This window comes from Nocardia transvalensis (genome assembly GCF_015477765.1).
Lineage (GTDB): Bacteria > Actinomycetota > Actinomycetes > Mycobacteriales > Mycobacteriaceae > Nocardia > Nocardia transvalensis_A.
The window spans coordinates 173,015-399,878 of the sequence record NZ_JADLQQ010000007.1 but is presented as its reverse complement, the minus strand read 5'-3'; the positions used below and the strand labels follow the sequence as shown (position 1 = coordinate 399,878).

Here is a 226,864-nt window from a genome sequence, read left to right as displayed (position 1 = left end):
GCCTCGGCATCCATCCCGCGACGCTGCGGGAATGGGAGAAGGTCGGCATCGTCGCACCACGCCGCGATCGCACGACCGGGTATCGCGTCTACGGCGACACCGAGATTCGCGACGCCTACCTCGCCCACTACCTGCGCAAGGGCGGCGTCTCCCTGCAGCAGGTGGCCACCTTCGTCCGCGAACTGCATCGGGCCGGAAGTACCGAGCGGATGCACACCTTGCTCGCCGAGTGGGGCACCCGCCTGGCCGTTCGCAGCCGCACCGCCCTGCGCGGCCAGGCTCGGCTCGACGACTACCTCACGTGGCTGGAGCGCGCCGAGCCCGGCCGGTCCTGATCGTCGGCCTGCAGTGCTCGATCGATGCGCTGGCGCAGCACACCCAATTGCCCGGCAAGCTCGGGAGATTCGCGTACCTCGAAATCGACGCCCAACGAGATGAGCCGTCCGGCCAACCATGTCGGATCGTCGTCCCGATCGTCACGCAAGCGGCAACGCCGCTCGTCCAGCGGTTCCACCGATCCCGGACGATCCCCCAACCGCCCCGAAACACGCTGTGCGGGCGCGGCGATCGTGACGTCCACGCGATAGACCGGTGTGCCCCAATCGGTTCGTGCGCCACTCACGTACGCGGCCGCATCCGCGGCGGGCAGCGGGCGGGGGGTGAAACGAGCGCCGGTGGGTAACGGGTCGTCGATGCGGTCGACCCGGAAACTGCGCCAATCCGATCGGTCCAGGTCGTAGGCCACCAGATACCAGCGCCGCCCGCGCACGGCCAATCCGGCGGGTTCGACGTGCCGCTTGGTGGCGGTGCCGCCGCGATAGCTCAGCCGCACCCGCTCCTGATTGGTCACCGCGGCGGCCAGGGTCGTGAGCACCTCGGGGTCGGCGAGCGGCCCGTCCCCGTGCGAGGCCGCCGTCGCCGCGCCCACCACCCGCACCCGCCGCCGCAACCGAGTGGGCAGCACCTGCTCGAGCTTGGTCATGGCCCGGACCGCGGCCTCCTCGATCCCCGCCACCGCCTGTCCCGCGGCGGCGCGCAGCCCGACCGCGACGGCCACGGCCTCCTCGTCGTCCAACAGCAACGGCGGCAACGCGGCGCCCGCCGCCAGTCGATACCCCCCGGTCGCGCCCATGGTCGCCTCGACCGGATATCCCAGGCCCCGCAGCCTGTCGATATCCCGCCGCACGGTCCGATCGGTCACCCCGAGCCGCTCGGCCAGCTCGCGGCCGGGCCATTCGCGCGGGGTCTGCAACAACGACAGCAGCCGCAGCAGTCGTGCCGGTGTATCGGTCATGTCCCCATCCTCGCGCACATGCAGGACAGGTTCGGTCCTAGATTCGGAGGAATGCGTTTACGCAGGCGGGGCGCTGCTGCCGGGCGCAGGCGTCTTCCGGTCGGGAAGATGGAGCAGGATCAGGCCGACGGCGGCGATCAGGAAGTTCTGCAAGGCGGCCGACGAGGCATTGACCTCCTTGTTGGCCCACATGCGGAACCATTCCCCGGCGATCGTCAGGAAGCCGCCGAGGAACAAGACGATCACCATGATCCAGCCGAGGCTGGACAGTTTCACCGCAAGGTCCTCGGCGGGCCGGCCCGCGAGGGTGCGCACCCATGCCACGGCGGCCGACAGCAGCACCAGGGCGATCAGGAATTCCCAGATCACGATGAGGATGTAGACGACGAGGACAACCGTGTCGTTGGTGATGGCGTGCCAGTCGATGGAGGCATGGCGGATCGTCCTCTCCATGGACAGCACCGCGGCGACGCCGCGCCGGTTGGTGTCGGTATCGGTGCAGTTGGTCACGGCAACGATCAAGTAGTAGAGCCCGGTGATGGCCGCCAGCACCGTGACCGCCATGCGACGGCTGCCGACCACTTCGAGGAATCTGTTGCCGCTGAGGCTCATTCGGTCACGCCCTCCGACTGCGGGTTACTGCTGTCGGGAAACGATTGTGCCCCAGATGCATTCTCACCGCTCGGTCTGTGCCGCGTCGGCCGGTGCGATCACGACCTGGGCCGGGCGTTCCGCGGGGGGCCGTGGCTGCGCGTAGCCCAGCCACCCCGTCCCGACGAAGACCGCCAGCAACAGCGCCGTCGGCAACTCCAGCAGCAACCACCCCGGTGGGCAGTACGCGCGAAATCCGGTAACCGCGGGTTTGCGCGGACATTCGCCGATCGGCACCGACCAGCCGACCGCCCCCGGGATCCGCCGTTCCACTCGAGCCTCCGTCGCTTGTGGCCGCCCGGCCGTTTGCCGAGCTATCGCCAGCTCATCAGGATGCCGAACGGCGGGCCCGGCCGCAGGGATTTCCGAGCGGACAATCCGCGTGTCCGCAAAAGTTAGCTGGATCGACGGCGCCGGCTACCGATCGCTGGCATCCGGCAGGCGCGGCGGGCAGGTGCCGCCGGGCACGGTGACCAATTCGAAATGCCACCATTCGTTCTCGTAGGTGCGGCACAGGCCCCAGCGGGTGCCGTTGGCTTCCAACCAGCGCGCACCCTGTTCGGGCCCCACATCGATCGCCCGGCCTTGGACGTGGGTGGATTCGTTCGGCGGCAGCACCCAGCGGCGGGCGGTGTCCGGACTGCCGTGGGTGGCGATGCCCTGCTCCCACAGCTGTTCCTGCTCCTCGGGGGTGCGATATCCGGACACGATCCACAGCGGGACACCCTGCCCGTGCGCCTCTCGTTCGGCGAAGGTGTACGCGGCGGCGAGCAGCGGATCCAGTCCCGTGGTTCCGGCAGCGGATTCGGCGGCGTGCACGGCAGGGCCCGACAGCGCGGGCCCCCACATGGCAACACCCAGTACCAACGCCGAACCGGCTATTTCTCGCAGCATCCGCCGATCGTAACCATTGCGGCAAACCGGACCGACCGATGCCACCCCGCCGTGTCACCGTCGTACCCGCAGCCCCAGCGCGGCCACGGTGGTCACCAACAGCAGCGCCGCGACGACCACCAGTCCTGTCGTCATGCCGTGCCCGAATCCCGCCGGACCCGCGATCAGCGAGCCGAACACCGCCACCGCCACCGCGCCGCCGACCTGCCGCACCGCATTGAGGATGCCTCCGGCCATGCCCGCGCGCTCGGCCGCCACGCTGTCGAGCAGCACACTCATGAGCGTCGGCACCGCCAGCCCACCACCCAGCCCGATCGGCATCGCCAGCAGCGCCATCGCGAAGGCCGGAGTGGAATCCCGCACGAACAGCAGCAGCAACGACCCCACGATCACCGTCAGCTGCCCGCCGATCACCGGCACTCGCGGCCCGAATCGGCCCGCCAGGCGGGGCGAGATCAGATTCGCGACGGGGATCAGCGCCATCATCGGCACGAACACGAGTCCCGCGTGCAGTGCCGAATACCCGCGGACCTGCTGCAGATACAGGCTCAGCACGAAGACGGTGCCGTAAAAGGCGGCATTGAACGCGAATGCCACCGCCATCGTGATCGACACGGCCCGCACCCGGAACAAACCGAGCGGTACCATCGGCTGCTCGAGCCGCAATTCGACGCCGACGAAGCCGAGGGCGGCCAGCACGGCCACGGCCGCGGCGATGAGCACCGGCGCGCTGCCGTATCCCCGGTGCCCGCCCTCGATCAGGGCGAAGGTCAGGCCGGCCAGGGCCACGATCGCCGTCACCTGTCCGGCCGGATCCAGCGGCGCAGCCCGGCGCGGCGACCGTCCGATCCGCGTCACCAACCACAGCGCCACCACACCGACGGGCAGGTTGATCAGGAAGATCGCACGCCAGTTCCAGGCCGTCAGCAATCCGCCCAGCACCGGACCGGCGGCAATGGCGACCGATCCCGCGACCGCCCAGATCGACACCGCCCACGCCCGCCGCGCCGGATCCGCATAGCCCTGCCGGATCAGCGACAGCGACGACGGCAGCACCAGCGCCGCGGCCATCCCCTGCAGGAATCGGGCGCCGATGAGCCAGGCGAGGGTCGGGGCCGCCCCGCAGGCGACCGACGCCAGCGTGAATCCGGCCAGGCCGATCGAAAACGCCCGGTCGGCACCGATCCGGTCGGCCAGCGAACCGGCCGACAGCAGCAGCGAGGCGAACATCAGGGTGTAGCCGTCGACCACCCACTGCAGGCCGGACATGTCCGCGGCCAGCTGTCGTCCCAGCACCGGCAGGGCGACGTTCACCACCGAAGCGTCCAGGATGATCAAGAAACTTCCGAACAGTGCGGGAATCAACACCATCGACGTCCGGGAGCGCCGGTGCACCGGGATCGCCGGTGCGGAATTCAAGGTCATCGACATGCTGCCGAGTGTGACCGGATCGGCGGAAAACAGGCAGGCCGCACGCATCCAGGGTGCGCCACAACCCCTTTCGTCTCGCCGGGCGTCCCTACAATGCGAGGCGTGGATCAGGGTGAACTGGGCAGATATCTGCGGACCCGGCGCGAGCGCGTCCGACCGGCCGAGGTGGGCCTGCCGACGGCGGGGGTGCGCCGCACTCCCGGGTTGCGCCGCGAGGAGCTGGCGACCCTGGCCGGAGTGAGCGTCGACTACTACATTCGGCTCGAACGCGGGAAAGAGACCAATCCCAGTCCCGCCGTCCTGCAGCGGCTGGCCGCGGCGCTGCGCCTGACCGAGGCCGAGACCGCCCATCTCGAGGCGCTGGCGGCCCGCACGGCCGGGCATCGGTCGCCGCGGCGGCGTCCGGCCAGCCGCACCGTGCGGCCCAGCGCCCGGCTGTTGCTCGAGACGGTGCGCCCGAATCCGGCGTTCGTGGTGAATCACATCAACGATCTGCTCGAGGCCAATCCCGGTGGGCTCGCGCTGTTTCCGGGCCTGCTGGACTTTCCGCCCGCCCAGCGCAACCTCATTCGCTACCACTTCCTGCATCCGGCGGCGCGCACACTCTGGGTGGACTGGGAGAACCTGGTGGCCGGGAGCGTCGCCCATCTGCGCGCGATGGCCGGATCCGATCCCGACGATCCGGCATTGAGCGCACTGGTGGGCGAATTGATCGTCAAGAGCCCGGAATTCGCGCGACTGTGGAATCGGTACGACGTCCGTCCCCGCAGCGCGGGCAGCAAGGCGTACAACCATCCGACCATCGGGCGGGTGTGCCTGGAATACGAGAGTCTGCCCCTGGCCGACAGCGACGGCCAGCGGGTGGTGATCTATCTCGCCGAACCCGGCACGCCCGACCACGATGCCATGGTGCTGCTCGATATGTCCGCGCAGACAGCATTTTCCCAGCCACACTGAGCCTCCTGCCGCTAGCTGCGTCTGCGCCGTTTTCGCGAGTCCTCCGGACAGGAAAGCAACGCACCGGTTACCGTTAGGCGGTGTCCCGACGGTGAGGAGGGTGTGATGGCTCTTCCGATCTCCGCAAATCTGCTCGTGCCCTTGGCGGCCGCCGTCGGTGCCGCGACGCTGGTGGCATTGTCGATCTTCGCACCGCCGCGAACCCTGACACTGCCTGGCGAAGCCCGCGACTGAATGACACAGTGGACACCGGAGATGGATTCGCCAGAGCATCCGAACACACGCATGAACGATCGTGACCGTACCGTGCCGGGAGTCTCGCGGCGATCGGTGCTGCTCGGCGCGGGCGGACTCGCCGCGGCGCAGGCGTTGGCCTTGCCGGCCGCCGCCGCCGACGCGATCGATCCGAGCGCATGGAATGCCTTGCGACAGCAGCTGCGAGGCACCCTCGTCCTCCCCGGTGACGGCGAATTCGGTTCGGCGAAGGCCTTGTTCGATCCGCAGTTCGATCGCGCGGCGCCGGTGGCGGTCGTAAGCGCGGCCACCGCCGAGGATGTCCAGGCCGCCGCGGCCTTCGCCCACGAACACCGGCTCGCGGTGTCCGCTCGCTCCGGCGGCCATTCTTATGTGGGTGCCTCCGCAACCGACGCCGCGCTGGTCATCGATGTCCGGCGCCTGGACGCCATCGCCGTCGACGGCGACCGGGTCACCATCGGGTCCGGTGCCACCACCTACGCCGTGCAGACCGCCTTGGCCGCATCGGGCCTCACCCTCCCCCTGGGTACCTGCCCCACCGTGGGCATCGCGGGCCTGACTCTCGGCGGCGGCCTCGGCGTCGACAACCGCCGCTACGGCCTGACCTGTGACCGGCTGCTCTCGGCAACACTCGTGCTGCCCAACGGAAGTACCGCCGAGACATCGGCAGCACAGCTCCCCGGCCTGTTCTGGGCGCTGCGGGGAGCGGGCGGCGCCTGCGGCATCGTCACCTCCCTCACCTATCGCACCCACCCGGCGGAGTCGAAAGACATTGTGCGCGTGAGTTTTCCCGCCGATTCCGCCGCGCGGGTCCTCACCGGATGGGCCCAGTGGCTGCCGAGCGCCGACCGCGCCGTCTGGTCGAATCTCGAGGTATGGGCCACCGGTACCGGGATCGGCTGCGCGGCAATGATCGTCTGCCCGGCCGGCCGAGGCGAGGCGGCCACCACCGAATTGGCCACGGCCGCAATGACGGCGCCGACCTCCGTCACCAGCCGAACCCTTCCCCATCTGGATGCGGTCGGCCATCTCGGCGGCGGCACCACCACCCCGCGCTCGACAAAAGTGGCGGGCTCCGATGTGGTCGACAGGCTCTCCGCCACCGTCTCCGAAGCCATCGTCGAGACGATCACCGCCCGATCACGCAGCGGCGCACAAGGTTACGTGTTGATCGACCCTCTCGACGGGGCAGTCCGCGACACCGCGGCCGATGCCACCGCATTCCCCTGGCGCCACCACGCGGCCGTCCTCCAGTGGATCGTGGAGGCACCCGCCTCCCCGCCGGATGCCCGCCGCTGGATCGCCGACGCGCACCGCGCCCTCGGCCCGGCCGCCGCGGGCGCCTACACCAACTACGTCGAGCCCGACGCCGACCCCCAGCGCTACTACGGCGACAACCTCACCCGGCTGCGGGCCGTCCGGCAAGCCGTCGACCCCGACCGCCGACTGCGGCCGGGAATCCCGTTCTGACTCAGACCCGTTCCGTCCCGCCGCAAACCCGTTCCGTCCCGCCTCAGACCCGTTCCGTTCTGACTCAGACCCGTTCCTTGGAACGGGTACGCACGCGCAGCGCGATCGGCTTCTGGGTCTCGGCGAAGAAGTCGTTGCCCTTGTCGTCGACGACGATGAACGCCGGGAAGTCCTCGACCTCGATCTTCCACACCGCCTCCATACCGAGCTCCGGATACTCCAGCACCTCGACGGATTTGATGCAGTCCAGCGCCAGCCGCGCCGCGGGACCGCCGATGGAGCCCAGGTAGAACCCGCCGTGCTCCTTGCACGCCCGAGTCACCTGCGCCGAGCGGTTGCCCTTGGCCAACATGACGAACGAACCGCCGGCGGCCTGGAACTGGTCGACATAGGAGTCCATGCGCCCCGCCGTGGTCGGGCCGAACGAGCCGGACGCATAACCCTCCGGGGTCTTGGCGGGACCGGCGTAGTACACCGCCATATCCCGCATGTACCACGGCATCTCCTCGCCCGCGTCCAGCCGCTCCTTGATCTTGGCGTGGGCGATATCGCGGGCAACCACCAGCGGGCCGGTCAGCGACAGCCGGGTCTTCACCGGATATTTCGACAGTTCGGCGCGGATCTCCGACATCGGCCGGTTCAGATCGATCTTCACCACGTCGCCGCCGAGGATCTCGTCGGTCTGCTCCGGAAGATACTGTGCCGGTTCGCGTTCCAGCTGCTCCAGGAACACGCCCTCGGGGGTGATCTTGGCCAGCGCCTGCCGGTCGGCCGAACAGGACACCGCGATCGCCACCGGGCAGCTGGCGCCGTGGCGCGGCAGCCGGATCACGCGCACGTCGTGGCAGAAGTACTTGCCGCCGAATTGCGCACCGATCCCGAAGGATTGGGTGAGCTTGAACACCTGCTCCTCCAGCTCCAGATCCCGGAAGCCGTGTGCGGCCATGGATCCCGAGGTGGGCATGGTGTCCAGGTAGTGGGCCGAGGCGTATTTCGCCGTCTTGAGCGCGAATTCGGCGCTGGTACCACCGATCACGACGGCCAGGTGATAGGGCGGGCAGGCCGCGGTGCCCAGCGAGCGGATCTTCTCGTCCAGGAATTCGAGCATTCGATCCGGATTCAGGATCGCCTTGGTCTCCTGGTACAGGAACGACTTGTTCGCCGAACCGCCGCCCTTGGCCATGAACAGGAACTTGTAGGCCGGATGCGCCGGGTCGCCGGGGCTGGAATACAACTCGACCTGCGCGGGCAGGTTGGTGCCGGTGTTGCGCTCCTCCCACATCGACAGCGGAGCCAACTGCGAGTAGCGCAGATTCAGCTTCGTGTACGCGTCGAAGACGCCCCGGCTGATCCATTCGGCGTCGTCCGCACCGGTCAGCACGCCCTCGGATTTCTTACCCATGACGATCGCGGTGCCGGTGTCCTGACACATCGGCAGCACGCCACCCGCCGAGATGTTCACGTTCTTCAGCAGATCCAGCGCCACGAACCGGTCGTTGCCCGACGACTCCGGATCGTCGATGATCTTGCGCAGCTGGGCCAGATGCGCCGGGCGCAGATAGTGGCTGATGTCGTGCATCGCCTCCGCGGTGAGCATCCGCAGCACCTCGGGGTCCACCTGCAGGAACGTCCGCCCACCCGCCTCGAATGTGTGGACGCCCTCGGTGGTCAGCAGCCGGTACGGGGTGTCATCGGCGCCGATCGGCAGCAGATCCGAGTAGAGAAAATCGGGCGCGGTCACGAAACGCATGCTCCTTGGGCGGGTCCGAGCACGGACGCGGCGGTTATCCAGCGATTCGCACTCTAACCAGCACCCGAGACACCCCCGATCTCAGGCAAGCCTAATCTTGTCCGCCGGGCCCTTAGGTTGCACCTTCAACAGCGTCGGTGTACCTGTCGTTTTGAAGTGGTGGCCGACAACGGGGAGGCAATAGCATGACCAATCAGGGACCTGGAGAGGAATCGTGACCGAACCCCGTTGGCTCGACGACCTCGAAAAGCGCGCTTGGCTCGGCTTCGTGTTCACCCGCGACCTGATCGCCGCTGCGGTAGGCCGCGATTCGCTGCGCGCCTCCAACCTCACCTACGTCGAGTACACGGTGCTCGCCCGCCTCGCCGACGCCCCCGAACAGCGCCGCAGCTTCGCCGACCTCGCCGCCGTACTCGAGTGGTCGCAAAGTCGCCTGTCGCACCAGATAACCCGGATGGAGAAGCGGGGATTGGTTGCGCGCGAATCGATTCCGGACGATGCCCGCCGCACCGCGGCCGTGCTCACCACCAAGGGCGCCGAGGTGCTGGCCACCGCCGCACCCGCCCACGTCGACAGTGTCCGTCGTCACATGATCGATGTGCTCGACCGCGACCAGTTGACCGCCCTCGCCGACATCTATGACACACTGCTGGCCCACCATCGAAGACCGACCGATCATCGCGGGGCCCATATCGACCACGAGTCTCCCGGGCATCGCAACGGACGGACGGGGTGATTGCGGCAATCCCCCAGGTCATCGATGTTTGGTTTGTGCCCCATCGGGTATGGGGTAAGACTAGGCTCGGCAACGGCAAGCGTTGAGCAGCCGCGGGCGAGCCACCCCTGACGAGCAACCGACCTACCCTTACGAAAGGGGCAGGAACTTCCATGTCCGACGTGTCCACCGGCTTGTCGCCGGATTCACTGCCGGTCGACAACCTGCTTCCGCAGCTGGTCGAGCACCTGCGGCAGAACCGCACGGAGCTGCGCGAGGAATGGGCCCGTCGCATCGGTGATGCCGCACTGCTCACCGCGATGACCCCCGAGGAGATCTTCTCCGAGGCCACCTCGATCTACGACAACTACGTCGAGGCGCTGCAGACCGGTAGCGTCGAGGCGCTGCAGGCCTACGCCCGCGATCTGTCCGAGCGCATCATTCCCCGGGGCGTCGAGACCGACGAGGTCATCGGCATCGTGCTGCTGCTGCGAGATGTTCTGGCACGCAGCCTGTTCGAGAAGTACCAGACCAATTTCGACCTGCTGAAGCGGGTTCTCGACGCCTACGAACCGGCCGCCAACCGCATCGCCAACACGGTGGCCATCAGCTTCGTGCAGGAGCGCGAGCGCGTCATCCGCCAGCAGCAGGAAGCCATCCGCGAGCTGTCGACTCCCGTGCTCCAGGTGCGTGAGCAGCTGCTGATCCTGCCCATCATCGGCGTGCTGGACAGCCAGCGCGCCCGCCAGCTCACCGAACAGCTGCTGCGCGCGATCCGGGCCAATCGCGCCAAGGTGGTCGTCATCGACATCACCGGTGTGCCCATGATCGACTCCACTGTCGCCAACCACCTGGTGCAGACGGTCGACGCCTCCAATCTGATGGGTGCCAATGTCATCATCACCGGCCTGTCGTCGGAGATCGCGCTGGCCCTGGTGACCATCGGGCTGGATCTGACGAAGATGAACGCCGTGGGTGACCTGCAGGGTGGTATCGAAGAAGCGGAGCGGCTGCTCGGTTACGAGATCTCGCGGTTGACCGATCGCGACGGACGGTAAGCCGGGGGGACCCCATGCCGGTACCCATCCTCAAGCAGGGCACCTACCTCATCGCGTCCGTGCAATCGGCCCTGACGGACGCCGATACCGAGCGGCTGCAGGACGACCTGATGAAGTACGTCAGCAAATACCGCGCCCAGGGCATCATCGTCGACGTCACCGCGATCGATGTCATGGACTCCTTCGCCGCTCGTTCCCTGCGTACCATCGCCCACATGACCAAGCTGCGGGGGGCCGAGACGGTCATAGTCGGCCTGCAGCCCGAGGTGGCGTTCGCGATGGTCCAGCTGGGTCTGACGTTCGAGGACATGCACACCGCACTGGATCTCGAGGAAGGTTTGGCCTGGCTCAACAGCAAGCTCCCCGCCCGCCGCCAGCGAGACGGTCGTGACCGTGACCGCTGACAACGTGGTGATCGCGGTGAAGATGTCGAACGACATCGTGACCGCACGTCAGGCTGGGCGGGAACTCGCGGCGAAGCTGGGTTTCTCGTTGACCGACATCACCATGATCTCCACGGCCATCTCCGAGGTGGCCCGCAACATCACCAGTTATGCGGGCACCGGCGAGATACGCATCACCGTGGAGGAGCGCGAGGGGCGGCGCGCACTGGTTGTGCAAGCACAGGATCAGGGGCCGGGCATCCGCGATATCGCCCGCGCCCTCGAGGACGGCTATTCCACCGGCCGCGGGCTCGGTTTGGGCCTGCCGGGCGCGCGGCGGCTGATGGATCGGCTGCTGATCGACTCCGCGCCCGGCCAGGGCACACTGGTGGAGATGTGGAAGTGGGTGCCCGCCAGTGCATGAGGACGGGCATATCGGCGCGGTCGAATGGGCGGTCGCGGGCCGTGCGCTTCCGGGCCAGCGGGTGTCCGGTGATCGATCGATAGTGCTCGACGCGGGCGGCGGGGCGGCATTGTTCGCGGTGCTCGACGGTCTCGGACACGGTAATGCGGCGGCCGAGGCCGCCGACCGGGCCGCGCAGGTGCTGTCGGAGAACCGGGCCGAGCCGCTGGATGTGCTGATGGTGATGTGCCACCGGGCGATGGCCGACACCCGCGGGGCCGCCGTCTCGCTGGCCCTGTTCGACTCGGCCGACCGGCTGCACTGGCTCGGCGTCGGCAATGTCGATTCGCGCGTCATCGCGGCCGGTCCGGTCAAGCCGACCGTTCGTGCGGCCGCGCTGCTGACCGGCGGCATCGTCGGCTATCTGCTGCCGCCGAATCTGCAGACGCAGACGGTGGTGGTGCGGCCGGGTGATCTGCTGCTGATGTCCACCGACGGCATCGCCGGTGAGGTCGTCGACGGTATCGACCTGGCGAAGACGACGGCCGAGATCACCGCCGAGATCCTCGAACGCCACGCCAAGGACACCGACGACGCCCTCGTCCTGGCCGCCCGCCACCGCGGGCCGACGGGTCCCGTGTCATGAGCGCCGTGCTGGCGGCGTTCCGCGAGGCGTATTCGAATGCGCTTCGCCTGCATCTGGATTCACCGACACAGCACACCTTGGCCGAAGGCTACGAACTGGGCCGCCGCGCGCTGGTCGAGGGCGTCAGCATTCTCGATCTGACCGAGCACCACTTCCGGCTGGTCGACCGCGAGGGGCTCGTCGACGGCCGCCCGGCCGTCTCCGCCGACGCGAGCCACGACGGCGATCGGGCCGAGGCGGCGCTGGAGTTCCTGCTGCAGACCCTGGCCGCCCTCGACGTGGCCACGCGCGGATTCTTGGACAGCACCCGCAGTTACGAGCTGCAGCGGTTGCGCGCCGAGGATCTCGCCGACCGGGACGCGTTTCGCACGGCGCTGGTGGAATCGCTGCAGGACGGTTTCTTCGTCGCCGATGCGCGCGGCACCATCACCGAGGTGAATTCGGCCTTCGGCGCGCTGACCGGGTACGGCCCGGAGGGGTTGCCGTATCGGCTTCCGCATCCGTGGTCGCCCGAGGACGGGCCGCGCTACCCGGATCTGGGGACCGAGGCGGCCCGGTTCGTCATGCCGATCCAGCATCGGGACGGGCGGCGGCTGTGGCTCGCGGTGAGCACCTCGTCGCTGGTGAAGCCGGAGGACGACGAGCGCGTCTACGTCGGCACCATCCGTGACGTCACCGCCGAACACGATGCGCAGGCGCGCGACCAGGCCGTGTCGCGGCTGGCGACGGCGGTGGGTGCGGCGACCAGTGTGGTCGAGGTGCTCTCGGTAGGGCTCGAGGAGTTGCGGCGCGCGATCGGCGCGGAGACCGCGGTGGTGTCGGTGTGGCCGAACCGGACGACCGCGCCGGATCTGTATGTGTCCGGGCCGGTGGCGAGCGCGCACGACGGGCCTGAATCCTCGTCCACCGCCATCGAATCCGATGCGGCGGTGTCGCGGCAGGTGCTCGACGCGCGGGCCCGGGCGCTGCTGGACCGGGTGCGGCTGCGGCCCGGCCGGGGCATGTTCGTGATCCCCGAGGGCGCGGCCAGCTCCGAGGGCATCGTCGCGCCGCTCGGCGAGACCGGGGATGCGGCACTGTGGTTGCGTTTCGCCGCGCCCCGCGCCATCAGCGCCGGGGATCGGGCGCTGTTCTCGCTGCTGGTGGGTCATCTCAGCCTGGCCGTGCAGCGGGCCCGCAACTTCGACCAGGCGCGCTCGACGTCGCTGACCCTGCAGCGGGCCATGCTCGGCCCGATCGAGCTGCCGCCGCGGTTCTCGGTGCATTACGAGCCCGCCCTGCCGCCGCTCGAGATCGGCGGCGACTGGTACGACGTGGTGCAGCTGCGCGACGGGAGCATCGGCGTGGTGGTCGGCGACTGTGTCGGCCGTGGCCTGTCCGCGGCGGTGGTGATGGGCCAATTGCGCACGGCCGCACGGGCTTTGCTGCTGCGCGGAGCGGGCCCGGCACAGCTGCTGGCGGAACTGGACACGGTGGCCGCCCGCATTCCGGGCGCGATGTGCACGACCGTGTGTGCGGCCATCCTCGATCCGGAGCGCGGCATCGTCCGCTATTCGAGCGCCGGGCATATGCCGCCGGTGCTGGCCGGGCCCGGCAGCAAGGGGCGGCTGCTCGAGGGCGGCCGCGCGGTACCGCTGGCCACCTTCGACCCGCCGAGCCGCCCCGAGGCCACGACCGCGCTCGAACCGGGCTCGACGCTGGTGTTGTTCACCGACGGCCTGGTCGAGCACCGCGGGGTCGACATCGATGACCGGTTCGACGACCTCGCCGACGAATTGTCCGATGCCGCACACCATTTGCCGCGCGAGGTGGCCGACGCGGTGCTGTCGCGGCTGCGTCCGCCCGCCGGTTACGACGACGACGTGGCCATGGTGGTCTATCGGCAGCCGCCGCGCCCCCTGCATTTGGACGTCCCCGCCGAGGCGCACCGGCTCTCCGGCGTCCGCCGCGCCCTGGCGGCGTGGCTCACCGCGGCCGCCGTCCCGCACGAACGCGCCGCCGACCTGGTCGCCGCCGCCAACGAGGCGTGCAGCAACTGCATCGAACACGCCTACCTCGACAGCTCCCCCGGCCGCGTCGTCCTCACCGCCGACTGCGCCATGGACCGCGTCACCGTCGAGGTCGCCGACACCGGCATCTGGCGCCCCCAGCCCGACGATCCGGGCCACCGCGGCCGCGGCATCACCATGATGCGGGCCCTCACCGACGAACTGACCATCGATCACATCGGCATCGGGACCCAGGTCCGCATGACCACCAAACTCCCCGCCGTCGCCTTCTCCGCGGCGAGCCGGGTCTGAGGTGTCGGCGATTCGATCCGAATGCCCGGGATTTCCCGATACACCTGGGGTTTTCATGGTGGTGATTACTACGAATCATCAGTCAATCCACCCCGCGATGCAGCGCTGGAGGCGTGTTCATGGCAGATTGTCTTGATGTGACCAACACTTCCGGAGACGCGTATCCCCTCGCCGATGCGATGACCACCTCGGTCTCGGTGCACGACGAAGCGACCGTGCTCACGGTGGCCGGCGAGGTCGACCTGGCGACCGCTCCCGCGCTGGAGAACGCGATCGAGGCGACGCTGGGCGGCAAGCCTGCGGCCCTGATCATCGACCTGTCGCAGGTGACCTTCCTGGCCTCCGCCGGTATGGCCGCCCTCGTGGCGGCCCACCAGCGGGCCGGGGCGTCGACACGGATCGCGGTCGTCGCCGACGGTCCGGCCACCAGCCGTCAGCTCAAGATGACCAATTTGGACCAGGTGTTCGCGCTGTACCCGACCCTCGAGGAGGCCTTGGCCGCGCTGCGCGGCGCCTAGATCCCGGCCGAACAGCACGCCGGGACCGAGGCGACGGGACGGCGAGCTAGATCAATTCCCGCAACTGCTCGACCAGCTTCACTCGCTCGGCCGGGGTCGCGGCCAGCGGCGCCACATTCAGCACCGTGACTCCGGCCTCGCGGAAGGCATCCACCCGTTCCTTCACGAATCCGGCGGGGCCGATCAGCGAGATGTCGCGCGCCAGCTCCTCGGGCACCACCTTGGCGGCCTCGTCCTTCTTCCCGGCCAGGTACAGCTCCTGGATCCGGTCGGCCTCGGCGCCGTAGCCGTATTTGGTGGCCAGGGTGTGATAGAAGTTCTTGCCCTTGGCGCCCATGCCTCCGATGTAGAGCGCCAGGTGGTGCTTGACGAATTCGCGCAGCGGCTCGACGTTGTCGCCGATGGCCGCGAACGGTCCGGCATACACCTCCAGATCACCCAGCGCCGGATCGCGCTTCGCCTTCCCGGCGGCCAGCGCCTCGCCCCACACGTCGGAGGCCTTCTCCGGCAGGAAGAAGATCGGCTGCCAGCCCTCGGCGATCTCGGCAGCCAGTTGCACATTCTTCGGGCCCAGCGCGGCCAGCAGCACCGGAATCCGTTCGCGCACCGGATGATTGATCAGCTTCAGCGGCTTGCCCAGCCCGGTGCCCCGGTCGGCGGGCAGCGGGATCCGATAGTGCTTGCCCTCGAATTCCAGGCGCTCGCGCCGCCACACCTTGCGGCAGATCTCGATGATCTCGCGGGTGCGGCCGATCGGCGCGTCGTAGGGCACGCCGTGGAAGCCCTCGATCACCTGCGGACCGGACGCGCCCAGCCCGAGGATGTAACGGCCGTCGGAGACGTGGTCCAGACCGGCGGCGGTCATCGCGGTCAGGGTGGGCGTGCGGGTGTACAGCTGCAGGATGCCCGAGGCCAGTTGCACGCGCTCGGTCTTGGCGGCCAGATAGCCGAGGGCACTCACCGCGTCGTACGAGTAGGCCTCGGGCACGAAAACGATGTCCACCCCGGCACGTTCCAGGTCGGCGACCTCGGCAGCGACCTCCTTGAAGCCGTCGGTGTAGTTGATGCCCAATCCGATACGCATGGCCCGAACCTACTCACTTTCCCACCGGCCGCGACGGTCGGGGCATGTGATACTCGCTCACTTCCTCACCGGGCGCGACGGTCGGGGCATGTGATACTCGCGGCGCCCGGTACGGTTGTCGGCGGACCACAAGCCGATCATCGCCACGGGAGGGCCCCACAGCATGTCTGCCGACACCGCGTCGTCACCGGAGACCACCTTCGGGGAGTCGACGATCGGACGGTACCTCGACGATCTGGCCGCCAAGATCCCCGCGCCGGGCGGAGGCGCTGTCGCCGCCCTGCATGCCGCGCAGGCCGCCGCGCTGGTGGCGATGGTGGCCCGCTACACCACCCGGGCCAAGGACGCCGACAATCGCCCGGTCGTCGATCGCATCATCGACGCCGCCGACGCCGCCCGTGCACGGTCGCTGGCGCTGGCCGAGGCCGATGCGACCGCCTTCACCGCCGTCGGCACCGCCTACAAACTGCCCAAGTCCACCGACACCGAGGCCGCGGCCCGCGAGCAGGCCATCGCCGCCGCGCTGCTGCAGGCCGCCCGCGTGCCCGCCGCGGTCGTCGCCGAGGCCGACGAAATCCTTTCCCTCGCAGCGGATCTGCTGCCCATCGGCAATCCGAACGTGGTCACCGACATCGGTGCCGCCGCCGATGCCGCCCGCGCCGCGGCCGCGAGCTCGCAGCTCAATATCGCCATCAACGTGGCCTCGCTGAGCGACCACCACGCCGAGGAGTTCGCTCCGGTGCTGCGCCGGATCGAGGAGATCCTCGCGCGCGCCGACGCCCTGCACAACGACGTCGTCGCCGCGATCGCCCGCTGATCACGCGTCGTAGCGCCGCAACCAGTCCAGTACCACGTCGCGGCCGATTTGGGCGCCGGTGTTGAGCACACCGTCGTAGCCGTGATCCAGGAACGGCAGTTCGACATAGCGGTTGACGACCCCGGCCGCGGTCAGCTTGTCGATGAAAGCCCGTGCGCGAGAAGCGAAGACCAGGTGGTCGCCCTTGCCCTGCAACAGCAGCGTGGGCGGTGAGTTCGGGCCGATCTGGGGCGCGGAGTCGGTGGCGGCGTACCGCTCGGGGAACCGCGAGGCCGGGCCGCCGAGATACTCCCGGCCGACGTGCGCGCCCTCGGCGGTGTCGGATTCCGACCCGGTCAGATCGACGGCCGGGTAATCGGCGATCGCTGCCCGCACCTTCGGCAGCTCGGCCGCCGACCCGCAGCTGGGGTGCAGGGTGCCGTTGGCGATCTTGTACGCGACGTTGATGGCGAGATTGCCACCCGCCGAATCGCCGAAGGTGGCCAGCCGGTTCAGATCCCAGTGGTATTCCTGCGCATGCGCCGCCACCCAGGTCAGCGCGCAGCCCACGTCGGCGTCCTGCGTATTCCAGCGCAGCCGATCCGCATTCGACAACCGATAGTCGACATCGACGAACGCGTAACCCCGGTCGGCCAGCCAGCTGTTGTACGGGGTCGGGCCGCGGCTGCCGCCGATGAACCCGCCACCGTGGATCCGCACCACCACCGGCACGGGCCCCGAGGCGTCCGCGGGCAGGTACAGATCGGCCTTCATCTGCTCACCGTCGAGAGTCGCGTAGGTGACCGTCCGATCCGGGCCCCGCCCGGTGGTGATCCCCGGCAGCGCCGGACCGAACAGAATCCAGCGGCCGGTCGCACGATGTGCCGACCATGCGAGTCCGACGGTGGTGATCAGGGCCAGCACCAGCCCCACGGCGGTCACCGCGGTGACCGCCCGGGCCGGGCCGCTGCGCCTGATGCGCAAGGCGAGCACCGCCAGCAGGACCGCCAGCGCGGCGAATATCAGGTTCCACGATCCGGACACGTCCCGGACCCATCCGAGCAGCATGATCAGCGACTGCACCGAGGCCGTGCGCAGCAGCGGCTGCGTCCACGACACCGGCGCGATCGCGAACACCTGCGCGAGCACGACCAGCAATCCGAGCACCGCCGCCACCAGCAGCAGGACGGTACGCCCGGGCGACCACCCCGTGGGGGCGGGCGGCCGCTCGGATTCGGATTGCACTGTCACAGTTCGGCCTCCAAACGATTCGTCCCATCCCCCGCTCGCAGGTCGATGCTACGGGCGGTTTCGCCCGCTGCGGAGTGACGCCGCACACTGCTGCCCGGAACGTCCGGTTATCCCGCGGACAACCGGGTACGCCAATAGCAGAGGCTTCCGGTCGGGAAGTTCAAGGACACTCGGTGTTTCGGTCACGAACCGGGCACATTTCGAGCAATCCGACATCCACTGGGAAGCAAGAATGAAAATCTGATAATTCACACCACCGAAGGGGTGGTAGCCATGCGGAACATGATCAGACATATGTTCCTGGCGTTCGTCATCGCGGCCCTCGCCGCGTTGACGTCCGGCACAGCAGCGGCAGAGCCGATCGCGTCGGCCGGTAATGCCCACTCCGAGTTCCGCGCCGAGGGCGGCACCCGCGCCGAGGCGAATATGTCCGCGCACACCTTCACCGTGTGGGTCCCCGGCCAGCCGCCGCGGGTGATGCCCGCGTCGATGGGTAAGCCGGGTTACGAGACCCCGGTCGGCACCTTCTCCGTCATGGACAAGGAGCGCACGACCATCTTCGACTCGCGCACCATCGGTATCCCGCTCAGCTCACCGGAGGGGTACTACCTGAAAGGTGAGTTCGCCGTGCGGCTGACCTTGGGCGGCGTCTTCGTGCACTCGGCCCCGTGGTCGGTCGGCGACCAGGGCCGCCAGAACGTCAGCCACGGGTGCATCAATCTGGCTCCGGCCGACGCCGAGTGGTACTACAACCACGTCGGCATGGGTGATCCGGTGACCGTGCGCTGGTAAGTCAGGAGCGGGCCGCCTCGGCGGCCTGCACCACGTGCCGCATCAACAGGGCGGTCGTGACGGGCCCGACGCCTCCCGGCACCGGGCTCAGCGCGGCCGCCTTTCCCTGTACCGACTCCGCGTCGACGTCGCCGACGATGCTGCCGTCGGGGCCCTCGTTGGTGCCCACATCGATCAGGACGGCACCCTTGTGGATATGCCGTTCGGTGATCAGGCCCGCACGGCCGGCGGCCGCCACCACGACATCGGCTGCGGAGGTCACCGCGGGCAGATCGGTGGTGCGGGAGTGGCAGACGGTGACGGTGGCGTTCTCGGCCAGCAGGAGCTGCGCCAGCGGCTTACCCACGACATTCGACTGGCCGACGATCGCGACATGCTGTCCGGCCAGCGGGATCCCGTGATGTTTGGCCAGCGCCACCACGGCCTGCGAGGTGGCGGGCGGGAATCCGGGCAGGCCGGTCGCCAGCAGGCCCAGCGAATGCGGGCTCACGCCGTCGACGTCCTTGGCGGCGACGATCGCCGATGCGACGTCGGCCAGCGCGACTCCGGCGGGTAGCGGCGTCTGCAGCATGACCGCGTCGACCGCCGGGTCGGCGCTCAGCTTCGTCAATTCGGTGCGGATCGCCTCGGCGCTGGCCTCGGCGCCGAGATCGACGGTGTCGCAGGAGATCCCGAGTCGCTCGGCCGCGCGCTGCAAGGATTTCACGTACCACCCGCTGGCCGGATCGTCGTTGGCGACCACCAGCACCAGCCGCGGCGCGGTCCCTCCGTCGGTGAGCGCGGCCGCGCGCTGCTTGGTGTCGGCATTGAGGGCGGCGGCAAGCTCCTTGCCGGTCAGCGAAGTCGTATCCACGGACTCACAGCTTATCTGCCGGCTCACCCGGTTCCGCCTGCCGTCCTCCCGACACCCGGATATCGGCACCGACCAGCACGGACCGCGCATCAGCGCATCACCAGCGACATGCATGCACCTCATCGGTCGACGGCGCAACCCCTATCGAAACTCGGGTGATCGGCACAAATCGCACAGCGGGAAATCCTCGCCCGGCGTGCCGGTGGGTCGTATCGTGGAAATGGCCGTCCTCGAGCCACTTGCTGGCAACACGTGCGTGACCCCTGCTCGTTCGGGAAAGGTGTCGACTGCTGTGAAGATCGCAAGGCGTTTCAAATGTCTCGTCGCGGCCTCGTCGGCCGCGCTGGTCCTCGCCGGACCGTTCGCGGCGACCGCCACCGCCGGCGGCCCCATCCCCCTGTACAACTCCGCACAGACCAACTTCCTCAACGGCAACGATTCGGCCGGGCTGGCCGATCTCGCGCAGCTGCTGGCCGTGACCCCCGATGACACGCAGGCGCTGGCCCTGCAGGCCATCTGGTCGGACTACGTGGGTGACGTCATCACCCGCGAGGTGGCGCTGACCCGTCTCGGCGCGGTCAATCCGGGCATGGCCGCGGGCGCCCGAAACGTCCTGGGCGCCATCGCCGCAGCCGTCGGCACCCTCCCCAATCCGCTCCCAGCCCTGGTCGGCCCGCAGACCGGGATCGTGGTGCTCGGCTACGGCCTGCTGCCCGACGGCAGTATGCGACCGGAGCTGGTGGGCAGGCTGACCGCCGCGTGGGTGCAGGCCATTGCCGCGCCGATGTCGCCGATCGTGGTGACGGGCGGTAATCCGCAGAACGGGGTGCCGGAGGCGGCCGCGATGGCGAACTGGCTGACCGGGCACGGCATCCCGGCCTCCCGGGTGCTGGTGGAGGACCGGGCGAACTCGACGGTGCAGAACGCCCTGTTCGGCACGCGCCTGCTGCGCAACGCCGGTGCCGATAGCGCCGTGGTGGTCACCTCGCCGAACCATATCCGCCGCGCGGTCGCCGATTTCATCGTCGCCGGCACCCGGGTGGTGGGCGCGATGACCTCGCTGGATCAGCTGGTCTCCCAGTTGCCGCCACCGAACAAGGCCGCTCAGCGCGGCATCTACCTCGACGCGACCCGGACCTTCCTGCTGCCGGCCGCACGGTAAGCAGGTCGACCGGCGCCGGATCGGTCCGGAGAATGGTCGGGTGATCGCACCCGATATCGACTCCCTGGTGGCGCGCCTGCGCGCGGCCGGATGTGTGTTCGCCGAGGACGAGGCGGCACTGCTGACCGCGGCCGCCGCGTCCCCCGATGAACTGGAAGCGCTGGTGACCCGGCGGGTTTCGGGGGTGCCGCTGGAGCATCTGCTGGGCTGGGCGGAGTTTCGCGGGCTGCGGGTGGCGGTCGCGCCGGGGGTGTTCGTCTCGCGGCGGCGCACGGAGTTCCTGGTCGAACAGGCGCTGGCGCGCGCCGATACCGAGGCGGCGGTGGTGGTCGATCTGTGCTGTGGCTGCGGGGCACTGGGGTTGGCGACGGCCACCGAGCTGGCGGCGGCGGGTGTGCGGGTCGAGGTGGTGGCCAGCGATATCGAACCGGCCGCAGTGGCTTGTGCCGCCAGGAACCTGGCATCGTTCGGCGCCCGAGTGTTCGAGGGCGATCTGTTCACACCGCTGCCCCCCGACCTCGCGGGCCGGGTCACGCTGTTGCTGGCCAACACCCCGTACGTCCCGAGCGCCATGATTGCGCAGATGCCGCCCGAGGCCCGCGATCACGAACCGCACACCGCACTCGACGGCGGCTCCGACGGCCTGGATATCGTCCGCCGCGTGGCGGCCGAGGCACCGCGCTGGCTCGCCCCGGGTGGGCATCTTTTCGTCGAAGCCGGTGCGGCCCAGGCGCCGGTGGCCGCGGCCGTCTTCGCCGAGTGCGGTCTCACGCCGACGATCGCCGAGTCCGAGGACGGTTACGCCACCGTGGTCATCGGAACCCGTTCGGCCGCAGCATAAGCCGCAGCACGATCTGCCCGGAAAACCCGCTGGCAAGCCGGTCTCGGCTGCTTCGATGGACGCCATGAACGACGGCGGCCGCGAAGTGGTCCTCATTCCCGAACGTCGCACCATCGACGTCATCCCCGACGACGAGCGGCACGGCCAACCGCGCCACCAGTTCACCCTCTGGTGCGGTGCCAATATGCAGATCACCGCGATCGTCGACGGCGCGCTCGCGGTCGTCTTCGGCGCGGACGCGGTGTGGGCGATCCTGGGCACACTGATCGGCAATCTGGTCGGCGGGGTGGTGATGGCGCTGCATTCCGCGCAGGGCCCGCGGCTCGGGTTGCCGCAGATGATCTCCAGCCGGGCACAATTCGGGGTCCGGGGCGCGGTGGTGCCGCTGGTGCTGGTGATCCTGATGTATCTCGGGTTCGCCGCCACCGGCACGGTGCTGGCCGGTCAGGCGATCGGCAAGCTCGCCGGTATCGACGACCCGGCCGTCGGCATAGTCGTCTTCGGGGCGCTCACCGCCGTGGTCGCCGTGGTCGGGTATCGGCTGATCCATGTGGTCGGGCGGATCGCCACCGTGGTCGGCATCATCGGGTTCACCTACCTGGCGGTGCGATTGTTCACCCACTACGACGTCGGTGCGCAACTGGGCGGGCACGGATTCGAGGCGGCGACCTTCCTGCTGGCGGTGTCGCTCGGCGCGAGCTGGCAGCTGACCTATGGGCCGTACGTCGCGGACTACTCCCGCTACCTGCCCCGCACCACCGGCGCCCGAGCCACCTTCTGGTGCACCTTCGCCGGAACCGTGCTGGGCTCGCAGTGGTCGATGACCTTCGGCGCGCTGGTGGCCGCTTGCGCCGGAACGGCTTTCACCCGCGACCAGGTCGGATTCCTCGGCACCCTCGCCGGGCCAGCCGCCATGGCCGTGCTGATCTACCTGGTGATCGTGGTCGGCAAGCTGACCGTCAACGTCCTCAACGCCTACGGCGGCTTCATGTCGATGCTGACCACGGTCACCGCATTCGACCGGCGCACGACCATCTCCCGTCCCGCCCGCATCCTCTACATCCTGGCGTTCACCACCGTCTCGGTCCTCATCGCCCTGGCCGCCAGCGCGGATTTCCTGAACAACTTCAAGAACTTCGTCCTCGTGCTGCTGATGGTCTTCACCCCGTGGAGCACCATCAACCTGCTCGACTACTACCTGATCTCCCGCGAACGCATCGACATCCCCGCCCTCTACGATCCCACCGCCCGCTACGGCTCCTGGAACCTCCCGGCGCTGGGCTGCTATGCGCTCGGCGTCGCCGCCCAGATCCCGTTCCTGGCCCAGCAGCTCTACACCGGCCCCATCACCGAACTGCTCGGCGGCGCGGACATCTCGTGGATCGTCGGCATCCTCGTCACAGCCGCGCTCTACTACCCCGTGGCCCGTCGCACCGCGCGCCCACCCGCGCAGATGATCTACCCCGGCGAGGTGCAGGTTGCCATCTAGGCTCCCCGTTCGACCTTGGGGAAGGACTTGGTGACCAGGGTCAGGAGCATGTCGGCGAGCAGGTGGTGGACCTGGTCGCGGGTGAGGGAACCGCGGGTGATCCATTCTCGGCCTGCGGCTTTGACCAGGCCGCCGTAGGCGCGCACGAGGGCGCGCAGTTCGGCGCTGTGCTTGGAGCCGCTCAGGCCGACCATCTGCAGCAGGCGGTCGGCGGCGGCATCGTCGGCCTCGTCGAGGATGCGCTGGACCTCCGGGTCGTCGCCGATGCCCTCGTGGCCGGTCACCTTCACCCACGTGCTGCCGTGTTCGCCGATGGTGTTCAGCAACCACGACACGCTGGCGTCGACCCGCTCGCGGGTGGTGCCGGTGGGCACGACCATGTGGTCGGGCCGCGGCAGGGTCACCATCCGGCGCACGACGGCCAGATACAGGTCGCGCTTGTTGCCGAAGTAGTGGTTGATCAGCCCGCGCGCCACACCGGCACGCTGGGCCAGCTCGGCGGTGGACACGGCAGCGTACGGGCGTTCGCCGAACATCTCGATCGCACACTCCAGAATCTGGGCGCGCCGTTCGTCCGGCTCCAGCCGTCGCCGCCGCGCCGACGGGTCGGCATCGACGGCGACGGCACGCGCGGGGATATCAGAGTGAGCGGGCAATGAGATCCTTCATCACCTCGTTGGCGCCGGCCAGGATGCGCAGCACCCGAGCGCCCGTGTACAGCTGGGAGATCGGGTATTCCGTCATATAGCCGTAGCCACCGAACAGTTGCAGACAGCGATCCACCACGATACCCAACTGGTCGGTCAGCCAGTACTTCGCCATGGCCGCCGTCGGAATGTCGAGTTCGCCGCGCAGGTGTTTGACGATCGCATCATCGAGGAAGGTCCGGCTCACCCGCGCGAGGGTGGCGCACTCGGCCAGCTCGAACCGGGTGTTCTGCATCGCGAACAGCGGCTTGCCGAATGCCTCGCGGCCCTTGGTGTAGTCGACGGTGAGGTCGACGGCCTTCTCCATCATGGCCACCGCCATGATCGCGGTGACCAGGCGTTCCTGCGCGAGCAGCTGCATCATCTGATAGAAGCCCTGCCCCTCGGCGGCACCGAGCAGATTCTGCGCGGGCACCCGCAGACCGTCGAAGAACAGCTCGGCGGTGTCCTGGGCCTTGCCGCCGATCTTGGACAGGATGCGGCCCCGCTTGAATCCGGGCGTGTCGTCGCTGACCTCGGCGAAGATCAGCGAGACACCCGCCGCGCCCTTGGTCGGATCGGTCTTGGCGGCGATGACGATGCCGTCGCACAGCCAGCCGTTGGAGATGAAGATCTTCGAGCCGGTGATCACGTACTCGTCGCCCTCGCGCACCGCGCGGGTCTTGATGTTCTGCAGATCCGATCCCGTGCCCGGCTCGGTCATGCCGATCGACAGCACCATCTCGCCGCTGGCCGCCTTGGGCAGCACGCGGCGCTTGAGCTCCTCGGAACCGAACTCGTGCAGGTAGGGCGCGATGATCGAGGAGTGCACCGGCATGCCCAGCGCACCGTCACCGAGATAGGACTGTTCCTCGATGATGGCCGCCTCGTGCGCGAACGTGCCTCCGCCGCCGCCGTATTCGGTGGGCACCGCCGCACACAGCAGCCCTAGTTCCCCGGCCCGGTTGTACAGTTCGCGGTCGGGATGGCCCTGCGCGACGAACTTCTCCTCGTGCGGGATCACCTCTTTCTCGAAGAAGGTCCTCGCCAGCTCCCGTACGGCCTCGACCTCGTCGTCACTCCACGCCCGCCGCACCATCGTTGCATCCTTCGTCTCGTGCCCACCGGCCCATACCGGCCCTCGTGCGGACCAGAGTGGCAGCACTATTGGCGCGATGTCAACAATATCCGTCAGTCCGTGCCATGTGCCTGGTTGACCTCGGCCAATGTGGTGAAGATCGGCGTCTCGGCGTCGGCGGCGATGCCACGGCGGCGCAGGAATCCGTCGATCAGCCCCCACACCAGTTCGGTGGCCTGATCGACGAATTGCTCGGCGGACGGTTCGGGGGCGTCCTCGAGCCACAGATCGGTAATGGCCACGACCGCGCCCACGACCGCGCGCGACAGATAGTCGATGCCGTCGGTGTCCAGGGGTACCGCCTCGGCGATCGCGCGGGCCAGTTTGGTGAATCGCCGTGCGGCATCGCGCCCCAGATCGAACTGCAGCACCGCACCGTCGGTGCTCTGCACCACCGGCGCCTGGGCCAGGAATCGGAAGACGTTGGGGTGCTGCAGAATTCCCTCGGCGTAGCGGGCGAACACCCGTTGCAGCGCCACCCGGGGCGGCTGCAGCATCAGCGTCATATCCTCGCCGGTGGCGGCAAAGGCGTTGCGCGACACCCGATCGGCGATCTCGGTGTACAGATCGGCCTTGTCGGCGAACTGCCGGTACAGCCGCGGTTTGGTGATACCGGCCTCGCGGGCGATGTCGTCCATGCTCGGACGCGGGCCGTCGCGGTCGATCACCCGGATGGCCGCGTCGACGATTTCCTCACGGGTGATCCGGGGAACGGATCTGCTGCTGGCACGGGACACGGTGGCTCGACTCCGAATGCGGTGAGTGCTCTACCTCCGGAGCATACACGTACCAGCGGTACGGTTCATGTCCGCACTCCGGAGGCCGGGACGAAGGCGAACTTTAGGCGTCGCTTCACTGTGATCCACTCCACAGTGGTTCCATTCGGCCGGGCATTGATTCCGCCGGTTCGTACTGCCAGTATCGGTCATCGTACTGGCGGTACGAATTGGTGCGGCACGACCGCACCCCGAGGTGAACGAGATGACTCAGCTGCCCGACGACACTGTCACCCGCCCACGGCGCCGCATCGTGCGCGGCGCCGGCCTCGAGCTGGCCGTCTACGAGCGTGGCATCCCCGATGCCGACACGCTGGTCCTGGTGCACGGCATCACCGACACCCACCGTGTCTGGGACGAGGTCGCGCGCATGCTCGCCGATGGTTTCCGCGTGGTCACCTATGACGTTCGCGGCCACGGCCGCTCCGCCGCCCCCGGGCGGACGGACGGCTACCGGCTCACTCGTCTGGCCGACGACCTCTACGCCGTCATCGACGCGGTCTCCCCCGACCGGCCCGTGCACCTGGCCGGTCACGGGTGGGGCGCGATCCAGGTGTGGGAGGCGATCTACGACGGCCGCGCCAACACCCGGATCGCCTCGGCCACCGCGCTCGGCGCACCGAGCCTCGACCATCTCGGAATGTCGCTGCGGCAACCCCGATTTCCGCACACCCGGTGGTGGAAGCTGCCCGGTCTGGGCTGGCTGGTACTCGGGCGCCGCCTACTGCGCTGGCCTCGGCTGCGGGCCCGGCCGATCCCGCTGACCCGCACCTGGCCCGCCGATCTCGCCGCCGGTGGCCGCATCGTCGCCGCCAATCTCGTTCATCACCTGCGCAATCCGCGCGAGCGCCGCACCGCGGTGCCCGTGCAGCTGATCGTCGACCGCGCCGACGCCGCGGCCGTCCCGGCGGTCGATGCACACGTGCGGCGCGGCGTGGACCGGCTGTGGTGCTACCGGCTACCCGCCGATCACTGGCTGCCGATCACCGAACCGCTGCTGGTGGTGGAGGCGATCGCCAATTTCATCGACGATCTGCGCGCGGACAACAGCCCGATCGAATACTCGTCCCGCTGATCGCACGCACCAAATATCTGGAGGCCCACCGATGTCCGCCGAAGTGCTCGCCCGCACGCTCGGAGCTGCGCTCCCGCCGGAGTTCGCCACGCTGTCCGACGCCGAACTCGCCGAACTCGATCGCCTGCTGCGCGCCGCGCAGGCGCGGCGGTCGAACAACCTTGCCGGGGCGATCGATTCGTCGATGGACTTCATCCCCCGGCTGATGCGCCCGGCCGTGAAGAAGGCGTTGGGCCTGTGACGGATCGCCTGCTCGCCCGCGCCGAAACCACCAAACTCGCACGCCTGCTGGGCATCCCCGACTCCGACGCCCTGGACTTCCTGACCCACCTGCCGCCGGAGTCGATCCGGTCGTTCCGCGACCGCGCCACCGACCTGCTGTTCGACGCCGATGCCGCGAAGCTCAAACGCGTCGCCGCCGCAACGAAACTGGTGCCCACACCCATCGCCGCCAAGGCCGCCGAGCGCGCCTTCGGGCCCGCCCTGTGCGCGGCGGTGGCCGCGTCGGTGGAACCGGCCCGCGCCGTCGATATCGCCAAGGCCCTGCCCGCGCCGTTCCTGGCGGAGGCCACCATTGCGCTCGATCCGCGCCGCACCGCCGCCATCATTCCCAAGGTGCCCACGCGCATGGTGGTCGAGGTGGCTCGCCAACTGCTCTCGCGGGGTGAGCATGTGACGATGGGCCGCTTCGTGGGTGTGGTGCCGGAGGAGATGATGCGGGCCGCGGCCGCGGTTATGGACGAGGCCGACCTGCTGCGCGTCGGGTATCTGCTCGAGGACAAATCGAGTATGGATTCGCTGCTCGAGATCGTCGCCGACCGGCTGCCGGGCATCGTCCGCGCCGCCCACGAGCAGAATATGTGGGCCGAGGGCATCGACCTGCTGGCGACGGTGAATCCGGCCAACCGGGCCCGCATCGGCGATCTGAGCGCACAACTGGGCGGTGAGGTCCTCGACAGTCTCGTGCAGGCCGTGCACGAACTCGACGCCTGGGCCACGCTGCTGCCGGTCACCGGGGCCATGAGCCACGACAGCCTCGCCGTCTTCGCCCAGCGTCGGGCCGTGCACACCGAGCCGGTGCTGTCCGCGGTCATGGATGTCGCGCTCGAGCAGGGCCTGTGGCTGGATCTGCTGCCGCTGGCGACGCATCTGCCCGACGGGCCGCTGGCGTTCGTGGCAGACCGCGTCGCCGGCAAGCCCGACGACGAACTCTCCGAACTGATCCGCGAGGCCGACGCCGCGGGACGCTGGGACGCCCTGATCCCGATCGCCCTGGCCATGACCGACGCCGATCGCCGCCGGATGGCCGGACTGCCGGTGATGGCCGATCCGGCGGTGCTGCGCAAGATCATCGAGACCGCCGCCGAATACGAACTCTGGCCGGATGTGCTCCCCTTGGTCGACGCGCTCCCCGACCCGGCCAAGCCCATCATCGCGTCCTGCCTCGGCGACCTCACCCGCGAGCATCTGCTCGCGGCCGTCCTCGCCGCCACCCGCAGCGACAACATCCCCGTACTCGTCGACGTCGCCCTGGCCCAAGACGAGGCGGGCCGCACCCGCGTCCTCGAAATCATCGACGGCATGGACGATCTCGACGACTTCCTCGCGGCCCTGACCGCCGACATCCCCGAGGTGGTCTGGGACGCTTTCGTCCACGTCCGCGACGAGATCCCCGCCGCCCTGCGCGATCGCCTGGCCGACCGGGCCCGCCAGCTGTCCCGAAACACCTACGCCGACCGTCTCGCCGCCCTGGTCGGCCCCTAGCTCCTCGGGCGGCTTCAGCCGTTGTCGACGACCGTTCGACCTTCGCGCAGAACGGAATCCACCTTGCGCAGAGCGGTGATGTCGGACAGGGGGTCGCCCGTGACAATGAGGAGGTCGGCGATTCGGCCGGGCTCGATCACACCGATCGTGTCGGTGTGTAGTGCGGCGGCGGGGGTGACGGTGGCGGCGATGATCGCCTCGCGTGGCGTGAGACCGGCCGCGACGAGGAGTTCGAGTTCGCGAATCAAGCCGTCACCGGCGTAGACGCCCGGCATTCCGGCGTCGCTGCCCGCGATGATCCGGCCGCCCGCGGCGCGGAATTCACCGAGCCGGGCACGGATCGCGGCCTTGGTCTCCGGCGTGAAGACCGGGTCGGTGACGGCCAGCGTCGGAGCGAGCGTGATCCCGCGCTGAACCAGCACCGCGGGTGTGCCCTCCGGCCAGCCGTCGAGCACCCCGCGCGGCTCCAGGTGGTCCAGGCCATCGATTCCGGCGGCGAGCAGGTCGGCCAGATCTTCGCGAGTTCCCCAGTGCGCGAAGACCTTCGTGCCGTGCCGGTGCGCCTCGTCGATGATCGCGGCGAGGATATCCGGCCGGATCGGTTCCAGCACTTTACGTTCCGGGTTTCCGCGTTCCTGGACGACCTTGATCAGGTCGACCGGGTCGTCGCCGGTGACCAGCGTGCGCACCATCTCGCGGGCCTGTTCCGGACGGTCGGGAACGCGCACGGAATCCGACTTCGCCTCGACGCCGAACGTCGCGATCGGATGCCCGCCCGGCGTGGTGAACAGCGGCCCGGCGATGAGCAACCGCGGGCCCTCCAGCTCGCCCTCGGCGATCCGGCGCCGGAAGTCGTGCACCCAGCCGTTCTCGTCGCCCATGCTGCGCACGGTCGTCACGCCGTGGCGCAGGAAGTTCTTCCGTTTGCCGGGGTGGAAGCGATACCAGTCGGCGATGACCCCCGGCATGTCCCAGAATCCGACCTCCTCGCCGCGCGCTCGCTGCGGCGCGGACAGGTGCACATGAGAGTCGATCAGGCCCGGCAGCACCGTTCGGCCGGACAGATCGCGCCGCTGGGCATCCGGTGGCACCGCGATCTCCCGCCCGACGGCGACGATGACACCGTTTTCGATCAGGAGGGTCGCCCCCGGAATCGGCGTCAGTTCGGGACCGGCGAGAACGGTGGCATTGATCAGGGCGAGTCGGCCGGTCTGTCGCGGTCCGGCCTTGTACAGGGTGAACCGGTAGAACGCGTAGCCCGCCGCGATCGAGATCACCAGCGCCGCAAGCAGAAACGCCAGCGGGTACAGCACCCAGCGCCGAAGCCTGCGTCGTGTTGCCATCACACCGTCGGCATCAGCCGTCGGTCAGGATCTTGCCCGCGGCTTCCAGCCCCTCGGTCGTTCCCACGATGACCAGTAGATCACCGGCGGTGAGCGTGAAATCGGGCCCCGGCGACGGGTGCACGTGGCCCGCGCGCATCACCGCGACGATGGATGCCTTGGTGCGCGTGCGCATTTCGGTCTCGCCCAGCTCGCGTCCGTCATAGGGCGAGCCCCGCAGGACCGGGAACTGCCGGGTGTTCACCCCCTCCAGATCGCGATGGTCGGCGCGCAACTGCGCGACCAGTTGCGGTGCGCCCAGCAGATTCGCCAGCGCCGCCGCCTCCTCCGCGGTCAGGGGTAGTTGGTCGGTGACATCGGGGTTGTCGGCCTTGCCCACGATCAGGTCGATCGTGCCGTCGCGGCGATCGATGACGCCGATCCGGCGACGACCGCTCTTGATCGAGAAGTCCTTCCGCACGCCGATACCCGGCAGGGGCGTCACCTCAACGTTCACCCCACCAGCCTAGCTTCGCGCCGGCCCGGGAGCGCCGGTCGGTGACGCGGCACCGACCGGCACGTATACCCGCTGCTCAGGAGCTCGCGGCAAGCAAGGCGTCGAGGGCGCGGTAGCTTTCGTTGAGGCCCGATTCCATCCCGGACTGCAGCATGCCGTCGCGTTCGGCCGGGGTGTGGAACTGACTGTCGGTCACCACCTTCGTGCGTCCGTCACCGAGATCGACGAAGGTGGTGGTGTCGATGGCGACATGGGCGGGCATGCCGTCCCATTCGAAGGACTGCACGATGCGCTCGCGCGGGGTGACCTCGCGGAAGCGGCCCTCGAAGCCGTGGGTCTCGCCGTCGGAGTGTTCGACGAAGCGGTAGTGCCCGCCCTTGCGGAACTCCCAGCGTTCGACGTCGAGCTGGTTGCCGCGGCCCCACCACTGCACCAGCTGTTCGATGCGGGCATAGGCGTCCCATACCCGCTCGAGCGGCGCGTTGAAGATGCGCTCGATGTGGATCTCACGGTCGGTGGGGGTGGTGACGACGGCGTCGGTCGTGGTGTCGGTGCTCATGGTTCTTTGTCCGTTCGCTCGAGAAACTGTCCGAGACGGTCCATGCGGGCTTCCAGCATGTGCCGGTAGTCGCGGATCCACGCCGCTTCCCGGTCGAGGCGATTGTCACCGAGTCGGCAGTACCGCACGCGGCCGCGTTTCTCGGTGGCGACCATGCCGGCGGCCTCCAGCAGCTGGATGTGCTTCTTCATGCCGGTGAGGGTCATCTCGAAGCGGTCGGCCAGCTCGCTGACGGTCGCGGGTCCTCGGCCGAGCCACTCCAGAATCCCGCGGCGGGTGGGATCCGAGAGTGCCGCGAACGAGGCGTCGAGGAAGTCATGCTGAACCATCTGGTTCAGTATTGCGTCCGGGGCCGCACAGGTCAATGGGCAATCGGTATCAGACGACGAGGCACGCGGAGCGAAGCCTGAGCAGGCGCCACATCGCCGCGATACCGGCCAGCGGGCCGACGGCGAGAACCGCGAACGCCCAGCGCCAACCGACGAGCTGTTCGGCGGCGGGCACGAGCCAGATGGTGGCACCGGTCAGCAGGAAGCCGCAGGCCATCTGGAGGGTGAGCGCGGTGCCGACGACCGTTTGATCGGCCAATTCCGTGACCAGAGCGGAGAATTGGACGGAATCTCCGACCACGGTGTAGCCCCACACCAGCCCGACGGTGATCAGCAGCCACAGCGGGGCGTTCATCAGCAGGCCGATGCCTGCGGCGCAGGCGGCGGAGAGCGCCATCATGACGATGGCGGTGCGTTCGCGGCCGAAGCGGTCGCCGAGCACACCGCCGGTGTAGTTGGCCAGCCCGCCGACGACGAAGACGGCGAATGTCACGTATGCCGCCGCCAGGGAATCGGTGCTGCCGTGCGCTGTCAGGGCGGCGGTGAAGAACAACAGGAACCACGTCCACATGGCGTACAGCTCCCACATGTGGCAGAAGTAGCCGATGACGGCCAGGCGGGTGCCCGGGTCGCGCAGGATCCGCGGGGCCTGACGCAGATCGAATCGCGGTGCCGGGAAGGGGTAGGGGCCTTCCCGCACGAGACGTAGCGTCAGCACACCGCCGACGAGGGTGAGCACCGAGGTGGCGATGATGACGGTGCGCCAGTCGAGTCCGCCGAGACCGTTGACCAGATGCGGCACACCGGAACTCACGGCCAGGGCGCCGACGAGCAGGCCCATGGCGGCGCCGCGGCGTTCCCGGAACCAGGTCGGGACGAGTTTCAGTGCGGGCGGATAGATTCCGGCGATACAGAACCCGGTGGCGAAGCGAGCCAGACTCCCGGTGAACGCCGAATGGGTGATCAGGAGGGCCAGATTCGCACCGGCCGCCCCGACCGATCCGAGGAAGATCAACCGCACGGGCGCAATGAGATCGGAGACGACGAAGGCCGCCGACAGCACCGCACCCGCCACGAAACCCCACTGCACCGCGATCGTCAACCACGCCGCCGCATCCGGCGTCAGCCGCCACTCCTGTCGAACCTGGGGGATGACGGCGCTCGCGGAGAACCAGGTCGACTTCATCAGCAGCAGTGCTGCGGCGAGAACGAACAGGGTGCGGCGGGCGGAGGTCTGCATGGTGGCCCACCGATCAGGTTCTCGCGCGTCGCGCCCGGAACGCCGCGACCGTGCTGCGGTTGAGACATGTCTTGGAACAGAACTGCCGTCGCGGCCCGCGGGCGATATCGGCATAGACCCGGTCGCAGCCTTCCGCTGCGCACACGCCCAGCCGCGCGGATCCCAAGTCGCACACCACGAATGCGAGTCCCATGAGCGTGTTGGCCCGTACCCGGTCGACCAGGCCCGCGCCCGGCCGCCCGTAGTGCAGGTGGGGGCCGAGTCCGTGGTCGGAGATGTGCGGCTGGATCGCCACCTCGGCCATCAGCTCGTTGAGCGCATCGACCACCCGGCCCTCGGCCCCGGCGAAGACCGGGCGCAGCCGCCGCGCCCACTCGCGCAACTGTCCGGCCTGCCGCGGGGTCAGCGGCTCCGGAACCAGAAAGTTGAATCCACTCAACAGCTTTCGCAGCAACTCGGCCGAGTCGTCGCCGTCGGCCGTGACCGCGTTGATCAGCGCCACGGCAGCACCGACACCGTCGTTGCGGTAGCCGGTGATCTCCTCCGAACCCGATCTGGCCACCATGCCAGGGTAATTCAATTAGTCCATCAATGTCATTACACCGCGCATTTTGCCCCCCAGCCATACGTCCACCACATCGGCGGTGGCCGAATTCCGTTGCACTCCTGAAGATATGGCGGCCAGAATCGCCGAATGGAAACCAGACCGGCCGCGGCGCTGCCACCGGGGGTCGCCCCTCCGACCGAGGTAGACCTGGGCGATCTATTGATGCGCCAGTGGCGACCAGAGGATCTCGTCCCCCGCTTCGAGGCGATATCCGCCTCCTACGACCACCTCAGCCCGTGGACCCACGATTTCGACGAGTTCGCATCCCTCGACGGGCAGCGCGCATTCGGCGAGAAGGCCGCCGAGTGGCCCGGTCCCGACGGCGCCTTCCGGTACGGCATCTTCGACGCCGGGGGCGCGGTCCTCGGCGGCATGACCGTGGTCGACCGACTCGGCCCCGGCGCCCTCGAACTCGGCTACTGGTGCGTCGCCACCCACGCCGGCCGCGGCGTGGTCACCCGCTGCACGGCCGAGCTGACCCGCATCGGCTTGGAACTCCCGGGCATCGACCGCATCGAAATCCACTGCGACGCAGCCAACACCCGCAGCGCCGCAGTCCCCCAGCGCCTCGGCTACCACCTCGTCCGCACGGTCCCGGCCGAGAAACACGCCCAGCAGAAACCGGCCGCGACATGATCTGGGTGAAGTCCGGGACCTGAGCCTCCGCCCGGGGAGGACGGGCCGTGTGCGGGGCCACACCCGAGGCGATGGGACAATGGGCAGGTCAAAGACCCCGCACGAAGGATTGCACCACACGACGATGGCCGATCACGACTCGACGATGACCGCCGCGACGGCGCTGGAGCCGGTTATCGATCCGGATGAGCTGGCCGTTTGTTTGCGGGTGCTCGAGCAGGCGGGGCAGTTGGACAAGGATCATCCGGATTCGGTGGTGGTTCAGCGCGCTGTTGGGCATATGTTCAAGAAGCTCAAGAAGCGGCGACGGGTCGAGGCGCGCGATGCAGTCTCCGCGGCCGATCGGGCCGTTGTCGCGGCCACGGCCACCGGGTCGCCGAATCGGATCGATGACGAGACCGCGGGTATTCCGTTGTCCTCCACTACGTCCGGGGCCATTGCCGGTGAGCTCGCGCGGCCGCGTCCCTGCTACATCTGCAAGCAGCGCTACACCCGGGTCGACGCCTTCTATCACCAGTTGTGCCCGGACTGCGCCGCCAAGAGCCACGCCAAACGCGATGCGCGCACCGATCTGACCGGCCGCCGGGCGCTGCTCACCGGCGGGCGCGCGAAGATCGGCATGTACATCGCGCTGCGGTTGCTGCGAGACGGGGCCCACCTGACCATCACCACCCGCTTCCCCAACGACGCGATCCGCCGCTTCAAGGCCCAGCCCGACAGCGCCGACTGGATTCACCGGCTCCGCATCATCGGTATCGACCTGCGCGATCCGGCGCAGGTCGTGGCCCTCGCCGACGATGTCGCCGCGCACGGCCCGCTGGATATCCTCATCAACAACGCGGCCCAGACCGTGCGCCGCTCCCCCGGCGCCTACAGCGCCCTCGTGGAGGCCGAGAACGGGCCGCTGCCCGCAGGCGAACTGCCCGACACGATCAGCTTCGGCAAAACCATGCAGGCCCATCCCGCGGCGATCACCGCCTCGCTCACGCCGTCGCTGTCCGGCGCCGACATCACCGACCTGGCTCTGGTCGCGGGATCGGCCACGCCCGAACGCATTTCGCGCGGTGTCGCCATCGACGCCGGTGGCCTGGTCCCGGATCTGGCGCACACCAACAGCTGGGTGCAGACCGTCGGCGAGGTCGACGCCACCGAACTGCTCGAGGTGCAGTTGTGCAATTCGGTGGCCCCGTTCGTCCTCATCTCTCGCCTGCGTCCGGCGCTGGCCGCCTCCCCGGCTCGGCGCAAGTACGTCGTCAACGTGTCGGCCATGGAGGGGGTGTTCGGACGCGGCTACAAAGGTCCGGGCCATCCGCACACCAATATGGCCAAGGCCGCGCTGAACATGCTCACCCGCACCAGCGCCCAGGAGATGTTCGAATCCGACCGCATCCTCATGACCGCCGTCGACACCGGCTGGATCACCGACGAACGCCCGCACTACACCAAGCTCCGCCTCGCCGAGGAGGGCTTCCACGCCCCGCTGGATCTCGTCGACGGCGCCGCCCGCGTCTATGACCCGATCGTGCGCGGCGAGAACGGCGTCGACCTGTTCGGCTGCTTCCTCAAGGATTACGAGCCGTTCAACTGGTAATCAGGATGCGCGCTAGGCGATTTCGCCCGTAGGCTGCCGCAGTGATCCAAGCAGTGGTATTCGACGTCGGCGAGACGCTGGTGGACGAGACGCGCCGGTTCGAGCAGTGGGCCGACCGGATCGGGGTCCCGCGACTGACCTTCATGGGCACGCTCGGCGGCGTGATCGCAGCCGGGCGGGATTACTCCGAGGTCTTCCAGATCTTCCGCCCCGGATTCGACCTCGCCCGCGAGTCACCGCTGCTCGATGCCGCGATGGGCGCGGCCATCACCGAACAGGACCTGTATCCCGATGTGCGACAGGCGCTGTCGGCGTTGCGGGAGCTGGGCGTGTGGGTCGGCATCGTCGGCAATCAGCCCGCCCGCACCACCGGATTGCTGCGCGATCTGGATCTGCCTACCGACTACATCTCGACCTCCGCGGATTGGGGTGCGCGCAAACCGGATCCGGAATTCTTCGATAAGGTCGCCGCGACCGCGCCGTGCGCGCGTGAGCATATTCTGTACGTGGGCGACCGGGTCGATAACGACGTCGTCCCCAGCACGGCGGCCGGACTGCGCGCGGCCTTCCTGCTGCGCGGCCCGTGGGCCTTCATCCACCGCGACTCCCCCGGCGCCGACCACGCCGACTGGCGAATCAGCGGACTGGACGAACTGCCCGCCCTCGTGGCCGCCGAGAACGCTTGACCCGCAACCCCACCCGCGGAACACCCCATCACCCCAGGAATCTCGGCATTCGCCGGCACCGCCTCTCCGCGCATAATCAGTAGAACCCCGGCACTGGAGGACATATGAGCGGCACGGGCATCAGTGCGAAGTTGCGAGATCGGGTGCCGTTCGCGCGGTGGTCCTGGGTCCGGCTCGGACTGGGGCTGCCGACCTTCCAACGCACCGGACAGGTCGGCGACGGCCGCGAGGCCGTGCTGCGCGATCACGTCCTGGCCCACGCCACCGCAGGCGATCCGGACGACGTCCTGGCCACCATCGACGATTTCGCCCGCAACCGGTGCATGCTGGTCACCATCGGCGACGAGAAGGGCCTGATCCTCGATGCCGCGGTCCGCAGTGCCCAACCGCGGCTGCTGCTGGAGCTGGGCACCTACTGCGGGTACAGCGCCGTGCGGATGGGTCGGCTGCTGCGGCCCGGGGCGCGGCTGGTATCGGTCGAGTTCAGCGCGGCCAATGCCGAGATCGCCCGCTCGATCCTCGACCATGCCGGGCTGGGCAAGCAGGTCAACGTCGTGGTGGGCCGCATCGGCGACGGCGGCGCCACGCTGCGCCGGCTGGCCATCGACCACGGATTCGGTTTCGGCGCCTTGGATTTCGTCTTCCTGGATCATATGAAGACCTCCTATCTGCCGGACCTGCGCACCCTGCTCGCCGCCGGGTGGCTGCATCCGGGCACGGTCGTGGTCGCCGACAATATGCGCCTGCCCGGCGCGCCCGACTACCTGCGCTATATGCGCGAGAACGAGGGCCACAGCTGGCACACCACCGACCATCCCGCCCACGTCGAATACCAGTCGCTGCTGAAGGATCTGGTACTCGAGTCGCAGTATCTGGGCTGACCACCCCGCGGCGAATACGCTGATGAGTGTGATGTACCGGCTGTTGGCGGACGCCACCGCGGGTGTGCACTTCCTGTTCCTCGCCTACCTGGTGGTCGGTGGATTTCTGGCGTGGCGATGGCGGTGGACCCTCTGGACCCATTTCGCCACGGTCTGTTGGGGTTTCAGCACGGTGCTGGTCGGCTGGGACTGCCCGCTGACCCATCTGGAGAACTGGGCACGGGGCCGGGCCGGTGCGGCCGGGCTGCCGTCGAGCGGATTCATCGACCACTACCTCACCGGTGTGCTGTATCCGAGCGACGCCCTGGAGCTGGTGCGGATGCTCGTGGTGCTGGCGGTCGCGGTGTCCTGGCTCGGTTACTGGCGGATATCCCGGCGCAACGGCTATCTCACGACCTCGTAACAGCACAGGTCAGCAGGTGTGAATGCGAGGTCACGGGCCGGTGCCGACGGGTAGCCTGCGAGAGTGGAGATCGACCCGCCGACGGTCGGGGTAGAGGAGGAGTTCCTCCTCGTGGATCCCGGCACGGCTGTACCCGCGCCGATGAATGTCGAGGTGGCGCACACGGCCACCGACGTCGGTCTCGAGCTGGGCCTGGAGCTGTCGCGCTGCCAGATAGAAACGCGCACCCGCGTGCACACCGACTCGGCGAAACTCCTGCGCGAGCTGCGCGACCTGCGCCGCACCAGCGCCGCCTGCGCGGAGAAGAACGGGACCCGGATGCTGGCGGCCGCACTGCCGCCGACCGTTCCCGTGCCCCTGTCGGTCACCGACACCCCGCGGTATCGCCGCATCGCCGACGGTTTCGGTGTGCTCGCGCAGGAACAGGGGTTGTGCGGCTGCCATGTGCACGTCGGGGTGCCCGACCGCGCGGTAGCCGTCGAGGTGAGCAACTTCCTGCGTGCGCGGCTGCCGCTGTTTCTGGCCCTCACCGCGAATTCCGCGATCTACCGCGGCGCCGACACCGGCTTCGCCAGCTGGCGCAACATCCAGTGGCGGCGCTGGCCCAGCGCCGGTCCGCCACCGCATTTCACCTCCGTCGACCATTACGACACGCTGGTGCAGACGATGCTGTCCAGCGGCGTCATCCTCGATCCGGCCATGGTGTACTGGGATATCCGCCCCTCGCACACCTACCCGACGGTGGAGATCCGCATCAGCGACGTCCCGGCTACCGCCGATGAGACGATCCTGCTGGCCACACTGATCCGGGCCGCGGTGATGACCGCGCGCACGGCGTCGGCCGACGGACCCGCCGCACCACCGGTCGCCCCGGAATTACTGCACGCGGCCTACTGGCGGGCGGCGCATACGGGCGTGAGCGGAAATCTGCTCGACCCCACCGACGGCCGGATCGCTCCCGCCCGAACCCTGTTCGTCGAATTCGTCGACGATATCGGCCCGGCTCTGGACCGGCTCGGCGATCATCGGCTCGTCATCGACTCGCTGGCAACGATATTCGCCCGCGGCAATGGCGCGGTGCGCCAGCGCTGCAGCTTCGGCCGCCGCCAACGCGCCGAAGACGTGGTCTCCGCACTGGCCGAAGCCACTGTCGAGAACTGCCAGTAACCGATCACCGCAGCCGACTACTCACGAATCGCGCCAGCTCGGGCACCTTTTCGTCGAGGTAGAAGTGCCGCCCGGGAAACAGCGCCAGGTCGAACTCTCCGCTGGTGTGGCGACGCCACTGCTCGGCCTGCTCCGCGGTCACGGTGGGATCGGCGTCGCCCAGCAGCGCGGAGACACTGCAGCGCAACGGTTCTGCGGGCCGATAGGCGTAGGTCTCGACCGCCCGGTAATCGCTGCGCACAGCGGGCAGCACGACCTCGGCCAGGCTGGGTTCGCTGCGCAGGATCGCCACCGACTCGGGATCGTTGGCCAGCCGCTCCAATTCGGCGATCAGATCCGCGTCCGAACCCTGGTGCAGCCGATTCGAATACGGCGCGTCGGGGGCGATGCGCCCGGAGACGAACAGGTGAATCACCTCCCGCCCCTTGGCTTGCAGCCGCCGCGCGGTCTCGAAGGCCACGGTGGCACCCATGCTGTGCCCGAACACCGCCACGCGCGGCCATGCGGTCCATGCCAGCAGATCGCCGACCACCTGATCGGCCATGGCCGTCAGGTCCGGGATCATCGCGTCACCGAGCCGATCCTGCCGCCCCGGATACTGCACCGCGACAACCGCGATCCCCGTGCCCAGACGCTGCGCCAGCGGTCGATAGACACTGGCCGAACCACCGCCGGGCGGGAAGCACACCAGCACCGTGTGCGCCTCCGGCCCGCCGCGCAACTGCCGCAGCCAGGTGGTATCGGTGATATTTCCCTCCACGATTCGGCCTCCTGGACGCACTACTGTTCGGATTGTGGATGCACATCAGCGATTGGTCGACGACTACGAGTCCGGGGTCGGCGTCTCGGCGACGAGTATCCCCCTCACCACCGATCCCGGCGCGTATCTCGCTGCGACACTACCTGTGTGGCCGTTGGCGGCCGGGAGCGTCGCGGCATTCGCGGGTGCGGCCGACCGATGGCGGCTGGCACGCGGGCTGGAACCGTTGGGCCACAAGCTGGTTCCCGAACGGATCGCGGCCTCGTTCCAGAGCGACAAGCTGATGCGCCTCGACGGTGCACCGGTCGACGCCTTCGCCGAACTGTCCGGCTTCTTCCGCGCCGCCGACGGCTGGATCCGCACCCACGCCAACTATCCTCACCATCGCGCCCGGCTGCTGGCGGTCCTCGGCCTGCCCGACGACACCGACAGAGCGGGTGCCGCCGAGCGCATCGCCACCCTGTCCGCCGCCGATATCGAGGATCGCGCGGCCGAGTCGGGCGCGATCGCCGTGCGCGTGCGCACGCAGCAGGAATGGGCAGGCAGTCCGCAGGGACGAGCCGCCGCCGCGGGACCCCTCATCGCCCTCGATACTCGCGACGATGACGGCGAACCCCTCGCCCTTCCGGCCCCGACCGCGATGCACCCCCTGCGCGGCCTGCGTGTCCTCGACCTCACCCGCGTCATCTCCGGCCCGGTCGCCACGCGCGCGCTGGCCCTCCTCGGCGCCGATGTGCTCCGCGTCGACCCGCCCCACCTGCCCGAACTCGGGTTCCAATACGTCGACTTGTGCCAGGGCAAGCGGTCGGCCCTGCTCGACATCCGCACCCGGCTGCCGCAGCTACTGGACCTGCTGCGCACCGCCGACGTCCTGATCACCGGTTACCGCCCCGGCGCACTGGAATCCGCCGGGATCGCCGCCGCGACCACCCGCCCCGGCATCGTCCATGGCCGAGTCTGCGCCTGGAGCGAATCCGGTCCCTGGGGTCACCGGCGCGGTTTCGACAGCATCGTGCAGGCCGCCTCGGGCATCTCGATCGTCGAAGCGGCCGATCCCGATTCGTCGCTGGGGGCACTCCCCGCCCAGGCCCTCGACCATGCCACCGGCTATCTGCTGGCCGCCGGTGTCCTCGATGCCCTCACCGCCCGCGCCGCCGACGGCCGTGGACGGGATGTACGGGCGGCCTTGGCCCGCACCGGATCCTGGCTGCTGCAGGCACCGGGCCGCACGCCTGACCACCCGCCCGCGCAGGTGGTGGGCGCCGACACCACCGTCATCCACGGCACCACGGTCACCGCCCGCCCGGCGCTGGCCGAATACCCCGACTACCCCTGGCCCGCTCACCCCTATGGTGAGGACGAACCCGCTTGGGATGCTGAGCTTTCACCCGATAGCCGCCGTGGCTCGCACCCATGATTCCGGCATGCTGTCGGCCGGGATCTCATTTGCCGCGCAACGCCTTGACCGCCAACTCGATGTCCTCGCTGGTGAGTAGGTCGCTACTCGGGGCCAGCAGCCACATCATGGTCAAGCCCTGAAACAGGAAGAAAAAGAACTTGGCCAGCGCCCGAGCTTCCTTGCCGGACAGGTCGGGATGCTGTTCGCGCAGCACCGCGGCAAGATCGGCGTATGCGCCCTCGGACGCATCCGACAGGTACACCTGCAGTTCCGGCGAGCGCATGATGATGGCGCCGTTCTCGTAACTCAACACCAGCTGCTCGCGCTGCTGCTGCGCCACATCCAGCATGCCGTTCCAGGTGGGCACGATCGACTCCCACAGCGAACGCCCCTGTCCCGCATCCCGGATCGCCGCCTCGATCGCATCGCCGATCAGAGTCCCGGTCGCCTCGGTGATCGCCTCGGAGATCAATCGGTCCTTGGAGCCGAAGTGGTAGCCGATGGCGGCGAGGCTGACACCGGCGGCGGAGGCGATGTCACGGGCGGTCACCTTGGCGAGGCCCCGCTCGAGGATCGCCCTGCGTGCACCCGCCAGGAGGTCTTCTCGGTTTCCCATCACCCCACCCTATCAGCGGCTTAGACAAATGTTCTAGACACTCGTCTCATCGTCGTGTTACACATTTGTCTAAGACGTTGGAACCAAAGACAGGAACGACATCATGAGCACCCCCACCACCCCGCATATCCTCGTCTCCGGCGGTGGTATCGCCGGTAATGCCGTTGCGCTGCAACTGCTTCGGGCCGGTATCCGGGTCACCGTCGTCGAGCGGGCCGCCGCTCCGCGCCCGGGCGGGCAGGCGGTGGATCTGCGCGGCCCCAGCCGCGAGGTGGCCGACCGGATGGGCCTGATGCCGGGGATCGACAAACTTCGGGTGCACGAGGTCGGGTGGGCCTACGCCGATGACAATGGCAAGGTCTATGCGCGGATGACCTCGGACATGTTCGGCGGCGAGGGCCCCGCCGCCGAGATCGAGATCTCCCGCGGTGATCTCAACCAAGTGCTGCTGGATCTGCTCGCCGAGCAGGGCGGGGACCTGGACTACCGCTACGGTGACCGGATCGAGGCCGTCGATCAGGACGACCACGGCGTCGAGGTCGCCTTCGCCTCCGGCCGCAGTGAGCGTTTCGACCTGCTCGTCGGCGCCGACGGTGTGCATTCGGCGACGCGACAGCTGGTGTTCGGGCCGGAGGAACGGTTCGCCACCCATCTCGGCGGCTACATGTCCTTCTTCACCTTGCCCACGCCCGCGGGCATGGAAGAAGGCTGGCTGACCGGGGTCACGGTACCGGGCGGATTCTTCGGCATTCGACCCGATCGCGATCCGGCCACTGCCAAGGCGATCATCGCCCTGCGTGCCGACGCGGATCCCGCATTGCACCGGGATGCGACGGCCCAGCAGCGGTTCATCCGCGAACGCCTCGCCGATGCGCGCTGGCGGGCCCCGCTGATCCTGGACGCCATGGGCGAGGCGCCGGACTTCTACTTCGACGAACTCGCCCGCATCGATATGCCGACGCTGTCGTCGGGGCGGGTCACGCTGCTGGGCGATGCGGGGTTCTGCGGGTCGCCGCTGACCGGGATGGGCACCGCGATGGCGCTGGTCGGCGCCTACATCCTGGCCGGTGAGATCGCTGCGGCGCCCGGCGATCTGCCCGCGGCGCTGGCGCGCTACGAGCAGAAGGTCACGCCGTTCCTGGACAAGGCCAAACAGCTGCCCGGCGGCGGCATCACATCGCTGTGCCCCAACACTCGGCTGGGGGTGTACCTGGCACGCACGCTCATGCGGGTGGTGACCTCGCGACCGATGCAACCGCTGATGGAGAAGATGTTCAAGCCCAGGACCGAGGGCTACGTCCTGCCTTCCTACGAGTAGGAAGGCAGCCGCTAGGCTCGTTGTCGTGCGGCAGAAGATCATCATGGATGTCGACACCGGTATCGACGATGCGCTCGCGCTGCTCTACCTGCTCGCGAGCCCGCAGGCCGAGATCGCCGGAATCGTGTCCACGGCAGGCAACGTACCGGCGCCCCGGGTGGCGGCGAACAATCTCGCGCTGCTGGATCTGTGCCGGGCGCCCGAGATCGAGGTGGCCCTGGGCGCCGAACAACCCCTGGCGATCGCGCTGCGCACCACCGAGGACACCCACGGACCGCAGGGCGTCGGCTACGCCGAGCTGCCGCCCTCGCCCCGGGCTCTGTCACCGCGGGCGGGCGCCCAACTGTGGGTGGACCTCGCCCGCGCACATCCGGGAGAGATCGTCGGACTGGCCACCGGACCGCTGACCACGCTGGCGCTGGCGCTGCGGCTGGAACCCCGACTGCCGCTGCTGCTGCGGCGATTGGTGGTGATGGGCGGCGCCTTCAATTATCCGGGCAACACCACACCCACCAACGAATGGAATGTGCACGTCGATCCGGAGGCGTGGAAGGAGGTCTTCGACGCCTTCTCCGCCGCACCGGCCGATCGCCGCCCCCTCGTGTGCGGCCTGGACATCACCGAAACCATCGAGATGTATCCCGAGCACCTGGTGCGGCTGGCCGAACGCGCGGAAAGCCTTCCGGTGGAGCGGTTGTCGGCCGACGACACGCCCGGGGCCGAGTCGAAGGCGAGCAATCCCCTGATCCGGTTCGTGACCGACGCGGTGCGGTTCTACTTCGAATTCCATCGCCGCTACGACCAGGGCTACCTCGCACATATGCACGACCCGTTCGCCGCGGCGGTCGCGCTCGATCCGGCGCTGGCCGTCATCCGTTCGGCCACCGTGGATGTCGAGTTGGCGGGCACGCTCACGCGGGGTGCCACGGTCGCCGACTGGGCGGGAATGTGGGGCCGCGACTTCAATGCCGACATCGTCGTCGGCACCGAGCCGCGGGAGTTCTTCGATCGGTTGATCGCCCGGGTGGGCGATTACGCGCGTGCGGTATATCCGCCCGCATGACCTCAGGGAGATTCGGTGACCGTCAACGGCGACGACATCAGCTACACCACCGGCTTCCGTGAGCGGCTGGGACTGCCCGCACTCATCGACGTGCATACGCATTTCATGCCCGATCAGGTCATGCGCAAGGTGTGGGCCTACTTCGACGCCGCGGGCCCGCTGACCCGGCGTGCCTGGCCGATCACCTACCGCGACGAGGAGCAGGTGCGGCTGAAGACCTTGCGCAGCTTCGGAGTTCGCGCCTTCACCTCGCTGGTGTATCCGCACCGGCCGGACATGGCGGCCTGGCTCAACGAGTGGGCGGCCGATTTCGCCGCGCGCACCCCCGATTGCCTGCACACCGCGACGTTCTATCCCGAGCACGGGGCCGACAGCTATGTCGAAGCGGCCATCGAGGCGGGTGCGCGAGTGTTCAAGGTGCACATCCAGGTCGGCGACTTCCACCCCGGCGACCCGCTGCTGACCCCGGTCTGGGGAATGCTGTCCGACGCCGGGATTCCCGCCATCGTGCACTGCGGGTCCGGCCCGGTGCCAGGCCAATTCACCGGACCGCAGCCCATTTCATCTCTGCTGCAACGATTTCCGCGACTGCGGCTGATCATCGCGCACCTGGGCGCTCCGGAGTATTCCGAATTCCTCGACCTCGCCGACCGATATCACGGTGTCCACCTCGACACCACGATGAATTTCACCGACTTCTTCGAGTCCGCCGACCCCTTCCCCGACACCGAACTCCCGCACCTGCGCGACCTCGGCGACCGCATCCTGTTCGGCAGCGACTTCCCCAACATCCCCTACACCTACCCCCACGCCCTGCACGCCCTCGAACGCCTGGACCTGGGCGATGACTGGCTCCGAAAAGTCTGCCACCACAACGCCTCCCGCCTGTTCGATCTCGGCTCAGGACCGCACACTAGCGGGGTCGCGCCAGACGGGTCGGGGCCAGGCGACCGCGTAGAGTGACCGATTCGCCCGGCTCCCAATGGGTTTGCTCGGACGGGTCGGCGGCGTCGACGGTCGATGCCGACGCGAGCACGCGGCCCGGGTCGAGTTTGGCGAGCTCACACAGACGGGCGGCCTCGTTGACGGGGTCGCCGATGACGGTGAATTCGTAGCGCCGGTGCGCGCCGACGTTTCCGGCCACCACGCGTCCGGCGGCTACTCCGATACCGGCGTCGAATTCGATTGCCGCACCGGACATCCGGGCGCGGATGGCGCGCGCGGCGGCGAGTGCGGCGCCCGGTGCGTCGGCCACGGGAGCGGGCGTGCCGAAGACGGCCAGCGCAGCGTCGCCCTCGAACTTGTTGACCAGGCCGCCGTGGCCCTCGACCTCGTCGACGACGATGTCGAAGAATTCGTTGAGGATGGTCACGATCTCGGGTGCGGGCCGGGTGGCCGCCATCCTCGTCGAGCCGATGATGTCGACGAACAGCGCTGCCGCCTCCAACTCCTGGCCGCCCAGTTCCGGATTGCGGGCCAACGCCGCGGCGGCGACCTCGTGGCCGACGTGGCGGCCGAACAAGTCACGCAGCCGCTCGCGCTCGCGCAACCCCTGAACCATCCGGTTGAATCCGCTCTGCAACTCGCCCAGTTCGGTGCCGTCGTAGACGGTGATCGCGACGTCGAGGTCGCCGTCCTCGACCCGGCGCAGGGCGTTGCGGACCCCGCGGATCGGCGCCACGGTCGCCGCCAGCGTCTGCATCATCAAGATCAGACCGAAGACCAGCGTCGCCCCGCCCAGTGACAGGATGCAGACGGCCAGGCGCTGAGTGCTGACGTGCACACCGGACAGGGCCAGCACCGCCACCGTCATCAACAGCGCCACCGGCATCCCGGAGCCGACGATCCACACCAGCACCGACCGCCCGAATACGCCGATGCCGCGCCGTCGCCGCGACGGCGCGGCGTCCAGCACCCGAGCGGTCACCACACGCAGCGCAAACTCCGCGATCAGGTAGCTGTTCGCGCACACGACGACCGCACTGACCCCCGCGCCGAGCACGAATTTCGGCACGAACGCCGGATCGCTCCAGGCATACAGTGGTGTCAGCACCACCAGTCCGACGAACCAGAGCACCGCCTGCTGCACCACCAGCCGGCGCGGCACGGCGGTGGCCGAGATCTGTTCCCGCTCGGTCGGAATGCGGTCGGGGTCGGTCGCCCAGCGCAGCGTCCGCAGCCCCGACGCCGTCCCCCACACCAGCCCGACGAGCAGCGCCAGCGCGATATAGGCCGGGGCGACAACGAAATTCAGCAGCGCCAAGGACCAGCTGAGCACCGACGGCCCCGGTAGCACGAACGCGATCAGCACGATCGCGACGGCGATGCCGACCACATTGGCCATGATCAACGGCACGGTCAACAGCGCCTGCACCCGGACCCGTCGCCGCACGGATCCCTCGTCGGCAGGACCCAGCAGCCGCGAACCCCACGGGGCGGGGCCGAGCGCCGCGGGCGTCACGTCATCGTCGACCATGGGTGCAGCGTAAGCGGCGCCGCCGCGCTCACGCCGGAAGGGCGGCCACCAGCCCGCGGATGTAGTTCACCCGCTGCTCGGTATCGAATACCTGTGCCGGGGTGCCCACCGGCACCTGCGTCGCATAGTAGAAGCCCTGCGCCTGCACGCTGACCTGGACGAACCCCTCCAGCCGTTGCTCCCGAATCGCCAAGAACAGCAGACCGAGGAAACAGAAGACGACGAACAGCACCGCGAGCACGATGGCGTAGGTGGGAATGCGCTCGCGCACGGTGGTCTGCTGCGTCACGATCCAGGTGGTCCCCGCCAAGGAATATTCGCCGTTGGGTGTGTACACCCGCGTCGCACTGCAGGCGATATCACCCACCGTGACCAGGATCTGCGGGTCCGCAGGAGGCAAGGGCGGCGGCCCCGCGATCGAATTCCGAGCCATAGCCACGCTCCTTCGCTCCGACGGAGGAGCTCCTCCCCCGCCTCACGTCGGCCGGCGCGTCCTCGGTGCCGGGCAGCGCCAGCAGAGGAACCTTTCACGCTACTCCCCAGCTATCCGATCCGAGACGGAAATGTGCTACTCGGAAGGTTTCGGTCACATGCGTCTGCCCTTCCCCGATACGGATGACATCATGCCCAACTCGGAAACGCCCACACCGCAACCCCAGCCCCCGGACGACGCCCGCCGCCTCGCCTGGGAACGGGCCACCAATGTCCCGCTCACCGCCTTGGCCGTGCTGTTCCTCGCCGTCTACGCGTGGCGGGTGCTCGACACCTCCCCGCACCTGGATATCTGGCTGACGCGCATTGATCTCGCGATCTGGATTCTGTTCGCCGCCGACTTCGCGATCCGGTTCTCCCTGTCCACCGACCGCCTGCGATTCGTCCGGCAGAACCCGATAGATCTGCTGGTCGTGCTGCTCCCACCGGCGCGTCCGCTGCGGCTGCTGCGCGCGGTTCTGCTCGTCCTCGGCGCGGTGGACCGCCGCACCCGCACCCATACGCGTATGCGCCTGTCCCTGTTCGTCGCCGCGAGTTCGGTACTGGTGCTGCTGCTGTGCAGCCTGGCCCTCTACGACGTCGAACGCGGTGCCGAGGCCGCCACCGTCACCAGCTTCGCCGATGCGCTGTGGTGGTCCGCGGTCACGGTGACCACCGTCGGTTACGGCGACTACTACCCGGTCACCGGGGAGGGCCGCCTGGTTGCGCTGGTGCTGATGACCTTCGGCATCGGCGTGGTCAGTTTCGCCATCGGCACCACGACCAGCTGGATCGCCGACAAGCTGAAGGCCGTGGAGGCCACCGGCGAGCAGTCCGAACGTGAGATCGGCGTACTGGTCGACGAGATCCGTTCCCTGCGTGCGGAATTGGCGCAGATGCGGGCCGAGATCCGGCGGGACGAGCCGACCGGCCCCGCACCCACCTGACCATCGAGCCCCTCAGCGGGCGTCGAAGGCGCGCAGGATTTCCTCGGCCGCCAGTGCGGGCGTGAGCGAGCCGTCTCGGACCTGCTTCTCCACTTGGGCGCGAATGGCTTTCACCTGAGGGTTGTCGGCCAGCCGTCGCAGGAGTTGGTCGTTGACCATCGTCCAGGTCCAGTCGACCTGCTGGCGGCGGCGCTTCTCGGCGAATTCGCCCGCCTCGGTCAGCACCCGGCGATGCTCGAGGACGGTGTCCCAGAACTTGTCCAGGCCGGTGCCGTTCAAGCCGCTCATGGTGAGAACCGGTGGCCGCCACAGCGATTCGCGTGGGTGGATGAGCCGCATGGCGCCCTGGAGTTCGCGGGCCGCGGCACGGGCCTCCACCTCGTGCCTGCCGTCGGCCTTGTTGACCGCGACCAGATCGGCCAGCTCGAGCACGCCTTTCTTGATGCCCTGCAACTGATCCCCGGTCCGGGCCAGGGTGAGAAAGCAGAACACGTCGACCATATTGGCGACGGTCACCTCCGACTGGCCCACACCGACCGTCTCGACCAGGATCACGTCGTATCCGGCGGCCTCGAGCAGCACGATGGTCTCCCGGGTCGCTTTCGCCACGCCCCCGAGGGTTCCGGCGGTCGGCGACGGCCGAATATAGGCGTTGCGCTCCACCGCCAGCTTCGCCATCCGCGTCTTGTCGCCGAGAATCGATCCGCCGGTGCGGGTCGAGGACGGATCGACCGCCAGCACCGCGACCCGATGCCCCTGGCCGATGAGGTAGATGCCCAGCGCATCGATGAACGTCGACTTGCCCACCCCCGGAACGCCGGTGATGCCGACCCGATTCGAGTCGACCGCCTCGGCGTCCGAGGTCACCGCCAACAGCAGCCGCTGCGCCAGCTCCCGATGGTCGGCACGCGTCGACTCGACCAGCGTGATGGCCCGCGCCAGCGCGGCCCGCTCCCCCTTGCGGACCGCATCGGCCAGCTCATCGACGTCGATTACGCGCCGCTTGCCCCTTGCCTCGGCCTCCGGCCGAGGCAAGGGAATGGAGGAGCCCGACCCCGACGAGGGAACGGAGGAGCCCGAGCCAGATGGGGGCACAGTCGGTTCTGGTCGCTCGGTCATTCGGCTGAGGTGGATTGTGCTGCGTCGCTGCCGATCTCGTGGCCGAGTTCGGCCGCCAGTTTCTTCAGCAGGTCTATCGCCGCATCGGCAATCACGGTGCCGGGCGGGAAGATCGCCGCGGCGCCCGCGCGGTACAGCTCGTCGAAGTCACCGGGCGGGATGACGCCGCCGACAATGACCATGATGTCGGGCCGCCCGACCTCGGCCAGTGCCTGCCGCAAGGCCGGCACCAGCGTGAGGTGGCCCGCCGCCAGCGACGACACGCCCACCACGTGCACGTCGTTGTCGGCCGCCTGCTGCGCCACCTCCTCCGGGGTCTGGAACAGCGGGCCCACGTCGACGTCGAAACCGAGGTCGGCGAAGGCGGTGGCGATCACCTTCTGCCCGCGGTCGTGGCCGTCCTGGCCCATCTTGGCCACGAGGATGCGGGGTCGGCGACCCTCGGCCTCGGCGAACTCCTCCACCAGTTCGATGGCCCTGCTGATATTGGTCACCTTCCCGGCCTCCTCGCGGTAGACACCGGACAGCGTGCGAATCTCGGCCTGGTGGCGTCCGTACACCTTCTCCAGGGCATCGGAGATCTCACCGACGGTCGCCTTCGCCCGCGCGGCATCGATGGCCAGGGCGAGCAGGTTGTTGGACATCCCGCCCTCGGACGAGGCCGCGGCCCTGGACAATTCGGCCAGCGCCCGCTCGACCTCGGCGCTGTCGCGGTCGGCGCGCAATCGGCGCAGCTTCTCGGCCTGTTCGGCACGCACGCGCGAGTTCTCGACCTTGAGGACCTCGATCTGATGATCCTCCTCGACCTGGTACTTGTTCACCCCGATCACCGGCTGCTGCCCGGTGTCGATGCGGGCCTGGGTGCGGGCGGCGGCCTCCTCGATGCGCAGCTTCGGAATGCCCTCCGAAATCGCCTGCGCCATACCGCCGTGCGCCTCCACCTCGGCGATGTGGGCGCGGGCCCGCTGGGCCAGTTGATGGGTCAGCCATTCCACATAGTACGAGCCGCCCCACGGGTCGATCGGCCGAGTCGTGTTGGACTCCTGCTGAATCAGCAGCTGAGTGTTGCGGGCGATGCGGGCGGAGAAGTCCGTCGGCAGGGCCAGGGCCTCGTCGAGGGCGTTGGTGTGCAGGGACTGAGTGTGGCCCTGGGTCGCGGCCATCGCCTCCACACAGGTGCGCGCGACATTGTTGAAGACGTCCTGTGCGGTCAGCGACCAACCCGAGGTCTGCGAATGGGTGCGCAGCGACAGCGATTTCGGGCTCTTCGGCTCGAACTTCGACACCAGCTCGCTCCAGAGCAGCCGTCCCGCACGGAGTTTGGCGACCTCCATGAAGAAGTTCATGCCGATCGCCCAGAAGAACGACAGCCGCGGCGCGAACTGGTCGATCTCCATGCCCGCGTCGAGACCCGCGCGAATGTATTCGACACCGTCGGCGAGGGTGTAGGCCAGCTCCAGATCCGCTGTCGCCCCGGCCTCTTGGATGTGGTAACCGGAGATCGAGATCGAGTTGAACTTCGGCATCTTCGCGCTGGTGTAGGCGAAGATGTCGGAGATGATCCGCATGGAGGGCTTGGGCGGATAGATGTAGGTGTTGCGGACCATGAACTCCTTCAGAATGTCGTTCTGAATGGTTCCGGCCAGCTGTTCGGGCTTGACGCCCTGCTCCTCGGCGGCCACCACATACAGCGCGAGAATCGGCAGCACCGCGCCGTTCATGGTCATCGACACCGAGACCTGGTCCAGCGGAATGTGATCGAACAGCTCCCGCATGTCCAGAATCGAATCGATGGCCACCCCGGCCATGCCGACGTCACCGGTGACGCGGGGGTGGTCGGAGTCGTATCCGCGGTGGGTGGCCAGGTCGAAGGCCACCGACAGACCCTTCTGTCCGGCCGCCAGGTTGCGCCGGTAGAAGGCGTTGGAATCGGCGGCGGTGGAGAAGCCCGCGTACTGGCGGATCGTCCACGGCTGGTTCACATACATCGTCGGGTACGGGCCGCGCACGAACGGAGCCAGACCCGGCAGCGAATCCAGCGGATAGCCTTCGGCGACAATGCGATCCCGGTCGGCCTTGGTGAATACCGGTCGCACGTCGATGCCTTCGGGCGTGGACCACATCAGCTGTTCGGGCGCATAGTGATTGGCGGCCGCGGCCGCCCGCACGAACGCCTCGACTTGTTCGGCATCGGCCGGCGCGGCTTTCGGCGCACCCAGCGGCACGTCGGCGAAACTGCCGATCACATGCTTGAATTCGCGTGTCGTCATCTATGCTCCCAGCTTCTCGAGCAGGCCGGACAGCGCCGCCACCGCATCCATCCGGGCCGTGAGGAATCCGTCGGGCCGCTGCGTGCCCGCCAACTCGGCGACGGCCTTCTCCGGCCCGGCCAGCAGCACCGTCGCCACTCCGGCGGCGCGCAACTGTTCCACCGCCGCACCGGCTTCGGCGCCGTAGCGGGCGTCCGAGCCGCACAGCACCGCCATCGAGGCGCCGGATGCGGTGACCGCATCGGCGATCGCGCCGATCTCCAGCACACCGGGATTGGTCGTCTGGATACCGCCGGAGGCGAGCAGGTTGGCGGCGAAGGTGACCCGCACATTGTGTTCGGCGACCGGGCCCAGCGGCACCAGCAGCGCATACGGGCGCGATCCGTGCGCCGCCAGATACGCATCGGAACGGTTACGCAGTTGCTCGAAGGCCGAGCCGTAGCGGGCGATCGAGCTCGGCACTCGCGCCGCCTCCGACAGCGGCTCCTCGGCCAGATTCGGGAATTCGTTCACGCCGGTCACCGCCGTCTTGCGGTGCGCCACATCGGATTCCCGGCGCGCCCGCGTCTCCGCGATGCGGTCGCGCAGCAGCCCCGAATCCAGCGCCGCCCGGTAACCCCCGGCGCGCTCGATCTCCTGCATGAACTCCCACGCCTTGCCCGCCAGCGCATCGGTCAGGCTCTCGATATACCACGAGCCCGCGCCCGGGTCCTGCACGAATCCCAGATGCGATTCCTCGAGCAGCAGCAGCTGGGTGTTGCGGGCCATGCGGTTCGAGAACGCCTGCGACACACCGAGTTCGCCCGGCGGCAGCGCCGAATCGAAGGGCTGCACGGTCACCAGATCCGCGCCGCCCACTCCCGCGCCGAAGGCGGCCAGGGTGGTGCGCAGCATATTCACCCACGGATCGCGCTGGGTCACCATGGCCTCGGAGGTGACCGCATGCTGTGGCGCGTTGCCGCGGTCGGGCGCCCCCAGCTCGTGCGCGATCCGCGCCCACAACCGCCGCGCCGCACGGAATTTCGCGATGGTCTCGAACTGGTCGTCGGTGGCGGCGAAGCGGAAGCTCAGCTGGCTCAGCGCGGTCGGCGCGTCGATACCGGCCTCGGTGAGCACCCGCAGGTACTCCAGGCCCGCCGCGATCGCCGCACCGAGCTCCTGCGCGTCGGAGGCACCGGCGTCGTGAAAGACGGTGCCGCACACGACAATCGCGCGCACCGACTCCGGGCGTTCGACCGCGTGGCGGACCAATGTCACGGTCTCGTCGAGATCGATATCGACGGTTCCGTCGAAGCGGCTGGTCAGCGGTGCGGCACCCAGGCCGATCCGGATCTCGCCGCGCTGGTCCGCCTGGTATCCGTCGAGGATCGAGAACAGCTGTGCCGCTGCGGCACCGGCGTCGGGACCCGCGTCGAGCGTCAAGGGCGCCAGATCGAACAGCAGGCCGCGCAATGCGGTGCCCAGCTCCGCCACCGGCACGCCGTGGTCGCCCACGGCCAGCCAGAGCGCGCTGACCCCGTTCTCCAGTCCGGCCATGATCTCCCGGTTCACCTCGGCCGCGTCGCGGCCACCGAACCGGGCGCTGACGAACCAGCCGCGGTGCACATCGCGGGTGGCGTCGTTGCCGCGCACGAACGGGAAGTGTCCGGGCAGCGGTGGCTCGGGCAGCTCGTCACGGCGCGTGTAGAGGGGGGCGACGGTCAGGCCGTCGTAGGTCGAGACCGCGAGCAGCTGCTCCGGCTCGTCACCGAGCTCGGCCACCTCCACCTTGCGGGACTTGGCCAGCACCCCGGCCACACCCTTGCGCCATGCGGCATATCCGGGCACCGGATCGGCGCCCGGATCCGAAGCAATCGGCATCGCTGCTGTTCCTCTTCCACTCGATCCGATACCTTCAGCTGTACCGGATGCCGGCGTGTCCGCCCAACCCTTCGCACCGACTTCGCAGCCCGCTGTGTGTATGGTTCGCAGCGCGCCGTGGCGGCCGTTCGAGCAGGTCAGTAGCCACGTAAGTTAACGAGCATTCTTCTGTTTCCTCTGATGCTACAACGCGTCTCGCCGACCTCTGCCTCAGTGATACCCGCCGCGGTGCCCTCCGCATGCATATGGTTTCCCGATCACTGGGCAAATCGGGGCAGGCACGGTTGTGTGACACGTCACAGCCGTCCGGCCCGGACAGCATCTCACCGGACGGCCGCGCCTCGAACGCCGGGTCCCCGCAACAAAGTTCGATCGCTGTTCGGACCTCCGTTCCCTGGAGGCGGAATTCGCACAGGTAGCCTGACTGCTGTGCTGAGGAGAATTCGCGACCCGCGCATCCTGGCGCTGATCCTGCTGGGCGGTGCTCTGGTCGTGGTCACCTTGCTGGCACCGCACCCGGCCCCGCAGCAGATCCGGGATTGGGCACAGTCGGTGGGTCCGCTGTTTCCGGTGGTGTTCTTCCTCGTGCACGCGATCGTCACGGTGACGCCGTTCCCGCGCACGGTGTTCACCCTGACCGCGGGCCTGCTGTTCGGTCCGCTGCTCGGGATCACGGTGGCCGTGGCGGCGACGACGGTCAGTGCGGTGCTCGCACTGCTGCTGGTGCGGGCCCTGGGCCGAGAGCAGGTCGCGGCCCGGCTGAGCCATCCCGCGATACGCGCGGTCGATCGGCGGCTGGCCAAACGCGGCTGGCTGGCGGTGGGCTCGCTGCGATTGATCGCGCCGGTCCCGTTCTCCATCATCAACTACTGCGCGGGCCTGTCCTCGGTGCGCCTACTGCCGTATCTCCTGGCCACCCTGGTCGGCATCGTCCCCGGCACCATCGGCATGGTGGTCCTCGGCGACGCCCTCACCGGCCGCACCGACCCCGCCCTCCTGGCCCTCTCCGGCACCTGCATCACCCTCGGCATCATCGGCCTGATCGTCGACGCCCGCTGGAACGCCGCCCAATTCACCGACCCCACCGAAACCCCCACCCCCGAACCCGTCGACGCCTGATCCCGCCCGAGATCTCGGCCCAAAGCACGCCGGCACGACGACCGCGACCCCACCCCGGCGCACGCGGCACCCCCTCTAATTCCTGCGGACGCAACACGCCTGTCGTCCCTGCGCGGACGCAACACGCCTGTCATCCCTGCGCGGACGCAGCACCCTCCCATTCCTGCTCTGAGCGCGCCAGCGCTCAGGGCAGGATCGGCGGTGATTTCGGGAACTCCACCGGCAGGGCGGCCAGGGCGCGGTGGAACGGGCCGGGGCGCCACACCAACTTTTCCGGGGGGACCGCGAGGCGTAGTTCCGGCAAGGCGTCGAGCAGTTGGTCGATCGCGTCCTGGGCGATCAGGTAGGCCATGGATCTGGCGGGGCAGGCGTGCGGGCCGGCGGCCCAGGCCAGGTGGGCGCGGTTGCCGGTGTGCTCGCTGCCGCTGATCTCCGGATCGTTGTTGCAGGCGGTCATGCTGATCAGCACCGGCTGATGGGCGGGGAGCCAGACGTCATCGATCAGGATGGGCTGGCGGGGATAGCTGGCGCAGAAGTTGGCCATCGGCGGGTCGGTGAACAGCACCTCGTCCAGGGCGTCGCGGGTGGACAGGCTGCCGCCGAGGATGTCGCCGCGGAACCGGTCGTCGGTCAGCATCAGCCGCAGCGTGTTGGTGATCAGATTCTGCTCCACCTCGATTCCCGCGCCGTAGAGCACCCGCACCTGCCCGAGCACCTCGATATCCTCGAGCCGGACCGGGTGGTGCAGCAGCCGGGTGGTCACATCGTCGCCGGGTTCGGCGTATTTCACCGCCAGCAGTTCGTTCATCGCCGCCGCGACCATGGCATTGCCCTTGTCGCCGTCGACGGCCTCCACCATGGCGGCCATCCCGGCCGCGAGGCGCCGGCTGATCTCGGCGGGCACACCCAGCACCGCATTGATCACCGCGAAGGCCAGCGGCAGCGCGTACTGACGCACCAGATCCGCCGTACCGGTTTCGCAGAAGGCGTTGATCATCGGGACCGCGAGCCGTTCGACGGTGCTGTGCAGGGCGTGCAGATCGACCTCGCCGACCGAGTCGACGACCGCCTGCCGATAGCGGGCGTGCACCTCACCGGCGTTGGCCATCAGCGTCGGGCGCCACCCCATCATCGGCAGTACCGGACAGTCCGGCGGCACGCCGCGCTGCCAGGCGCGCGGGTCGGCGGGAAAGTGGTCCGGATCGTGCAAAATTCGCACCGCCGTGCGATAGCCGACCACGAGCGTGGCCGGAGTGTCGGGCGCCAGATCCACCGGGACCAGCGACCCGAAACGACTGCGCATCTCGCGATACGCCCCATGCGGGTCGGCGGCGAATTCCGGTGTATACAGCGGGATTCGGGGCCCGTCGAAGGTGACGGGCGAACCGTGGGCGACTGCCGGCCGGTCGGCGGCCGGTGGCTGTGGTGTGGTGAACAACGTTGCAGTCCAATCGATTACCGACGTTCGATCCCGAGACCCGCCCGTACGATCTTGCCATCTCCGCGCCGCGCGCGCTCGGGCCGGGTCGAAATCGGCGTCCGCTCAGGACGGCAACCCCAGTCCCGCCGCCAGGACCGCCCAGGACTTCTTCAATTCGGTCTCCCAGTAGCCCCACGAATGGGTGCCGGTCGGCGTGAGATCGTAGGTGGCCGGGATGCCGAGCCGATCCAGCTCGGCCTGCAGATTGCGGGTGCAGTAGTTGGTCGCGGCCTCGATCGCGCCGCCGACGGCGACCTGATCGACCAGCCCGTTGATCCCCGGCAGCGCGCGCGGGCCGTCGAGCGTGTCGAACTGGCCCGGTAGCCCGCTCCCACTGGAAATGAACAGATTCTCCCCCCGCAGCTGATCGGCGTGCACGTACGGATCGTTGGCCGCCCACATCGGATCGTCCGGCGGTCCATACATATTCCTCGCGTCCCCGCCGCCGGCCGCCACCACCGTGGCGACGAAGTCGTGGCCGATCGGATCGCTGATCTGGGCGCACCCGCTCAGTGCCGCCACGGATCGGTAGAACCCCGGCGCCGCGATGGCCAGTTGCAGCGCCGACGTGCCCGACATCGACATGCCCACAAGGGCATTGGCCCGATCGGTCCCGAGGGCTGGGTCGATCAGCGGTGGCAGTTCCTCGGTCAGGAACGTCCGCCACTTGTTCACCCCGAGCGTGGGATCGGGTGCACGCCAATCGGTGTAGTAGCTGGACTTGCCGTCGACCGGCTCCACGACATTGACGTCCTTGGTGGCGAGAAACGACAGCACGTCGGTCTGCTTCTCCCAGGTGGCGGCGTCTTCCCCGCCGCCCGCCCCGTTGAGCAGATACAGCGTCGGACGCGGCTGCGAGGGGTCGGCGGGCCGCTGCACATGGACCTCGACGTCCCGGTCCATCGCCGCCGAGTACACCCGCAGCACCAGCGACCGGTCATCGACGGGGTCCACGGCGGCGATCCGGGATCCGTCGGCGGAACTGCCGCCGGGCTGCACCGGCACGGGATCGGCCACAGCCGCTCCGGCGGCCCGCGTCAGGGCCATTCCCATGGCCGCCGCGATCGCCACCGCCAAGGACGTTCGGGACTTCGACAGGGTCAACGCTCCTCCTTCGGCCTCGCGGGGGTGTCACGGCACGAGCCACAGTCGTTCGCACGGCAGCCGAGGGCACTCCGAGCGCAGCACCGACACGGTCGCGCGCTCGGGCCAATGCTGGTCGGTCCAGTAGCGGGCGAAATGGTGCGCCGCCGACGCACAGGCCCGGAAGGTGAGAACCAGCCCGTGCGTGCGGATGCATACCTGCAGGTCGATCTCGGTCGGCCGGGGCGAAACCACCCTGCTCCATGCCGCCTCGACTCCCATGCCCACCTCCACTCGCATAGCCGATCTCGGTGATCGCTTCCGACTGCCGTGGCTGTTGCTTCAAGCGCGCGGCACTTGACCACTAAATGATCTGGCCGCAAACACCCGGCCACAACTCGGAGGGACGCCGGAATCCGTTCAGATAGCGACACAAAATCGGTGCTAGAGCGGATTTTTGAGGCAGAGAAGGCGACCGTCATAGACGAGCATCACACTGCCTCAGCTATGAGCTGGCTACCACTCGGCGGCGCGCTCGGCCACCTGCTGGGCCGTGAGACGGACCGTCCATGCCGGGCCCCGTCGATGCAGCGTCGTGGCCGAGAGCGGCGGGATGTCGAGACGCCAGAAGGAGGTCGCGGGGCAGTGCAGGGCGACCAGCACCGCCGCGCGGACGATCGCCGGGTGGGTCACCGCGACGATGCGGCGGGGCGGGTCGGCGATGGCATCGAGCCACGCGCGGACCCGCTCGAGGAGGCCGGCGATCGACTCACCGCCGTGCGGTCGCTGATCGGGATCGGTCAGCCAGCCCATCAGCTGCTCGGGCGGCAGACCGTCCATCCCGGCGCCCGCCCAGGCTCCACAGTCCAGGTCGGCCAGGCCGGAATCCGGCTCCCCATCCAGTCCGAGCGCGGCGGCGGTTTCGCGGGTCCGGGCCTCCGGGCCGACCCGGATCAGATCGGCCCGGTCGGCGCCGGGCAGCGGGCCGAGTGCGGCCACCGCCCGGCGACCGAGCGCGTTGAGCGGTTCGTCGACCGGAAACCGGGCCGCCTGCACGGCATCGGTCATCGCATGGGTCACCAGGGTGAGCCGGGTGACCGTGCTCATCCGAGCGAGGCGGCGGCGCTGTCGCCGCGAGAGGCCTCCCGGCCGAACAGCCGCGGGGTCAGCGAGGCGACTCCGACGCCGATGACCGTCCAGAGGATCACTTGCGCCAGCACCGAATAGAGCCGGAAGAAATACAGATCGTCGGCGGGGAAGCCCGGGTAGACGATGCGACCGGACGGATCGGTCAGCGGGCGCGGCGTCTCCGTCGCATAGTCACCGATGGCCTGGTTGGCCGACAGCTCCCCCGGCGACGGCAGCAGCGCCATCACCACGCCTATCGCCACGACGAACGTCCCGGCCGCGACCAGGGTCGCATACCAATTCCCCAGGCGCGCTTGCAGTGTGCGGCCGAGCCAGACCGCCGCGAGCAGCAGCACCGCGGAGATCACCACCATGCCCAGATACAGCGCGGTCCGCTCCTCGATGGTGTCGGCATTGCCGACCGACGGCGGATTGGCCGGATATTTCAGGAACGGCACCGCGTACAGCGCCAGGAACATGCCCCCGGCCACCAGCAGCGCGAGGGTGCGGGGGGTGAGCTTGCCGACCCGGCCCAGGCAGACGCAATACACGACCGCGAACAGCGCGCCCATCGCCGCGCCGAACACGATCATCCCGAAGCCGAGACCGGTGTTGGCCTGCACGGTGCGGGAGAACAGCTCCGCCTCGTGCACGTGCGGCACGGCGTGGCCCGCCGCCTTCTCCAGCTCCAGCTGGGCGTCCTCGCGGCCGCCTTCGTAGTCGATGGCGCGCTCGATGATGGGTTCGGACAGCACGCGGGCGAAGACGAACGCCAGCAATCCGCCCAGCGCGCCGAACAGCACACCCAGGCCGATGATTCGCTTTTCCATTGTGGTGGCTCGATTCCCGGGACTAGTGGCAGGGGAATCCGAGGAAGTGCCGCCCGTCGTGGACGAACTCGTGGACGTGCATATCGCTGCCGAACACCGAGACCGCACCCTGATCGATGCCGATGAAGTACAGCGCCAGCAACGCCAGAATCGTGGTCCCGGCCAACCAGAGCGCGGTGGTGGGAATCGAGAGCGGCAGGGCGCGGGAGCGGGGAGCGTAGGACGTAGCCACGAGAACTCCTTAACTACAGGGGATTACGCGTCCCCGTCGTCGACAGAAAAGTGCGATACGAGGGTCTGACTCACACCCGGGAGGTGTTCACAGTGGCGCGACCGTCCCGGTTTCGCACCGGGTTCCTCGAATCATCGCTCCCTCACCATACGAAACCCCGGACATACCGGTCAATCGGACGCCGGACGAGCGACGGCCCCGCCTCCGGGTGTGAAACCGGGAGGCGGGGCCGTGCGTGAAGTTCGAAACCCGCGAGGCTTACAGGTAAGCGCCGCAGACCGGCCAGGCGCCGGCGCCCTGGGAGGCGAGCACATTCTCCGCGACGCGGATCTGCTCGGCGCGGCTGGCGTTGGCGGGGTTGCCCGAACCGCCGTTGGCGGCCCAGGTGCTCTGGGTGAACTGCAGACCGCCGTAGAAGCCGTTGCCGGTGTTGGCGCCCCAGTTACCACTGGACTCGCACTGCGCGACGGCATCCCAGTTGTGGCCGTACTCGGCAGACGCGGTGGCCGACAGGCCGAAGGGCACGGCGACGAGAGCGCCGGCGACGGCGGCGAGACCGAGAGCGCGGGTGCTGAACTTACGGTGTCGAGTCATGCGGGGTTTTCCTGCCTGCGCCCAGCCGGCCCGGTCCGTTTCGCGACCGGGTCCCTGTCCCCAGGAATGTCGGGGTCGAACTCTGGTCGTGGGACAGGGTTGCCGGTGTTCAGCGACCAGAGCCGGGCCCGGAATTTGGGCCGCGGACGACGGTAACGAACAAATCTCAGTAGATCACGTTGTGATAACACAACACGCTGTCTCAACCGATGGATGAGACTGCCATTGTTTATGCACTTCGCAACCGAGGAAACGCGGATTACACAATTGTAGTTATCTGTTCGTTATGTGCGCGAGATCACGCGGATATAGTGATTCGGGTCGCAGGGAACGAGGTGGTCAGTCGGCGAAGACCGCGGCCTCGCGCAATCGGTGCAGCCGCAGCGCCAGCTGGATTTCCAATGCCCGATCCGGGTGCTGCCAGCCCGCGCCGAGCAGGGCGGTGATGCGCTCGAGTCGCTGGGTGACGGTGTTGACGTGGATGCGCAGCCGCTCGGCGCTGCGGCTGAGACTGCATCCGGTGCCGAAGTAGGCGTGCAGCGTCTCGATCAACGGTGTGCCGCGGCGGCGTTCGTACTCCACGACCGGTCCGAGCGTCTTGTCCAGGAAGCTGGGCACCTCCCCGGAGCCGCCGATCAGCAGGCCGACGAACCCGAGATCGTCGGTTCCGGCGACACCACCGTGGCGGCCCAGCGCCCGCAGGACCAGCACACAGCGCTCGGCGGCGCGATGCGCCGAGGGCACCCCGCGGGGCAGGTCGACCGGTCCGGCACCGGCCGCGGTGACCGGTGTGGCGAGCGCCGTGGTCAGATCCCCGGCGAATGCGCGGGCGGTCTCGGTGGGATCGGCGCCGGGTACCAGCAGCACGGCGCGCTCGCCGCGCGTCGCGGCCAGCCCGTGGCGGGCCACGGCCCAACTGCTGGCACGCGCGGCCGCCCTGCGGTGTCCGCCGTGGTCGGCGACGATCAGCACGTGCGGGCGGTGCAGATCCAGGCCCAGCACCCTGGCCCGGGCATGCAGCGTCTCGGCATCGGCGACGCGGCCCGCGAGCAGATCCTCGAGAAATTCTCCGCGCACCCGGCACTCCGCCTCGGCGATGCTGCGCTGGAACAACAGAAGCAGCGCGGTGACCTGGGCGGCGCGTTCCAGGATGCGCTGGTCCGAGGCGGACAGCTCGTCTCGGCTCTGCAGCACCAGGGTGCACAGCGGTTCGCTGCCGGCGCCGCCCGGCGCGGCCCACAGGCCCTGCGCCCGCGCGGTGCGGCCGAGTCGGCGTGCGGTGGCGGCGATATCGCCGATCGGCCGGTCGTCGAGCGGGTCTCGAACGGTGCCGTCGCCGAGGTCGGCGAGGGTGTGGCCGTCCGCATCGAGAACGCGCAGCCCGCCGCCGAGAATGTCGACGACCACCGCCGCGATATCGGCGACGCCGCCGCCGCGCACCACCAGGTCGGTCATGCGGTCGTGGGCCTCGGCCGCGCGTTCGACGGTCCGATAATGCGCGCGCATGGCCTCGTTGGCGGCACGCAATTCCGCCAGTGCGGTACGGGTTTCGGTGAGCAGCCGCGCCGAATCCACCGCAATGGTGGCGTGTGCGGCCAGTGAGCCCAGCAATGCGATTTCCTCCGGCGCGTATGGCCGGGCGCTGCGGTGGGAGGCGAACAATACGCCGATGACACGCTCCCCGAGTTTCATCGGCACGCCCAGAATCGCGACCAACCCTTCGTCTTTCACCGCGGCATCGATTTCGGCGGTGTGACGATACCGTCGGTCGTGGAAATAGTCCGCCGAACAAAACGGTATTCCGGTCTGGGCCACCAGCCCGCCCAGACCGGCGCCCATCGGGAGGCGGCAGGCCCGGAACGCCTGGGAGACCGAACCGTCGGTGACGCGCATATAGGTGTCGCCGCGCTGCGGGTCGGTCAGGGTCAGATAGGCGACGTCGGCGTGCAGCAGCCGCCGGGCCCGGTGCACGATCGCCTGCAGGACGGCGCCGACATCGCGCAGCCCCGCCAAATCTCCTGCGGTGTCGAACAATGCCTCGAGTTCGGCCTCGTGGCGGGCCCGGCGTTCCAGCAGTGCCCGCACCCGTAGCGCGGCCAGTTTCGCGGATTCGAGTTCGGCCAGCCGCGCGGGCTCGACACCGGCCGCGCGCGCCTGCAGCAACGGCGCCTCGAACTCGACGGCCGGGGCTTCTCGTTCCAGGAGATCGAGGAAGACCTTCCAGCTCGTGGTCGACATCGTGTCCCCTGTGTCCTCATGGGCGGATCGGCAGCGGACCGCTGCGCTCCGGACACTGGGCGCGACCGGTGCCGCGGCTATGGGCGATCGCACCATATTCCGGGCGATCGCGATGGTGATTCGAGCCGGTGCCCTACCCCCGGACGCTCGGCCGCCGCCCCCGCAGGGCGCAAGTGGCCGTGCATCCCATATGTCCGGCTTCGAATATGGCCACCACCCACCTAGTGACCCACGCCACAGTCCGCGAGAATTTCCGAATCCCCCGAGGAGGAGCGAATGCCATTGTTGCAGAGCCTATTTCGACTCTCCCTGGCCCTGACCGGCACGGCGGTGCTCGCCACGTCGATGGCCGCCGGCTCCGCGGGGTCGGCCGGGTGCAGCGCGCCCATCGTGCCCGGCGCACAACGGCAGATCGCCACGTGCCTGGAGGATTTGACCACCACCGGCACGGTCGCCTCGGGCCATACGGTGCCCGCCGACTGGGCGGGGTTGCAGGCGAAGGACACCCGCACGCCGAGCGGGGTGCCCGGTACCCAGATCGACGGCTACTTCCCGGACGCCTCGACCACCAACACGCATCGCGGGTGGAATCACGACGCCCAGTTCGTGATTCGGCTCCCCGAGCGCTGGAATGGTGGTCTCGTGGTGGCGGGGACGCCGGGCAATCGGCGGCAGTACGCCAACGACATCACCATCTCCGACTGGGTGCTCGCCCGCGGATACGCCTACGCCGCCACGGATAAGGGCAACACCGGATCGGAGTTCCACCGCACAGGGGCCGCGCCGGGAGATGCTGTCGCCGAATGGAATTCGCGAATCACTCAGCTGAACCTCGCCGCGCGGGCCACCGTCGCCCAGCGCTACGGGCGCCCCGCCTCACGCACCTATGCGGCCGGAATCTCCAACGGCGGCTATCTGGTTCGCCGGCAGCTGGAGAGCGTGCCCTGGCTCTACGACGGCGGGATCGACTGGGAAGGCACGCTGTGGACCGCGCAGGGCCCCAACCTGCTGACATTCCTCCCGGTGGCGCTGCGTCACTACCCGCGGGCCGCCACCGATCCCGCCGCCCACGACGCGATCATCGCCGCCGGGTTCGCCCCGGGCTCGGAACCATTGTGGGACTACCACTTCAAGACGTACTGGGGGCTGACCCAGCGTATCTACCAGCAGGAATTCGATCCCACCTACGCAGGCGGGGACGCCGACTACGACTACGCGGGCCGACCCACCGCGGTGCACGAGGCGGTCCGGCGGATCGAGCTGACCGGACGCATTCAGCGGCCGCTGATCACCCTGCACGGCACCCTCGACGCCCTGCTGCCGATCGGCCAGGACTCCGATGTCTACGACCGGATGATTCGCGACGCGGGCCGCGACGGTCTGCACCGGTATTACCGCATCGAGGGCGGTAATCATGTCGACGGGCTCTACGACGAGTATCCGCAGGTGCTGCGTCCCTTACTGCCGTGTTTTCGCAGCGGCTTCACCGCCCTCGAATCCTGGACCACCACAGGGCATCCGCCGCCGCCGAGCGCGACCGTACCCCGGCCGGGCGACGGCGATCTCATCGATACCTGTGCGCTGGGCGGATGACGGATGTCCCGGCATCCGCTGTTCCCGATCGCAACGAACTCTGGACAGTCATCGTGAAAATCACCTTCGCACTGCCGCTGCTGGCGGCCGCCGTGACCCTGCTGACCACCTCCACCGCACAGGCCGCGGTGCCCTCCCCCACTCCCGGCACCCTCGGTAAGTACACCATCAGCGCCTCCTATGTCGCCGGGGTCTCCTCCGGCGGGTACATGGCCGATCAACTGCATGTGGCCTATTCCGGAACGTTCGAGGGTGCGGGCATTTTCACGGCCGGGCCGTACCATTGCGCGCAAGGTCGGCTCACGACCGCGCAGCTGGCCTGCATGAACAACCTCATGCCCGACAATCTGCCCGCACTGGAACAGACCGCTCGGCAGCGGGCCGGTTCCGGTGCGATCGACTCGCTCGACAACCTGTCCGGCCACAAGGTCTGGCTCTACCACGGCACCAACGATTCGACGGTGAAACAGTCCGTCAACGACGACCTGGCGACGTTCTATCGCGATTTCGGAGCCGACGTCTCCTACACCGACACCAGCCAGGCCGGGCATGCCTGGGTCAGCCCGCTCGGGCCCAATCCGTGCACCGTCACGCGGACGCCCTACATCAACAACTGCGGTGACGATCCGCAGCAGGCCATGCTGTCGCATCTGCTGGGCACCGTGCGGGCGCCCGCCGCCGCGCTGTCGGGCACGCTGATCGGCTTCGACCAGAAGACGTTCGTCCCCGGCGGCGCCGATCCCGGCTCGATCAGCCTGGGCCGCACCGGGTTCGCCTATGTGCCCACGGCCTGCGCGAGCGAATCCTGCACCCTGCTGGTCGCGCTGCACGGCTGCAATCAGAACTACGACAACGCCCTGTTCGGCGCGAAGTTCATGGCGTATGCGAACCTCAACGAATACGCCGACACCAATCACATGATCGTGCTCTACCCGCAGGCGTCGGCCAACCCGATGGTCGGCAACCCGCAGGGCTGCTGGAACTGGTGGGGCTACGGCTCCGACTCCGCCTACGACCAGCACGGCGGCAAACAGCTCGAAACGATCATGAACATGGTGCGCACCATCACCGGCACCACGTAGATCCGCGACAGCGCTCTGGTCATCCCGGCGCGACAACACTCTGGTTATCCCGGCGCGACAACACTCTGGTTATCCCGGCGCGACAGCGCTCTGGTTATCCCGGCGCGCTTTACGCCGGGATTCGGATCACCGTGATCGTGGATCTGGCCAGGGCCGCGCGGAACCGGACAGGATCGGGCCGGACGGTCGCGGCCCTGGGGCGTGGCCGGATGCGATGGATCTGCGGAAGGGTGATCGGGCGTGGCGCTGGGTAGCGGCGGATACGGGGCGGCGTCCCCGACAGGTGCGGGGAACGGGTCGGCCTGGTGATCAGTATCGGAGCCGCCCGGTCGGCCGAAGGCGCGGATCGGGCGGTGCACGCTCGCGTGCCGGCGGTGCCCCGGTGGCTGCGCGCGATCGGTGTGCGCGCGGTGTCGCTGGCCGGATTGCTACTGCTGTGGTGGGCGATCACCGCCGCGAAACTGGTGGACCACCAATTCCTGCCCGGCCCCGCGGCGGTGTGGCATGCGTTCGTGCGGGCCAACAGCTGGCATCAGCTCGCCCCGGGCGTGCCGCGGGAGGTGCAGGGTGAACAGAACTACTTCCTGTGGGAGCATCTGGTGGCCAGCCTGCAGCGGATCGGTGCGGGCGCGGGTGCGGCGGTAATCCTCGGACCCCTGGTCGGTTTCGCACTGGGAACGTCGAAAATGCTTGCGGCGGTGCTGGAACCGTACCTGAACTTCCTGCGGGCACTGCCGCCACTGGGGTATATCGGCCTGCTCATCGTGTGGTTCGGAATCGGCGACACCTCCAAGATCTGGCTGCTGTTCCTGGCCGCGTTCCCGCCGGTCGTGATCGCGACGATGGCTGGGGTGCACGGGGTTTCGGCCGACCGGATCAATGCCGCGCGGTCGCTGGGCGCGTCCCGGCTGCAGGTCGTCACGCGGGTCCTGCTGCCCGCGACGCTGCCGGAGGTGATCGGCGGCATCCGCGTCGCGATCGGATTCGCGTGGACGACGGTCGTGGCGGCCGAACTCAACAACGGCATTCCCGGAATCGGCGGGCTCGCCTATCTGGCGGGGCAGCGCCTGGATACGGCGCTCACCCTGGCGTGCATCATCGTCATCGGCCTGACAGCGCTCGCGTTGGACGTCGTGATCAAGGGCGTCGGCGCGCTCGTCGTCCCGTGGAAAGGCAAAGCATGAGACGGGCAGTCGTCGTCGCGCTCGCCGCGGCGCTGGTCCTGGCGCTGAGCGGCTGCGTCGAATCGGGACGCACCGACTCCTCCCGCTACACCGGCCCGGCGGTGGCCTGCCCGGTGCCGGTCGACGAATCCTTCACCGGCGCGGTCCGCCTCGGATATCAGGACATCCCCAATGGCGATCTCATCGTCAAGGACACCGGGCTGTTGCAGACCTGCCTGCCGAACGGCAAGTTCACCTGGTCGAAATTCGCCTCCGGGGGCGATGTGATTCAGGCGTTCGGGGCAGGTTCGCTCGATATCGGCCTGCTCGGCAGTGCCGCCGCCGCGCGCGCCCTGTCGACGCCGTTGCGGCAGAACCTGCGGGCGGTGTGGATTCACGACGTCATCGGCGGCGCGGAATCGCTGGCGGTCAAGGACCCCTCGATCACCTCGGTGGCCGCGTTGCGGGGCAAGCGGATCGCGGTGCCGTTCGCCAGCACCTCCCACTACAGCTTGCTCGCGGCGTTGTCGGCGGCGGGGATCGAGCGGGATGTGCGGTTGGTGAACCTGTCCCCCGACGCGATTCTCGGTGCGTGGAAAGGCGATCAGATCGACGCCGCCTTCGTCTGGGAGCCGACGCTGGCGCAGTTGACTGCCGACGGACACGTGGTCACCTCGGCCGCCGACACCGCCAAGGCCGGAAAGCCCACCTATGATCTGGCGGTCGCCCGCACCGATTTCGTTGCCTCCGAAGCGAAATTCCTCGACGTCTGGACAGCGGCGCAGGATTGGGCGGTCCATCAGATCACCGGCAACCCCACCGAGGCGGCCACCCATATCGCCGCGCAATTGGGTATCCCGGTCGATACCGCGCGCACACAGTTGACCGAATACTCTTATCCGGATGCCGCAACCCAGTCCGGCGCACCGTATTTGGGTAAACAGCTCGGCAACGATCTGCGCAGCGCCGCCGAATTCCTGTTGAGCCAGGGCGAAGTACAGGGCCTGGCCGCGCCCGAGGCATACGCCGGGTCCGTGTATGCGCCGGCCGCATCGAAGGTGGGGGCCGAATGACAACGGTTGTGGACCGCGATCGCGTGGTGCTCACCCAGGTGTCGAAGACCTACGACACCGCCACCGGCCGCACCGTCGCCCTCACACCCACCGATCTGGTCATCGAACCCGGCGAATTCGTCAGCATCGTCGGGCCGTCCGGCTGCGGCAAATCCACCCTGCTGAATCTGCTCGCCGGATTCCTCGCACCCACCGGCGGCACGCTGCTGGTCGGTCTCGATCCCGTCACCGGACCCGGACCCGAACGCGGTGTCGTCTTCCAGTCGCCGACGCTGTATCCGTGGCTGTCGGTGCGCGGCAATGTCGAATTCGGCCCGAAATGCCGTGGCGTGGACCGCAGGACCCGCCGCGCCGAGGCCGATCGGCTGCTGGAGCTGGTCGGCCTGGCCGATTTCGCCGACAAACGGCCCTATGAGCTGTCCGGCGGCATGCAGCAGCGCGCCCAGATCGCCCGGGTCCTGATCAATGACCCGCGCATCATCCTGATGGACGAACCCTACGGCGCGCTCGACCAGCTCACCCGCGAACGCCTGCAGGTCGAACTGCTGCGCCTGTGGCGCCGCGCCGGGAAAACCATTGTGTTCGTAACCCATTCGGTGGAGGAAGCGGTATTCCTGTCCACCCGCGTCCTGGTCATGAGCGCCCGCCCCGGCCGCATCATCGCCGACCGCCGCATCACCCTCCCGGGCGACGGCCCCACTACCGTCCGCGACCTCGCGGTCACTACCACCCCGGAGTTCCAGAAGCTGAAATCAGCATTGGCCCAATCGATTTACGACGCCCACGGATAGTGGATTCGCCAGTACCTATCCGTGGCGCGGGTCGTCGGGGACATGCAGAGGCCAGCGGTCCACGCCGTCCAGCACCGGGTCGTTCGGTGGGCCGGTCGCGGGGTCGAACAGGCCCGGCTGGGTGTGGAGCGTGGTGATGGCGTCCTGGCGGTAGCGGTTCGCCAGGCAGTCCGGGCCACAGGATTCCTGCGTGTCGTGGTGGCGCAGGGCCTCGGACTCGGCCAGCCACCCGGTGGCCTGCCGCAGGACCTCGCCGACCACCGGCTCATCCGACAGCAGCAGACTCCCGTACTCGGGTGCGACCACCATGGCCGACCCCATGTGCTGCAGGCACCGAGCGGCGCCCAGCCGATGATCCAGCTCGCGGTACCGCATCAGGGCCCGCTGCCAGCACCGCAGCGCCCGCCGCCGCTCTCCTCGCGCCCACCACAGCACACCCAATGTCTCCTGGGTATGCGCCGCCCCCGACCGGTCACGGCCGGATTCCGCCAGGACCTCGGCGACCGCGAGCCGATTACGCGCCGCATCCAGCCGTCCCTCGCGCAGATGTACGGCGGCCAGATCGATCAGCGCGCTCACCTCACCGGCAATGTCCTTGCGGGGCAACCGCTGCCATGCCCGCTCCAGCAGCCGCGCCGCCTCGCGCAATGCCACCGGCTCCGGCTCCGCGCCGTCCAGCACGTCCAGCGCCCGCCGTTGATCGGCCCGCGCCGCCAGCGCCGCCTTGTACGGATGCAGCCACGTGATCCGCGAGTCTTCCACCGGGCGGCCGATCCGAATCTGCGCCAGCTCGTGTTCGAGCGGGAACCGAGCGCGATCGGCCAGTCCCGACACCCTCTTCAGCACATCGCGATTCGCCTCGTCACACCCGTTGCGGGCACACCAGAGGTCCAGGGCGTCGGCAATGCGCATCAGCTCGGGTACCGCCACGGGCAGCACGGAGCCGGTAGCGTGTCCACCGCACTGCCGCAGCACCGTGCGCAGCTGGTCCTCCTCCTGTTCGAACCACCGCCGCGCGCCCGCCGCCAGCCGGGGGGAGTCCAGCGCCGCCGCCCACCGCATCGCATGATCGGCGTGATATCGCAGCAGGGCGGGTAATGCCGCCTCCCATTCCAGACTGTCGCGCACCTGCTCCGGGGTCGGCGTGAGCGGCACCGAGATCCGCACCAGCCGATCCCGTTCCCCCTGCCGCAGTGCCCGTTTCGCGATCAGGTCCGCCACCACCGTTGTCGCCGAATTCCCATCCTGTGGCTGGTGGGCGAGTGGCAGCCGCAGCGGTGCGGCCAGTATCGCCGTCACCATGTCGTACAGCGCGGCGGTCTCGTAGCTGTCGAAGGGCAGATCCCGCAGCACGGCCGCCGTGATATCGCCGTTCAACGCCGGATTCGGCTCCGGCGGTGAGATCGGTTGTGCCGCGGCCGAGCCCGCCCACGATCGCACCGCAGGGCCCGGCGGCACCAGGTCGGCGGTCAATCGCAGTTCTCGCTCGGCACGCACGCGTTCGCGCACCGAGGACAGCTTGCGCCACAGGACATATGCCGCCGCCAGCACGACGATCAGGACGGCGAACCGGCTCAACCAGTACGACAGCGACGTCAGCACATGGTTCTGCCCGACCCAGCTCTCCAGCAGATTGCTGACGATCTCCAGCAGCATCGAGGTGGCCAGCACCGAGGCCGCACTCAAAAACCCCTGCCACACCGAGGATTTCGAGATCACATTCAGCGACGATTCGACACCAGGGTCGCGCGCCGCACCCTCCTGCGCGGACGTCATCGCAGCACCCCGCCGGTGAGACCCGGCACCAGGAACCTCCGCCACGTCGCCAACAGCAAGACGACCGGCGGAATCACCGACAGCAGCGCACCGGCCGCCAAATGTGCCACGTTCTCGTGGAATTGGCGGGCCTCGCTCCACAGCAGCAGCGACCAAGGGCTGGCGTCGGCGCCGCTGACGAGCAGCCCGACGAAGAAGTCGTTCCACACCTGCACCAGCTCGAGCACGGCCACCGCGCCGAGGGCCGGGCCCGCGGTCGACATCACCTGCCGCATCACGATGGAGGCGTTCGCCGGGCCCCGCCGCATATCGGAGATCGGTGTATCGGCCGGTGCCAGCAGCGCTCCACGCAGGATGAGGATGGCGATCGGCAAGCCGAGTGCCGCATGCGTGAGGATCAGCGGCATCGACGTACCCGCCAGGCTGTGGTCGCCGATGAAGGCCCGGATGCGCCCGACGTAGACCTGCGCGGGCATCACCGCGAGCACGACCAGCAGCATGACGACCACACGCGAGAGTCGTCGCCGCGGTTCGAGCGAGGCGGTGTAATAGGCCGGTGGCAGGGCCGCGGTCACGGTCAGCGCGGTCGCGACGATCGCGACCCAGCCGCTGTCGACCAGCGCATGCCACAGCTCATTGTCCTGCCACACCGATTCCCGGCCCGTGAAGGCGGTGCCGTCGGGCCCCAGCCAGCTGATGACGATCAACACGACCAGCGGCGACAGCATCAGCACCGAGACGAGACCGACCCGCAGCCACAGGCCGCCCGCCCGGACCGCGACCGCCGCCGGACGGATACCGCGCAGGACCACCCACCGCACCGCCCGCCCGATGCGCTCGGCCACCGCACCCCTGAGCGGCCCCGCTCCCGCGACGCGCCGCATCCCCTGTTCTACTGCGGCACCGGTCCTTGTGGCCACGGCGTCCTCGGCCTGGCGGTGCGCCCACGTCGGCCATCGCAGTTGCAGATGCACAGGCACCGATTGCGGTGCCGGACGCGGCCAGCGGGTGCGGTGGCGTTGCACACCCGATTGCAACAGCCACGCGCCCAGTCCGACCACCACTGCCAGCGGCAGCGAGTACGCCTCGGCCCCGACGCGGGCGGTGGCGGGATCGCTGATCAGCTGCCACCAATGCACTGTCGCGCTGTCGAGGATGTACTGCTGCGGCCCCGGCACCGCGATCAGTATCAGGTCGAAGACGCGTGCCGCGGCCACCGCCACGACCAGCCCGAGGATCAGCAACACCGGATTCAGCAACCGCGCCAGCCGCAGCCACATGCGTGCGCCGGTGCGCTCGTGCAGGTACGCGCTGCGCACCGGATCGGATTCGATGCTGTCGACCGCGGCCCGCAACAGCACGAACAGCGCCCCGAACCAGGTCCACACGAACGCGCACCCCAGCATCACCGCGTACAGCAGCGTCTGCTCGGTCACCCCGGTCGCGGCGGCGACCGGCGGTTCGAAGATCAACCGGAACGCCAGACCCGCCACGAACGCCGAAATCCCGAACGGCACGATCAGCGGCCACCAGGGCCACCACCGCCGCCGCCGCACGCCGTACGCCGCCCGCACCGCGAGCGGCAGCACGACCGCCAACGCCATTACCACCCAGCCGATGGTGATGCCGTACGCCTGTAGTCCCGCATCGTCGAGCACCACCGCCACCACCGCCACCGCCCCGATCGCCGCCGCCACCGCGGGCACGGCCGTCAACGGACGCTCTCCCCGGCTCGGCCACAGCCGCCGCCACACCCACGCACAAACCACACCGGCACAAAGCATCACCGCAAACCACACCATCAGCCCCGGCCGCTGCCGTCCCGCGAACAACGCCTCGGCCGGCACCACCAGCAACACCGCCGCCGCCCCCAGCCCCCACCGCGTCCGCAACACCCACCCCCACACCGGACTGGCAACCGCCCCCACTCCCAAAATCGCCACAGCCCACCACCCCGCCGCCGCATTCCACCGCACCGCAAACACACCCGCCGACACCGCCACCACAACCAGTAACGCCCCTTCCGCCCACGCAACCCAGCGCTCCGCGGAATCCGTTCCCCCACCAGTCGCCTTCCCGCCGGTCGGTTCGGGAGCCGCGCTGAAGTCGGTGGCGCCCTTCCACTGTCGGCGTAGGCGATCGACGAGGGCGGCGGATGCCACGACCACCGCGCAGGACACCGCGATCAGTGCGCCGGTCACGCTCGTCAGGGCGGCGGCGAGCGTCGCTACCGCGGGGACCACCAGTAGCACGACGATCAGCAAGGCCGCCGGGAGTTGTAAGAGCACCGCCGTCAACGGGCGCAGGTTCCAGCCGCGGACCAACGGGCCGGCCATGCGCCGCGGGGCGAGTTCCAGGGTCAGACCGTTGGCTTCGGTTCGGTGGAGCGTCATGTTGCGCTCCGGGTGAGGGCGGCGATGGCCAGGTCGACCGCCTCGTCGATACGGCCGCGGCGCCGGGAGCCGACGTCGATGAGGAAGTCGGTCAGGATGCGCCACAGACCGTTTCGGCGACCGATCGGTCCGATCAGGTCGGCGAAGTCGAAGATGTCCCAGGAATTCAGTTGCGCCGCAACATCTTCGAAGATCCCGTGATACGACGCCGGTGCCGGGGTCTCGTTGCTGGGAGCGACGAAGCCGCCGTAGCCGGTCAGCCACGGCAGCGGGGCCGTCGGTGCGGCGAGCGCGGCGACCAGGTCCTCGGAACGGGAATCGGCGGCCGTCGTGATGACCATGACGTCGCCGCCGCCGATATTGGGCGTGCGGTACCCGTGGTCGATGGCCGGGAACGGCATCACACCGACGGTGGCGTCGGACCGGCCCGTGGCGCGCAGGCAGCGCCGGACGATCGGTTCCGCGAAATCCGGTGCCACCACCATCATGGCGTGGTGATGCTGGAACACGTCGCGGACGGCGTCGGGATACTGCCGCCGCAGTGTCGCGGCCACCCCGCCGGGAAACGCCAGCGGGTCGCCCCACACCCGCCCCAGCATGCCCAGCGCATCCCGCACGCCCTGCCGGTCCCAATCACGTTTGCGCACAGGGCTTGTGGTGTCGGCGGGGTTGCGTGGCGGTTGTGCCAGATCCTCATAGGCCCCGGGCGTCGCCGACCGCAGCACGTTGGCGAACACATTGGCCAGTATCCACCCGTCGGCCGCGCCCAATGCCAGCAATCGCCGTCCGTCCCTGGCGAATTCGCGCATCTTCTCCGGCCACTGCGCGAGCGTCCAGCCCCGCGGCGGATCGAACCGCCGGTCGGCTCGCCGGAACTCCTCCGCACTATCGTAGAAGGCCCGACGGTCGTACCAGACCAGCGACTTGTTCGCGGATTTGAACGGCACCCCGTAGTGGCTGTCCGCGTCGGACACCCGGTACCGCAACAGATCCCACCATGGGGGCGGGTACCGGGGTATGCCCTGCGTCGCCCACAGCGAGTCGCCGACCGCCCGCAGCTTGGTCCCCGCCAACTCCTGGACCCGGCCCGCGTCCGGCAGCATGACGATATCGGGCGCGTCGCGGCCGCGGGCGTTGAGCGCGATATCGATATCGTCGCCGAGCGGCACGACGTCGACCGGATGGGCGAAGCCGGGCACCTGCGGTGCGGGCGATCTGATTCCGGCCAGCACGGCCCGGAAGGCCGCCAGCTCGGATCCGCTCCACGGCACCGCAATTCGCACCGCATCCGACCCGCGGCGCACCGGATCGGGCGCGCAGGCCGCCGCCACCGGCAGCAGCAGACCCGCCCGCAGCACCGCCCGTCGCGTCGCCATCCTGCCCCCGCTAGCGCCTCGTTTCCGGCGAAAAGCACGCCGGGATAACAGTATGGCAAGCGCGCCGGGACCGCCCGCCGGTCCGTCGAAAATTCGGACCGGCGGCGCCTACCCCGTTACCGTCCCGGATACTCCGGCGGCTGCCACGGGCGGCCCTCGATGTCGTTGGCGCGCTGCGGCTGCTGGGGCTGCTGCGGCGGCTGCGGCTGGTATTGCGGCGGGGCCTGCTGCTGCGGCTGCTGCGGAATCCCCGGCTGCTGCCCGAGATTACGCGGCATCACGGGCGCTATCGGGGACTCCACCGGGGTTGCGGCGGCGGCCTCCGCGGCCCGCACGGCACGCTCGGCGGCGGGATCGGTCTTGATATCGAACCAGTCGGCGACCTCGTCGGAGTCGTCCTCGGGCCGCGGGACGGCCTCGCCGTCGCTGCTGGGCTCGTAGCGGAAGACGCCGTCCTCACCGCGTTCGCCGAACTGCGTGGCGAAACCCTCCAGGGCCTTGCCGAAATCGCTGGGCACCACCCACATCTTGTTGGCGTCGCCCTTGGCCATCTGCGGCAGCGTCTGCAGGTACTGGTAGGCAAGCAGTTCCGGGGTGGGCTTCCCGGATTTGATTGCGGCGAAGACCTTTTCGATCGCCTTGGCCTCACCCTGTGCCTGCAGGTAGGCGGCGGCGCGTTCACCCTGCGCGCGCAGGATCCGGCTCTGCCGCTCACCCTCGGCGGACAGGATCGCCGACTGCTTGGAACCCTCGGCCGCCAGGATCTGCGCCTGCTTGGCGCCCTCGGCGGTCTTGATCTGCGCCTCCCGGTTACCCTCGGCGGTGAGGATCATGGCCCGCTTCTCGCGGTCGGCCTTCATCTGCTTTTCCATCGACTCCTGGATCGACGGCGGCGGATCGATGGCCTTCAGCTCGACCCGCGACACCCGCAGGCCCCAGCGGCCGGTGGCCTCGTCGAGGACGCCGCGCAGCTGCGAGTTGATCTGGTCGCGGGAGGTCAGGGTCTCCTCCAGCGTCATACCGCCGACCACGTTGCGCAGCGTGGTGATGGTCAGCTGTTCGACCGCGGCGATGTAGTTGCTGATCTCGTAGACCGCCGCCTGCGGGCTGGTGACCTGGAAGTACACCACCGAGTCGATCTGCACGGTCAGGTTGTCCTGGGTGATCACCGGCTGCGGCGGGAACGACACGACCCGCTCGCGCAGGTCCACCTTGGCGCGGACTCTGTCGGCGAAGGGCACCAGGAAGGTCAGTTGGCCCGAGACGGTGCGCGAATATCGGCCCAGGCGCTCGATGACCGCGGCCTCGGCCTGCGGCACCAGCGCGATCGATTTGAACACCACCACCGCGACCAACAGGACGAGGACGGCGGCGACGATCAGTACAGCCATTACGGCCCCTTCCACACGACGGCGTGCGCGCCGTCGATCTTCATGACGTAGACGGTATCCCCCTCGGCATACTCCTGCGACGGGTCGAGCGGTCGCGCGCTCCACACCTCGCCGTCGATCTTGACCCGGCCGCTGTCGTCGTTGACCGTCTCGAGCACCTTCGCGGTCTTGCCGGGCAACGCGTGCACATTGGTCGGGGTGGGCGGTGGAGTCGCGAAGCGCCGCAACAACATCGGCCGCACCAGGAGGATCAGTCCCAGCGAGGTCACACCGAACACGACCGCATCGATCACCAGCGAGGTATGCGCGACCCCGGCGACACCCGCCGTGGCCAGCGCCGCCCCACCCAACATGAGCAGCGTGAAGTCACCGGTGAGCATCTCCGCGGCGGCGAGCAGAACCCCCGCCACCAGCCATATGATTGCGGCCACGCTCTCACCGTACCGGGTTCGCCCGATTTTCGGCGTGGCTGTTGCGGTTGTGTTGCACGCGTCGCCGGATCGTGTCGTAGCCACCGGGAAACTCACCACGCCAGGTATTTTCGTGCGGGTGAGTGCGCGAGAATACGGCGATATCTATTCAGGACATGCCAGGACACGCAAGCGAGCCGTGCCGCAGGTGGCCGCCGAGCGGGATCTGGTGGCCGAGGACGCGGCAACCGGGTTCTGCGGCGCGGTGGTCGGATTCGAGCGCACCTACGACGGGGATTTCGTCAAGCTCGAGGACCGGCACGGAGCGGTGCGGCTGTTCGCGATGCGCGAGGCGGCGTTCCTGATCGATGGGGAGCCCGTCACCCTGGTCCGCCCGAAGGTTGCCGGACCGGGGAAACCGGTCCGTTCGGCGTCCGGTTCGACCCGGGTCGAGGGGCTGCGGGCGCGGGTGGCGCGGGCCAGCCGCATCTGGGTGGAGGGTGTGCACGACGCGGCGCTGGTCGAGCGGGTGTGGGGGCACGATCTGCGGGTCGAGGGCGTGGTCGTGGAGCATTTGGAGGGCCTGGACAATCTCGCCGAACGGCTGACCGAGTTCGGGCCGGGGCCGGGCCGCCGGGTGGGCGTGCTCGTCGACCATCTGGTCACCGGATCCAAGGAAACCGGTCTGACCACCGGGCTGGGTCCGCACGTGCTGGTCACCGGGCACCCGTACATCGACGTGTGGCAGGCGGTCCGGCCCGATGTGCTCGGTATCGAGGCCTGGCCGCACGTGCCGCGCGGGGAGGACTGGAAGACCGGCGTGTGCCGCCGCCTGGGCTGGGGCACTCCACAGGATGGCTGGCGGCGCGTGTACGGCGCGGTCGACTCCTTCCGCGATCTGGAATCGCCGCTGATCGGGGCGGTGGAGCGGCTGATCGACTTCGTTACCGAACCCGAGTAGCTCCGCGCACACCGCAGGGTGCACAGGCAACGGCGCAGTTATGCTCGAAAACATGTGTTCTCCCAGTGCCACGCTGACGGTGTGGGCCGGCTCCTGGCTGGCCGGTCGCAGCGCGCCCGACGACGTCCTGGACGCCCTGCGCGCGTGGGCACCGCGGCAGAGCGTGGCGGCCGGTGACCCGGTGACCGGCGGACATACCGGCCTGCCCTGGCCCGCTGCCGAACCATTGGACGCGGGTTCGGGAATCATGATGCTGCTCAAGGTCATTCGCGAGGCCATGGCCGATCAGCGGGCGCACCTGCGCCTGGTGCTGCCGGTGCCGGGAGACGCGCGCGGGCTGCCGATGGGCACCGAGTTCGCCACCGCCGCAATGGATGCCGAGGAAGGCATCCTGATCGGGGCGCCGGGCACCGAGGGCACCGGCCTGGTCCCGCAATGGACCGACGAGGACACCTTGCAGTGGACCGTCTACCACACCCCCATCCCCACCCCCGCGCCCGATATGGCGCTCGGCGAGGCCGAATTCGCCATGCGCCAGGCGGTCCGCGACGCCGCCGACGCCCTCATGCGCCTGCAGACCACCGGCGTCGGCACCGGCGACGACGACCCCCGCGAACTGATCGAGGCCGAACTGGCCGACTACTCCCGCCACATCTACCCCGACTCGGCCCCACTACGCGCCCGCCGCATCCTCGACTCCGCCGACCACGTCGCCGCCATCCTCACCGTCGCCCAACAGGCCCCCGCCTCCTCCCCCGCCTCCGCCAGCGCCATGCAGGCCCAGGAAACCCTCCTACGCCCCTTGTGGAACGCCATCCGAGCCGCCCGCCTAGCCGCAGTCCACGCCGCCTCCGGCCCCCGCTGACCTCCCCCGATACCCTGCATCGGCCGCCCCAGGGGCGACCGATACAGGGATGAGAGACAGGCCGCCAGCGATGAAAGCTCCCGCCCAACTTCGATATCCCTGAGCGACACCCCCATCACCCCTGAGCGGCACTTCTCACATCCCTGAACGACACCCCTTACATCCTTGAACGGCAGTCCTTCACCTCTCTGAGCGACACCCCTTACATCCCTGAGCGACAGCCCTTCACACCCCTGAGCGACAGCCCTTCACACCCCTGAGCGACAGCCCTTCACACCCCTGAGCGACAGCCCTTCACACCCCTGAGCGACAGCCCTTCACACCCCTGAGCGACAGCCCTTCACGCCACTAAACGGCAGCCCTTCACACCCTGAGGGACAGCCCTTCACATCCCTGAACGGCAGCCCTTCACATCCCTGAGCGAAGCGAAGGGCAGGCGCCCGACCAGGAATGCGACAAGGCATGAGCCGAACCCCATACATCCCTCAGTGGCAGCCCCGATGCCCCTGAGCGGCAACCCCCATACATCCCTGGGCGGCAACCCCCATACATCCCTGGGCGGCAATCCCATACATCCCTGGGCGGCAATCCCATACATCCCTGGGCGGCAATCCCATACAAACCTGGGCGGCAATCCCATACATCCCTGGGCGGCAATCCCATACAAACCTGGGCGGGAACCCCATACATCCCTGGGCGGCAATCCCATACAAACCTGGGCGGGAACCCCATACATCCCTGGGCGGCAACTCATTACATCCCTGAGCGAAGCGAAGGGTAGGTTCGCGATCAAGGGGTGGGGCTGTCTGTACCGGACGCTATGGTGAGGAGGTCGCGGGCGGGGCCGGTGAGGCGCTGGGCTTTGGGCCAGATGGCTCGTAAGGGGCGGCGGAGGTTCAGGCCGGATAGGGGTGGGGAGACCAGGGTGCCGTCGCTCAGTTCTGTGTTGACGGCGAGGGAGCTCAGGATGGCTGGGCCCAGGCCCTCGGCGACCGCGGTTTTGATGGCGGTGGTGGAGGACAGTTCCAGTAAGACGTCCGGATGCCAGGTGGGGTCGTGGCGGATCATGGCTTGTTCGAAGGCGATTCGGGTGCCGGAGCTGGGTTCTCGGCAGATCAGCGGGGTGTTCGTCAGGTCGGCGGGGGTGATGGAGGAACGGCGTGCCCATCGGTGCGTGGGCGCCACCACCACGACCAGCCGGTCCCACGCCACGATCCGGTTGTCCAGATCCTCCGGTGCGTCGGGCACTTCCACGAAACCGATCGTCGCCCGACCGTCCCGCACCGCCTGGGCCACCTCCGCCGAATTCCCGGCTTCCAGCGCGATCGTGGTGTCGGGAACCCGAATCCGCAGCGCCATCAGCCATTTCGGGAACAGATATTCGGCGACGGTCTGGCTCGCCGCCACGCTCAGATGCGAATCTCGTTGCGCACGAAGAGTTTCTATGCCCGCATCGAGCTGAGCGGCGGCGTCCACGACGGCGTGGGCCCACTCCGCGATCAGCGCACCCGCGGCGGTCGGCCGGGAACCGAGTGTGGTGCGCTCGAGCACCGGCACCCCCACCAGCTTCTCCAGGTAGCGGATACGGGAGCTGGCCGACGGCTGACTGATCCCGTGCGCCTGCGCCGCGCGACCGAGGCTGCCCAGCTCGATCACCGACAGCAGCAGATCCAGTGCGGCCAGGTCCGGCACCCGGGGCGACAGCGGCATAGATCGATTCTATGGACCCATCGATACAGGCCTGCTACCAGGTGCTCCGCGCGGCGGCGAGGCTGAAGTCATGACGACGCTGACCCATCGCCCCGCACCTCCGGTTGCACGGCCCGCCCGCCGGTTCCTGGCCGCGCTGGACCGCCCGGGCGACGCGTTCGGCCATATCGGCCCGAACTGGTTCGCGGTGGTCATGGGCACCGGAATCGTGTCGAATGCCGCCGTCACGCTGCCGCTGCAGTTCCCGGGACTGCGGGCGTTCGCGACCCTCGTGTGGGTGGCCGCGGCAGTGCTGCTGGTCGCGCTGATCACGGCCTGGACGATGCACTGGCGCCGCTTCCCGGACAACGCCCGCGCCCACGGCGCGCATCCGGTCATGTCCCAGTTCTATGGAGCACCGCCGATGGCGCTGCTGACCGTCGGACTCGGCGCACTGCTGGTCGGCCGCGACGTGGTCGGGACAACCGCGGCGGTGGCGATCGACTGGGTGCTCTGGTCGGCGGGCACGGTGCTCGGCCTGGCGACCGCGTTCGCCATCCCCTACCGCATGATCACCCGGCATCGATTCGATCCCGATGCCGCCTTCGGCGGCTGGCTGATGCCGGTGGTGCCGCCCATGGTCTCCGCGGCGACCGGTGCGATGCTCGTCCCGCACACTCCGCCCGGGCAGGCTCGATTGACGCTGGTACTGGCCTGTTTCGCGATGTTCGGGGTCAGCCTGATCGCCGCGCTGGTCACCACCACGCTGATCTGGTCGCGGCTGCTGCATTACGGCCCGCCGGCCCGAGGTGCCGTGGCCACGGTGTGGCTCGTGCTGGGCCCACTCGGCCAGTCGGTCACGGCCGCGGGACTGCTCGCGAATACCGGACCGCAGGCGCTGCCGCACCTGTACGCATCCGGGTTGGAGGTCTTTGCCGTGGTCTACGGCGTCGTCGTCTGGGGTTTCGCGATGCTGTGGCTTGCCCTGGCCATCGCTATCACCGCCCGCGAGCGCGCGACCATGCCGTTCAACCTGACCTGGTGGGGCTTCACCTTCCCCTTGGGCACCTGCGTCACCGGCAGCACCGTCCTGTACACCCGCACCGGCGCCACGGTTTTCGCCATCGTCTCGGTCGCCCTGTACGCACTGTTGCTGGCGGCCTGGACGGTGGTGGCCGCCCGCACCGCCGACGGCGTCCTGACCGGCACCTTGCTGCGCCCTCCGGCTCCGGCCCGCTGAGCCCCCTCAACCCCGTCGGTTATTCGGGGCCGTGTTTCCGGACCGAGTATTCACCGCGGTCGGGCTTCCAGATGATCACTTCCAAATAGTCGTCGCCGACCTCGACAGCGGAGGCGCCGGTGATGTCGGCGGCGAAGAACGGGTCGAAGGTGTGGCCGCGCAGGTCGAAACCCGTCTCGTCGTAGAGGGCCTGTGCCCAGCGTTGCTGCAGGTCCTCGTCGCGGACGTCGCGCACGACGCCGAACAGTTTGGCGTCGCCGTCGCTGACCTGGGTGTCGACCGTGGCGGTGTGCAGGCAGAAGCGAGGGTCGCGGCGCAGGTCGTCGAATTTGCGGGTGTCGGGCATGCCGACCAGCCACAGCTCGTCCTCGAACAAGCGTGGCTCGAGCGGGCTGATGCGCGGATAACCGTCCGCGCGAGTGGTTGCCAGCAGGCACAGGTTCTTCGTCGCCGTGTGGCGGCGCAGAAAGATCGCGGAGATGCGCGGAGCGGACTTCGTGAACTCGATCCAGGTGGTCACCCTTCGTAAGGTAAGCCGGGCCGCCGACACAGTCGGCCGATCGGCGTGAAAATGTTCCGATCTGCTTGAATGGGCCGATCGTCGGCTACCGGCACGGAGGTGAATCCATGGCAGTCCCCCGTCGTGGGGCCGCGGTGGCGGCAGCCGTGTCGATCGGTCTCGCCGTTGCCACTCCGGCCCAGGCCGTCATCGGTGGCAGTGCGGCCGAGGCGGCGGCCTACCCCTGGCTGGCAGCGATCGGCACCCCGGCATTTCCGTTCCGTCCGGGTGGTCACTTCTGCGCCGGTGTGCTGGTCGCGCCCGACCGAGTCTTGACGGCAGGTCACTGCGCTGTCCTCGCCCGCCCGGCTCCGGAAACCCTCACCATCACCTTCGGCCGGACCGATGTGGCCGGGGACGGTGGAATCACCGCGCGGGTCGAGGCCATCCACCTGCACCCCGATTTCCGCGTATCGACATTCGACGGCGACCTCGCCTTCCACCACGACATCGCGGTGCTCACCCTGACCGAACCGGTCGCCTTGCCGACGGTGGACATCGGTGCACCGCAGGGTGACTCGGCGACCGTCGTCGGCTGGGGCGCCACCGCCGAGGACGACTGGTCGAACTCCCGCCTGCGCACGGCCACCATCCCACTGCGAAGCGACGACGACTGCGCGACCGCGTACGGTTCCGATTTCGACCCGGCCCAGGCCGTCTGCGCCGGCTCTCCCACGGCGGACACCGCCCAATTCGACAGCGGCGGGCCACTTCTGATCGGTGGGAAGGTCGTCGCCCTCACCTCCTGGGCCAAGGGATCGGCCGAACCGGGCTATCCGGGCGTGTACGCCCGTGTTCCCGCCCTCGACTTCTGATCCGAGCCAGGCCATCGCGCCGATGTCGTGGTTGCCGCCGGTAACGGTTCCGTAGGGTGTGCGGCATGGTTCGTCCCGTCGGGATGGGTGCCGTATCGCGCCCGATGGCCGGGCCCGCGGTACTGCGGCCCGGGCTCGACGCCGGCCCCGCGGACCGGGCGCGCGGGTGGTGGGTGACCGCGGTCCTCACCCTCCTCGCGGCGGTCACCCGATTCGTGAACCTGGACCACCCGACCGAGGCGGGGACACCGGTTTTCGACGAGAAGTACTACGCCGCCCAGGCGTGGGAGATGCTCACCAACGGCATGGGGGTCGAGGACAATCCCGCCTACTCGGTGGTCGTGCACCCGCCCGTCGGGAAGCTGCTCATCGCGATCGGGGAGGGCCTGTTCGGCTGGAACGCCTGGGGCTGGCGGTTCTCCGCAGCGATCGCCGGAACCCTGCTCGTGCTGCTGGTCATTCGCATCGTGCGCAGGATGACCCGCTCGACGATGATCGGTGCGATCGCGGGAATCCTGATGATCGCCGACGGTGTCACATTCGTCCAGTCGCGCATCGGGATGCTCGACATCTTCCAGGCCTTGTTCGTCACCGCGGCGTTCGGCTGCCTGATCGTCGACCGCGACGAGGTTCGGGCCAGGATGGCGCGGGCCTGCTGGGACGATCGAATCACGCCGATCCCGTGGGGTCCTCGGCTCGGCGTGCGCTGGTGGCGGTTCGGCGCGGGCGTGCTGCTCGGGTTGGCCTGCGGCACCAAATGGTCCGGCGGTTATTTTCTGCTCGCCTTCCTGCTGTTGACCCTCGCATTCGACCTGAGCGCCCGCCGCGCCTACGGTGTGACGCGTCCGTGGCTCGGCACCGTGCTGCGCGACGGACCGCCTGCGCTGTTCGCATTCGTATTCGTCGGCTCCGCCGTGTATTTGGCGTCCTACACAGGGTGGTTCGCCAGCGAGACGGGTATCAATCGGTACGCGGTGGGCATTCAGGTCGGCCGAGACGGAATCTTCTCCTTCGTCCCCGATGCGCTGCGGTCGCTGTGGTACAACCACGGCGCGATCCTCGATTTCCATATCCACCTGACCAATTCGGCCGGGCATCACCATCCGTGGGAGTCCAAGCCCTGGACGTGGCCGATGGGTCTGCGGCCGATGCTGTATTACCTGCCCGAGCCCGCACAGACCACCGGCTGCGGCCAGCCGTCCTGCATGCGGGCGGTCATGCTGCTGGGGACCCCGGCGATCTGGTGGTTGGCCTTTCCCGTCCTCGCCTGGGCGCTGTGGCGCACGCTCACCCGCCGCGACTGGCGTTATGCCGCCGTGCTGGTCGGGTACGGCGCGGCCTGGCTGCCGTGGTTCGTGACGCTGGACCGGCAGATGTACTACTTCTACGCCACCGCCATGGCACCGTTTCTGATCATGCTCCTCGCCGCGGCGTCGGGTGAAATCATCGGCAGGGCAACCGAACCGCGCGAGCGCCGCGGGACCGGGCTGCTCCTGGTGTGCCTGTATCTCGGCCTCGTCGTGGCCAACTTCCTGTGGATCTACCCGATCCTCACCGGACTTCCGATCACGGTGTCGACCTGGAATCACCACATGTGGCTGCCCAGCTGGCGATGAGTCAGCGGCGATGCGGCGCGGCCTCCAGATGCACGACCTTCACCGTCGTCATCTCGTCGAGGAGTTCGGGCCCGTAACCGAAGCCGGTCCCCGACAGCCGGCGCGGCTGCGCGGCACCGCCGGGCGCACCGCCGAACACGGCATTGATCTTCACCGTTCCCACCGGCAACGCCCGCCACGCCTGCTGGGCGTGCTCCATGGAGTTGGTGAGAACCGTTGCGGCCAACCCGTATTCGTCATCGCACGCCTCCGCCAGCCCCGTCGGGAAATCGGCGACCACGCGGACGGGTGCGATGGGGCCGAACGTCTCTTCGCGCAGGACCCGCATCGCCGGCGTGCAGTCGGTCAAAACCGTCGCCGGATACCCGCTGCCGGGGTCGTCCGGAATACGCCCGCCGACAAGGGCTTTCGCGCCCTGCGACAGCGCCTCGGACACCTGCGCGTGCACGTCGGCCCGCAGTCGGTCGTCCACCAGTGGCTGCGGATCCGCATTCCACCGTTCGGCCTGCTCGCACAGCGCGGGCACGAATTCGTCGGCGATCGTGCGGTGCACGTAGATTCGCTCCACCGAGGTACAGATCTGCCCCGCATTGGTGAATGCCCCGATCGCCGCCTGCTCGGCCGCCCACACCGGGTCCACGTCCGCATCGACGATCAGCGGATCGTTGCCGCCGTTCTCCAGCAGGACCTTCGCGCCCGTCCGCGCGGCCGCGGCGGCAATACTGCGACCGGTCATGGTGCCGCCGACATGCGCGACGACGTCCACCCCGGGCGTCCCGGCCAGCGCCGCACCGACGCGGCCGTCTCCCGAAATCGTCTGCAGCACATCGGCCGGACACCGCTCGGCGAGCAATCGGCCCAGCAGCCGTCCCGTCTCCGGGCAGCGTTCGCTCGGCTTGTGCACCACGGTATTCCCGGTGGCCAGCGCGGCTCCCAGCAGACCCGCGGCGATGGCGACCGGATCGTTCCACGGCGTGAGCGCGACCACCACGCCCCGCGCCTGCGGAATCATGAAATCCGTTGCGCCCCAATTACCCTGCAGGGCGCGCCCGCGGTGCACCGGGCCCAGCTCGGCATACTGCTCCAGGGTGCCCGCACCCGCCAGCACGCCCTCGCGTCCGGTCGCGGCGGGTCGCCCGGTTTCGCGCTCGAGCGTGACGGCCAACTCGTCGGCATGCTCGCGGACTGCGGCCGCGCCCGCGCTCAGCACCTCTGCGCGGGCTGTCGCGGGCGTGCTCGCCCAGTCCGCCTGTGCGGCCCGGGCGGAACCGATGACGCCGACCGGATCGGCGTCACTGGTCGCGATCGTTTCGGAACGGGTCCTGGCCAAATCGTCGATCTGGGTCATGATCTCCGGATACCCGAGCGCGTGGCGACAAACATCGCCGATTCACCGGCGACTACCGCGACGCGGTGCGCAACAACCGGATGACCGCTCGCTCCACGATCGCCTGACGCTCGTCGTCGGAACCGGCCCGCCGTGCGCGAGGCAACGCCGAGGCGATCGTCTGCCCTTGTTCGAAAGCGGTGACGACGCGCGGGTCGACATAGGAGTTGCGCGCCACATCGGGCGTATTGCCGAGGGCAGCGGCGACCTCCGCCATCACCTGCCGCACCGCGCTCTTGCGACCGCGCTGGGAACTCGGGCGCTCGATCCCCGCGAATTCGGCCGCCGCCAGCACGGTCGCCTGCCAGGTGCGCAGATCCTTCGCAGTGCACTCGCCGCCGACCAATTCCTTGAACCGGGCATTGATGTCATCGGCGTGCAGTTCGCGATAGCCGGAGCCGTTCCGATACGCCAGCAGCCGTCCGTTCGGCGAGCGCGTGCGTTTCAAGCTCCGCACCGCCCGCGCCAGCTGCGGCTCACGCACCCGCACCCGCCGCCGGATGCCACCCTTGGCCGGGTAGTCGAACAGCATCTCGTCGCCGGAGACGCGCACCTGCTCGCGCAGCAGCGTCGCCACGCCGCGGGTGCCGTTCTCCTCGGCGTATTCCTCGCCGCCGATCCGGAAGACACCGCGGTCCAGCAAACCGATCGCGACGGCTTCGATGCGAGCGCGATCCAGCCCCGGAAGCCGCAGATCCGCATCGATCCGTTCCCGGAGCTGCGGCAGCCGCGCGGCCAGCTCGAGCACCCGATCGAACTTCTCCTCGTCGCGTTCCCTGCGCCACTGCTGATGGTAGAGGTATTGGCGGCGACCTGCGGAGTCCACGCCCACCGCTTGAATGTGACCATTCGGATACGGACAGATCCACACCTTGCGCCAAGCAGGGGGTATCGCCAGGCCGTGGATGCGCTGCGACGTCTCGGGATCGGTGACCGGCACACCGTCGGCATCGATATAGGAGAAACCACGCCCGCGCCGGACTCGGCGCAGGCCGGGCCCGTACGGCGTGCTGCGTCGCAACCGCATCGACACACTCCTCTCGTCGCAGGTGCGGTGATACCCGGCGAGGTCGTGTCCATGCGAGTGAAACACCGGCTTCCCAGCGTCGAGGAAACCGTGCATCATGATCGAGTTGCCCGTCGGCAGACTCGGACCGAGATCCGGAGGAGAAGCAATGCCCGGCGATACCGCACCGAGCCACGCGTACTTCGACCAGTTCGTCGCGGCCGCCGACTACCCCGTAGTCGTGGTCACCACCGAGGCCGGCGGTCGCCGCGCGGGCTGTCTGGTCGGTTTCTCGAGTCAGGTGAGCATCGACCCGCCCCGCTACCTGGTCGGATTATCGAAGACCAACAACACCTTCCGGGTCGCCAGCGAGGCGGATTCGCTGGCGGTCCACCTGCTCGACTCCCGGCAGCTGCCCCTGGCCCGCCTGTTCGGTTCCGAAAGCGGTGACGGCGTCGACAAATTCGCCCACTGCGAGTGGCACCCCGGGCCCAACGGTCTGCCCATTCTCGCCGCCACCCCCGCCTGGTTCACCGGAAAGATCAAGCATCGCCACGACTTCGGCGACCACGTCGGCATCGTCCTGGAACCCATCACCGGCAAGCTCCGCGGCAACAACCCCACCGCCCTGCGCTACAGCGCCGTCGCCCACCTCACCCCCGGCCACCCCGCCTGACCCACACGAGCGGGTCTCCGTCAGTCCCGGACCACGACGGCGACCTTGCCCCGACCGTGGCCTCGCTCCACGTCGCGATGGGCTTCGGCGGCCCGATCGAGCGGGTAGGTCGCGCGCACATGCACTCGCAGGCTGCCCCGCTCCCAGAGCCGGACCAGTTCCGCCAGACGTGACGCGGAGCGCTGGGCCCGGATGCTGCGCGCGCCCAGCTGTTCGGCGAGCGCATGGTCGACGAGAGTTCCTATCCGGTCGGCGTTTTCGACGAGTTCGATCGAATCCCGTAGCGCCCGGCCGCCCGCACCGTCGACCACGGCGTCCACGCCCTGCGGTGCGATCTGTCGCACTCGCTCGATCAGGCCCTCCCCGTAGGCCACCGGCATCGCCCCTAATTCCTGGAGATAGGAGTGGTTGGCGGGGCTCGCGGTGCCGAGCACTGTGGCTCCCCACGCCCTGGCGAGCTGCACCGCGACCGTGCCGACACCACCGGCGGCCGCGTGGACCAGCACCGTATCTCCTTGACCGACACCCAATTCGTGCAGCGCGGTGTAGGCGGTCTGCCCGGATGCGGACAGCGATCCCGCGACCTCCCAAGGCATGGTCTGCGGCTTCGGGACCACCGCATCGGTGCCGACCACCACGTACTCCGCCAATCCGGCCATGAACACCCAGCCCAGGACCTCGTCGCCGGGCACGAATTCGGTGACATCGGGCCCGACGGCGTCCACGACACCGGCGAACTCGTTGCCGATCTGCGCCGGAAAGGTCACGGGGAAGCCGGGCCAGCCCTGGCGGACCCCCGTATCGAACGGCTGGACGCCACTGGCGTGGACCCGTACACGCACTTGACCGGGTTCCGGGTTCGGCGTGGCGAGATCGACGATCCGCAGCACCTCCGGCGGCCCGTATTCCTCGAAAACGACGGCCTTCATTCGGGATTCCTTTCGGTTGTCAGGACTGTGCGAAGGCCGTGAGCGCGGCCCAGTCGATCTCCGGTGGCCGCAGGCCGCGCTTGGCGAGATACTGGTGCGTCCGCTGCCGTCCGTCGGCGATCCAGGCCTCGTAGGAGCTCTCGTCGCGGCCCGAGGCCAGCTGACCGGGTATCCGCTCCGGCAGGAATGCCCACGCCGATCCGTCCTGCGTCAGAGTCCCGTCCACCAGCAGCGAGTGCATCTCGCCGGAACGGCCGTTGTGCCTGTGCCACAACAGGTTCGCCGGACCGGGGAGGCCGGAGAAGGGCTGACGCGGCTCGACTCGCAGCCGCCCGGCACCATCCTGCGCGACGGTCACTCGTGCGGAGAACGGGTACCCGCTCGCGTCCCGCGAGCACAGCACCGCCGTGGGATACCGCGCGAGGGCGTCGGCGATCCGCACCGTCATCGCCGCGGTCTCCGGTAGGGGCGGCTCCCACGCACCGCCCGCGTCGACCGCGTCGGCCACATGCACGCGCTCCGGTGTGACGACGATCGGCAGCCGCCAGTAGTACCACTCCATGGCGGTTCGGTACTCCTCGGAACCGAAATCCGGGGAAGCCTCGGGCACCCTGCGAAAAACGTTCTGCCAGAACTCAGGAATGTCCTGCGGCGCCGCAACCGTCTCGGGTGCCTGCGCCGTGCCCTGCACCAGCACCGCTTCGGCACCGGCGAGGTCGGTGCCGGTGAAGTCGGAGTAGAACAGCCCCACCCGGCCGTCGCGCCGAATGTTGTAGACCTTCTGGGGATATGCGAGCGGCGTGGTCATGATGATCCGCTCGGTCTCCGGCAGCCAGACCGCACTCATCGGCTTGGTGCTCAGGCCCCCCTTCTTGGTGACCGTACTGAGCTCCATGACACGCACATTCGCGAGGACTTTCGCCACATCCGGGTCGATTGCCATCGGTCGTCCTCCACAACAGGGATCGGTAGTTCCGCCCAGAAACCTAGAACCTCAACCGAAGTCGAGGTCAACTGCGCTGTGACAGGAAACTCGATCGCGTCGGCGCGGCAGTTCGCGATACCGTGGGCCGAGCCGTCGAGTAGAGGAGGTAGACGTGGCTTTCATGGTCTGCAACGAGGTAGTCGCTACCGCTCCGATGCGTGCGAACACCGGGGACTGACTTCTCACCATTCCCGGCTCTCGTCTCGCGTCGGTGCGATTCCATACCACGTCGAGTACGAGGAGAATCAATGTCTTCCAATTCATCCGTCGAGCCGCTGCCCGCGGCCGACGGCGGGCCCAGCCGGGTCGTGCGTTCCGGCGGGACCGTCAGACGTCCGGCCGGACCGTGGACCACCACCGTGCACGCGCTGCTGCGTCACCTGGAACGGGTCGGGTTCACCGGCGCACCCCGGGTGGTCGGCGACGGCTTCGACGCCGACGGGAACGAGGTCCTGACCTATATCGACGGCACCATCGGCCATCCACACGCGTGGTCGGCCGAGGGCGTCCGGCAGGCCGGTCGGCTGCTGCGCGAATTCCACGACGCCGCAGCCGATTTCACCCCTCCCGCGAATGCGGTCTGGCATCCGTGGTGGATGCATCGCGACGGTCCCGATGCCGTGATCGGGCACTGCGACGCCGGGCCGTGGCACACGGTGGCTCGCGACGGGCATCCCGTGGCATTCATCGACTGGACCCTGGCCGGACCGGTCGACCGCCTCGACGAGGTCGCGACGGCGGCCTGGTGGCACGCCCAGTTGCACGACGACGATGTCGCCGCCCGCAACGAACTGCCCGATGCGCCCACCCGGGCCCGTCACCTGCGGTTGTTCCTCGACGGCTACGAACTACCCGCAGCCGATCGAGAGGGACTGGTCACCCGGATGATCGAGGTCGCGATCCGCGACTGCGCCGCCGAAGCGACGCAAGCCGGGATCACTCCGGATTCGACCGACCCCACACCGCTGTGGTCACTGGCGTGGCGGGCCCGCGCCGCGGCCTGGATGATCCGCCACCGGACCTTGCTGGATCAGGCCATCCACGCATAGCCCGGACGCCGAGGGCCGTCGGCACTCCCGGCGGTCCTCATCGGCGTCAGCGCAGTTCCTGGATGCGGAGCATATTGCCCGCGGGGTCGCGGAAGGCGCAGTCGCGGACCCCGTAGGGCTGGTCGGTCGGCTCCTGGACGACCTCGGCGTCGCGGGCCTGCAGGCGCTCGAAGACGCCGTCGACATCCTTGGTGGCCAAGACGATGCTGGCGTAGGTGCCCTTGGCCATCATCTCGGTGATGGTGCGGCGCTCGTCGTCGGTCAGGCCGGGGCTGGCCTCCGGCGGGTACAGGACGATCGACGTTTCGGGCTGGTCGGCCGGGCCGACCGTGATCCAGTGCATCCCGTTGTATCCGACGTCGTTGCGCACCTCGAAGCCGACTACGTCGCGGTAGAAGGCGATCGCGGCCTTCGGATCGTTGTGCGGGAGGAAGCTCGCGTGAATGCTGATATCCATGGCCATCACGCTAAGCGTGGTCCCCGGTGCCGGGCTTCTCGATTCCTGACCGATCCGGCAGCAACAGCAGGCCCAGCGCCATGCCCAGCAGGACGGGCAGTCCGTGGTTGTCTCGGAGAACAGTGTCGACCACGGCCAGGACGGGGACCGCATAGAGGAGGGGCTTGCCCGGCCTGCGCGGCCCGAAGCGGTCCGGGGCGCGTAGTGCGGTGAGGGTGAGCGCGCCGACGAGACCGGCGACGCACATCGAATTGCCCGCACCGGTGGAGTGCAGCCACAAATAGCTCATCGCCTGGCCGAACAGGCCGCAGCCGAAGTACATCAGCAGCCACCGGGCGCGGCCGAGGACTCGTTCGGCGATCGCTCCGAACACGAGCAGGATCATCAGATTGAAGATCAACCCGGCCGCCCACCCGTCCTGGAAGAACATCGCGGTGAGCAGCCGCCACCACTGCCCGGCATCGATGCGGCTCGGGTCGCGCCGCACGTGGTCGAACAACGCCGGATATGCCAGCTGCGCAACCCCTGTCGCGGTGGTGATCAGGAAGACCGTGGCGGTGAGCGCAGGCCGTGGCGGTTCGAACAACCAGTCGAGCACGGCGGTCAGCCGTGACGGCGTGGGCGAGGCATCGTTCACCGGGGCCAGCGTATCGCCTCATTTCGGGAACCGACCACGGCGCGGATGCCGGACGCCTCGGTTGAAGGTCGAACATGATTCACGCAACACTGCCCTGGCGATACCGTTCCAACTTCAGCTACCGTTCAGCAAACGATCGTATGACCAGTTGATCGGCGTACCTCGATTCGAGGGAGTCCCCATGGTTGTTGTGAACGGTCCACTCGGCGGGCACCGGCCGCGCCGGAGCAGCAGGACGGCGGTCGCCGGCGTGGGTATCAGCGTCGGTGCGATCAATACCGTGTCGGCGTCGATCACCGGCGCCGGTCGGACCTCCGTATCGAGCCGCAAGACCGCCGTGACGATCGACCCGTCCGGAGCCACCGCGGCCGAGGCCGACCATGCCCTCGGTACCGTGATCACCGATTTCGCGGATCTGGCCCGGCAGCCGGAGACGGTGACGGTCGCGGGTCGGGTCTGGTCACCGACGATGATGATCGCCTCGGTCGTGTGCAACCTCCTGGATCCGGTCAGTCCCGCCGCGGATGTCGCCGTCACCTACCCCGCCGGCTACTCCGACAAACAGGTGGAGCTGCTGCGGCAGGCGCTGGAACTGTCGGTCACCCGGTCGGTGCTCCTGGTGCCCGAACCGGTCGCCGCCGTGGAATGGCTTGCGCACGAACACGGTGCGCCGGATCCGGGGCTCGTGCTCGTCTACGATCTCGGCGCGACCTCCCTGGACGTCACGCTGGTGCGCGTCGGCCCGGAGCAGCCGACGATCGTCGGAACACCCCTGCGGTCCTACGATTTCGGCGGCGAGCCACTCGGCGCGTGGATTGCCGAGAAGGTCGCGCTGTCCGACGACGGGCGACCGGCTTCCGAGCTCACCGACTGCGACGAGCTGCGGGCCGCACACGTGCGCTACTCGTTCCGGGTAGTCGACGAATGTCTACGATCGGCATTGACGAGCATCGGCGAGATCGATCGAATTCTGGTGGTGGGCGGCGCTTCTCGAGGGTCGGAAGTCGCCGGTGTCCTGGCCGAACTCGGGCGCCCCGTGGTCACTTCCGCCGATCCGGGGCACTGTATCGCCGTCGGAGCCGCCGCACGGGCGGCCCGGACCCACGACGCGCGCGTGGTCGAGACCGCGCGTCCGGGTCGTCGGCCGCTGGTGCTGGCCGGGGCCGCCGCGCTGTCCGTCGTGGCGGTGTCCGCGGGGACGCTGTTCATGGAGCCGGGTTCCCCGAAGACGCCACCGCCGCAGGCCGTGGTCGCACCGCAGAACGCCCCTCGGCAACCGCGAGCCCAAACCGACGACCATCTGCTGAAGGCCGCCGCGCAGCCGAATCCGCCGCCGGCGGCGGAGGCCCAGCCGCCCGCGCCACAGCCTCAGCAGGCGGATGCGGCGAGTCCCGGCGGTCCCGTCTCCTCCGACATCCCACCCGACACGTCCGGTCCGGCCGACGCGCCGAGCGGGCCGGAGGCCGACGCGCCTTCCGACCCGCAGCCCGACGCGCCATCCCCACGCCGGGAACGCCACCGCACCGAGCACCGGCCGCATCACGGGCCCTCGCATCTGCCGTTCTGGCGTCACCGGCATGAGGGCGCCCACGGCCGACGGCCCTGAATTACCTTCCGCGGCGCGGCGATTCGCAACATCCGACGATGCACGGCGCACCGTCGACGGTGCAGCCGTAACCGGGCACCGAGCCCAGCCGCCGGGGTTCGGCATCGCCGAGATGTTCGGCCACCAGTTCGGCGACCAATTGCGCGAACCGCGGATCCGGCCCGGGCGTGGCGGCTCGTGCGAAGGCCATGCCCAGCTCCGCGGCCTTATCCTTCGCCTCGTTGTCCAGATCCCAGATGACCTCGAGGTGATCGGAGACGAATCCGACCGGGCACACCACCACCGCGTCGACGCCCTGGCCGGACAGCGCCTCCAGGTGGTCGACGATGTCGGGTTCCAGCCACGGCACCTGTGGCGGGCCCGACCGCGACTGCCAGACGACGTCGTAATCGCCGAATCCGCTTGCCGCCGCGCACAATCGGGCCGCATCGGCGACCTGGCGGCTGTAGAGGCGGCCGCCGTCGGCCGGGGGCCCGGCGGCCAGATCCGCCGACACCGGAATGGAATGCGCCGTGAACACCAGCCGCGCGCACTCGCGTCGATCGGCCGGAAGGTGTTCTCGCGCAGCGCGAATCGCATCCGCGAACGCCTCGATCAGCAGTGGATGATCGAAATACTGCCGCAGCTTCACCAGGGTGGGCGCACCCTCCCCCACCGCGGCGCGGGCCCGCGCGATGTCCTCGTCGTACTGGCGACAGCCCGAATACCCGCCCCACGCCGAGGTCGGGAACACCAGCGCCGCACCGATTCCGTCGGCACGCATCCGCTCCACGGTGTCCTCGACCATCGGATGCCAGTTGCGGTTGCCGAAATACACCGGCAGATCGACGCCGTGCGCGGCGAATTCGGCCTCGACCGCCTTGATGATGTCGCGGTTGAGCGCATTGATCGGCGACACTCCCCCGAAATGCAGGTAGTGCTCGGCGACCTCGGCCAACCGCTCCGGCGGCACGCCCCGCCCGCGAGTGACGTTCTCCAGGAACGGCATCACGTCCTCGGGGCGTTCGGGGCCGCCGAAGGACAGCAGCAGCAGCGCGTCGACGGGCCCGGTCACAGCCTCGAACTCCCTCTCAGTTGGTGGGGAAACCGTCTGTGGGCAGCCAGGTGTTGTGGCTCGCGCCGCCGTCCACGTAGATGATCGAACCGGTGGTGCCGGGCAGCCAGTCCGACAGCAGGGTCACGATGGACTTGGCCACCACGGTCGGGTCGTCGACGTCCCAGCCGATCGGCGACGCGCCGTCCCAGTAGGTGTTGAGCATGCTCAGCTGCTTGGCGTCATCGGTGGCGGTGCCCGCGATGGCCTTGGCGGCGAGGGTCTTGATCGGACCGGCGGCGATCAGGTTGGAGCGAATCCGCTTGGCCTCCCCCACCTCTCGCGCGACGTAGCGGTTCACCGACTCCAGCGCGGCCTTGGCCACACCCATCCAGTTGTAGTACGGCATCGCGGTGCGCGGATCGAAGTCCATGCCGACGATGGAGCCGCCCTCGTTCATCACCGGCAGCACCGCGCGCGCCAGCGACGCATAGCTCCACGCGGAGATCTCGAACGCCTTGGCCGCATCCGGGCCCGGGCCGTCGAGGAACGGCTTGGCTTCGGGACCCATCAGGGTGCGCGGGGCGAACGCGATCGAGTGCAGCACACCGTCGACGCCCTCGGGGGCCAGCTCCCGCACCTTGTCCGGCAGCGCCGCCAGATCGTCCTCGCTGGTGACGTCGAGCGCGATGGCGGGCGGGATCTCCTGCGGCAGCCGCTTGGCGATGCGGTCGATCAGTCGCAGCCGCTCCGGGATGCCGGTGATGATCACCTTTCCGCCCTGCTCCTGCGCGACCTTGGCCGCGTGGAACGCGATGGAGGAGTCGGTGATGATGCCGGTGATGAGTACGGTCTTGCCTTCGAGCAATCCGCTCATTGGGTTCGGGGTCTCCTGTCGGGTCGAAGATCTACGTGGATGGGGGACAAAAAGGACGAAAGGGTCAGTGGCCCATGCCCATTCCACCGTCCACGGGGATGACGGCGCCGGAGATGTAGGCGGCCTCGTCGGAGGCGAGGAAGCTGATCGCGGCGGCCACTTCCTCCGGACGGCCGACGCGCTTGGACGGAATGGCCTCCATGGCCGCCTCGACGAACCGGTCCTCCATCGCCTGGGTCATCTCGGTGTCGATGAAGCCGGGCGCCACCACATTCGCGGTGATGTTGCGGGAACCGATCTCGCGGGTGATCGCCCGCGCCATGCCGATCAGGCCCGCCTTCGACGCGGCGTAATTGACCTGCCCCGGGATGCCGACCATGCCGACCACCGACCCCAGGAAGATCATTCGACCCCACTTCGCCCGCTGCATCGCTCGCGTGGCGCGCTGCGCACAGCGGAACGCACCGGTGAGGTTCGCGTCGAGAACGCGCGTGAACTGCTCCTCGGTCATCCGCATCAGCAGCGTGTTGTCGGTGATCCCCGCATTGGCGACCAGCACCTCCACCGGCCCCTGCTTCTCCTCCACCTCGGAGAAGGCGAGATTCACCGATTCTGCATCCGTCACATCGCATTTCACACCGAACAGCCCCTCCGGTGCGCCCGAACCCCGATGCGTGACAGCAACCTTGTGTCCGTCGGCAGCCAGGCGCTGAGCGACCGCGAGGCCGATGCCCCGGTTGCCACCCGTCACCAGTACCGACCGGGATGTGATGTTCGACATGGCCTTCAACCTACCTTCGTCCACTCGCTCCCCGACCACCGGCCCGGACCCTCCGCCCGCACCAGCCCCAGCACACGACAAGGGCCTGGAAGAGTGTCGCATCCACCCCTCCAGGCCCCGTCGAGGACCGTGGATTTCACACGGAATTCGTTCTCGTCACGGAAGTCGCTGGCGGTACACCAGACCGGCGCCCACACCCGCGGTGGCGAGCAGCAAACCCAGCAGCAGCCAGGGGCGGCTGGCGTCGCCCATGGTCATCTCGTAGCCGATCTGGCTTTGCAGGGTGTCGTAGACCGTGCTCAGCTCCTGCAATGTGGAGGCCGTGTAGAACTCACCGCCGGACAGCTTGGCGATCTCTCCCATGGCGTCGTCGTCGACCGGCACCTCTTGACCATGCGTTCCACCGTCGGGCAGCGGGATGTCCACCCTGCCCCAGCGGGTGCCGAAGGAGATCGTGGAAATCGGGATGTTCTTCTGTTTGGCGATCCGGGCCTGCACGAATTCGTGGCGCGGATTGTCGTAATCCTCGAAGTCCGGGACCGTCTGTTTGCCGTCGGACATCAGCACGATGCGGGCGGGCGGTGGTTGCTGGGCCCCGCCGAGCACTGCGCCGAGCGTGTCGATGGCCTGGAGGGCCGAGGCGATTCCTTCGCCGGTGGCCGTGCGTTCGGAGAGTTTCAGGTTGTCGATCGCGGCCTTCATGGCCTCGTGGTTGGTGGTCGGTGACACCAGGACCGAGGCGGTGCCCGCGAAGGCCACCAAACCGATGTTGAGGCCGCCGGGTAGTTCGTCGACGAATTCCTTACCGGCCTTTTTCGCTACCTGGATGCGGGAGGGTGGGACGTCGGTGGCCTCCATCGATAGGGACACGTCGATCACCAGCATCACTGTGGCGCGGTTGCGGGGAACCTTCTTGGCTGCCTGTGGGCCCGCGGCGGCGACGGTCAGCAGCGCCAGGCCGACCAGCAGGAGGGCCACCGGGACGTGGCGCCAGGCGCTGGGCCGCTTCGGGGCGACCTTCTCCAGGGTCTCCATATTGGAGAACAGCAGCATGTGCCGTTGGCGGCGGCGCTGCATCACCACGTACAGCAGCGCGATCAGGGCGACGACGACGAGGAAGCCGAGCCAGATGGCGGCGGAGAAATGCGAAATACTCACTGTCGAGGAACCCGCCCGGTCGGGGCGCCGAAGGTGTGGCGCCGAGTGGACACGAACCGGACGACGTCGGCGATCCAGTCCCGATCGGTGCGCAGCGTCATCACCGGCGCGCCGGCACTGCGCAGCGACTGCTCGACCTGCTCGCGGTGGCGCTGCGCGGCATGCGCGAAATCGGCACGCAGCGTGGGCGTCACGCTGAACTCTCGGGTGTGCCCGGTCTCCGGATCGTGCAGCACCACGTCACCCACATCGGGCAGGTCCAGATCCAGCGGATCGAGCACCTCCACCGCGAGCAGATCGTGACGGCCGGAGATGGCGCGCAGCGAGCGCTGCCAGTCGATATCGCCGAGGAAGTCCGAAATAACTACGGCCAGACCGCGTTTGCGTTGCGGCCGGCGCAGCGACTCGAGGGCGCCGCGCAGATCGCCGCGCACCCCGTCGGCCGCGTGCGGCGTGGTCGCGATCTTGCGCAGCATCGACTGCGCGTGCACGCGCCCGCTGCGGGCCGGAATACGAAACAGCCGTTCACCATTGGCGACGACGGCACCGACGCGATTACCGCCACCGCTGGTGAGGTGGGTGACCGCGGCCGCGGCGGCGACCACCAGATCCCGCTTCTGGCACCGGGCGGTCCCGAAGTCCAGGCTCGCCGACAGGTCCACCACCAACCAGGTCTCGAGCTCCCGGTCGGCGATCATCTGCCGCACGTGCGGATGGGTGGTGCGGGCGGTGACCGACCAATCCATCTGCCGCACATCGTCACCCGGCTGATACAGCCGCGCATCACCCGGTTCCGATCCGGGTCCCGGGATCAGGCCGAGGTGATCGCCGTGCAGCACACCGTCGAGGCGGCGGCGCACGGTCAGCTCCAGGGTCTTCAGCGCGGCCGTCAACCGCGGGTCGGTGAGCTCACCGGAGCGGAACGACGGTGGCGCGGTACTCGCGTGGCCGGGCGGGGGATTTGCTGGAATCGTCACTGGTGCAACCGAATCCGATGCTCCGGTCACTGACGCTGCTGCTGCGGCTGCCCGGCGTTCTGCTGGCCGTTGGGCGCCGGCGGCACCGGTTGCTGCCCGGCGGGCTGCGCGGGCGCGGGCTGGGCGGGCGCGGGCATCGGCGCCGGACCGTTGGGCTGGGCGGGCGCATTCGCCTGCGGGGCGACCTGCGGCAGGCCCACCGTCTGCAGCACCCGCCGGATCACGTCGTCGGGGCTGACCTCGTCGGCGAGCGCGTCGTAGGACAGCACCAGGCGGTGGCGCAGCACATCCGGCACCACCTCGACCACATCCTGCGGCACCACGTAATCGCGGCCGCGAATCAGCGCCACGGCGCGCGCGGCCGCGATGATGCCCAGGCTCGCGCGCGGCGAAGCACCGTAGGCAACCCAGCCCGCCACATCGTTCAAACCGAATTCAGCGGGCTTGCGCGTCGCGGCGATCACCCGCACCACGTAATCGACCAGCGCGTGGTGGACGAAGGTGTTGGCGGCCAACTTCTGCAGCCGGATCAGCTCGGCCGGCTCCAGCACCTGCTTGGGTTCCGGCGGGGTGACACCCATCCGGTAGATGATCTCGCGCTCCTCCTCCACCGAGGGGTAGTCGACGACCACCTTGAACAGGAAGCGGTCACGCTGCGCCTCGGGCAGCGGGTACACGCCCTCGCTCTCGATCGGGTTCTGAGTCGCCATCACCAGGAACGGATCCGGCATCGGGTAGGTCTTGCCACCGATCGAGACGTGCCGCTCGGCCATCACCTCGAGCAGTGCCGACTGCACCTTCGCGGGCGCACGGTTGATCTCGTCGGCGAGCACGAAGTTCGCGACCACCGGGCCCAGTTCGGTATCGAACTCCTCGCGACCCTGCCGATAGATGCGGGTACCGACGAGGTCGGTGGGCACCAGATCGGGAGTGAACTGCACACGCGAGAACGAGCCGCCCACCACCTTGGCGAAGGTCTCCACCGCGAGCGTCTTGGCGATGCCCGGAACACCTTCCAGCAGCACGTGCCCGCGGGCCAGCACGCCCACCAGCAGCCGTTCCACCAGGCGGTCCTGTCCGACGATCACGCGTTTGACTTCGTAGATCGCCTTCTCCAGGGTCTGGACATCGCGCTCGAGGGTGTTGGGCGACGGCGCATCCTGCGCCGAATTCACCGTGCTCACACCATCCGTCGAAGTCACCAACATCCCCGCTTTCGCCTAGTCCGGCCTCGAGAGGCTCGCCCACTGCATCCTGTGATCCGGCACCGGATCGATTCGGTGTCGCTCACCACAACTATTCCAGGTTCGGCATCCTCCCCCAACGCGGCCAGGGGATTCGGCAGTACTCCCTCGCGGTTTCCTGCTGATTCCTGCTTCGCCGACCGCTCGGTTGCCGAGGGTCTCCACAGGCTGTAACCGCTTGCCCAGCGGCCCGCCGCCGTAATACGCGACACACTGCACAGTAACGCACATCGCGCGCGGCGGCCGCTGGACAGCGCCGGTGATCACCCCCGCGACAGCAGCCGGTTCAGCTGCTCGCGCAGCGCGTCGATGGCGCGCTGCCCGGACAGCGGGTCGTTGTCGAGCTGCGGGAGTTCGATGCTGAGCCGCCCGTCGAAGGTGCTGACGAGAAAGGCGCTGCCCCAGGCCGGCTGGGTGGGCGCGTCGGGGGCGACCCTGGCGTGGAAGGTGCCGCGGAAATCGGTGAGCCGCAACGCGCCGGGCGAGCGCAGCGCCGGCACCGGGCCCCAGTTCGTCATCACGATCGCCCCGTCGCCCAACGCCTCCCCGGCCCGGGCCATCGCCTGCGCGTCGCTCAGCTGCAGGGCACTGCGCTGGATGCTGCCCTCGGCGAGTCCGGCGTGCAGCTGCGCGCAGACCTCGCGGCCCACGGCGACCGCCTCGGGTTCGACATCGGCGGCCTGGAAGGTGGCGAAACCGAGGACGTTGGTGCCCTCGGTGAGGCCGATCTGCGGGGTGAGCCGGGTCCGCAGGTTCACCGGGTACACATAGATCAGCTCCGCCAGTGGCTTCTCGCGCAGCTCCGCCTGGGCGAGCAGGACCGCGCCGGACAGCAGGCCGTTGATGGTGACCCGCTCGCGGTGGCCCAGCGCGGCCAGGGCCGCGGTCTCCTCGGCGGTCAGGCGGTGGCGGGCCATCGCCAGGGTGACCGGTTCGGTGGCGGGCGGCTGGGGCGGGAGCTGCTCGGCCGCGAGGTCGGCCGCCGGGGATTCGGGGACGCCGCCTTCGATGCCGCGCTCGGCCAGCAGCTGCTCCACCGACTTGGGATAGGGCTGGCAGGCCAGCTCGGCGGCGGCACCGTCGACGATATCGGTGTAGCGGGCCCACAGCGCCTCGAGGACCCCGAAGGAGTGGTAGGCGTCGGCGATGCTGTGATGGGTCGCCAGGGTCACGCACGACTGGGCGCCGTCGCGGACGACGGTCAGTCCGCTGAGCGCGCGCTGCTGATCCAGATCCGCCCCGGCCAGGCCGCGCTCCAGGTCACCGCCGCCGACCTGCACCTGCGGGCGAGCATCGGAGGTGACGATGACCGCGTCGCCGTCGGCGGTGGTGTCGATGCGGGCCGCCAGCACCGGATAGGCATCGATCACCGACTGGTAGGCGGCGTCGAGCGCCTCGAGATTCAGGTCGCCGGAGGTGCGGACGGAATATCCGACGTAGAGCTGGTTGCCGGTGAACATCGCCTCGCTGGGTGCCAGCGAACGCGCGATTCCGGACGTGGTCATGAGGGTCTCCCATTCACTGCACGGTCTGTCGACCGACTCGAAAATTTATTGCACAGGCGATGCGAAATTCGCAGTCGTCATCACCTACCGAGACGTCGGTGCCGCGCGGAATAGCCACCCGCACGAAATTCGGCTCGCGCGGGCGAGGCATTGTCAATTCTTTGCAGGCGGAGAATCGGTAGGCGAACCGATGGGAATGCCGCCCGGGATTACGGGAACGGCGGCTCGGCTGTGACCGACGGGCATCGTGTAATCCATTCCAGCACAAGAGCTTTCAACGCAGCCTCCGGCACGGGAGCGGGAAATACAAGGTCACGAACGCACGCTAACAGTTACTACCGAGTGGTAGCAACAGGAAATCGAGAGGGTACTCAGAGTCGCAAGACCGGCCGGTTCGGTTCCGATTGTCCGATTCCTGGACAGTCGTTCAGATCATTTTCCTGGTTATATAGACAGCCGGTATCACTCGATCAGTCGTACTGCGTAAGGCATAATTCCGCCCTCGCGCACCGGAGAGATTTTGACCACATCGCCGGATTCGGGTGCCTCGATCATTTTTCCGCCGCCCAGATACAGCGCCACGTGTTCGCTGCCGTTCGGACCCCAGAACAGCATGTCGCCGCGCTCACGCTCGGCCACCGGAACGCGGGTGCCCATGTTGTATTGATAGCCGCTGTAGTGCGGCAGCGAAATCCCGATACCCGCGAAGGCGTAGATCATCAGCCCGGAGCAGTCGAAGCCGACCTTGTTGAAATCGCCGTAACTGTCGGCGACACCGCCGTCGTGGATGCCCAGCGTCGGCCCGTCCTCGTCGCCGCCGCCCCAGGCGTAGGTCACGCCCAGCTGCGACATCGCCCGATCGACGACGGTCTCGATCTGCTCGGCCCGGCTGCCCGAGGGGCGGCTCGGCGGATTCGGCATCGACCGGTGCGGCGGCGGGTCGTTGCCGAGCTGGGTGTGCGGGCGTTTGCCGTCGCCCAGCTGCGCGGCGCGGTCCTGAGCCTCCCGGTTGGCCGCGGCGCGCGCGGCGGCCGCCGCCGCGGCGGCCTGGGCGGCGGCCTCCTCGGCCCGGCGCTGGCGATCCCAGGCCAGGAACGCCTCGCGCTGCCCCTGCAGCCCGGCGACTCGCTCGCGGGCCGCGTTCAGCCGCTGCTGTGCCGAATCGCGTTGCTGAACAAGGGCATTGCGGCGAGCCGCCTGCTGTTCCTGGGCGGCCTTGACCGCCGCGACGGCTTCGAGGGCCTCGATCTTCTTCTGCTCGGCTTCGGCCGCCGCGGCATCGGCGGCCTGTTTGGCCTTGCGCGCGGCCGAATCCTTGTTCGCCTGTTCGACCTGGGCCCGGCGCAGCCGTTCCAGGGCGTCCTGCTGGGACTTCGACGCGATGGCCAGGGTCTGACCGCGTTCGAGCGCGGTGGCCGGGTCGGCGCCCGCGAGGACGTTGACCATCGACGAGGTCCCCGGCTGGGTGTATGCCTCGATGGCGAACTTGTCGAATTCACTGCGCGCCTGGGTCACCTTGGTGCCGGCATCGGCCAGATCACGCTGGGTGCCCGCGACGACGGCCGCGGCCGCATCGGCGGCCTCGCGGGCGGTCTGCAGATCGACCAGCGCCTTGTTGACCGCCTCGCGCTTGCGGGCGACCTCGGTATCGAGCTGCTGCAACTGCTGTTCGGCCCCGGCAACCTCGTTGATCAACCCGCTGACCTCGGTGACCGACGCGTCGACCTGGCCGTTGGCCGAGGCGATGTCCCCGTCGCTCGGATTGGCCGGTGGCGGCGGCGCCGCGCTCACCACCGTGGCGGTCACCGTCAACGCGATCGTGCACATCAGCAACCCGAGAGCGACCCATAGCGGGCCACCTCGCCCCCTTGCCGACACTTGCATCACACCTCCCTGGATCCCACCGCGGCCCCGGGGAACGAGACGTCACCGGGACTGCGCAGGGCGATCAGTCACCGGCATCGCCTCACGAGCACCAGCTGGAACCGCAGTATTCAGCGGTAGCCGGCAACCCATGCGACACATCTTCCCCAAGAGTGTCGTTCCAAACCGTACGACACTTCCTCCACGGATGAAACAGTGGCAACAGAAACCCATACGGATATTTCGGGCGTTGCCAATGATTTGCCAGATGCGGATAAGGGTTCTATCGGACAAAACAAACCGTACGTTCAGTGGAACGGACGGCTACGGACCAAGTGTTAATGGGTCCGGTCCGGGATCCAGAGGGGATGACGAGAAATCAGACGCGCGCGGAGCGTTCGTCGTCCGTCGTCGCCGCCCGTTGACGAGCAGCGCGCCGCGATTTGACGAAGTACAGCCCGCCGACCGCGATGACGGTTCCCGCCAGCAGGACTCCGGTGACCGCCGTCCATGACAGCTTCTCCGGAGTCTCGAGGTGGTCGACGAAGATGCGAGCGGCCACCGCGCTCTGCCCACCCGTGTACTTGGCCGTGTCCTCGGCCCACTCGAGCCGGGCCCGGGTGAACGTATCGCTGTAGGTGCCCACCCAGCTGTCACTGAAAACGGCGACCGTGCCGTGTTCGGCCTTGCCGACGTCCGTGGCCAGGTCGCGCAGATCGGATTCGCGGGCCGGATTGCCCGGCACGACAACGATACTCAGCGGAATGCCGTGTTCTCGAGCATCATTCACGATGGCCGCAAGTTCGTCCTGGTTCTTCCCCTTCGGCGCGGCGACGTGGTTGTCGGCCAGGTCCACCAGGATCGCGTCCACATCGGTATCCGGCGGTAGTTCCGCTGCCATGGGGGTGAAAACCGAGGTGTACGAGACGGTCATCTTCCATCCGGTCTTGTCGAGCCGCCCAGCGGGCGACGAGCATCCAACACAGTTCAGGCGATCAGCAGGGTGGCGGCACGCCGAAATTGAGCACTCCGCCGGGCCCCGAGTGCACAGTACGCGACCGGGGCATGATGGATGCCGGGACGCCTCGCTGGACGTGCCCCGCGCGTTTCATAGGACAAGCGTACTGTTAGGGTTGGAAGTACGAGGCGCACAGCCCAGCCTGCGCCCTCGACCGGGTCGTCGGCACAGCCCCGCCGACGATCACCCTCACCGACGAGTGGAGCTGAACGTATGACGAGCATCGATACATTCGGCGCCAAGGGCACCCTGCAGGTCGGAGATCGGTCGTATGAGATCTTCCGCCTCTCCGCCGTGCCCGGCACCGAGAAGCTGCCCTACGCCCTGAAGGTCCTCGCGGAGAACCTGCTTCGCACCGAGGACGGCGCCAACATCACCGCCGACCACATCCGCGCCATCGCCAACTGGGACGCCAAGGCCGAGCCCAGCACCGAGATCCAGTTCACCCCGGCCCGCGTGATCATGCAGGACTTCACCGGTGTGCCCTGCATCGTGGACCTGGCGACCATGCGCGAGGCCGTCACCACCCTGGGCGGCGACCCGGACAAGGTGAACCCGCTGGCCCCCGCCGAGATGGTCATCGACCACTCGGTCATCATCGATGTGTTCGGCCGTGAGGACGCCTTCGAGCGCAACGTCGACATCGAATACCAGCGCAACGGCGAGCGCTACCAGTTCCTGCGCTGGGGCCAGACCGTCTTCGACGACTTCAAGGTCGTGCCGCCGTCGACCGGCATCGTGCACCAGGTCAACATCGAGCACCTGGCCCGCGTCGTCATGACCCGCGACGGCCAGGCCTATCCGGACACCTGCGTCGGCACCGACTCGCACACCACCATGGTGAACGGCCTGGGCGTGCTGGGCTGGGGCGTCGGCGGTATCGAGGCCGAGGCGGCCATGCTGGGCCAGCCGGTCTCGATGCTGATCCCGCGCGTGGTCGGCTTCAAGCTGACCGGCGAGATCAAGCCGGGCGTGACCGCCACCGACGTCGTGCTCACCGTCACCGACATGCTGCGCAAGCACGGTGTGGTCGGCAAGTTCGTCGAGTTCTACGGCAAGGGCGTGGCCGAGGTGCCGCTGGCCAACCGCGCCACCCTGGGCAACATGAGCCCCGAATTCGGTTCCACCGCAGCGATCTTCCCGATCGACCAGGTCACCCTGGACTACCTGCACCTGACCGGCCGCAGCGACGAGCAGGTCGCGCTGGTCGAGGCCTACGCCAAGGAGCAGGGCCTGTGGCACGACGCCGACAAGGAGCCGGAGTACTCGGAGTACCTGGAGCTCGACCTGTCGACCGTGGTGCCGTCCATCGCCGGCCCGAAGCGTCCGCAGGACCGAATCCTGTTGTCGGAGTCCAAGGTCGCCTTCCGCAAGGACATCCACAACTACACCTCCGATCCGGAGGGGTCCGCCGCGGCGATCACCCCGCACTCGCATCTGGACGAGGCCATCGAGGAGTCCTTCCCGGCCAGCGATCCGGCCGTGCTGTCGTTCGCCGACGACGACGCGGTGCTGCCGACCGCCGCCAACGGCGCGACCGGCCGCCCGTCCAAGCCGGTGAAGGTGCACACCGAGGAATACGGCGACTTCGTGCTCGACCACGGCGCCGTGGTGGTCGCCTCGATCACCTCCTGCACCAACACCTCCAACCCGTCGGTCATGCTGGGCGCGGCCCTGCTGGCCCGCAACGCGGTGGACAAGGGCCTGAGCCGCAAGCCGTGGGTCAAGACCTCGATGGCGCCGGGTTCGCAGGTCGTCAACGACTACTACGAGAAGGCCGGGCTGTGGCCGTATCTCGAGAAGCTGGGCTTCAACCTGGTCGCCTTCGGCTGCGCCACCTGCATCGGCAACACCGGCCCGCTGCCGGAGGAGATCTCCAAGGCGGTCAACGACAACGACCTCACCGTCACCGCGGTGCTGTCGGGTAACCGCAACTTCGAGGGCCGCATCTCCCCCGACGTGAAGATGAACTACCTGGCCTCGCCGCCGCTGGTCATCGCCTACGCGCTCGCGGGCACGATGGACTTCGACTTCGAGCACGACGCCCTCGGCAAGGACAAGGACGGCAACGACGTCTACCTGAAGGACATCTGGCCTTCGCCGCAGGAGATCCAGGACACCATCGACCGCGTCATCAGCCGCGACATGTTCGTCAAGGACTACGCGGACGTGTTCAAGGGCGACGAGCGCTGGCGCAACCTGCCCACCCCGGAGGGCAAGACCTTCGCGTGGGCCGAGGACTCCACCTACGTGCGCAAGGCCCCCTACTTCGACGGCATGCCGGAGAAGCCGGAGCCGGTCACCGATATCACCGGTGCGCGCGTGCTGGCGCTGCTGGGCGATTCGGTCACCACCGACCACATCTCCCCCGCGGGCAACATCAAGCCGGGCACCCCGGCCGCGCAGTACCTCGAGTCCAACGGCGTCGAGCGCAAGGACTACAACTCCTACGGCTCGCGCCGCGGTAACCACGAGGTGATGATCCGCGGCACCTTCGCCAACATCCGGCTGCGCAACATGGTGCTCGACACCATCGGCAAGAACGATGTCACCGGTGGTTACACCCGCGACTTCACCCAGGACGGCGGTCCGCAGGCGTTCATCTACGATGCCTCGCAGAACTACCAGAAGGCCGGCATCCCGCTGGTCGTGCTGGGCGGCAAGGAGTACGGCTCGGGTTCCTCGCGCGACTGGGCGGCCAAGGGCACCCGCCTGCTGGGCGTGCGCGCGGTCATCGCCGAGTCGTTCGAGCGCATCCACCGCTCCAACCTGATCGGCATGGGCGTGATCCCGCTGCAGTTCCCGCAGGGTGAATCGGCCAAGTCGCTCAAGCTGGACGGCACCGAGACCTTCGATATCGAGGGCATCACCAAGCTGAACGAGGGGGTGACTCCGAAGACCTTGAAAGTGACCGCAACCAAGGAGAACGGAGACAAGATCACCTTCGACGCGGTTGTCCGCATCGACACCCCCGGTGAGGCCGACTACTACCGCAACGGCGGCATCCTGCAGTACGTGCTGCGCAACATGATCGCTGCGTAGGATTTGCCGCCTCCGGCGGCGGGTTCGCGCCCTCGAAGTCTCGCGTTCGCGCGCCCGAGACTCGCGCCTACGGCGCGTGCGCTTCGGGCACGCCAACGCGAGACGGGCGCGAACGTCGCTCGTAAGACTCGCTCCCGACGGGGTTGCGAGAGTGCGAAACTTGCGAACACGGCAGCAGGTTGGCCCCACCCCACTCGTAACGTGAGAGCCCCCGCGTCGGCGCAGCGCTGACGCGGGGGTCCGTGTATCCCGCTGGAGGAGCCCATGCCCAAGGTCAGTGACGACCATCTCGCCGCCCGGCGCAGCCAGATTCTGGACGGGGCGCGGCGCTGCTTCGCCGAATACGGCTACGAGGGCGCGACCGTGCGTCGCCTGGAGGAGGCCATCGGGCTGTCCCGGGGTGCGATCTTCCACCACTTCCGCGACAAGGATGCGCTGTTTCTCGCGCTGGCCCAGGAGGATGCCGGGCGCATGGCCGAGGTGGCGGCCAATCAGGGCATCGTGCAGGTGATGCGCGAAATGCTCGCCAATCCGGAGCAGTACAACTGGCTGGGCACCCGGCTCGAGATCGCCAGACGCCTGCGCACCGACCCGGAGTTCGCCGCCAGCTGGACCCAGCGCTCCGCCGAACTCACCGCCGCCACGCTGGCCCGTCTGGAACGCCGCAAGGCCGCGGGCGCGCTGCGCGACGACGTGCCCACCGATGTGCTGCTGGGCTATCTCGACCTCGTGCTGGACGGCCTCATCGCCCGCATCGCCTCCGGCCACGCCAACGAGAACCTCGAAGCCGTCCTGGATCTGGTGGAAGCCTCGGTGCGGCGCAAACACTGACCTATACGGCCGGCCACCGAAGGTGCCGCTGATGTCCGATCAGCCACCGAAAGTGTCGTTGATGTACTGCGCCGCATGGGTCGTCCACGTCACGGTCTCTCCGGGCAGGTTGTGGAACGCATACAGCACATGCTCACCATCCGGCGGCGGCTTCAGGTATCCGGCGACACCGTCCACGGTCTCCGCATACCGTTGCAGATTCGCCACCGGGTCGCGCAACAGCCAGCGCAGCAACTCCTGGAAGATCAGCGGCCCGACATTTCCCACGCGGGCGCCCTCCACGAACGCGAACGGCGAAATTCCCACGTCGATGATGCGCAAAGGGGAATCCGCCGGAGACGCGGTGATGATGTCCCCAGGATTGGCGTATTCGCGCACGGCAACCCGCTCCGGCCACGGCCCGTGCTGACCGTGCAGCCCGAAGGTCTCCGGCGGGCACAGGTTTTTCACCGAGTCCCCGGCCCGGCGCACCGGATTGCCGATATTCACCGCGAAGGCGATTTCGAGCGGACTGCCGTCGGTGTTGGTGAACTCTCCCGTTTGCACCCCCTCGAGAATGCGGCCGACGACGACCCCACCCAACGAATTACTCAGCAGCCCGCAGACATTCGGCGAGTTCCGGATCGCCGCCACCCCTGCGGCCGTGCCGATCCGCACGGAGGTGTTCAGCGAGGGACCCCACAGCTCGGGAACCGGTCCGATCGAGGCGGGCCAGTCCGGCTCGTACCAACTGAAATATCGAGGATCCAGCAGCCCGGTCACCGCCTGCAGCATGCCCGAGGCGGTCCCATCGGGATTTCGCACCTCTCCAGTGCCTCGGAATGTGATGATGTCGATCATCGATCTCTCCCTACCGTGTAGTACTACGGTAGATCCGGACGAGCCTCGGCGAATGGATAACCGCAGGCATTCGCATTCATCCGCAACAGTGGATCGGCAGCAGATCCTCCGGTGGCGCCTCGTCTTCAGCGCGCGCGGCCGATTCCACCTCGGCGAAGATCCGGGCGCGATCGTCCGGGCCGAGGTAGCGTCCCCGTGCCAGCACCGCGTGGATTCGGCTGGTGTTGGTGATGGACGCCAGCGGATCGGCGTCCAGGACAACGAGATCGGCGAACTTGCCCGGCTCGACCGTTCCGGTGAGATGTTCTATGCCCAGGCAGCGCGCGGCGTCACGCGTTGCTGCCTGCAGAGCCCGCAGTGGCGAAAGCCCTGCCCGCACAAGCAGTTCCAACTCCTCATGCAAGGCCGAGCCGGGAAAGACGTAGGGCACGCCCGTGTCGGTGCCCGCCACGATGCCGACCCCGGCGGCGTGCAGCGCGCCGAGCAGGTCCATGGTCGCCCGATGGTTGTAGCGCAGCGCGGCCTTCACCTCCTCGGGCCGCGCATCGGTCTGCCGTACCGTGTCCCGCCACCAGCTCTGCACGGACGCAGGCATATACCGCAACCGCTCGTCGTCTCGATCGCCGGGGAACTCACCCGACTCCAGACTCCGCAGCACCACCAGCGTCGGTGACAGCCAGCTGCCATGTCGGATCATTCGATCCCCAAGGTCCGCAACGGCTTCCGGGCTGTGCGTCTCGGCCGCCACCCGCTCGAGCTGGGCCCTGTTCGCATAGAACCCGTCGGGATCGACCGCTTCCGGGGACATGTTCTCGATCTGGGCGTACAGCTCTCCCGCCCGCGCCGAGGTGGACAGCAACAACCCGTACATATGCTCGAGGGTGTATTGCCCGGCCACCACGGCCTCTCCCGCCGGGATCCGGTAGGGCACGTGTCCCGCGAAGCGGATGCCCACCCGATGCGACTCGTCGGCGATGGCCGTGAAGGTCTCCCGAGTCAGTAGCGAGTAGACCTTGACGAAATCCGCCCCGTCGCGCCGGGCGCGTCGCACCGCGTCGCGGGCCTGCGCCTCGCCGGTCACCACCTCCGAGCCCGGCCAGATACCGGGCGGCCCGTCGACGATGTTGCTGGCCACCACCATGCGGGGGCCGAATGCCTGCCCTTGTTCGATCCGCCGGCGCAGATCGTGCGTCTGCGGGAACCCCCACATCTCTCGGATGCCGGTGACACCGTGCACCACGTGCAGCGGCGGCACGATCGCTTCCATCGGCGCCGCATGCGTGTGCATATCCCACAGGCCCGGCACGATGTACTTGCCCGTCAGATCGACAGTGCGGATCGCTTGTGGCACAGCGATATCCGGATACCGGCCCACGGCGAGGATCCGGTCCCCGGCCAGCACGACCGTCGTATCGGGCCGCGGCGGCGCATCGGTGCCGTCGATCACGGTGGCCCCGTGCAGCACCGTGATCGGCGCTTCGGCGTCCGCGCGGGCGGCCGAGGCGGCCGCACCACCGGTGATCGCACCGACCGCTCCCGCCCCCACCAGCCGCAGGAAATCCGCACGGCTCAGTGCGTGCATGGCCCACCTCCACCCGTCCGGCCGATCCGACGGTACCGCGAAAGGCGTTGATTCCGAAGGGCAATGCCGCTACCGCTCGGCCAGGAAACGGCCGACGATCGCGGCCACCTCGTCCACATGGCTGAGGTACACGTCATGGCCCGCACCCTCGACCACCGCCAGTTCGGTATTCGGGCGCCGGGCCACCATCTCCCGGGCGTGGTCGGGCGGGACCACGGCGCTGTCGCCGCCCAGCAGCACCAGGGCGGGCTGCGCGCTGCCGGTCCAGTCGTCCCACCAGTCGCCGATCACGCCGCGTTTGACCGCGCGCATATCGTCGGCGTCCCAGGGGAAATACCAACCGTCCTCGTCTTCGACGGCGCTTTCCAGGAAATGGAACGGCACGCCCATCGACACCAGCCGCCCCAGCGCGTCGTGCATCTCGGTGAGACTGTCGAAGCGCGTGGGCAATTCGGCCAGCCACGGGTCGGCGAACTCGCCGGCCGACACCGGGAAGTCGATGGCGACAAAGGCTTCCACCAGATCGGGGCGCCGCGCGGCGATCTGATAGGCGTTGATCGCCCCGAGGGAATGCCCCACGATCGTGACCGGACCGAGGCCGAGTTTCTCGATCACCGCCACGGCGTCGGCTACGAATCCCTCCCGTGAATAGTCGCCGGGTTTGTCGGATCGGCCGTGCCCGCGCTGATCCGGAGCGATGATGCGGCGGCCGAGCCGCTGCGCCAGCGGCATCCAGCAGCGGCCACGGCCGAACGTGCCGTGCAGGGCCAGCAGCGGGCGCCCGGGACCGCCGGAGTCGACATAGGCGAGGCGAATTCCGTCGGGGGTGGTCAGGTGATCGGTCATGTCGGAAACTCTAATCGAGTGTCTCGAATAGAGACAACTCGATTAGAGATAGGTCGATTAGAGGGTAGGGTAGCGACATGCTGGAGCTGAGCATCCTGGGCTTCCTGTTCGAGCAGCCCATGCACGCCTACGAGCTGCGCCAACGCATCTCCGGCCTGTCCGGCCACATTCGCCCGGTCAGCGACGGCGCGCTGTATCCGGCGCTGAACCGGATGCGAGCGGCCGGGTTGCTGACCAAACAGCACGATCCGCAGACCGGGCGGCAGATGCTCTCACTCACCGAGGAGGGGCGCGCCGAACTGCTGCGCCGGCTGCGCGATCCCGCGCCGGTGGAGATCACCGACCGCAACAACTTCCTGATCCTGCTCGCCTTCCTGGGCCACCTGCCCGATCCGGCGGATCAGCTCGCGGTGCTGCGGCGGCGCCTCGACTTCTACGAGCAGCCCGCCAGTTACTTTTATGATCAGGGTCGGCCGCTGCGGGCCGCCGAGATGACCGATCGGTTCCGCCGGGGCATGTTGACGCTGGCGGCGGCCACCCGTAAGGCCGACAAGGAGTGGTTGCGCGCGGAGATCGCCGACCTCGAACAAGCGCTGCAGCACGCGCGGTAACGGCTCCGTGATCCAGAACACGCACGTACCGGAAATAGTCCCTAGTGGCCGGAGGTTTGCCCAGTTATGACCTTCGCTGTGCCCGTCACCGTCCGCGGCTACGAACTCGATGTCAACGGCCATCTCAACCAGGCCGTGTACCACCAGTACGCCGAGCACGCGCGGTGGGAGATCATGCGCGCAGCGGGCCTGATCCCGGAAAAGATGCAGGCCGCCGGTGTCGGACCGATCGTGCTGGAATCGACGGTGAAATACCTGCGCGAACTGCACATCGGCGACGAGGTGACCGTCACCGCCGAATTCCTCTGGGCCGAGGGCAAGATCTTCCGGATGCGCCAGCAGGTCGTCAAGCTCGACGGGACCGTATCCGCCGAGTTCACCGTGGTGCTCGGATTGCTGGACCTGACCGCGCGCAAACTCGTCCCGAATCCGATCGACCGATTCCGCGAATTGGCCGAATCGCCCGATCTGCTCGGGCTGTGACCGGTTGAGCGGTCAACCGAAAATCTTTCGGCGATAGGCCTTTACACACACGTCGTGCACGTCTGCACATGCACGTGAAATCTTTCGTTGCGAACCGATCGGCGGACGCGGCGGGATATGATCCAGATCACGCTCGGCTTCCGTGGCAAACCGCGAGCAGATCGGAGACCAGCCCATGATCGACGCCGTTCGGTTATCCCCGCGTCGGGATTCGCATCCGGAGGACACCTCCGTACCGCCGCTGTCCGGCTACCTCGTGACGGAGTCGGAGCAATCGCTCAGAGTCCGCGTCAGTGACGGCATCTGGACCTTCGACAGAGCCGATATCCTCGCCGTCGAGCGAGCCGACCGCACACCGGCCGATTCCGGCGAAAAACCCGTCCGGGTGCGCATTCGCCCCGGCACCACCGCGGATTTCACCCGCCGGGTGCGCATCGAGCTCACCGAGCGCCCGATGACCGTGCCCCGCGAGCACTCTCCCGCACGTGGCGACGACATGCTCGCGCGCCTGACCGAGAAGTGGGCCCGCGGACTGCAGTTGGCCACCACACGCGGGGTCGGCGGCGCCACCTTCACCTATTGCCAGACCCGCACCGACGCGCGCAGCGACGACGGCACCGCCTGCGACAGCCTGGACTGAGGAATCTCTCGGATGGACACCGGCGCGGCGGGTTCGGTGCTGATCGTCACCGAGCCGGACGACGTGCACGCCGACGCGATGACCGCGACCCTGCGAAAACACCACGGGCTCATCCCGATTCGGCTGGATATGCGCGAGTTTCCGCGCGAGAGCGGCAGTTTCCGGCTCGACCGCGACGGCACCGCGCGGTCGCTGTCGCATGTGCTCGGCCTCGACGACGTCACCGCGGTGTGGTGGCGGCGCCCGCATCAGTGCCGGGTGCCGGGCGGGGTGCGGCGCGCCGACGACGAATACCGGCAGGCCGAATGCGACGGGTTCCTGCAGGGTCTGCTGTGGTCGATTCCGGCGCTGTGGGTCAACGACCCCGGCGCCGATCGCACGGCCTGCCGCAAGATCGTGCAATTGGAGACGGCGCGGCGCTCCGGTTTCGCCGTTCCCGAGACCCTGATCACCAACGATCCCGACGAGGCCCGCTCCTTCGTCGGATCCCGGCCCGGCGCGGTGGTGTACAAGCGCACCGGCACCGGGCGGGCCACCTTCTCCGAAACGCGCCTGGTCACGCCCGCCGACCTCGGGCGACTGGAGACCATCCGCTCGGCGCCGACCACCTTCCAGGACTACATCGAGGCCGACTGCGATCTGCGGGTGGTGTGGATCGACGGGGTCGAGTGGGCGGTGCGCATCGACTCGCAATCCGGTGTGGGACGGGTGGATTCGCGGCTGGACACCTCGGTCGAGTTCGCTCCCGCGCGGCTGCCCGCCGCGGTGAGCAAGTCGCTGGCGACGCTGATGGGCGCGCTCGGGCTGGCGTTCGGCGTGCTCGACATCCGGCTCGGCGCCGATGGTGAGTACTGGTTCCTGGAAGTCAACCCGCAGGGGCAGTTCGCCTATCTGGAGATCAAGACCGGGTTGCCGATCTTCGAGAGTCTGGCGAACTTTCTGGTCACCGCCGATGCCACGGTGCCGGGGTTCTGACGCCGCCCCGGATCACTGCCCGGTTTCCAGGCTCGCCAGCAGCGTGCGCAGGACGCGGTCGAGATGGCGGCGGTCCTCGGCCGGCAGCACCGACAGCAGCCGGGTTTCGTTCTCGGTGTGCTCGGTGACGACCGCATCGACCAGCTCACGACCGGCCGGGGTCAACGCGACGCGCACCGCGCGCCGGTCCTCGGCGTCGGCGGTGCGGCGCACCAGGCCCGCGGTCTCCAGGCGATCCAGGCGGCCGGTCATCCCCGCGCGCGACAGCATCAGGGTGTCGGCGAGTGCCGAGGGGTTCAGTTCGAACGGTTCGCCCGTACGACGGAGCGCCGCAAGGACATCGAATTCGCCGCGTTGCAGGCCGTACTCGGCGAAGACCGCCTCGATCGCCCGCGACGCCAGCAGGTGCAGCCGGGCCAGCCGCCCGATGATCGCCATCGCCTCCAGCTCCAGATCCGGTCGTTCCCGCCGCCACTGCGCCGCGATGGCGTCGACCGCGTCGGCCTTCGAAGTCACCATGGCCGGGATTCTATTCGCTGGGATATAGTTCGGTAGCGAACTATTCGATAGCGAACTACTGGAGTGGGGATCATGCAGGTCACGAAGCCGTCCATGCCCGCAGTCATCCGTCAGCCCGCCGAGGCCGAGGTGCGCCGGACCGCCGAGGTCACGATGCGGCTGCTCATCGATGCCGAGGAGACCGGCCGCAGCGTCAGCACGCTCGAGGTGACGATGGCGACCGGTGCCGATGGTGCGTCGCCGCACTATCACACCCGTTCGGAGGAGCTGTTCTACGTCGCCGACGGTGAACTGCAGGTGATGGCGGGCGAGGAGATCGTCACCGTCGGAACGGGCGGGTCGATCGTGGTGCCGCGGTTCATGCCGCATGCGTTCGGCGCGGCGCCGGGCAGCCCGGCCCGCATCCTCATCGCCCTGACGCCGGGTGTGCAGCGGTTCGAGTACTTCCGGACGCTCGAACGGTTCGCCCATGGACAGGCGACGCCTGCCGAGATGGCGGCGGTGGGAGACGAGTACGACAACCACTTCGTGGATGCGCCGCGCTGGTGGGCAGAGCGGAATGCCAACCGCCAGTGAGGAGTTGGGTGCCGCGCACCTTCCGCTGCGACACCCCCTGCGCCCGCGTCCCAGCACCCCTATGCCCGTGCGATTCCGGCGTGCTTTCGGCCGGAATCCCTTGCGGTCCCGGCCAAAAGCACGCCGGGACGGAAACGGGAACACGCCGGATCCGGAACCGAGCGGGAACACGCCGGACCCGGAACCGAGCCGGAACGCGCCAAATCCGGAACCGAGCCGGAACGCGCCGGATCCGGGACCGAGACGGGAACGCGCCGGATCCGGGACCGAGACGGGAACGCGCCGGATCCGGGACCGAGACGGGAACGCGCCGGATCCGGGACCGAGACGGGAACGCGCCGGATCCGGGACCGAGACGGGAACGTGCCGGAGCCGAGGCTGGGCATGCCCGTGCCTCGACGGGTGCCCCGGCACCACCGGATCGGCGCGTGACGCATCATTCTCCCGGGCGGGGCTTTACGCGGAATGTTCGCGAAAAGCCAAGCCGTCCAGGGGAACTCGCGTTCGTCTAGCCGTCTTACTTGCTGGCCGACTTGCGGCGGTTCGCGCCACCGCGGCTGCGGAGTTGCACATGCGACTCCACGAGCACGTTGTGGATGAACCCGTACGAGCGGCCGGTCTCCCGTGCCAGTGAGCGGATACTCGCTCCCGCCTCGTACTGCTTCTTGAGCTGGGATTGCAGGCGGTCTCGCGACTTTCCGGTGACGCGCGTGCCCTTACCCAGCGTGGACTTCCCTTGTGCGGGCCTGTCACTCATGGCTTCCTCCGGTCGCCCTGCAGCCTCATTCCAGGCTAGACACTCCGCTCTCCGTGATCAACGCCTCTCTGTGATTCGCATCACCAATTCGGCGTCCAGGGTAGGCCGAAACCCCCTCAGCCCCACCACTGGCCTCCGCCCTGACCTGCGAGCAGGCCGAAGGCCTCGTCCCAGGACGAGTCGAAACTGTCACCCCAGGAATTCCACGATGTATTGCCTGCATTGCCAGTAGGGGCATCGAAGCCGTTGCTCCACGGGTCCCACGAGGCGTCACCCGCAGTGTCGGAGGGCGTGTCGAAGCCATTGCTCCAGGGGTCCCAGGACGAGTCGTCGGCGGTCGACGGAGTGCCGAACCAGTCGTCCCAAGGATTCGAGGAGGCGGTGTCGCCCTCGTTCGAGGAGGCGTCGGCGTCGCCACTCCACGGATCCCCCGAGGCGTCGTCACCGGCGGCAGAGGGCGCATCTCCCCCATCGCCCCAAGGATCCCACGAGGCATCCTCACCGCCGCCGGAGGGCGCACCACCGTCGCCCCACGGATCCGACGAGTCGGCACCGCCGCCGGAGGGCGCATCGCCTGCGCCCGAGGGATCCGATGTGTCACTGTCGCTGCCGTCGTCCCAGGGGATCCACGAACCATCGGGACCGTCACCGGCGTCTTGGCCGTCGTCGCCGCCCGACGGCTTATCCGCGCCTTGGCCGCCCGAGGGCTTACCCGAATCTTGGTCACCGCCGGACGGTTCACCCGCCCCTTGCCCGCCACCGGACGGCTTGCCCGAACCCTGCCCACCGGACGGCTTGCCAGACCCCTGACCACCCCCGGACGGCTTACCCGAACCCTGACCACCGGAGGGCTTATCCGATCCGCCGCCACTGCCGGACGGCGTGGCCGCGCCTTGGCCGCCGCCGGAAGGCTTACCCGAACCCTGGCCGTCCCCCGAGGGTTTACCCGAACCGTGTCCCCCACCGCCCGGCTTATCCGCTGCCTTGCCGTTGGAAGTGCCGAAATCCTGTGTCCAGTAAGGAGTTCCGTTTCCGTTCTGCGCGTATCCGACGCCGATGTCGTGCAGGCCGCAATTGAGGATGTTGGCGCGGTGACCCGCGCTGTTCATCCACGCGTCGACCACTTCCTCGGCGGTCCGCTGGCCCATCGCGATGTTCTCGGCCCAGGTCCGGGCGCGGTATCCGGCCGCGCTGATTCGGTCGCCCGGATCACCGGCCGACGAATTGTGGTCGAAGAAGCCGCGCCGGGCCATGTCCTCGCTGTGGGATTGCGCGGCGTCGGTGAGATGGCTTTCGGCTTTCAGGGCGGGGCAGCCGGCCTTCGCGCGTTCGGCGTTGGTCAGGCTGATCACCTCGTCGGCGGCGGATTGTGACTGCGGTGCCGCGGCGGCGAGCGGGGTCCCGGCGAGGGCGCAGACGGTGAGGGCCGACAGGCCGACCGTGGCGGACAACGAGCGCATGGTGGCCGATGAGAAACTCATAATGCCTTTCGAAGGAAGATATCGGGATGATCTCGATGCGAAGCGCAACAACGCTGCGCCGGAACGGTATTCAATTCGGTTCCGGCTCGCAATATCGAACCCCCTCGGGCTGAAGGGATGTGAAGGCACACCTTCACGCGATGCGGAACCCGGCTCGGCCACAACAGGTTCCAGCCAGGACCAACCAGTCACACCCCGGTTAAACCTCGACTTCTCCGAGCGCCAAACCTCCCTTGGGAACGAGCACAACATGCGGACGCGGTAACCGTGCACAGTGCCATGCAAGTTCCAGCTGGAATTAATCCGCCTTAAGCTCGCCTAACTCTGGTATCGAGTTCGGTTTGTCACCTTTACGATTCGACGCAAATCACGGATCCATAACGTCGACGAAGGCAGACATCTGATGGGTAAGCACAGCGCGAAACAACATTCCCTCGGTGCGGTGCGGTTGGCCATGCTCTCGGCGACCGCACTGGTGACCGCCGCGGTGACCACCGAACACGGTCCCTCCCACGAGAATCGGGCGATCCACACCACCACGAGCTGGACCGACCTGGAGACCCCGTGGCGTTCCGCGGCCCCGATCACCCCGGGGATCACCACACGCCCCGCCACCACCCCGGCGCAGATGGAAACCCTCGTGGAGAACGGGGAATCGCCCGCCGCATCGGACGCCTCCGACCAGCACGCGGGCCGCCACGGGATCCCGCTCACCTACGAGGAGGAGCCGCAGCAGCACGCCGAACGCCCGGCCGAGACGGTGGCCGATCGGACCGAGACCCAGCACACCGACCGCCTGAGCGGAAATGCGGGCGGCCACGGTAAGCACGCGAAGAAGCCGGACGCCGAGAAGAAGGGCGAGAAGAAGAAGGACACCCCCTCGGCCGCTCCGGCCGCCCCTGATCTGGGCGAGCTGCTGGCGAGCTTCGCCCAGATCCTCAACACCGGCAGTGCGGCGGGCGGCTCGCTGGCGCAGGCGCTGGGGTCGGGCAGTGCGGCGCTCGGCACCGGCAGCGCCGCCGTCGCGCCGGTCGGGGACCTTCTCGGCACCGGCAGCGGCAGCGGCAGTGCGGTCGCCGGGCCGCTGGGCGCGCTGGCCAAGGCGCTGGGCAGCGGCAGCGCCGCGCTCGGCACCGGCAGCAGCTCCCTCGGAAAGGCCGGTGGCTCACTGGCTTCGGTGTTCGCGCCCAAACCGTCCGGTACGACCTCGAAGGCCCGCCACGCCGCCGAAGCCGAGGACGACACCGCGGTCGGCTGAGCCTCTCAGGCCAGCTGAATGAGCTCGAGGTAATCCTGCGACCAGTGATCCTCGGTGCCGTCGGGCAACATGATGACCCGCTCGGGATTCAACGCCTCGGCGGCACCGGGATCGTGGGTCACCAGCACCACCGCACCGGCGTAGCTGCGCAGTGCGTCGAGGACCTGTTCGCGCGAGACCGGATCCAGGTTGTTGGTCGGCTCGTCGAGCAGCAGCACATTGGCCGCCGAGGACACCAGCCCGGCCAGCGCCAGACGGGTCTTCTCACCGCCGGACAGGGTGCCCGCGGGCTGTTCGAGCTGCGGTCCGGAGAACATGAACGCACCCAGGAGGCCGCGCAGATCCTGTTCGCCCGCGTCGGGTGCCGCGTGGCGGATGTTCTCCCACACCGTCGCGGTGTCGTCGAGGGTGTCGTGTTCCTGGGCGAAATAGCCGATCTTCAGGCCGTGCCCCGGAACCAGCTGCCCGGCACTCGGCTGCTCGGCCCCGGCCAGCAGCCGCAGCAGCGTGGTCTTACCGGCGCCGTTGAGGCCCAGCACCACGACCCGGCTGCCGCGGTCGATGGCCAGGTCGACGCCGGTGAAGATCTCCAGCGAGCCGTACATCTTGGTGAGGTTCTCCGCCATCAGCGGCGTCTTCCCGCAGGCGGCGGGCTCGGGGAATTTGATGCGCGCGACCTTGTCGGCCACCCGCACCTCGTCGACCTCGGCCAGCATCCGTTCGGCGCGCTTGACCATGTTCTGGGCGGCAACGGCTTTGGTGGCCTTCGCGCCGAGCTTGGCGGCCTGGGCCTTGAGCGCCGACGCCTTCTTCTCGGCGTTGGCGCGTTCGCGGCGGCGGCGCTGCTCGTCGGTGGCGCGGGCGTCGAGGTATTTCTTCCAGCCCATGTTGTAGAGGTCGGCCTCGCCGCGCACCGCGTCGAGGAACCACACCTTGTTCACCACGGCCTCGAGCAGCTCCACGTCGTGGCTGATCACGATCAGGCCGCCGTCGTGGCTCTGCAGGAAGCCGCGCAGCCAGGTGATGGAGTCGGCGTCGAGATGGTTGGTCGGCTCGTCGAGCAGCAGCGTGGTGTCGGATTTGCCGCCGCTGCCGTCGGAGGCCGAGAACAGGATGCGGGCCAGCTCGATGCGGCGGCGCTGGCCGCCGGACAGGGTGCGCAGCGACTGGCCGAGCACCCGGTCGGGCAGGCCCAGGCTGTGGCAGATGCGGGCGGCCTCGCTCTCGGCGACGTAACCGCCCAGCGCCGAGAACCGCTCCTCGAGGCGGCCGTACTTGCGCACCGCCTTCTCGCGTTCGGCGTCGTCGGCGACCTCGGCCATCAGCGCCTGCTGCTTTTCCATATCCCGGATCAGGGTGTCCAGGCCGCGGGCCGACAGCACCCGGTCACGCGCGAGCACGTCGAGATTGCCCTCGCGCGGATCCTGTGGGAGATAACCGATCTCACCGGAGCGGGTGACCTTCCCGGCGTACGGCTCGCCCTCCCCGGCAAGGATGCGCAGGGTGGTGGTCTTCCCGGCACCGTTGCGTCCGACCAGCCCGATCCGGTCGCCGGCCTGCACCCGCAGCGCCGAACCGGGCGCGGTCAGCAGGGTGCGGATTCCGGCCCGGACCTCCAGGTCGGTCGCGGTGATCACAAAAGTCTCCTCGGGCTTGGTGGTGGTTGCTGGTCCGTCCGAGTGTGCAATGCCGAAGCACACAAGAACCACCGATTTTACCTTCGCGAACGACCTCCTCGCCGCACCGGCTCACGCAGTGTGATTGCTGTAACGTGCGGTCGCATGAGTGAGGAGTTGAAGGGCAAGTCAGCGCTGGTTTCGGGGGCGAGCCGGGGTATCGGCCGGGCGATCGCGGCGGAGTTGCTCTCCCAGGGTGCGAATGTGCTGATCACCGCGCGCAAGGCCGAGCCGCTGTCGGCCACCGCGGACGAGCTGCGGGCACTCGGCCACCCCGGCAAAGTGGTTGCCCTGGCAGGGAATTCCGGAGACGCGGCCGCCCGCGCCGAGGCCGTGGGAGCCGTGGTCGCCGAATTCGGGTCGCTGGACATCCTGATCAACAACACCGGCATCAACCCGGTCTACGGGGCGCTGATGGAGGCCGACCTGGATGCGGTCCGCAAGATCTTCGATGTCAATGTCGTCGCGGCCCTCGGTTACGCGCAGGAGGCCTACCGGGCGTGGATGCGCGACCACGGCGGCGCGATCGTCAACGTCGCCAGCGTCGCCGGAATCCGATCCACCGGCGTCATCGCCGCCTACGGCGCCTCCAAGGCCGCCCTCATCCGCCTCACCGAGGAACTGGCCTGGCAACTGGCCCCCACCATCCGTGTCAACGCGGTAGCCCCCGGCGTAGTCAAAACCCGCTTCGCCGATGCCCTGTACTCCGCCGACGAGGGCGCTGCAGCCGCCGGATACCCCATGAAGCGCCTCGGCACCCCGGAAGACGTCGCGGCCCTGGTCAGCTTCCTGGTCTCGGACCGAGCGTCCTGGATCACCGGCGAGGTGGTCCGAGTCGACGGCGGCCTGCTGTCCACCGGCGGGCTTTGATCAGCGGAAGAGCAGGGCGGTAGCGGTGTCGGTGTGCAGGTACTTCAAGTACTTGCTGGCGGTTTCGTCGTCGACCGCGCTGGTCGTCGTTACGAGGGTGACGACGAGGAAATCCTTCTGGTTGATTTCTCTCCACTTGCCGATGGCGAAGTCGTCGATGTAGGTGCCCGGCCGGAACTTCAGGTCCTCGTCGGTGAACTGGTCGTGCGCGGCGGTGGCCTTGCCCTCGTCGGACATTCCCAGCACGAGCTGGGTCAGCATCAGCGCGCCGCCCTCGGACCGGTACACCATCTCGGCGGCATATCGACAGCCGAGGCCGGTGAGTTTGCCGTGGAGCTCGATATCGGAGCAGGTGGCGTGGTCGCGGCCCTCGACCCAATCGGCGTGCATCTGCACGTCACCGAGTTTGAAGTCCCAGTCCTTGGCGTGCTCCTGGTAGCTGAATCGGGAGGAGGCCGATGCCGTCGGTTTCGTGGTCGGGCGGGCCGTCGTGGGGCGGCCGGGGGAGCTGGTTGCCGTGACCAGGTTCTCGGTGGTCGGGGAGGCGGTGTTGATGTCGTCGGTCTTGTTGCGGGTGAGGACGACGACGGCTCCTACGCCGATGACCAGTAGGGCGATTACAGCAAAGATGATGCCGACGATCAGGCCCGTGTTGTTCTTCGGCGGGCGCGGCGGGTAGCCGCCGGGGTATCCCTGCTGCTGCGGATTCCAGCCCGGCTGCTGCTGGGCATCCCACATGGGTTGGGGCATATCCCAACCGGAGGGCTGGGGCTGTTGGTACCCCGGAGGTTGCTGCTGGTAGCCGCCGGGTTGACCCCACGGGTCCTGGGGGCCGTTGCCATAGGGGCCGGAGCCGGGGGGATACGTCATGAGTGCCACCTTCCGCACCCGGGGCCACCCTTGCGCCCTCCGCGGTCTTCCCCCCGGGCATGCGCAGGACACTACCCGACGCGCCGAGCCGCACGCCAAACGCGGATCGCGGTCTGATCCAATCTCCAGCGTGACCACCGACCTCGTCGTCTGCGGCCTGGGCCCCGCCGGCCGTGCGCTCGCCCATCGTGCACTCGCGCACGGCATGTCGGTGACGGTCGTCGATCCGCATCCGGGGCGCCGCTGGACCGCCACCTACGCCGGGTGGGCGGACGAGCTGCCCAGCTGGGTGGCGCCGCAGGCCTTGGCTGCAACGGTGCGGGTGTCCGCCTGGGGAACCCGGCGCGTCGAGATCGACCGGGACTATGTGGTTTTCGACACCGCGGCGCTGCAGGACTCGCTCGATATCGACGGGGCACGGGTGATCACCGATCGCGGTGTCGCGTTCGGCCGGGAACCGGACGGAGCGAAACACGCTCGGTGGGTGCGGCTTTCACCGGGCGAGCTGGTCACCGCGACCCGCGTCATCGATGCCCGCGGTATCCCACGCTCCCCGGCACGGGCCGAGCAGACCGCCTATGGCATCGTCGTGCCTCGTGATCGGTGGGACGAGCCGCTGTTCATGGACTGGCGCCCCGACAACGGCGTCGGCCCGACGGAACCTCGCTCGTTTCTGTATGCGATCCCGCTGGGCGACAACCGGTTTCTGCTGGAGGAAACCTGCCTTGCCGGTCGCCCCGCACTCTCCGGTAAAACGCTGCGCGAACGCCTGCACGCCCGGCTGCGTTCTCGCGGTGTGGAACTCGACGGTGATGAACGGGTCGAACATGTGCGCTTCCCGGTGGAGGGCGGGCGTCCGGGCGCGACCCGGTTCGGTGCGGCGGGTGGAATGCTGCACCCGGCCACCGGTTACAGCGTCACCGCCACCTTGGCCGCCGCCGATGCCTACGCAACGGGACACTCGCTCCACATCGCCCGCGCCCGAGCCGTTCACCTGCTCCGCAGCGCCGGACTGCGCGCACTGCTGGCGCTCCCCCCGGACGAGCTACCCGCCTTCTTCGACGCCTTCTTCGCCCTTCCGCCACAGCATCAACGGGCTTACCTGTCCGGCCGCACCGACCTCCCCGGAACAGCCGCCGCCATGGCCGCTCTGTTCACCGCACTCCCGTGGCGCCTCCGCCGCATCCTGGCCTCCGCGACCCTCGGAGCAGATCGCATCCGCACCCCTTGAACAATCTGATGACCCGCACCTCCGGCGCCAAGAGGCCTACGGTGCGGGGATGCGAAAGGCCGCTTTCGCCGGATCACCGTACGGGTCATCGGAGCCTTACCGCCACCCGCTCAACTGCGGTCCACGATCAATGCGGTCGCATTGTCGGTGCCACCGGTGCGCAGGGCGACGTCGGTCAAGGCCTTCGCGGTAGCGCCGGGCGTGGTGGTCGTGGCGAGGAACTCCTTGATGGGGGCGATGCCGAGACGTTTGTGAACACCGTCGGTGCACAGCAGCAGCCGCCCGCGGCTCGAACCGGTGACCGCGTGGCCCACCTCCCCCGGCTTGACCGTGCGGGCCGAGGTGGTGACCAGGTGGCCCATGCGCGGGGTGGGGCGCAGCCCGTGGGCATGCAGATATTCGGCGACGGTGTGATCGGTGGTGATCTGATGCAGGACTCGGCCGTTCCAGCGGTAGGCGCGACAGTCGCCGACCCAGGCGATATCGCACGGACCATCGGGCTGATCGGCGCCCGGCAGCACGGCCACGACGAGTACGGCGTCGGCGGCGGGCTGCGGGAATTCGCGCAGCAATTCCTGCTGGGCGGCAAGGATTCCCGCCACCGCACAGTCGCGTGCACCGGCACCCGCGGCAACTCCGGCCGCGGCGCGAGCCGCGCGGGCCGCCAGCAGATGATCACCGACACCGTCGGCCACGACGAAGGCGGTGCGGCCCACCGACGCATCGGTGTAGGTCGCGACCGCGTCGGCATTGAGCGAGCGCAGGCCGCGCCGGCTCACCGCTCCGGCTTGCACGCCGTCGAACCGATTCTGTTCGCGCCGGGGTATGGCGGTCGTCGGGGCTGTGTTCACGGCCTGACCTCCTCGCGTGGGCCTGCCTGGTGCCGTCGATCAGCACCCTTCCAGTCAACCGCGTTCGGCCGCGCTCCGCACCGGAGTTGACCGTGGAATTCCTGTGAAAACGGCTACGAGATCATCACGGCGGCAAACGATCTGCGCGATCGACGCTACTGCGACGATCCGGGCGGCGGTCCCGTCCATCGAGCACGGACCGGTCGCCCCGAGACCTTCGCCTCGCGCAACGCGAGTCGACGGGAGGGTGGTCGGCCGCCTGAACCCGGTTTGCCATGATCGGGATATGACCGTCGCATCGCCGATCCTCGCGGGAGTGCCCGGCTCGTTCCCTCGCAGCGTGTTCCACGAGCGGCATCCGAAGCTCGTCGAGCAGGTGCTCGCCGCCCACCCGTACGGCCCCGCGGAACAGGACGCGCTGCGCCGTCTGCTCGCGGAGAGCACCGACGGTGTGATCGAACCGCTGGCCACCGAGGCCGACGATGCGGCGCGGTGGTCGGTCTGGGGCAGCGAGATGTGGGGACGGCCGTGGGGGGAGGCGTCGTTCCTGTGGGCGGAAAGCTACTTCTACCGTCGACTGCTGGAGGCGCTCGGCTATTTCCGGCCCGGGGTGTGGCAGGGCATCGACCCGTTCGGACCCACCAAGGCCGCGGAACTGACCGGCGATGCGGTCGCCGACGAACTCGACGCGCTCACCGGATTGGCCGACGCGCCGCAGGACAAGAAGCGGTCGGCGCTGCTGCTGTCGTCGCTGTGGGGCAATCAGGCCGATCTGGGCTTCCAGCTCACCGCCGCTCCCGGGGCCCGGGCCACGCGCCTGCTCGTCGACGACAGCGCCGCACTGTGGGACGCCCTGGATCGCGGGGCCGAACCGCTCGTCTGCCTGATCGCCGACAACGCCGGTCGTGAATTGCTGCCGGACCTCGTGCTCGCCGACCACCTGCTCGACAGCGGAGCGGCGGCGCGCGTCGTCGTGTACGTCAAACCGCGCCCGTACTACGTCTCCGACGCGACCATGACCGATGTGCTGGCCGCCGTGCGCGTGCTGCGCGCGGCGGACGGCGAGGCGGGCCGGGTCGGGCAGCGGGTATGGGCAGCCCTGCGCGCCGAGAAGCTGGCCGTGCGCACGCACGAATTCTTCTGCGCTCCCTTGACATTTCACGATATGCCCACCGATCTGGCGGACGACATCGCACCGGCCGCGATGACGATCGCCAAGGGCGACTTGAACTATCGGCGCCTGGTCGGCGACCGGCACTGGCCGCCGACCACCGCCTTCACCGAGCTGGTCGACTACTTCCCCACCCCGCTCACCGCGCTGCGGACGCTGAAATCCGACGTCGCCGTGGGGCTGACCGAGGCGCAGGTCCGCGATCTCGACGCGACCGGCACGGCGTGGCGCACCAATGGCGAGCACGCCCTCATTCAGTGCAGCCAGGCTCACCGATCGCGTCGATAGGCCAGATATTCCAGGTCGGCGAACAGCACGACCACGGCCGCGCCGACGAGCAGGAACGCCGTACCCCAGCCGGTCAGCGGGATCACGTCGAGAAATGCGAGAACCGCCATGCCCAGTCCGGACAGCAGGTTGGCGGCCACCACCGTGATCGCCAAGGCGTCGGGGATCTCCGGATACCCCGCGATCAGCAGGAGCGCGGCGGCACCGCCGAGCATCGCCACCCCGAACGGAATCGACCAGGCCGTCGGCAGGCCGAGCGGATCCCGCAGCAGCCGAGCACAGGCCAGCATGACGATGCCGAAGGCGCCGGTACTCCACCCGTCCACGCGCAGGGCCGTGCGCAGGGTGAGGCCGGGGGCGGTGGCGGTGAGGGTACTCATCGGTGTCTCCTGTCGTCGACGGTGATCGGTCGGCCTCGACGCTGCCAGCGCCGGGTCGTGGTCTCAATAACCTCCGAGGTCATGGTGAGCGCGAAACGGCGGTGGCTAAGCTGCGCAGAGTGACCTCGACCGTGTCCTCCCCCGTGGGTAGCCTGCTGCGCGAATGGCGGCAGCGGCGCCGACTGAGTCAGCTGGATCTGGCGCTGGCGGCGCAGAGTTCGGCCCGGCATCTGTCGTATGTGGAGACCGGCCGCTCCCGGCCCAGCCGGGAGATGGTGCTGCGGCTGTGCGAATCGCTGGATGTGCCGCTGCGGGAACGCAATACGCTGCTGCTGGCCGGAGGCTATGCGCCCGAGTACCGGGAAAGCGATCTCGACGACGCCGAACTGCGCTCGGTGCGCTCGGCGCTGCGCACGATGCTCGACGCCCACGAACCCTATCCGGCCGTGGTGGTCGACCGATATTGGAATCTGGTGACCGGCAACCGCGCCATGGGCGTGCTCATGAACGGCATCCCCGAGCACCTGCTGACCCCACAGCCCAACGTGTACCGGCTCGTCCTGCATCCGGAAGGCTTGTCGGCGCAGCTGGCGAACCGGACGCAGGTGCGAAACCTGTTCCTGGAAAGGCTGATTCGACAAGCCAACGCCACCGGTGACGCCCGGCTGCGGGCACTCTACGACGAGGTGTCCCGCTATCCCGAGCCCGCCCCCGAATCGGGATCCGAACCCGCCCGGCCGGGCCCGTTCGAGGTCCCGATCCGCATCCGCACCCCGATGGGCGAGCTATCGATGTTCAGCACTATGGCCACCTTCGGCGCCCCCGCCGATGTCACCCTCTCCGAGCTGGCCATCGAATTGTTCTACCCCCTCGACGAATTCACCACCGAGGCCCTGCACGCGCTGGCGCGGTAGCCGCGACGGAGTCAGCCGAGGGCGCCGAGTTTGCGTTGCAGCAGCGCGCGCTCGGACTCGTTGCCGCACAACCGCACGGCCCGTGCGAGTTCGGTGCGGACATCGGCGGTGCGGCCCAGGCGGGTGAGCAGCTCGCCGCAGACGCTCGGCAGCAGATGTGAATTCCGCAGGGCATCTCCCTGGGTTGTGCGGGTCGGACCCTTTCATCCCTGGGTCGAACGGGCAACGGCCCGAATCGACACGCGCCTGCGGCTAATTCGAGATTTTTTCGGATCCGGGTGTCGTGGTGGCCGGAGCGGTGGTCGTCGAATTCGTGGTCTGCGTGGTCGAGGACGGAGCCGGTGCCGTCGTCGTCTCCGAAGTGCTTGTTGCCGTGGAGGTTCGGGACGGCGACGTGGTCGGCGTCGCGCTGGTCGGTGCCGAGGTCGTCGGGGCCGTCGTGGTCGAGGCTGTCGTGGAGGGAGCGGCAGTAGTCGACGACGGCGTTGTCGAGGTCGGGGACGTCGTGCTACTTCCGGTCGTCGTCGGGGCAGCGCTGGTAGTAGTGGTCGCCTTGGCCGGTTCGCTCGTCCGCGCCGCCTTGCTGTCCTCCGCCGCCTTGTAGGCCGCGGCGAGGTCCTCCGAGTTCGGCTTGTAATTCGTATCGGGCTGCTTCCCCGCCTGCGCCTCCTTGGCCAGATGGGTCAGCCACGCGGCCGCATACTCGGCGGAGGTCATGGGCCTGCCGTTGGCCGGGTCGGCGTTGCGCCAGTAGTCGAAGTGGTGTCCTGTCGCGTTGGGACCCAGCGTGAGCTGATACGGGTCGCTCATGATGACCGGGATGGTGTTCTGATTGGTCACGATGAGGCCGATGATCTCGTTGAAGATCTTCTGCGGCAGGTAGGCGAGCGGGGACATCTGGTCCTTCTCGATCGCATCGGCCTTGGCCACCGGCTTCGGCGCCTGGCCCGGCTTGTACGCCGGATCCGACACCCGCAGCAGGACCTGCAGGAAGGTCTCGTCACTGGCCATCCAGTTCGGCTGGGCGGCGATGTCGGCGAACGCCGTCACCGCGATGCGGCCCAGGACCGCGGCGACATCCTGCCCGGTCGCGGGGTTGAGTCCCTCTTTCTCGAGCTTGTCGGCATTGATCTGGCGGCCGACGTTGACCACCAGTTGCAGCAGCGAGATGTTCTGCGGCGCAGCGCAGGTGAGGTCACCCTCGGAGCAGAACGACGCGACCTTGCCGTTCAGCGCGCCGAAGCTGCCGCTGGTACCCGGCAGCGCGCCCTGGCCGGAGACCGGCTTCACGCCGTTCTGGTACTTCTGGTCGAAGTTGTCCGGGCGGGTGGGATCCTTGGCGCCGGGGAACGGCCCGTCGCCCGCCGCGCGACCGGAGTCGGCGAGGATGACCACGCCCACGACGTTGTTCGGATCGACGATGCCGTACTTGCCGTCCTTGTCGGCCTGCTGGTTGCCCACCTTCATGGCGACGCGGCGCACGACGTCGGCGCCCTCGCTGTAGCCGACGATCGCGAACTTGGTGTCGGGACAGGCCTTGCGGATCTCCGTCATGACCCGCTCGGTGTTCGCGGCACCGGAGTTGACGGCGTCCTCGTAGGTGGCCATGTTGGCCGGGTAGGCGATGTAGACGGCCGCATAGGAATCGGGGTTCACGGCACCGTCCGGGGCATTGACCACCGGATCGACCCACGTGCTGTTGTGATCGCCGGCCATCGCGGCCGGAAGCTCCTCGCCGTTCGGCCCGACCAGCAGCTTCGTGGTTCCCGCCTTCGGGGTGTCGCCGCGCCCGGCCACCGAGATGGTCACCATGTCGTGGCATTCGGTGACCGATGCCTTCAACTGCGTGTCGTCGGTGCGCGGTGACGAGGTCACCGTGAACGTGGCGGCGACGATTGCCGCCACGCCCAACACCGCGGGCGCGGCGGCCGCCGTAGCGATCCGATGCCGCGCGAAGAACTCGCGAAGAGCCATGTCCCGATCCCCATTCCGATACCGACGAGTGGACGGTCAGGCCCCCCGACGGGCCGTGTGCCATCAAGAACGTCGCCGGTGGGGCGGCGAGCGTTACCGACCCATCAGTTCACGGACCTCGCCCACCAGGTCGAGCTGACGCAGATGATCTCGCCCGTCCAGCCCGAGCCCGATGTGGTCGACCCCGGCCTCGGCATAGGCGGCGCATCGCTGCGCCGCCTGCTCCGGGCCGCCGACGATCGTCACCGTGTCGACCTGTTCCGGTGTGAGTTGGAAGAACTCACCCATCGTGGCCGACATCGCCTCCCGGTCGGCGTGGTCCTCGGGGTCGTCGCCCAGCACACAGTGCACGCCGAGATGGATCCGCGGGGCCGGGCGTCCGGCCTCGGCCGCGTAGTCCCGCAACCGGTCCGCCGCCGCGGCGACCTGCGCCGGTGTGAGCGCGGACGGCAGCCAGCCGTCGGCCCGGGTGGCGATGCGCCGCAATACGGCATCGCTGTCGCCACCGCCGACGATCAGCGGCGGGACCGCGGCGGCCGGAGCCAGGCGCAGGCCGACCGGGCCGGGCCGCGCGGGAGCCCTGGTCTGCTCGCCCGCGATAAGGGCCGGGAGGAGATCGAGGGCCGTGTCGAGAAGCCGACCGCGCCCACGCTCGGGCGCCTCGACCGCCTGCCAGAACGGTGTGCCCGGGAAACCGCCGATACCGAGCCCGAGCCGGACCCGGTCGCCGGACAGATACTGCAGCGTCTGCACCTGAGCCGCCAGCAGCGCCAACGACCGGGTCGGTACCGACAGGACACCGAAATCCAGGGCGATCCGATCGGTGACGGCCGCCGCGGTCGCCAGCACCACGATGCTCTCCAGGCTCGGAGAACCGTCACCGAGCAGCACATCGGCCGCACCGACGGCATCGAGCCCGAGCTCTTCGGCCCGCGCGGCGGCCACTCGAATACCGTTACGGCCCAGCGCGATGCCGTCCTCCATGGTCGGCAATGCCACGCCGATCGTCGGATTCGTCATGATGATCCGTGTCCTCTCCTCCAGGTCCCCCTATCGTCGAACCTGAAGCATTGTCGAGGTCAAGGAGAATTGGACGCGGTCTCGCAGGATCGGTTCGGCGGGTTGCAGGATGGGCCGAGGGTCGGCGACGGGATAAGCCGCGCCCTCGAGGTGAGGGAGCGGGTCGAGGCGGCCCGGGCCCGGTGGAACCCACTCGCTGTAGTGCCATTCCAGATGCAGGTGCGGGGCAACGCCGCCATTGGTCCGCTGATCCGAATCGATGACGGCGATCCGCTCGCCCGCCTCCACGCGCCGGCCCACCCACACCTCGGGCATTACATGTCCATAGACGGTGGTGCCGCCGCCGTCGGCGTCGGGATGGCAGATCACCACCCATCGCCCGAAGTCCGTCGCCGGTCCGGCCTGTGTGACATACCCGCCTTGGACGGCGAATACCGGACGCCCGCCCGCTCCTGCAGGCCAGCCGAAATCCACTCCCCACTGGAAATTCTCACCCCGCGGACCGAACGTGGCTGTCACGATATGACCGAGTTCGAGCGGCCAGACTCTCGGCGCCATCTCTGTCTCCCCTGCGATTTCAGGTTCCGGCTGGAAATCTACGGCTACGATGAATCGAATAAAACAGTCATTCTATCGGCGGCTCGCCAGCCGGGGCGAAGCTACGCTGGTGGAGTGTACGTTGAGGTGACGCCATTGCCGGGTATCGGTGTGCGCAAAGACTTTTCGATCAAGAGTGGTCGTCGCCGGATCGGCGTCATCGATCGCCGCGACGGCACGATCGACCTGATCGTGAGCAAGGTGGGAAATCCGGACGTCACCGACCAGCTGGCCCTGACCGCGGAGGAAGCGGCGGTACTGGCGAATCTGCTGGGCGCACCGCAACTCGTGGCCCAGTTGCGCGACGCGCATCGCGATTTGGAAGGGGTGAACACTCGGCAGTTCCCGGTCGTGCGGGGCTCACCGTACGACGGGCGGCAGCTCGGCGAGACCGAAATGCGAACGCGCACAAAGGCATCCATCGTCGCGGTGATGCGCGCGGGCCATGTACACCCGTCGCCGGGGCCCGATTTCACGCTCACCGCCGGTGATCTGCTGGTGATCGTCGGCACGGCCGAGGGGCTGGACGCGGCGGCCGAGATATTGACAAACGGCTGATCGCATGGAGATCAACGCCACCGCGCTCGCGCTGATTCAGCTGGGCGCGGTTTTTTTCGGCCTGGGTGTGCTGGGGCGGATCGCCGCCCGGATCGGAATGTCACCAATTCCGCTGTATCTCCTGGGCGGGTTGGTTTTCGGCACCGGCGGACTGGTCGAACTGCATCATGTCGACGAATTCATTCACCTGGCCAGCGAGATCGGCGTGGTGCTGCTGTTGCTGCTGCTCGGCCTGGAATACAGTGCCGCCGAATTGGTCACCGGCATGCGCCGCTCCTGGCCTGCGGGCCTGGTCGACATCGTGCTGAACGCTACGCCCGGCGCGCTCGTGGCGCTCGCGCTCGGCTGGCGGTTCCCCGGCGTCATCGCCATGGCCGGGGTCACCTACATCTCCTCCTCCGGGATCGTGGCGAAGGTACTCAACGAGCTCGGCAGGCTCGGGAACCGCGAAACCCCGGTGATCCTGTCCATCCTGGTCTTCGAGGACCTCGTCATGGCCGGCTATCTGCCCGTGCTCACCGCGGTGCTCGCCGGTCTCAGCCTCCTGACCGGACTGCAGACCTTCGCCATCGCCCTGACCGCCGTCACCGTCGTCCTCGTCGTCGCCTTGCGGTGCGGCAGTTACGTTTCCGCGGTCGTGGCCAGCGACGACCGGGAGGTCTTCCTGCTCAAACTGCTGGGCTCGGCGCTGCTCGTCGCGGGATTCGCCTCCGCGGTGCAGGTGTCGGCCGCCGTCGGAGCGTTCCTGCTCGGCATCGCGATCTCCGGGTCGACAGCCAAGGATGCCACCAAAATTCTCGAACCGTTGCGCGATCTGTTCGCGGCGATGTTCTTCGTCCTGTTCGGCCTGCGCACCGATCCCGCCGCCATCCCCCCGGTGCTGGGCTGGGCGTGTGTGCTGGCCGCGGTGACCACCGCCACCAAGATCGGCACCGGCTGGTGGGCCGCCGCCCGCGCCGCGGTGCCGCGCTTCGGCCGCGCCCGGGCAGGCGCCGCCCTGGTCGCCCGCGGTGAATTCTCCATCGTGATCGCCGGACTCGCCGTCACCACGGGCGCGGTATCCAGCGAATTCTCTGCCCTGACGACCACGTACGTGCTCCTGATGGCCGCACTGGGCCCCATCGCCGCCCGCGTCGTGGAGCCGATCCTGCACCGGCTGAACAAACCGTCGACACCACCGCGGTCGGCACCCGAACATTCGTAGCATGGACCTCATGCCTCCCCCACCGACCGCCGCGGGCCGCAACGAGGCCGTCGAACGCGAGATCATCCGCAGAAGTGACGAGTGGGCGGCCGCCATCGTCGCCAACGACGCCGACGCCCTGGCCGAGTTCGTCTCCGACGATTGGGTTTTCGTCACCGACCGCGGCATCTCCCCGGGCTCGGAGTTTCTCGACCTGGTCCGCGCGGGTACGCTCACCCACTCCGCCATGGCCCGAATCGGCGAGCCACGCATCCGCATCTACGGCGACACCGCGGTCTGCACCGCCCGTGTCACCAACACCGCGCACTACGCCGGTCGACGACATGACGCCGAGGAATGGACCACCGACGTCTTCGTCCAACGGGACGGCAAGTGGGTCTGCGTCCTCACCCAACTCACCTCGACCCGACTACCTATGGTGTCGGCATGACCGGCCGGCGGCGCAGGTAGCGGCCGAGTGGTGGGGCGTCGATCTTGCCCGAGCGCAGGATCCGACGGCCGCGGAGGAATACGTCGGTGACCCGGGCGGTCATCTCGAAGCCCTCGAACGGGCTGTATTCCTGGGCGGATTCGGAATCGGCGGCGCGCACTGTCCAGTGCGCGTCGGGGTCGACCAGCACGATGTCGGCGTCGTAGCCGGGCGCGATATCCCCCTTGGTCGCCAGCCCGTAGCGGCGGGCCGGATTCCGGGAGGTGAGAGCCGCGATCCGAGACAGCGCCAGACCGCGGGTGCGGGCCGCGCCGACCAGGCCGGGCAGCAGGTACTCGGCACCACCGAAGCCGGACCTGGCGGCGAAGACATCCTCGCGATCGGTCCCGAACTTCTGCTCCTCGCGGCAGCATGCGTGATCGCTGACCACCCAGTCGATCTCACCGGCCACGAGGTGACCCCATAGGGCCTCCACATCGGCGCGCTCGCGCAACGGCGGATTCACCTTGCCGCCGAGGCCGTGCGCGGTGTCGACATCGGCGAGCAGGTGGCCGATGGTCACCTCGCGCCGAAAGTCGATGTGCGGGAACGCTCGTGCCATCGTCAGCGCCGCCGACACCGCCTTGGCCGATGACAGGTGCAGCAGATTGATCGCGGGCAGCCCGGTCTCGTGAGCGAGGTAGGCGGCGATGGTGATCGCCAAGCCCTCCGAATGCGGTGGCCGCGAGGCGCTGTAGGCGCGCAGCCCCGTCAGTGTCCGATCCCGCTCCACCAGGGCCGTGTAGGCGGCCATGATCTCGGCGGTCTCACAGTGCAGCGACAGCGAGATGCCTGGGCCGTAGCGTTCCCGGGCGCGCTGCACGCCGCGCATGACGAATTCGAAATGCGCCAGATCGTAGCGCTCACCCGGCGGCAGCATGAGGAAGTCGGACTGATCCGCAGACCGTCCGTGCAGCCCGTGCCCGCCGTAGAACATGAAGATCTTGAACGAGGTGATGCCGAATTCCTCGACGAGATAAGGAATTTCCTCGATATGTCCGGCGGTCATCGGCGCCAGATGCAGCGCGTGATCGATGTAGGCGCGCCCGCGCATCCGCTCGAGCACCTCCGGCACGAAATCCCGATACGGTCCGCCCCGATCGAGGTAGTAGCGGCCGGTCCGCATATAGGTCAGCGACGTGGTGACCCCGCCCTGCGCACAGGCGCGGCTCTCGCTCTCGGTGTCATCACCGAGGTCGTGGTAGATACCCCAATGCTGATGGGCATCAACCACACCCGGAAAGGCCAGCAGGCCCTCGGCGTCCACCACTCGTGCACCGGGCGCCGAGAGGTTCGGCCCCACTGCCACGATGGCGCCGTCGGCCAGGGCGATATCGGCCGGGTCGGCCGAACCTCCCTCGGGTCGCACCACGCGGGCATTCCGGATCAGCAGGTCGGTCGCCACCATGGCTTCCCCAGTTTCTCTGTGCGAAACAACTTCAACCAATTCTGCGATCCTCGCAGTAGGATGCGCTGATAGTCAACGTATAGCCCCGCCACAGTGTTTCGTTCAGAGAAACGACCAGGGTGAGAAGGAGTTGCGCCATGACCGATGCGCTGGCCGGTATCCGGGTGCTGGATGCGGCGACATTGTTCGCCGGGCCACTGGCGGCCACCCTGCTCGCCGATTTCGGCGCCGAGGTCATCAAGGTCGAGCATCCGCGCGGCGATCCGGCACGCGGCCACGGACCACACCGCGATGGGACCGGGCTGTGGTGGAAGATGCTGGGCCGCAACAAGAAATCTGTCACCCTGTATCTGGGCGACCCGCAGGGGCAGCAGATCTTCCGGCGCATGGCGGCCGATGCCGACGTGGTGATCGAGAACTTCCGGCCGGGCACACTCGAGCGCTGGGGGCTGGGTTACCCCGTTCTGCGCGAGGTGAATCCGCGCCTGATACTGGCCCGGGTCACAGGTTTCGGCCAGACCGGACCGTATGCGCGGCGGCCGGGCTTCGGCACGCTCGCCGAGGCGATGAGCGGGTTCGCAGCGATGACCGGCGAACCGGACGGCCCGCCGACGCTGCCGCCGTTCGGCCTGGCCGACGGCGTGGCGGCGCTGACGACGGCCTTCGCAATCGTGGCGGCGCTGCGGGCGCGCGAGCGCGACGGGGTGGGACAGCAACTGGATCTGGCGATCATCGAGCCGATTCTGACCCTGCTGGGTCCGCATCTGATCGCCTATGACCAGCTGGGCGAGCTGCCGCAGCGGCTGGGCAATCGGTCGTCGAACAATGCGCCGCGCAATGTGTACCGCACCGGCGACGGTGGCTGGGTGGCGGTGTCGACCAGCGCCGAATCCATTGCGGCCCGGGTGATGCAGCTGGTCGGGCGGCCGGAGCTGATCGACGAGCCGTGGTTCGCCACCGGCACCGGCCGGGCCGCGCACGCCGACGAACTCGACGGCGCGGTGGCCGGGTGGATCGCCGCGCGCGGAACCGACGAGGTGGTGCGCGAATTCGACAAGGCCGAGGCGGCGGTGGCGCCGATCTACACCGCCGCCGATATCTTCGCCGATCCCCAATATCAAGCACTGGGCACGATCGCCGCGGTGCCCGACGACGAGCTGGGACAGGTGCGCATGCAGAACGTGCTGTTCCGGATGTCCGAAACGCCGGGCCGGATCCGCTGGGCCGGTCCCCCGCTGGGCGCCCATACCGCGGAGGTGCTGGGGCGCTATGGCGTCGGCGAGGTCGATCTGGCCGAGCTGCGGGCGGCGGGAGTGGTGCGATGAGCGACCCGTTGCTGGCGGCGGTGCGGGCCGGGGTGCGGCTGATCGAATTGGGCCAGCCCTTCTTCACCGGAATGCCGTGCTCGCCGAACCATCCCGGCTTTCGCATGACCTTGGCGCGCCGGCACGGCGATGCGGTGCGCCCGGACGGCGGGTCGGCGGCCAACGAGGTCATCGTCACCGGCGGGCATGTCGGCACCCATATCGACGCGCTCAGCCATGTCAGTCAGGACGGGCGGCTGCACGGCGGTGTGGACGCCTACCGGGCACAGCGCGGCGGTGCGTTCACCGCGCACGGCGCCGAGCACCTGCCCGCCCTCCTCTGTCGCGGTGTGCTGCTGGATGTCGCGCGGGTGCACGGTGTCGATGTGCTGCCGGGCGGTTACGAGATCACCGTGGAGGATCTGCGGCGCGCGGCGCAGTCGGCCGGTGTGACAGTCGAACCGGGCGATGTGGTGCTGATCCGTACCGGGTGGGCCCGTCGGTTCGGCGATGCCGGAGCCTACCTCGGCCAGGAGTACGGCGTCCCGGGGATCGGAGTCGACGCGGCGAAGTGGCTTGCCGCTCAGGACATCCGCGCGACCGGAGCGGATACAACCGCCTACGAATGCATTTCGCCGGGGGCCGGGCACCGGGTGCTGCCGGTGCATCGGGTGTTGCTGGTGGAATCGGGTATCCACATCCTCGAACATCTGGCGCTGGACGAGCTGTCCGAATCCGGGACGACGGAATTCGTCTTCGTGCTGGCGCCGCTGCGGATAGTCGGCGCCACCGGATCGCCGGTGCGGCCGGTCGCGGCGGTGAGCCGATGAGCGGGCCGACAGTGGTCGGGCGCCTGGCCGCATTCGCCGAGACGGCCCGCGCCCGCGGCATCGGCACCGAACTGCGGACGGATGCGGCACGGCGGGTATTGGATGTGCTCGGCAACAGCATCGCCGCGCTGGATCTGGCACCCGCCACCGCGGTCCGGACGTTGCTGAGCGAATGGGGCGGGCGAGAACAGGCCACCGCGTTCGGCTCACCGGCTCGCGTGCCCGCCCCGAATGCGGCGCTGCTGGGCGGAACCCTGGCGCACGCCTTGGACTTCGACGACACCCATCTCCCCTCGGTGCTGCACCCGTCCGCCTCGGTGGTTCCGGCGGCCCTGGCCGTCGCCGAGGCCCGCCGGGCCGATGGCGCGGCCCTGCTCGATGCCGTCGGCGTCGGAATCGAGATCACGGTCCGGCTCGGCATGGCCGGTTACGATGCGGCGCTGAGGAATTCGGTGTTCTTCGAACGCGGCCTGCACGCCACCGCCATCTGCGGGGCCGTCGGCGGCGCGGCGGCGGCAGCCCTGCTCTCCGGGCTGGACGCCACCGGGACCGCCCACGCCATGGCGATCGCCGCGAGTATGGGCTCGGGCCTGCTCGAGGCCAATCGCACCGGCGGCACGGTCAAACGGGTGCATTGCGGGTGGGCCGCCCATGCCGCCGTCACCGCCGCCGGGTTGGCCCGCGCCGGGCTCACCGGGCCACCGACGGCCATCGAGGGCAGATTCGGTCTGCTGCAAGCCTTCTGCGGCGAGCGCGGCCACATCGGCGCCGTCACCGAAGGACTCGCAGTGGACTGGGAGCTGCCCAAGATCTTCTTCAAACCGTATCCCTGCAATCACTTCACGCACGCGGGGATCGACGCCGCCTTGCGATTGCGGGCGCGCGGCATCGGCCCGGACGACATCGCCGAGCTGGAACTGGGTGCGCCGACTGCCGCGCTCCGCACGATCGCCGAACCGGCCGCGGCCAAGGCGAATCCCGAGTCCGGTTACCACGCGGCGTTTTCGGGCCCTTATACGATCGCCGCCGCGCTCTCGGGGGGCGGCGGGCTCGGAGTATTCCACGAGGACTTCACCGACCGGGCCGCGCGCGATCCCCAGCGCCTACGACTGGCCGCCATGGTGCGCTGCGTCCCGGACCCGCACTGCGACAGCCTCTTTCCGCACCAGTTCCCCGCCGTGCTCACCGCCCGCCTCCACGACGGCCACACGATAACCGAACGCGTCGACGAAAACCGCGGCGGCCCCGGCAATCCCCTCTCCACCGAGGAACTCGCGACCAAGTTCCGCCTCAACGTCGCAGGGCATCTCGAACCTGACCGGGCCGATGCCCTCGCCGACACCGTCGCGGACTTGGCCGCACTGGACACCCTCGACCCGCTGCTCACCCCTCTCCGGCACGCCACCACGAACAACGTTGCGCGCGGGTAAACATCCTGCGGTGTCGATACGGTCACGTACCGACCGGTGCGGCAGGAAAGACACCCGCGCGACCGAGCAGCGCGGGCACCTGCTTGCCCAGCATGGCACCCAGCCACCGGCCCGTCTCGATCACGCGCGCGAGGTCCACACCCGTCGTGACACCCATCCGGTCGAGGGCATAGAGCAGGTCCTCGGTGGCGATATTGCCGGTGGCCGCCGGAGCGAACGGGCAGCCGCCGATGCCGCCGGTGCTGGCATCCAGCACGTGCGCGCCCGCGTCCAGGGCGGCGAGGGCGTTCGCGTAGCCGGTGTTACGGGTGTTGTGGAAATGACAGCGCACCAACGCCTTCGGCGCCGCGGCGCGAATCGCGGCAACCAGACGCCGCACTCGGTCGGGGGTGCCGACACCGATGGTGTCCGCCAGGGCGATCTCGTCGGGCGCCGCGGCGGCCACACGCTGCACCAGGTCGACCACCCGCTGCTCGGGCACCTCGCCCTCGAAGGGACAGCCGAATGCCGCCGCGATCGTGACCGTGCGCCACAATCCGGCCGCGGCACCCCGTTCGGCCAGCGCCGCCCAGCGCGCGACGCCCTCCGCCGTGGTACATCCCTGGTTGCGGCGGCTGAGGGTATCGGTGGACACCACCACCACATTGATCTCGCCCACCCCGGCCGCCACCGCTCGATCCAGTCCGCGCTCGGTGAAAACCAGTCCCGCATAGGAGATGCCGTGACCGCGCGGGACCGCGGCGAGCACGGCCTCGGCGTCGGCCATCTGCGGCACCCTGGCCGGGTTGACGAAACTCACCGCCTCGATGCGTCGTATCCCGGCGTCGATGCTGCGCCGGATCAATTCGACCTTGACATCGGTGGGCACGATCTCCGGTTCGTTCTGCAGGCCGTCCCGGGGAGCGACCTCGACCAGCGCTACCTTCACGAATCCTCCTCGGGCCCGGGCGATCTTGTTGCTCGTTTCGCATTGGGATACATTGTATCCATTCTCGCGGTGGCCGGTGCGGCCCGGCACCGAAGTCGGCACGGAATGGAGTGCACCCCATGACCGAGGAGACGACAGGCCCGCTGACGGGTCTGCGGGTGATCGAGATGGGCCAACTGCTGGCGGGCCCGTTCTGCGGTCAACTGCTGGGCGACCTGGGTGCCGAGGTGATCAAACTGGAGGCACCCGGCCAGGGCGACCCGATGCGCGAATGGGGACGGGAGAAGCCCTACGGCCGCTCACTCTGGTGGCCCGTGGTGGCGCGCAACAAGAAATCGGTGACCTGCAATCTGCGCGACGGCGAGGGTCAGCGGCTGGCGCGCGCACTCATCGCCCGCTCCGATATCGTCGTCGAGAATTTCCGCCCGGGCACGCTGGAACGCTGGGACCTGGGCTACGACACTCTGCGCGCCGACAACGAAGGCCTGATCCTGGTGCGGGTTACCGGGTACGGCCAGAGCGGCCCATACGCGCCTCGCGCGGGTTACGGCTCCATCGGGGAGGCGATGGGCGGAATCCGGTATGTCACCGGCGATCCTCGGCATCCGCCCGCGAGAACCGGTATCTCCCTGGGTGATTCGCTGGCGGCGGTGTTCGCGACGATCGGCGCGCTGGCTGCCCTGCACCATCGCCGCAGCACCGGCCGCGGCCAGATTGTGGACTCGGCCATCTACGAGGCGGTGCTCGCGATGATGGAATCGCTGCTGCCGGAGTGGGGCGTGACCGGATACCAACGCGAGCGCACCGGCGCGGTGCTGCCGAACGTCTCCCCCAGCAATGCGTATCCGACCGCCGACGGCGAGATGATCCTCATAGCCGCCAACCAGGACAGCGTCTTCGCCCGCCTGGCCACCGCCATGGGCCGCCCCGAGCTGACCGGCGCCGAACGGTTCGCCACCCATCCCGCGCGTGGGGAGAATATGGCCGAACTCGACGACATCATCGCCGATTGGACCAGATCCCAGGGTGCCGAGCCGCTGCTGGCGGCGCTGCACGCCGCCGGGGTGCCCGCTGGCCGCATCTACACCGCGCGCGACATGTTCGCCGACCCGCATTTCGCCGCCCGCGACGCCATCATCCGGCTCGCCCACCCCGAATTCGGCGAAATCCCCATGCAGAACGTCTTTCCCAAGCTGAGCGAGACTCCCGGCAGCGTGCGCCACCCGGGCCCCGAGCTCGGCGAGCACACCGCCGAGGTGTATCGCGGCCTCCTCGGTCTGGATGAACCGCGACTGGCTCGACTAGCCGAAAAGGGCATCATCTGAAGGGGTTTCGCGTGCACGACCTGACCGAGGACTATCGCGCCCACGGCTTCGCCGCCGACCTCGGCGTCGGCGAGCGTCCCGCGGTGCTCGTAGTCGACATCTGCGCCGCCTACCTCACCGACGGCTCGCCGCTACGGGCACCGGTCGAGCGGGCGGTGCGGGCGGCGGCGAGGCTGGTCGCCCGGGCCCGTGCGAGCGGACGTCCGGTGCTGTTCACCCGCGTGAGTTACCGCCCCGGCACCACCGACGGCGGCCTGTTCCGGCGCAAGGTGCCCGCGCTGCGGGTGTTCGAGGAGGGCAACCCGCTCGGCGCATTTCTCACCGACCCCGCGCCGCGACCGGACGAGGTGGTGGTCACCAAGCAGTACGCCAGCGCTTTCCACGGCACGTCGCTGGCCGCCACCCTGACCGCTCAGCGAATCGACACCGTGCTGCTGGCCGGGCTCACCACCAGCGGCTGTGTTCGCGCCACCGCCACCGACGCCATCCAGCACGGGTTCCGGCCAGTGGTCGTGGCCGACGCCTGCGGCGACCGTGACCCGCGCCTGCACGCGGCCAATCTGCTCGACCTGGGTGCGAAATATGCCGATGTGCTCGACCTGGACGCCGCGCTGCGCGTACTGAGCTGACACGTATTCCCGAACGAGACAAGGGGTTTGGATGGGCGCGCACCCGCACGGCTGGTGGATCCTGCTGCATCTGGTGTTGTTCGTGTTCTGGCTGGGCGGCGATCTCGGGGTGTTCTACTCCAGTAGGTTCGTCATCAATCCGGCACTCACTCCGGGCGCGCGGTCCACTGCGCTGGCCATCATGAGCGGGCTGGACCTGGGGCCGAAGATCTGCCTGGTGCTGTTCCTGCCCAGCGGCCTGACCCTGATGGCATTGGCGCCGCACGGCGCACACCTGTTCGGAATCGCCTTGTTCCCCGGGTGGTTCGTGGCGCTGGTGTGGGTGTTCGCGGCGGTGTGGCTGGCCCTCACCGTGGTCGCGCATCGTGCACACGGCCGGTTCCCGCTGGTGACGCGCGCCGATCTGGCAGTGCGGCTGGCGGTGATCGCCGGGATGGCCGCCTCGGGACTCTATGCGCTGGTCGCCACCGAACCGTTCGGTGTCACCACCGACCCGCGGTGGCTCGGCGGCAAGATTCTGCTCTATGGCGCCGCCATCGCGGCCGGGCTCGGTATCCGAATAACCTTGCGGCCCTTCGGTCCTGCCTTCGGCCGTCTGATGACCGGCGACTCCGACGACGGGATGGAACACACGCTGCGGCGCAGCGTGAACGGCTGCCTGCCCTACGTCTGGGTGATCTGGGGCAGTGTGCTGGCCGCCGCCGCACTGGGGGTGCTCAAACCGGGAGCGGACCTGTGAGACGTCAACCGGTGTAACCCAATTGCGCCGACAATGCGCCGGATGCCTTGAGCAGCATGGGCACATACTCCTGCATGTGCGGCTCGAACCGGGGCAGGGGCCCGCATACACTGATGGCCGCCACCACCCCGCCGTCGTGATCGAGAATCGGCGCCGCGATCGAGGCCGCCCCGATCTGCCTCTCCCCCAACGACACCGCGTAACCGCGCTCACGGATCGCCTTCAGCTCCGTGCGCAACTTGCGCGGCTTGGTGATGGTGGCGTCGGTGAGCGGGGTCAGCTCGTGGCGATCCAGATAATCGTCGACCTCCTCGGCGCGCAGGAAGGCCAGGATCGCCTTGGAGGAGCTGCCCGCATGCAGCGGATACGGCTGCCCCAGCGCCACCTCCATCCGCAATTCCTGGTCCGGCACAACCTGATCCGCGTACATGCGGGTATCGCCGCGGCGAATCGACAGGGTCGCGGTCTCCCCCGTCACCGCGGCCAGCCGGCGCAGCTCCGGCGCCGCCATCACCCGCAGATCGGTGCGCGCCAGATAGGCGCGGCCCAGCGCGATGGCGGCGTGCCCGAGCGCGTAGCGGCGGGTGGTGGGCTCCAGGACGATGAGATCCCGGCTGCGCAGCGCGGTAAGGATGCGGTGCACCGCCGCCTTGGTGATGCCGAGTTCGGTGGCGATCTCGGTGACGCCGAGATCGGGGCGGCCGCTGCGGCCGAACAGCAGCAACACATCCATCGCCCGCTCGACCGCGGCGATCGAGCGACTCTGGCTGTCGGATTCGGTTTCGGGCACGCGGCCAGTGTAGGCGGGGGATTTCCCGATGGGAAACACCATCCCCGCTGGCCCGCCCCCGAATCCCCCTTGCCCCACCATCCGAATCCCCTTGCGAAGCAATGGGGATAGCCGTTACCTTGTGCGTAACAGCGTTTCCACTAACGAAACGGAGGTGGGCCGTGGATGCGCACCATCTCCGCACGGTGTTGGCGCAGTGGGCCTCGGGTGTGGTCGTGGTGACCACGACCACACCCGACGGCGGTCGCCACGGCATGACGGCGAGTTCGTTCACCAGTGTGGCGCTGGATCCCCCACTGGTCTCGGTCTGCCTGCTGTCGACGGGCACGACCGGCCGATTCGTCAGGGCCAGCGGGGTTTTCGCGGTCAATGTGCTCGGCTGTGATCAGGAGGAGATCGGCCGCCGCTTCGCCGACCGCGGCGGCGACGCGAACCGTTTCGCACTGGGCCGCTGGCATCGCGCAAGGACCGGTGCGCCGGTTCTCGCCGACGCGGTGGCCTGGCTGGACTGCGCGGTCGCGGCCCGCTACCCGGCCGGGGATCACACCATCGTGCTGGGCCTGGTCCGCGAGGCCGCCGCGCCGCGCCCGGCCGCCCCGCTCATTTATCACGACCGCACCTATTACGAGGGGATTGCCCGATGATCGGTGAACAGCTCGTCGAGGACATGACCGACGCCGAACGCGAACGGGCCGAACGGGTCGAGGCCGTGCTACCGCAACTGCGGGCGGCGGCCGAGGAGGCCGACCGCACCGCCACCTTCCCGCCCGCGCACGTGGCTTTGCTGCGCGAGGCGGGCCTGCTGGGCCTGGTCGTCCCGGAGAAATTCGGCGGGCTCGGCGGGACGTTGCGCGACCTGGCCGCGGCCACCTTCGCGATGGGCACCGCCTGCCCGTCCACGGCGTTGGCCTATTTCTTCCACAACACCAGCGCCTCGCGCGGGCTGCTGCCGTTGGAGGCCATCGATGCCGGGCTGTTCACCGACGACGAGGTACCGGCGGTGCGCGCATTCGCGGAGAAGGTGCTCACCCGGATGGCGGGCGGGGCGTGGCTGGCGAATTTCGCCTCGGAGTCGGTGAAGACGGAGAAGGCCAACATCACCATCGCCACCACCGCCCGCAAGGTCGACGGCGGCTGGATCCTGCAGGGCGAGAAGTCCTTCGGCTGCGCCACCGGCGTCGCCGACTACTACCTGACCTCGGCGCGGCTGGAAAACTACGACACGGCAGAGGGTTTGGCGACGTTCTTCGTGCCGCGGGAGGTGCGCGGGGTGAGCGTGCGGGCACCGTGGGACGGGCTGGGCATGCGTGCCACCGCGAATAACGGTATCCGCCTGGAGGAGGTGTTCGTGCCCGACGACGAGGCGCTCACGATTCCCGGCGCCTTCACCAAGATGTTGCGCATGAGCCGAGGCTCGTTCGTCGGCAATCAGCTGGCCATCGCCGCGGTCTACACCGGCTGCGCGCAGCGCGTCTACGACGAGACCCTGGCCGCGACGACCACGAAGACATTCGCCGACACCGGCAGGCCGATCGCGTCCTCGCCGGTGCATCAGGTGCTCCTCGGCGAGATGACCCGGCAGTTGCGCACCGCCTATCTGTGGTTGCGCTATCAGCTCGCGATCGAGACCGCCGAGCCGCCGATCAAACCGAAGGACGAGGTGTTCACGCAGTGGCGGCTCGGTAAGGGCGCGGTGACCGAGGCCTGTTTCCAGGTCGCTCTCACCGCGTTCAAGGCCGGTGGCACGTCGGCGGCGGCGATGAACGGCGTGGCCGGGCGGGCACTGCGGGATCTGGCGATGGGTCTGGTGATGACCTTTCCCGCCGAACGCGGCATGCTGGAGGTGGCCCGCATCGTGACCGACGCGAAGGCCAACGAATTGTTCACCACCGCACCGGAGTCGGCCCGATGAGTATCGAATTACCCCGTCTCGCCGATCTGGTCGACGGGCAGTGGGGAACACCGACGGTAGATCTCGGTGTGCGGCTGGAGGATCCGGCCACCGGCGCGGAGGTGGCAGCGGCGATGGCCACGTCCTCGAGTCGCATCGATGAGGCGATCGCGGTGGCCGACAGGGCATCCGGTGACGTCGCGCCCGACATTCTCGACGGCATCGCCGAGGATCTGGAGGGGCACCTGGAACGGATCGCCGCTCTGGATGCCGCGGCCACCGGCGTGCCGATCACCCAGACCCGGCTGCTGGCCGCGCTCGTGACCGCGTCGTTCCGGTTGGCGGCCGGGCAGCTTCGCGCCGGTGCCCGGCGCGCGGATCGCGAGGGCGTGCAGGTGCATCGGCTGCCGCTGGGCCCGGCGCTGTGCCTGGTGCCGTGGAATGCGCCCGCCCCGATGGCCGCGCACAAGGTCGCCAGTGCGCTGGCCGCGGGCTGCCCGGTGATTCTCAAGGTGAGCGAGCTGGCGCCGCACAGCGCGATCGTGCTGGCCGAGGTCGTCGCGCAGCGGGTGCCGCCGGGCATGTTCCAGCTCGTGCAGGGCGGGGCCGCGGCCGGTGCCCAGCTGGTGTCCGACCCGCGGATCAAGGCGGTGTCGTTCACCGGCGGGCTGGCCGGGGGCCGGTCGGTGGCGACCGTGTCGGCGCCGCTGCTGCGCCCGTGCCAGCTCGAGTTGGGCGGCAACAATCCGCTGCTCGTGCTGCCCGACGCCGACCTCGACACCGCCGCGCACATGGCCGCCGATCTGCTGACCACCCTCAACGGGCAGTGGTGCCGGGCGCTGGGCAGGCTGCTGGTACCGGCCGGGCGGGCCATGGAAGTGGTCGCGGCGATCGGTCGGCGGCTGGAAGCGTTGCGGATGGGCCCACCGCTGGACCCGGAGACGGAATTCGGGCCGCTGATCCACTCCCGGCACGCGCGCACCGTACGCGCAGCATGTGGGCCAGGGCATCGATCCTTCGGTGCCACACCGGAATCCGGCAACTATGTCGCGCCCACGCTGCTGGCGAATGACCTCTCCGAGGAGATGTTCGGCCCGGTCGCGGGCGTGGTCGCCTACGAGACCGTCGAGCAGGCTATCCACCTGGCCAATGCCGTCCCCTACGGCCTCGAGGGCTATGTGTGCGGCACCGACGAAGAGGCGGCTCTGGCTGTGGCACAACGCATTCGAGCCGGTGAGGTGAAGGTGAACGGGTCCGCCGTCACGAGCCTGCACATGATGACGCCGCGTCCGGCGTGGGGGGTGTCCGGACTCGGCGAGGAGGGAACCGCGGAGACATTGCGGTTCTTCACCGGGGCGCGGGTGGTCGGCGTCGAGGGGCGGTTCGCCCTGCACGGTTCATGACGCACGTGATCGTGGCCGGTGCGGGACCGGTCGGGCTCACCGCCGCGCTCACCCTGGCCCGGCGTGGTGTGGGAGTGACGGTCCTGGAACAGGGCGCCGAGTTGGCGAGCGAATCGCGGGCCTCCACCTTCCATCCCCCGACGTTGGAGATGCTGCAGCGGCTGGGCGTGCTGCAGGCCCTGCTGGACCGGGGAATCGTGGCATCGACCTTTCAATATCGCGAACGCCGCGGTGGGGTGGTCGCGACCCTGGATCTGAGCGTGCTCGCCGCGGACACCCCGTTCCCCTATCGCGTGCAATGTGAGCAGAGCAAGCTCACACCGATTCTGTTGAGTACCTTGCCCGAGCACGCAGAGGTGCGGTTCGGGCACCGAGTCGAGGATGTGCGGGCGGACGCGGACGGCATCGACGTGCGGACGTCGCGGGGCACGGTGCGAGCGGAGTGGCTGCTCGCCGCCGATGGCGCCCATTCCGCGGTGCGGCACGCGATCGGCGCGGGATTCGACGGCCGCACGTATCCCGAACGATTCCTCGTCGCCTCCGTCGACGAGGACCTCACCGCCGCCCTGCCCGGAATCGCCCCGATCAATTACGTGTTCGACCCCACGGAATGGCTCGTGCTGCTGCGCACCCCCGAACACTGGCGCGTACTGCTCCCGACACCCGACCGAACCTCCGACGACGACGAATTGCGCAGGCTGCCGAACCGATTGGACTCCGTCGCCCGCCTCGGCAGGCCGTGGCGTCTGCGCCACGCGACCCTCTACCGGGTGCATCAGCGGGTCACCGAGCGATTCCGCATCGGCCGCGTCCTGCTGATGGGCGACGCGGCGCATGTGAACAACCCGCTCGGCGGCCTCGGCATGAACAGCGGCATCCACGACGCGGTGGCCCTGGCGACCGCGCTGGCCGATGTCCTCGACGGCGCACCGGAATCCGTGCTCGACGCCGCCGCCGAGCACCGCCGCCGGGTGGCCGTCGATCACGTTCAGCGCACCAGCCACGCCAACTACACCCGCCTGCGGGGCAACGCCGACGAATTCCGAGACCAAGTGCGCCACTTGGCCGCCGACCCGGACGCTGCCCGCGCCTATCTGCGTCGCGCCTGTCTCATCGACTCACTCCGGACGACATCATGACTGCGACGACGCGGATCGAGCGGGAGAATCCCGCCCACCCCCTCGACATCGTCGGGAGCGTGCCGGTAACCGGGCCTGAACAGGTGGACGAGGTGGTGCGGGCCGCGCACGGGTGGTTTCGTGACTGGTCGGCGCGGCCGATCGCCGTGCGGTTGCGCGCGCTGCTGGACGCCGCGGATGCGCTGGATACCGAGCGCGGCGACCTGGCGGTGTTGCTCGCGCGGGAGTCGGGCAAACCGGTGGCCGACTGCCGCGGTGAGATAGCCTTCGCGGCAACGTATCTGCGGTGGGTCTGCGACCACGCCCCGCAGGTGTGCGCGAGCACCGTCGTCGACGACCGGCACGGGCGTATGGCGCTGTCGCCGAGACCGTTCGGTGTAGTCGCGGCCATCACCCCGTGGAACGCGCCGATCATTCTGTCGATGCTCAAGCTCGCACCCGCCCTGGCCGCTGGAAACACCGTGGTGCTCAAGCCTTCTCCGCTGGCTCCGCTCGCGGTGACCCGTGCCGCGCAGCTGCTGCCCGCGGTGGCGGTGATGCACGGCGGACCGGACTCTGTCCGTGCGCTCGTCTCCCATCCGCTGGTCCGCAAGGTCGCCTTCACCGGCGGCGAGCAGGCCGGAGGGAGTATCGCCGCGACGGCGGGACAAGCGATCACGCCGGTGCTGCTCGAGCTCGGCGGTAACGATCCCGCTGTCTTCCTCGACGATTTCGCGCTGATGCCCGCCGATTACGAGCGGCTCGTCCTCGCGTCGTTCGCCACCTCGGGTCAGGTGTGCATGGCGGCTAAACGGCTGTACGTGCCGCACCGGCGCGCCGAGGAGTTCATCGAGGCCTATCTCGCTGCCGCACAGCGCATCCTGACCGTCGGCGATCCGACCGACGAGGCGGTGACGATGGGCCCGGTGGTGACACGTGCCGCCGCGGACCGGGTGTCGGCCCTGATCGCCGACGCGCGCCGGCGCCGGGCACGGATCATCCGGTTGGCGAACAGCCCCGGCGGGGAGGGCTATTTCGTCGATCCGGTGCTCGCGGTGCATCTGCCCGACGATGCGGATCTGGTGCGCCGCGAGCAGTTCGGCCCCGCCGTGCCCCTGCTCACCTACCGCGACGAGAACGACGCCGTCGCTCGCGCCAACGACAGCGACCTGGGCTTGGCTGCGTCGGTGTGGTCGGCCGACGAGGACCGTGCCTTCGCCCTCGCCGCCCGCCTCGAGGCCGGTTTCACCTTCGTCAACACCCACAACCGGACCGGTATGAGCCTGCGGGCCCCCTTCGGCGGAACCAAGCGCAGCGGCTTCGGCCGCGAATACGCCGAAGAGGGCCTGCGCGAATACCTCCAGACCACCGTCGTCCATGCCCCGGCCGCCTTCCGCCCGGGCGGCCAGGGCATGTCCGCCCGCGCCTACCCCACCGGCTCCGCCTGAGCGCCGGCCTCGCTCGTGTAATCCACCACGGCTCGCGCCGCCAGGCGCGGCACCAACCACGCGGCGACCTCCCGGTGCGCCGGATGATGTTGGTAGTCGGTCAGTTCCATGGCCGAGTCGTGGGTCGTGGTCAGGCACAGGTCATACGACACGTCGGTGCCGAGTTCGTCGAGGGCGACGTGCAGGGAACGGATGTGCGGCACCGAGTCGGTCAGACCGCCGAGCAGGTCGGCGGCCTGCTTCGCGTCGGCGCGGTCGTGAAATTTCATCAGCACGACGTGCGTGAGGGTCATCGTGTTCCTCCCCGGCGACGCACGAGCCACGCGACGATCACGCCGATCACGACCAGCGCGGCCACCACGATGCCGATCACGAGAGCGGTGTTGCCGGAGTCGTCGGAGCTCGAACTCGCTTCCACTTCCGGTGCTTTCGTGACCGCGTCGGCCTTCGCGAAGGTCAGCGGCACCGAGGTGAGAATGTTGCCGGGGTTGGTGAGGCTGGTCACGGCGAGTGTGCAAGCCCCGGAAGCGGCGGTGCAGTCGACCCCGCCAACCGATGCCACCAGTGTCACCGTGTTATTGCCGCTCATCGACCGCCACACCCCCTGGGCGTCGGCGTTTCCGAGCACCGACCCCGTCAGATTGCAGTCACCTGGCGCCATTATCCGGGGTTTGCATTGTCCGACGGCCACCTGAGCCAGATTGGGTGGCAGACCATCGAGGGTCACCGTGATGACCTGCCCCACGCTCACGGCGTCGGTCGTGCTGGGGTGCAGGGTCGGCGCGGCGGCGGCGAGCGGAGCGGCGGTCACGAGGGCGATCGCCCCGGCCCAGCCGAGGACTGTCCGTGCGATTGTGCGTCTCATCGTGATCATCCGCACGCCGACGTCGGGATAGAGCGAAACATGTTTTCCTCCTGAGTTTTTCACTTCGGTCACCGGGTACGCCGACGGTCGGCGAGGGCGGCACCGGCGACGAGCACCAGCACCGCGAGGGTCACCGACCACAGCACGGTCGACGGCCCGCCCGTATCGTTCGCCGGAGCGGATGCGGTGGCCGGGGGCGCGGTAGTGGCTGCGGGCGCTTGCGAGCCGACGAAAGTCACCGGTACGGCCGCGGAGTTCGCGGCGATGACCGCTGCGGGCTCGGTGCCGGGCAGGGGCGCAGCCGCGACCACGCATCGCTGGCGCAGGCAGTCGATCGACTTGAAGCGCGGGTGCGCGGTGAGCGTGACGGCGGGGAAGGTGCCGTCGTCGTCGATATTGACGAAGGTGGCGCCGCCGTCGAGATCGCAGTCGGTCAGGCCGTTGCTGAATCCTTCGCGGCACAGGCCCACGGCGACCGCTGCCAGCCCGGGACGAAATCCGCTGCCGTTCACGGTGATACGCTGCCCGTCCTGCAGGTCGCTACTCGCACTGACCGACAACGCGGCAGTGTTCTCCGGGACCGCCAGGGCAGGGGCCGAGGTCAGCAAGGCGGTCGCGCAAGCCAGAATCGGTGCGAGCCGGTAGGTGGTTACCTTCACAATGCGACCTCCGCAACGACAGTTCCGGTCGAACCTGCACGGCGATTGCCTATCCGGGCGGCTCGACTGACTGGCAGAGCGCACGCGAGCACCGGGAACGCAAGCAGCGTCACGGCGGTCCCGGTACCGAACCAGAGACCCAGTGCCGCCGCTCCCCCGAGCCCGGCCAAGCCCCCGATCGCCGTCGCCAACGCCGTGGCCGCCGAAATCCGCACGTTCGGTATCGGATTCGCGCCGAGAGCGGCGTCATCCAGGGTCGCGAGCAGTCGGGTGGCGGCGGTAAGAGTCACGGCCGAGCCGATCACGCTGGTCCACACGCCGGGCGCGGTAGCGATCAGCAGCGCTCCCCCGGCCGTCAGAATCGCCAGGGGCGCAACGGCTTCGGCTGTCCGCCGGGGTAAGACCAGCACCGCGGCCGGTGCGATGGCCATCGCCAGCCACCGCCACTGCTCGTCGTCGAGCACGTTCCAGCGAAACAACAACAGGTGCAGTGCCGGAAAGACGGTGCCACCGAGGGCGAGTCCCGCACCCACATAGCCCAGCAGCATCGGCCGTGGCAACCCCGCGGGACCGGGCCGAGAATGTCGCGGCACCGTCCAGGAGTGGACCCCGCGCACGCCTGCCGATACGGACACCACCCCCGCCACCAGGACCGCGCAGGCAATGACAATCAGTGCAGTACGCGGCTTTTGGGCCCACGCACCGGCGGCGAGGGCACCTCCTGCCGCGCCCACGGCCACCGCCGCATACCACGCACCGACTCCACCCGCCCGCACCGCGACGAGGGCACGCCCGGCCACCCATAACGGACCCGCCGCCGCACCGGCGATCAGCACACCACTGGTGAATGACCACACGTCGGGCATCGCACCGGCGATCGCGAGACCCGCGCCCGCGACGACCACGCACGTACCGGATGCCAGGCGAGATATACCGCGCGGCAACCGAAGACAGGCCGCCACACCCACGCAACCGACCACCAGCGCCGCCAGCATCACGTATCGCATCACCGGGCTGGGCACACCGAACTCCCCGGCCAGAGGCTTGGTCAGCAGTACCAGCACGCTCCCGGCCATCGGGCCCGCCGCAACCCCGGCGAGGACAGCCGCCCAGCCGGATACGGCCGAACCATCGCGGTTGCCCATGACCACCTCCAGCGCATGTTTCCCTATAGGAAACACAGTTTCGCAGTTGCCCTATTGAACCCGCGCCCACTGGCCCCGTCAAGACGAAACGAGCCGTAACCACCTGGCAATGCGCGGGATTCACCGATCGTCACGACAGCGGCATGAAATATCGGCGATCGCTGGACAGATCGCCGCCCGGGGGTACAGAATCACGACTATTGGAAACGACGTTTCGTTGTACGAAACGCGCCGCAGACTGTGAGGAGGCGAGTCGATGCCCCGGGTCGCGGCCGCGCAACTCGCCGCGGGAACCGATGTCGAGGCCAATCTCGAGACCTGCCTCCGACTGATCGACGCCGCCGCCGAGGCGGGTGCCGAGCTACTGGTGCTGCCGGAGTTCTGTAATCACCTATCGTGGTATGCCGACCGCGCCCATGCGCACAGAATGGCCTGCCGGAGCGGGGATTTCTTCCTCACCGCGATCGCCGAACGCGCCGGACGCCACCGCATGTTCGTCAAGATCGGTGTGACACTGGCCCGCTCGGACGGGCGCACGACCGGCACCGGCCTGCTGTTCGGCCCGGACGGTCGCCTGCTGGGTGAGTCGGACAAGCAGATCCTGATGGGCGCGGAGAACGACTATCTCGATCCGGGCCTCACCGACTCGCCGGTCATCGCCACGCCCGTGGGGCGCCTCGGCATGTACGCCTGCATGGAGGGCGTGATCTGCGAGGTCCCCCGATCGCTGGCGGTGCGCGGCGCGCAGGTGCTGCTCAACAGCCTCAATTCGTTCGCCACCGATGAGGCGAGCCTGCACATTCCGGTGCGTGCGGCCGAGAACAAGGTGTGGGTGGTGGCCGCGAACAAGGTCGGCCCGCTGCTGCCGGCCGCACAGCTGCCGGAGATCGCCGCACGACTCGGCATGTCGCCGAACAGATTGCACGGTGCCGGGGAGAGCCGAATCGTGGCCCCGGACGGCACCGTCGTCGCGAAGGCCCCCGCGACCGGGGAGGCGATCACGGTCACCGACATCGATATCGCCCGCGCCGACGACAAACGGCGGCCCGACGGCACCGATGTGCTGGCCGCCCGCCGACCGGTCTTGTATCGACCGCTGGCCGAACGCGCCCGCCGACGGGCTGCCGCCGGTGCGGAATCGGTGCCCGTCGCCGTGGTCGCCCCCGATGCCGGACTGGTGAAGGAGGCGGTCGCCACCGGAGCGCAGCTGATCGTGCTGCCCGAACTCGCCCCCGTCCCGATCGCCGATATCGTTGCCGCACTGCAGGGTTCGGCGGCGCACGCGGTACTGACCGTCCGCGACGGCGAGCGGCACACGGGCGTGCTGGTCACCGCGGCGGGTGTCGCGGGGTCGCAGGATCAGCTGCATCGCACCGAACGTCACCCCTGGTTGCGGGAATTGGGTACCGGGCTCACCGTATTCGCTCTGCCGTGGGGGCGGCTGGCCGTCGTGGTGGGTGACGACGCCCTGTTTCCCGAGACGTTCCGGCTGGCGGCTCTGGCCGACGCCGACGTGGCAGCGGTCTGCTGCAGCCCGGCCGAACCGTGGGAGACGGCGCTCGGCCTGCCGGAACGGGCGGCGGAGAACCGGCTCAACCTGGTGGTGGCCGGGCTCGACGCCACCGGTGGATTGACCGGCGCGGTGCACGCCCTCAGCCCCGATTTCACGCTGTGGACCGCCTGGCAGGGCCCGTTCACGGGCGTGATCAGTCACCCGATCAGTACCGGCGTCCCGCCCGGCGCGACGTGCGTGCACGCCGATGTCCGTCCGTCCCAAGCGATGAACCGCGCGGTGTCCAGGGGTACCGATCTGGTCGCCGACCGTCCCCGAGCGGCGGGCGAAACCTTGACCGGAGAACTGGAGCACCGATGAGCGAAACCGTGCAGCACGTGGAGCAGATGGTCGATGCCACCGCCCGCGCCGACGTCACCGATACCTTCGAGGAGTGGCAGCAGTTGCTTGCCGCCCTGAAGACCCGCATCGACGACCGTTTCGAGTTGCGGCGCGATCCGGCCACCGAGGATCTGGAATCCTACGGCGATCCCGAACAGGGCCCATCGGGCCGGTTGGCCGCCTACTCCGGACCGGAGATCGACTGGCTGGTGCACTCCTGGATCGGCGATCCCCGCACCGGTTTCGTCAATATGCACCTGACGGCCTGGCTGGGCCCGCAGATCCGGGTGCCGCATCTGGGGTGCGCACTGCTGCTGTGGCCGGAGGGCTGGTTCTATGTCGATGCGATCCCCCGGGCCGACCTGATCGGCGAGGCCGACTACTACGACCGCTACTACGCCGACGCCGACGAACCGTGGCTGGCGTTCAAGGCCGATCACCCGGATTTCACCTGGTTCACCAGCCGGACCGGATTCATCCGGGCCAGCCTGTCCCCCACCGCCTACTGCTATTCGTTCCCCCCGACCCGCCCGAATCTCGACACCGTGGCGGATCTGCTGCACGCCAGGGTCGATCAGTGGCTCGGCTGGGTCGACGAGGCCGAACCCGTTGCCGCCGAGGATCGGCCGCGCCTGGCGGCCCGGGATCTGGCGATCCGCCGCAATATCGCCGAGCGTGACCCGGCGAATGCGATGGGCCGCCGCATGTTCGGCGACGACCTGACCGACCGGCTGGTGCGCGGCCTCTGGGGCGGCGACCGAGAACTGCCCAGACCCTCGGCATGAGGCCGCGGAAGGACACGGTATGAGTATTGTTCGCTCCCTGTGGTGGTCGGTCCGCACCGACGGCACGGCCCCCTTCGACACCGCTCACCTCAAGGTCTACTACCCGGCCGCGGTCTCCGGTGACGACAACGAAAGGCTCACCGGCGTTTTCGCCGCCGACCCGGCGCGTGCGCCGTATCCGGTCGTGCTGTTCCTGTCCGGGGTGAACGTCGCCCAGGACTGCTACCGCCGGTTCGCGACCGCGCTCACCGAATCCGGCATGGTGGTGGTCACCTTCGATCGCGTGGCCGAATTGTTCGGCGGCCAACTGGGGCTCACGCCCGGCGTCGATCTCGAGGCGGCCACGCCCGCCACGTACGGCACCAGACCGACCTGCCCGACCATCGGCGCCGTGCTCGAGGGCCTGGCCGAGCTCAACGACCGAGCGCCGCTGCGGAACGCGCTCGATCTGAACCGCCTCGCCCTGGGTGGCCATTCGGCGGGCGGCACCGTCGTGTTGCAGTCGGCGCGGTTCTTCCCGTCGGTGCGTGCGGTTTTCGCCTGGGGCGCGCACACCATGGTCGCGACCATGCTCGGCTGGGATCCCGGCACCGTCGTGCCCGCGCAGGTCGCCTGCCCGGTGCTGCTGGGCGTCGGCACCAATGACGGCGTCATCCAGGGCAGTGCGGACCGCTACGGCGAGGACGCCGACCGGCCGGATCCCGTGGCCCGCACCTTCGCCGAAGCGCTGCCCGACGGTGAGCATCTGCTGGCCGTGGTGCCCGGTGCCAACCATTTCGGGATCGCCGATGCGGACCCCACGGCCGCCCGTGCCTTCCTCGACGGCCCGGCCGAGGCGCCCGCACTGGCGTCGGTCGCGCGGCTGACATCGGCGTTTCTGCGCACGCATCTGCTCGGTTCGCCGTCCGCGCGTGCGGAGCTCGACGCCTTCGACGACGGCGTGCTGCTGAAGCGGCGATAGCAGAAAGATCGATCGATGCTGAAAAACTTCTGGTACGCACTGGAATTCGCCGACCGGGTGGGCCGCGCTCCCCGGAAGGTGACCTGTCTGGGACAGGATTTCGTGCTGTACCGAACGCAGGACGGCGCACCGGTGTGCCTGTCGGATCTGTGCGTACACCGCGGCGGCGCGCTGTCGATGGGGAAGGTGACCGGCGACTGCATCGCCTGCCCCTATCACGGCTGGCAGTACGACGCGGCCGGGGTGTGCGTGAAGATTCCCGCCAACGCGCCCGAACGCAGCATTCCGCGGAAGGCGCGAGTGGACGCGTACCCAACCCTCGAGCGCCACGGCATGGTGTGGGCGTTCCTCGGCGACGCACCCGAGGAGCAACGGCCGCCGATCCCCGACATCCCGCAGCACCTGGATCCGACGTTCCGGGCCGTGCAGTTCGAGATGGAGATCGACGCCAACTACGAACGCTCGCTGGAGAATGTCGTCGACGCGGCGCATACGCCGTTCGTGCACGGCACCGCCTTCGGCAATCCGGACAAGCCGGAAATCCAGGATTTCCGGGTGCAACAGACCGACTGGTCTGCGGAGGCGGACATTCAGCTGAGCACGCCGCCGCCGAAGGGTTTGTGGAGCCTGCTGTGGAAGCAGCGCCGGGCCGAGTATCTGACCGTCACCAACGGCTGGTATCTGCCGAATCTGGTGAAGCTGCACGTGCGGCTGCCGGTCGGCGACCTGGTGCTCTACGACTTCAATATTCCGCTCTCGCCGGATCGCACCCTGGTGAAGATCCTCGGCTTCCGCAACTTCTTCACCGGTGCGTGGGCAGATGGCAACACCCGCAAGCGGATTCGCAAGATCCTGCTGCAGGACCGGCCGGTGGTGGAGTCGCAGCGCCCCGAACTGCTGCCGTTCGATCTGTCCGACGAACTGCATGTGCGCAGCGACGCCCTGCAGGTCGCCTATCGCCGCCGCCGTGCCCAGCTCGTGAAGGAGGGCTGGTGGGTCGGCGGGGACGACATCATCACCGGTGATGCGCCGCGGCGCACCGCCACCGTCATCGCCTCGCCCGCGCGCCACGACGATCCGGAGTTGGCCGGGGCGTGGGTGCACAAGGCCCGCATCGGAGGTCGACCGCAATGAGCCTGCCCGCCGCGCTCTGCGAGCACACCCTGCAAACACTCACCTCCGCACTGGGTTTGGAGACCGTCGAGGATGTCACGCTGACCGGCGCCGCGTCACCCGACCCCGTGGGCCGGCTGCGGGTGTTTCGGGGCGGCCCGATCGATAAGGCCGTCACCGTCGATCTGGTGGTGCCGCCGATCGGACTGGACAGCCATATGATCTTCGCATTCCTGCCGCCCGGCAGCGCGGTCCCACATTTCACCCTGGACTCGGTGCACGCCGCCGATCATCTGGCGATGCACCTGGACCTCATCCCCCGCGTCGATCTGGCCGTGCACCTGGACTATCTGGACGCGGCATTCCTTCCGCTCACTCCCCTGTTGGAGGCGGCTTGGAGGATCGAGGGCATAGCACCGGCCGCCATCGGGCCCCGGCAGCGGGCCATGATGTCGCCGTGGATGGTGGTGTGCCGCGCCACCGAGGCGGCGTTCCGCGAGCTCGGTCCCACGGTGGACGCATACCTGCGGCATTGGCTTTCCCTGGTGGACAAGGGCGTTCCGTCCGTGGACATCGATCTCGCCGCGCGTGACCGCGCCAATCGGGCGAATCTGTTCAGCCCGCAAGTGGATCCGGTGTGGGCGCAGGTGACCCGGCTGGTGGGACCCGAGCAGTCCGGGCGCGTCCGCAGGGAGTTGGTGTCATGACCGCCTCCCCCGCGCCCAGCGGCTTCCAGCAGCGCATCCAGGGCGAATGGGTCGGCCGCCCTTCGCTGTTCGATGCCGAGGGGGCCTGGCTCGGATTCGAGGACATCCGCCGCTCCTCGGTCTTCGACAACGGCACCACCACCTACTACATGAACGGCGGACTCACCGGCGGCGGACCGCTGGCCGCCCGATTCACCCTGGGCGCCCCCTTCGCCTTCGGCGTCCTCGACTCCGACGTCGACCGCATCTACACCGGGCCCGACTTCTACGGCTCCGGCCAGCCGTACGGCGCGTTCGTCGACGCCCACTATTACGGGCCCGGCTGGCAGGTCTCGCTCAACACCTGGAACCACACCATCGGCGACACCCAGGTCTATTCCTCGGTACTGCACCAGGGCCCGGCCCTCATCGGCGTGTTCAACGGTGTCTACACCCGTGACCCGGAGCTGGTCGAGCAGCGCATCGAAACCGAGACGCGCTGTGGCCCTGCCCCTTTCATTCTTCCGACCAAAGACGACTGCCGCTATCGTGGCGAACTCGAGGTGTGGTCGGCGGCCCAGAAACCGCTCGGCAATACGACCATCACCCTCGACATCGCTCCGCTGAGCCTGCTCACCGCCGAGCACGGCATCCTGCTCTCGGGCGCACTGGATTCGGACGTTCGCGCCACCGTCCGCCGAGACGGCCCACGCAGCTTCCACGAGGGCCCCGACGTGTGGGGCAACGCCACCGCCTTCGGCCGCGCCAACTATCCCCGCCTGCACCTGACCGACGGCCGCCGCCTGCTCGGCCGCGAATTCATGATCGACGCCCGACCCGGCATGGGCGCGGGCGCCACCCTGGCGGTGGTCTACCAACTGTTCGAGCACAACCGCCTCACGGCCGTGCTGCACGGCATCATGGAGCGTGAGCGATGAGCACGGTCGTGATTACCGGCGGGACCAGGGGTATCGGACTGGGCATCGCCCGTGCGCTACTCGAGCGAGGCCATCGGGTTGCGGTGTGCGGTAGGGATTCCGAGCGCGTCGCGAAGGTGGCCGCCGACCTGCCCGAGGCGGGGCTGGCCGTCACCACCGATGTCGCCGATCGCACCGCCGTGCAGGCGCTGTGGGATGCGGCGGCCGAGCGGTTCGGCGGCATCGACGTCTGGATCAACAATGCCGGTGTCACCCACGATCGACTGCCGTTGTGGCGGCTGCCGGACGACGAGGTGCGGAAGGTGTTCGACACCAATGTGATCGGCGTGGTCAACGGCTGCGCGGTCGCGCTGAGCGGCATGGCGGCCGCGGGGCACGGGCACGTCTGGAATATGGAGGGCCTGGGCAGCGACGGGCGCTCGGTGACGGGGCTGGTCGCCTATGGGGCAAGCAAGCGGGCGGTCACCTATCTGACCGAGGCGCTCGCGACGGAGGTCCCGGCGGGAGTGTCGGTCGGGCTGCTCAGCCCCGGCATGGTGACCACCGATCTACTCACCCACGGTTACTCCGACCCGGCCGAACTCGCCAAGGCGCGCAGGGTTTTCGAGATCCTCGCCGACCGCGTCGACACCGTTGCCCCGTGGCTGGCCGAGCGCGCCGTCTCGCAGACCCGCAACGGTGCCCACGTGCGCTGGCTCACCACCCCGAAAGTGCTCGGCCGCTTCGCACTCGCCCCGGTGCGGAAGCGAAATATCTTCGACGACAAGGAGCCCCACTGATGCCTGACGTGCTCGGCTGGCGAGCCAAATTCGGGGTGCTGGCCCCGTCCACCAACACCGTGGTCGAACCGGACTTCGCCCGCATGGGCGTGCCCGGCGTGACCGCACACTTCGGCCGTATCCACATTCGCGATCAGAACATGAGCGACGACGCGGGAATGGGGCGGCTGCTGGAGCAGATCCGCGCCGAGATCGCCGCCGCCTGCGCGCGAGTACTCACCTGCGAACCCGACTACATGGTCATGGGCATGTCCGCGGAGACCTTCTGGGGCGGGATGGCGGGAAATCAGCGGTTCGTGCGGCAGATCGAAGAGCTGTCCGGGCTGCGGGTGGCCACCGGCGCCGAGGCATGCCGGCGCGCGCTCGAACTCCATGGTGCGAAACGGATCGGCGTGGTCACCCCGTATCAGCCGGTCGGTGACGAGAACGTGGTGCGGTTCTTCGGCGAACTCGGGTTCGACGTGAAATCCATCAAGGGCCTGTGCTGTCCGACCGCGGTGTCCATCGCCCACGTCTCCGAGGACGAATTGCGGGCCGCGCTGCGGGAGGTCGACGGTGACGGGGTCGACGCGCTGGTGCAGTGCGGCACGAACCTGTCGATGGTCCGCCTGGCCGACGAGGCCGAACGCTGGATGGGCAAGCCGGTGATCGCCATCAACGCCGCCACCTGGTGGATGGCCCTACGCGACAACGGCATCGACGACCGCGTCGACGGCGCGGGCACCCTACTGCGCGAGCACTGAAGGCGGGGCCGCCGATGCCGTTGCACACCGGTGGTGCCGCCCTCTCGATGGCGGCGGGAATCCGGGAATTCGCCCGCGCCACACCGTCGGCTCCGGCGGTGACCGATGATCAACGCTGGTTGAGTTTCTCGGCTGTCGACGAGCGCTCGAATCGACTGGCCACCGCGCTGCTCACCCGGGGGCTGCGCCCGGGCGACCGGGTGGCGGTGCTGCTGGGCAACCGCCTGGAGTATCCGGAGATCGCCTGCGGTCTGGCCAAGGCAGGGCTGGTCATGGTGCCGATCAACCCGCGCTCGACCGCACCGGAGGCCGCGTACGTGCTGGCGCACTCCGATTGCCGCGCACTGGTTCTCGATGACGCACTGTCGGGCATCGTCGCGGATGCGGCTCCGCCGGTGATGTTCGCCATCGATGGCGCGGACCTCGGGATCGACTACGAACGCGCACTCGCCGCGACCGACGCCCGCGACCCCCACGCCGAACCCGGCGAGACACAACCGTTCTGCATCGCCTACACAGCGGGAACCACCGGCTCGCCGAAAGGCGTGGTGATCAGCCACCGCTCCCGGGTGCTCACCTGCTACGGCGCGGCGCTGGAGTGGAATCTCGGACTGGGTCGGCGCAGTATCGCCGTCGCACCCATGTACCACGGCGCGGGTTTCGCCTTCGGCTACGCACCGGTGTTCGCCGGCGGCTGCGTCGCCATGCTGCGACGGTGGGATCCGCAGCGGCTGCTGTATCTCATCGAACGCGAACGCGCCCAATCGATTTTCCTGGTGCCGACGCACGCGCATGCCTTGCGCGCCCTCGGCGACGAGCTGTACCGATTCGACCTGTCGAGTGTCGACACCGTCTATTTCAATGCCGCCGCCCTGCCGACTCCGCTGAAACAGTGGGCGCGCCAGGCATTTCCGAACGCAGGCGTCCACGAACTCTACGGCTCCACCGAGGCCGGTATCGTCACCACCTGCCGCCCCGGCGACGCCGACCGCAAGCCGGGCTCAGTCGGCACCCCATGGCTGATGACCGAGGTGCGGCTGGTCGGTGACGACGGCGAGTCCGTGGGGGCGGGTGAGCCGGGCGAATTGTTCAGCCGCTCACCGTATCTGATGAACGGCTATCTCGACGACGACCCCGCCACGTCCGCGTGTGTCACCGCCGACGGCTTCCTCACCAGCGGTGACATCGCCGTCGCCGATGAGGACGGGTTCTTGAGCATCGTCGATCGCAAGAAGGACATGATCGTCTCCGGCGGGGTGAATATCGCGCCCCGCGAGGTGGAGGACGCCCTCGTCGCCTGTCCCGGAGTCGCCGAGGCCGCGGCGATCGGCGCCCCGGACGAGCAGTGGGGCGAACGGGTCACCGCGTTCGTGGTGCCGCTGCCCGGCGCCGACCTGGACACCGCCGCGCTCATCGCGCACTGCCGCACCCGGCTCTCCGGGTCGAAGCTTCCCCGTCACATCCGCATCGTCGAGCGGCTGCCGCGCAGTGCCGCCGGCAAGGTGCTCAAACGCGAACTGCGCCGAGCCCTGAAGGAGGATTCCGCATGCGACCCCATGTCGAGCTGATCCACGAGGACGACTACATCTGGCACGGCGCCGAACTGATCGGCGGCGAGGGCCGGGCCAGCGAGCGGCGGCTGTCGGTGGACGAGGAGGACGGCTCCGCCTCGCTGCGCATCGACTTCCACACCCGCTGGGGCCGTGGGCCCGGCATCCATCACGCCAACGCCGAGTACTACGTGCTCGAGGGCGGACTCACCTACGGCGACCGCACCATCGGGCCCGGCGCCTACGTCTTCGCGCCGAAAGGCGTTCCGGTGGAGGCGATGTCGTTCTTCGAGGGCACGAAGATCCTGCACTATCGCGAATACGGCGATGCCGGTTTCGATCCCGTCGACAGCACCGCGGCGCCGCGATGGCCCGACGCCCGCGAGGACGTGATCGTGCTCGACACCGAGGCCATGCCGTGGCAGCCGGTGCCGAACGAGGGCCCCATGCCGGGCATGGTGATCAAATATCTGCACGTGGATCCGGTGTCGGGGTTCTACACGCGGCTCGTGCACGCCGAGGAGGGCTGGACCGACCACCGCCTGGCCCACCACCCGTGCTTCGAGGAGGCTTACACCACCCAGGGCCATATGGAATACAACTTCGGCACCCTGGACCTGGGCACCTATTTCTTCCGGCCCGCGCGGGTCAAACACGGCCACTTCACCACCATGGAGGGCGGCGCCACCTGGCTGCTGCGCTCCGACGGTCAACTGTTCAACTGGTACACCCAGAACGAATGGGTGCGCTGGGGCGGCGATGCGGTCAACTGGGCGTCCGGCGGCACACCCACCCGCTGGTCGATATCCAGCCACGACCTCGGCGACCCGAACTCCCGCAGCGCCGCCGACCTGGCCGACCTCGCCAAGGCGACCGACTATTTCCGCCAGCAGGACGGCATCGACCTCGGCGACTACCTCCAGCACGGTTCCGGCACCGACCCCAGCCTCATCGCCATCGCCAAGGCCGTCGACCTGGCCACCCTCTCCGGCAGCCACACCCACGCCCACGCCATGGATTTCGGTCCCGACCCCCACACCCTCGAACACCCCCACGAACGCACCGACGCCCACTCCCACAACTGGGGTGCCGGACGACCATGGCACCCCGGCGATCCCATCCCCGCACCCATCCTGTCCAGCCTCCCCGTCCGCAGCCGCTCGCGGGGGCGCTGGGACGGCGACGGGATGTAGGTGCTCAGTCGGCGGCCAGGAGGCGGCGGGCCGCGCGGACGACGGCGATGTCGACCATGCGGCCCTTGTCGTCGAGTACGACACCGCCCCGGGCGGCCTCGAATCGGGCCACCAGGGTTCGGGCCGCGGCGAGTTCGGCCGGTGTCGGCGTGAAAACGTCGTTCACGACGGGAATTTGGGCGGGATGGATACATGCCCGGCCGCGGAATCCGAGCCGGGCCAGGGCCTCGGTGGAGGTTCGTAGCGCGCCCAGGTCGCGGAAGTCCGTGGATACCGGCGCGAGGGGTGGCTCGATTCCGGCGGCGGCGCTCACCAGAACCAGATGACTGCGGATCGCGAGAAGTTCGAGATCATCGGGGCCGGGGTCGATTCCGGCGTCGGCGCGCAGGTCGGCCTCACCGAGTTGCAGACGTTCGACACGCTGGGCCGCGGCGATCTCGCGGGCCTGCAACACGGCCGTCGCGCTCTCCAGCAACGGGCAGAATCGAATCTGCTCATGGCCTCGTACCATCGCCTCGGCGGCTCGAACCTGCGCGGCGGATTCGGTTTTGGCCAAACACAGTGCCGACACCGGGGGCCCGGCCACCGCCCGGATGTCCTCATGGCCCCTCTCGCCCGGGTTCACCCGCACCCAGATCCGATGCCGCCCTGCGGGTATCGAGCGCAGCCACGCCGCCACCTCGGCACGGGCGGAGTCCTTGTCGCGCACGGGGACCGAATCCTCCAGGTCGAGCAGCACCACGTCGGCGGGACCGGACAGTGCCTTGTCGAACAGTTCGGGCCGGTTGCCGGGGACGTAGAGTGCCGATCTCACCAGCCCACCGCCCGTTCCCCCGACACCAGGGCCCGAGCGATGATCGTGCGCTGAATTTCGTTGGTGCCCTCGCCGATCGCCATCAGCGGGGCGTCCCGGTACAGCCGCTCCACGCCGAATTCCTGGGAGTAGCCGTGGCCGCCGTGGATGCGCATCGCCTCGAGGGCGGCGCGGATCGCGGTCTCGGAGGCGAAATATTTGGCCATGCCCGCCTCCATGTCCACGCGCTGCCCGGCGTCGGCGCGGGAGGCGGCCCAGTAGGTGAGCAGCCGGGCGGCTTGTAGTTCGGTGGCCATATCGGCGAGTTTGGCCGCGACAGCTTGAAATTCGGCGATGGGACGGCCGAACGCGTGGCGGGTGCGCGCATAGTCGAGGGCGGCGTCGTAGGCGGCCTGGGCGATGCCGACGGCCCGGGCGGCGACATTGATCCGGCCGATCTCGAGGCCCGACAGCGCCTGCTGCAGACCGCGGCCCTCGACGCCGCCGAGCAGCGCGTCGGCGGGGACACGCACCTCGTCGAGGCGGACCTCGCAGGATTCGGTGCCCCGGTAGCCGAGCTTGGGCAGATCCCGGCCGACCGTGAAGCCGGGCAGTGTCGTGTCGACCAGCAGGATCGACATGCCGCGGTGGGCGGGTTCGGTGATGTCGGTTTTCACCAGCACCGGCAGCGGATCGGCGTGGCGGGCATTGGTGATCCACGTCTTGGTACCGCTCACTATGTAGACATCGCCGTCGCGGCGGGCGCGGGTGCGGATGCCCTGCAGGTCCGAGCCCGCATCGGGTTCTGTGAGCGCGATTCCCGTGCGGCGGGCACCGGTGGCCAGTTCGGGCAGGTAACGCCGCCTCTGCTCCTCGGTGCCGTGGTGGGCCAGCAGCCAGCAGGACAGCGAATGCGAACCCAGGACGCCGGCCACCCCCATCCAGCCGCGCGAGATCTCCTCGAAGACCAGGGCGAAGGAGACCTTGTCCACCTCCAGCCCGCCGTACTCGCCGGGCACGGTGAGCCCGAACAGGCCCATTCGCTTCATCTCCTCGACGATTTCGGTGGGATAGCGGTCCTCACGCTCCCAGCGCGCCGCCACCGGAACGATCCGCTTGTCGACGAACGAGCGCAGCGTGGAACGGAATTGGCGTTGCTCATCGCTCAGATCGAAATCCATCGGGTTCCCTTTCGAATATCGGCAGCCTCCGCCCGTCGTCCAGGGACCGCCAGGTGAGCCGGACGCGGTCGTCGCAGCACCATGAATCCGGCTCGCCGCCTATCAGATTGGTCAACAGGGTCGGCCCTTCGTCCAACCGCACCCGCGCAACGACGTAGGGCGCGGGCAGATCCGACCGGACCTGGCGATGCACCACGGTGAAACTCTCCACCGTCGCCCCGCCCCCGGCCGTCACCCAGTCCAGCGCGGTCGACCCGCACTCGGTGCACACAGCGCGCGGATAATGCTGCAGGGCCTCACATTTCGTGCAGTGCTGCAACAGCAGCCGACGGTGCCGGGTGCCGTCCCACCACGCCGCGGTGACCTCGTCCTCCGGCACGGTCATCGGTCCCTCCCCAGAATCACCGTGGCGTGGGTGGACAGGATGCCACCGGTGCCGTGCGCCAGTGCGACCTCCGCGCCCGGCACCTGCCGCGCGCCGCAGTCGCCGCGCAGCTGGCGCACCGCCTCCACGAGCAGCAGCAGCCCGAACATGCCGGGATGGCAGTAGGACAGGCCGCCGCCGGTGGTGTTGAGCGGGAAGACTCCGCCGGGACGAGCGCGGCCGTCGAGGACGAATTCGGCGCCCTCCCCCCGCTCGCAGAATCCGAGCCCCTCCAGGGCGAGCAGGACCGTGATGGTGAACGAGTCGTACACCTGGGCGACGGAGATGTCCGCCGGTCCGAGCCCCGCCATGGCGTAGGCCCGGCGTGCGGAGTCGAAAACGCCCGGGCGCAACAAGTTTCCGCTCGCCATGCTTGCGTGCGTGGTGGATTCGCCGTAACCGAGCACCACCACCGGCGTCCGGGCGAGATCGCGGGCCCGGTCCAGGCCGGTGATCACGATGGCTCCGCCGCCGTCGGTGACCAGGCAGCAGTCGGCCGATGTCAGCGGCGAGGACACCATCGGCGCGCCGAGCACATCGGCCGCAGTCAGCTCGCCGGCTCCGTGGCGGTACGCGGCGGGATTGCGCAGCGCCCACTGCCGCGCCGCCACCGCCACCTCCGCCAGACCGGCACGGCCCTGGCGGTATTCGTGCAGGTACCGCTGTGCGGCCAGCGCGTAATACGACAGCGGGTACAGCGGCCCGTACGGCGTCTCGAACTGCGCCTGCGGGAGATGGTCCTCGACGACGCCGGTCAGCGACCGCGAGCGTGCACTGCGCTGATTCGACGCATAGGAGATCAAGACCGTCGAGCACTGCCCGGCGGCGATGGCCTGGGCCGCGCGTGCCACATACATCTCGAACACCGATCCCCCGGCGAAGGTCGAGTCGGTCCAGGCCGGTTCGAGGCCGAGATATTCGGCGAGTTGGGTGGCCGAGAACCGGGACAGGCCGGCCGTCGCCAATCCGTCGATATCGGCGAGGGTGAGCCCGGCGTCGTCGAGGGCGCGGGTCACGGCCTGGGCGTGCAAGTGCAGCACGGACTTCCCGGTGACGCCCAGGTCGGATTCGGCCGCGCCGGCGATCGCCACGGCTGTGCTCATCCCGGCATCACCGTTGCCCCGGCGGGCGCGACGATCACCCGCGCCCGTTCCCCCACGACCGCGACCTGCTGTCGCACCACCAGCGCATCATCGCGCACCTCGACGACCTCGCCGGTGCAGCACACCGTCTCCTCGGCGAAGGCGGGTGTGCGGAAACGGAAGTGCAGGCTGCGGATTCGCGCGCGCGGGCCCAGCCAATCCTGCAGTTGTTCGGCCAGTAGCGCGCCGAACAGTTGGCCGTCGATCACCGGCGCGGGCAGACCGCGGGCGGCGAGGTAGGCGGTGTCGTAGTGCAGTCGATGCCAGTCCCAGGTCGCGCCCGCGTAGGCCACCATGTCGGCGAGCCCGATGCGCCGCTGCAACTCGGGAATTACGGTGCCGGGCTTCACGATTGCTCCAGCGGCACGTAGATCAGCGTCTCGTCGTTGGTGGCGAGCAGGTCGTCGTTCTGGTTGCGGTAGGTGGCGCGAGAGTGGACGAACAACTTCCCGGATTTCTCTTCGACGTCGGTGACGCACCAGGTGGCGGCGATGATGTCGGTGGGATGGACCGGTCGGTGGAACTCGTAGCTGTTGCCGCCGCGCACCAGCCGCGTTCCCGGTGCCTCGACACACCAGCTGTGCCCGGCGAAGCCCTCGTCGTCGCGGGGAAGGCCGGTGTACTGGTTGGTTTCGCAGATCAACGTGGGTGGGGCGACCACGTCGTCGTATCCGTGTGCGCGGGCGTAGTTTTCGTCGGTATAGAGCGGATTCTCGTCGCCGACCGCCTGCGCGAAATAGCGGATGGCCGGGCGGCCCAACGGTTCCGGCGCGATGTAGGTGACCTCCCGCCCGATCACGGCGGTGAAGGCGGCCACGGGAAGGGTCATCGCAGCACCGCCGTCGGCACGACCTCGATGAGGAATTCCGGGCGCAGCAGCCCGGTGCACACCACCGAGGTCAGCGCCACCTGCTGGGGAAAATGCCGACGCCGTATCGCTTCGAGTTCGTGATACGCCGGAACCGCTGCAGGAGTGAGGTATTCGACCAGCCGGACCACCGCGGAGCCATCCGTCCCGGCGGCGGTCAGCACCTGCCCGATCGCGGCGTAGGTGTAGTCCGCCTGCTCGGCCAGATCTCCCGGCAGCGCCCGCTGCGTGTGCGGGTCCAGCGCGGCGAAGCCGGACATGAACAGCATATTCCCGGCGGCCACACCCGGCCGGTAGGTCAGGGTGTCGTAGCGGTCCCAGTCGGGATTGACCGCCCGCAGCGGCTCCATCGACGCGACCGCGTCCAACCGGACGGCGATATCGTCGCTCGGCACGAGAATCCCGGCGGCACCGGGGAATACGCGTTCCCCGTCGGCAGTGATCTCGCCGAGAAGCTCGGCCCGCGGCCGCCCGCACCGCGGATAATCGCCGCGGGTGGCCGAGGCGGTGTAGTCGGTGGTCTGCACCAGACTGCCGAGCCCGAGTTTCACCGCCGCCAGCGCCTCGCCCACCCGCCGCAGGCATGACCGGTACTGCTCGGCGAATGCGGCCGACCGATTCGCCGGGGTGATGCCGGGCAGATACACCACTCCGCCCGCGACGGTGACCACGCCGACCGCCGTGGCGAACCTGCTGCCCCCGCCGCCGACTGCGGTGTACTGCACCGCTACCCGCTGTCCCGGCACGGGTAGCCCTTCCATCGGCACCACCGACAGGGTCACACCCTGCGGGCGCACACCGGCCTGCTCGGCGGCGTCCGGCGTACGAAACTCGGTCACCTGAACCAGATCCCGCACCGACAACCCGACCGTCGCCAGCAACTCGTCGGCTCGCGCATACGCCTCCCCCATGTCCACGCCAGCGGCGGCCGGACACCATACCGTCTCGGAGACCATCCAACTCACCATGCCGCTTCCCTCCGTGTCACGCCGTCGCGGCGCCTGCAACCACTGGCCGCACACCGTTTCACGGCTTCACCTCCTGCAGGACGCTGGTGATGCGGTCGTGGTCGGCCAGGTGCTCGAGGGCAGCGACAGCATCCGGGGTGAGGCCGTTGGCGAGGGCCTTCTCGCGCACCATCTCGTCCAGATGCGGGTCGTCCGGGCCGCCGCGGCTGTGCGGGACGTGGGCCTCGACCTCCGTGCCGTCGCGCAGGCGAATGCACAGGCGGCCGGGCTGATCGGCGGCCGGCCCCTCGAAGCCGGCAGCGCGATACCGTATCCGGCTCGCGAGGGCGGCGAGCTCTGGTCGGTCGAGATCACGGTAGGTGTGGGTGGTGACCTCGCCGTCGGCCAGCATGGCCGCGACACTCCACGGAAGGCTGAACTTCGCCGCGTAGGCGGTGTCGGGGCGGTCGCGGCCCGGGCCACAGACGATCGGCACCGCATCCGGATGCAGGTCGACCACGACCGCGTCGATGTGGTCGATGCTCACCGCGGCCGAGCGGGCGGCATCCAGCGGCGCGTGCAGCAGCTGGCACGCCGGATACGGCTTCACCGTGACGCGTGTGGTCTCCCACTGCTCGCCGAGCCGCCGACAGACATCGACACCGTCGCGGTCCAGCAATACTCGATACAGCCCACGCTCCCCGTCGAGGACGGACTCCGGCCCGGTGGCCCCCGCCACGGCCAGCCGCGCGGCGAGAACACCGGCGTGCGCGGCAAATCCGGGATGCAGCTGTTTGGTGCTCGCCCCGGTCCCGAGGAAGGCGAGCAGCCCACCGGCCTGGCTGCCCGCGATGCCGAGCGCATGCGTGGCCGCGTCCTCGTCCAGACCGTACAGCCGCGCGGCCGACAGGGCCGCGGCGAAGACGCCGCACACCGAGGTGGCGTGCAGGCCCCGGGCGTGGAATCCGTGCGGTGCCGCGGCACCCAACCGGCAGATCGTCTCGTACCCCACGACGACGGCCGCGAGCACGTCGCGTCCCGCCGCGCCGATCTGCTCCCCGACCGCCAGGACCGCAGGCAGCACCGGAGCGGTCGGATGCACGAGCCCACCGGCATGGGTGTCGTCGAAGTCCAGCGTGTGCACCAGCACTCCGTTGGCCAGCGCGGCGGCGGGCGCACCCATCCGCTCCCCCGTCCCCAACACGCTCGCCTCCGCCGGTCCACCCATCCCGCGGGCAACCCGCAGCGCCGGAACATCGTCGTCCAATGCCGCGACGGCACACCCGATCCCGTCCAGGACATGCCGAATCGCCGTTCGCCGCACTACCTCCGGAATGTCGTCGTATCGCAGGCCCGTCCCCCACCGGGCCACCGTCCTCGCCGCGGAGACGCTGCTCATCGCCGGGCTCCGAAAGCGCCCGACGCACTCAGTTCGGCGATCCGGTCGTCCGAGTAACCCAGTAGGTCGCGCAGGATCTCCTCGGTATGCTCGCCGCGCTGCGGCGCCCGTCGATGCGGGCGTGCCCGAACACCCACTCGGACCGGGGATGCGGGGGTGCGCAGCGTGCCGTAGCGGGGATGGTCCGTGGTGACCAGGAGTTCGCGGGCCGCGGTGTGCTCGTCGGCGAGGGCGGCGGGCACGTCGTGGATCGGTCCGCAGGGGATGCCCGCCGGGCGCAGGTCGGCGAGCCAGGCGTCGACGGTGCGGGTGGCGAACACCTCCCGCAGCCGGGTCAGCAGGCGGTCCGCGTGGCGGGACCGATCGGCGAAGGTGGCGTAGCGGCAGTCGGTGCCGAATTCGTCACCGCCGGTGGCCTTGTCGAGTACCGCCGCCAGTCGTTGCCAGAACTTCTCCTTGGCGCAGCCGACCACCAGCCAGCCGTCGGCGGCGGCGAAGTTCTGGAACGGCACCAGCGACGGATGCGCCGAATCCTTCGTCCGCACAGGCCGATACCCGGCATTCACCGTCCAGGTCGCGACATAGCTGAGTAGTGAGATCGCCGTGTCGTACAGCGACAGATCGCAATCGGTGCCCACCCCGTCGCGCCGCGCCGCATGCACCCCGGCCAGTACGGCCAGCGCCGCGACGAAGCCCCCGGAGAAATCCACCAGTGACAGACCGGATTTCGTGGGCGGACCGTCGGGGTCGCCGGTGAGGTCCATCCACCCGGCCAGCCCCTGCACGATGTAGTCGTAGCCCGGTTCGGCCGCACGCGGCCCGGTCATCCCGAACCCGCTCAGCGAGCAGCACACGATGCGCTCGTTGAGATGTCGCAGATCCCGGTAGGTCAATCCCAGCGCCGCAGGCACGTCGCCGCGCAGATTCGAGTACACGGCGTCGGCGTGGCGCACCAGATCCTCGAACACCGCCCGGCCCGCCGAGGTCTGCAGATCCAGCGACACCGATTTCTTGTTCCGATTGAAGGTTTCGAAGAACAGCGAATCCTCCCCGTCGGCATACGGCGGCACATACCGGCCCACATCACCTCCGGCGCGCGGGTCTTCGATCCTGATCACCTCGGCACCCAGATCCGCCAGATGCAGGCTCCCGAACGGACCCGCACCGTACTGCTCCACACTGACGATGCGGATATCGGCCAGCGGGCTCATCGCGCCACCTCCCGGATCACCTCGAACAACCGGCCCTGGATAGTCCGGACCTCCTGCGGCGCAACCCCATACACGGCCGGGCTGAGCTTCACCGCGTCCGCTTTACCGGCATAGGCGCCGATCCGCTCGACCACCTCGTCAACCGTGCCCGCGGCGACCAGTGGCCGCACCATCGACTCGGGCACCGCGTGCGCCAAGGCGTCGGCATCGGCTCCCGCCCGCCGCTCCCGCACCACCTCGGCCTGCTCGTCGGCCAGACCATGTGCCTCGAACAGATCCCGATAGCCTGCCACCGACGCGTAGAACCCGACGGTGCCCCGCGCCCGCCGCCATGCCGCCGTGGCATCGTCGTCGACCGAACAGCACACCGACGCCACCACCCGAAGTTGTGGCCGCGACCGTCCGGAGGCCCCCAGCCCCTCCGCAAGGCGCGGCAGTACAACGTCGTTCAGGTACTTCGGCGAGCACAGCTCGTGTGACAGCCAGCCGTCGGCGATCTCACCGGCCAGCCGCGTCAGACGCGGTCCCACTGCCGCCAGATGGATCGGAATCGCCTGCCGCACCGGCCGATACGGCCGCCGATACCCGCGCATGCGCAGCCGCCGCACCGAACCCCGGTTGTCCATCGGCTCGCCACGATGCGCACCGGCCACGAAGGTCCGTATCGCGGCGACGGTGTCGCGCATCCGTGCCACCGGCTGCTCCCAGTCGGCGTCGTGCCAGTCGCGCATCAGCCGACGGGTACCGGTTCCGATCCCCAGCACGAATCGGCCACCGGCCAGTTCGTCGAGATCCAGCGCCTCGAGGGCGGTCACCAGCGGGCTGCGCGCGAAACCCAGCGCCACGGCCGTCCCCACCCCGGCGCGCGTGAGCGCGGGTGCGACCGCCGCCGCGGAAATGGTGGCGCTGCGGTGCAATTCGGGCACCCAGATCGTCGCGGCACCGGCCGACTCGGCGGCCCGGGCCGCCTCGGCGAGTTCGGCGAGGGTCTGCCCCCACGGCGCGTAGTCGACCCTCATGGTGCCAGCGGTCCCGACTCGGCCTGGGGAAAGTAGTCGCGATGATGCGGCGCGTCACGCTTGTAGATCAGCACGGTGCGCCGCCAGGACAACACCTCGGCACCGTCCTGGTTGAGGCCGCGGGTCCGGAACCCGACGATGCCCGCATACGGTCGCGACGCCGATTTCCGGGCGTCGGTCACCACCGATTCGGCGTAGAGCGTGTCGCCGACGAACACCGGGTGGCTGAGCCGGATCTCCTCCCACCCGAGATTCATGATCGCCAGCTGGCTCGTGTCGATTACGGACAGGCCCAGCACGATCGCCACCGTCAGCCCCGAGTTCACGATCATGCGCCCGTAGGGTGCGCGCGCGGCAAATTCGGCGTTGAAGTGGTTCTGGTTCGTGTTCATTGTCAGCAGCGTGAACCAGGTGTTGTCGGCCTCGCTGATCGTGCGGCCCAGCGGATGCTGATACACGTCGCCGATCACGAAATCCTCGTAGCAGCGCCCGATTCGGGCTCGGTGCACGGTCATCGGGTGACTCCCTGGGCGGGCGCCCATCGGGCGCCATTTCGGAACGCTGTTTCTCTGTTCGAAACATAGCGGGTGGCTCGCCGTGCTGTCCAGACCGAATCATGCTCGCCGACTGTCCGTTTCCCCTTGACACCCGGTCCCGGAGCGCCGCTAATGGACATCTATCAGCTTCGAAACGCCATTCCATCTATGGAAACGGCTCTGCATTTGGAGTCCGCCATGGCCCTCCGAGGTCCGGCACTGGCCGTCCTGGCCGCCTGCACGCTCGCACTCACCGCTGCCCCCGCCACCGCCGACGATCTGTCCGGCACCATCGACATCCCTTGCGCCGCAGCCACGCTCCGGCAGAGCGCCGACTGGTATCGGCCGAGCGGGTCGCCACGGGGGCTGATCTGGCTGCAGCACGGATTCGCGCGCAGCAATGCGAATATGGCCGATCTGGCCCGCACCTACGCCGACGCGGGCTATCTCGTCTTCTCACCGAGTCTGCCGTTCATGGATCTGTCCGGTTGCACGCTGCAGAACCTGGGCGACAACACGGCGTTTCTGAACAACCTCGCGGCCCTGTTCTCCGGCGACCCCGCCGGGGCCCTCAGCGCGAGCCTGACCGCGGCCCTCGGCGCGGCCCTGGATGCCGCGGCGCTGCCGCAGCAGTTCGTCTTCATCGGCCATTCCGCGGGCGCCGAAGCCGTCGAATACGTCGCCGCCCGCCTGCATCAGAAGTATCCGCAGGCGTGGGCCGGGCTGCGCGGGCTGATCCTGCTCGACCCCGTCATGTCGTTCCTGGGCGACAACACCTACCGCGCCCTCACCGATCTCGACGCGACCGGGCTGCCGATCCTGACGGTGTCCGGACCACCGTCGCTGTGCAACAGTTTCGGCAGCGGAACCGTTGCCCTGCAGCGCACCCTGCACCGGCCGTTCGTCGGCGTGCAGTTCGACACCGGCACCCATACCGACGCCGAGGGCGCCAGCTCCGACATGCTCGGCGACATCCTCTGCGGCGCACCGCATCCGGCGAACGTCAAGGCCCTGCGCACCTTGACGCTGGGCTGGCTCGCCGACTTCTTCGCCGGAACCACCACCCCCGACTACTACCCCACCGGTGACACACGGACCGCCGCCACCCCGGCCGCCTCGGGCTCGATTCCCGCCGTCCCCGACGCTCGGGTCCTGCCGGGATCATAGGCCGGGCGCCGGGGGTCAAGGCGGCGTGCTCAGCTCACGAACGGGACGTATCCGGGATAGACGAAATGGCTCGGGCCACCGCCGGGTTGTTGCCATCCGACGACCGCCGGGAAGTTGAACGGCAACTTCTTCAGCTGATGCGGATTACCGTCCCGGTCGGCCTGCCAGCAGGACATGATCACGCCGTGGAAAGCCGTGCACACGATGCGGGTGCTGGTTCCGTACGGCGAGGTGAGCCGGTAGCTCGCGTCGAACGGGTTCCAATAATTGAGATCCCCCGGGGTGAGGAAGCTCTTGGTCTCGAATACCGACACCGGGCTGTTCGGCTGCTGGACCGGCCACTCGTCGGCGGACGCAGTCCCGGCCCCGGCCACCAGGACCGTGGCCGTTGCGAGCACCGCCGCCGCGCCGAGTGCGGCCTTCCGGAATATCGACCTCGGGTTCATCCGCGCCAACCTCCTCCATCGGGTGCAATATCCCGTGCCATCGCCCCACGCAGGAAGTCCGTTACTGCCCACCGAGCAGACCACTCGGCACCCATTCCGGGACGTGTCGACCGACGGCAAGAACGCGGAGGTCGCTCGCTAGCGGATGTTTGCCAGGAAATCGTCGAGGGCCGACCACATCTGGGGGTTGAGTTGGACGTGGCGGCCGGTGCCGGTCACGGTGCGGAAATCGACGCCGTTGGCGGCGAATTCCTCGGCCAGCCAGACGTGTACGGGAGAGGGGACCTCGGTATCGGTGAGGTTGAGAAACAGCAGGATCGGGGCGTCGTAGCCGCTGGTCGGCACCGCCATATAGGAGGTCAAGGCGTCACGAATACCGGTGTCGGACAGCGGTTTAGCCAGTAGTTGGCCGATACTCAGGCCGCGTACCCGGTCCTCGATGGCGGGTTTGCAGAGCGTGACGATGTCGTTCAGGACGGTCCGCCCCAGCGGGCTGAGGTACTGGTCGAGGCCGACGTCGGGGCGAGCCGCTCGCAGCCCGGCCAGGATATAAGTGACATAGGTGACCGAGCCGTCCGTGCCGGGAATGGCCGGAATCTGCGGCCCGGCTATGGGGAGGATCTTCTCGATGTCCGACTCCGGGTCGACCGCGACCGTGCCGCGGAAGTCGAGATCGGCGGCATCGCGGGATTGGAAATACCCCGTGCCCAGCGCCGCCTGCCCACCCTGGGACAACCCGACCACGGCCCAGGTCCGCGAGAGATCCGCGTGCGCCGACCGCACCGCGTGGACCATATCGATGGTGGCGGCGGCCTCGGTGCGCAACTCCAGATACGGATGCGGGCCGGTGTCGAACAGGCCCAGTCCGAGATAGTCCGGTGCCACCAGGGCGAAACCCCGCGAGACCAGGTGCCGCATCAGCTCGTCCTCTTCGTCGTTCCAGAACGACTGCGGTGCCGTGCTGGGGTCGGATTTGGCGCCGCAGCCGCGGCCGAGGCCGGTGGTGCCGTGGTCGAAGGCGATGATCGGCCAGCCGCCCGGCGGTGGCGTGCCCGGCGGGACGAACAACGCCCCGCTGGCCGGGCGTGGCGCCCCGTCCGAGCCGGTCGTCCAGTAGGTGATCACCGATCCGCCGGACATGCCATGGAACCCATCGGGTTGCGCGGTTTCGCCCATCAGCGTCCCGGGAGTTTCCGCGGCCGCGGGTCCGGCTGGTACCGCGAGCACGGCGGCCGCGAGCGCAGCCACCACCGCCAGGGCGGTCGTTCCACCACGGATAACCTGCATCGAAGGCCTTTCTCGCGTGACCGGACATCGACCTGGACGAATTGCAGCAGATGGTGAAAATGCGCTGGAAGTATACCCACTAACCATGCTGGCGAATGGATAGCAACTCGGCAGGTCGGTTCGGACCGACGAGCAGGTCCGCGATGCGGACCCTCACGAAATGGCGCGGCTCACGATGCGCATCTGTTGTTGGCGGTCGGTGGTGATGCGGTCGCGTCGAGTGGCCATGGCGTCTGCGGCTGATTCGCCGGTGGTGAGGGCGGTGGCGAGGGCGAGCGCGTCTTCGATGGCTTCTCGGGCGCCGCGGGCGGCGGCGGCGGGGGTGAAGGCGTGGTCGGCGTCGCCGCAGAGCACGACCGGGAGTTGCGGTGGGCGGGCATCGGTGAGGGGGACGTTGCGGGCGTTGCTGAGGTGGATGGTGTCGGTGGCGGCGAGGATGGTGTCGATGAGGTCGGCGGCGGTGGGGTCGGCGCCGCGGATGGCGTCGGCCCAGTCGGTGGTGGGCTGGGCCCCGGTATCGGGTGCGATGGGGTCGCGGGTGAGGCGGGTGAACCACCAGACGCCGTGGTCGTTCCACATGTGACCGAAGGTGCTGATCGGGAGGGGGCCGTCGCCGAGGCGGCCGTGGAAGTGCATGACGTCGGGTTCGGTGTCGAGGGCCATGCGGTGCGGGATGGTGCCGTAGATGACCACCTGCCCGGCGTATTCGGCGTGCCGGTCGGGTTCGAGGCGGCTGCGGGCGAGGGAGTCGACGCCGTCGGCCGCGATGAGCGTTGTGTCGGTGGCGATTTCGCCGGTGTGATCGAACAGGGTTCCGGTGGCGACGTCGACGTCGGTGACGGTCTGGCCGTAGCGGATGTCGGCGGCCGCTGCGGCAGCGTATTCGGTGAGGACGTTCATGAGATCGACGCGCTGGTACAGACGGTGCCCCTGACCACGCATCCGTCCATCGGGCAGGTAATGGAAGCGAAAGCCGGGGATGGAGTGGGATGCCCGGTGGAGCAGATCCAGGGGAACCCCGAGATCGGCGAGGGCTTGATGAGCGTGGCCGTCGAGAACCATGAAGGCCCCGGCACCTTGGGCGGTCTGGCGTTCATAAACTGTGACGGGATGCTTGCGATGCGCAAGCGCCGCAGCGAGTGCGGTACCGGCAATCCCTCCACCGAGAACAGTGACCATCGCGAGACGCTTCCTTCCATCGATGTAGGAACGAAAAGTACTGAGCAGAGCCACCATTCGCGCGGGCACGAATCCCCGAAGGCACCCGGCGGTTCGTTCACATGCCGCGGGTGGCCGGTGTGATCGGCTCGCCACCGTTGCGGGCCTCGATTTCGGCACGCATTCGTTCATCGAATGCGATGAGGGCGGGTAGCGGCCGGATCATCACCGTCAACGCCGCCACCCGGTCGGTGTCGTCGAGCTGGATCATCATCATGCCGTGTGCCGCAAGGGATTCGATACGAGCGCGGAACAGCCAGATGTGAGTGTCGGCGGGCCCCGCGTCCCAACTCGCTCCGGTCAATTGGCCGCGATGCCGATAGTCGGTCAAAGTTTCCATCAATGCGCGAAAGATAATCCCGGCGGCATCGCGGCCACGGTATGTGTGCGCTTCCACCGGCGAGTGCAGCTCGAAATCCGGGGCCAGCAGGGCGATCATCGTCTCCGGATCGCCGGCCGCGAACGCTTGCCGGAATCGCGTGACGGTGTCGGCGGGCATGGGGTTCCCGACTTTCTGGGACATGACATCCTCCTGATCACCGGGCCACGAGGGCTCACGGTGCCCGTCGCGCGGTTCTGTTGAAATATACCTATCCGGACGACCGTCGTGATCTCTGCAGGGGTAGGGGTACTCGACGACCTGCGCCGCACCTTCGCGGCCGGTGCCGAAAGGAGTGACATGGGCCGGTTCTCATTATCGCGGCGCCTCGGCGCGCTCGTGTTGATCTGCGCGGCGGCAGCGACGGGCGGCTGCGCGGAGCGGCCGACGGCCCCGCCGCCGGGTGAGCGGGACTTCGTCTCGATCGGCGATGTCGATCCGACAATCCTCGTCGACGCCCGCTACTACGGCGACCACAACTTCATCGGGACGCGCATCGCCGGCTACGAGGCACCGAAATGCCTTCTGACCCGGCAGGCGGCGGCCGCCCTCGCGGAGGTACAGCGGGAACTGCGGCCGATGAACCTCACGCTCAAGACCTACGACTGCTATCGACCGCAGCGGGCGGTCGACCAATTCGTCGCGTGGGCAAACAATCTCGACGACGTGAAGATGAAGAAGGAGTTCTATCCGGCGGTGGACAAGGCGGACCTGTTCCGCCACGGCTACATTGCCGAGAAATCCGGCCACACCCGCGGCAGCACAGTGGATCTGACGATCGTCGCGCTGCCCGCGCCCGCCGCCGAGCAGTACCGTGCCGGCGATCCGCTGCGCGAATGCTTCCTCCCCGCGGATCAGCGATTCCGCGACGAGAGCCTCGACTTCGGCACGGGTTTCGACTGTTTCGACCCCGCCGCCCACACCGCCAATCCCACGACCGGCGGCACGCAACGGGCGCTGCGCGCACTGCTGGCCGATGCGATGTCCGACCACGGCTTCAAGAACCTCGCCGAGGAATGGTGGCATTTCACCCTGCGCGACGAACCGTTCCCGAACACCTACTTCGACTTCCCCGTCCGGTAACCCCCGAAGGGCTACCAGTACTGATGGCGTTTTCCGTCGGTGTCGGCGACGAAGATGATCGCGTCGGCGCCGTCCAAGTCTGGCGGGGCGAGCGGGATGTGGCCGGGCACGATCGGTTTGCCCGTGCCGATCGACGGGGGCAGCGCGGCGCGCAGTGCCGGTGTCGGGAACAGGGCGCGTCGCGTGGTCGCCTCGGCCAACACGCGCTGGAGTGTGCCCGGATCGCTGTGGGGGTTGGCGTCGGTTGCCACGAACATGTAGCGCTCGCCGAGGGTGAGCCCGACGAGCGCGCCGGCGCTCCCCCAGTTCGCCCCGTCTTCGCCGACCGGTGGGTGCGGCCGCAGGTGCGCGTTGTGCGCGAACACCAGGCTCGGTCCACGTCGCTGCTCCTGGGTAACGATCGCGAGCAGGTTCTCGGCCATCATCTCGGCGCGCAGGCTGGCCAGTGTCGCGATGCGATCGGGGGCGGAGCTTGCCATGGCCGCGTGATAGCGCAGCAGGCCCTGCGCGGTGCGCGCGTGGGCGACGGCGTGGTCGTAGCCGGTGGGGTCGGCGGGGCGCAGGCCGGGTGCCGCGCGGCACAGCGCGCTGGCGAGGTCGTCGGCGACGATGCGCAGGGCGCGAGCGCGTTCCGAGTTGCCGATGGACGCTGCCGGGTCGTACACGGCCGCTCGGTTCGTCCAGTCCGCGTCCTCGCCGAGCAGCACGTCGAGGTCGCGGGCCGATTCGGGCCGCAGCGCCGCGGGCAGGTAGTCGAGGACGACGGATAATGCGCGCCGCGGGCTCGGCGCGCCGTAGTGCTCGACCGGCGCGTCGAAGCCGTGGAAGCGAACCCGATCCTGCGGCGCGCGGTCGGCATTGTGCGCGCGGAGCCATTCGACGAGTTCGCGGTTGCCCGGCACGGCACCGAACCCGTGGCTGATGCCGTTCGCGAGCACCGTATCGATCTCCCCGGCCGCCCCGCCCGCGTAGTCGTCGACGAGAGACGCGGCAAAGATATCGATCTCCAACACGATCGACCGGTACCCCCGTTCGACGAGGTGGCCGAGGATTTCGTTGCGCAGCAACGGGAATGCCTCGATCCCGTGGGTCGGCTCGCCGAGCGCGAGCAGGGTCGGCGGCTCGGGCCGCGTGGCGAGCAGTTCGTCGAGGGCCCGGCCCAGGCCGACCGGGTCGTCGAGCTGGCGGGCGATTCCACGCAGTGATGTGGCAGTGGACATGGGAACCCCTTTTCGGAAGGAACTGCCCTCGACCGTATCGTTGAAGACCCGAGTGAAACTTCCACGGCTTCTACGCGAGTTCGACAGGTAGAAGCCTCAATCAGAGGTGCGCGGTCACCATGCTGATTGCAGCACCGTCCGTAGGTTGATCACGCTGTCGAACGCCGGGCGATGGGTGTCGGCGTCGGTGTCCAACCAGAGGTCGCGCCATTCGGAATGCTCGCCCAGCACATTGTCCAGCGCCCGGACCGCAAGCGGAGCGATGTCGGAGGCGAGTTCGACCGTACCGCCTTCGATCAGAAAGTCGGGCGCGTAAGCGGACGTGATCGGCTGCCCGCCGGGGACCGTCGAGGCCACGATCGCGGCCGCGGCGATAGCCTCACATGCTGTGGCGCTGTCCAGATAACCGGTTTCCTCAGCGGCCGCCGTCAATGCGTGCCGAATCACGCCCGGCCGCTCGGCGGGGTCGGCATCCTGCAGTTCATAGCTCCAATCGGCGGCGGTGTCGTTGTCGAACGGTCCGGTGTCCCACGTGCCCATACGAATCCTTATCCCTTGTGCGGCAACGCCATCCTAGAAAGCGCCACCGACATCTTCGATGAGCGGCAGTTCCGACGCAGCCCCCGCACAGCCGGATTAGGCTGGTCCCGATGCCCGATCCGTCGCACTTCGACAACCACGCGGAGATCTACGACCGCGCCAGACCGCCGTATCCGACCGCACTGTGGGCACGACTGACAGACCTCGGGTTGCTGCGACAGGGCACCCGGGTGATCGAGCTCGGCGCCGGCACCGGTCTGGCGACCGGACCGATGCTGCGGGCCGGTGCTTCGGTCACGGCCGTCGAGCCCGGCGCTGCCCTTGCCGACCGCCTGCGTCGACGCTGGCCCGAAGCGACGGTATACGTGGACAGGGCGGAGTCCGTACCGTTGCCCCCTGCAGCCTTCGATCTCGCCGTCGCCGCGACGGCAGTCCACTGGTTCGATCTCGATGTGGTGTTGCCGAGACTTCATCGAGCGTTGGTGCCCGAGGGGCATTTCGCCGTGTGGCGCAACGCGTTCGGAGCCCCTGCGGCGGCAGTCACCCCGTTCCGCGAGCGGGTCGCGGCGATCACAGCGCGCCGGGGCGAGCAGCATCGGCGGCGTGGCCCCGGCGAGCTCGACACCGATGCCTGGATGGACCGGCTCACGAGCAGTGGGCACTTCGCCGCCATGCATGTCGAGCAGTTCTCCTGGACGATCGAACTTCGGAGCGACCAGATTCACGATCTGTTCACGACGTTCAGCAACTGGAACCCTGCCGAGGTCGACGAGGCAGCTCAGGCGGCGCACGACCTCGGTGGGCGGGTGACCGAGCAGTACGTCACTCCGCTGATCGTCCTGAAAAGGATTGCCCGACACGTAATTATGGCTGGCTAGACTTCCAGATCGATGACCAGCGGGTGGCCGGTGTCGAACCAATAGCGGTGTAGTTCTTGGATTTTCGTTCGCGACGGAGCGCCACGCATGTGGAGTAGACATTCGCCGAAGTCGAGGGGTACGACCGTTTCGGTGAGCACCGCGCGGGCGGCCGCCAACTCCTGAGGCTCGGTGATCTCGCGTACCGTGCCCGAGAACGTGCCGCCGCGAATCTTCAATCGCACGTGCGGGTTTGCGCGAATATTCAGTAGCCATCCTGAGGCCGCGAAGGGACGATCGACCGCGACATGGGGAAGCAGGAGCTGTGTCAGGTACGCCTTGTCGCCGGACCGGATCACTCGCATGCATTTGCGGCGCCGCTTGCCGGTCTTGCGGCCGGTCGTGATGAGGATCCCGTAGCCCCTGGGCGGCCTCAGCAGGAACAGCGGAAGCATGGCAGCGCTGAGGTTCCGTCCATGCCGTGCCTCCCGGAGCAGGTTTCGGTGTCCGGGAAGTTTGGACCGCGCGGCACGCACCGCAGCGGCGCGACGGGCTTCGAGATCGGCGGCAGATTCCGGCCGATTCCTGTCCGAATCGGTCATGTGTCCCATGCTCCGCCCCATACGCGCCGGTGGACACCACCCACGGTAGGAATTCCGGGCCGCCGACGGACATGGAGCCGTTGGCGGCCAACCGATCTCCATCGGAACATTCAGTGGGCCCGATCGCCTCCGGTGAACATGTCGACCAGGCTGTGGGGGGCGTTGCCGCCGAACAAACTCTCGACGAGGACGGTGGTGTCGGTGGCGGCTTCGCTGCTGCGGGTGAACATGGCCTGCTCGTATTCGGTGAGCGCGGCCTCGACGTCGTCGGGGTGTGCGGCGAGGGCCTTGCCGAGTTCGGCGCCGTCGAGCATGGCCAGGTTGGCACCTTCGCCGTTCGGGGCCGAGAGGTGGGCGGCGTCGCCGACCAGGGTCGCCCCCGGCATCCGATCCCACCGGTGTTCGATCGGCAGAGCGTAGTGGGGGCGCCAGACCGGCGCGGTGTCCCCGTCGGTGATCAGAGCGGTGAGTTCCGGTGCCCAGCCGTCGAACTCCTGCGCTATCCGCACGGTGGCCGCGGCGGCATCGGTGAAATCGATGGCGGCGAACCAGTCCAGCGGCTCGGTGAGTTCCACGTAGGTGTGCAAGGTGTCGCCCCTTTCCCGGTGAGCGAAGATCCCCTTGCCCGGCGCGGGCGCGAACATCGACCCGTCGCCCACCGCTTTCGCGCTGGCCGGGCGGCGGGTGTCGGCGTCGAACAGGTAGGTCTCGACGAACGACGTGCCGGTGTACTCGGGTGTCGCGGCGGTCAGCAGCGGCCGGACTCGGGACCATGCGCCGTCCGCGCCGACGAGCACGCTCGTGGTGACGATGCTGCCGTCGGCGAAGCCCAGCTCATAGCGGCCCTCGCCGAGGGCACGAACACTGCTGAGTTTGTGGCCCCACCGGACGGTGCCGGCCGGGAGTGAGTCGAGCAGGATCTGCCGCAGCTCGGCGCGCTGCACCTCGGGGCGTCCACCCGTGCCGTCGTCGGCCTTGTCGAACAGGACGGTCCCGTCCCGATCCAGGACCCGCATCGCTTGGCGGCCTTCCAGGATGAGGCTACGGAACTCGGCCATCAGACCCGCCGCCTCGACGGCGAGTTGGCCGTTGTAGTCGTGGATGTCGAGCATCCCGCCCTGCGAGCGCGCCGTCGGCGAGGCCTCCGCCTCGTACACCGTCGCCGGGATGCCGTGAACGTGCAGGACGCGAGCAAGGGTGAGCCCGCCGAGTCCGGCGCCGACGATCGTTACTCCAGTGCGCATGGTGATTCCTTTCAAGTCGGTGACCGATCGGCTCGCGGCTGGCACACTGTAGTCGGAACGGCATTCCGCAAGTGCTGCAGCGCGATTCGTTCGCCGATCGTCGTGTTCGGTCACGCCGACGAGAGTGCTGGACGCCGATTGCACGGCCCTTGCGCACGGCTTGCATCCTCATGCGTCCATCCCGATTGCGGCGTAGAAAATCCATTCCCGGACCTCCGCTGCCCATAACAAAACAGTTCAGAGAAAGACACTGGGCCATATATTCACTGGCAGCTCATAGGCTGCTACCGGAAGCAAGATGCCCTACCCGGACAGCATTCCCCCGGAAATGTCAAGCAATGCCACCCGACCGCCCAGAACAAGAGAAAGTAGTGCTGTCAAGGTGTTTCGGGAATTTGTCAACCCGCCGTCTTCGGGGTAACTTCGATTTCACGATCAGGTCTCATACCCGAACGACTTCTGTGCTGCGTATTCATTTACCGAATCAGGGGATGTAATCAAATGACCATTGTGGTGACCGGTGCGACCGGAAGTGTCGGCAGACTTGTCGTCCGGCCGTTGCTCGACTGCCGCCCGACCGACCACGCGATGCACTTCGGCGGTGAACTCCGGTGACCGCCAGGATGATCCATGTCGGAGACATCGAACTGTGGACCGAAAGCCTCGGTGCCCCAACCGATCCGGCCCTCCTGCTTCTCGCCGGTGACACCCTCTCCTCGAGAGGCTGGCCGGAGCCGCTGGTCGAGCGCTTCGTGGCCGCCGGGCATCGGGTGATCCGCTTCGACTACCGAGACACCGGCAGGTCGACGTGGCGGGAATTCTCGCAGCACCCCTACACCTTCGATGACCTGGCCTCCGACGCGGTCGCGGTGCTCGACGGTTGGAAGATCGATACCGCACACGTCGTAGGTTTCGGAATGGGCGGCGGGATCTCTCAGCTGTTGGCGCTGGACCATGCGTCGCGGCTGCGGACCGTCACGCTGAGCAACTGCTTCGCGCTCGGGGTCGACTTTTTCCGCAATTGGGAGCGGGCGTTGACCGGCGAGCCCACACCGGACGGGCTGCCGACCCCCGATCGACGGTTCGTCGAGCTGGCGTTCGGAATAAGCACATCCCACGACGACCTCGAGCGGATGGCGGCCGGTGAGTTCTACGACGAGGCCGAGATCCGGGACGCGGAACTGATGTCCCAACGGCACGCGGGCCGGACGGATACAAGACAGCTGCACCCGCATGGTGAAGTCCACGTGGGGCTCGACGGCCGCGGCCCGGAACTGTCCGGAATCACCACCCCAACCCTGGTCATCCAGGGCATGCGTGACCCGATCAACCCGCCGCCACACGGTCGCCATCTCGCCGACCTCATCCCCGGCGCCCGGCTCGTCGAGATCCACGGGATGGGGCACTCGCTGCCCACCGCCGTGCACCACGAATTCGCCACCGCCGTACTCGAACACACCGCGGTGTCCGGCACGGTGTGACGGGCTCGCGGATAGTCCGCTGGCATGAACTTCACCGACGTGGGCTCTCGAGCGACACCCGCCCTTCAGCTCTCGACCGCCTCGACCCGGCGCCGGAGCAGACAGAACTCATTCCCCTCCGGATCGGCCAGCACATGCCAGTGTGCGTCGCCGGTCTGGCCGATGTCGACCTTCCGCGCACCCGCGGCGAGCAGCCGCTCCAGTTCCGCATCCTGATCGCGGTCGGTGGGATTCACGTCGAAGTGCAGCGGCAGTTTCCCACTCTTCGGCTCGGCGCTGCGGATGAACACCAGCGTCGGCTGCGGCCCGCCGAAGCCGGCCCCGGGCGGCCCGATCTCCAGAGCGGCATCGTCCTCCCAACCGAGTTCGACGTACCCGAGAACTTCACACCAGAAGTCCGCCAGCCGTTGCGGGTCGACACAGTCGATAACAAGTTCGGTGATCCTGCACGCCATGCGCGCGACACTACCTGTTCGGAACTGTCCGAGACTGTTCCGAACCGAAGCGAAGCAAATGAATTGGTACCCCTGCTACGGCTTGTGGGCCAGGATGATGCTGTTCGTCGTCACCGATTCGCAGGGGATCCGCTCCACGTCGGCGAAACCCGCGTCGGTCAGCCAGCTTGTGTACTCCGCGCCCGAGTAGTTCTTGCCGCCCTCGGTCTCGACCAGCATGTTCACCCCGACCAGCGCGGCCCGCGACGGTCCGGTCCGGTCGTCGTCGAGCAGGTCCTCCAGCAGGATGATCATCCCGCCTGCCGGAAGTGCGCGGAAACATTTTCCGAGCAGCGCCCGGCCGGTTTTCTCGTCCCAATCGTGCAGGACCGCGGACAGGCTGATGGTGTCGTATCCCGTGGGCAGTGCGTCGTCGGCGAGGAAATCTCCCGGCACGGTAGCGATGCGGGCCTCGAGTCCCGCCGCAGCGATCTTCTGTGCCGCGATCTCGCAGACGTGCGAAAGCTCGAACACGGCCGCGCGGAGCGTCGGCACTGCCTTACATGCCTCGATGACCAAGGCGCCTGATCCACCGCCGACATCCAGCAGCGCATGACGTTCGGCCAGCACCGGCAGCGCCCGCGCCATCACACGCCCGGTGAACGAACTCATCGAATGCATGGCTTCCCAGAACATCGACAGGACGAGCTGGTCGCCCTGGTCGAACACGCTCGACTGTTTCTCCGGATCCCATGTGGTCGGCCGGTTCGTCCTGACAGCGGTCGCAAGCTCCTGCCAACCGGGGTACCTGCGTCGATCGGCGTACCGGATGAAACCGCCGAAATAGTAAGGACGCCCTTCGACGAGAAACTCATCCGACAACGGCGAATTGCGGTATCGCTCACCGTCTTTGATCAGAAGCCCCAGGGACGCGCAGGCCGCCAACAAGATATCGGCAGGACGATCCTGAATTTCCAACTCCCGTGCGACGTCCTCGCGGCCGAGCCCGCCCGGTCGAGCGGTCACTTCGAACAAGCCGACCTCGAGTGCCGCGGCCAACGTCGACGCCGCCCAACCACCCTGCACGATCTCGAATAACGGGATCGGGGTCAAACCTTCAGGTGTTTCCCGGTCCCCTGCCGAAGGCTCGGTGTCGATCTCACTCACTCCCCGCCTCCTCGACCAGCAACTCGCCACGCGCACATCGCATCACGAAACGTAGACATCGAGTGGACCCCCTCGGAACAGTCTGACCGTGAGCGATCTCTCTATCTCGGACCACTTACCGAACCCACGCCGACGCTAGCAGATAACACACTGCGCCACAGCGCCTTTCGTCACAGTTGAAGAACAGGCCACAACCAGCACATGACCTGCCCGGTCGCACTGTCGGCCCGACGTGATGCTTGACAACTAAAGCTTTATACCTAAAGTAAATAGGGCGATCGGTGTGCGAGGAGAGCGTCATGAGGATCGTCTGCGTCGGTGGGGGGCCCGCGGGGCTGTACTTCGCCTTGCTGATGAAGAAGCTTGATGCGGCGCATGACATTACGGTGGTCGAGCGGAATCGGCCCTACGACACCTTTGGCTGGGGCGTGGTGTTCTCCGACGCCACTATGGAGAACATGTGCCAGTGGGATGCGCAGACCGCGGACGACATCCAGCAGGCGTTCAACCACTGGGACGATATCGAGCTGCGGTTCAAGGGGCGGACCCTGCGGGCGGGCGGGCACGGCTTCGTCGGCATCGGCCGCAAGAAGCTGCTGAACATCCTGCAGGCCCGCTGCGAGGAGCTCGGGGTGCGGCTGGTGTTCGACCGGGAGGTGGAGTGCGACACGGAGTTTCCCGATGCCGACCTGATCGTCGCCGGCGACGGCATCTCCTCCAAGATCCGCACCCGGCACGCCGATGTCTTCCGGCCCGATATCGTGCACCGCCCCAACCGCTACATCTGGCTGGGCACCCCGAAACGCTACGACGCGTTCACCTTCGACTTCGTCAGAACCGAGCACGGCTGGTTCCAGGCCCATATCTACAAGTTCGACGAGACCAGCTCCACCTTCATCGTCGAATGCCCCGAGAGAGTCTGGCTCGCACACGGATTGGACGAGGCCGACCAGGACGAGTCGGTGGAGTTCTGCGAAAGGCTGTTCGCCGACAACCTGCAGGGCGCGCCGCTGCTGACGAACTCGCGCCACCTGCGCGGCTCCGCCTGGCTCAACTTTCAGCGAGTGAGGTGCGAGCAGTGGTGGCTGCACAATGGAGACAGCCATGTCGTGCTGATGGGCGATGCGGTGCACACCGCGCATTTCGCGATCGGCTCCGGCACCAAACTGGCCCTCGAGGACGCGATCGAACTGACACGTCAGTTCACCGAGCACGGCGACACGGCGGCGGATCTGCCGAATGTGTTGAAGCGCTATCAGGATGTGCGGTCCATCGATGTGCTGCGCCTGCAGAACGCGGCGTGGAATGCGATGGACTGGTTCGAGGTCTGCGGTGAGCGGTACTGCGACCGGCTCGAGCCCGAACAGCTGATGTACTCGCTGCTCACCCGCAGCCAGCGCATCAGCCACGAAAATCTGCGGCAGCGTGACAAGGACTGGCTGGAGAACTACGAGCGGTGGTTCGACGCCCGCGCCGGTCTGCCGCGCCGCGCCGACGAAGCGCCGATCGCACCCATGTTCACACCGTTCTCGATGCGCTCGGTCACGCTGAACAACCGCATCGTGGTCTCACCGATGGCGCAGTATTCGGCGGTGCACGGGGTGCCGGGCGATTTCCACCTGGTCCATCTCGGTGCCCGTGCGCTGGGCGGGGCCGGGCTGGTGCTCGCCGAGATGACCTGCGTGAGCCCGACCGGGCGGATCACCCCCGGCTGCCCGGGGCTCTACACCGACGAGCAGATGCGCGCGTGGCGGCGCATCGTCGACTGGGTCCATGCCAACACCGACGCCAAGATCGGTGTCCAGCTGGGTCATTCCGGCGCGAAGGGCTCCACCCGCCGCATGTGGGACGGCATCGATCAACCGCTCACACCCGCCGACGACGAACCGAACTGGCCGCTGGTCTCCGCCTCGCCGCACCAGTATCTGCCGGGCGAGAGCCAGTGGTCGCGGGAGCTCACACGCGCCGAAATGGACGAGATACGAGAGCAATTCGTCGCCGCCGCGCGCCGCGCCGAGGCGGCCGGATTCGACTGGCTGGAATTGCACTGCGCGCACGGATATCTGCTGTCCGGGTTCATCTCTCCGCTCACCAACCACCGCACGGACTCCTATGGCGGATCGCTGGCGGGGCGGCTGCGCTATCCGCTCGAGGTCTTCCGGGCCGTGCGTGCCGCCTGGCCGCAACACCTGCCGATGTCGGTGCGCATCTCCGCGCACGACTGGGTGGACGGCGGTATCACGCCGGAGGACGCGGTCGAGATCGCCACGGCATTCCGCAAGGCGGGAGCCGATCTGATCGACTGCTCCTCCGGCCAGGTGAGCAAGCAGGAGAAACCGATCTTCGGCCGCATGTGGCAGACGCCGTTCGCGGATCGGATCCGCCACGAGGCCGGCATCGCGACCATTGCCGTCGGCGGGATCTCCGAGGCCGATCATGTCAACAGCATCATCGCCGCCGGGCGGGCGGACCTGTGCGCCGTCGGCCGCCCGCACCTGGCGAACCCGGCCTGGACGCTGGGCGAGGCCGCCCGGATCGGCCACACCGAGATCGACTGGCCCAAGCAATACCGTGCCGCCAAAAGGCAATTCGAGGCGAATATCGCCCGCGAGAAGGCGGCCGCGCAGCTGCCGGGACGGAACCAGGGATGACCACCTCGGCGGCCCCACTGGCCGGACAGCATGCCGTCGTCACCGGCGGCGGCAGGGGCATCGGCGCGGCCATCGCCCGGCGGCTGGCCCGCGACGGCGCCCGGATCACGCTGTTCGGCCGCGCAGCAGACACCTTGACGGCAACGGCCGCCGAACTACCCGGTCCCGCAGCATCATTCGTCTGCGACGTCACCGACGCCGCCGCGGTGTCGGCGGCCTTCGCAATGGCACGAGCCGAACACGGCACCATCGACATCCTGGTCAACAATGCGGGCCGTGCCGCCAGTGCGCCGCTGACGCACACCGACGACGCCCTCTGGCACGACATGCTCGCGGTGAACCTCACCGGCGCGTTCCTGTGCACGCGTGCGGCACTGACCGACATGCTCGACCGCGACAGCGGCCGGATCGTCACCATCGCCAGCACTGCCGGACAGCGCGGCTATCGGTACGCCTGCGCCTATGCGGCCGCCAAGCACGGTGTCATCGGCCTGACCCGCGCGCTGGCGCTCGAGGTCGCGGCCACCGGGATCACGGTGAATGCGGTCTGCCCCGGTTTCACCGACACCGATCTGCTGCACGACAACGTCACCATCGTCGCGGACAGGACCGGCCGCGACCGCGATGCCGCCCTGGACGCATTTGTCCGATACAACCCTCAGGGCCGGCTGATCGAGCCCGACGAGGTGGCCGACACGGTGGCGTGGCTGTGTTCGCCGGACGCGAAATCAATTACCGGGCAGTCCATTTCGATCAGCGGAGGAGAGGTGACCTGAGTGGCGAATCGAGCCGAGACCACGGCGCACGTGCTGGGTGACGAGCGCATCGGCGTCGAAGCCCGCGCGGCCGCGCACGACCATTTGGATGTGCGGTTGTGGCTGCGGCTGCTGGCGTGCAGTAATCAGATCGAACAGGAGATCCGGACCCGGCTACGCACGCATTTCGCCACCACGCTGGCGCGTTTCGACTATCTGGCTCAGCTCGATCGCTTTCCGGACGGCCTGCGGATGAGCTCGCTGTCGCGCTATCTCATGGTCACCGGCGGCAATGTCACGGGACTCACCGACCAACTGGTCGCGGAGGGCCTGGTCGCCCGCGTCCCCGACCCCGACGACGGCCGCGCCATCCGGGTGCGGATCACCGACAGCGGCCGGACTCGGTTCCGCGAGATGGCCGACGAACACGAGCGCTGGCTGACCGAGATGTTCGACGGCTTCGGCCGCGACGCCGAGCAGACGCTCTACGACCTGCTGGGGCGACTGCGAATCCACCTGGCGCACACCATCGATCGTCCCGGGAGCATCGAATGACCACCCATCTCGACCCCGCGCTGCGGGCGGGCAACCGAATCACCCTCGCCGACTATGCGGCACAGCACTTCCGCTGGTCGGTGAGCGAGGGCGTCGGCACCATCGTGCTGGACCGGCCCGAGCGGAAGAACCCGCTCACCTTCGACTCCTACGCCGAATTGCGTGATCTGTTCCGCCGCCTGGATCGGGCAGAAGATGTCTCGGTCATCGTATTGCGCGGTGCCGGAAGCGATTTCTGCTCCGGTGGGGACGTCCACGACATCATCGGCGCGCTGATCGGGCTGCCCGCACCCGAACTCCTGATGTTCACCAGAATGACCGGAGATCTGGTCAAGGCGATGCGCGCCTGCCCGCAGCCGATCGTCGCCGCGGTCGACGGGGTCTGTGCCGGAGCAGGAGCGATCCTCGCCATGGCGTCGGACCTGCGCATCGGGACCGCCCGAAGCAAGACCGCGTTCCTGTTCGCGCGCGTCGGGCTCGCCGGGTGCGATATGGGCGCCTGCGCCATCCTCCCCCGCATCATCGGTCAGGGCCGGGCGGCCGAGCTGCTGTATCTGGGCCGCTCGATGAGCGGTGAGCAGGGCCTGGCATGGGGTTTCTTCAATCAGCTCGCCGAACCCGACGAACTCGTCGGCGCCGCAGCGGATCTGGCGCGCGAACTCGCCGAGGGCCCCACTTTCGCCCACGGCATGACGAAAACGATGCTGCACCAAGAGTGGTCGCTGACCATCGACCAGGCGATCGAGGCGGAGGCGCAGGCCCAGGCGCTGTGCATGCTCACCGAGGACTTCGCCCGCGCCTATCACGCCTTCGCGGCCAAACGCCGGCCCCGATTCGAGGGAAACTGACCATGGACGGCGAACATCTCGACTGGCCGTTCTTCGATGCGCCCCACCGGGAATTCGCCACGAAGCTCGCGGCATGGGCCGATGAACACATCCGCGTCGACCATACCGCCGGGGTCGACGACTCCTGCCGCGCCCTGGTGCGCGAACTCGGTGCGGCGGGCTGGCTGCGATATGCGGTCGCGGGCACGGCCTTCGGCGGAGCGCGCGATGCGATCGATACACGGGCGATCTGCCTGGCCCGGGAGACACTCGCCTGGCACGACGCCCTCGCCGATTTCGCCTTCGCTATGCAGGGATTGGGTTCCGGCGCAATCGGTCTCGCGGGTACCGACGAACAGAAACGCCGTTACCTGCCGGGGGTCGCCTCCGGGACGGCGATCGCCGCCTTCGCCCTGTCGGAGATCGATGCCGGATCGGATGCGGCCGCGCTGACTTGCACGGCCCGCGCCGACGGCGACGAATTCGTCCTCGACGGCGAGAAGACCTGGATCTCCAACGGCGGAATCGCCGACTTCTACGTGGTTTTCGCACGGACCGGTGAGGCACCCGGCGCGCGCGGCATCTCCGCCTTCGTGGTGGACGCGGACACTCCTGGACTCGACGTGGCCGAGCGCATCGACGTCATCTCCCCACATCCTCTGGCACGCCTGCGTTTCGAGGGATGCCGGGTGCCCGCGGCACGGCTGCTCGGCGAGCCGGGCACGGGATTCCGGCTCGCGATGCGCACCCTGGACGTCTACCGCACCTCCGTCGCCGCGGCGGCGCTCGGCTTCGCCCGGCGTGCGCTGGACGAGGCGATGGCTCGGGCCACCTCGCGAATCATGTTCGGCGGGCGGCTGGCCGATCTGCAGCTCACCCAGGCCGAACTCGCGCGGATGGCGACCACGATCGACGCCGCCGCCCTGCTCACCTATCGCGCGGCATGGCAGCGCGACCGGGGCCGCACGGTCACCCGCGAGGCCGCCATGGCGAAAATGGCCGCGACCGAGGGCGCCCAGCGGGTGATCGACGCCGCGGTCCAGCTCTGGGGCGGACTCGGCGTGGTCAGCGGGCAGCCGGTGGAACGGCTGTACCGCGACATCCGGGCGCTGCGCATCTACGAGGGGGCCACCGAGGTGCAGCAGCTGATCATCGCGCGCGAACTCCTGCGCTCCCGAAACTCCGCCCGCCCAGCCATATCCGGCCAGCCCCAGTGAGATCGACCATGACCAGTGCGCACATCGACACCTTCGCTCACGACAACCTCCCGCCGACCGACCAATGGCCGGACCTGGTGTTCGACCTGCCCGAGCTGCGCTTCCCGCCGCAGCTCAACTGCGCGGCCGAACTGCTGGACCGGTGGGTGGAGAAAGGATTCGGCGATCGGGTCTACATCCGCGCCCCCGGCGGTGTCGCGTGGACCTATGCCGAGATGCAGGAGAAGGCGAACCGCATTGCCGCGGTCCTCGCCGACGACATGGGCCTGATTCCCGGTAATCGGGTGTTGTTGCGCGGCACCAACAGTCCGATGCTCGCGGCTTGCTGGTTCGCGGTGATGAAGGCCGGTGGTATCGCCGTGACGACGATGCCGCTGTTGCGGGCCAAAGAGCTCACGCACATCATCGGCAAGGCGCGGATCACGCATGCGCTCTGCGATGCCGTACTCGGCGAGGAACTGCGGGCAACCGCCTGTCCGGAGCTGCGCCGGATCCGCTACTTCAACAGCGACCGAGCCGCCGACGATATCGGCGGGGCCGGGCTGGAGGCGGCCATGGCGCTGCGGCCCGCACACTTCGATACCGTCCGCACCGCGGCCGACGATGTCTGTCTGATCGCCTTCACCTCGGGAACGACCGGTGTTCCCAAGGCGACCATGCACTTTCACCGCGACGTCATGGCCGTCTGCGCCTGCTTTCCACGCCATATCCTGCGGCCGCGGGCCGAGGATGTGTTCATCGGCAGCCCACCGCTGGGGTTCACCTTCGGGCTGGGCGGGCTGCTGTTGTTCCCGGCCACGGTCGCAGCGTCGACCGTACTGCTCGAAAAGGCCGGTCCCGCAGAGTTGTTCGATGCGATCAGGGAGTACGGCGCGACGATCCTGTTCACGGCGCCGACGATCTACCGCGCCCTTGCCGGGCGCGGCGATGAACTACGCAATACTTCGCTACGCACCTGTGTTTCCGCGGGCGAGCCGCTCCCCGCCGCGACCAGGGACCGGTGGCGCGCGGCCACCGGCATCCAGATCATCGACGGCATCGGGGCCACCGAGATGCTGCACATCTTCATCTCCGCCGACGCTGAACATGCGCGACCCGGTGCGACCGGACTGCCCGTACCGGGTTATCGGGCGCGCCTCGTCGACGAGACGGGCCGGGCAGTGCCGCCGGGAACGGCGGGAAGGCTGGCGGTGAAGGGCCCGACCGGCTGTCGCTACCTCGCCGACGAGCGGCAGTCCGACTACGTGCGCGACGGGTGGAATCTCACCGGTGACTCGTATCTGGTCGACGAGGACGGCTACTTCCACTATCGGGCACGCACCGACGACATGATCATCTCCGCCGGTTACAACATCGCCGCACCCGAGGTCGAGGACGCGCTGCTGGCCCACCCGGCCGTCGCCGAATGCGCGGTGGTCGGCGCACCGGACGAGGAACGCGCACAGCTGGTCAAGGCATTCGTGGTGCTGCAGCCTGGATATCGCGCGGATGACGACATGGTCCGGCAGTTGCAGGAATTCGTGAAGCGGACCGTGGCCCCGTACAAATACCCGCGGGTCGTCGTCTTCCGGAAATCCTTGCCGCGCACCGAAACGGGCAAGCTGCAGCGGTTCAAACTGCGCGAGGCCGATCCGAGCACCGAGGTGGTTCGATGAGGGTCCTGCAACCGCCCGGCTGGCCGCGTCCCCGCGGATACGCCAACGGCGTCGCCGCCCGGGGCGAGATGGTGTTCGTCGCGGGCATGGTCGGCTGGGACGCCGAGGGCAGGTTCCCCCACGGGGATCTGACCGGCCAGGTGCGCCTGGCCCTGTCGAATATCGTGGCCGTACTCGCCGAGGCGGGAGCCGAACCCGCCGATATCGTCCGAATGACCTGGTACGTCACCGACGCCGAGGAATATCTCGCATCCTCCCGCGAGATCGGCGAGGCCTTCCGCGACCTCATCGGCTGCTACCACGCCGCCATGACCGTCGTCGAGGTGTCCCGCCTCGTCGAGAAGCCCGCCAAGGTGGAGATCGAGGCGACCGCAGTGATCCCCGACCAACGGGGCACGGCATCCGCGTGACGGCATCCTACGTCGCATGACGGGACGGATACCCACCGCATTACAGGGCGTGTTCGAAAGTGGGGAGTAGAGCCACAACGTAGGCGACCGGCGAACCGTCCTGTACGCACAGGTGATGGCCGGACTCTACGAACCCGAGGCGCCGCATCAGTCGCAGGCTGCGCGTGTTCCATGATTGCATCACCACGCGCAGCGCGGATGTCGGATGCGCTCGGCGGACGTGATCGATCACCGCAGCACCGAAACTCACGCCGTGACCGTTGCCGACCCAGGCCGGATCCATGCCCACGCCGAGGTCGATCACACCGGGCTCCTCGCCCAGCCCGGGCACTCGCGCTTCCGCTCCGGTGCAGTAGAACCCGACCATTCGGCCGTCGTCGGCGTCGACCACGGCCATGTACCCGTCGGCGGCATCGGGAAGTCCCTCTTCAGCCGACAGGTTGTAAACACTCCAGGGGCCGTCGTATTGCCACGCAGCCACGCAGCGAGCGTCTCGAGCGGTCCATGGGCGCACGGCCAGGCGTTGGGGCCATCGGTCACTCATTCGCCCCATCCTCCCTCGATTCGTGGCCCGGTCAAACGATTTAGCGACCGAGCTCAGTGTCGGTCCCGCAACGACACCAGCTGCCGGGTCAGTCTGTTCACGGCGCGGTCGCTGTACGCCGAGCGAATGACGGCACGGGTCCGGTTCGCGCTGGTTGCCAGTGCGCGTGCGCCGTCTACGTCGTGTGCACGCAGGTGAGCTTCGGCGAGCCAGATGGTGTAGAGGGTGGTCTCGCGGAGGCGGCGGGGGTCGCAGTGCCGCAGCGCCGGACCCAGGCGTTGCTGTGCTTCGAGTGGCCGTCCCAGGACGGTGTCGACGCGGCCTGTGATGATGTTCATCTCTTCGGGGGTGAGCCAGTAGGCCCACGTGGGATCGGGGTCGGAGTCCGTGCGGTGGCTGTATTCGTCCTGGGCGCGCTGGATTTCGTCCGCGGCATGACGGGTGTCACCGGCGACCGCATGAGTCCAGGCGTTGCGTGCGTGCAGCAGTGCCCGCACGGTGGGTGTGGCGGTCGCCGGGCGATCGGAGTTGTCCATGCGGGCCAGCGCGGAGCGGGTGAGCAGCACCGCGTCGCGTGCCGGGCCACCGGTCTCGGCCATGTGGTACCCCAGGCTGGACACGATCTGGGCCGCGAGGACGAGATCGCCCGCCGCATGGGCGGTGCGAATTCCGTTGAGGTAGTAGCGTTCCGCCGCCGCGTTGTCGGAGGCGTCCGCGGTCGACCAGCCCGCGAGCTGGCACAGTTCGGCGACGGCGCGGAGCAGTTCGCGCCCGGTCCGCTCGGTGTAGGTCGTATCGCCCAACAGGTTCGCCGTGCGGGCGAGTTCGGCACGAACCGTCCCGTGCAGGTCACCACCGGCGATGAGGTCGTCGGCCTCGCGCAGATAACGCAGGCGTGCCCGGATTCGCTCTATAACGTCGGTGCCGATCCGCCCGATACCCCTCCCGGACTGCCGCATCTCGGTGACGGCCGGTGGCGGCGGCGCGATCAGCCACTGGTGCGCAACCCGCACCGCTTGACCGTCGGGCAGCGGGGCCGCCGGTACGTCCGTTGCCAGCTGTGCGACGAGCTCGTCGCGTTCGGTCGCGGTCCAGATGTCACTGATCAGGTCCGTTGGTGCACAGGCGGCGGGCTGACGTTCTCCCCCGTTCAGCAGGCACGCGAGTTCGTCGAGCCGCAGGCCCAACTCACGTGCCAGTGCCACGCGCAGGCGAGGCGATGGGGTCGATGTGCCCCGTTCCCAGCGAGCGACGCTGGAGACGTCGACTCCGAGACGGTGGGCAAGCGTCTCCTGAGTCTGCCCGCGGTCGCGGCGGGTCCGAGCAAGACCGGTTCGGCGTTCCACCGCCGTCAGATTACCTGTGACGCCGCCACAACCTCAGCCACCGCTGGAACCGAGACCTCCGAGATGCCCGGTAAATGCCTGGTTGATGCCCTGGTCCGCACCCGGTCGTCCAGGTTGACTACGAACACATCACAGCGAGTAAGGAGGAACCCCTGAACACCGGTGTCACCCCGGCCCCGGGGCGGTCGCCGCTCGGCGCGGTGCTGCGCTCCCCGTCGGTGCCGAGTCTGCTGTCCGCGTCTCTGATCGGCCGGCTGCCGACCGGTATGGCCCCGCTGGCGATTCTGCTCACCGTCCGCGACAACGGCGGCGACTACGGAGTGGCGGGCCTGCTCGCCGCGCTCTACGCCGCGAGCGCGGCGGTGTTCGGCCCGGTATCGGGCAGGCTCGTCGACCGCACCCGCCAGGCGACCGTGCTCCTGACCACCGCGCTGGTGTCTTCCGCAGCGTTTGTGGTGCTGGCGTCGGTGGACCCGCACGCCTTCGTATTCAGCGCGGGCGCAGCCCTTGTCGCGGGAGCGGCGACGCCACCGCTGGAACCGTGCCTGCGAGTGCTGTGGGGTGAGGTAGTTTCCGGCGAGCAGAATCTGCGCGCCGCGTTCTCCCTGGATGCCGCCACACAAGAGCTGATCTTCGTGTGTGGGCCGCTGATCGTCCTCGGCGCGACCGCGCTCACCGGCCCCGCCGCCGGGCTCCTGGTCGCCGGGGCAGTCGGCCTGTTCGGCACCGTGTGGTTCGCCACCGCGCCACCGGCGCGTGCGTGGCGCGGCACCGACGCCGAACGGCACTGGTTGGGACCGCTACGCGGAGCCGGTGTCCCCCGCCTGTTCGCGGCGTTGGTGTGCGTGGGCGCCACGATCGGCGTCTTCACCGTCAGCATCACCGGGTACGCCGAGCAGCACACCGGCCGCGGCTCTGCCGGATGGTTGATCGCCAGCAATGCCGCAGGCGCGCTGCTGTGCGGAATCGCCTACACCACAGCACCCATCGCACGCCGCGAAGACCGCCGCCTGCTCGCCCTTCTGGTGCTGCTCGCGCTCGGCTACCTACCGCTGGCTGCCACACCGGACACCGGGCCGATGACGCTGCTGGCCTTCCTGAGCGGCTGCGCATTACCCGCCACGCTGGCGTCGGCCTTCGCCCTCATCGCGCGGATGGCCCCCGAAGGAACGCTCACCGAAGCGCACGCGTGGATGATCACCTCGTTCGGCGTCGGCAACGCGATCGGTTCGGCGCTGGCCGGAACGCTGCTCGAACTCACGACTGTCCGAACCGCATTCGTCCTGGCCGCCGTATTCGGCTGCGCCGCCGCCGCATTGGCCGCGCGCCGACTCCTCACCGACGACGCCTTCGCCGTAATCGGGCTGAGGAATACCTGAATCTCCTGTCCGACAACAGAAACGAGTAATTCACGATGAGTATGCTGCGCGATGTCTCGCTGGCGGACGCGGGACGCTCGAAGATCGAATTCGCCACGCGCCGCATGCCGGTGCTGACTGCCCTCGCCGAGCGGTTCGCGCAGAGCAAACCGTTCGCCGGGCACCGGATCGCCGCATGTCTCCATGTCACCACCGAGACCGCGAACATGTGCAAGGCGCTCGTCGCCGGTGGTGCGGAGCTGGCGCTGTGTGCGTCGAATCCGTTGTCCACCAAGGACGATGTCGCCGCCTCGATTCAGCGCGACATCGGCGCCGAGGTGTTCGCGATCTACGATTGTGACCGCGACACCTTCTACCAGCAGGTCGAGGGCGTGCTCGGTATTCGGCCGACGATCGTGGTCGACGACGGGGCCGACCTGACGACGACCATCCACAACGACCGTCCCGACCTGCTCGACGACGTCATCGGCGGCACCGAGGTGACGTCGACCGGTGTGCTGCGACTGCGCAACATGGCCGACGACGGCGCTCTGCGCTATCCGGTGCTGCCCACCAACGACGCGGCGACGAAGCATCTGTTCGACAATCGCTACGGCACCGGCCAGAACACGATCGATGGGATCCTGCGGGCGACGAACATGCTGTTGGCCGGATCGACCGTGGTCGTCATCGGCTACGGGTGGTGCGGCCGCGGTGTCGCGATCCGGGCACGCGGCATGGGGGCCACCGTGATCGTCACCGAGGTCGACCCGGTGCGCGCGCTGGAGGCCAAGCTCGACGGCCTGCTCGTGATGCGACTCGAGGACGCCTTGGCACACGGCGACATTTATGTCACGGTGACCGGGAATCGTGACGTCATCACCCTGCCGCACCTGCAGCGCATGAAAGACGGTGCGGTGGTGTGCAATTCGGGTCACTTCGACGTCGAGATCGCGGTCGAGGCGTTGACCGAGGCGGCCGTCGAACGCCGCGAGCTGCGGCCGAACTGTGTCGAATACCAGCTTCCGGACGGGCCGCGCATCATCCTGCTCGCCGAGGGTCGTCTGGTCGGCCAATCGGCCGCCGAGGCCCATCCCGCCGAGGTGATGGACATGACCTTCTCGACCCAGGCACTGGGCGTGCAGTACCTCATCGAGAACGCGGCCCGCATGAAGCCCGGGGTGCACGAGATCCCCCGCGAGATCGAAAACACGGTGGCCCGAGCGAAACTCGAGGCGTACGGCGTATCCATCGACTCGCTCAGCGACCGGCAGCAGCAGTACCTGTCCGACTGGCGCATCGGCACATGAGGAGCGTAGGCATGCATGTCGAACACATCATCTGGGATTGGAACGGAACTCTGTTCGCCGACGGTCGAGCGTTGATCGAGTCGACGATCGACGCCTTCGAGGCGGCCGGGTTGGGGGCGATCGCACACGAGGATTATCAGCGACTGCATTGTCAACCGATCTCTTCCTTCTACGACAGGCTGGCGGGACGGCAACTGAGCGCTGTCGAACAGGAATTGCTGGAGAAGAACTTCTATGCTTCCTATCAGAAACGGCGTGAGGACATAGCTCTGGCGCACGATGCCGTGGAGGCGCTGACCACCTGGCAGGGAGCCGGCCGGAGTCAGTCGCTGCTCTCCATGCATCCGCACGATCGCCTGATGTCGCTGGTGCAGAAGTTCGGGCTCGCGGAGTTCTTTCTGCGGATCGACGGTCTGGTCGGCGACGAGTCCGCATACAAGGCCCCGCATTTGCGGCGTCACCTCGATTATCTGGACGTGTCCAAGGACAACATCCTGCTGATCGGCGACAGCGTCGACGATGCGAAAGCGGCGTCGCAGTGCGGAATCAACTGCATCCTGTACCACGCCGGAGCGAATGCTCTGCACGCCGAAGATCATTTCACCGATCTCGGCGTCCCCGTGGTCGCCGGCTTGCGCAACGCTGTGGCAGCGGTGCTCGACGCCGACGTGGGGGTGGTGTGAGGTCGCCGAAGTGGCCGGGAGTCGGTCGAGCGTGTCAGTCGGTGCCGAGGTCGAATCCGACCTCGGCACCGCCTTCGGAGTGGTTGGTGGCGAATACCTTTCCCCCGTGTGCGGCGATGATGTCGTGCACGATGGCCAGCCCGAGGCCGGAGCCGGGGGTGGAGCGGGTGCGATCGGCCCGGTAGAAGCGGCCGAAGACCGCCTGCTGGTCGGGGGTGTCGATGCCGGGGCCGTGATCGCGAACCCATAGGCGGCTCCCGCGGATTCGGACCTCGATCGCGGTGTCGGTGGGGCTGTACTTGAGGGCGTTGTCGAGCAGGTTGTCCACGCAGCGGGCCAGCGCGCGCGGACGGGCCTCGACCGGCACCGGGTCCGCGGCGGCCACGGTGATGATGCGCCCGGTGCGGCGCCGGAAGCGCTGGGCGCAGTCCTCGGCGAGGTCGGGCAGGTCGAGAGTGGTTGTCGGCTCGGCGATGTCGTGATCGGTGGCGAGGTCGACGAGTTCGCCGATGAGGGCGTCGAGCGCCTTGGCCTCGGCCACCAGGGTGGTCAGGACCCGAGCCTCGTCCTCGGGGGCGAGTCGGCCGTTGGCGCGATGCAGCAGTTCGGCGCTGCCGCGGATCGAGGTGAGCGGGGTGCGCAGTTCGTGCCCGGCGTCCTCGACGAGGCGGTGTTGCTGGGCGCGCGAGAGCCGCAGCGCGGCCAGCATCGTATTGAAATTGCGGGTGAGCTCGCCGATCTCGTCGCGACCGGCATCGGGCAGCCGCGCGGACAGATCGCCGGTGGCGGTGATCTGCTCGGTGGTGTCGACCAGGCCGCGGATCGGCCGCAGGATCCGGCCGATCAGCAGCCAGCAGAACGCGGCGGCAGCGAGGACCGCGAGCGCCGTGATCCAGCCTGTGCGCCACAGAAATTCGTGATCGATGCGGGCGACCTCGGCTTGGTTCTGGCCGACCATGATCGCGCCGCCGGTGGGACGGGCCTTGGTGAGCACGCCGTAGTCCTTGCCGTCGATGGTGGTCTCGGTTTCGGCGATGCCGTGACCGGTGCGCGCGACGGCGCGGTCGGCGTCGGAGACCGGGAGCGGCGCCCGGCCCGGCGTCAGCGCACGCACGGAGCCGTCCGCGGCGAGCAACTGTTCGGTCATATCCGGGCGCTCGGGGACCGGCATACCGGAATCCATCAGCGCCGCAACGGTATCGGCGCGATCGGACAGCCCGCGGTCGACCTGATCGGCGACCAGCGGTGCGACACCCTGATAGGCCGTGGTGACCGCGACCAGGATGGCGGCCACCACCGCGATCACCGCCACCAGCGTGATGCGGGCGCGTAGCATCACTGCTCCCGGATGGTGTAGCCGACGTTGCGCACGGTGTGGATCAGGCGCACGGCGCCGCCCTGTTCGAGCTTGCGGCGCAGATATCCGATGTACACATCCAGCGAGCGCGATTCGGTGTCGAAGTCGAAGCCCCAGATGTGTTCGTAGATCTGGCTTCTGGTCAGCACGATCCGCTGGTTGCGCATCAGCAGTTCCAGGACGTCGAATTCGGTGCGGGTCAGATCGAGGCACACGCCGCCGCGGTGCACCTCGCGCGCCGCCGGATCCAGGGTCAGATCGGCGACGGTGAGCACCTCGACCGGATCGGGGGCGCTGCGGCGCAGCAGGGCGCGCAGGCGGGCGAGCAGTTCCTCGGTGTCGAATGGCTTGGGCAGATAGTCGTCGGCGCCGGCGTCCAGGCCCGCGACCCGGTCGCCCACCTGGTGCCGCGCGGTCAGCACCAGGATGGGCAACCGGTCGCCCCGGCGGCGCAGCGCCCGGCACAGCGACAGGCCGTCCAGGCGCGGCATCATCACATCCACCACCGCCAGATCCGGGCGCTGATGCTCGAGCAGGTCGAGCGCCTCGCGGCCGTCGATGGCCAGCTGCACCCGGTAGCCCTCGAACCGCAACAGCTGCTCCAATGTGCTTCGCACGTTCGGGTCGTCCTCGACGACGAGCACCGACGGGCCCGGATTCCTGGCTTGCATGGGGTCATTCTGGCCGGTGGTGGGTGCGGACATCGCTACGGCTGCCTCACCGCGAGACCGGCATCACGGCGATCGGCGGGATCGCCTGCACGCAGGCGGTCGAGGAGACCGCGCCGGTGCGGACGAATTCGTTCACCAGGCCCACCACACAGCCGCTGGGTTCCAGGTCCGGGACGTGGCCGGTGTTGGGCACGGAGATGAACGTCGCGCGCGGGAAGCGGGCGGCGGCCAGCTTGCCGTTCACGTCGGGCGTCACCGCATCCAGGTCACCGGAGAGCACCAGCACCGGGACGTTCGGCAGCGGCTCGCGCATCTGATCGGGGCGGGGATTGGAGGCGCTAGTCCAGTGGAGGCACACGTCGCCGTGGTCACGCTGGGCCGCAGCGAAGCCCTCGGAACTGAACGCACCCAGCCCGGGGACCTGCGCCAGCGCCTGCCGGTACTGCTGTTCGCGTTGCGGCACGGTGGCTTCCGGCGACCAGAACTGCGGGTAGTCGTTGCACGTCACGGCGATGTAGGCGCCGATCTTCTCATAGGCTTCCGGGCTGACGACCCGGGCGGTGAACTCGCGCAGCGGCCCGTCGTCGCCCGCGACCGCGGCGTGCAGCGCGGCGGGCAGCATGCCCAGCGGGGTCGGCGCGTTCGGATCGAGGCCGACATTGGAGGTGGCGTCCTCGAAGATGAGATTGGCGAGTTTGGCCTCGGTCAGCAACACCGGATGCGGGCCGTCCACGGCAATCGGCTTGTCCCGCAACCGCTGTGCGGTTGCCCGCAGATCGGCCACCGCGGTCGCCGGGTCGCAGGCACCGCTGCGCTCGCAGATCCGCTGCAGCGTCAGCGATACCGCCTCGGCGTTGGGCCGCTGCAGTTTGTCGAAGTCCGCCGGATACGCGCCGGTCAGCACGATCGACTGCACGTGATCGGGGTGGCGCTGGGCGTAGACCGGCATCAGATAGGTGCCGTAGGAGATGCCGTAGAGCACCAGCTTGTCGATCCCCAGCTTCGCGCGCACGGCGTCGAAGTCGTCGGCGGTGGCCGCGGTGGTGTAGCCCGCCGCGCGAGGACCGAGCTTCTCGCCGCAGCGCTGCACGGCTTGTCTCTGGTGCTCGCGGGTGCCGAGCTGGAATTCCCGTTCCGTCACATCGCAATCGATCGGGCTCGACACCCCGGTGCCGCGCGGATCGATGAGCAGCAGATCATGATCGTCGAGCATCGCCGACGACAGCGCCACCGCCTCGGCGGCATGCGCGATCATCGGCACCCCCGGCCCACCCGGGTTCGGCACGATCGTCCCCGCGCTCGGTGCATCGTCCCGACCCTGACGAATCCAGGCGTAACCGACCTCCACCTTGCCCAATTCGGGCCGATCGGCCACCAGCGGCCGCTCGACCACCCCACACCGCACCTCATGCCCGGCCACGGTGGGACACCAGGCCGGACCCGCCGACGGGGCGTTCGACCCGCCGCCGCACCCCGCGAGCACTCCACCGACCACGGCGACCGCCAGAGCCAGGCTTACCGACCTACGCAGACCGCGCATCCCTCGAACCTTCTTTCTCCGTTGTCTGTCGAGCGTCGATGCTGCCCAGCGAATGTCAGAGCCGCGTCGGCCGAACGGCAAAACAACGTAAGAATCGGCAGCGCCCCGGCGGCCGCCTCGTCAATACCGGAAAACCTTGGAGCGACCCGGCATTACGGCCGTCTCCTCCCCTGGATCACCACCCGCATCGTCACCGCCACCGCGCCCGACCGGTAGCCGACACCACGACGTATGCGGGATCGACCCAGCCCGCACGACCTCAGAGCCGCATATCGAACGCACATCCGGCCGGCGGCATTAGGGGGTATCGGGTCCGATTCTGCGGGGCTTGGCCATGCGCCGAATGCCGACGGCCGGGGCAGCGTCACCCGCTCGTTTGCGCCATGCGCCGAGATCGATGACACTGCCGCCATGCTCGGCGCCGCCCGGCTCCTCGTCGGGAACGTGTTGCCACGCCGGACCGAGGTCGACCGGCCATGCCCCCGTCTCACACTGCAGCTCTGATCGCAGCACGGGCCTGGTCGGCGCAGGATCGAAAACCGAGCCCCCCTCCGAGCGCCACGTTTTACGGCGACGCTCACCGGCATCCTCGGTCATACGCCGCGGGCGATGCGGCAACCGGACCAGCTTCGACGCGCCGTCACCCGCCTCGGAACGACCGGTCTCGTCCGCCCGCACACCGTCCGGCGTCCTGCGCAACCGTTCCACCGCATCGAACCTGTCTCCACCGGGCCCCGGCACGTCGCTCACGCTCGTATTCTGCCTCACGACAGCCACAGTCGGTCGCACCGTGGACGACGCCCGGCGGTCTGCAACTCCAGACGAGTGATCTCGCCGACCTCGGCGTTCCCTCGAGCAAGTGGACCCTCGAACCAAGTCATGGCCGCCAAGACGGCCCGGCTCGCACGGCTGACGGCCCGTTCCCGATCCTGCTGTTCTCACCTGGAATCAACGACGATCTGGCATTCGGCCGAATCGACGGCGATATCGCAGAGACGATCCAACACCTCGCACAGCCCGGGTCCATCGCACACCCCTGACCCCGTTGTCTATGGCTGTCTATGCGACCCGACCCCGGTCCTGGTGCCGTTGAGGTAGGCGAGGACGGCGAGTACCCGGCGGTTGGTGTCATCGGAGGCGCCGATGCCGAGCTTGCCGAAAATGCTTGCCGAGTGCTTGCCGACGGCGCTCTCGCTGACGTACAACCGTCCGGCGATGGCCGCGTTGGAGCAGCCCTCCGCCATCAGGGCGAGCACCTCCCGCTCCCGCGGGGTGAGCGCTGCCAGCGGGTCGTCCCGGCGGCGCCCACCCAGCAGCTTGGCGATGACCTCGGGGTCCATCACCGTGCCGCCCCCGGCCACGCGCCGCACCGCGTCGATGAACTGCCCGGCGTTGAGCACTCGGTCCTTCAGCAGGTAGCCGACGGCACCGCTGCCATCGGCGAGCAGCTCCCGCGCGTACAGCTGTTCGACATGCTGGGAGAGCACCAGCACCGGCAGGCCCGGCCGCTCGCGGCGCGCGGACAGCGCCGCCTGCAGGCCCTCGTCGGTGAAGGTCGGCGGGAGGCGGACGTCCACCACGGCCACGTCCAGCTCCTCTTCACGCAGCACCCGCTCCAGTTCGGGGCCGCTGGCCACTGCGGCGGCGAGGGTGAAGCCGTGCCCGGTCAGGAGGTTGACGAGTCCGTCGCGGAGGAGGAATAGGTCCTCGGCGAGGACAACGCGCATGGGATCTCCATCTTCACCAGTGTCGGACCACCCACCGGGCTGTGCACCTCGACCTTACCGTCGAAGGCCGCCAGTCGGCGGCGCACACCACTCAGCCCGCTACCGCGTTCGGCGTCGGGATCGGCGCCGCCGCGGCCGTCGTCCCGGACCGTGCAGCGCAGGACCCCGTTCCCGTCCCCGTCCCGCTTCCCTTCCCTGTCCCCGTCTTCGTAGTGCAGGGTTATCCGCACCGTGTCGGCACCGCTGTGCTTGGCCGCGTTCGCCAGCAGCTCCGAGACGGCGAAGTACAGCGCCGACTCGATCGGCGGCTCCGGGCGTCCCGGCAGCACGGCGTCAACTTCGGCCTCCATCGGGGCGTCCAGTGCCAGTGCCCGCACCGCGTCGGCCAGTCCGCGCTCGGCAAGCACCGGGGGGTGGATACCGCGGACCAGATCGCGCAGTTCGTTCAGCGCCTTGGTGGAGTCGTCCTGCATCTGCGTGAGCAGCCGCCTCGCCCGCGCCGGGTCGGCCTCCATCAGCGCGTCGAGCGCGCCGAGGTTCATCCCCAGGGCCACCAGCCGGGCTTGGGCACCGTCGTGTAGGTCACGCTCGATGCGGCGCAGCTCGGCGGCCGCGCTGTCCAGGGTGGCGGTGCGGGTTTCGGCCAGCTCGGCAACGCGCGCGACAAGGTGCCGCCGCTCGTTCTCGAACGCGACGTCCGAGGCGACGAAGGGCGCGGGGCCGAGCAGCACGGGCAGCCACCGGCCGTGCCGGAAACGCCCGGCGCGGGCGAGCAGCAGTGCCGCGATATAGAGCGCGACGCCACTGGGCAGGGCGGCCGCCGCGGAGTCGAACGGACCGGCGTGGAAGGCGCCGTGGCCGCCGCCGACGTAGTAGACGACGGCCGGAGCGGTCAGCCCGAACAGCCCGTGCCAGGCGATCGCGGCGGGCACGAGCAGCAACAGGGTGCCGACCAGTGGCTCGCAGGCGAAGAAGGCAAGGTCGCGGCGAGTGGCCGGGTCCTGGCGTGGCGGGCGCGGGAGGTAGGGGGCGGGCAGGTAGAGGTCCGGGTGGTCGCCGCCGTGCCACGTTGTGCCGTAGGAGCGGACGAACCGTGCCGCCCTGCGGGTGGCGTGCAGCGCGCGGCGGCCGGGGCCGGTGCCGGGCGCCGCGAACGCGAGGACGGCGAGAGGGACGGTGAACAGCGCGAGGGTCACGACCGTGAATCCGACGGATATCGAGTACGCCAGGTCGACGTGGTAGCAGCCCAGCCGACGCAGGACCCGGCGCACCGGTCCGGCGCTTGTCGCGGTCATGACGTAGCCCTCCTCTTCCCGTGCACGCCGTGGGTGTGCCCGACCTTTTTCAGTCTGGACCACCGGCGGCGGTTTCCGGGGTGGGCCCAGGCCCCGAACGGGGTGGGTCTGGGCACACCCCTGTCGGGCAGCCAGGTCCATTACCGCTGGCGCGGTTCGTTTCTAGCGTCGATGCCGAGGTGATTGACGATGATGATTGAGCAACAGACCCAGCTCGCCGCCGGTGCGGCACCGACCCCCGATGGCGCCGTCGCCGATTCCGCCGGGTCACCGGCCCGGGCGGCGCAGTACCGGGCGCTGGCGGCGAACCTGGGTGTGAATGTAGCGGCGCCTCTGCTGGTGTTCTACGGGCTGCGCGCGGCCGGTGTCGGGCAGTGGTGGGCGCTGCTGGCGGGTGCGATTCCACCGCTGCTCCGGGCGGTGGTGATGATGGCGCGCACTCGGCGGATCGACAGCCTGGGGGCGTTCACGCTCGTGCTGCTGGCGTTGGGCGTGGCGAGTTCGCTACTCACCGGGAGCGCGCGATTCCTGCTGGCCAAGGACGGGGCAATGACAGCAGTAGCCGGGCTGTGCATCCTGGCGACGCTGCTGATGCGGCGGCCGTTCATCGCCTCGGTGCTGATGTCCATCACGGCCAGGGAACAGCACGCGAAGCTGGCCGCGTACTGGCGCGACTCGCCGACGTTCCGGCATGTGATGCGGGTTTTGACCGTGGTCTGGGGCGTTGGCTTGATGGCCGATGCCGTGGTGCGGATTGTGCTGGCGTACACGCTTCCCGTGGACGCCGTGCCGCTGATCAGCAACCTGCAGTACGTAGCGGTGTTCCTGCTGTTGGAGGGCATCAGCCGGGTGTACGCGCGGCGCAGGAGCGTGATCGAGCGGATCACGGCGGACGCGGCGGCGCATGCGTGAGACGGACAGGAGCAAGTAAGGAAGGAATTGGGATGCGATCGGTACTGGTAACGGGTGCGGCGAGCGGCATCGGTGCCGCGGTGGCACGGCACTACGGACGGACTCCCGGCGGCCTCGGCGCCGGTGTGGTGGTGGCGGACGTCGACGAGGTGGGCGGCGAGGCCGTCGCCGCGGAGGTCGGCGGGCGCTTCGTGCGCACGGATGTGTCGTCCGAGGAGGACAACGCGGCTGCCGTGCGGGCGGCGGTCGACGAATTCGGCGGGCTGGACCTGGTGCATCTGAACGCTGGGATCGGCGACGGCGGCGGCTTCGGCGAGGAGGACTATCGGCCGGAGCGGCTGCACCAGGTGGTGGCGGTGAATCTCTACGGGGTGATGTACGGCCTGCGCGCGGCGCTGCCGGCGTTGGCCGCCGACGGCGGCGGCGCGGTGGTGGTGACGTCGAGCATGGCCGGCCTGTCGTCCGCCGACTTCGACCCGGTGTACGCGGCGACGAAGCACGCCGTGATCGGGCTGGTGCGGTCACTGGCGCCCGTGTGGGAGAAGAGGAATGTGCGGATCAACGCGGTGTGCCCCGGATTCGTTTCGACGCCGATCCTGCCGACGGAGGCGGTGGAGCACATCCGCTCGGCGGGCTTGGCGTTGGCCGATCCGGCAGAGACCGCCGCGATGGTGGCCGAGGTGGTGACGGGCGGTGACACCGGCCGCGCGTACATCGTCCAACACGGGCGGGGGCCGGAGCCGGTGGACTTCCCGAAACTGAAACTGGTCGGCGCCGACGGCGTGGGCGATGCGGTCACACGTCCCAGGTGACCGGGAGGCTCTTCACCCCGTAGATGTCCGCGGTCTCCGGGCGCAGGGCAACCTCGTCGGCCGGTACGGCCAGGCGCAGCGTGGGAAACCTATTGATCAGCGCGGGGAACGCGACGCGCATCTCGACGCGGGCGAGCTGCGCTCCCAGGCACAGGTGGGTGCCGTGGCCGAAGGCGAGATGTCCGTCGGCCCGCCTGTGGAGATCGAGCGTGTGGGGATCGTCGAAGCGCTCGGGGTCGCGATTGGCGGTGTGGTACGACGCGATGACCACCTGCCCGGCCTTGATCGTCTGGCCGGCCAGCTCGACGTCTTCCAGCGCTGTTCTCATGAACGTCTTGGCGACGCTCAGGTATCGCAGCAACTCCTCGACGGCCTGGTCGGTGAGCGCGGGATCGGCGCGCAGCGCGGCGAGCTGCTCCGGGTGGCGCAGCAGCGCGAAGGTGCCCAGCGCCAGCATGTTCGCGGTGGTGTCGAACCCGGCCGTCAGCAGAAGCAGGGCCATCCCGCGCAGTTCCTCATCGGTCAGATCGGTGTCGGTGAGGTCGCTGAGGATGTCGTCGGTGGGGTTCGCGCGCTTGGCGGCCACCAGTTCCGTGAGGTAGTCGTAGGTCGCGGTGACGGCCGCTATCTGGTCCTCGTCGCTGGTCTCCCCGTTCATGAACGACTCGACGTGCTCTTGGAAGCGGTCCCGGTCCTGGTAGGGCACTCCCAGCAGTTCACAGATCATGATGGCGGGGATGGGCTTGGCGAACGCGGTCAGCAGATCCGTTGGCGGCCCGGCTTTCTCCATGGCGTCGAGGTGGTCGGCGGTGATTTGCTCGACGCGTTCGGTGAGCAGCCACATGCGCCGTGCGGTGAACTTGCTCGCCAGCGGTTTCCGATAGCGCCCATGCTGCGGCTCGTCCATGAGAAGAAACTCACCGGGCGGTGCCGGAAGGATCTCGATGCCCGAGTAGTCGATGGTCGGGTGGAGCATGAGCTCCTTGCGTGAGCTGAATCGCTGGTCGGCCAAGACCGAGCGGACCAGGTCGTATCCGGTGATCAACCAGCCGGGCTTTCCGCCGGGGAAGGTGTAGTGGCTGATCGGGCCGTGTCGGCGGGCGTCGATCAGCTCTGCCGGCGGGTCGAACGGGCAGCCGGGCTGACGCGCCGCCGGCAGCGTCGTGACAGTGTGGAGGAGTTCACTCATGGCCATTCCCCTTGCGGTAGTACGTGTTCGGGGCAGTTCGGAAGCAGCAGTAGTCCAACTATAAGTAGACGTATACACATATGCAAGGTCGGGCCTAATCGGCGATAACCACCGGGGCGGACATCCCTATATCTGGCTCGAACGACCGGAACGGAGGTTCGGGCTACAGCTACGCGTGATCATGACGGAGTCGTGGGATGCAGCCCGCGGAAGGCCGAGCGCGCCACCGCACTTCATCTCGGCACAGACGATGTCATTGTCGTCTTCTCGGTGGGAGGGCTATCCGCGGATGAAGCGTTCAGCGAATCGTGACAACTCCTCGTGTTGTTCACTCGGATCCGAGGCCGTGGGACTGACCACCACACGGGTGACCCCTTGCGCGGCAAAGGCTTCGAGCCGCTCGTCGGTCATGTCGATTCCGCTCCAGCGGGTGTATTCGAGAGCGTCGGGATCTCGCCCGGACTCCTTTGCCGCCGAACGCGCCAGTTCCCACTGCTCCGCGCGTTCCTGAGGGACCAGCGCACCTCCCGCGAAATACCCGTCACCACGCAGGCCGGCTCGGCGTGCAGCCGCCCGACTGGAACCACCGACGTGGATGGGTAGCGACGAGGCCTGGTACGGCTTCGGAAACTGTACGAGGTTGTCGAAGGAGAAGAATTCGCCCCGGAAGCTCACGCCCTCCTCACCCCCCGCCCACAGCAGGCGCAGCACGTCGATCGTTTCGTCGGCACGTCGTCCACGTGTGCGGAAATCGACGCCTGTCGCCGCAGCCTCTTCCGGCACGGTGCCCAACCCCACCGTCAGCAACCGCATCCGGCCCTTCGACAACACGTCGATGGTCGCCAACTGCTTGGCGAGCACACCGGATGCCGATACGGCAACAGCAGCACGCCCGTGCCCAGCAGCAACCGCTCGGTGGCCGCGGCGACATAGGCGAGGGTGTCGAGCGGGTCGAGAAACGGCAGCGACGGTGGGACCTCGAAGTTGTGGAGCTTCACGCCCGGATACAGGACCAGATGCTCGGGCAGATACAGCCCCTCGAATCCGCACGCCTCCGCACGGCGCGCATAGGCGATGATGCGGTCCGGATCGGCGCCGAAATGGGCGCTGCTGTAGCCGACTGCTGGTGCGACAGCTGTCCAAGTGGAGAACCGGACTCGACATCACGAGATTCCCGGGCTGCCATGTCACCGTCGACGCCGGCATCCGGCGGCCGGGGCTCAGTTCGTCGGGCGAGGGATGTAGGCCAATCCGTGGGCGCCGGGTTCGCCGCGCTTGGCGATGTTCAGCGAGCCGAGCAGTTGCCAGGTGTGTAGATCGATGATGTCGACCGTCGATGAGGACACCGCCGCGACGTAGCCGAGTCGCCCGTCCGGTGAGGCGGTGATCGTCAGCGGGAACGCACCGGTGAGCTGCACCTCGGCGATTTGCTCACGAGTGGTCGTGGAGAAGGCGGTCAACGTGCCGGGCTGCTGGCGTCCGAGTCCCGAGGACCCGTCGGCCACCATCCGCAGTTGCCCGGCGAGCAAGGTTCCGGTGCTGGTCAGGTGCACCGGCAAGACGTTGCGTTCGGTGGGCCAGACAGCGGCGATGCTTTCGGCCTCGGTGTCGATCACTCGAATTCCGGGCTGTGGCCGGTGATCGGCCACACCGGGTTTCAGGCCGACATACGGTGCGGCGACATAGAGTTCACGGCCGTCGGCGGAAACCGCGAGGCCCTCGCTGCCGGGAACTTCCACGGTCGTGGTTGTGGTGCCGGTCTCCAGGTCGACGAAGGACACGAACGGTGCCTCCTTATTGGTGGCGTAGCCGCGCCGACCGGCGGGGTCGATGACGAACCAGTGCGGGCCTGGGGCTCCGGTATCGATGCGGCCCAAGGGCTTTCGGGTTTCGGTGTCGATGACGACGACACCGCCGGGCCGATCGTCGGATCCCTCGACGCTCACGTACATCCGGCCTCGGACGGGGTCGAGCGCCAGCCCGTGCGGACCGTGTTCGGGAGCGAGGTCGACAACGTCGACGATGCGGCGCGCGTCGGGGTCGATGACGGTCAACTGAGTGCGGCGGCCGGTGTTGGCGTGGTAGTAGCCGCCGTAATAGGCGCTGGTGCACCAGAGCAGCCGCTGGGTGGGGTCGAAGCACAGTTCGTGGGGCTCGGCGAGCACGTTGAGCACGCCGAGAGGTGCGTCGGTGGCGGCGTCGAAGAACGTGACGGTCGGGCCGCTCTGGCTGACGACGGCCAGCACATCGCCGTCACGACCGGCGCGGGCAGTGTTGTCGATCATGAAAGTTCCTTGCCTGAGTCGGAAGCTGTTTGTGCTTCGAGCCTCTACCAAGGACGTGTTGCACCACAATGCAAGGATTGATCAGTAATACTTGACGTAGTGGATAAAGATCGGGCTTCGACTGTGGACTTGAACCTGCTGCGGGTTCTCAATGTGCTGCTGCAGGAGAACAGCGTCACCGTGGCCGCCGAGCGGTTGGGGACTTCCGCGCCCGCGGTCAGCCGCACCCTGGCCAAGCTGCGCCGGCTGAGCGGCGACCCGCTGCTGGTGCGTGCCGGACAGCGCCTGGTGCCCACGCAACGCGCCCTGGAAATCCGCGACACCTTGAGTGCGCTGCTGCGGCAAGCCGATCAGCTGCTGGCCCCTGGCGCCGAGTTCGATCCGCGAGGGTTGCGGCGCACCTTCGCCGTGCAGGCGTCCGAGCTGTTCGTGACCGGTCTGGCGGTGCCGCTCCTCGCCGGGCTGCGGCGTGACGCTCCGGACACCACCGTTGTTTTCCGACCGGAGTCGCTGGAGGATACGGCCGCGTTGCGGCGCGGCGAGGTCGATCTCGAGGTGGGGGTGCTGTCACATCTGGACCCCGAGACCCTCCACCGACCCCTCCTCGAGATGCCCGTCATCGGCGTTGCCCGCGAAGGCAATCCGATCTTCGACGAACCCATCGATGCGGCCCGGTACGCGGCCTTCGGGCATATCGGGATCTCCCGACGCGGTAGGCAGCACGGACCCATCGACGAGGCGCTGGCCGAACGCGGGTTGCACCGGCGGGTAGCCGTCGTGGTTCCCAGCCACACCAGCGCGATGCTGTTGGCGCGATCCACGGATCTGATCGCCCTGACCGCCGCGGACTGGCTGACCGCCAGCTCCGCCGGCCTGGGTTTGCGGACCTTCGATATTCCGCTGGATCTTCCTCCGGTCGCCGTCGGCATGGCATGGCACCCCCGCAGCGACCACGACCCCGCCCACCGCTGGTTCCGGCACTACGTCTCCTCGATATTCGACAGCGCCGGAACGAAGCAGACGAAGCCGCTCAGGGCGGGCAATTGTCTGCCATCGACAACTTAATAGCGAAAGGTTAGCTGTCACCGCCCTAGGCTGCGACGATTGCTGAGCGGTGTAGTGGTGACGAGTGCAAGGAGGAGCAGCGGCAGACGAATACGAGGAGTGGAGATGACTACCGGCTCCGGCGCCTACGCCAGATCACCGGCCACGACATAGCCCACCCCACCGACAGCACGGTCACACACACCACCCACTGGTGGTGGGCACTGCACCACTGGCTCACGCCATCGGACACGCGATGGTAGATCCGGGACGCGTCACCGCGCTGTTTCGATCCGGGCGGCTCGTCCGGCCGTGTGCGGGTGTCGACCGTGTCGTCGGTCCGGGACAGTCGAAGTGTCGGGGTGTTCGGTGAGGATTTGTCGATATGCCGCCTCGTATCCGGCTCCTAATCGGTTGGTGCAGTACAGGTCCTCCACCCGGCGGCGACATCGGCGTGGGTCCAGTGTGTCCACGGCGCGCAGGGCGGCGGGGAGTTGGTCGGGCCGGTCGCAGATGAATCCCGTAACTCCGTCCTCGATGATTTCGGCAACCGCACCGCCGCGCAGTGCCACCACCGGTGCCGCAGGCCATGGCCTCGATCATCGCAATCTCGAACGGTTCCTCCCATTCGATCGGGAACAGCAGACAGCGGGCCTGGGACAGCAGCAGTCGCTTGGCGACGGCGTCGGCTTCCCCGAAGACGAAATCCCGGCGGGTGAGCCGGGGGCGCACATGATTGTCGAAGTAATGCCGTTCGAGCGGTTCGTTGCACTTCGCCGCGAGCACGAGCCGCAGCCCTGCCTCGTGCGCGGCATCGAGAGCGGTATGCGCGCCCTTGAAATATGCGTAACGGCCGAGAAACATTGCCCAGGACTGTTTTCGGGATTCGAACGGCCACTCGTCGGGGTCGATGGCATTGCGCACCGTCGCGGTCCAGTTGAGGTCGGGGGCCAACTCGCGCTGGCGGGCGCTGATCGCCACCAGGTGCGCGCTGTCGCCGAGAGCCCGGTAATACTCGGCGTGCTCGCCGTCGACGGATCCGTGCACGGTGGCCACCGAGGGAATTCCCAACTCCCGGTAGACAGCGAAATTGACTGGCCGTATCACGCGCACAATCGCCATCCCGGTGCTCGGCCCCTCCGGACACGTGCACGCCGTCACTGCGTGGGCCGGAGCCCCCGACGACCAGCCACCCTCTCCCCAGCTCGTCGGCGCTATCGAATGGGACTTCGCCACGACAGTCACTGTCTCACCGGCAGCACAATTCCTCGTGCGGACATCCCACAACGACTTCAGTGCCGAGAACACGCTGCCGGAATTGCTGGCGTGCTTCGACAACTGGGACAACCGCGCCGAATTTCTTGCCCTGTTCAATCTCGACCACCCGGCCAGCCACTGGATCGGTACCGCCACAAGGATTTTCGCCGACGGCACCCATCACCAGCTCTACATTGCCGCCCGTGCGTGCGGCACCGGCAACGCCCGCACCGTCCGGGCGATCGTCTGTGACATCACCGGCACTCAGACACCGGCCATCCCGGGCCTATGCTCAATCGCCGTGCGGCACATGCCGATACGGTCAGGCCGTGCCCTCGCCCTCGTCGACCTCCAGGCGGGGGTAATCCACGAATGGCTCGCCAACCACCACGACGGCATCGCGGGCTGGCGCCACCACAAACCTCTAATCCACCCCGACGACCACCTCAACATCGTCAACACCATTCTCGATCTCCTCGCCGGGAAGCGCCTGACCGCCACCACTCGAGCGGCGGATACGCTTCGACGCCGCAGACGATTGGATCCTGCTCCACGGTCGATGGACTCGAATCAGCGACGGCAAGCGGCCCCAAGCGCTCATCGATGTCACCCCTGTCCTGCCCATCCCAGCGTCGGTGACAGACACCTGCCAACGGTGTCGAAGCCTCTCCCACCGCAATTAGCCCAAGGACGGGCCTGATCTTCTTCACCGACAGCCAGCACATCCGGGCAAAACGGTATCCGCCCGGTCGACAGCGACATAGTTCGGCTCGGTACACGCCGATCCCCGTTCGGGTAATCGAGGGTCAGTGCGCCACCTTCGGCCAATTCGCGCCGCGCAGGCTTCTCACTCCATTGGCCGGTCAACTGCCAGCTCGTATCCTATGCCGCCACAGACAGCCTGCTGGGCGCTTCTCAATGGCGTTCACGTGAATCCTTCCGAACGTTGACGTCGACCCCAGCCAGACGGGCTGAATGTGAGTGGCTGCGTGACGATTCGGCGTTTTGCGCGTGCATTCGACGCTGGACCGTGCGACGATCATCTTGTAAGCATTGATGCGAGGGAGGGGAGCGGCTCATGGAACAAGCCACCGTGTACCGCTGGAATATCCAGAACGGCACCGGCGTGCTTACTCGACCGAACGGTTCGCCCGTGTGGTTTCATCTGTCCAGCGTGGCGCAGGACGATGTTCTCACCCTGCGGGAGGGCGACCTGGTCGACGTTGAGGTTGAAAACACTCCACAGGGGGGATACGAATCTCGCGCGATATCCGTGCGAAGGCACGTCACCTAACCACCATTTTCACTACTTTCGCAGCTGTTGTTGCGGCGCTGCTCGTGTCGGCACCACAGGCGGCCGCTGTGCCAGGGGTTTACGACTTCCATCCGAACGACACCCGTTATGTGTACGAGGGCAAGCATGGCACCTTCACCGGTGACGCGCTCTATGCCAGCGTCAACCCTTCGGGTGATAACCGGTTGTTCTGGTCGTTGCGACTGTCGCCGAGCGTCCAGGCCATCGTGCAAGGCCCGATGTCATGCGGAGCGAACGTGCAAGGCAAGTCCGAATACCACGACTTCCATCCGGGAATACCTGCGGACTACTGGTGGCATTCCAAAGTCACTGGCTTGGACCTGGATCGAACCTATAAGCTCATCGCGCGCTGCGACGTCACTGCAGCCAACGGGTACACCACCGCGCCGTGCAATGTCGAGTACACGGTTGAGTTCACGCTGCACTCGAGCTGACTGACCGCGCCTTGGACAGCGAGAGATTCCACGCTGTACTGCGGGTCGCTGGAGCTGTGTGACAGCATCCCCTACAAGTAGGGGATGCTGTTGTCCGGCGCCAATCGAGGTGACGCAGGTTGTGTGGCGTGAGCAGGAATGCGTCAGGTAAGTGGCAAAGCGTTAGGTCTGTCTTCTGCCGGATTGTTGACGCAAGTCAGAGTTTCGCGTGTGCGCGGAGCTGGTCGAATACTCGCTGCGCTGGGCCTCGGTCGAGGAACGCTTTGATCTGGGCGGAGCAGTCCTCGATGGTGGTTGTGTTGGTGTCGATTTCGGGGTCGGGTGCAATTCCTCGGGGAGCGTCGAGGTCGTCGGCGGTGTTGGCGAGCATGTGTATGCCTTTCATGGTGGCGCAGTGACCCGTCATGGTGTGAGCTCTGCCGCTGTGGCCGGCCAGTTCTCGAGGACGGTGTCCAAGGCATCGAGCGCTTTCGACCAGGAGAGTTCTATGTCGCGCTGGGTGTGTCGGAAAGCGCCCGTTTTCTCGAGGCTCACGTAGCCGTGAAGGGTCCCGTTCACGAATCGGACTGCATCGGTCTGATCGGGTTCGGGCAGGTCGTAGCCGCGCAGGAGAGCTCGAGTCAGTTCCGCGTTTCGCCGGGCCGGGTCGGCGGCCGGGGAGTCTGCGTCGATATCCAGCTGCCCGGCGGCATAGCGGCCCGGGTGTTTCTTCGCATAATCGCGGTAGGTGCTGGCGAAGGCGACCAGCGCATCCTTGCCCGCGCGCCCGGCCAGGGCGTCGGCGGCCTGGTCCGCAAGTTCGGTCAAGGCCAGGGCGGCCACTCGTTCCCGCAGCTCACGCACGTTCTTGACGTGGGAGTACAGGCTCGCGTCCTTCACACCGAAGCGCCGGGCCAGCGCCAGGACGGTGACGTTGTCGAATCCGATCTCATCGGCCATCTCCGCCGCCGCTTCGACTAGGGCCTTGGTGGTCACTCGCGTACGTGCCATGAAAGCTAACCTACCGCTTAGTTAACCTAATCTATTGCCTAGTGTCTCTAGGTAAATTACTGTGGTGTCTCATGAGTTCGCACCCCACCGAGTTCGGTCGGATCTTCCCGCCCGACGAGCCCTGGCTCGCCCGGCGGCCGGCGGAGGAGATCCTGCTTCCTGGACTGCCCATCGTCGATGCGCATCACCACCTCTGGGACGCGCCCGGATTCCGTTATCTCCCTGCAGAATTCGCCACCGATACCCGGGGCGGTCACTGCGTGGTGGCCACCGTCTACGCCGAATGCCATTCGGCCTATCGCACTGACGGCCCGCCCGAACTGCGCCCGGTCGGCGAAACTGAACACATCGCCGCCCTGGCCGCGTCCGGCGACGCTTCCACCCGAGTGGCCGCCGGCATCATCGGATCTGCCGACCTCGGGCTGGGCGCAGCCGTCGGTGATGTGCTCGAGCAGCACATCACCGCAGGTCAAGGCCGCTTTCGGGGTGTGCGTCTGAATGCGAGCTGGGATCCGAACCCACAGATCCGCCTCGGCCCACCCACCGCGCGACCGCATATGCTCGCCGACCCGGCCATCCGCCAGGGTGTCCACACGGTCGCTGCGTTCGACCTCGCCCTCGACCTGTGGCTGCTGTTCCCGCAGTTGGGTGATGCGGCCGAGCTCGCCGACACGGCCCCCGAGGCCAGGATGGTGCTAGACCACTGCGGGGGACCGCTCGGATTCGGCCCTTACACGAGCGACCGCGCCGAACATTTCTCACATTGGGAGAACGGAATTCGCGCGCTGGCCGAGCGTCCCAATGTCGTCTGCAAACTCGGCGGCATCATGGGCTGCGCAGCCGCGTTCGACTATCCGCGAGCACCCGTCCCGCCCAGCTCCGAAGAGCTTGCTGCCCTGTGGCATCCGTGGTTCGACGTGTGCATCGATGCCTTCGGCCCGCAGCGCTGCATGTTCGAGAGCAACTTCCCCGTGGAGAAGATGGGGACCGGATACGCAACGCTGTGGAACACCTTCAAACGACTGGCGTCCGGAGCCTCGGACTCGGAACTGTCCGCGCTGTTCTCCGAAACAGCCGGACGCACTTACCAATTGGCGCTCTGAACGAACCCTCCCGTCCCACTGAGGAATCCGCGATGACCGACTTGATCACCACCCCGATCGATGCCCAACTGGTCCATGGTGCGATCGAACTCGAACGCACCGCCAACGGCGTCCTGCCCCACCGTCTCCCCGCCCGAGCCAGGCAGCAGTTCAACGACGGCTTCCTGACCATGGTCGAGGCCCAACCCACCGGCGTGCGCCTGGCCTTCCGCACCGATGCCACCACCATCGAACTGGAGGCACTGACCACCCGCATCGCCTACACCAACGGCCCCGAGTTGCCGGAAGGCGCATACGAACTGCTGGTCGACGGCAAACTGTTCGATTCCGCAACCATTCGTGGCGGCCTGCGGCATCTCATCAATCCCGCCACCGGGGACACGACCACCGAGAGGGGCCACTCCGGCACCGCCCGCTTCATCGGCCTCCCCGAAAGGGCGAAGACCGTCGAAATCTGGCTTCCGCACACCGAAACCGCCGAACTCATCGCTCTGCGCACCGACGCGCCGATAGAACCGGCCCCGGGCCGCGACCGAACGTGGATTCATTACGGCAGTTCGATCAGCCACGGCTCCAATGCCGACCACCCAACGGGCACCTGGGCTGCCACCGCCGCCCTCGCGGGCAATGTGGACCTGATCAACCTGGGCCTGCGCGGCAACGCCCTACTGGACCAGTTCGTTGCCCGCACCATCCGCGACACCCCGGCGGACCTGATCAGCCTCGCCATCGGCATCAACCTGGTGAATACCGATGCCCTGAGAATGCGCACCTTCACCTCGGCGGTGCACGGGTTCCTGGACACCATCCGTGACGGTCACCCGCAGATGCCGCTGCTCATCGTCTCCCCGATCCTGTGTCCCATCCACGAACACACCCCTGGCCCCCTGGCTCCCGAAATGGTCAACGGCACAGTGCAATTCCGCGCTACCGGCGACGGCTCCGACCCGACCCGGCTGACCTTGACCCGGATTCGGGACGAACTATCCCGCATCGTCGCGCACCGGTCGGTGGACGACCCGAACCTGCACTACCTGAACGGACTGGACCTGCACGGCGAAACCGATTCCGCCGAACTTCCGCTGCCGGATCGTCTGCACCCCGACGCCGCCACTCACCTCCGCATAGGCGAACGCTTCGCTGCACGCGTCTTCGGTGACCAGGGACTGCTGCCCGGCTGATCCCCATGAATCGAAAGGAAAGCAAATGCGAGACATCGTTGTCGTCACCGGTACCGGCGGCATGGGACTGTCCGTCGCCCGCCGACTCGGCTCCGGCCGCCGCCTGCTACTGGCCGACTACGCCCCAGCCAACCTGGACCGCGCCACCGACCTGCTGCGCAGTGAAGGACACGACGTCCATTCCCATCATGTGGATGTCGCCGACCAGCGTTCGGTGCACGAGTTAGCCGATGCCGCAGCGGCATTGGGGACCATCCAGGCCGTTGTGCACACCGCGGGCCTGTCGCCCGCCATGGCCAACCCCGAGCGCATTCTCGCCGTCGACCTCCTCGGTACCGTACACATGCTCGACGCCTTCGAACGGCACGCGTCGCCGGGTCGTGTGCTGGTCGCGATTGCCAGCATCGCCGGACACCTGGCCGGCTTCCTGACCCCCGAGCACGAACGCCGACTGGCGACCAGCGCCGCGACCGACCTGCTGAAGCTGTCGTCGGAGGTGTTGGCAACCGTCGCCGAGATCACCCCTGAAAATGCGTACGCCCTCGCCAAACGGGGTGCTCAGCTGCGTGTACAAGCCGCCTCGGCGCCCTGGGCCGAACGCGGCGCGCGAGTGGTGTCGATCAGCCCGGGTCTGGTCTCCACCCCGATGGGACAGCTGGAGATCGCGCCCGGTGCTGACGGGACGGCAGCGGATGCGAACCAGATCCTCGCGGTCGCAACCAGGCTCGGCACACCCGACGACATCGCCGCCGCGGTGGAATGGCTCGCCAGTCCCGCAGCATCGTTCATCACCGGCACCGACCTGCGCATCGATGGCGGCGCCGTCGCTACCATCCGGTGGGCCACGGATCGGTGAGAAACCCATGAATAGTCGCTGGAACCGTCGGCGGCATTCTCCGCTAACGGTTTTCGGTGTGGGCCGCGCATCCGGGCCAACAACGCGACGGGATGGCAAGCAGTCGACATCGTCTCGCGCCGCTATCCCGGAGAAGTCGGCCGCATTCTGCACATCATCCGCATAACCAAAGCTAACGACGACGAGACAGGGCAATCGTAGGTCCCACGCAGCCGACCACAGCTATCGTCTTGCGATGGTCTATAGATCGTCAAGCCGGTGTTGACGAATCATTCACCAGTTGCGCCTTGGTAGCTGCACCGGCTTGCCGCCTCGTTCCAACGCACGCAAATGCCGATTATGTGACTGCTCGGTGACTGCCCCCTGGGCTGTGGGTTGATACTGCAACTGCACTCGCGTAGTTCGGTGCTGGTAGACCTGTCCGGTGGTGTTGGATCGTGCTGTGGCCGAGCTGGATTCGTTGATGGCGAGGATCGGGGAGCGGTTCACCCGCGCCGAGCCGCGGGGGCGGCGGCTTCCTCGTCGACGTGCCCGGTTGGGACCAACAACCACCGCGATCAACAGATTTCGATCGTACTGGTAGAGACCGAGTTCAGCGAAGCCTGCCGGTAGGACGATCACGACGTGGCGTCCTCGACGTCGGCGTATTCGATTTCCCCGAACAGCAAGGTGGTGTTCAGGAAGTCTCCGATGACCCGTTCCCGCATGCTCGTTACCTTGGTCGTCCACGACAGATTCGGCTCGACCGATTGCTGACCGAGCGCGCCCCAGTATCCGGGCTGGGGCCCATCGATTGGCCAACCGAGCTCGGCGGCGCGCTCGGACGCCGCGTCGATCGACGGAACTCCGACAATGGCCCCGACCGGTCCCTCGCCGCGCTCGGCCAACATGGCACGAAGAGCGTCCGCGGCGGGCGAGTCACCTAACGGTGCCGCGAACTCGAGCCCGGCATCCCACGAAATCATCGTAAGGTTACCGCCGGGCTCGTTGCGAAATTCTTCGAATGTGGTCTCGAACAGCTCGCTCATCTGCTTGACGTAACGCGACAGATTGTCCAGCTCGACGAGCCAGGCAAAATGATCGATGCGGTTCTTCCCCGTGGCGTGCTCGACGTCGGCGTATTCGATTTCCCCGAACATCAAGGTGGTGTTCAGGAAGGATCCGATGGCCCGTTCCCGCATGCTCGTTACCTTGGTCGTCCACGACAGATTCGGCTCGACCGATTGCCGACCGAGCGCGCCCCAGTACCCGGACTGGGGCGCATCGATCGGCCAACCGAGCGCGGCGGCGCGCTCGGACGCCGCGTCGATCGACGGAACTCTGACCACGACCGCGCACGGTCTCTCGCCGCGCTCGGCCAACATGGCACGAAGAGCGTCCGCGGCGGGCGAGTCACCCATCGGTGCCGTGAACTCGAGTCCGGCATCCCACGAAATCATCACAAGGGCACCGCCGGACTCGTTGCGAAATTCCTCGAATGTGGTCTCGAACAGCTCGCTCATCTGCTTGACGTAACCCGACAGATTGTCCAGCTCGACGAGCCAGACACAATGATCGATACGGTTCTTCGCAGACATGATTCCCTCCATGGATCCGACGTTCTATGTGCTGGCCACCCTCATAGCGTGGCCTCCGTCCGGGTGAGGATGGTGCGGAACTGGGTGGTTTGTTCGGCCATGACCTGCGGTCCTCCCCGAGTCTATTTCTGATTCGCCATCCACAGCTCGGTAACCATGATGTTGCTATATCGAGTCCAGGGGAAGGGAGAGCTTTTCCTGGTAACGCCAGTCCTACCCTCGACTTTGACCAGAAAAACAACGAGCGGCGCGACCCAGGATTCGCTGCGCTCCGGCGGTCCCATCGCGAATGTCACAATACGGTTGGTCTTGCGTCAAACTCTTGGCAGCATGTCAGGGTCCGCAACCTGGATGCCAGATTGGCGGCCCGACCACGGTTCAGTACGACGCGCGATAATGCCGCCTATCGCGTAGGTTCCTCAGGTTGCTAGAGGTTGTCCAATTGCACTGGCGGACGGGCCGTGCGGTTTCAGCGCCAGGTGCCGGGGTCGCAGTGGGGGAAGATGCGGCGGATTCCGCCGCGCGGGTCGGGGACGTCGCCGTGCCAGCGGGGAATGATGTGAATATGTAGGTGGGGAACGCTGCGTCCTGCGGCGGTGCCGTCGTTGACGCCGAGCGTGTAGCCATCGGGATGAAGCTGATGGTCGAGGTAGGTCTTCATCCGCCGGGCGAGGTGGTGCAGGTCGTGCGCTTCGTCGTCGGTGAGGTCGAAGAAGGACAGGACATGCCGGAACGGGACGATCTCGAGGTGTCCTGCGCTGGCCGGGTAGTTGTTCCATCGGCCGTACGCGGCGCCGTATTGGTCGGCCACGGTATCCCCGGTGGGGTCTTGGAGTCGGCAGAAGATGCGCGAGGGTGTCGTGGTGCTGTCGGGCCGAGCCACGCTGGTCGAAGACCTGAGTCTGATCGACTGGAACGACATCGACGAGGTGCACACCGCCTGCTCCGACGTACTCGCCATCTTGGCCACCGACCGCAGCATCGTGCGCACCCGGCTGCTGGCATTACCGAGCTGGCCGGAGCTTTTCGGGTTGAGCGAGCACTACGACATCCTCGACGAAATTGTGCTCCACGATGACATCGCAGGTGGTTTCCGGGTCCGCCTGCACATCTTCCTGCCCGGCTATTTCGACCGACCACACAACCACCGCTGGTCCTACGCCAGCCGGATCCTTCACGGCCACTACCGGCACTACCTGTTCGGCAACGCCGAGGTGGACGAATAGATCGACCCGGCCGAACTCCCCGCGCTCATGGCTAGAGAGGAACCGGTAGCTACGTCGTACGCACTGCACCACAGCATGATTCATGCCGTAGTAGCCGAGCCCCACACGGCATCACTCGTCATCCGCGGCCCGGCCGTGAAGGACCGCTTCCTGGTAATGGACCGACACACCAACGAGGCGTGGTGGCAGTACGGCAGGAAGGACGAATCAACCAAGGAAGCGAAACGGAAGCAGATGACACCGGAACGCTTCGACTGGCTGATCGGGCAAATGGACGAGTGGAAGCTGTTCTAGCAATCCAGCACAAGCGCAGATGACTTGGCCGCCGTCACGCGGACCGGCACTGCGCCGAGAACGCCATCGCGCACAGTTCTGACCGTGTCGGTAGTGGGGCACTGTGGTGTCGTGCACACCGCAGTGCCCCACTGGCCGACCCGAGCACCATACTGCGCTGCATCAACGACCCCGCTCGCAGGCCATACAACAGCCCACCGGAAAAAGCGGCGCCAGCGCAATGGGTATGGCGCACCTCCACCTCGAAAGCAGGCACGAAGACTTCCTCGGACCGAACCTCCTTCGACAACGCCGATCCACCCAAGTTGACCAGCAGCGGCACCCCCGAGACCCGCGCCGCCCTGATGGCCCGCACCGACGCCTCCTCGACGAGCTGGTACTCATCGACGTAGACATAGCTGGCTCGTGCAATCGGCGATAGATCTACTTCGGTCAGCGAATCCAGCACGCCTCGCAGATGAGCGAACCACGTCCGGGTGTGATGATCATCGGCCACCACAGTGATCCACGGCGTGGACGCAGCACTCTTCACCGGTGCCGCCATAACGATGTGGTGGTCCTGGAGCCAACGCTCGATGTCCCGACCGAGGTCGTCAGCACCAAGGGGATTGGCGATCAGGAGGGCGGGCACGTTGAGAGCGGCGAGAACTGCCGCAACCATCGGGGCATCGGCGGCAATGGACAGTTCGGCATCGGTCACAGCGGCACCATGGTTGGCGGCGGGGAAATCCCCCACGCGCCAGAGGCGGGCTGTCGCCAAATAGCTGAAACAAACGATCGGTTGAGCGGGTGCCGCCACGATGCACTACCAGCCGTAGACCGAGAAAGGGTGACCGTCACCCATAGCTTGCAGCGCGCTGCGGCAGCAGTCGATCATGTGCTCAGGCAGTCGGTCGAGCGTAAACCATTGCAGCGCAGCACATTTCTCGGGCTCCTGGTTGACAGGCTCGCCCACCCAATCCGTGACGACGGAGAAGAAGGCCACGCGCCCGCCAGCGGAAAGCGGCCCAGGATCGCGGAAACCTGCTCTCGGAAGTGCCGCGCCGTATGATGCTGTACCGTGAGTTACCTTGTGTAATAGGCGGTTTCGTTGCTGTTGTAGAGCGCGCCGTCGATGCGGCGGCTGGTGTAGGCGTCGACCGGCGGTAGGTTCGAGGGGGTGAACCATTCGACCGCGAGGGATTCATCGTCGTGGACCTGCGCTTGTCCGCTGATGGGGTGGCATCGGAATACGACGTCGAGGTATTGGCACAGGTCGCCTGAGGGGTAGGTGATCTGCGGTGAGACGTCGACCATCACGAGTTTGTCCGGCTCGACGACGATTCCGGCTTCTTCGTAGCATTCCCGGACTACACCGTGGGCGGGTTGTTCGCCAGGGTCGAGAATGCCTCCGATCAATGACCATTTCCCATCGTCGGTGCGGCGGTTCAGCAGCAGGCGGCCCTCGTCATCGATCACGACTGCGGTGGCAGCGGGCAGCCACAGCAACCGGGTCCCGACCATGCTCCGGAGCTCGGCCAGGAAATCGGGAATAGCCACTCGCGGATCATAGTCGGCCCGTGCACCGGTCCACACACACCGTCCGGCCCGGCCTCCTGCTGCCCCGACGGTGTCGGCTGCACCGATCGTGCGCGCCGTTCACAAGTTGTGGTGGACTGGCAGATTGTCTCGATGAGACCGTAGACCGCAGCAAGCGCCAGGCCACGGATCGTTACGGGTGAGTCCGGGCCGGTGATCTGGCCGTGCCACGGCAGCAGCATCTGGTTCCGACCAGCGGGCATGAATGGAGGACAGCGGAATCCGCGTGTCGATGTCGTTCATCGGTACGTCTTCAATGACTGAACTGGAGGGTGAGTTGCTCTCGTCCTCCGCGCTGCACCGCCCTGGCTCTGGGGTGACGGGTCGGTGGAGGTGGACAATGGGTGGGGCGAGGTTGCGCTGAGCCGTCCTGGTGCGGTCCTGCAGGTTGCTTCGGTCGGGGGGCCGGGGTTCGCGCGCCCTGACCCGTCCACCTTGCGCGGCGTGGAGCGATGATCCCGTGGCACGGCGCGCACGGCCTGCACATTGTCGTGCAGGTCGTGGCTGCCGGGGCCGGGCTCAGACAGGAATGAACCTGCCGGTGCGGACGCCACACAGAAACGCCTCCGCCACATGTCACCCCTCATACGGGGCCATCCACGCTGTCGACGGCAACGAAGATCTAGCAACGCTGCGTGTGTCATTGCGCCACATTTCCGGTTCGGCGAGTTCTACTTGCCGGTATTCGGCGTCGCAATGATGACATGCGACTCGACGATCCGAGGCTCATCGGCAGAAAGGGCGTGGACAGTGGGCAAGATTGCACTCCGGCTGACCGTCGTCTTGTTGACGATCGCGTCTTCGGCCGCCCTCTCAGAGGTGGTGGCCGGGGCAGCGGAACCGCGGCGGAACGCAGGCGAACGGTACATGGAAATGCTGGAGGTTTCCTTCCCGAAGGTGCCGGAAGCAAGAACCCAGATCACCCCCTCCCAGTACTACTACATCGGCGAAGCGATGTGTGTGAGAGCCGATATGGAAGATGATGTTCTGGAGGACTTGGACAAGCTGCTCAAAGACGTTATTCCCACCTACAAGAAGCCCGCGAGTTCGAAGAGCCTGGAAGACCCCGTGTCCGAAGCACGTCAGCGTGTATTCGGAGACGAGGAATTCACCAATGAGGTGCGGAAGGCCATGTGCGCCGCAGTCCATGATCCCGACCTGACCACATTCCACGAGTACATCGAAACGCGCGAGGAGATGGTCGAGGAGCGCGGATACACACTCGATCCCGAGTTCAAAGACCCGGACACCATCATGGCTTTCTGGCAGGACAAAATCGACGGGTACGGCATGGCTTTGAAGCCATGGCTTCCGATCGATTTGGACAAAGCCGACTGACCGGACTCAATGCTTTGTCTCGAGTCAACCTCTTGGCAGTGAAATTATAATCGACAGAATTGCAAAATTCACGGGGAGCAAAGCGCACGTAACCGGGATGGCTACGGGAGTTATGTTGTCTCGTTCTCGGATTCGGGTGACGGGTCGAGGCGATAGAGCGATTCGGCGCTGGTGTGGGCGATCTTGTGTCGAACCCGTCGTCGGGAAGCGTCTCGAGAAACTCCGTGATGGTCGCGACGTCGAGACGGTGGAAGGGGTAGTCCCCGGAGAGCAGGATCCGGTCGATGACGGCGAAATCCAGTGCACGGCGGAGCGCCAACCCGACGCCGAGTCCACCGCGCGGTACCGGACCGAGCCGGTGACCTGGGACGGCGCCGCACACCCTATACCTTCGACATCCCGGTAGCACGCTTGCCCCGTTCCAGCCTGAACCCGCCACCTTCACCAGTATCTGGTTGTTCTACCACGCCGACGGGACCGTTACGGAGGCCGAACTCGTCAACGCTCCGGTCACCCCGCAGTGCTAACCGTTCCGCGGTCCCGATGGCACCGTGGGCATCCGGTGGGGTGAGCCAGTCGGATGCATTCGGCAGTTGTGAGCTTGATCCACCGGGCAAACATGCGCCGTCACCTCGACGACCAGTACTGGATACCCGACGACGCAATCATCGGTCTCCCCGACAGCCTCGGGCCCACCGATTGGGCCCACAACTCCGAATACGTGGGACTGACCATCGCCGTCCTGGTCACACTCATGAGGTGCGGGCGATCACGCAGAACAAACGGATCTACGAGGTCGCCGAGCAGAGAGCACCCGCCACCACCGTGATGATCCGGGCCGCCGCCGCACGCCTCGGGATCGGTCCCACGATGTGGGCTACCACCCCGTCCCGGACCTCGGGGCCACATCCGGCGACCTGCGCTGTGGGAGTCGCCACATGCATTGCCGCAAATAGTGAGCGCACTTATACTCGAGTATGCTCGGTCTTTTGGCACTGCGACAGGCGGATCCGCACGCGAGCTGATCTGATCGCAGCCACCGTGAAGTTCGAGGGTTCCCCGCCGGACGTGGTCACAAGATCGGCTCGGCGGAGGCCCTGTGGATCGCGAGAGGATTGTTCGGCATGTCCGAGAACAGATTTCCGCTGACCGAATACCAACGCGACATCTGGACGCAGGCAGTCCTGTTCCCGGGACGCGCCGCCTACAACTCGGTCAGCTCGGTGCGGATGTTGGGTACTCCGGATATGCGGACGTTGAACGAGTGCGTTCGAGACCTGCACGCCCGACACGACGCACTACGTCTGCGCTTCGGATCCGAGAACGGTATCCCGTTCCAATGGGTGAGTGATGAGATCCCGCCTGACATTGAATACGTGGACCTTTCGGGCGAACCCGACCCTAGGAACGCTTGCACGGCATGGATGGAGCACACCGCTGGCCAGCCATTCGAGTTCACCGACGGCGGGCCGATGGCGCGGGTCTTCCTCCTCAGGGAAAGCGACGAGGTCCACTATCTGTTCCTCAGCAGTCATCACCTCGTTGCCGACGGAATGTCGCTGGGGATCTTCATGCCCGAACTGCTCCGCAGTTACACCGCTCGGATAATGACCGGACAGCCCCTCGACGTAGCCGGTTCGTCGTATCGGGAGTTCGCCGACAGCGTCGCCGACTACACCGGCTCGGAGGCGTGGTCCGACGATCTTCGGTTCTTTCGAACCCGATTGGACGGATATCGGCCGGCGCTGTTCGATCGAGCAGCCCGCGTGGCCGACGAGTTCCGGCCAGAGCACCGATCGTTCGTGCTCGAGCCGGATCTCGTCAAGTGCATCCGCACCCGGTCCACGTCGTTGTATTCTCATTTTCTGGCCAGCCTCGCCATTTACCTGGGCCGAATGCACCGTACCGATGACGTGGTGATCGGGGTCCCGTTCGGAAACCGTCGGTCGGAGTCGGAGCGGTCGACGCTCGGCACATTCGCCAACATGCTCCCGCTTCGGATAAGGCTGGTAGAGGACTCGCCTCTCGGCGAGATGACCCGTCGTATCCAGGACGAGATCGATGCCACGAAGCCGCACGAGCGGATCAGCTTCGGCTCGTTGCTGAACAACCTTCCCGAGTCCGCACCACCGGGAAGGCAGTTGTTCGACGTCGCGGTGTCGAAGGTGCGCCTCCCGATGCTGGGAGCCTTTTCGGACAAGCTCGAGGATTTCCGGATCTATCCGGCGGGCCACTCCCCCATTGCTCTGCAGATGTATCTGCGGGAGTACAGCCAGGACGAGGTCACGCTGGAAATCGACTATTATCCGGATGTTTTCGACGCCGATCATCCGATCGAGATGGTCGGCCGACGGCTGCTGCACCTGATGACCATGATCGCGGAGCATCCCGAGTTCGAACTCCGCCAGGCAAATCCGATGCTCCCGGAGGAGAAAGCGGCCATTGCGCGGTGGAATTCCAACGCGTATCCCTACGACCGCACGCTCACCTTGGATCGAGCCTTCACGCAGCAGGTCCGCCGGACACCGGACGCCGTGGCCGTGCGCGGCACGGGCACGCTCACCTACGCAGAACTCGACGCGAAATCCGATGCGCTGGCCACCGTACTTCGAAGGCGCGGAATACGCCGCGGTGATCGCGTTGCCGTGGTGATGGAGCGCAGGCCGGAACTGCTGGTCGCAATCCTGGCGACGCTGAAGTGTGGTGCGGCGTATGTGCCGATTGACCCGAACTATCCCCGCCGACGAGTGGAATACCTGCTGTCCGACAGTGCCGCGCCCGCGGTTCTGGCCTGCCGCGATCTGGCCCTCATCGCCGAACATCCCGAGCTGCCATTCGTTCTCGTAGACGATCCGCTACCGGACCCGGTGCCGGCCGAACCGGTGGCGACCGGGCGGGATTTAGCGTACGTCATCTACACGTCGGGATCGACCGGACGTCCCAAGGGCGTGATGATCGAACACCATTCGGTGATCAACCGGCTCGGCTGGATGCAGCGCACCTATCAACTGGACGCCGACGACGTCGTTCTGCAGAAGACACCGATCTCGTTCGATGTCTCGGTGTGGGAACTGTTCTGGTGGACCCTGTCCGGCGCCAAACTCGCGTTGCTGCCGCCCGGCGCGGAGAAGGACCCCGCCGAACTGCTCGATGCCATTGCCGCACAAGGCGTCACAGTGATGCATTTCGTGCCGTCGATGCTCGACCCCTTCCTGGACCTGCTCGAACGCGAACCCGATCGACTGGCGCAGACAGCGACACTCCGGCTGGTGTTCAGCAGCGGCGAAGCATTGCGACGTGGCTTGGTCGACCGCTTCAACCGCGTGTTCGCTCGCGACGGCCAGCGCTCGGTGCGACTGGTAAACCTGTACGGTCCAACCGAAGCCACCGTCGACGTCACTTACCACGAAACACACGCCGACCCGAATGTCGGTGCCGCGCGGGTTCCGATCGGGCACCCCATCGACAATATCGAGCTGCACGTGTTGGGGCCCAACGATATCGAGCAACCTATTGGGATGCCGGGCGAGCTGGTCATCGGCGGCGCCGGCGTCGCTCGCGGCTACCTGAACCGACCCGCGCTGACCGCGGAGAAATTCCATGCCAACCCATTCGGAGCGGACGGGCGGATTTACCGCACCGGTGATCTCGTCCGCCGACTGGCCGACGGCTCGCTGGAATACCTCGGTCGCATCGACAGCCAGGTCAAAATCAGGGGAAACAGAGTCGAACTCGGGGAAGTCGAGGACGCCCTGATGTCGGCCGAAGCCGTGCGTGCTGCGGCTGCCACTGTCCTCGACGACCCGATTCGGGGAACTGTGCTCGTGGGGTACTACGTCGCAGACCATCAGCTCGACCCCCGCAGGCTGCGAGCCCACCTGGTCACCGTGCTGCCCCAGTTCATGGTCCCCGCACAATTCCAGCGACTCGATCGAATTCCGTTGGGTCCCAGCGGGAAAGTCGACCGGAAGGCGTTGCCCGCGTTTGCCGGACGGACGGCGCCCAGCCACATCCGCGACGGGGTCGCGGTCGGCGTCGAACGCGTGATCGCCGACGTGTTCGCGCAAGTGCTGGGCGTGGATTCGGTGGGCCCCGACGACGACTTCTACGCTCTCGGTGGGGATTCCCTGCTGGTGTTGCAGGTGTGCGCGATAGCGGGACAACGTGGCGTCCAGATCAGCGCGCGCGATGTGATCACTCACCCGAGTGTGGCCCAGCTGGCGCGGATAGCCCAGCCGTCCACGACAACAGAAGAACCGGTCGTGCCCTTCGAATTGGTCACCGACAACGACCGGTCTCGGCTCTGGTTCGCCGTGGATGCCTACCCGCTGGCGCAATTGCAGTGGGGGATGCTGTACCACAGCATCGAATCGGAGTCCTCGACGCTGTACCACGATGTCTTTCGCTACACCCTGCGTCTGCCCTGGGACGAGCAGGCTTGGTTACGAGCGGGTGCGCGGTTGGTCGAGCGGCATCCGGCATTGCGGACCTCGTTCGACGTCAACGGATTCAGCCAACCGCTGCAGATCGTGCACCGGGAAGTGCCGTCGGCCTTCACCACGACGGATCTGCAGTCTTTGACCGCGGCGGCGGCAACGGCGCACATCACCGACTACATCGAGCAGCAACGCCGGTACCCTTACCGCCCCGATGCCGCGCCGTTGTATGCGGTGCACGCCTTCCGGCTGCCCGACATCGTGGAGGTGGTGTTCAGCTTCCATCACGCCATCCTCGACGGGTGGAGCGTGGCCATGCTGGTGTCGCAGTTGCTCGGCGACTATCTGAACGAAACCGGCCACACGGTGGATCGGGCTATCGAGATCGAAACTCTGCCGACCCATGCGGATTTCGTTCGCGCCGAGCAAGAAGCGTTGGCCTCCGACCGCATACGCCGATTCTGGCTCGAAGAACTGCACGACAGCCGGGCAACCACCCTCGATGGATCGGAGCCGACCACCATCGACGGCGGCGGTGCCCATCTCTCGCGGACGGTCGCGGTGCCGCACGTCGTGACAGAGGCCGTCGGCGAACTCGCCGCGGCGGAACGCATGCCGATCAGCACAGTGCTGTTCGCGGCGCACGTACTGACGCTGCGCCTGATCACCGGGTCATCCCAGATCACCACGGGACAGGTGACCCACAACAGGCCTGCCAGGCTCGGAGCCGAACTGGCGGCCGGGTTATTCTTGAACACCATCCCGGTGCGTATAGATCTGTCCGGCCCGAACCGGATCAGCCGGGACATCATCCGGGCCGTCCGCGATCAGGAACTGCGGCTGGATCCGTATCGGATCTACCCGCTGAGCGCCATCCAACGCGACCGCGGCGCACCGGTGATCGCCACCGCATTCAACTTCGTCAACTTCCACATTGCCGCACCACTACTCAATAGCGCCGATGTGGAGATCGTCGACATCGATACCTATGAGCAGACCAACTTTCAGCTCATGGTCAACCTCGTCGTCAACCCGGTGGACAAGTCGATGTTCATCCGCCTCGACGCCGATGCGATGCACAACACCAACGCCTCGGTCGATGCGTACATCCACACCTACCTGGGCGCCCTTGACGCACTGATCACCCATCCTGATCAGCTTTTCGGCATCAAGGCCCTGGCACCTGCCCGACGTCTGCCTCCCGGTGCACCAATCCCCCGAGCGACCACGACCGAAAACCGGCCGCTGCACGCGACCAGCACGCGCCCGGCCACCCATGCCGAACGGATTCTGGCACAGGCATTTTCGGAAGTACTAGGGGTGGATCCGGTGGGAACCGAGGACGACTTCTACGCCCTCGGCGGCGATTCGCTGCTGGTGTTGAAGGTGTGTGCGCTGGCCGGTCGACGAGGCCTGCGCGTCACTGCGCGCGACGTAGTCACCCACCCGACTGTCGCGGAGCTGGCGCGGGTGGCACGGCAGGGCGAGGCCGTACAGGAGTCGGTCACGCCGTTCGCATTGATCGCCGATATCGACCGTGACCGATTGGGTTTCGCCGCGGATGCCTACCCGCTGGCGCAATTGCAGTGGGGGATGCTGTACCACAGCATCGAATCGGAGTCCTCGACGCTGTACCACGATGTCTTTCGCTACACCCTGCGTCTGCCCTGGGACGAGCAGGCTTGGTTACGAGCGGGTGCGCGGTTGGTCGAGCGGCATCCGGCATTGCGGACCTCGTTCGACGTCAACGGATTCAGCCAACCGCTGCAGATCGTGCACCGGGAAGTGCCGCTCCCGTTTGCGACCACCGACTTGTCTACCGAGAGCCACAGCAATGCGGGCAAGCGGATCGCCGACCACGTTCGGCAGTGGCGCACGCATGCCTATAGATTCGATGTGGCGCCTCTGTTTCATGTCCACGCCTTTCGTCTCCCGGACCCCGATGCCGTGGATGTGGTAATCGGCTTTCACCACGCCATCCTCGACGGATGGAGCCTGGCCATGCTGATGTCGCAGCTGCTCGACGACTATCTGTACGAGGCAGGCCACACAACGTCCCCGGTCGAGAC

General features: G+C 68.1%; 221 protein-coding genes, 2 pseudogenes and 1 riboswitch (2 of these 224 cut by a window edge). Of the genes and pseudogenes, 108 read left to right on the top strand and 115 right to left on the bottom strand.

The window, feature by feature from the left end:
- A protein-coding gene (locus IU452_RS22670) for a MerR family transcriptional regulator (protein ID WP_324192760.1) crosses the window boundary here: on the top strand, positions 1-335 show its 3' portion. It extends 400 nt beyond the left edge of the window; the window shows 335 of its 735 coding nt (coding positions 401-735); its start codon lies off the left edge, out of view; it ends in the stop codon at positions 333-335.
- Here the strand turns inward: IU452_RS22670 and IU452_RS22665 are convergent.
- The 5 genes from IU452_RS22665 to IU452_RS22645 all read right to left on the bottom strand — a co-directional run bounded on the left by IU452_RS22665 (position 293) and on the right by IU452_RS22645 (position 4,270).
- On the bottom strand, positions 293-1,294 hold the full coding sequence (locus IU452_RS22665) for a helix-turn-helix transcriptional regulator (protein ID WP_195111123.1): 1,002 nt from the start codon (positions 1,292-1,294) through the stop codon (positions 293-295). The genes IU452_RS22670 and IU452_RS22665 overlap by 43 nt on opposite strands.
- 57 nt (positions 1,295-1,351) lie before the next feature.
- Positions 1,352-1,906: a DUF2165 domain-containing protein gene (locus IU452_RS22660; RefSeq protein ID WP_195111122.1), complete on the bottom strand. Its 555-nt coding sequence runs from the start codon at positions 1,904-1,906 to the stop codon at positions 1,352-1,354.
- Between the two features lie 63 nt (positions 1,907-1,969).
- A complete protein-coding gene (locus IU452_RS22655) occupies positions 1,970-2,218 on the bottom strand; it encodes a hypothetical protein (protein WP_195111121.1) in 249 nt (82 codons plus the stop codon).
- 144 nt (positions 2,219-2,362) lie between these two features.
- On the bottom strand, positions 2,363-2,839 hold the full coding sequence (locus IU452_RS22650) for a M15 family metallopeptidase (protein ID WP_195111120.1): 477 nt from the start codon (positions 2,837-2,839) through the stop codon (positions 2,363-2,365).
- Between the two features lie 54 nt (positions 2,840-2,893).
- On the bottom strand, positions 2,894-4,270 hold the full coding sequence (locus IU452_RS22645) for an MFS transporter (RefSeq protein ID WP_228818525.1): 1,377 nt from the start codon (positions 4,268-4,270) through the stop codon (positions 2,894-2,896).
- A gap of 102 nt (positions 4,271-4,372) precedes the next feature.
- Here IU452_RS22645 and IU452_RS22640 point away from each other — a divergent pair, with 102 nt between their 5' ends.
- From IU452_RS22640 to IU452_RS22635, 3 genes are all read left to right on the top strand, one after another.
- Complete coding sequence (locus tag IU452_RS22640; protein ID WP_324192759.1) at positions 4,373-5,227, top strand: helix-turn-helix transcriptional regulator; 855 nt, start codon at positions 4,373-4,375, stop codon at positions 5,225-5,227.
- A gap of 105 nt (positions 5,228-5,332) precedes the next feature.
- Complete coding sequence (locus IU452_RS38970) at positions 5,333-5,461, top strand: hypothetical protein (protein ID WP_267467612.1); 129 nt, start codon at positions 5,333-5,335, stop codon at positions 5,459-5,461.
- 51 nt (positions 5,462-5,512) lie between these two features.
- Positions 5,513-6,952 carry an FAD-binding oxidoreductase gene (locus IU452_RS22635; protein WP_195111118.1) on the top strand — a complete coding sequence of 480 codons (1,440 nt, stop codon included), beginning with the start codon at positions 5,513-5,515 and terminating at the stop codon, positions 6,950-6,952.
- Positions 6,953-7,016: 64 nt separating this feature from the next.
- On the opposite strand, the gene IU452_RS22630 is transcribed toward IU452_RS22635, so the two are convergent.
- On the bottom strand, positions 7,017-8,702 hold the full coding sequence (locus IU452_RS22630; RefSeq protein ID WP_195111117.1) for a fumarate hydratase: 1,686 nt from the start codon (positions 8,700-8,702) through the stop codon (positions 7,017-7,019).
- A 214-nt stretch (positions 8,703-8,916) separates the two neighbouring features.
- Here IU452_RS22630 and IU452_RS22625 point away from each other — a divergent pair, with 214 nt between their 5' ends.
- The 7 genes from IU452_RS22625 to IU452_RS22595 all read left to right on the top strand — a co-directional run bounded on the left by IU452_RS22625 (position 8,917) and on the right by IU452_RS22595 (position 14,725).
- The gene (locus IU452_RS22625) at positions 8,917-9,438 is read left to right on the top strand and encodes a MarR family winged helix-turn-helix transcriptional regulator (protein ID WP_195111116.1); all 522 of its coding nucleotides are present in this window, start codon (positions 8,917-8,919) and stop codon (positions 9,436-9,438) included.
- Positions 9,439-9,590: 152 nt separating this feature from the next.
- Entirely contained in the window at positions 9,591-10,475 is an 885-nt protein-coding gene (locus IU452_RS22620) for an STAS domain-containing protein (protein ID WP_195111115.1), read from the top strand.
- A gap of 14 nt (positions 10,476-10,489) precedes the next feature.
- Positions 10,490-10,879, top strand: a complete 390-nt coding sequence (locus IU452_RS22615; protein ID WP_195111114.1) for an STAS domain-containing protein — start codon at positions 10,490-10,492, stop codon at positions 10,877-10,879.
- 22 nt (positions 10,880-10,901) lie between these two features.
- Positions 10,902-11,282: an ATP-binding protein gene (locus IU452_RS22610; protein WP_195111299.1), complete on the top strand. Its 381-nt coding sequence runs from the start codon at positions 10,902-10,904 to the stop codon at positions 11,280-11,282.
- Complete coding sequence (locus IU452_RS22605) at positions 11,275-11,907, top strand: SpoIIE family protein phosphatase (RefSeq protein ID WP_195111113.1); 633 nt, start codon at positions 11,275-11,277, stop codon at positions 11,905-11,907. The genes IU452_RS22610 and IU452_RS22605 overlap by 8 nt, the downstream gene beginning before the upstream one ends.
- Positions 11,904-14,207 (top strand): SpoIIE family protein phosphatase, encoded by a 2,304-nt coding sequence (locus IU452_RS22600; RefSeq protein WP_195111112.1) that lies wholly within the window; start codon positions 11,904-11,906, stop codon positions 14,205-14,207. The genes IU452_RS22605 and IU452_RS22600 overlap by 4 nt, the downstream gene beginning before the upstream one ends.
- 179 nt (positions 14,208-14,386) lie before the next feature.
- The gene (locus tag IU452_RS22595; protein WP_195111298.1) at positions 14,387-14,725 is read left to right on the top strand and encodes an STAS domain-containing protein; all 339 of its coding nucleotides are present in this window, start codon (positions 14,387-14,389) and stop codon (positions 14,723-14,725) included.
- A gap of 46 nt (positions 14,726-14,771) precedes the next feature.
- Here the strand turns inward: IU452_RS22595 and IU452_RS22590 are convergent, their stop codons facing one another.
- A complete protein-coding gene (locus IU452_RS22590; RefSeq protein WP_195111111.1) occupies positions 14,772-15,809 on the bottom strand; it encodes an LLM class F420-dependent oxidoreductase in 1,038 nt (345 codons plus the stop codon).
- A 163-nt stretch (positions 15,810-15,972) separates the two neighbouring features.
- On the opposite strand from IU452_RS22590, the gene IU452_RS22585 reads away from it, so the two are divergent.
- Entirely contained in the window at positions 15,973-16,626 is a 654-nt protein-coding gene (locus IU452_RS22585) for a cyclodeaminase/cyclohydrolase family protein (protein WP_195111110.1), read from the top strand.
- Here the strand turns inward: IU452_RS22585 and IU452_RS39240 are convergent, their stop codons facing one another.
- On the bottom strand, positions 16,627-17,856 hold the full coding sequence (locus tag IU452_RS39240) for an alpha/beta hydrolase fold domain-containing protein (RefSeq protein ID WP_195111109.1): 1,230 nt from the start codon (positions 17,854-17,856) through the stop codon (positions 16,627-16,629). It lies immediately after the preceding gene.
- Between the two features lie 273 nt (positions 17,857-18,129).
- On the opposite strand from IU452_RS39240, the gene IU452_RS22575 reads away from it, so the two are divergent.
- Positions 18,130-18,648, top strand: a complete 519-nt coding sequence (locus IU452_RS22575; RefSeq protein ID WP_195111108.1) for a L,D-transpeptidase — start codon at positions 18,130-18,132, stop codon at positions 18,646-18,648.
- A 1-nt stretch (position 18,649) separates the two neighbouring features.
- On the opposite strand, the gene IU452_RS22570 is transcribed toward IU452_RS22575, so the two are convergent.
- Positions 18,650-19,501 carry a bifunctional 5,10-methylenetetrahydrofolate dehydrogenase/5,10-methenyltetrahydrofolate cyclohydrolase gene (locus IU452_RS22570; RefSeq protein ID WP_195111107.1) on the bottom strand — a complete coding sequence of 284 codons (852 nt, stop codon included), beginning with the start codon at positions 19,499-19,501 and terminating at the stop codon, positions 18,650-18,652.
- Positions 19,502-19,793: 292 nt separating this feature from the next.
- Between IU452_RS22570 and IU452_RS22565 the strand changes: the two genes are divergently transcribed.
- The 3 genes from IU452_RS22565 to IU452_RS22555 all read left to right on the top strand — a co-directional run bounded on the left by IU452_RS22565 (position 19,794) and on the right by IU452_RS22555 (position 22,993).
- On the top strand, positions 19,794-20,663 hold the full coding sequence (locus IU452_RS22565; RefSeq protein ID WP_324192758.1) for a YdcF family protein: 870 nt from the start codon (positions 19,794-19,796) through the stop codon (positions 20,661-20,663).
- 40 nt (positions 20,664-20,703) lie between these two features.
- Positions 20,704-21,504 carry a putative protein N(5)-glutamine methyltransferase gene (locus IU452_RS22560; RefSeq protein ID WP_324192757.1) on the top strand — a complete coding sequence of 267 codons (801 nt, stop codon included), beginning with the start codon at positions 20,704-20,706 and terminating at the stop codon, positions 21,502-21,504.
- 64 nt (positions 21,505-21,568) lie between these two features.
- Positions 21,569-22,993: a cytosine permease gene (locus IU452_RS22555; protein WP_195111295.1), complete on the top strand. Its 1,425-nt coding sequence runs from the start codon at positions 21,569-21,571 to the stop codon at positions 22,991-22,993.
- On the opposite strand, the gene IU452_RS22550 is transcribed toward IU452_RS22555, so the two are convergent.
- The 3 genes from IU452_RS22550 to IU452_RS39235 all read right to left on the bottom strand — a co-directional run bounded on the left by IU452_RS22550 (position 22,990) and on the right by IU452_RS39235 (position 25,554).
- A complete protein-coding gene (locus IU452_RS22550) occupies positions 22,990-23,649 on the bottom strand; it encodes a TetR/AcrR family transcriptional regulator (RefSeq protein ID WP_228818523.1) in 660 nt (219 codons plus the stop codon). The two genes, IU452_RS22555 and IU452_RS22550, sit on opposite strands and share 4 nt — an antisense overlap.
- The gene (locus tag IU452_RS22545) at positions 23,633-24,778 is read right to left on the bottom strand and encodes an acyl-CoA dehydrogenase family protein (RefSeq protein ID WP_195111106.1); all 1,146 of its coding nucleotides are present in this window, start codon (positions 24,776-24,778) and stop codon (positions 23,633-23,635) included. Before IU452_RS22545 ends, IU452_RS22550 begins: the two co-directional genes overlap by 17 nt.
- Before the next feature lie 92 nt (positions 24,779-24,870).
- Positions 24,871-25,554 (bottom strand): TetR/AcrR family transcriptional regulator, encoded by a 684-nt coding sequence (locus IU452_RS39235; RefSeq protein ID WP_195111105.1) that lies wholly within the window; start codon positions 25,552-25,554, stop codon positions 24,871-24,873.
- Between the two features lie 244 nt (positions 25,555-25,798).
- On the opposite strand from IU452_RS39235, the gene IU452_RS22535 reads away from it, so the two are divergent.
- The 3 genes from IU452_RS22535 to IU452_RS22525 are packed head-to-tail and all read left to right on the top strand — an operon-like array spanning position 25,799 to position 28,432.
- Complete coding sequence (locus IU452_RS22535; RefSeq protein WP_195111104.1) at positions 25,799-26,668, top strand: alpha/beta fold hydrolase; 870 nt, start codon at positions 25,799-25,801, stop codon at positions 26,666-26,668.
- 31 nt (positions 26,669-26,699) lie between these two features.
- Positions 26,700-26,909 (top strand): hypothetical protein, encoded by a 210-nt coding sequence (locus IU452_RS22530; protein ID WP_195111103.1) that lies wholly within the window; start codon positions 26,700-26,702, stop codon positions 26,907-26,909.
- A complete protein-coding gene (locus tag IU452_RS22525; RefSeq protein WP_195111102.1) occupies positions 26,906-28,432 on the top strand; it encodes a hypothetical protein in 1,527 nt (508 codons plus the stop codon). Before IU452_RS22530 ends, IU452_RS22525 begins: the two co-directional genes overlap by 4 nt.
- A 14-nt stretch (positions 28,433-28,446) precedes the next feature.
- Here the strand turns inward: IU452_RS22525 and IU452_RS22520 are convergent, their stop codons facing one another.
- From IU452_RS22520 to IU452_RS39230, 6 genes are all read right to left on the bottom strand, one after another.
- On the bottom strand, positions 28,447-29,775 hold the full coding sequence (locus IU452_RS22520; RefSeq protein ID WP_195111101.1) for an amidohydrolase family protein: 1,329 nt from the start codon (positions 29,773-29,775) through the stop codon (positions 28,447-28,449).
- 13 nt (positions 29,776-29,788) lie between these two features.
- Positions 29,789-30,271 carry a cation:proton antiporter regulatory subunit gene (locus IU452_RS22515; RefSeq protein WP_195111100.1) on the bottom strand — a complete coding sequence of 161 codons (483 nt, stop codon included), beginning with the start codon at positions 30,269-30,271 and terminating at the stop codon, positions 29,789-29,791.
- A 76-nt stretch (positions 30,272-30,347) separates the two neighbouring features.
- Complete coding sequence (locus IU452_RS22510; RefSeq protein WP_195111099.1) at positions 30,348-30,830, bottom strand: SRPBCC family protein; 483 nt, start codon at positions 30,828-30,830, stop codon at positions 30,348-30,350.
- Entirely contained in the window at positions 30,827-31,159 is a 333-nt protein-coding gene (locus IU452_RS22505; RefSeq protein WP_195111098.1) for an ArsR/SmtB family transcription factor, read from the bottom strand. Before IU452_RS22505 ends, IU452_RS22510 begins: the two co-directional genes overlap by 4 nt.
- A 49-nt stretch (positions 31,160-31,208) precedes the next feature.
- Complete coding sequence (locus tag IU452_RS22500; RefSeq protein WP_195111097.1) at positions 31,209-32,399, bottom strand: MFS transporter; 1,191 nt, start codon at positions 32,397-32,399, stop codon at positions 31,209-31,211.
- Between the two features lie 13 nt (positions 32,400-32,412).
- Positions 32,413-32,961: a CGNR zinc finger domain-containing protein gene (locus tag IU452_RS39230; protein ID WP_195111096.1), complete on the bottom strand. Its 549-nt coding sequence runs from the start codon at positions 32,959-32,961 to the stop codon at positions 32,413-32,415.
- 132 nt (positions 32,962-33,093) lie between these two features.
- Here IU452_RS39230 and IU452_RS22490 point away from each other — a divergent pair, with 132 nt between their 5' ends.
- The 6 genes from IU452_RS22490 to IU452_RS22465 all read left to right on the top strand — a co-directional run bounded on the left by IU452_RS22490 (position 33,094) and on the right by IU452_RS22465 (position 38,370).
- Positions 33,094-33,642 carry a GNAT family N-acetyltransferase gene (locus IU452_RS22490; RefSeq protein WP_228818522.1) on the top strand — a complete coding sequence of 183 codons (549 nt, stop codon included), beginning with the start codon at positions 33,094-33,096 and terminating at the stop codon, positions 33,640-33,642.
- A 124-nt stretch (positions 33,643-33,766) separates the two neighbouring features.
- Entirely contained in the window at positions 33,767-35,233 is a 1,467-nt protein-coding gene (locus tag IU452_RS22485; protein WP_228818521.1) for an SDR family NAD(P)-dependent oxidoreductase, read from the top strand.
- A gap of 41 nt (positions 35,234-35,274) precedes the next feature.
- On the top strand, positions 35,275-35,919 hold the full coding sequence (locus tag IU452_RS22480) for an HAD family hydrolase (RefSeq protein ID WP_195111095.1): 645 nt from the start codon (positions 35,275-35,277) through the stop codon (positions 35,917-35,919).
- Between the two features lie 104 nt (positions 35,920-36,023).
- Positions 36,024-36,800 carry an O-methyltransferase gene (locus IU452_RS22475; RefSeq protein WP_195111094.1) on the top strand — a complete coding sequence of 259 codons (777 nt, stop codon included), beginning with the start codon at positions 36,024-36,026 and terminating at the stop codon, positions 36,798-36,800.
- Between the two features lie 31 nt (positions 36,801-36,831).
- Positions 36,832-37,203, top strand: a complete 372-nt coding sequence (locus IU452_RS22470; RefSeq protein WP_228818595.1) for a DUF2784 domain-containing protein — start codon at positions 36,832-36,834, stop codon at positions 37,201-37,203.
- A gap of 63 nt (positions 37,204-37,266) precedes the next feature.
- The gene (locus tag IU452_RS22465) at positions 37,267-38,370 is read left to right on the top strand and encodes a glutamate--cysteine ligase (RefSeq protein WP_324192756.1); all 1,104 of its coding nucleotides are present in this window, start codon (positions 37,267-37,269) and stop codon (positions 38,368-38,370) included.
- 4 nt (positions 38,371-38,374) lie between these two features.
- On the opposite strand, the gene IU452_RS22460 is transcribed toward IU452_RS22465, so the two are convergent.
- Complete coding sequence (locus IU452_RS22460) at positions 38,375-39,130, bottom strand: thioesterase II family protein (protein ID WP_195111093.1); 756 nt, start codon at positions 39,128-39,130, stop codon at positions 38,375-38,377.
- A gap of 34 nt (positions 39,131-39,164) precedes the next feature.
- Here IU452_RS22460 and IU452_RS22455 point away from each other — a divergent pair, with 34 nt between their 5' ends.
- Positions 39,165-40,547, top strand: coding sequence for a CoA transferase (locus IU452_RS22455; protein WP_195111092.1), 1,383 nt, complete (start codon positions 39,165-39,167; stop codon positions 40,545-40,547).
- A 25-nt stretch (positions 40,548-40,572) separates the two neighbouring features.
- Here the strand turns inward: IU452_RS22455 and IU452_RS22450 are convergent, their stop codons facing one another.
- Positions 40,573-41,145, bottom strand: a complete 573-nt coding sequence (locus tag IU452_RS22450; RefSeq protein WP_195111091.1) for a TetR/AcrR family transcriptional regulator — start codon at positions 41,143-41,145, stop codon at positions 40,573-40,575.
- Positions 41,146-41,248: 103 nt separating this feature from the next.
- Here IU452_RS22450 and IU452_RS22445 point away from each other — a divergent pair, with 103 nt between their 5' ends.
- The 3 genes from IU452_RS22445 to IU452_RS22435 are packed head-to-tail and all read left to right on the top strand — an operon-like array spanning position 41,249 to position 44,489.
- Entirely contained in the window at positions 41,249-42,463 is a 1,215-nt protein-coding gene (locus tag IU452_RS22445; protein ID WP_195111090.1) for an FAD-dependent monooxygenase, read from the top strand.
- A gap of 43 nt (positions 42,464-42,506) precedes the next feature.
- On the top strand, positions 42,507-43,526 hold the full coding sequence (locus IU452_RS22440) for a nucleoside hydrolase (protein ID WP_195111290.1): 1,020 nt from the start codon (positions 42,507-42,509) through the stop codon (positions 43,524-43,526).
- A 15-nt stretch (positions 43,527-43,541) separates the two neighbouring features.
- A complete protein-coding gene (locus tag IU452_RS22435) occupies positions 43,542-44,489 on the top strand; it encodes an amidohydrolase family protein (RefSeq protein WP_195111089.1) in 948 nt (315 codons plus the stop codon).
- On the opposite strand, the gene IU452_RS22430 is transcribed toward IU452_RS22435, so the two are convergent.
- On the bottom strand, positions 44,440-46,002 hold the full coding sequence (locus tag IU452_RS22430; protein WP_195111088.1) for an adenylate/guanylate cyclase domain-containing protein: 1,563 nt from the start codon (positions 46,000-46,002) through the stop codon (positions 44,440-44,442). The two genes, IU452_RS22435 and IU452_RS22430, sit on opposite strands and share 50 nt — an antisense overlap.
- A 28-nt stretch (positions 46,003-46,030) precedes the next feature.
- The gene (locus tag IU452_RS22425; RefSeq protein WP_195111087.1) at positions 46,031-46,435 is read right to left on the bottom strand and encodes a hypothetical protein; all 405 of its coding nucleotides are present in this window, start codon (positions 46,433-46,435) and stop codon (positions 46,031-46,033) included.
- Positions 46,436-46,625: 190 nt separating this feature from the next.
- Here IU452_RS22425 and IU452_RS22420 point away from each other — a divergent pair, with 190 nt between their 5' ends.
- Positions 46,626-47,420 (top strand): potassium channel family protein, encoded by a 795-nt coding sequence (locus IU452_RS22420; RefSeq protein ID WP_195111086.1) that lies wholly within the window; start codon positions 46,626-46,628, stop codon positions 47,418-47,420.
- Positions 47,421-47,432: 12 nt separating this feature from the next.
- Here IU452_RS22420 and meaB read toward each other — a convergent pair whose 3' ends face one another.
- The 3 genes from meaB to mutA all read right to left on the bottom strand — a co-directional run bounded on the left by meaB (position 47,433) and on the right by mutA (position 52,669).
- A complete protein-coding gene (gene meaB / locus IU452_RS22415) occupies positions 47,433-48,455 on the bottom strand; it encodes a methylmalonyl Co-A mutase-associated GTPase MeaB (protein ID WP_228818520.1) in 1,023 nt (340 codons plus the stop codon).
- Between the two features lie 80 nt (positions 48,456-48,535).
- Positions 48,536-50,809, bottom strand: coding sequence for a methylmalonyl-CoA mutase (scpA, locus tag IU452_RS22410; protein ID WP_195111084.1), 2,274 nt, complete (start codon positions 50,807-50,809; stop codon positions 48,536-48,538).
- On the bottom strand, positions 50,810-52,669 hold the full coding sequence (gene mutA, locus IU452_RS22405) for a methylmalonyl-CoA mutase small subunit (protein ID WP_195111083.1): 1,860 nt from the start codon (positions 52,667-52,669) through the stop codon (positions 50,810-50,812).
- 429 nt (positions 52,670-53,098) lie between these two features.
- Here mutA and IU452_RS22400 point away from each other — a divergent pair, with 429 nt between their 5' ends.
- The gene (locus IU452_RS22400; protein ID WP_195111082.1) at positions 53,099-53,788 is read left to right on the top strand and encodes a TVP38/TMEM64 family protein; all 690 of its coding nucleotides are present in this window, start codon (positions 53,099-53,101) and stop codon (positions 53,786-53,788) included.
- Positions 53,789-53,972: 184 nt separating this feature from the next.
- Here IU452_RS22400 and IU452_RS22395 read toward each other — a convergent pair whose 3' ends face one another.
- The 8 genes from IU452_RS22395 to IU452_RS22360 form a co-directional block, all read right to left on the bottom strand.
- Complete coding sequence (locus tag IU452_RS22395) at positions 53,973-55,226, bottom strand: cytochrome P450 (protein WP_195111081.1); 1,254 nt, start codon at positions 55,224-55,226, stop codon at positions 53,973-53,975.
- A gap of 105 nt (positions 55,227-55,331) precedes the next feature.
- The gene (locus IU452_RS22390) at positions 55,332-56,321 is read right to left on the bottom strand and encodes an alpha/beta hydrolase (protein WP_416382356.1); all 990 of its coding nucleotides are present in this window, start codon (positions 56,319-56,321) and stop codon (positions 55,332-55,334) included.
- A gap of 78 nt (positions 56,322-56,399) precedes the next feature.
- Entirely contained in the window at positions 56,400-56,633 is a 234-nt protein-coding gene (locus tag IU452_RS22385) for a hypothetical protein (protein ID WP_195111080.1), read from the bottom strand.
- Positions 56,634-56,867: 234 nt separating this feature from the next.
- Positions 56,868-57,458, bottom strand: coding sequence for a histidine phosphatase family protein (locus tag IU452_RS22380; protein WP_195111079.1), 591 nt, complete (start codon positions 57,456-57,458; stop codon positions 56,868-56,870).
- Positions 57,455-58,309, bottom strand: coding sequence for a CbtA family protein (locus tag IU452_RS22375; RefSeq protein WP_195111078.1), 855 nt, complete (start codon positions 58,307-58,309; stop codon positions 57,455-57,457). Before IU452_RS22375 ends, IU452_RS22380 begins: the two co-directional genes overlap by 4 nt.
- Before the next feature lie 22 nt (positions 58,310-58,331).
- Positions 58,332-58,541, bottom strand: coding sequence for a CbtB domain-containing protein (locus tag IU452_RS22370; protein WP_195111077.1), 210 nt, complete (start codon positions 58,539-58,541; stop codon positions 58,332-58,334).
- 43 nt (positions 58,542-58,584) lie between these two features.
- A riboswitch (cobalamin riboswitch) is annotated at positions 58,585-58,716 on the bottom strand.
- Between the two features lie 83 nt (positions 58,717-58,799).
- Positions 58,800-59,135, bottom strand: coding sequence for a transglycosylase family protein (locus IU452_RS22365; protein WP_195111076.1), 336 nt, complete (start codon positions 59,133-59,135; stop codon positions 58,800-58,802).
- Between the two features lie 339 nt (positions 59,136-59,474).
- Entirely contained in the window at positions 59,475-61,373 is a 1,899-nt protein-coding gene (locus IU452_RS22360; RefSeq protein ID WP_195111075.1) for a helix-turn-helix domain-containing protein, read from the bottom strand.
- 276 nt (positions 61,374-61,649) lie between these two features.
- Between IU452_RS22360 and IU452_RS22355 the strand changes: the two genes are divergently transcribed.
- The 5 genes from IU452_RS22355 to IU452_RS22335 all read left to right on the top strand — a co-directional run bounded on the left by IU452_RS22355 (position 61,650) and on the right by IU452_RS22335 (position 67,075).
- A complete protein-coding gene (locus IU452_RS22355) occupies positions 61,650-62,966 on the top strand; it encodes a tannase/feruloyl esterase family alpha/beta hydrolase (protein ID WP_195111074.1) in 1,317 nt (438 codons plus the stop codon).
- Positions 62,963-64,048 (top strand): PHB depolymerase family esterase, encoded by a 1,086-nt coding sequence (locus IU452_RS22350; RefSeq protein WP_195111073.1) that lies wholly within the window; start codon positions 62,963-62,965, stop codon positions 64,046-64,048. Before IU452_RS22355 ends, IU452_RS22350 begins: the two co-directional genes overlap by 4 nt.
- Positions 64,049-64,353: 305 nt before the next feature.
- Positions 64,354-65,232, top strand: coding sequence for an ABC transporter permease (locus tag IU452_RS22345; RefSeq protein WP_416382348.1), 879 nt, complete (start codon positions 64,354-64,356; stop codon positions 65,230-65,232).
- Positions 65,229-66,284 carry an ABC transporter substrate-binding protein gene (locus IU452_RS22340; protein ID WP_195111072.1) on the top strand — a complete coding sequence of 352 codons (1,056 nt, stop codon included), beginning with the start codon at positions 65,229-65,231 and terminating at the stop codon, positions 66,282-66,284. Before IU452_RS22345 ends, IU452_RS22340 begins: the two co-directional genes overlap by 4 nt.
- A complete protein-coding gene (locus IU452_RS22335; protein WP_195111071.1) occupies positions 66,281-67,075 on the top strand; it encodes an ABC transporter ATP-binding protein in 795 nt (264 codons plus the stop codon). Before IU452_RS22340 ends, IU452_RS22335 begins: the two co-directional genes overlap by 4 nt.
- A gap of 15 nt (positions 67,076-67,090) precedes the next feature.
- Here the strand turns inward: IU452_RS22335 and IU452_RS22330 are convergent, their stop codons facing one another.
- From IU452_RS22330 to IU452_RS22310, 5 genes are all read right to left on the bottom strand, one after another.
- On the bottom strand, positions 67,091-68,851 hold the full coding sequence (locus IU452_RS22330) for a tetratricopeptide repeat protein (RefSeq protein WP_195111070.1): 1,761 nt from the start codon (positions 68,849-68,851) through the stop codon (positions 67,091-67,093).
- On the bottom strand, positions 68,848-71,244 hold the full coding sequence (locus IU452_RS22325; RefSeq protein WP_195111069.1) for a hypothetical protein: 2,397 nt from the start codon (positions 71,242-71,244) through the stop codon (positions 68,848-68,850). Before IU452_RS22325 ends, IU452_RS22330 begins: the two co-directional genes overlap by 4 nt.
- Positions 71,241-72,620, bottom strand: a complete 1,380-nt coding sequence (locus IU452_RS22320; protein WP_195111068.1) for an ABC transporter substrate-binding protein — start codon at positions 72,618-72,620, stop codon at positions 71,241-71,243. The genes IU452_RS22325 and IU452_RS22320 overlap by 4 nt, the downstream gene beginning before the upstream one ends.
- A gap of 116 nt (positions 72,621-72,736) precedes the next feature.
- Positions 72,737-74,011, bottom strand: a complete 1,275-nt coding sequence (locus tag IU452_RS22315; RefSeq protein ID WP_195111067.1) for an SPFH domain-containing protein — start codon at positions 74,009-74,011, stop codon at positions 72,737-72,739.
- On the bottom strand, positions 74,011-74,442 hold the full coding sequence (locus IU452_RS22310) for an NfeD family protein (protein ID WP_195111066.1): 432 nt from the start codon (positions 74,440-74,442) through the stop codon (positions 74,011-74,013). Before IU452_RS22310 ends, IU452_RS22315 begins: the two co-directional genes overlap by 1 nt.
- A gap of 118 nt (positions 74,443-74,560) precedes the next feature.
- Here IU452_RS22310 and IU452_RS22305 point away from each other — a divergent pair, with 118 nt between their 5' ends.
- Positions 74,561-75,382: a DUF3097 domain-containing protein gene (locus IU452_RS22305; RefSeq protein ID WP_324192754.1), complete on the top strand. Its 822-nt coding sequence runs from the start codon at positions 74,561-74,563 to the stop codon at positions 75,380-75,382.
- Between the two features lie 52 nt (positions 75,383-75,434).
- Positions 75,435-76,247, top strand: a complete 813-nt coding sequence (locus tag IU452_RS22300; RefSeq protein WP_195111064.1) for a hypothetical protein — start codon at positions 75,435-75,437, stop codon at positions 76,245-76,247.
- A 789-nt stretch (positions 76,248-77,036) separates the two neighbouring features.
- Here IU452_RS22300 and IU452_RS22295 read toward each other — a convergent pair.
- Positions 77,037-77,957 (bottom strand): LysR family transcriptional regulator, encoded by a 921-nt coding sequence (locus IU452_RS22295; RefSeq protein WP_195111063.1) that lies wholly within the window; start codon positions 77,955-77,957, stop codon positions 77,037-77,039.
- Positions 77,958-78,027: 70 nt separating this feature from the next.
- Between IU452_RS22295 and IU452_RS22290 the strand changes: the two genes are divergently transcribed.
- On the top strand, positions 78,028-79,176 hold the full coding sequence (locus IU452_RS22290; RefSeq protein WP_195111062.1) for a TDT family transporter: 1,149 nt from the start codon (positions 78,028-78,030) through the stop codon (positions 79,174-79,176).
- Between the two features lie 19 nt (positions 79,177-79,195).
- On the opposite strand, the gene IU452_RS22285 is transcribed toward IU452_RS22290, so the two are convergent.
- On the bottom strand, positions 79,196-79,696 hold the full coding sequence (locus IU452_RS22285; RefSeq protein WP_195111061.1) for a pyridoxamine 5'-phosphate oxidase family protein: 501 nt from the start codon (positions 79,694-79,696) through the stop codon (positions 79,196-79,198).
- A 107-nt stretch (positions 79,697-79,803) separates the two neighbouring features.
- Between IU452_RS22285 and IU452_RS22280 the strand changes: the two genes are divergently transcribed.
- A complete protein-coding gene (locus tag IU452_RS22280) occupies positions 79,804-80,550 on the top strand; it encodes a serine protease (RefSeq protein WP_195111060.1) in 747 nt (248 codons plus the stop codon).
- Between the two features lie 104 nt (positions 80,551-80,654).
- Positions 80,655-82,166 (top strand): dolichyl-phosphate-mannose--protein mannosyltransferase, encoded by a 1,512-nt coding sequence (locus tag IU452_RS22275; RefSeq protein ID WP_195111287.1) that lies wholly within the window; start codon positions 80,655-80,657, stop codon positions 82,164-82,166.
- A 1-nt stretch (position 82,167) separates the two neighbouring features.
- Here the strand turns inward: IU452_RS22275 and IU452_RS22270 are convergent, their stop codons facing one another.
- Positions 82,168-83,514: an aldehyde dehydrogenase family protein gene (locus tag IU452_RS22270; protein WP_195111059.1), complete on the bottom strand. Its 1,347-nt coding sequence runs from the start codon at positions 83,512-83,514 to the stop codon at positions 82,168-82,170.
- Positions 83,515-83,566: 52 nt separating this feature from the next.
- The gene (locus IU452_RS22265) at positions 83,567-84,580 is read right to left on the bottom strand and encodes a DNA topoisomerase IB (protein WP_195111058.1); all 1,014 of its coding nucleotides are present in this window, start codon (positions 84,578-84,580) and stop codon (positions 83,567-83,569) included.
- 148 nt (positions 84,581-84,728) lie between these two features.
- Here IU452_RS22265 and IU452_RS22260 point away from each other — a divergent pair, with 148 nt between their 5' ends.
- Positions 84,729-85,235 carry a flavin reductase family protein gene (locus tag IU452_RS22260; protein ID WP_195111057.1) on the top strand — a complete coding sequence of 169 codons (507 nt, stop codon included), beginning with the start codon at positions 84,729-84,731 and terminating at the stop codon, positions 85,233-85,235.
- Positions 85,236-85,255: 20 nt separating this feature from the next.
- Here IU452_RS22260 and IU452_RS22255 read toward each other — a convergent pair whose 3' ends face one another.
- Together IU452_RS22255 and IU452_RS22250 are read right to left on the bottom strand one after the other, a co-directional pair.
- Positions 85,256-86,164, bottom strand: a complete 909-nt coding sequence (locus tag IU452_RS22255; RefSeq protein WP_195111056.1) for an NADP-dependent oxidoreductase — start codon at positions 86,162-86,164, stop codon at positions 85,256-85,258.
- A gap of 19 nt (positions 86,165-86,183) precedes the next feature.
- Positions 86,184-87,107, bottom strand: a complete 924-nt coding sequence (locus IU452_RS22250) for a pyridoxamine 5'-phosphate oxidase family protein (protein ID WP_195111055.1) — start codon at positions 87,105-87,107, stop codon at positions 86,184-86,186.
- Between the two features lie 290 nt (positions 87,108-87,397).
- Between IU452_RS22250 and IU452_RS22245 the strand changes: the two genes are divergently transcribed.
- Positions 87,398-88,198: a phosphotransferase gene (locus tag IU452_RS22245; protein ID WP_195111054.1), complete on the top strand. Its 801-nt coding sequence runs from the start codon at positions 87,398-87,400 to the stop codon at positions 88,196-88,198.
- Positions 88,199-88,244: 46 nt separating this feature from the next.
- Here IU452_RS22245 and IU452_RS22240 read toward each other — a convergent pair whose 3' ends face one another.
- Both IU452_RS22240 and IU452_RS22235 read right to left on the bottom strand, forming a co-directional pair.
- Entirely contained in the window at positions 88,245-88,655 is a 411-nt protein-coding gene (locus IU452_RS22240) for a VOC family protein (RefSeq protein WP_195111053.1), read from the bottom strand.
- Between the two features lie 10 nt (positions 88,656-88,665).
- On the bottom strand, positions 88,666-89,292 hold the full coding sequence (locus tag IU452_RS22235; RefSeq protein WP_324192753.1) for a rhomboid family intramembrane serine protease: 627 nt from the start codon (positions 89,290-89,292) through the stop codon (positions 88,666-88,668).
- A 181-nt stretch (positions 89,293-89,473) separates the two neighbouring features.
- Between IU452_RS22235 and IU452_RS22230 the strand changes: the two genes are divergently transcribed.
- Positions 89,474-90,898 (top strand): Hsp70 family protein, encoded by a 1,425-nt coding sequence (locus IU452_RS22230; RefSeq protein ID WP_195111052.1) that lies wholly within the window; start codon positions 89,474-89,476, stop codon positions 90,896-90,898.
- A 1-nt stretch (position 90,899) separates the two neighbouring features.
- On the opposite strand, the gene IU452_RS22225 is transcribed toward IU452_RS22230, so the two are convergent.
- The 9 genes from IU452_RS22225 to IU452_RS22185 all read right to left on the bottom strand — a co-directional run bounded on the left by IU452_RS22225 (position 90,900) and on the right by IU452_RS22185 (position 101,270).
- The gene (locus IU452_RS22225; RefSeq protein WP_195111051.1) at positions 90,900-91,952 is read right to left on the bottom strand and encodes a ferrochelatase; all 1,053 of its coding nucleotides are present in this window, start codon (positions 91,950-91,952) and stop codon (positions 90,900-90,902) included.
- Between the two features lie 16 nt (positions 91,953-91,968).
- Positions 91,969-92,808, bottom strand: a complete 840-nt coding sequence (inhA, locus tag IU452_RS22220; RefSeq protein ID WP_195111050.1) for an NADH-dependent enoyl-ACP reductase InhA — start codon at positions 92,806-92,808, stop codon at positions 91,969-91,971.
- A gap of 64 nt (positions 92,809-92,872) precedes the next feature.
- Entirely contained in the window at positions 92,873-93,589 is a 717-nt protein-coding gene (gene fabG1, locus IU452_RS22215) for a 3-oxoacyl-ACP reductase FabG1 (RefSeq protein ID WP_195111049.1), read from the bottom strand.
- A 156-nt stretch (positions 93,590-93,745) separates the two neighbouring features.
- A complete protein-coding gene (locus IU452_RS22210) occupies positions 93,746-94,747 on the bottom strand; it encodes a VWA domain-containing protein (RefSeq protein WP_195111048.1) in 1,002 nt (333 codons plus the stop codon).
- On the bottom strand, positions 94,744-95,724 hold the full coding sequence (locus IU452_RS22205) for a DUF58 domain-containing protein (protein WP_195111047.1): 981 nt from the start codon (positions 95,722-95,724) through the stop codon (positions 94,744-94,746). The genes IU452_RS22210 and IU452_RS22205 overlap by 4 nt, the downstream gene beginning before the upstream one ends.
- A 26-nt stretch (positions 95,725-95,750) precedes the next feature.
- Complete coding sequence (locus IU452_RS22200) at positions 95,751-96,932, bottom strand: AAA family ATPase (RefSeq protein ID WP_195111046.1); 1,182 nt, start codon at positions 96,930-96,932, stop codon at positions 95,751-95,753.
- Positions 96,933-97,231: 299 nt separating this feature from the next.
- Positions 97,232-98,473, bottom strand: a complete 1,242-nt coding sequence (locus IU452_RS22195; RefSeq protein WP_195111045.1) for a phthiocerol/phthiodiolone dimycocerosyl transferase family protein — start codon at positions 98,471-98,473, stop codon at positions 97,232-97,234.
- Positions 98,474-98,935: 462 nt separating this feature from the next.
- The gene (locus tag IU452_RS22190; RefSeq protein ID WP_324192750.1) at positions 98,936-100,300 is read right to left on the bottom strand and encodes an NlpC/P60 family protein; all 1,365 of its coding nucleotides are present in this window, start codon (positions 100,298-100,300) and stop codon (positions 98,936-98,938) included.
- A gap of 415 nt (positions 100,301-100,715) precedes the next feature.
- Positions 100,716-101,270 (bottom strand): DUF6676 family protein, encoded by a 555-nt coding sequence (locus tag IU452_RS22185; protein WP_195111043.1) that lies wholly within the window; start codon positions 101,268-101,270, stop codon positions 100,716-100,718.
- 297 nt (positions 101,271-101,567) lie between these two features.
- Here IU452_RS22185 and IU452_RS22180 point away from each other — a divergent pair, with 297 nt between their 5' ends.
- Positions 101,568-104,396, top strand: coding sequence for an aconitate hydratase (locus IU452_RS22180; RefSeq protein WP_195111042.1), 2,829 nt, complete (start codon positions 101,568-101,570; stop codon positions 104,394-104,396).
- A gap of 264 nt (positions 104,397-104,660) precedes the next feature.
- A complete protein-coding gene (locus tag IU452_RS22175) occupies positions 104,661-105,227 on the top strand; it encodes a TetR/AcrR family transcriptional regulator (RefSeq protein WP_195111041.1) in 567 nt (188 codons plus the stop codon).
- A 39-nt stretch (positions 105,228-105,266) separates the two neighbouring features.
- On the opposite strand, the gene IU452_RS22170 is transcribed toward IU452_RS22175, so the two are convergent.
- From IU452_RS22170 to IU452_RS22160, 3 genes are all read right to left on the bottom strand, one after another.
- Positions 105,267-106,067 (bottom strand): hypothetical protein, encoded by an 801-nt coding sequence (locus IU452_RS22170; protein ID WP_195111040.1) that lies wholly within the window; start codon positions 106,065-106,067, stop codon positions 105,267-105,269.
- Between the two features lie 76 nt (positions 106,068-106,143).
- Entirely contained in the window at positions 106,144-107,649 is a 1,506-nt protein-coding gene (locus IU452_RS22165; RefSeq protein WP_195111039.1) for an amidohydrolase family protein, read from the bottom strand.
- Between the two features lie 69 nt (positions 107,650-107,718).
- On the bottom strand, positions 107,719-108,495 hold the full coding sequence (locus IU452_RS22160) for an alpha/beta fold hydrolase (protein WP_195111038.1): 777 nt from the start codon (positions 108,493-108,495) through the stop codon (positions 107,719-107,721).
- Positions 108,496-108,572: 77 nt separating this feature from the next.
- On the opposite strand from IU452_RS22160, the gene IU452_RS22155 reads away from it, so the two are divergent.
- From IU452_RS22155 to IU452_RS22140, 4 genes are all read left to right on the top strand, one after another.
- On the top strand, positions 108,573-109,106 hold the full coding sequence (locus tag IU452_RS22155; protein ID WP_195111037.1) for a PadR family transcriptional regulator: 534 nt from the start codon (positions 108,573-108,575) through the stop codon (positions 109,104-109,106).
- Between the two features lie 66 nt (positions 109,107-109,172).
- Positions 109,173-109,589, top strand: a complete 417-nt coding sequence (locus tag IU452_RS22150; RefSeq protein ID WP_195111036.1) for an acyl-CoA thioesterase — start codon at positions 109,173-109,175, stop codon at positions 109,587-109,589.
- Between the two features lie 175 nt (positions 109,590-109,764).
- Positions 109,765-110,229, top strand: coding sequence for a hypothetical protein (locus IU452_RS22145; RefSeq protein ID WP_195111035.1), 465 nt, complete (start codon positions 109,765-109,767; stop codon positions 110,227-110,229).
- Between the two features lie 12 nt (positions 110,230-110,241).
- Complete coding sequence (locus IU452_RS22140; protein WP_195111034.1) at positions 110,242-111,204, top strand: MvdC/MvdD family ATP grasp protein; 963 nt, start codon at positions 110,242-110,244, stop codon at positions 111,202-111,204.
- Between the two features lie 12 nt (positions 111,205-111,216).
- On the opposite strand, the gene IU452_RS22135 is transcribed toward IU452_RS22140, so the two are convergent.
- The gene (locus tag IU452_RS22135) at positions 111,217-111,723 is read right to left on the bottom strand and encodes a MarR family winged helix-turn-helix transcriptional regulator (RefSeq protein WP_195111033.1); all 507 of its coding nucleotides are present in this window, start codon (positions 111,721-111,723) and stop codon (positions 111,217-111,219) included.
- 72 nt (positions 111,724-111,795) lie between these two features.
- Between IU452_RS22135 and IU452_RS22130 the strand changes: the two genes are divergently transcribed.
- On the top strand, positions 111,796-112,299 hold the full coding sequence (locus IU452_RS22130; protein ID WP_195111032.1) for a cupin domain-containing protein: 504 nt from the start codon (positions 111,796-111,798) through the stop codon (positions 112,297-112,299).
- A gap of 517 nt (positions 112,300-112,816) precedes the next feature.
- Here the strand turns inward: IU452_RS22130 and IU452_RS22125 are convergent.
- Positions 112,817-113,056: a helix-turn-helix domain-containing protein gene (locus IU452_RS22125; RefSeq protein WP_036567627.1), complete on the bottom strand. Its 240-nt coding sequence runs from the start codon at positions 113,054-113,056 to the stop codon at positions 112,817-112,819.
- Positions 113,057-113,172: 116 nt separating this feature from the next.
- Complete coding sequence (locus IU452_RS38320; protein WP_228818518.1) at positions 113,173-114,537, bottom strand: CAP domain-containing protein; 1,365 nt, start codon at positions 114,535-114,537, stop codon at positions 113,173-113,175.
- Between the two features lie 403 nt (positions 114,538-114,940).
- On the opposite strand from IU452_RS38320, the gene IU452_RS22115 reads away from it, so the two are divergent.
- The gene (locus IU452_RS22115) at positions 114,941-115,795 is read left to right on the top strand and encodes a hypothetical protein (protein WP_195111031.1); all 855 of its coding nucleotides are present in this window, start codon (positions 114,941-114,943) and stop codon (positions 115,793-115,795) included.
- A gap of 5 nt (positions 115,796-115,800) precedes the next feature.
- Here IU452_RS22115 and IU452_RS22110 read toward each other — a convergent pair whose 3' ends face one another.
- Positions 115,801-117,432: an ABC-F family ATP-binding cassette domain-containing protein gene (locus tag IU452_RS22110; RefSeq protein WP_195111030.1), complete on the bottom strand. Its 1,632-nt coding sequence runs from the start codon at positions 117,430-117,432 to the stop codon at positions 115,801-115,803.
- Positions 117,433-117,576: 144 nt separating this feature from the next.
- Here IU452_RS22110 and IU452_RS22105 point away from each other — a divergent pair, with 144 nt between their 5' ends.
- On the top strand, positions 117,577-118,341 hold the full coding sequence (locus IU452_RS22105) for an SDR family oxidoreductase (RefSeq protein WP_195111029.1): 765 nt from the start codon (positions 117,577-117,579) through the stop codon (positions 118,339-118,341).
- Here the strand turns inward: IU452_RS22105 and IU452_RS22100 are convergent, their stop codons facing one another.
- Positions 118,342-119,211, bottom strand: a complete 870-nt coding sequence (locus tag IU452_RS22100) for a hypothetical protein (RefSeq protein WP_195111028.1) — start codon at positions 119,209-119,211, stop codon at positions 118,342-118,344.
- A 130-nt stretch (positions 119,212-119,341) separates the two neighbouring features.
- On the opposite strand from IU452_RS22100, the gene IU452_RS22095 reads away from it, so the two are divergent.
- Positions 119,342-120,442 (top strand): lycopene cyclase family protein, encoded by a 1,101-nt coding sequence (locus tag IU452_RS22095; RefSeq protein ID WP_324192749.1) that lies wholly within the window; start codon positions 119,342-119,344, stop codon positions 120,440-120,442.
- 110 nt (positions 120,443-120,552) lie between these two features.
- On the opposite strand, the gene IU452_RS22090 is transcribed toward IU452_RS22095, so the two are convergent.
- The gene (locus IU452_RS22090; protein WP_228818517.1) at positions 120,553-121,293 is read right to left on the bottom strand and encodes a PP2C family protein-serine/threonine phosphatase; all 741 of its coding nucleotides are present in this window, start codon (positions 121,291-121,293) and stop codon (positions 120,553-120,555) included.
- 286 nt (positions 121,294-121,579) lie between these two features.
- Here IU452_RS22090 and IU452_RS22085 point away from each other — a divergent pair, with 286 nt between their 5' ends.
- Positions 121,580-122,752 (top strand): damage-control phosphatase ARMT1 family protein, encoded by a 1,173-nt coding sequence (locus IU452_RS22085; RefSeq protein WP_195111026.1) that lies wholly within the window; start codon positions 121,580-121,582, stop codon positions 122,750-122,752.
- Here the strand turns inward: IU452_RS22085 and IU452_RS22080 are convergent.
- Positions 122,734-123,132 (bottom strand): hypothetical protein, encoded by a 399-nt coding sequence (locus IU452_RS22080; RefSeq protein WP_195111025.1) that lies wholly within the window; start codon positions 123,130-123,132, stop codon positions 122,734-122,736. The genes IU452_RS22085 and IU452_RS22080 overlap by 19 nt on opposite strands.
- A gap of 119 nt (positions 123,133-123,251) precedes the next feature.
- On the opposite strand from IU452_RS22080, the gene IU452_RS22075 reads away from it, so the two are divergent.
- Positions 123,252-124,046: a helix-turn-helix transcriptional regulator gene (locus IU452_RS22075; protein ID WP_324192748.1), complete on the top strand. Its 795-nt coding sequence runs from the start codon at positions 123,252-123,254 to the stop codon at positions 124,044-124,046.
- A gap of 11 nt (positions 124,047-124,057) precedes the next feature.
- On the opposite strand, the pseudogene IU452_RS38315 reads toward IU452_RS22075, so the two are convergent.
- The 4 genes and pseudogenes from IU452_RS38315 to IU452_RS22060 form a co-directional block, all read right to left on the bottom strand.
- Positions 124,058-124,219 (bottom strand): annotated as a pseudogene (locus IU452_RS38315) (RNA polymerase subunit sigma-24); the annotation flags it as partial.
- A 79-nt stretch (positions 124,220-124,298) separates the two neighbouring features.
- Complete coding sequence (locus IU452_RS22070; RefSeq protein WP_195111024.1) at positions 124,299-126,020, bottom strand: cutinase family protein; 1,722 nt, start codon at positions 126,018-126,020, stop codon at positions 124,299-124,301.
- A gap of 93 nt (positions 126,021-126,113) precedes the next feature.
- A complete protein-coding gene (locus tag IU452_RS22065; RefSeq protein ID WP_195111023.1) occupies positions 126,114-127,040 on the bottom strand; it encodes an LLM class flavin-dependent oxidoreductase in 927 nt (308 codons plus the stop codon).
- A gap of 30 nt (positions 127,041-127,070) precedes the next feature.
- Positions 127,071-127,559, bottom strand: a complete 489-nt coding sequence (locus tag IU452_RS22060) for a M23 family metallopeptidase (RefSeq protein WP_324192747.1) — start codon at positions 127,557-127,559, stop codon at positions 127,071-127,073.
- A 153-nt stretch (positions 127,560-127,712) separates the two neighbouring features.
- Here IU452_RS22060 and IU452_RS22055 point away from each other — a divergent pair, with 153 nt between their 5' ends.
- From IU452_RS22055 to IU452_RS22045, 3 genes are read left to right on the top strand one after another with little or no spacing between them, the layout of a single operon-like run.
- Positions 127,713-128,195: a cation:proton antiporter regulatory subunit gene (locus IU452_RS22055; RefSeq protein ID WP_324192782.1), complete on the top strand. Its 483-nt coding sequence runs from the start codon at positions 127,713-127,715 to the stop codon at positions 128,193-128,195.
- A 4-nt stretch (positions 128,196-128,199) separates the two neighbouring features.
- The gene (locus IU452_RS22050; protein ID WP_228818516.1) at positions 128,200-129,399 is read left to right on the top strand and encodes a cation:proton antiporter; all 1,200 of its coding nucleotides are present in this window, start codon (positions 128,200-128,202) and stop codon (positions 129,397-129,399) included.
- Positions 129,400-129,409: 10 nt separating this feature from the next.
- On the top strand, positions 129,410-129,829 hold the full coding sequence (locus tag IU452_RS22045) for a nuclear transport factor 2 family protein (RefSeq protein ID WP_228818515.1): 420 nt from the start codon (positions 129,410-129,412) through the stop codon (positions 129,827-129,829).
- On the opposite strand, the gene IU452_RS22040 is transcribed toward IU452_RS22045, so the two are convergent.
- A complete protein-coding gene (locus IU452_RS22040; RefSeq protein ID WP_195111019.1) occupies positions 129,813-131,276 on the bottom strand; it encodes a dihydroorotase in 1,464 nt (487 codons plus the stop codon). The two genes, IU452_RS22045 and IU452_RS22040, sit on opposite strands and share 17 nt — an antisense overlap.
- A gap of 137 nt (positions 131,277-131,413) precedes the next feature.
- On the opposite strand from IU452_RS22040, the gene IU452_RS22035 reads away from it, so the two are divergent.
- From IU452_RS22035 to IU452_RS22025, 3 genes are read left to right on the top strand one after another with little or no spacing between them, the layout of a single operon-like run.
- Complete coding sequence (locus IU452_RS22035) at positions 131,414-132,601, top strand: CaiB/BaiF CoA transferase family protein (RefSeq protein ID WP_195111018.1); 1,188 nt, start codon at positions 131,414-131,416, stop codon at positions 132,599-132,601.
- Entirely contained in the window at positions 132,598-133,410 is an 813-nt protein-coding gene (locus IU452_RS22030; protein WP_195111017.1) for a cyclase family protein, read from the top strand. Before IU452_RS22035 ends, IU452_RS22030 begins: the two co-directional genes overlap by 4 nt.
- Entirely contained in the window at positions 133,407-134,840 is a 1,434-nt protein-coding gene (locus IU452_RS22025; protein ID WP_195111016.1) for an MmgE/PrpD family protein, read from the top strand. Before IU452_RS22030 ends, IU452_RS22025 begins: the two co-directional genes overlap by 4 nt.
- Before the next feature lie 22 nt (positions 134,841-134,862).
- Here IU452_RS22025 and IU452_RS22020 read toward each other — a convergent pair whose 3' ends face one another.
- Positions 134,863-135,768, bottom strand: coding sequence for a hydroxymethylglutaryl-CoA lyase (locus IU452_RS22020; protein ID WP_195111015.1), 906 nt, complete (start codon positions 135,766-135,768; stop codon positions 134,863-134,865).
- A gap of 119 nt (positions 135,769-135,887) precedes the next feature.
- On the opposite strand from IU452_RS22020, the gene IU452_RS22015 reads away from it, so the two are divergent.
- Genes IU452_RS22015 through IU452_RS22005 form a run of 3 tightly spaced genes read left to right on the top strand, consistent with a single transcriptional unit; the run spans position 135,888 to position 138,461 of the window.
- Entirely contained in the window at positions 135,888-137,093 is a 1,206-nt protein-coding gene (locus tag IU452_RS22015) for a CaiB/BaiF CoA transferase family protein (protein WP_195111014.1), read from the top strand.
- Positions 137,094-137,104: 11 nt separating this feature from the next.
- Positions 137,105-137,722, top strand: a complete 618-nt coding sequence (locus tag IU452_RS22010) for an isochorismatase family protein (RefSeq protein ID WP_195111013.1) — start codon at positions 137,105-137,107, stop codon at positions 137,720-137,722.
- A 31-nt stretch (positions 137,723-137,753) separates the two neighbouring features.
- Entirely contained in the window at positions 137,754-138,461 is a 708-nt protein-coding gene (locus tag IU452_RS22005) for a hypothetical protein (protein WP_195111012.1), read from the top strand.
- A 4-nt stretch (positions 138,462-138,465) separates the two neighbouring features.
- On the opposite strand, the gene IU452_RS22000 is transcribed toward IU452_RS22005, so the two are convergent.
- Complete coding sequence (locus tag IU452_RS22000; protein ID WP_324192746.1) at positions 138,466-139,251, bottom strand: IclR family transcriptional regulator; 786 nt, start codon at positions 139,249-139,251, stop codon at positions 138,466-138,468.
- 161 nt (positions 139,252-139,412) lie between these two features.
- Here IU452_RS22000 and IU452_RS21995 point away from each other — a divergent pair, with 161 nt between their 5' ends.
- Genes IU452_RS21995 through IU452_RS21975 form a run of 5 tightly spaced genes read left to right on the top strand, consistent with a single transcriptional unit; the run spans position 139,413 to position 145,111 of the window.
- Complete coding sequence (locus tag IU452_RS21995; RefSeq protein ID WP_195111011.1) at positions 139,413-139,895, top strand: flavin reductase family protein; 483 nt, start codon at positions 139,413-139,415, stop codon at positions 139,893-139,895.
- Positions 139,892-141,163, top strand: a complete 1,272-nt coding sequence (locus IU452_RS21990) for an acyl-CoA dehydrogenase family protein (protein ID WP_228818514.1) — start codon at positions 139,892-139,894, stop codon at positions 141,161-141,163. Before IU452_RS21995 ends, IU452_RS21990 begins: the two co-directional genes overlap by 4 nt.
- Positions 141,160-142,545, top strand: a complete 1,386-nt coding sequence (locus tag IU452_RS21985) for an aldehyde dehydrogenase family protein (protein WP_195111010.1) — start codon at positions 141,160-141,162, stop codon at positions 142,543-142,545. The genes IU452_RS21990 and IU452_RS21985 overlap by 4 nt, the downstream gene beginning before the upstream one ends.
- Entirely contained in the window at positions 142,542-143,684 is a 1,143-nt protein-coding gene (locus IU452_RS21980; RefSeq protein ID WP_195111009.1) for an FAD-dependent oxidoreductase, read from the top strand. The genes IU452_RS21985 and IU452_RS21980 overlap by 4 nt, the downstream gene beginning before the upstream one ends.
- Positions 143,681-145,111 (top strand): aldehyde dehydrogenase family protein, encoded by a 1,431-nt coding sequence (locus IU452_RS21975; RefSeq protein ID WP_195111008.1) that lies wholly within the window; start codon positions 143,681-143,683, stop codon positions 145,109-145,111. Before IU452_RS21980 ends, IU452_RS21975 begins: the two co-directional genes overlap by 4 nt.
- On the opposite strand, the gene IU452_RS21970 is transcribed toward IU452_RS21975, so the two are convergent.
- The 4 genes from IU452_RS21970 to IU452_RS21955 all read right to left on the bottom strand — a co-directional run bounded on the left by IU452_RS21970 (position 145,090) and on the right by IU452_RS21955 (position 147,780).
- Positions 145,090-145,404, bottom strand: coding sequence for a Dabb family protein (locus IU452_RS21970; RefSeq protein WP_195111007.1), 315 nt, complete (start codon positions 145,402-145,404; stop codon positions 145,090-145,092). The two genes, IU452_RS21975 and IU452_RS21970, sit on opposite strands and share 22 nt — an antisense overlap.
- Entirely contained in the window at positions 145,401-145,976 is a 576-nt protein-coding gene (locus tag IU452_RS21965; protein WP_195111006.1) for a neocarzinostatin apoprotein domain-containing protein, read from the bottom strand. Before IU452_RS21965 ends, IU452_RS21970 begins: the two co-directional genes overlap by 4 nt.
- 68 nt (positions 145,977-146,044) lie before the next feature.
- A complete protein-coding gene (locus IU452_RS21960) occupies positions 146,045-146,635 on the bottom strand; it encodes a neocarzinostatin apoprotein domain-containing protein (RefSeq protein ID WP_195111005.1) in 591 nt (196 codons plus the stop codon).
- A complete protein-coding gene (locus tag IU452_RS21955) occupies positions 146,632-147,780 on the bottom strand; it encodes a hypothetical protein (RefSeq protein WP_195111004.1) in 1,149 nt (382 codons plus the stop codon). The genes IU452_RS21960 and IU452_RS21955 overlap by 4 nt, the downstream gene beginning before the upstream one ends.
- 256 nt (positions 147,781-148,036) lie before the next feature.
- Between IU452_RS21955 and IU452_RS21950 the strand changes: the two genes are divergently transcribed.
- The 10 genes from IU452_RS21950 to IU452_RS21905 are packed head-to-tail and all read left to right on the top strand — an operon-like array spanning position 148,037 to position 158,422.
- On the top strand, positions 148,037-149,653 hold the full coding sequence (locus tag IU452_RS21950; RefSeq protein ID WP_195111003.1) for a nitrilase-related carbon-nitrogen hydrolase: 1,617 nt from the start codon (positions 148,037-148,039) through the stop codon (positions 149,651-149,653).
- The gene (locus IU452_RS21945) at positions 149,650-150,459 is read left to right on the top strand and encodes an oxidoreductase (RefSeq protein WP_195111002.1); all 810 of its coding nucleotides are present in this window, start codon (positions 149,650-149,652) and stop codon (positions 150,457-150,459) included. The genes IU452_RS21950 and IU452_RS21945 overlap by 4 nt, the downstream gene beginning before the upstream one ends.
- Before the next feature lie 19 nt (positions 150,460-150,478).
- The gene (locus IU452_RS21940) at positions 150,479-151,420 is read left to right on the top strand and encodes an alpha/beta hydrolase family protein (protein ID WP_195111001.1); all 942 of its coding nucleotides are present in this window, start codon (positions 150,479-150,481) and stop codon (positions 151,418-151,420) included.
- Between the two features lie 15 nt (positions 151,421-151,435).
- Positions 151,436-152,554, top strand: coding sequence for an aromatic ring-hydroxylating oxygenase subunit alpha (locus tag IU452_RS21935; protein WP_195111000.1), 1,119 nt, complete (start codon positions 151,436-151,438; stop codon positions 152,552-152,554).
- Positions 152,551-153,240 (top strand): hypothetical protein, encoded by a 690-nt coding sequence (locus IU452_RS21930; RefSeq protein ID WP_195110999.1) that lies wholly within the window; start codon positions 152,551-152,553, stop codon positions 153,238-153,240. Before IU452_RS21935 ends, IU452_RS21930 begins: the two co-directional genes overlap by 4 nt.
- Entirely contained in the window at positions 153,237-154,157 is a 921-nt protein-coding gene (locus IU452_RS21925; RefSeq protein ID WP_195110998.1) for a hypothetical protein, read from the top strand. Before IU452_RS21930 ends, IU452_RS21925 begins: the two co-directional genes overlap by 4 nt.
- Complete coding sequence (locus IU452_RS21920; RefSeq protein ID WP_195110997.1) at positions 154,154-154,936, top strand: SDR family oxidoreductase; 783 nt, start codon at positions 154,154-154,156, stop codon at positions 154,934-154,936. Before IU452_RS21925 ends, IU452_RS21920 begins: the two co-directional genes overlap by 4 nt.
- Entirely contained in the window at positions 154,936-155,679 is a 744-nt protein-coding gene (locus tag IU452_RS21915; protein WP_195110996.1) for an arylmalonate decarboxylase, read from the top strand. The genes IU452_RS21920 and IU452_RS21915 overlap by 1 nt, the downstream gene beginning before the upstream one ends.
- 14 nt (positions 155,680-155,693) lie before the next feature.
- Positions 155,694-157,247 (top strand): class I adenylate-forming enzyme family protein, encoded by a 1,554-nt coding sequence (locus IU452_RS21910; RefSeq protein ID WP_195110995.1) that lies wholly within the window; start codon positions 155,694-155,696, stop codon positions 157,245-157,247.
- Positions 157,226-158,422, top strand: a complete 1,197-nt coding sequence (locus tag IU452_RS21905) for a DUF4437 domain-containing protein (protein ID WP_195110994.1) — start codon at positions 157,226-157,228, stop codon at positions 158,420-158,422. Before IU452_RS21910 ends, IU452_RS21905 begins: the two co-directional genes overlap by 22 nt.
- Before the next feature lie 4 nt (positions 158,423-158,426).
- Here the strand turns inward: IU452_RS21905 and IU452_RS21900 are convergent, their stop codons facing one another.
- The 11 genes from IU452_RS21900 to IU452_RS21850 all read right to left on the bottom strand — a co-directional run bounded on the left by IU452_RS21900 (position 158,427) and on the right by IU452_RS21850 (position 167,921).
- A complete protein-coding gene (locus IU452_RS21900; RefSeq protein ID WP_195110993.1) occupies positions 158,427-159,236 on the bottom strand; it encodes an HpcH/HpaI aldolase/citrate lyase family protein in 810 nt (269 codons plus the stop codon).
- A complete protein-coding gene (locus IU452_RS21895) occupies positions 159,233-160,396 on the bottom strand; it encodes an acyl-CoA dehydrogenase family protein (RefSeq protein WP_195110992.1) in 1,164 nt (387 codons plus the stop codon). Before IU452_RS21895 ends, IU452_RS21900 begins: the two co-directional genes overlap by 4 nt.
- Complete coding sequence (locus IU452_RS21890) at positions 160,374-160,781, bottom strand: Zn-ribbon domain-containing OB-fold protein (RefSeq protein WP_195110991.1); 408 nt, start codon at positions 160,779-160,781, stop codon at positions 160,374-160,376. The genes IU452_RS21895 and IU452_RS21890 overlap by 23 nt, the downstream gene beginning before the upstream one ends.
- Positions 160,778-161,923 carry an acetyl-CoA acetyltransferase gene (locus tag IU452_RS21885; protein WP_195110990.1) on the bottom strand — a complete coding sequence of 382 codons (1,146 nt, stop codon included), beginning with the start codon at positions 161,921-161,923 and terminating at the stop codon, positions 160,778-160,780. The genes IU452_RS21890 and IU452_RS21885 overlap by 4 nt, the downstream gene beginning before the upstream one ends.
- The gene (locus IU452_RS21880; protein ID WP_324192745.1) at positions 161,920-162,312 is read right to left on the bottom strand and encodes a MaoC/PaaZ C-terminal domain-containing protein; all 393 of its coding nucleotides are present in this window, start codon (positions 162,310-162,312) and stop codon (positions 161,920-161,922) included. The genes IU452_RS21885 and IU452_RS21880 overlap by 4 nt, the downstream gene beginning before the upstream one ends.
- Positions 162,309-162,791 (bottom strand): FAS1-like dehydratase domain-containing protein, encoded by a 483-nt coding sequence (locus IU452_RS21875; RefSeq protein WP_195110989.1) that lies wholly within the window; start codon positions 162,789-162,791, stop codon positions 162,309-162,311. The genes IU452_RS21880 and IU452_RS21875 overlap by 4 nt, the downstream gene beginning before the upstream one ends.
- Entirely contained in the window at positions 162,788-163,786 is a 999-nt protein-coding gene (locus IU452_RS21870) for a RidA family protein (protein ID WP_228818513.1), read from the bottom strand. The genes IU452_RS21875 and IU452_RS21870 overlap by 4 nt, the downstream gene beginning before the upstream one ends.
- A gap of 70 nt (positions 163,787-163,856) precedes the next feature.
- Complete coding sequence (locus IU452_RS21865; RefSeq protein WP_195110988.1) at positions 163,857-165,176, bottom strand: MmgE/PrpD family protein; 1,320 nt, start codon at positions 165,174-165,176, stop codon at positions 163,857-163,859.
- The gene (locus IU452_RS21860; RefSeq protein ID WP_195110987.1) at positions 165,173-166,387 is read right to left on the bottom strand and encodes a CaiB/BaiF CoA transferase family protein; all 1,215 of its coding nucleotides are present in this window, start codon (positions 166,385-166,387) and stop codon (positions 165,173-165,175) included. The genes IU452_RS21865 and IU452_RS21860 overlap by 4 nt, the downstream gene beginning before the upstream one ends.
- Positions 166,384-167,406, bottom strand: a complete 1,023-nt coding sequence (locus IU452_RS21855; RefSeq protein ID WP_195110986.1) for an LLM class flavin-dependent oxidoreductase — start codon at positions 167,404-167,406, stop codon at positions 166,384-166,386. Before IU452_RS21855 ends, IU452_RS21860 begins: the two co-directional genes overlap by 4 nt.
- A complete protein-coding gene (locus IU452_RS21850; protein ID WP_195110985.1) occupies positions 167,403-167,921 on the bottom strand; it encodes a MaoC family dehydratase in 519 nt (172 codons plus the stop codon). Before IU452_RS21850 ends, IU452_RS21855 begins: the two co-directional genes overlap by 4 nt.
- A gap of 219 nt (positions 167,922-168,140) precedes the next feature.
- Here IU452_RS21850 and IU452_RS21845 point away from each other — a divergent pair, with 219 nt between their 5' ends.
- Positions 168,141-169,109, top strand: a complete 969-nt coding sequence (locus IU452_RS21845) for an alpha/beta hydrolase (RefSeq protein WP_195110984.1) — start codon at positions 168,141-168,143, stop codon at positions 169,107-169,109.
- A 29-nt stretch (positions 169,110-169,138) separates the two neighbouring features.
- Here the strand turns inward: IU452_RS21845 and IU452_RS21840 are convergent, their stop codons facing one another.
- The 4 genes from IU452_RS21840 to IU452_RS21825 all read right to left on the bottom strand — a co-directional run bounded on the left by IU452_RS21840 (position 169,139) and on the right by IU452_RS21825 (position 172,583).
- Entirely contained in the window at positions 169,139-169,555 is a 417-nt protein-coding gene (locus IU452_RS21840) for a hypothetical protein (protein WP_195110983.1), read from the bottom strand.
- 138 nt (positions 169,556-169,693) lie between these two features.
- The gene (locus IU452_RS21835; RefSeq protein ID WP_195110982.1) at positions 169,694-170,842 is read right to left on the bottom strand and encodes a lipase family protein; all 1,149 of its coding nucleotides are present in this window, start codon (positions 170,840-170,842) and stop codon (positions 169,694-169,696) included.
- A 153-nt stretch (positions 170,843-170,995) separates the two neighbouring features.
- The gene (locus tag IU452_RS21830) at positions 170,996-172,021 is read right to left on the bottom strand and encodes an FAD-dependent monooxygenase (protein WP_195110981.1); all 1,026 of its coding nucleotides are present in this window, start codon (positions 172,019-172,021) and stop codon (positions 170,996-170,998) included.
- Between the two features lie 97 nt (positions 172,022-172,118).
- Positions 172,119-172,583: a nuclear transport factor 2 family protein gene (locus IU452_RS21825; RefSeq protein WP_195110980.1), complete on the bottom strand. Its 465-nt coding sequence runs from the start codon at positions 172,581-172,583 to the stop codon at positions 172,119-172,121.
- Positions 172,584-172,667: 84 nt separating this feature from the next.
- On the opposite strand from IU452_RS21825, the gene IU452_RS21820 reads away from it, so the two are divergent.
- Entirely contained in the window at positions 172,668-173,522 is an 855-nt protein-coding gene (locus tag IU452_RS21820; protein WP_324192744.1) for a M15 family metallopeptidase, read from the top strand.
- 11 nt (positions 173,523-173,533) lie between these two features.
- Here the strand turns inward: IU452_RS21820 and IU452_RS21815 are convergent, their stop codons facing one another.
- Entirely contained in the window at positions 173,534-174,742 is a 1,209-nt protein-coding gene (locus IU452_RS21815; RefSeq protein WP_195110979.1) for an erythromycin esterase family protein, read from the bottom strand.
- 114 nt (positions 174,743-174,856) lie between these two features.
- On the bottom strand, positions 174,857-175,282 hold the full coding sequence (locus tag IU452_RS21810; RefSeq protein ID WP_195110978.1) for a DUF4259 domain-containing protein: 426 nt from the start codon (positions 175,280-175,282) through the stop codon (positions 174,857-174,859).
- Positions 175,283-175,392: 110 nt separating this feature from the next.
- Here IU452_RS21810 and IU452_RS21805 point away from each other — a divergent pair, with 110 nt between their 5' ends.
- Positions 175,393-176,160: a class I SAM-dependent methyltransferase gene (locus IU452_RS21805; RefSeq protein ID WP_195110977.1), complete on the top strand. Its 768-nt coding sequence runs from the start codon at positions 175,393-175,395 to the stop codon at positions 176,158-176,160.
- Here the strand turns inward: IU452_RS21805 and IU452_RS21800 are convergent.
- A complete protein-coding gene (locus tag IU452_RS21800) occupies positions 176,157-176,741 on the bottom strand; it encodes a nitroreductase/quinone reductase family protein (RefSeq protein WP_195110976.1) in 585 nt (194 codons plus the stop codon). The two genes, IU452_RS21805 and IU452_RS21800, sit on opposite strands and share 4 nt — an antisense overlap.
- A gap of 110 nt (positions 176,742-176,851) precedes the next feature.
- On the bottom strand, positions 176,852-177,985 hold the full coding sequence (locus tag IU452_RS21795; RefSeq protein WP_195110975.1) for an FAD-dependent oxidoreductase: 1,134 nt from the start codon (positions 177,983-177,985) through the stop codon (positions 176,852-176,854).
- Positions 177,986-178,486: 501 nt separating this feature from the next.
- Here IU452_RS21795 and IU452_RS38960 point away from each other — a divergent pair.
- Together IU452_RS38960 and IU452_RS21785 are read left to right on the top strand one after the other, a co-directional pair.
- The gene (locus tag IU452_RS38960) at positions 178,487-178,600 is read left to right on the top strand and encodes an SDR family oxidoreductase (protein ID WP_195110974.1); all 114 of its coding nucleotides are present in this window, start codon (positions 178,487-178,489) and stop codon (positions 178,598-178,600) included.
- A complete protein-coding gene (locus tag IU452_RS21785; protein WP_324192742.1) occupies positions 178,597-179,466 on the top strand; it encodes an alpha/beta hydrolase in 870 nt (289 codons plus the stop codon). Before IU452_RS38960 ends, IU452_RS21785 begins: the two co-directional genes overlap by 4 nt.
- A gap of 65 nt (positions 179,467-179,531) precedes the next feature.
- Here IU452_RS21785 and IU452_RS21780 read toward each other — a convergent pair whose 3' ends face one another.
- Both IU452_RS21780 and IU452_RS21775 read right to left on the bottom strand, forming a co-directional pair.
- Positions 179,532-179,921: a VOC family protein gene (locus tag IU452_RS21780; protein ID WP_195110973.1), complete on the bottom strand. Its 390-nt coding sequence runs from the start codon at positions 179,919-179,921 to the stop codon at positions 179,532-179,534.
- 75 nt (positions 179,922-179,996) lie between these two features.
- Positions 179,997-181,067 carry a methyltransferase gene (locus IU452_RS21775; RefSeq protein WP_324192741.1) on the bottom strand — a complete coding sequence of 357 codons (1,071 nt, stop codon included), beginning with the start codon at positions 181,065-181,067 and terminating at the stop codon, positions 179,997-179,999.
- 299 nt (positions 181,068-181,366) lie between these two features.
- Between IU452_RS21775 and IU452_RS21770 the strand changes: the two genes are divergently transcribed.
- The 7 genes from IU452_RS21770 to IU452_RS21740 are packed head-to-tail and all read left to right on the top strand — an operon-like array spanning position 181,367 to position 189,137.
- Positions 181,367-183,718 (top strand): bifunctional salicylyl-CoA 5-hydroxylase/oxidoreductase, encoded by a 2,352-nt coding sequence (locus tag IU452_RS21770; RefSeq protein ID WP_195110972.1) that lies wholly within the window; start codon positions 181,367-181,369, stop codon positions 183,716-183,718.
- Positions 183,715-184,494, top strand: a complete 780-nt coding sequence (locus IU452_RS21765; protein ID WP_195110971.1) for an SDR family NAD(P)-dependent oxidoreductase — start codon at positions 183,715-183,717, stop codon at positions 184,492-184,494. The genes IU452_RS21770 and IU452_RS21765 overlap by 4 nt, the downstream gene beginning before the upstream one ends.
- Positions 184,495-185,028 carry a MarR family winged helix-turn-helix transcriptional regulator gene (locus IU452_RS21760; RefSeq protein ID WP_195110970.1) on the top strand — a complete coding sequence of 178 codons (534 nt, stop codon included), beginning with the start codon at positions 184,495-184,497 and terminating at the stop codon, positions 185,026-185,028. It abuts the gene before it with no gap.
- Entirely contained in the window at positions 185,025-185,876 is an 852-nt protein-coding gene (locus tag IU452_RS21755; RefSeq protein ID WP_195110969.1) for an enoyl-CoA hydratase family protein, read from the top strand. The genes IU452_RS21760 and IU452_RS21755 overlap by 4 nt, the downstream gene beginning before the upstream one ends.
- Positions 185,877-185,878: 2 nt before the next feature.
- The gene (locus IU452_RS21750) at positions 185,879-187,072 is read left to right on the top strand and encodes an acyl-CoA dehydrogenase family protein (protein ID WP_195110968.1); all 1,194 of its coding nucleotides are present in this window, start codon (positions 185,879-185,881) and stop codon (positions 187,070-187,072) included.
- A gap of 8 nt (positions 187,073-187,080) precedes the next feature.
- The gene (locus IU452_RS21745) at positions 187,081-188,727 is read left to right on the top strand and encodes an AMP-binding protein (protein ID WP_195110967.1); all 1,647 of its coding nucleotides are present in this window, start codon (positions 187,081-187,083) and stop codon (positions 188,725-188,727) included.
- Positions 188,724-189,137: a RidA family protein gene (locus IU452_RS21740; RefSeq protein ID WP_195110966.1), complete on the top strand. Its 414-nt coding sequence runs from the start codon at positions 188,724-188,726 to the stop codon at positions 189,135-189,137. The genes IU452_RS21745 and IU452_RS21740 overlap by 4 nt, the downstream gene beginning before the upstream one ends.
- A gap of 40 nt (positions 189,138-189,177) precedes the next feature.
- Here the strand turns inward: IU452_RS21740 and IU452_RS21735 are convergent, their stop codons facing one another.
- A complete protein-coding gene (locus tag IU452_RS21735; RefSeq protein ID WP_195110965.1) occupies positions 189,178-189,681 on the bottom strand; it encodes a GNAT family N-acetyltransferase in 504 nt (167 codons plus the stop codon).
- A gap of 53 nt (positions 189,682-189,734) precedes the next feature.
- On the bottom strand, positions 189,735-191,027 hold the full coding sequence (locus IU452_RS21730; protein ID WP_195110964.1) for a helix-turn-helix domain-containing protein: 1,293 nt from the start codon (positions 191,025-191,027) through the stop codon (positions 189,735-189,737).
- A 200-nt stretch (positions 191,028-191,227) separates the two neighbouring features.
- Here IU452_RS21730 and IU452_RS21725 point away from each other — a divergent pair, with 200 nt between their 5' ends.
- From IU452_RS21725 to IU452_RS21715, 3 genes are read left to right on the top strand one after another with little or no spacing between them, the layout of a single operon-like run.
- Positions 191,228-192,406, top strand: coding sequence for an MFS transporter (locus tag IU452_RS21725; protein ID WP_195110963.1), 1,179 nt, complete (start codon positions 191,228-191,230; stop codon positions 192,404-192,406).
- 35 nt (positions 192,407-192,441) lie between these two features.
- Positions 192,442-193,695, top strand: coding sequence for an adenosylhomocysteinase (gene ahcY / locus IU452_RS21720; RefSeq protein WP_195110962.1), 1,254 nt, complete (start codon positions 192,442-192,444; stop codon positions 193,693-193,695).
- A gap of 11 nt (positions 193,696-193,706) precedes the next feature.
- On the top strand, positions 193,707-194,378 hold the full coding sequence (locus IU452_RS21715; protein ID WP_195110961.1) for an HAD family hydrolase: 672 nt from the start codon (positions 193,707-193,709) through the stop codon (positions 194,376-194,378).
- 34 nt (positions 194,379-194,412) lie between these two features.
- Here IU452_RS21715 and IU452_RS21710 read toward each other — a convergent pair whose 3' ends face one another.
- The 6 genes from IU452_RS21710 to IU452_RS21685 all read right to left on the bottom strand — a co-directional run bounded on the left by IU452_RS21710 (position 194,413) and on the right by IU452_RS21685 (position 200,968).
- Entirely contained in the window at positions 194,413-195,714 is a 1,302-nt protein-coding gene (locus tag IU452_RS21710) for a HAMP domain-containing sensor histidine kinase (RefSeq protein ID WP_228818568.1), read from the bottom strand.
- Positions 195,714-196,406 (bottom strand): response regulator transcription factor, encoded by a 693-nt coding sequence (locus IU452_RS21705; protein ID WP_195110959.1) that lies wholly within the window; start codon positions 196,404-196,406, stop codon positions 195,714-195,716. Before IU452_RS21705 ends, IU452_RS21710 begins: the two co-directional genes overlap by 1 nt.
- A gap of 46 nt (positions 196,407-196,452) precedes the next feature.
- Positions 196,453-197,946: an alpha/beta fold hydrolase gene (locus tag IU452_RS21700; RefSeq protein WP_195110958.1), complete on the bottom strand. Its 1,494-nt coding sequence runs from the start codon at positions 197,944-197,946 to the stop codon at positions 196,453-196,455.
- Positions 197,947-198,243: 297 nt separating this feature from the next.
- The gene (locus IU452_RS21695) at positions 198,244-198,696 is read right to left on the bottom strand and encodes a hypothetical protein (RefSeq protein ID WP_195110957.1); all 453 of its coding nucleotides are present in this window, start codon (positions 198,694-198,696) and stop codon (positions 198,244-198,246) included.
- 299 nt (positions 198,697-198,995) lie between these two features.
- Positions 198,996-199,673: a LuxR C-terminal-related transcriptional regulator gene (locus IU452_RS21690; protein ID WP_195110956.1), complete on the bottom strand. Its 678-nt coding sequence runs from the start codon at positions 199,671-199,673 to the stop codon at positions 198,996-198,998.
- Positions 199,613-200,968: a sensor histidine kinase gene (locus tag IU452_RS21685; RefSeq protein WP_195110955.1), complete on the bottom strand. Its 1,356-nt coding sequence runs from the start codon at positions 200,966-200,968 to the stop codon at positions 199,613-199,615. Before IU452_RS21685 ends, IU452_RS21690 begins: the two co-directional genes overlap by 61 nt.
- A 189-nt stretch (positions 200,969-201,157) precedes the next feature.
- On the opposite strand from IU452_RS21685, the gene IU452_RS21680 reads away from it, so the two are divergent.
- Both IU452_RS21680 and IU452_RS21675 read left to right on the top strand, forming a co-directional pair.
- On the top strand, positions 201,158-201,880 hold the full coding sequence (locus tag IU452_RS21680; protein ID WP_195110954.1) for a VC0807 family protein: 723 nt from the start codon (positions 201,158-201,160) through the stop codon (positions 201,878-201,880).
- A gap of 32 nt (positions 201,881-201,912) precedes the next feature.
- Complete coding sequence (locus IU452_RS21675) at positions 201,913-202,692, top strand: SDR family NAD(P)-dependent oxidoreductase (protein WP_195110953.1); 780 nt, start codon at positions 201,913-201,915, stop codon at positions 202,690-202,692.
- Here the strand turns inward: IU452_RS21675 and IU452_RS21670 are convergent.
- The 3 genes and pseudogenes from IU452_RS21670 to IU452_RS21660 all read right to left on the bottom strand — a co-directional run bounded on the left by IU452_RS21670 (position 202,676) and on the right by IU452_RS21660 (position 206,166).
- Positions 202,676-203,881, bottom strand: a complete 1,206-nt coding sequence (locus IU452_RS21670; protein WP_195110952.1) for a cytochrome P450 — start codon at positions 203,879-203,881, stop codon at positions 202,676-202,678. The two genes, IU452_RS21675 and IU452_RS21670, sit on opposite strands and share 17 nt — an antisense overlap.
- A gap of 279 nt (positions 203,882-204,160) precedes the next feature.
- Positions 204,161-204,972: pseudogene (locus IU452_RS21665) on the bottom strand (TIGR03619 family F420-dependent LLM class oxidoreductase); the annotation flags it as partial.
- Positions 204,973-205,101: 129 nt separating this feature from the next.
- The gene (locus IU452_RS21660; RefSeq protein WP_195110951.1) at positions 205,102-206,166 is read right to left on the bottom strand and encodes a YncE family protein; all 1,065 of its coding nucleotides are present in this window, start codon (positions 206,164-206,166) and stop codon (positions 205,102-205,104) included.
- A 123-nt stretch (positions 206,167-206,289) separates the two neighbouring features.
- On the opposite strand from IU452_RS21660, the gene IU452_RS21655 reads away from it, so the two are divergent.
- Positions 206,290-207,231, top strand: a complete 942-nt coding sequence (locus tag IU452_RS21655) for a LysR family transcriptional regulator (protein ID WP_195110950.1) — start codon at positions 206,290-206,292, stop codon at positions 207,229-207,231.
- Between the two features lie 216 nt (positions 207,232-207,447).
- Here the strand turns inward: IU452_RS21655 and IU452_RS21650 are convergent, their stop codons facing one another.
- Entirely contained in the window at positions 207,448-208,266 is an 819-nt protein-coding gene (locus tag IU452_RS21650) for a glycosyltransferase (protein ID WP_195110949.1), read from the bottom strand.
- A 34-nt stretch (positions 208,267-208,300) separates the two neighbouring features.
- On the opposite strand from IU452_RS21650, the gene IU452_RS21645 reads away from it, so the two are divergent.
- The 3 genes from IU452_RS21645 to IU452_RS21635 all read left to right on the top strand — a co-directional run bounded on the left by IU452_RS21645 (position 208,301) and on the right by IU452_RS21635 (position 210,216).
- Positions 208,301-209,167: a GAF domain-containing protein gene (locus IU452_RS21645; RefSeq protein ID WP_195110948.1), complete on the top strand. Its 867-nt coding sequence runs from the start codon at positions 208,301-208,303 to the stop codon at positions 209,165-209,167.
- A gap of 378 nt (positions 209,168-209,545) precedes the next feature.
- Positions 209,546-209,761 (top strand): cold shock domain-containing protein, encoded by a 216-nt coding sequence (locus IU452_RS21640; protein WP_195110947.1) that lies wholly within the window; start codon positions 209,546-209,548, stop codon positions 209,759-209,761.
- A gap of 44 nt (positions 209,762-209,805) precedes the next feature.
- Complete coding sequence (locus tag IU452_RS21635) at positions 209,806-210,216, top strand: hypothetical protein (protein WP_195110946.1); 411 nt, start codon at positions 209,806-209,808, stop codon at positions 210,214-210,216.
- Positions 210,217-210,412: 196 nt separating this feature from the next.
- Here the strand turns inward: IU452_RS21635 and IU452_RS21630 are convergent, their stop codons facing one another.
- Positions 210,413-210,586, bottom strand: a complete 174-nt coding sequence (locus IU452_RS21630; RefSeq protein ID WP_195110945.1) for a hypothetical protein — start codon at positions 210,584-210,586, stop codon at positions 210,413-210,415.
- Positions 210,587-210,618: 32 nt separating this feature from the next.
- Positions 210,619-211,206 carry a TetR/AcrR family transcriptional regulator gene (locus IU452_RS21625; RefSeq protein WP_195110944.1) on the bottom strand — a complete coding sequence of 196 codons (588 nt, stop codon included), beginning with the start codon at positions 211,204-211,206 and terminating at the stop codon, positions 210,619-210,621.
- Positions 211,207-211,277: 71 nt separating this feature from the next.
- Between IU452_RS21625 and IU452_RS21620 the strand changes: the two genes are divergently transcribed.
- The 3 genes from IU452_RS21620 to IU452_RS21610 are packed head-to-tail and all read left to right on the top strand — an operon-like array spanning position 211,278 to position 214,346.
- The gene (locus IU452_RS21620; protein ID WP_195110943.1) at positions 211,278-212,309 is read left to right on the top strand and encodes an amidohydrolase family protein; all 1,032 of its coding nucleotides are present in this window, start codon (positions 211,278-211,280) and stop codon (positions 212,307-212,309) included.
- Between the two features lie 32 nt (positions 212,310-212,341).
- Positions 212,342-213,490, top strand: coding sequence for an SGNH/GDSL hydrolase family protein (locus IU452_RS21615; RefSeq protein ID WP_195110942.1), 1,149 nt, complete (start codon positions 212,342-212,344; stop codon positions 213,488-213,490).
- A gap of 25 nt (positions 213,491-213,515) precedes the next feature.
- Positions 213,516-214,346 (top strand): SDR family oxidoreductase, encoded by an 831-nt coding sequence (locus tag IU452_RS21610; protein WP_195110941.1) that lies wholly within the window; start codon positions 213,516-213,518, stop codon positions 214,344-214,346.
- Between the two features lie 617 nt (positions 214,347-214,963).
- Here the strand turns inward: IU452_RS21610 and IU452_RS21605 are convergent.
- Entirely contained in the window at positions 214,964-215,848 is an 885-nt protein-coding gene (locus tag IU452_RS21605; RefSeq protein WP_195110940.1) for a hypothetical protein, read from the bottom strand.
- Positions 215,849-216,392: 544 nt separating this feature from the next.
- Positions 216,393-216,734 carry an HIT domain-containing protein gene (locus IU452_RS21600; protein ID WP_324192740.1) on the bottom strand — a complete coding sequence of 114 codons (342 nt, stop codon included), beginning with the start codon at positions 216,732-216,734 and terminating at the stop codon, positions 216,393-216,395.
- A 10-nt stretch (positions 216,735-216,744) separates the two neighbouring features.
- On the opposite strand from IU452_RS21600, the gene IU452_RS38310 reads away from it, so the two are divergent.
- Together IU452_RS38310 and IU452_RS38305 are read left to right on the top strand one after the other, a co-directional pair.
- Positions 216,745-217,149: a hypothetical protein gene (locus IU452_RS38310; RefSeq protein ID WP_228818651.1), complete on the top strand. Its 405-nt coding sequence runs from the start codon at positions 216,745-216,747 to the stop codon at positions 217,147-217,149.
- 156 nt (positions 217,150-217,305) lie between these two features.
- Positions 217,306-217,443, top strand: coding sequence for a hypothetical protein (locus tag IU452_RS38305; protein ID WP_228818509.1), 138 nt, complete (start codon positions 217,306-217,308; stop codon positions 217,441-217,443).
- A 34-nt stretch (positions 217,444-217,477) separates the two neighbouring features.
- Here IU452_RS38305 and IU452_RS21590 read toward each other — a convergent pair whose 3' ends face one another.
- Together IU452_RS21590 and IU452_RS21585 are read right to left on the bottom strand one after the other, a co-directional pair.
- Positions 217,478-218,143 carry a carbohydrate kinase family protein gene (locus IU452_RS21590; RefSeq protein ID WP_228818508.1) on the bottom strand — a complete coding sequence of 222 codons (666 nt, stop codon included), beginning with the start codon at positions 218,141-218,143 and terminating at the stop codon, positions 217,478-217,480.
- A gap of 365 nt (positions 218,144-218,508) precedes the next feature.
- The gene (locus IU452_RS21585; protein WP_195110937.1) at positions 218,509-218,982 is read right to left on the bottom strand and encodes an NUDIX hydrolase; all 474 of its coding nucleotides are present in this window, start codon (positions 218,980-218,982) and stop codon (positions 218,509-218,511) included.
- 789 nt (positions 218,983-219,771) lie between these two features.
- On the opposite strand from IU452_RS21585, the gene IU452_RS21580 reads away from it, so the two are divergent.
- Positions 219,772-220,359, top strand: coding sequence for a hypothetical protein (locus tag IU452_RS21580; protein ID WP_195110936.1), 588 nt, complete (start codon positions 219,772-219,774; stop codon positions 220,357-220,359).
- A 1,124-nt stretch (positions 220,360-221,483) separates the two neighbouring features.
- On the top strand, positions 221,484-226,864 hold the 5' portion of the coding sequence (locus tag IU452_RS21575; protein ID WP_195110935.1) for an amino acid adenylation domain-containing protein. It continues 3,508 nt past the right edge of the window; 5,381 of the gene's 8,889 nt are visible here — the first part of the coding sequence; it begins with the start codon at positions 221,484-221,486; its stop codon lies beyond the right edge, outside the window.

Excerpts from the sequence above, each read along its gene's own strand:
- IU452_RS22065 (WP_195111023.1), bottom strand. The coding sequence starts at position 127,040 with ATGACGAATCCGACGATCGGCGTGGCATTGCCGACCATGGAGGACGGC.
- IU452_RS22545 (WP_195111106.1), bottom strand. The coding sequence starts at position 24,778 with ATGGTGCGGCGGGCGTGGAGTGACGACGAGGTCGAGGCCGTACGGGAG.
- IU452_RS22450 (WP_195111091.1), bottom strand. The coding sequence starts at position 41,145 with ATGGGAAACCGAGAAGACCTCCTGGCGGGTGCACGCAGGGCGATCCTC.
- IU452_RS21815 (WP_195110979.1), bottom strand. The coding sequence starts at position 174,742 with ATGTCCACTGCCACATCACTGCGTGGAATCGCCCGCCAGCTCGACGAC.
- IU452_RS22240 (WP_195111053.1), bottom strand. The coding sequence starts at position 88,655 with ATGGATATCAGCATTCACGCGAGCTTCCTCCCGCACAACGATCCGAAG.
- IU452_RS22080 (WP_195111025.1), bottom strand. The coding sequence starts at position 123,132 with ATGAGTACCCTCACCGCCACCGCCCCCGGCCTCACCCTGCGCACGGCC.
- IU452_RS22505 (WP_195111098.1), bottom strand. The coding sequence starts at position 31,159 with ATGGTTCAGCATGACTTCCTCGACGCCTCGTTCGCGGCACTCTCGGAT.
- IU452_RS21780 (WP_195110973.1), bottom strand. The coding sequence starts at position 179,921 with ATGGCGTGCAGGATCACCGAACTTGTTATCGACTGTGTCGACCCGCAA.
- IU452_RS22600 (WP_195111112.1), top strand. The coding sequence starts at position 11,904 with ATGAGCGCCGTGCTGGCGGCGTTCCGCGAGGCGTATTCGAATGCGCTT.
- IU452_RS22615 (WP_195111114.1), top strand. The coding sequence starts at position 10,490 with ATGCCGGTACCCATCCTCAAGCAGGGCACCTACCTCATCGCGTCCGTG.
- IU452_RS21885 (WP_195110990.1), bottom strand. The coding sequence starts at position 161,923 with ATGAGCACAGCCGTGGCGATCGCCGGCGCGGCCGAATCCGACCTGGGC.
- IU452_RS22050 (WP_228818516.1), top strand. The coding sequence starts at position 128,200 with ATGGAGATCAACGCCACCGCGCTCGCGCTGATTCAGCTGGGCGCGGTT.
- IU452_RS21905 (WP_195110994.1), top strand. The coding sequence starts at position 157,226 with ATGCGACCCCATGTCGAGCTGATCCACGAGGACGACTACATCTGGCAC.
- IU452_RS22145 (WP_195111035.1), top strand. The coding sequence starts at position 109,765 with ATGATCGACGCCGTTCGGTTATCCCCGCGTCGGGATTCGCATCCGGAG.
- IU452_RS22160 (WP_195111038.1), bottom strand. The coding sequence starts at position 108,495 with ATGACCGATCACCTGACCACCCCCGACGGAATTCGCCTCGCCTATGTC.
- IU452_RS22190 (WP_324192750.1), bottom strand. The coding sequence starts at position 100,300 with ATGTGCACGATCGCGTTGACGGTGACCGCCACGGTGGTGAGCGCGGCG.
- IU452_RS22380 (WP_195111079.1), bottom strand. The coding sequence starts at position 57,458 with ATGAGCACGGTCACCCGGCTCACCCTGGTGACCCATGCGATGACCGAT.
- IU452_RS21660 (WP_195110951.1), bottom strand. The coding sequence starts at position 206,166 with ATGATCGACAACACTGCCCGCGCCGGTCGTGACGGCGATGTGCTGGCC.
- IU452_RS21765 (WP_195110971.1), top strand. The coding sequence starts at position 183,715 with ATGACCACCTCGGCGGCCCCACTGGCCGGACAGCATGCCGTCGTCACC.
- IU452_RS21670 (WP_195110952.1), bottom strand. The coding sequence starts at position 203,881 with ATGAGTGAACTCCTCCACACTGTCACGACGCTGCCGGCGGCGCGTCAG.
- IU452_RS22660 (WP_195111122.1), bottom strand. The coding sequence starts at position 1,906 with ATGAGCCTCAGCGGCAACAGATTCCTCGAAGTGGTCGGCAGCCGTCGC.
- IU452_RS21855 (WP_195110986.1), bottom strand. The coding sequence starts at position 167,406 with ATGAGGGTCGACTACGCGCCGTGGGGGCAGACCCTCGCCGAACTCGCC.
- IU452_RS22025 (WP_195111016.1), top strand. The coding sequence starts at position 133,407 with ATGAGCGGGCCGACAGTGGTCGGGCGCCTGGCCGCATTCGCCGAGACG.
- IU452_RS22015 (WP_195111014.1), top strand. The coding sequence starts at position 135,888 with ATGACCGAGGAGACGACAGGCCCGCTGACGGGTCTGCGGGTGATCGAG.
- IU452_RS21965 (WP_195111006.1), bottom strand. The coding sequence starts at position 145,976 with ATGAGACGCACAATCGCACGGACAGTCCTCGGCTGGGCCGGGGCGATC.
- IU452_RS22500 (WP_195111097.1), bottom strand. The coding sequence starts at position 32,399 with ATGCAGACCTCCGCCCGCCGCACCCTGTTCGTTCTCGCCGCAGCACTG.
- IU452_RS21970 (WP_195111007.1), bottom strand. The coding sequence starts at position 145,404 with ATGACCCTCACGCACGTCGTGCTGATGAAATTTCACGACCGCGCCGAC.
- IU452_RS21975 (WP_195111008.1), top strand. The coding sequence starts at position 143,681 with ATGACTGCGACGACGCGGATCGAGCGGGAGAATCCCGCCCACCCCCTC.
- IU452_RS22585 (WP_195111110.1), top strand. The coding sequence starts at position 15,973 with ATGTCTGCCGACACCGCGTCGTCACCGGAGACCACCTTCGGGGAGTCG.
- IU452_RS21920 (WP_195110997.1), top strand. The coding sequence starts at position 154,154 with ATGAGCACGGTCGTGATTACCGGCGGGACCAGGGGTATCGGACTGGGC.
- IU452_RS22170 (WP_195111040.1), bottom strand. The coding sequence starts at position 106,067 with ATGATCGACATCATCACATTCCGAGGCACTGGAGAGGTGCGAAATCCC.
- fabG1 (WP_195111049.1), bottom strand. The coding sequence starts at position 93,589 with ATGTCGAACATCACATCCCGGTCGGTACTGGTGACGGGTGGCAACCGG.
- IU452_RS22140 (WP_195111034.1), top strand. The coding sequence starts at position 110,242 with ATGGACACCGGCGCGGCGGGTTCGGTGCTGATCGTCACCGAGCCGGAC.
- IU452_RS21710 (WP_228818568.1), bottom strand. The coding sequence starts at position 195,714 with ATGCTACGCGCCCGCATCACGCTGGTGGCGGTGATCGCGGTGGTGGCC.
- mutA (WP_195111083.1), bottom strand. The coding sequence starts at position 52,669 with ATGCCGATTGCTTCGGATCCGGGCGCCGATCCGGTGCCCGGATATGCC.
- inhA (WP_195111050.1), bottom strand. The coding sequence starts at position 92,808 with ATGAGCGGATTGCTCGAAGGCAAGACCGTACTCATCACCGGCATCATC.
- IU452_RS22040 (WP_195111019.1), bottom strand. The coding sequence starts at position 131,276 with ATGGTGGCGACCGACCTGCTGATCCGGAATGCCCGCGTGGTGCGACCC.
- IU452_RS21895 (WP_195110992.1), bottom strand. The coding sequence starts at position 160,396 with ATGGATTTCGATCTGAGCGATGAGCAACGCCAATTCCGTTCCACGCTG.
- IU452_RS22390 (WP_416382356.1), bottom strand. The coding sequence starts at position 56,321 with ATGGGAATGGCCCTGACGCGGGCCGCCGGAGCGGCTGTGGCCGATCCC.
- IU452_RS22355 (WP_195111074.1), top strand. The coding sequence starts at position 61,650 with ATGCCATTGTTGCAGAGCCTATTTCGACTCTCCCTGGCCCTGACCGGC.
- IU452_RS21865 (WP_195110988.1), bottom strand. The coding sequence starts at position 165,176 with ATGAGCAGCGTCTCCGCGGCGAGGACGGTGGCCCGGTGGGGGACGGGC.
- scpA (WP_195111084.1), bottom strand. The coding sequence starts at position 50,809 with ATGACGACACGCGAATTCAAGCATGTGATCGGCAGTTTCGCCGACGTG.
- IU452_RS21680 (WP_195110954.1), top strand. The coding sequence starts at position 201,158 with ATGATGATTGAGCAACAGACCCAGCTCGCCGCCGGTGCGGCACCGACC.
- IU452_RS21890 (WP_195110991.1), bottom strand. The coding sequence starts at position 160,781 with ATGACCGTGCCGGAGGACGAGGTCACCGCGGCGTGGTGGGACGGCACC.
- IU452_RS21805 (WP_195110977.1), top strand. The coding sequence starts at position 175,393 with ATGCCCGATCCGTCGCACTTCGACAACCACGCGGAGATCTACGACCGC.
- IU452_RS22440 (WP_195111290.1), top strand. The coding sequence starts at position 42,507 with ATGGATGTCGACACCGGTATCGACGATGCGCTCGCGCTGCTCTACCTG.
- IU452_RS22590 (WP_195111111.1), bottom strand. The coding sequence starts at position 15,809 with ATGCGTATCGGATTGGGCATCAACTACACCGACGGCTTCAAGGAGGTC.
- IU452_RS22250 (WP_195111055.1), bottom strand. The coding sequence starts at position 87,107 with ATGGCAATCGACCCGGATGTGGCGAAAGTCCTCGCGAATGTGCGTGTC.
- IU452_RS21915 (WP_195110996.1), top strand. The coding sequence starts at position 154,936 with ATGCCTGACGTGCTCGGCTGGCGAGCCAAATTCGGGGTGCTGGCCCCG.
- IU452_RS22630 (WP_195111117.1), bottom strand. The coding sequence starts at position 8,702 with ATGCGTTTCGTGACCGCGCCCGATTTTCTCTACTCGGATCTGCTGCCG.
- IU452_RS22485 (WP_228818521.1), top strand. The coding sequence starts at position 33,767 with ATGGCCGATCACGACTCGACGATGACCGCCGCGACGGCGCTGGAGCCG.
- IU452_RS21925 (WP_195110998.1), top strand. The coding sequence starts at position 153,237 with ATGACCGCCTCCCCCGCGCCCAGCGGCTTCCAGCAGCGCATCCAGGGC.
- IU452_RS22445 (WP_195111090.1), top strand. The coding sequence starts at position 41,249 with ATGAGCACCCCCACCACCCCGCATATCCTCGTCTCCGGCGGTGGTATC.
- IU452_RS22340 (WP_195111072.1), top strand. The coding sequence starts at position 65,229 with ATGAGACGGGCAGTCGTCGTCGCGCTCGCCGCGGCGCTGGTCCTGGCG.
- IU452_RS22125 (WP_036567627.1), bottom strand. The coding sequence starts at position 113,056 with ATGAGTGACAGGCCCGCACAAGGGAAGTCCACGCTGGGTAAGGGCACG.
- IU452_RS21690 (WP_195110956.1), bottom strand. The coding sequence starts at position 199,673 with ATGCGCGTTGTCCTCGCCGAGGACCTATTCCTCCTCCGCGACGGACTC.
- IU452_RS22520 (WP_195111101.1), bottom strand. The coding sequence starts at position 29,775 with ATGGCAACACGACGCAGGCTTCGGCGCTGGGTGCTGTACCCGCTGGCG.
- IU452_RS21875 (WP_195110989.1), bottom strand. The coding sequence starts at position 162,791 with ATGACCCTTCCCGTGGCCGCCTTCACCGCCGTGATCGGGCGGGAGGTC.
- IU452_RS22645 (WP_228818525.1), bottom strand. The coding sequence starts at position 4,270 with ATGTCGATGACCTTGAATTCCGCACCGGCGATCCCGGTGCACCGGCGC.
- IU452_RS22530 (WP_195111103.1), top strand. The coding sequence starts at position 26,700 with ATGTCCGCCGAAGTGCTCGCCCGCACGCTCGGAGCTGCGCTCCCGCCG.
- IU452_RS22180 (WP_195111042.1), top strand. The coding sequence starts at position 101,568 with ATGACGAGCATCGATACATTCGGCGCCAAGGGCACCCTGCAGGTCGGA.
- IU452_RS22375 (WP_195111078.1), bottom strand. The coding sequence starts at position 58,309 with ATGGAAAAGCGAATCATCGGCCTGGGTGTGCTGTTCGGCGCGCTGGGC.
- IU452_RS22195 (WP_195111045.1), bottom strand. The coding sequence starts at position 98,473 with ATGACCACGTCCGGAATCGCGCGTTCGCTGGCACCCAGCGAGGCGATG.
- IU452_RS22420 (WP_195111086.1), top strand. The coding sequence starts at position 46,626 with ATGCCCAACTCGGAAACGCCCACACCGCAACCCCAGCCCCCGGACGAC.
- IU452_RS22555 (WP_195111295.1), top strand. The coding sequence starts at position 21,569 with ATGAACGACGGCGGCCGCGAAGTGGTCCTCATTCCCGAACGTCGCACC.
- IU452_RS22155 (WP_195111037.1), top strand. The coding sequence starts at position 108,573 with ATGCTGGAGCTGAGCATCCTGGGCTTCCTGTTCGAGCAGCCCATGCAC.
- IU452_RS22115 (WP_195111031.1), top strand. The coding sequence starts at position 114,941 with ATGGGTAAGCACAGCGCGAAACAACATTCCCTCGGTGCGGTGCGGTTG.
- IU452_RS21950 (WP_195111003.1), top strand. The coding sequence starts at position 148,037 with ATGCCCCGGGTCGCGGCCGCGCAACTCGCCGCGGGAACCGATGTCGAG.
- IU452_RS22360 (WP_195111075.1), bottom strand. The coding sequence starts at position 61,373 with ATGTCGACCACGAGCTGGAAGGTCTTCCTCGATCTCCTGGAACGAGAA.
- IU452_RS21985 (WP_195111010.1), top strand. The coding sequence starts at position 141,160 with ATGAGTATCGAATTACCCCGTCTCGCCGATCTGGTCGACGGGCAGTGG.
- IU452_RS21745 (WP_195110967.1), top strand. The coding sequence starts at position 187,081 with ATGACCAGTGCGCACATCGACACCTTCGCTCACGACAACCTCCCGCCG.
- IU452_RS22595 (WP_195111298.1), top strand. The coding sequence starts at position 14,387 with ATGACCACCTCGGTCTCGGTGCACGACGAAGCGACCGTGCTCACGGTG.
- IU452_RS22635 (WP_195111118.1), top strand. The coding sequence starts at position 5,513 with ATGAACGATCGTGACCGTACCGTGCCGGGAGTCTCGCGGCGATCGGTG.
- IU452_RS21930 (WP_195110999.1), top strand. The coding sequence starts at position 152,551 with ATGAGCCTGCCCGCCGCGCTCTGCGAGCACACCCTGCAAACACTCACC.
- IU452_RS22610 (WP_195111299.1), top strand. The coding sequence starts at position 10,902 with ATGTCGAACGACATCGTGACCGCACGTCAGGCTGGGCGGGAACTCGCG.
- IU452_RS22270 (WP_195111059.1), bottom strand. The coding sequence starts at position 83,514 with ATGACCCAGATCGACGATTTGGCCAGGACCCGTTCCGAAACGATCGCG.
- ahcY (WP_195110962.1), top strand. The coding sequence starts at position 192,442 with ATGAGTATGCTGCGCGATGTCTCGCTGGCGGACGCGGGACGCTCGAAG.
- IU452_RS38320 (WP_228818518.1), bottom strand. The coding sequence starts at position 114,537 with ATGAGTTTCTCATCGGCCACCATGCGCTCGTTGTCCGCCACGGTCGGC.
- IU452_RS22335 (WP_195111071.1), top strand. The coding sequence starts at position 66,281 with ATGACAACGGTTGTGGACCGCGATCGCGTGGTGCTCACCCAGGTGTCG.
- IU452_RS22135 (WP_195111033.1), bottom strand. The coding sequence starts at position 111,723 with ATGGTGACTTCGAAGGCCGACGCGGTCGACGCCATCGCGGCGCAGTGG.
- IU452_RS38970 (WP_267467612.1), top strand. The coding sequence starts at position 5,333 with ATGGCTCTTCCGATCTCCGCAAATCTGCTCGTGCCCTTGGCGGCCGCC.
- IU452_RS21840 (WP_195110983.1), bottom strand. The coding sequence starts at position 169,555 with ATGAACCCGAGGTCGATATTCCGGAAGGCCGCACTCGGCGCGGCGGCG.
- IU452_RS21705 (WP_195110959.1), bottom strand. The coding sequence starts at position 196,406 with ATGCAAGCCAGGAATCCGGGCCCGTCGGTGCTCGTCGTCGAGGACGAC.
- IU452_RS38305 (WP_228818509.1), top strand. The coding sequence starts at position 217,306 with ATGGACCGACACACCAACGAGGCGTGGTGGCAGTACGGCAGGAAGGAC.
- IU452_RS22575 (WP_195111108.1), top strand. The coding sequence starts at position 18,130 with ATGCGGAACATGATCAGACATATGTTCCTGGCGTTCGTCATCGCGGCC.
- IU452_RS22085 (WP_195111026.1), top strand. The coding sequence starts at position 121,580 with ATGACCGTCGCATCGCCGATCCTCGCGGGAGTGCCCGGCTCGTTCCCT.
- IU452_RS22185 (WP_195111043.1), bottom strand. The coding sequence starts at position 101,270 with ATGACCGTCTCGTACACCTCGGTTTTCACCCCCATGGCAGCGGAACTA.
- IU452_RS22280 (WP_195111060.1), top strand. The coding sequence starts at position 79,804 with ATGGCAGTCCCCCGTCGTGGGGCCGCGGTGGCGGCAGCCGTGTCGATC.
- IU452_RS22475 (WP_195111094.1), top strand. The coding sequence starts at position 36,024 with ATGAGCGGCACGGGCATCAGTGCGAAGTTGCGAGATCGGGTGCCGTTC.
- IU452_RS21910 (WP_195110995.1), top strand. The coding sequence starts at position 155,694 with ATGCCGTTGCACACCGGTGGTGCCGCCCTCTCGATGGCGGCGGGAATC.
- IU452_RS21810 (WP_195110978.1), bottom strand. The coding sequence starts at position 175,282 with ATGGGCACGTGGGACACCGGACCGTTCGACAACGACACCGCCGCCGAT.
- IU452_RS22320 (WP_195111068.1), bottom strand. The coding sequence starts at position 72,620 with ATGGCGACGCGACGGGCGGTGCTGCGGGCGGGTCTGCTGCTGCCGGTG.
- IU452_RS21935 (WP_195111000.1), top strand. The coding sequence starts at position 151,436 with ATGCTGAAAAACTTCTGGTACGCACTGGAATTCGCCGACCGGGTGGGC.
- IU452_RS21770 (WP_195110972.1), top strand. The coding sequence starts at position 181,367 with ATGAGGATCGTCTGCGTCGGTGGGGGGCCCGCGGGGCTGTACTTCGCC.
- IU452_RS21700 (WP_195110958.1), bottom strand. The coding sequence starts at position 197,946 with ATGCGCGGTCTGCGTAGGTCGGTAAGCCTGGCTCTGGCGGTCGCCGTG.
- IU452_RS21740 (WP_195110966.1), top strand. The coding sequence starts at position 188,724 with ATGAGGGTCCTGCAACCGCCCGGCTGGCCGCGTCCCCGCGGATACGCC.
- IU452_RS22005 (WP_195111012.1), top strand. The coding sequence starts at position 137,754 with ATGGGCGCGCACCCGCACGGCTGGTGGATCCTGCTGCATCTGGTGTTG.
- IU452_RS22650 (WP_195111120.1), bottom strand. The coding sequence starts at position 2,839 with ATGCTGCGAGAAATAGCCGGTTCGGCGTTGGTACTGGGTGTTGCCATG.
- IU452_RS21620 (WP_195110943.1), top strand. The coding sequence starts at position 211,278 with ATGAGTTCGCACCCCACCGAGTTCGGTCGGATCTTCCCGCCCGACGAG.
- IU452_RS22230 (WP_195111052.1), top strand. The coding sequence starts at position 89,474 with ATGGTTGTTGTGAACGGTCCACTCGGCGGGCACCGGCCGCGCCGGAGC.
- IU452_RS21755 (WP_195110969.1), top strand. The coding sequence starts at position 185,025 with ATGACCACCCATCTCGACCCCGCGCTGCGGGCGGGCAACCGAATCACC.
- IU452_RS22490 (WP_228818522.1), top strand. The coding sequence starts at position 33,094 with ATGGAAACCAGACCGGCCGCGGCGCTGCCACCGGGGGTCGCCCCTCCG.
- IU452_RS22425 (WP_195111087.1), bottom strand. The coding sequence starts at position 46,435 with ATGGCTCGGAATTCGATCGCGGGGCCGCCGCCCTTGCCTCCTGCGGAC.
- IU452_RS21750 (WP_195110968.1), top strand. The coding sequence starts at position 185,879 with ATGGACGGCGAACATCTCGACTGGCCGTTCTTCGATGCGCCCCACCGG.
- IU452_RS21860 (WP_195110987.1), bottom strand. The coding sequence starts at position 166,387 with ATGAGCCCGCTGGCCGATATCCGCATCGTCAGTGTGGAGCAGTACGGT.
- IU452_RS21955 (WP_195111004.1), bottom strand. The coding sequence starts at position 147,780 with ATGGGCAACCGCGATGGTTCGGCCGTATCCGGCTGGGCGGCTGTCCTC.
- IU452_RS21990 (WP_228818514.1), top strand. The coding sequence starts at position 139,892 with ATGATCGGTGAACAGCTCGTCGAGGACATGACCGACGCCGAACGCGAA.
- IU452_RS22315 (WP_195111067.1), bottom strand. The coding sequence starts at position 74,011 with ATGGCTGTACTGATCGTCGCCGCCGTCCTCGTCCTGTTGGTCGCGGTG.
- IU452_RS22295 (WP_195111063.1), bottom strand. The coding sequence starts at position 77,957 with ATGCCGCTGTCGCCCCGGGTGCCGGACCTGGCCGCACTGGATCTGCTG.
- IU452_RS22350 (WP_195111073.1), top strand. The coding sequence starts at position 62,963 with ATGACGGATGTCCCGGCATCCGCTGTTCCCGATCGCAACGAACTCTGG.
- IU452_RS21795 (WP_195110975.1), bottom strand. The coding sequence starts at position 177,985 with ATGCGCACTGGAGTAACGATCGTCGGCGCCGGACTCGGCGGGCTCACC.
- IU452_RS22105 (WP_195111029.1), top strand. The coding sequence starts at position 117,577 with ATGAGTGAGGAGTTGAAGGGCAAGTCAGCGCTGGTTTCGGGGGCGAGC.
- IU452_RS22175 (WP_195111041.1), top strand. The coding sequence starts at position 104,661 with ATGCCCAAGGTCAGTGACGACCATCTCGCCGCCCGGCGCAGCCAGATT.
- IU452_RS22470 (WP_228818595.1), top strand. The coding sequence starts at position 36,832 with ATGTACCGGCTGTTGGCGGACGCCACCGCGGGTGTGCACTTCCTGTTC.
- IU452_RS22330 (WP_195111070.1), bottom strand. The coding sequence starts at position 68,851 with ATGACGTCCGCGCAGGAGGGTGCGGCGCGCGACCCTGGTGTCGAATCG.
- IU452_RS22275 (WP_195111287.1), top strand. The coding sequence starts at position 80,655 with ATGGCCGGGCCCGCGGTACTGCGGCCCGGGCTCGACGCCGGCCCCGCG.
- IU452_RS22300 (WP_195111064.1), top strand. The coding sequence starts at position 75,435 with ATGTGTTCTCCCAGTGCCACGCTGACGGTGTGGGCCGGCTCCTGGCTG.
- IU452_RS21825 (WP_195110980.1), bottom strand. The coding sequence starts at position 172,583 with ATGTCCCAGAAAGTCGGGAACCCCATGCCCGCCGACACCGTCACGCGA.
- IU452_RS22665 (WP_195111123.1), bottom strand. The coding sequence starts at position 1,294 with ATGACCGATACACCGGCACGACTGCTGCGGCTGCTGTCGTTGTTGCAG.
- IU452_RS22245 (WP_195111054.1), top strand. The coding sequence starts at position 87,398 with ATGTCTTCCAATTCATCCGTCGAGCCGCTGCCCGCGGCCGACGGCGGG.
- IU452_RS22535 (WP_195111104.1), top strand. The coding sequence starts at position 25,799 with ATGACTCAGCTGCCCGACGACACTGTCACCCGCCCACGGCGCCGCATC.
- IU452_RS21675 (WP_195110953.1), top strand. The coding sequence starts at position 201,913 with ATGCGATCGGTACTGGTAACGGGTGCGGCGAGCGGCATCGGTGCCGCG.
- IU452_RS21640 (WP_195110947.1), top strand. The coding sequence starts at position 209,546 with ATGGAACAAGCCACCGTGTACCGCTGGAATATCCAGAACGGCACCGGC.
- IU452_RS22255 (WP_195111056.1), bottom strand. The coding sequence starts at position 86,164 with ATGAAGGCCGTCGTTTTCGAGGAATACGGGCCGCCGGAGGTGCTGCGG.
- IU452_RS22325 (WP_195111069.1), bottom strand. The coding sequence starts at position 71,244 with ATGACGCTCCACCGAACCGAAGCCAACGGTCTGACCCTGGAACTCGCC.
- IU452_RS22130 (WP_195111032.1), top strand. The coding sequence starts at position 111,796 with ATGCAGGTCACGAAGCCGTCCATGCCCGCAGTCATCCGTCAGCCCGCC.
- IU452_RS21830 (WP_195110981.1), bottom strand. The coding sequence starts at position 172,021 with ATGGTCACTGTTCTCGGTGGAGGGATTGCCGGTACCGCACTCGCTGCG.
- IU452_RS21630 (WP_195110945.1), bottom strand. The coding sequence starts at position 210,586 with ATGCTCGCCAACACCGCCGACGACCTCGACGCTCCCCGAGGAATTGCA.
- IU452_RS22430 (WP_195111088.1), bottom strand. The coding sequence starts at position 46,002 with ATGGTCGACGATGACGTGACGCCCGCGGCGCTCGGCCCCGCCCCGTGG.
- IU452_RS22150 (WP_195111036.1), top strand. The coding sequence starts at position 109,173 with ATGACCTTCGCTGTGCCCGTCACCGTCCGCGGCTACGAACTCGATGTC.
- IU452_RS22070 (WP_195111024.1), bottom strand. The coding sequence starts at position 126,020 with ATGGCTCTTCGCGAGTTCTTCGCGCGGCATCGGATCGCTACGGCGGCC.
- IU452_RS21735 (WP_195110965.1), bottom strand. The coding sequence starts at position 189,681 with ATGAGTGACCGATGGCCCCAACGCCTGGCCGTGCGCCCATGGACCGCT.
- IU452_RS38960 (WP_195110974.1), top strand. The coding sequence starts at position 178,487 with ATGACCATTGTGGTGACCGGTGCGACCGGAAGTGTCGGCAGACTTGTC.
- IU452_RS22510 (WP_195111099.1), bottom strand. The coding sequence starts at position 30,830 with ATGAGCACCGACACCACGACCGACGCCGTCGTCACCACCCCCACCGAC.
- IU452_RS22030 (WP_195111017.1), top strand. The coding sequence starts at position 132,598 with ATGAGCGACCCGTTGCTGGCGGCGGTGCGGGCCGGGGTGCGGCTGATC.
- IU452_RS22035 (WP_195111018.1), top strand. The coding sequence starts at position 131,414 with ATGACCGATGCGCTGGCCGGTATCCGGGTGCTGGATGCGGCGACATTG.
- IU452_RS21845 (WP_195110984.1), top strand. The coding sequence starts at position 168,141 with ATGGCCCTCCGAGGTCCGGCACTGGCCGTCCTGGCCGCCTGCACGCTC.
- IU452_RS21870 (WP_228818513.1), bottom strand. The coding sequence starts at position 163,786 with ATGGTCTCCGAGACGGTATGGTGTCCGGCCGCCGCTGGCGTGGACATG.
- IU452_RS21800 (WP_195110976.1), bottom strand. The coding sequence starts at position 176,741 with ATGACCGATTCGGACAGGAATCGGCCGGAATCTGCCGCCGATCTCGAA.
- IU452_RS22365 (WP_195111076.1), bottom strand. The coding sequence starts at position 59,135 with ATGACTCGACACCGTAAGTTCAGCACCCGCGCTCTCGGTCTCGCCGCC.
- IU452_RS22260 (WP_195111057.1), top strand. The coding sequence starts at position 84,729 with ATGCCCGGCGATACCGCACCGAGCCACGCGTACTTCGACCAGTTCGTC.
- IU452_RS22385 (WP_195111080.1), bottom strand. The coding sequence starts at position 56,633 with ATGGGAGTCGAGGCGGCATGGAGCAGGGTGGTTTCGCCCCGGCCGACC.
- IU452_RS22265 (WP_195111058.1), bottom strand. The coding sequence starts at position 84,580 with ATGCGGTTGCGACGCAGCACGCCGTACGGGCCCGGCCTGCGCCGAGTC.
- IU452_RS21945 (WP_195111002.1), top strand. The coding sequence starts at position 149,650 with ATGAGCGAAACCGTGCAGCACGTGGAGCAGATGGTCGATGCCACCGCC.
- IU452_RS21850 (WP_195110985.1), bottom strand. The coding sequence starts at position 167,921 with ATGACCGTGCACCGAGCCCGAATCGGGCGCTGCTACGAGGATTTCGTG.
- IU452_RS21715 (WP_195110961.1), top strand. The coding sequence starts at position 193,707 with ATGCATGTCGAACACATCATCTGGGATTGGAACGGAACTCTGTTCGCC.
- IU452_RS22620 (WP_195111115.1), top strand. The coding sequence starts at position 9,591 with ATGTCCGACGTGTCCACCGGCTTGTCGCCGGATTCACTGCCGGTCGAC.
- IU452_RS22200 (WP_195111046.1), bottom strand. The coding sequence starts at position 96,932 with ATGTTGGTGACTTCGACGGATGGTGTGAGCACGGTGAATTCGGCGCAG.
- IU452_RS21625 (WP_195110944.1), bottom strand. The coding sequence starts at position 211,206 with ATGGCACGTACGCGAGTGACCACCAAGGCCCTAGTCGAAGCGGCGGCG.
- IU452_RS22045 (WP_228818515.1), top strand. The coding sequence starts at position 129,410 with ATGCCTCCCCCACCGACCGCCGCGGGCCGCAACGAGGCCGTCGAACGC.
- IU452_RS22100 (WP_195111028.1), bottom strand. The coding sequence starts at position 119,211 with ATGACGTATCCCCCCGGCTCCGGCCCCTATGGCAACGGCCCCCAGGAC.
- IU452_RS21685 (WP_195110955.1), bottom strand. The coding sequence starts at position 200,968 with ATGACCGCGACAAGCGCCGGACCGGTGCGCCGGGTCCTGCGTCGGCTG.
- IU452_RS22165 (WP_195111039.1), bottom strand. The coding sequence starts at position 107,649 with ATGCACGCACTGAGCCGTGCGGATTTCCTGCGGCTGGTGGGGGCGGGA.
- IU452_RS21835 (WP_195110982.1), bottom strand. The coding sequence starts at position 170,842 with ATGCAGGTTATCCGTGGTGGAACGACCGCCCTGGCGGTGGTGGCTGCG.
- IU452_RS21605 (WP_195110940.1), bottom strand. The coding sequence starts at position 215,848 with ATGAGCGAGCTGTTCGAGACCACATTCGAGGAATTTCGCAACGAGTCC.
- IU452_RS21610 (WP_195110941.1), top strand. The coding sequence starts at position 213,516 with ATGCGAGACATCGTTGTCGTCACCGGTACCGGCGGCATGGGACTGTCC.
- IU452_RS21940 (WP_195111001.1), top strand. The coding sequence starts at position 150,479 with ATGAGTATTGTTCGCTCCCTGTGGTGGTCGGTCCGCACCGACGGCACG.
- IU452_RS22290 (WP_195111062.1), top strand. The coding sequence starts at position 78,028 with ATGACGACGCTGACCCATCGCCCCGCACCTCCGGTTGCACGGCCCGCC.
- IU452_RS21980 (WP_195111009.1), top strand. The coding sequence starts at position 142,542 with ATGACGCACGTGATCGTGGCCGGTGCGGGACCGGTCGGGCTCACCGCC.
- IU452_RS21615 (WP_195110942.1), top strand. The coding sequence starts at position 212,342 with ATGACCGACTTGATCACCACCCCGATCGATGCCCAACTGGTCCATGGT.